Below are 230,686 nucleotides of genomic sequence, written 5' to 3'. Positions count from 1 at the left end.
ATGTGGTTTCCACGAAATGCTAATTATTTATTTTCTGCGAATGAATAATGTAGGAAATATTCAATAAGGGCGGGCTTTAGCCCGTCTTTCAAAATCAATAAAATTCCATTGGCTTTAGCCCAAACCTATTATAATAAAACCTGGAAATCAATTTCCAGGTTTTTATTTTCTATACATTTTAAAAACTATTTCTTTGTTTTCTTAATTGCGTCCAGATAAATCTTTTTGATGCTGTTTTTCTCTTCCTTCTCACTAATACCTTCAAGGGCAGGAAGCAGGGTAGAATTGTGTGGGGTTTTCAGTTTCAAAATCTCCCCTAATGCAAATGCAGCACTCCAGCGTACCACAGTTCCTTCATGTTCTGTATTACCCAAAAGGTTGCTAATGGCCTGATCCAGATTTTCTGGGAATAAATGTGCTGTATTGCCTATCACTTTGGCGCTTTCCCATTTTATTCTCGGTGCTTTTTCGGTAAGCGTTTGGGTGACAAATGAAAACACGGTTTCATCCGCAAGGCTGGGATTTTGTTTTGTAGCATATTCTATCGCTTCAATGCAGGTTGCTTTTACAGGATCTTTTGACTTTTCAGCGAAAGCAATCAGCTCATCGGCAGGTAAAGAGGTGTCGATAATCCATTTGCTGATGATGTCAACTTTTTCTTTTGATTTTACAGTCTTGTCTTTTATAAGTTCTTCTATAGTCATGGTGATTGATTTTGTTTTTTTCAGTGCCCTAAATTAACAATTCCTTTTGAGAACTCCGGTCATTGCCAGCAAAGCGACACAATCTCTATTTAGCCTGAAGGTTTTCCTGTTTTATTTTATCCAGAATGATATCCATCTTTTGAGGCAGATCATAATCACCTGAAAGCTCAATCAAAGGAGTATTCATTTCAGACAGCCATTCAAGATGCGCTTTTAAAGTTCTGTTGGCGATGCCGGTATTGTGATCATAATCCTTAGCCCAGTTCATAAACTCATGAAATTTTTTTGCTCTTTCAGGATTGGTAATAATTTCATCACCATATCTTTCGATCTCTCTTTTTCTGAGTCTTTCCAGTCGTACATCTGGAGGAAGATAAAGGAAAATAATCAGATCAAATGCCGGAAATATATTTTCACCCCAATGAATGATTGAGCCTCCAAAAATCCAGTTTTCAGCCGTGTGAAGTTTGTCCGAAACAATTGAATTTCTCATTTCAGGATTTTGTCTTTCTGTAAAAGGATTTTGAGTTTTTAGCCAGAAAAAATCATCACTGTCAAAATATTCAAGATTGAGTTTATCAGACAAAGCCTTTCCTAAAGTGGTAACCCCGGAACCTGAAGCTCCGAAAATATGTATTCTCATAATTTCTTATTCATTAAATCTGCGAAATCTCTATAATCTGCGAGATATTTTAATATTTTGAAATCCAATTAGAGATTTCCTTCAACACTTCTTCCCGTATTTCCTCATTCAGAATCTCATGACGCATATCCGGATAGATTTTTACGTCTACATGCTGGAAGCCGTCAGTTTTTAAGTTGTTTACAGTATGCATCACACCTTTTCCAAAATTACCAATCGGATCATTCTGCCCGCTTACAAATAAAAAAGGAAATGACTTTGAAATAGAAGAAGCCCAATTCCTTGCTGTAGCTTTTTTATAAATGGTAAATAAAGTATAAAAAGCATTATGAGTGAACGGAATTCCGCAAAGTTCATCCTGTTCAAAAGCTTTTCGGTTTTTTTGATTTACACTCAGCCAGCAGGTATCACTGAAATCTTTATCCTTTTTAAAATGCTTGTTATTGACACTGGTAAAAACAGAATTCAAGAAAGTACGGTGACGAGGCGCAATGGCTGTAGCTAATGATAAATAACCTCTTAATACATCTATTCCCGGTAAAGGTCCGCCGGTTCCTGTAATGATAGCTCCTGAAAATTTATTGCTTGCCTTCTGAAGAAGACAGCGGGTAATAAAAGATCCCATAGAATGTCCCAAAATAAAATGAGGAACATCTGGAAACGGCTCAGCAAGATGATCCGCCATCATTTCTGCGTCTGCAACAAGTCTTTCATCCGGTTTTTCAAGCTGAAAGAAACCAATATCCTTTTTCTCTTTTACAGATTTTCCATGTCCCAGATGATCATACGTTAATACAGCAATGTCATGAGCCGCAAAATATTCTGCAATTTCAGCATATCTTCCACTGTGTTCCTGCATGCCGTGAACAATGAGAAGGGTGGCTTTTGTTGTTTCCGGGGAAAACAGAGTGTGGAAAAGCTGGGACTCGTTGTTTATTTTTGATGGGAGGTATGATGATATCTGGAATACTGGCATGGAAATTTGTTTAGGTGCTTATCAAATATAGAGAATAATAAAGCTTCCAATATAATTATTCTTGATAAACCAACAAAAAATAAACTTTGTAAACCCTATTAAATATTACTATGAGATTTTTGTTGGTTATTTTTTAGTGAGAGATTGAGTTAATGTTAAGATAGTTTCTCTTTTTTATTTTTCCGTTGAATCTTGAAAATTTGTTTCCTTAATGATTTTCACAGTATCGACGAAATCTTGGTCAATTTCGATATCATTTATTAATTTATCCACAAATTTTAAATGTTCCTTCAATACTTCTTTTTTATCTTCAGGAATCATGAAAAAGTTTCTCATTGATTCTATTGCATAGGTTTTTTTCAAATCTTGAGATTTATTAAATGACATTTTACTAAGAATCATTTGTAGCCAAGTACCTAGACTTAAACAAAGAATAGAAAAGCAAATTGAAAGTTTTATTTCTTCATTTTCTTGTTCTTCAATTTTATCCCCAAATGTTTCTAAAAATTTTTTCCTTTTATCTTTTAATATTTCAAAACATTTTTCAAAGGAATTCACAGTGTGTAAATGGGCGAATTTATTCCTTATTTCTGTAAATGTTTGAAATTGCCAAATTATTTCTTTGGGAATAAATTTTAAATCACTCAGTAAATTTACTTTAGAGTTTAGGCTTAATGAGGTGTTTTTAGAGCCAAGTGAAAGTGAATTGTCAATATCAATATCAAGAAGTAATCCTAATAATGATGATATTCCAGCTTCTAATTCTACTCCTTTTTCAATGACTAAGGCTCTTGGAGTTTGATGTTCCATGTGTTTATATTTAGTCTTTATATATTTTTTTGTTAAAAATTGTTTATTAATAGTAATTCTTATTAGTCTAGCATTCTTTTTAAATAATTGTCAATTACTTCCACAACACTATGCTTTAAATTTGATATTAATGGAGGTAGGTTTCCAAAATCATAATCGTCAATAAAAGACGAACTTTCACCTTTTTGAATGATTGTTACTGGAACTCCTGCCACAAATCCTTTCCATTCTATAGGGTAAGTGATGGAATATGGATATATAGTTTTATTAGGATTTAGCATAACGGAACTTTTATTGTTCTTAGCTGAATAGTCTGGAATATCTTTATGAATTTCATACATGAGAGTTAGGAATTTTTAATTTAAAATTATTTATGAGGAGAATCAAATATAAAAATAACAAATATTAATGAAAAAAATAATTATTATAATTAAATTATATACTCATCAAGATTATTTCAACTATATGATTTCCACCCCAACTAAAAATAAAATCCACCACAAATTTGCTCACCCAATTTTTTAAAAGTAATTTTGCACGAATCTAAAAACAAAAGTAAAATATGTCAACTTATGTAGTTGTAGGTCTTCAGTACGGAGATGAAGGCAAAGGAAAAATCACGGATGTTTTATCAGCAAAATCGGACTATGTAGTACGTTTCCAGGGTGGAGACAACGCTGGTCACACGGTTTATGTGGGTGATGAAAAATTCGTTCTACACCTTCTTCCTTCAGGAGTTCTTCAATGCAAAGGGAAATGTATCATTGCGAACGGAGTAGTGGTAAACCCTAAGTCTTTCATTAAAGAAGTTGGTCAGATTGAGAGCAAAGGCTTGAGATCAGATCATATCTTTATCAGCAGAAGAGCGCATGTAATCATGCCTTACCACATCCTTTTGGATACTTACCGTGAAGAGGAACACGGAGGAACTCAGATCGGAACTACCAAAAAAGGAATCGGACCTTGCTATGAAGATAAAATTGCAAGAGTCGGGATTAGAATGGTAGACCTTTTAAATCCTGAAATTTTAAGAGATAAAATTGAGAAAAACTTAAAAGTTAAGAACTCTCTTTTTGAAAAATATTACGGAAAACCAACTTTAGACGTTGAAGAAATCTACAACGAATATTTGGAAATCGGAAAGCAGCTTCAGGACAGAATCGTTGATACTGAATTAGAATTGAACGAAGCGATCAGAGACGGTAAAAATGTATTGTTTGAAGGAGCTCAGGCGTTAATGCTTGATATCGACTTTGGTACATATCCATATGTAACTTCTTCTTCTCCGTCTACAGGAGGAGTTTGTACAGGTGCTGGTGTTCCGCCAACTTCACTTCAGAACCTTATCGGAGTAGCAAAAGCTTACTGTACAAGAGTAGGAAACGGACCTTTCCCTTCCGAACTGGATAACGAACTGGGTGAAAAAATCAGACAGATCGGTGGTGAATTCGGAGCTACTACAGGAAGACCAAGAAGAACAGGCTGGTTAGACCTTGTTTCTTTGAAGCATGCTTGTATGATCAACGGAATCAACAACCTTGTGATTACGAAGCTTGACGTTCTTACAGGAATTGAAAACCTTAAAATCGTTACTCATTACAAAACTGAAGATGGAAAAGTTATTGATTATTTCACTTCATCTACAGAGAAATTATACAACTATGAGCCAATCTATCATGATTTGCCAGGTTGGAGCGAAGATATTACAAAAGCAAGAAGCTATGATGAGCTTCCTGATAACGCTCAGAAATACATCGAGTTTATTGAGAAATATTTAGGAATCAATGTATACTTGGTTTCTGTAGGTCCTGAAAGAAGTCAGAACATTATCAGAAAAGAATTATTCTAATATTCTTAGACATAAAATAAAAAAGAGACTATCATTGGGTAGTCTCTTTTTTTGTTTAAAAATTTCTTTTACCAGTTTATCACATCTTTGTCAAGGTTTTAAACCTTGACAAAGATGCTTAATTCCAGTCTTGAATTTTTGTATACTTTTGTATTAAAGCAAAAGTGTAAATAAGAAAAATTATGGAAGAAAATAAAATACCCCAGCGTTTTCTGGACAATATTGTGATCAGCTTATATCTTACCATTGCCTATGCTGTTTTATTTATTGTGTATTTATGGCTGCCATTCAACGTAAGTTCAGATTTTTTATTGATACTTTTTATTGTCTGCAGTTTGGTTTTTAGCATAGGTGCTATTTATTTTGCGGCTAAAAGTTATTCAAAAACAAAGATCAGTTCTATTATTCTCATTATTATTAATACGCTGGGATTATTAATACCGCTTACTCTTCTCCTTATGCTTATACCAAGCTAGTTTTCTGTTATTTGTGTGTTTTACTCTTATTTATTTTCATCAAAAATAGGTTTGTTTATCTGTGTACATTTTCTATTTACAAATGTTAAATTTTAAGCATTATCATAAAATTTTCTAATATTATGTTGTTTTGCTAAAATTTTGGCAGATGTTTTGATATTACAACATTGCTTATCGATAAGAGCTAACAAAACTAATAATCAAAATTTTTAACAGTTTAAAAAAGTAGTAGTGATGAAACAACATAATCAAAACCAGGAATTTCGTTTTAACGAGGTTCTCTTTGAGCACCGCAATAAAGAATATGGTGCCTATGCATTAAGAAACGAATCAGATAGAATATTAACCAAAGCGCTTTTTATCGGAGCAAGTTTAATGGCTGCAGTATCCATTACACCGTTTGTGATTTCTGCATTCAAACCTGTAGAAGCCCCTACAGGAACTGTATATAATCTTCCGCATGTAATTGAGATTCAAGATGTGGAAAAGCCGAAAGATCAGCCAGTACAAATTGTAAAGCCAACTCCACCGGCACCTGCTGTAAAGACATATGATGACAGAATACCAGAGCCTAAAGCGATTGTCACCAATGAAAAAGAAGTTGAGGATAAAACGAATGCAGTAGCAAGCACACAAACATCGGAAGGTAAAGAAACTCTAAATACAACCTATATTCCGATTGTACCTCGTGTGATTGGGGGCGATGGTCCACCTGCAGTAAAAGCAGATCCGGTAGTTGAAAAAGCAGATCCTAAAAAGATTGAAACGGAATTAAGTGTAGAAGCTAGTTTTACAGGAGGAATAGACTCCTTCAGAAATAAAGTAATGAACAACTTCGATGGTTCAGGATTTGAATCAGAAGATGTTGTAAAAACGACAGTTACCTTTATTGTAGAAATGGACGGAACCATCTCAGGGGTAAAAGCTAATGGAACCAATGCCGACTTTAACAGTGAGGCCATGAGAACAATTAAAAACATCTCAAGCAAAGGAAAATGGATTCCAGCCAAAAACAAAAAAGGAGAATTCGTAAGAAGTTATTTCAAATTTCCTATTTCAATGAAGTTTGATAATTAATACGAAAAAACACATTTTAAATAGTTATCCACAAAGATTTTTTTTTGTGGATAATTTTTTTTATCGATAAATTGCTTATTAACAATATTTTAACTCAATTTTGATTTTCCCCACTCACCGAGAGCAAAGAAAAAAGTGTATTTTTGAAACTTAAAGTTCTAATAATGGCAAAAATCATAGGTATTGCTAATCAAAAAGGAGGCGTTGGTAAAACTACCACCGCTGTAAACTTGGCGGCAGCATTAGGAGTATTGGAAAAAAGAATATTAATCATTGATGCTGATCCTCAGGCGAATGCTACATCCGGCCTGGGTGTTGAAGATGTTCAGTATTCTACATATAATCTTTTGGAGCATAGTGCAGAAACAAGGGTTTGCATCAAAAGAACTGCGACTCCGAACCTGGATATTATTCCGTCGCATATCGACCTGGTAGCTGCGGAAATTGAATTGGTAGACAAGGAGGACCGTGAGTATATGCTGAGAAAAGCGCTGGCCAGTGTAAGAGACGATTATGACTATATCATTATCGACTGTGCGCCGAGTTTAGGCCTTATTACAGTTAATGCTCTTACAGCAGCAGACTCTGTAATTATTCCGATCCAGTGTGAGTATTTTGCATTAGAAGGACTTGGGAAACTTTTGAATACCGTTAAAAATGTTCAGAAGATCCACAATAAAGATCTTGGAATTGAAGGTCTTCTTCTTACGATGTATGACAGCCGGTTGAGGCTATCCAATCAGGTAGTGGAAGAAGTGAATCTTCACTTTCCGGAAATGGTTTTTGAAACCATTATCAGCAGAAACGTAAGGCTGAGTGAAGCACCAAGTTTTGGAGAAAGTATTCTGAATTATGATGCAGAAAGTAAAGGAGCTGTTCAGTATATTCAGTTAGCTGAAGAAGTTCTTTTGAGGAACGAAAACTTAATAAAGAATTAAATTAATAATAAATGGCCAATAGGTGGATGCTAGCCACCACTTATCAAATATCATTTATCAATTATATCTATGAAGGACAAAAAAAGAGCTATGGGACGCGGATTGGGCGCCATTTTAAGCGCAGAATCTAAAGCAACTGTCAATTCAGCTACTGATGAAGGAGCAGATAAGTTTGTTGGAAATATTGTAGAAGTTGCACTTGAAGATATCTATCCGAACCCGACGCAGCCGAGAACTTATTTTGATGAAAAAGCATTAAACGAACTTGCACAGTCAATTGAAAACCTGGGAGTAATCCAACCGATTACCCTGAGAAAAGACGGTGAAAAGTTTGAGATCATTTCCGGGGAAAGACGTTACAGAGCAACCAAAATTGCAGGATTAACGACTATTCCTGCCTATATCCGTTTAGTGAATGATCAGGAACTTCTTGAGATGGCTCTTGTTGAAAATATTCAGAGAGAAGATCTTGATGCCATCGAAATTGCACTTACTTATCATAGGCTTTTAGAGGAAATAGGTCTTACGCAGGAAAATCTGAGCCAGAGAATAGGAAAGGATAGAAGTACCATTACCAATTCTATCAGACTATTAAGACTAAACCCGGATATTCAGAATGCCATCAGAAGCGGTGAGATTTCTGCAGGACACGGAAGAGCAATCATCAGTCTTGAAAGTGAAGAAGATCAGCAGGTGTTGTTCGAGCTTATCATCAAAGAGAAATTAAACGTTCGTCAGGCAGAGCAGGCAGCTGCTGCATTGAAGAATCCAAAGTCTCCTGCTGCAAAAAAAGCAAAAGTGGAGCTTTCCCATAACTATAAAAAAGCCCAGAAGACAATCGCTGATATCTTGGAGGTAAAAGTAGAGATCAAATCTTCTGGAAATGGTAAAAAAGGTAAAATTGTCCTGGACTTCAAAAATGAAGAAGAGCTGGAATATATTTTATCCCATATTAAATAATGAAGAAAATATTTTTCACATTTTTCTTGTGTATTGCTGCATTGGCCTATTCACAAGTGAAACCTATTGATACCATTCGGATGCAGACTCCTCCGAAAGAGGAATCCCGTGTGGTAAAACCTGGCAAAACAGAAGCAAAGATCATTGAAGATCTTGAAAAAGCTAATGGTCCCACAGTAAAAACCATAAAGCTGAACCCTACCAGAGCAGGATTGTATTCTGCTGTTTTACCGGGATTGGGACAGTTTTATAACAAAAAATACTGGAAGATTCCCATTGTTTGGGGTGCGGTAGGAGCCGGAGTAGGTATTGCTGTATGGAATGATAACCAATACAAAAAATACCGCGAATACTACATCGCTAAACTTAATGGTACTCCTAACGAATTTGTGGACAGCCACCCGTTTTTAGATAAAAGAGCATTGGGGAACGCTCAGGACAGAGCAAAGAGGCAAAGAGACTACGCCATTGCCATTACAGGACTTATTTATATTCTGAATATTGTAGATGCTGTAGTAGATGCGCACCTTTATGAAAGCCGTCATGACCCGGATTTGGTTTTTAAACCATCAGTTATTCAGGATCAGTATGGATACAGCGCTCCGAAAACAGGGTTCAGTTTAAGTTATAGATTTTAGAAGACAACATATCTGCAGAAGACTCCGGTTGAAAGCAGTATTTAAAAATAAAAAAGATTATATGAAAATAGCATTAGTTGGTTACGGTAAAATGGGTAAGATCATAGATGAGATCGCGCAGAAAAGAGGTCATGAAGTAGTTGCCCGCCTTAAGGAAACTCCAACTGCTGAGAATCTTAATAATCCGGATGTTGTGATTGAATTCTCATTGCCGGAAGTGGCATTTGAAAACATCAAAGCTTGTCTTGAAAATAAAATTCCGGTAATCTGTGGAACTACAGGCTGGCTGGATCAAAAGGAAGAAATAGAAAAACTGGCTGTCGAAAACGGTACAGCATTCTTATATGGTTCCAACTTTAGTTTAGGAGTAAATTTATTTTTTGCTCTAAATGAAAAACTTGCAGATCTGATGAAAAATGTAGATGAATATTCTTGCCAGCTGGAAGAAATTCACCACATCCACAAAAAAGATGCTCCAAGTGGAACTGCTATTTCCATTGCAGAAGGAATCATCCAAAATAATCCGAAATTTGACGCCTGGAAGCTGGAAGAAACAGAAGGGAAACAGCTGGGTATTTTTGCAGTACGAGAAGATGAAGTTCCGGGAACTCACAGCGTATATTACAGAAGTGAAGTAGACGAAATTGAGATCAAGCACACTGCATTCAACAGAAACGGTTTTGCCCTTGGAGCTGTGGTAGCTGCCGAATGGATTAAAGATAAAAAAGGAAACTTCGCAATGAAAGATGTTTTGGGGCTTTAATTTGTAACAAATTCTGTAAATTGCAGACCAATAAACAAAAAATGATGAATAGTGAATTGTAAACAGCGGACTGCTTTTATCATTTATTGCTCATCATTTTTATCATAAGAATAGGCACAAAAAATTTATGAATTATTTTTTAACTTATACAGTATATGTCCTCATACTATCCGTATTGATGGGCATTTCATCTTGGAAACTGTTCAAGAAAATGGGCTATAGCCCTTTATTTGCTTTTATCCCTTTTTATAACTATTTCATTATTCTGAAAGAAACAAAACATCCGAAATGGTGGGCGATTCTGTCCTATCTTCCGATTGTAGGGCCAATCATGATGTCTGTTTTTCACCTTTACTTAGTGAAAAAGTTTGGGAAAACCCTTTTCAAAGATCAGATTCTTACCGTGATTCTGCCGTTTATTTATATGGCAGTAATCAACTATTCTAAGGATGTAGAGTTAGAAGATGAAAATGCAAACGACCTGTTTCTTACAGACGAAGAAAAGAATGATAAAAAGAAAGATACATTTGTAGGTTCAATTACCTTCGCAGTAGTTTTTGCAACCATTATCCACGTTTTTGTAACACAGCCTTTTGGTATTCCTACGGGATCTATGGAAAGAACATTATTGGTGGGTGACTTCCTTTTTGTAAACAAATGGAGCTATGGTTACAGACTTCCGATGCGTCCGGTAGCAATACCTTTCCTTCAGGGGACAATTATGGATACAGGACAGAAAGGCAACCCGAAAGATGATCCGAAATCTTACGTAGACGCAGTAAAGCTTCCCTACACAAGAATTTTACAATTCAACAAGCCACAGAAAAATGATGTGGTTGTTTTCAACTATCCTCAGGATTCTGTACATACAGCGATCGATAGAAAAGATCCTTATGTAAAAAGATGTGTTGCCACAGCAGGAGATACTTTTGAAATGAGAGCCGGAAGACTTTTCGTTAACGGAAAGCCGGAAGTAGTTTTAGGAGATCAGGAAGTGCAGCACAGATACATTGTAACCACAGATGCTCAATTAGATATCCCAACTTTATATAAAGCTTATGGATTTTTACCGGTTCAGGAGTTTCAACAGGACAACGGAGGGTTTATTTATGGTTTTCAGGGGTTAACGGATAAAACTGCCAAAGAAATTAAAGAACTTCCTCATGTTCTTGATATGAAAGAAGAAGTTTCGACAAAAGGAGAAGCTGCAGTATATTACAGAGATGAAGCCAAAACAAAGATTGATACTACACAATCTATCTTCCCGATTAATAAACCTTGGAATCAGGATTGGTACGGACCGCTTAGAATTCCTAAAAAAGGAGACGTTGTAGCCATCAACCAGGAAACACTTCCAACCTATCAGTGGATCATTTCTGAATATGAACACAATAGCTTAGAGAAAAAGAACGGGAAGATCTTTATCAACGGAAAAGAAGCGAGCCAATATACCATTCAGCAGGATTATTATATGATGGTAGGAGACAACAGAGATGCTTCGTTAGATGCAAGATTCTTTGGTTTCGTTCCGGAAGAAAATATTGTAGGAAAGCCGATGTTTACATGGATGAGCCTTCAGGGTGCTTTTGCAGACAGCAGTTCTACTTATCAGGCACCATTCAAAATCCGCTGGGAAAGAATGTTTAAAGCAACCAATACAGGAGAAGCTAATAAAACCTCTTACTGGTGGATTGCAGCGATGATCCTGATCTTGTTCTTCGGATGGGAATATTTCGTGAAATTATTCAGAAAGAAAAAAACTGAAGAATAGTGTTTAAAAGTAAAATATTTAATAGAGTCCTTTTAATAGGTAGCTTTATTGTAACTCTTTTTTTTATTGCAAAACTCTCCGGGGTTTTGCAATATGCTTTTGTACCAACGGCAGGCAATGAACCTACCATCAAAAAAAAGTCATTTATTGTGATGACTAACATCCTTCCTTATGTCAAGTTTAAAATGATTGCATACAATCAGAATAATTTAGATTACCCTCAAGGTGTCTATGTGCAAAGATTAATAGGAACGGAAAATGATGAGATTTTAATTAAGAATGGAGAATTATACGTTAATAATACATTGATAGGTAAGTTTAATGTGAAGCATTCTTATAAAATAGACAGAGGCTATGCAAATGACCTCCTATTTAAAGGAACTGAAGAAAGTGAAATCTTTCAGATTGATGATAATTACTTCATTACTCAGTTAAGTGATAAAGAACTTAATAATAATTTCTTTCATGAAAGGTTTATAAATCCAAATACAGATCAGGATATTCGCAAAATTTATCATAAAGATTGGAATGCAGATAACTTTGGACCAATAAAAGTTCCAAGTGGAAAATTATTCTTTTTAGGAGATAATCGTAATGCAAGTTTAGATTCCCGTTATTTAGGCTTTATTGATGAGAAAGATGCTGTAGGACGAGTAATTTACCCTAGAAACTAGATTATATTATTATGCAAAATATTTTATTACCGGCATTTTATATGCCCCCAATTTCATGGTTTTCAGTATTATTAAATCCTGAGAATGAAATTACATTGGAACAGTTTGAAAGTTTTCCCAAACAGACTTATAGAAACAGAGCAAACATCTATGGAGCCAACGGAAAGTTGTCCTTAATAATTCCTATCCATCATAACGGAAAAAGAGAATTTAAAGATGTTGAGATCTCTTATCGTGAAGATTGGAGAGCCCTTCATTGGAAATCAATAAAAACGGCATATCAGAGTTCTCCTTATTTTGAATACTATGAAGATAAGTTCAGAAAAATATTTGATCTTCAGGAAAAGTATCTTCTTGATTTTAACCTTAAAGGTATAGAGATCATCCAACAGATACTGAAAACAGAAAAGGCACACTCTTTGAATGAAGAATATATCAAAAATCCTGAAAGTATCAATTTCAGAGAAAAGTTTTCGGCAAAGCTTCCTTCAGAGTTTCAAATGGAAGAGTATTACCAGACGTTTTCTGATAAATTAGGCTTTTTGGAAGACCTGTCGGTTCTGGATCTTATTTGCAATAAAGGACCGGAGTCATTAGTGTATATAAAAAATATAAAACAATCATATTAGCATACCATCGCTATCCATGAAATTTTCAACAGACAACAGATAAAGTTGGCGATTGGTATATCTCTTTAAAAAATAAATTTCAACATATGAAAAAGGTATTATTAGCTGCAGTTTTTTTAGCAGGTTTTAGTTTTTCTTTTGCACAGGAATCTAAAGCTAAAAGTATTGATCCAAATGAAGATAAAGATCTGATGACTTGGTATCATAAAGATTTTGCAACTTCAAAAGTATATGGGGTAAATACGGCAAATGCTTATAAATACTTGGAATCTAAAGGGCTGAAGCCTAAAACAGTTGTGGTGGGAGTTTTGGATAGTGGAGTACAGGTAGACCACCCCGGATTGGTAAAGAACCTTTGGTCAAACCCTAATGAAATTCCCGGAAATGGTAAAGATGATGACGGAAACGGATATATTGATGATGTACACGGCTGGAACTTCATAGGAGGTAAAAACGGTGATGTTGATATTGACAACATGGAAGTGACAAGAGTTGTTGCCAAATACAAACCTGTTTTTGAAGGAAGTGATTCTACTAAGAATAAAGCTAATCAGGCTCAGATGAAAGAAGAGTTTGATATGTATATGAAGGCCAAAGATATGTTCAATAAAAAAAGTATCGAGGCTGTACAGAATTTCAAAACCTATTCTATGCTGAATGAGCTGATTCCTAATATGGTAAAATTATTGGGAGGTAAGCCTGTGACAGCTGAAACACTTTCCGCAATTAAAGCTCCTACAGACCAGAAAGATGCAATCGCATTGGAATTCCTGGGGCAGATTTCTCAAAGTCCTGAATTCAAAGGGAAATCTTCCGCTGAATTTGAAAAAAAGATGAAGGAAGAAATGAAGGAGGCAATAGACCATTTTGCTCCGGCAGCAAAACAGTATGATCTTTCTTACGATACCAGAAAAGAAATTGTAGGAGATAACTATGATGACTATTCTGAAAAAAGCTATGGTAACAATCATTATGAAGGACCGGATGCAGAACATGGAACTCACGTAGCCGGAATCATTGCAGGGCTTCCGCAAGGAAAAGAAATTCAGTATGGGGTAGCTTCAAAAGTTGCTAAGATCATGTCTGTAAGAACGGTTCCAAACGGTGATGAAAGAGATAAAGATGTTGCAAACGCTATCAGATATGCAGTAGATAACGGAGCAAAAGTTTTGAACATGAGCTTTGGGAAACCCGTTTCTCCAGGTAAAAATGTAGTTTGGGATGCTTTTAAATATGCTGAAGATAAAGGGGTTCTTTTAGTAAAAGCTGCAGGTAACGAAAATGAAGATGTAGCAGAACATTTGGCATTTCCTACCAACTTTAAAAATGTTACTGACGAGAAACCATTTGTGAGCAATGTTCTTGTAGTAGGAGCAAGTACCAATAAAAACAGCGCTTTAAGAGCTGATTTTTCTAACTATAATAAAAAAATGGTAAATGTTTTCGCTCCGGGAGAAGAAATCTATTCTACCGTTCCTAAAAACGAATACAAATACCTTCAGGGAACTTCTATGGCTTCCCCTGTAGTAGCTGGAGGTGCAGCTGTTTTATTAGCATACATGCCGGATCTGAAGCCTTATCAGATCATTGAAGCACTTGTGAAAAGCAGCAATCCAAGTACTGTAGACGGATTTACAGATCAATCGCAGGCAGGAGGAGTTATCGATTTGAAAAAAGCCGCAGAATATGCCTATACCAATTTCTACAAAGGAAAGCCGTCAGGCCCTGCTAAGCCTTCGAAATCCGTAAAAAAGGCTGTTAAAAAATAATTTATCTCCCTGTGTTTAAGGAGAAACCATAAAGAGTCCGAATTTTTTTCGGACTTTTTGTTTTTTATTTTAAATTTTGGCACGGTTTTTTGTAACTTTATAGTAACAAAATAATAAACAACAAAATGAAAAAGTTACTACTTGCAGGGATGTTGGGAACATCACTTTTTGCAGTGTCGTGTTCCTCTGTTAACAAAGCAGCTACGTCTCAAAATCAAAGAGCAGACTTTCTGAAAATGAAAGGAGATTGGCAAATCGTAAGTATAGATTACGAAAAAGGATATAAAATCAAGCCTTTTGACGAAGGTGCAGACGCACAATGTTTTGTAGGAAGTCACTGGAGATTAATTCCTAACAACTGGACAGGGGCATATACTTTAAACGGAGGTGGAGATTGCCCGGCAATTACACAGCCTATCAAGTTTGAAGTAAAAGACGGTAACACGTTTATGTTTAAAAAAATTGCTGCAGGTACAAAAGCAAAACAAAACTCTGTAGGATACAGTCTTACAATGATCAATCAGACAACAGATCAGTTTTCACTTGAGCAAGATGTTCCTTTTGAAGGAGGCAATGTAAAAGTAGTTTACAACTTCCAGAGAGCAGGAATGAAATAATTTATCAACATAAAAGATCAAAAAAATGAATTTTAATAAAACATACGTAGGAGCCCTTTTCTTGTCATCAGCATTATTATTGACAAGCTGTGAAGCGGTTCAGAATTCAAATCACCAACAAAGAGGTACAGCAGTAGGTGTTGCTTCAGGAGCAGTACTTGGAGGTATCTTGGGGAACAATGTAGGGAAAGGAGGAAACGGAGCTATTGGTGCAGTATTAGGTGGTATTATCGGTGGTGTAGCTGGTAATGTTATCGGTAACAAAATGGATAAGCAGGCCAGAGATATTAAAGAAACTTTGCCGGGTGCTCAGGTAGAAAGAGTAGGAGACGGTATTAAAGTAACAATGAATGAAAGCATCGTTAACTTTGCATTTGACTCTTCAAACCTTACTTCTGTTGCACAGACTAACCTTGACAAGCTAGGTGAGGTATTGGCAAACAACCCTGATACCAATATCAATATCTACGGACACACAGACAGCGTAGGTAAAGATGCTTACAACATGGCACTTTCTCAAAGAAGAGCTGATGCTGTAAAAGCTTATTTAGTAGGAAAAGGAATTGCATCAAGCAGAATGTTCACAAAAGGTGAAGGTAAAAATATGCCGGTTGCAAGCAATGATACGGATGAAGGAAGAGCTAAAAACAGAAGAGTAGAGTTTGCAATCACTGCAAATGAAAAAATGATTAATGATGCCAAGCAAGGGCAGTAATTAATTTTACATATAAATATTTTCGTAAAAGACCGCCCCGGCGGTTTTTTTTGTATTTTTATGCTAGAAATTTTGAATTTATTATTTTTGTACTTGAAATAACATAAATGAAGAAATATTTAAAGCTGCTCCGCGTAGAGCAATGGGTGAAAAACCTTTTTGTATTTGTCCCTCTTTTCTTTTCAGGTAATATTACCAACATAGATCTGCTTACCAAAAGCATTTTCGCATTTGTTATCTTTTCGCTTGCGGCAAGTGTTGTGTATATTCTGAATGATTATAATGATATTGAAGCAGACAGAAAGCATCCTGAAAAAAGAAGAAGACCTTTGGCTAGCGGTGCTATTTCAAAAGCAAAGGCCATAGGAATTCTTATCGGTCTGGTTATTACAGACATTATTCTTGTATTTTTCACACAGCTCTACTTCCATGAATTGCTTTGGAAGTTTGCGATCATAATAGGTTTCTATGTGGTGATGAATCTGGCATATACATTTAGACTTAAGCACGTTCCTATCATCGATATTTTTATTATTGCTATAGGATTTGTACTTCGTGTATTGGCTGGCGGTTATATTACCGGAATCAGTATTTCACAATGGGCTATTCTCTTAACGTTTGTGCTGGCACTCGTACTGGCAATTGGAAAAAGAAGAGGAGAGCTTATCAACGCTCAGGTTTCAGGAAAAACAAGACGGGCATTAGATGGATATAACGTTCAGTTTGCAGATATTGCATTATCCATTTCAATTACACTGGCTATTGTGTGCTACCTGATGTTTACCCTGTCACCGGAAGTTCAGGAAAGATTCCATGAAAGAGTTTTTTATACGGTAATTTTCGTGGTTTTTGCCTTATTGAGATACCTTCAGCAGACCTTGGTTTATAACAGAACAGAATCTCCCACAAAAATTGTGTACAGGGACCGCTATATACAGGTTACCCTAGTACTTTGGGTAGCTGCATTTTTAATTCAAATTTATTTTAAGAAATGAAGCCTAATTTCACACAGAAAGTTACAAACTGGGGTAATTTCCCGGTAGTAGAGAAAGAAATGAGATCGGAGGACAGTTTCAAAAAAATAAAAGAATTTGTACTCAATCACAACGAGATTATTGCCAGAGGAAACGGAAGATGCTATGGTGATGCTTCGTTGGGAGAATCTATATTTTCAACCAAAAAATTAAATAAGTTCATCAATTTTGACCGTTTAAACGGAGTGATAGAATGCGAATCCGGAGTACTGCTTTCAGATGTTCTGGAAATCGCTGTTCCACAGGGATACTTCCTGTATGTTACTCCGGGGACAAAGTTTATATCAGTGGGAGGAGCTATTGCTTCCGATGTTCATGGAAAAAACCATCATGCAGAAGGATGTTTTTCAGAATATGTAATCGAATTCAAGCTCATGACTGAGAGCGGGGAGATTATTACTTGTTCCAGAGAAGAAAATTCAGAGAAATTCTGGGCAACGATCGGTGGTATGGGACTTACAGGGATTATTCTTACAGCAAAATTTAAGCTTAAAAATATTGAATCTGCATACATTCGCCAGGAAAGCATCAAAGCAGAAAACCTGGATGAAATCTTTAAACTGTTTGATGAAAGTGAAAACTGGACGTATACCGTTGCATGGATCGATTGTCTTCAGAAAGGAAAAAATATAGGAAGAAGTATCCTGATGAGAGGCGAGCACGCTTTTCAACATGAGCTTCCCCAGAAGTTTTCGAAAACTCCTTTAAGATTAAAGAAAAAATTATCACCTACAGTTCCTTTTTATTTTCCGGGATTTGTCCTGAATGCACTTACAGTAAAAATATTCAACTGGCTTTACTATAAAAAACAGTCTAAGAAGGAAGTTAAGAACTTTATTGATTACGAAACATTTTTTTATCCTTTGGATGCTATTAATGATTGGAATAAAATCTACGGAAAATCAGGTTTTATACAATATCAGATGGTGATTCCTAAGGAAGCAGGAAAAGAAGGGATGAAAAGAATCCTTGAAACGATTGCGAAAAGCGGAAACGGATCATTCTTAGCGGTTTTAAAACTTTTTGGGAAACATAATCCGGAGGCTTACAATTCATTTCCCGTGGAAGGGTATACGCTGGCACTGGATTTTAAAGTCAATTCAAAACTGAAAAAACTGGTAGATCAGCTGGATGCAATTGTTCAGGAGTTCGGAGGAAGGATTTACCTTACAAAGGACAGCATGAGCAGATCATCACTTACCAATTATCTGAAAAACATTCAAAATCCTAAATTTGTGTCTTTACAGCACAAAAGAATCATAAACAACAATTCATAATGATAGTTCTGGGAAGCACATCTGAAGTGGCACAGGCTTTTGTGGAAAAAGCACTTCAGGAAGGAGAAAAGTTTGAAAAAATCTATCTTTTTACCTCAAATAAAGAAACAACAGAACGGTTTGCAAGACATATTGATGTGAAATTTTTGCAGCAGGCAGAAGTCATTGAACTGGATCTGACTAAAGAAATTGATTACAACAGATTTGATAATATCAATTCAAATGTATTATTTTGTGCCGTAGGATATTTAGGAGAAGGAACAGAAGAAGGACTGTATGACAACAGGAATACGGAACGTATCATAGACATTAATTATTCAAAACTGGTTCCTGTAATGAATTATTTTGCTCATAAATTTGAAAACAGAAGATCCGGAACGATTATCGGGCTTTCATCAGTAGCAGGAGACAGGGGAAGACAAAGTAATTTTATCTATGGAAGTGCTAAAGCGGCATTTACAGCCTATTTGAGTGGTTTGAGAAACTATCTTTTTGATAAAAAAGTACACGTTCTCACCATAAAACCTGGGTTTATGGCAACCAAAATGACAGAAGGCCTGCCTTTAAATCCGAAACTGACAGCAACACCGAAACAGGCTGCTGCATGTATTTATAAAGCCTTCAAAAAGGAAAAAAACATGGCATATGTTTTGCCGGTTTGGAGTGTTATTATGATGATTATCAGGAATATCCCTGAGTTTATATTCAAAAAATTAAAGCTTTAAAGAAAAATGAAAAAATTGTATTGTTTTGATTTTGACGGAACTTTGACATATAAGGATACCATGTTTATGTATCTTAAATTCTACGATTCTACAAAATACCGGATACAATTTTTAAGACATGTACCTCTCTTTATTCTACTAAAGCTGAAACTGGCCGAAACGGAAAAAGTGAAAAAAAGTTTTATCGGGTCTATTTTAAAAGGACAGACTCAGGAGAAGATTGAAATGAAGTCTAAACAATTTTTTGAGCTTCATTATCCTAAAATTGTGCGGGAAAATGCATTAGACTTTATTAAAAATATCGATAGGAATAATACACAAAGCTTATTGGTGACTGCATCCTTAGATATTTGGGTAAAGCCTTTCGCTGAGGAACTTAAAATGGAGCTTGTTTCTACGCGGGCAGAGTTTAAGAACGGAGTTTTCACAGGGAATTTTGTAGGGAAAAACTGCAATGGGAAAGAAAAACTGGTAAGAATTAAAGAAGAAATAAACAATTCTAAATACGATAAAATTATTGCATTTGGGGATACTTCAGGAGATCGGCCAATGTTGAAATGGGCAAATGAGGGACATTACCAATTTTTTCACTAATTTTGGGAGATAAAATTGTAAAAAATGAAAAGCCTGTTAATTGCATGTGCAGTAATATTTATGAGCTGTGCAAGCACTTCATCTCAGAAGCCTTCTGCCATGCAGGGAAATACTGAACTCCTTGTTTCTGAATCTCAGGGAGGAACTGATATGCCCGGCTTTAGAATCATTAATGACGAAAAAGATTTCCGAAACAGTATCAGAGGAAGTTTTGGCATTGAAGATCTTGGAAAAGAATCTTATATCAAATACCCTCAGTTTCCGAAAAATAAAAAAGTTGTTTTATACAATTTAGGAACCTTCAGATCAGGAAGTCACAAAATTGAAGAAGTCAAAAGTGTATCTGTGAAAAATCAGATTCTCTATGTAGAAGTTCCGGCCGGAGAACCTTCCGGTGGAATGGAAATTCAGGTGATCTCCAGTCCATGGTTTATTTTTACTGTTCCCGCAGATTACAAGTTTACCTCCGTAGAATTAAAATATTCAAAATAATAATGGATAAAGTATATTTAGATAATGCCGCAACCACTCCGCTTGCAGAAGAAGTTATAGATGCAATGGTGGGCACTATGAAGATGAATTTCGGAAACCCGTCTTCAACGCACAGCTTTGGCCAGGAAGCAAAAATACTTATTGAAAATGTAAGAAGACAGGTTGCAGACTATCTTCATGTAACTCCTGCTGAAATCATTTTCACTTCCTGTGGAACTGAATCCAACAATATGATCATCAAATCCTCGGTAGAACACCTTGGAGTTGAAAGAATCATTAGCTCTCCTTTGGAACACAAATGTGTTTCTGAAAGTATTCTGGACATGAAAAACAGAAAAGGGGTAGAAGTAAACTACATCCGTCCGAATGAAAAAGGAGATATTGACCTTACAAAATTAGAAGAACTTTTAAAAGCTTCAGATAAAAAAACACTGGTAAGCTTAATGCATGCCAACAACGAAATAGGAAATATAATCGATCTTAAAAAGGTTGCCCAATTATGCAAAGAGCATAATGCACTTTTCCATTCAGATACCGTACAGACAATGGCCCATATGAACCTTGATTTCTCGGATATTCCTGTAGACTTCGCTTCCTGTAGTGCCCACAAATTTCATGGACCCAAAGGAGCTGGATTTGCATTTATCAGAAAAGCAACAGGTTTAAAAGGAATTATTACCGGAGGACCTCAGGAAAGAAGCCTTAGAGCCGGAACAGAAAATGTCAGCGGTATTGTAGGACTGGGGAAAGCGTTAGAACTTTCTCTGAATCATATGGATGAATATACCAACCATATGCAGGATATTAAAAATTATGCAATTGAAAGACTTTCTGCCGAAATTGAAGGAATTAAGTTCAACGGAAGAAGTGCAGAGAAGGAAAACAGTCTTTATACAGTTTTAAGTGCTTTATTACCTTATAAAAATCCATTGATAGGACTTCAGCTGGATATGAAAGGAATTGCAATCTCTCAGGGAAGTGCGTGCTCATCAGGAGCTTCAAAACCTTCAATGGTTATGATGATGGTGCTTTCTGAAGACGAAATGGATCATTGTACACCATTGCGTATCTCTTTCAGCCATATGACAACCCAATCAGATATTGATACATTAGTGAAGGCTTTGAAAGAAATTTCCAGTGATTACACTATAGAAAAAACTAATGTTGAGCATAGATAGTCTTGTGCTTTAAAAATCGTAATTTTGAACATCCAAATAGAGGATTAAAAGAAAATAATATTAATTAAAATAAAAGAAACAAAAATGGCTTTAGAAATTACAGACAGCTCATTTCAGGATACGGTTTTAAAATCTGACAAACCGGTATTAGTAGACTTTTGGGCAGTATGGTGTGGACCATGCAGAACTTTAGGACCAATCATCGAAGAAGTAGCATCAGATTTTGAAGGTAAAGCAGTAGTTGGGAAAGTAGATGTAGACAACAACCAGGAGATTTCTATGCAATATGGTATCAGAAATATCCCTACAGTTCTTATTTTTAAGAACGGAGAAGTGGTAGATAAATTAGTAGGTGTAGCTCCAAAAGAGGTAATCGCTGAAAAATTAAGCGCTCACTTATAAAAAAATAAGTTTGATAATGAATGCCTTCCAGTATTGGGAGGCATTTTTTTTAAAATAATTTGCAGATAACAAAAAAAGGTGTAATTTTGCAACCACGAAAAAGAAACGACGTTCTTTAAAAAATGATCCGGTAGTTCAGCTGGTTAGAATGCCGCCCTGTCACGGCGGAGGTCGCGGGTTCGAGTCCCGTCCGGATCGCAGAAGTTTTCTCAATTTCTTTTTAAAAAATTGATCCGGTAGTTCAGCTGGTTAGAATGCCGCCCTGTCACGGCGGAGGTCGCGGGTTCGAGTCCCGTCCGGATCGCAGAAGTTTTCTCAATTTCTTTTTAAAAAAAATTGATCCGGTAGTTCAGCTGGTTAGAATGCCGCCCTGTCACGGCGGAGGTCGCGGGTTCGAGTCCCGTCCGGATCGCAGAAGTTTTCTCAATTTCTTTTTAAAAAAATTGATCCGGTAGTTCAGCTGGTTAGAATGCCGCCCTGTCACGGCGGAGGTCGCGGGTTCGAGTCCCGTCCGGATCGCAACTGCAATATGAAAGTGGTATAAAACTGTAAAACATATGTTTTACAGTTTTTTTTATTTTAGGTGTATTTCAAAAGTGGAAATCGATCCGGTGCAAAAGTGGGTTGGAAAACAATAGCTGTATATACGCTTGGTTTACGGGCTTTTTTAATAGTTTTGTTTTTGGAATTTTGTTTCAAATGTTAATTTATATTTTAAATAAAAATTGGCATGTAGTACTAAAAATATTAATAATAATTATTACCTTCGCCCAATAATAAAAGCCACTGAGTGTTGAATTAATGAAAATGATATTTTAGGTTTATTTGTATATGGGGGACATTTTTAAAATCAGGGAGTTAAGGTATATACCCAGGTGGTCGGTTTTTTTTATCGACATTTCAGTCATTTTCTTTTCTGTTTTAGTTTCATATGTGTTCTTAAAAAGCCTGGAGGTAAAGCTGAATTTTATTGAGTACCAAAATGAAAAAATATTTTCAGTAATTATTGTTAACATTCTGTTTATACTCCTGTTCAAAACATATGCAGGAATCATAAGACACTCTACTTTTTTAGATTTCTGTAAAATTTTGTGGTCTTCGGGTAGTGCTCTTATTGCATTATTAGGACTGAATTTTATATCTGGACTGGTGTTGGGTAAACCTCTTTTTTTATATCCGGTTCTGTTTTTATTTTTCTTTATTTCTATTTTTCTGATGTTCTTTTTCAGAATAATAACCAAACAGTTTTTCGGTTTACTTATGGATCCTAAAGATACTTTATCCAAAGAAAGGATTGCTGTTGTAGGGATAGGTGATGCTTCTGTTTCGTTAGCGAATGCTATTATTCATAATCCCGATTATCCTTATCAGCTGGCAGGATTTCTTAGTGCCAGGTCAGATTCTAAGAAAGCAATGCTGCTAGGTCATAAAATATATAATAAGAAGCAGTTTCTTAAAAGCGATAATCTGAAAGAGCAGTTTGATGCAGTTTTAATCAAGGATAGGATGACAAAACGGGAAATGGAAGAATGGACTACCCTTGCATTGGATAATGGATTAAAGGTATTAAAAGCACCTATAGCTAGTATAATAAAAGAAGATGATGTTGTAAAAGGTATCCGTCCGCTGAAGATTGAAGATTTACTTAATCGTCCGGCCATTAAAATAGAGGGGGAAGAGGTGAGGAGTTTTCATGTAAATAAAACTATTTTAGTAACCGGAGGAGCCGGGTCTATAGGAAGCGAAATAGTAAGGCAGGTTGCTCAATTGAACTCATCACTTATTGTGGTAGTTGATCAGGCAGAATCTCCTTTATATGAACTACAGCTTGAATTATTGGAGAGATTTCCGAACCAAAGATTCAAATTTGTATTGGCGGATATTTCAAACTATTCCAGGATGGAAAAACTGTTTAATGATCATCAGTTTTCAATTGTCTACCATGCGGCTGCATACAAACATGTCCCTTTAATAGAAGACAATCCGCATGAAGCTATTTTTGTAAACATCGGAGGAACTAAAAATCTGGCGCTCTTATCGAAAAAGTATAGTGTAAATCGTTTTGTGATGGTCTCTACAGATAAAGCTGTAAATCCTACCAATGTAATGGGAGCTTCTAAAAGAGCAGCTGAACTTTTTGTACAGTCTTTACAAAATTCTTCGGAGAATACAACAAAATTTATTACAACGCGTTTTGGAAATGTACTAGGCTCCAATGGCTCTGTAATACCACATTTCAAAAAACAAATTGAAAAAGGAGGTCCGGTTACTATCACTCATCCTGATATTATCCGTTATTTTATGACGATTCCGGAAGCTTGTGAATTGGTACTTCAGGCAGGAACAATGGGAGAAGGGGGTGAGATTTATGTTTTTGATATGGGGAAACCTGTCAAAATCCTGGACTTAGCAGAAAGAATGATAAAATTATCAGGATATACACCAGGTATTGATATTAAGATTGATTTTATAGGCTTACGACCTGGTGAAAAGTTATATGAAGAACTTCTAACAGATCATTCTACGACGATTCCTACACATCATGAGAAAATTATGATCTCCAGAGATCCAGTGATGGAGTTTGAAGATATAGAAGCTTTGTGTCAGCAGATTATTATGTCAGCAGTGAGTAAGGATAGTTTACAAATTGTGAAAATATTAAAAGTCATTGTACCGGAATTTATAAGCAATAATTCGGAATTTGAAGTTCTGGATAGAATATCTGAACGTGAAGTATATATGAATGAAATTTAAAAATGAAATAAACGAAATTTAATAGAAAGTAGTAATTTTAGCTGTTTTTGTTTTTAAACGGAATGAAAATTGCTAGAGAAAGAATTAATCTAAAATCTATAAATTTAAAATACATTTCACATAAAAAAATCTTCTAATAAATATGGAAAAATATGTGAGGTTAACTTTTTTTCAAAAAGAGTATCTTAATAAAATTGAAGTTAGCTCAAGTAGATTTTAGAATAACAACACAAGTAGATTTAGAATAAAAACATATGAATAAAACTATTATTGCGTATATAATATTGTTATCGGTTACTTTATTATCATGCAGACCGAAACAGAATATGGTATATATATCAAAGCATAATATGGAAGAAGAAGTTGCAAAAGCAAAATTCCAGGGCTTACATATTCAGGAAGGTGATGTACTGCTAATTCTTGTATCTGCACTTGATGAAGCTGCAGTAAAACCTTTCAACCTCAATACGACAAATAAAGTAGGAAGCAATTCTAATACTGGAATAAATCAATACTCGCAGCCAAGTGAATATTTGGTAAATGAAGAAGGAAATATATATTTTCCTGTAATTGGGAATATATATGCTAAAGGGATGACTCAGATACAGTTGAAACAAGATCTGGAGGCTCGACTTAAGAGATATCTTACAGACCCTATGGTGAGCATTACTCTAAAAAATTTCAATGTAAGCGTCTTAGGTGAAGTAAAAAACCCTGGACAGAAAGAAAGTGTGTCTCAAAAGATTAACATTTTTCAGGCATTAGGTCTAGCTGGGGATATGACAGATTTCGGAGATCGTACAAATGTGAAACTTATCCGTACAGGAGATGATGGGACTGATCAGATTGCTAATGTAGACCTTACCAGATCCGATATAGTAAGTTCACCATACTATTATATGAAACAAAACGACATATTATATGTACAGCCGGACAAAAATAAACAGGTTCAGGCTAACTCGAACCCGAACAGAGCTCTTACATTCCAGATTATTGGTGCATTATTAACAGCAGGTACGCTTATTATTGCTTTAACACGAAAATAAAATATGCAGAAGATAGAATTTCAGGAAAAGGAAGACGGTTTGAACCTAAAAAAAGTTATCTCTCAGTACCTATATAAATGGCCATGGTTTATTGCTTCTATTTTGTTTTTTGTAATAGGAGCTTACATTTATCTTAGATACAGTGTACCTCAGTATCAATCAACAACAGTCCTTAAATTTGATAAAAAACAAAGTAATCTTTCTTCGGCATTATCCGATCTGGAGAATCTAGGTATGGGTTTAGGCAATGCTGATGAACTGAAAAGTGAAGGAGCAGTTGTCACCTCACGGCCTATCCTCATGGAGGTTGTAAAAAATCTTAATCTCAGTGTAGAATATTTCAATACAGGAGAAATTAAAGATTCGCAGCTGTTTAGTAAAGTCCCTGTGATTGCAAAAATATTATCATATAATAATAATGAGAATTTTATATTTTCTGAATATACGATGATAGACTTAAAGGGAGATCAGTTTACGCTTCAGGATAAAAAAAAAGAGACCTTTAAAGGTAAATTTAATATTCCTCTAAATTTGGATTTTGGGAGCGTGGTATTTCAGAGAAATCCTGTTTTTGCTTTTAAATCAAAATATAAAATAGTTTTTTGGAATCCGATTGAGAAAGTAAAAAAATTAGAAAAAAAGATAGAGGTAAATTTACCAGATGAAAAAGCCATGCTAATGGAGATTAACCTGATAGGAACTCTTCCTGAAAAATCGGAAGCTATTCTTAATGAGGTGACCAGGCAGTATAATCTGGATGGACAGAAAGATAAAAATTTACAAGCTCAGAATACTCAGGAATTCATCGATAAAAGACTGGAAGTAATTACCAAAGACCTTTCAGGGGTAGAAAATCAAAAAGAAGATTTCGAGAACCGTAATCGTATTGTAGATATTCAGGCACAGGCGCAGCTGGCATTACAGAATACAAGTGATAATACTAAAGTTCTCCTTCAGCAGCAAGCTCAGCTTGATCTTTTAAATTCACTTTCAGGAGAGGCTTCAAAAGGCAATAACCAGCTTATGCCATCCAATCTTGGTTTGAATCCTTCTCTGGAACAATCAATATCTCAGTATAATTCATTGATTATCAATAGGAATAAAACCCTTAAGCAGGCAACCAATGAAAACCCGGCTGTTATAGAAATGAACAGAGAAATTGCTTCTTTAAAGGAAGTTATCCGTGATAATATCCAGGAGCAGAAGCAATCGGTGCAGACTGGTATTTCTCAGCTGCAGAACCAGATCAATTCTAACAATAGTATGATTGAAAAAGTTCCCGGACAGTCTAAAGTCTACAGAGGAATTGAACGTCAGCAAACTCTTAAAGAACAGTTGTTTTTATTTCTTCTTCAAAAAAGAGAAGAAAATGCAATCAATCTATCGGTAAATGTACCGAAAGCTAAAATTGTAAATCCTGCATTTACAGAAGATATACCTGTATCCCCTAAAAAAGATATTATCTTTTTAGGAGCGATATTGCTTGGTTTATTATTTCCTTTTGCTGTTTTATACTTCGCTTTCATGCTGGATGATAAGATTTATACCAGAGATGATATTAAAGAACGTTCAGAATTGGGGGTATTGGTAGATATACCTTCACTTAAGGATAATGAAAACCACTTGATCCAGAAAAATGATTTTTCTGAACTGGCGGAAGCTTTCAGAGTGCTTGTTTCAAACCTTAAATTTGTTTTACCTGTAAAAGATTCTGCTAAGGTAATTATGGTAACTTCTTCGGTAAAAGGAGAAGGGAAAACCCTGGTTTCTGTGAATCTTGCACTTACCATTGCCAATAAAAATTCCAGAGCTCTTCTTATAGGTTCAGATATTCGTAATCCTCAGATTCAGCGATATGATAGTGAGCCAACCAAAAGAAAGGGGCTTACAGAATATTTGTATGATAATTCTGTAAACGTGGAAGAACTTATCCATACATCCACTACCAATCCTTCATGTGATGTTATTTATGCCGGAGCAATTCCTCCTAACCCTCAGGAACTGCTTTCTAATGGAAGGTATCAGAAACTTATTGCGGAGATGTCTTCTCAATATGCTTATATCATTATAGACTCTGCACCGCTTATGCTTGTTTCAGACACGCTTAGCATTGTAGATACAGCAGATGCAACATTATATGTAGTAAGATCCGGAGTATCAAGAAATATTTTGATAGATTTTGCTAATGATCTGGTGAATGACTCTAAGTTGAAGAATGTATCTTTTGTCATTAATGATGTTTCAAAACGTGCAGGAGGTTACGGATATAACTATAGCTATGGATATGGCTACAGCCAAACAAATGATAAAAAAAGTTGGTGGAGTAAAATTTTCAAATCATAAAAATGAATAAAATTTTAATTACAGGTGGAGCGGGTTTTATTGGCTCTAACTTAACGGAGTATTTTTTAAAAAAAGGCTATTATGTAGTGTGCTTAGACAATTTTGCAACAGGACACCGCCATAATATTGCACCTTTCCTTGAAAATCCAAACTATAAACTCATTGAAGGGGATATCCGTGATTTGGAAGTTTGTCAGAAGGCAGTGGAAAATGTAGATTATATTCTGCATCAGGCTGCACTAGGCTCAGTTCCAAGATCAATTAAAGATCCTATTACAAGTAACGATGTGAATGTTTCAGGATTTTTAAATATGCTGGTTGCCGCACGCGATGCCAAAGTAAAACGTTTCGTATATGCTGCTTCTTCATCCACATATGGAGATTCTGCATCATTACCTAAAGTAGAAGATGTTATCGGAAGACCATTATCTCCATATGCCATTACCAAATATGTCAATGAATTGTATGCAGATGTATTCGGGAAAACTTACGGAATGGAGTGCATCGGCTTGAGATACTTTAATGTATTTGGACGCAGACAGGACCCTAATGGAGCTTATGCTGCTGTTATTCCTTTATTTGTAAAACAGCTGATCAACCACGAATCTCCTACAATAAATGGAACAGGAGATTACTCACGTGATTTTACATATATCGACAATGTTATTCAGATGAATGAACTGGCCATGCTTACTGAAAACCCTGAAGCTGTGAACACAGTTTATAATACAGCAGTAGGAGACCGTACTACATTGAATGATCTGGTAGGATATCTTAAAAAATATTTAAGTGAATTTGACGAAAAGATTGGTAAAGTGGAAGTTGTCCATGGTCCGAACCGTGTAGGAGATATTCCACATTCACTGGCATCAGTTGAAAAAGCAGAAAAATTATTAGGATATAAACCTAGCCATAATATAGATAAAGGTTTACAGGAAGCTATTAACTGGTATTGGACAAATTTAAAGTAAACATTTTTTAATTGAATCTTTATGAAGAAAGAACATAAAATTGCCATTATAGGATTAGGATATGTAGGTTTGCCTTTAGCCAGGTTGTTTGCCACAAAATATCCGGTTGTAGGTTTTGATATTAATCAGAAAAGAATTGCGGAATTAAACACAGGGGTTGACAGTACTCTGGAAGTGGAAAATGAAGTATTGGAATCTGTATTAATTCAGGATAATCCTTTTAATCAGGATGCTGCAAAAGGATTATATTGTTCAGCTGATATCAAGGATATTCAGGATGCAGACATTTACGTTATTACTGTTCCGACTCCGGTGGATCAACATAACCGTCCTGACCTTACTCCGCTGTATAAAGCCTCAGAAACTGTAGGAAAAGTATTGTCCAAAGGTGATATAGTGATTTACGAATCTACTGTATATCCAGGAGCTACTGAAGAAGAATGTATTCCTGTTCTGGAAAAAGTTTCAGAAATGGTATTTAACCAGGACTTCTTTGCAGGATATTCTCCTGAGCGTATTAATCCCGGTGATAAAGAGCATACTGTTGAAAAGATCTTAAAAGTTACCTCGGGCTCAACACCAGAAATCGGGGAAATAGTAAATAATTTATATCAGTCTGTAATCATTGCGGGGACTCATTTAGCTCCAACAATTAAGGTTGCAGAGGCTGCCAAAGTAATTGAAAATTCGCAAAGGGATATTAATATTGCCTTTGTAAATGAATTGGCAAAAATATTCAATCTTTTAGATATTGATACTCATGCAGTATTGGAAGCTGCAGGAACCAAATGGAACTTTTTACCGTTCAAACCAGGGCTTGTAGGGGGGCACTGCATTGGTGTTGACCCATATTATCTGGCTCAGAAAGCTCAGGAAAAAGGATATCATCCGGAAATTATATTAGCAGGACGCCGTCTTAATGATTCCATGGGACAGTATGTAGCTTCTCAGTTATTGAAAACCATGATTAAAAATAAGGTGACCATCAATGGTGCCACAGTTTTGAATTTAGGAATAACTTTTAAAGAAAATTGTCCGGATGTACGTAATACAAAAGCGGTAGATGTGATTCATGGGCTTGAAGACTATGCTTTGCAGGTTACAACTTTTGATCCATGGGCTAATCCTGATGAAGTAAAACACGAATATGGATTAGAGGTCGTGAATGAAATTCCACAGGAAAAATATGATGCTATTATCCTTACAGTTGCACATAAACAATTCAATGATCTGGATTTAAAAAATCATTTAAAAGAAAATGGAATCATTTATGACGTAAAAGGAATCTTAGAAGAAAGCCATTCAAGATTATAAATAAATATGAACTAAATAATATTTATTACTATAATAATGAATAGCAATACTTTAATAAAAAGTACATTAATATATACAATTGGTAATTTTGGATCTAAGATTTTATCTTTTCTATTAATTCCTATTTACTCCTACTATCTTTCCAGAAAAGAATTAGGAGAATATGACTTAGTGCTGACAAGTGTCAATTTATTGGTTCCTTTTGTCTCTTTACAGATGAATGAGGCAATTTATCGCTGGTTTCTGGATAAAGAAAACGAAAAAGAAAATTATATAGATAATATATTTAAGCAATGTAGTATTCTATTATTGATTTCCTTTATAAGCTTTGAATTATTGCTTTATCTGGGTGGGCTTTTCTACCATATTCCTTACCAGAAAGAATTGTCACTGCTGATTATAAGCTCATGTTTATTACCCTTTTTTCAGCAGATATTAAGAGGGTTAGGATTAACGAGATACTATTCATTTATAGGAATTATAAATAGTTTTTTTATATTTTCTTTTAGTTTACTTTTCTTACTGACGGATATATTTCATGATAAGGTACAAGGTATCTTTTATGCACTTTTTATCAGTAATTTTATTGCAATTTTATTGATGTTGTTTAAAGTAAGCTTTCTGTTTAAGAAATATGTCAGTATAAAAATCAACTATTCATTACAAAAACAGATCTTATTTTATTCACTTCCATTAATATTGAATTCTATAAGCTGGTGGGTTATTAATGCATCAGACAGATATATTATTTTAAAATTTTTAACAATAGAAGATAATGGTATTTATGCTGTTTCTGCAAGATTACCCGCTATTCTGACAATTTTTAATACTGTATTTATGCTGGCCTGGCAGGATATGGCAATTGCTGGAAATGACCCTAATAACCCTTTTTTTTCAAAGCTTTTTAATAAATATATCGCTGTAAATATTGGTTTATCAACCATTTTAATAGCAGCTACTCCATTAATTACAGAAGTTCTGTTTGATTCAAAATTTTATGAATCCTGGAAATATGCCACCCTCCTGTATATTGGCTCCTGCTTCTCGTCCATCTCAGGTTTTTTAGGTGCTATTTACCTGAAAACCAAATCAACGAAGGGGATTTTTATTACAAGTATGATAGGAGCATTGATAAATGTATTTATTTCAATGGCTTTTATTAAGTATATTGGTCTTTACGCACCTGCTTTAGGGACATTCGTCAGTTTCTTTGTTATGTTTGTTATAAGATACAGACAGACTGCTGAGATTTTGAAATTAGACATAGATATTAAGTCTTTCATCATACAGATGCTGGTGGTTTTAAGTATAATTATTCTGTTATACATAAACAGCAGTCATTTAATTTCAATATCATTAACGGTATTGTCCTTATTACTGTTCGGTTATTTTAATAAAGATATTTTTAAAAAAGTCTTTAATAAATTAAATTCTCTAAAAAAATAAATATGAATTCCAATAAAGAAAATATAAGACAATTAAAGAATATAATATCTACTCAGCTTACTCCACTCATTAATAATGATTTTATCCTGCTGGATATACCTAATCATAGAAATATTGGAGATTCTTTAATTTGGAAAGGAGAATTAGAATTTTTTAAAACATTAGCACATAAGTGTGTTGGGCAGTATAACAGATATACTTTCAAAAAAAGTGATATAAAATCTGAAAAGACAATTATTCTGCTGCATGGAGGAGGAAACTTTGGTGATATATATGAATCAAGCCAAAGTTTTAAAAGATTTATTATTGAAAATTTTCCTAACAACAGGATTATTGTTCTACCTCAAACGGTGCATTACAATAGCGAAGAAAATTTAAAAAGAGATTTTGCTGTTTTCAACGCTCATCGTGATCTTTATGTATTGGTAAGAGATCTGCCTTCATATGATACTTTAAAGGCCAGTTTTAATGAAGAAAAATTAAAATTAGCACCGGACATGGCTTTCTTTTTAGATTTTGATGCTGATATTAAAACCAGCTCCCCTGAAACGAGAAAGAACTTATATCTGAACAGAACTGATGCAGAAGCAATTAAAGATTCTTTTCAGAATATTATTGAAGGTGAATATGATATAAAAGATTGGCCAACTTATAATTCTTCCTCAAAGAGAATGAATACCATTACCAATTATGTAGAAGCTCTGGACGGTAAGCTTTCAAAAGTCATCAAGTATCTGCCTGCCTCTTCTTTAATCATTGATAATGCTTATGGATTCAAAAAGAAAAATGGAATGGATCTGCATATCAACCGCGGAAAAGAGTTTATCAATCAATATCATAAAGTATATACCACCCGTTTGCATGGGTTAATCCTTAGCATCTTATTGGATAAAGAGGTTGTTATTCTGGATAATGTTTATGGGAAAAGTAAAAATTTTTACGATGCCTGGCTGAAGAATTTTAATAATGTTAAACTTTATGTAAAGAATGAGTCCTAAAATTTCGGTAATTTTACCCGCATACAATGCTGAAAAGTATCTTAGAGCAGCAGTAGACAGTATACTTGCACAAAGTTTTAAAGACTTTGAATTGTTGGTTATTAATGACGGTTCTACAGATTTTACAAAAGAAATCATAGTAAGCTACAATGATGAAAGGATAAGATACATTGAAAATGAAAAGAATTTAGGATTAATAGAAACACTGAATAAAGGGATTTTATTATCAAAAGGTGAATATATTGCCAGAATGGATGCCGATGATATATGCCATTCATCCCGTTTTCAAATGCAGATAGATTTCATGGAGAAGAATCCGGAATATATTATCTGCAGTTCATCCAGAAAGGAATTTTCTCATTCTATTTCTCATTTTCACCTTAGTGTACTTCCTGTTGATGATACTTCAATTAGAATACATTCAATTTTCAGTACACCTTTTACCCATCCGGCAGTGATGTTCAGGGCTGGTATTATTAAAGAGAATAAGCTTTTTTTTGAAAAGGATTATAAGTATGCTGAAGATTATCAATTGTGGATCAAAATTCTGCAATATGGTAAAGGGTACAATTTTAGAATGCCTTTGTTGTATTATAGAGATACCCCCAATAGCCAAACCAATATTGGTGCCGGCCAGTTAGAACAGAGAAAGAGAACAATATCCAATATTCAGCAGCTGGCTTTACAGCAGCAGAATATTGTTTTAGATCAAAAAGAATTAGATTTTATTTATATTCTGTCTTTATCGGATAAGATTAGAAATATCAGTTTTGAAGACTTTTCAGTGGATTTTATTCTTTCCTTTTTTAAGAAACTATCTTTAGAACTAAAATCAAATTACCCGAATAATAAATTCAATGTTAATCGTGTTTTAGGTAAAAGATATCTTAAAATTTTATTATTTAATTTAAAAAGGTTGCCATTTACTCAGTTAATGAAGTTAGCATTGAGTTCATCAACTTTTTTTGGAATATATGAATTGATAAATGAAAAGATTGGAAATAAATAATACTATAGATAAATTCACAAAATCAGATTACCTTATGGGTACATCCATGTGTTTTGTGATTTCCATATTATATATGTTTAATTTAAACCAGATTGTAGTAGGAGGTTTGTCTATTCTGTTATTTCTTTTTTATTTTAATCGTATACGTAAAAAGTCTACCCTTAATGAAGCATTTACTGTTTGTCTAATCTTAACTTTACCTTTCAGTTTCAGCCCTTTGGTGGGAAGCAGCTTCTTCAGCCTTTTTATTATTATTCAGTTTTTATTTATCTGTATATTACTTACAAGTAGCTTTTCTTCAAAAAAAAATCAGCTTATTCAAGTCCTTGGGCTTGGGTTATTGTTGTTTTGTTTGGGAGTCTATTTCTTTAATCAGTCCAACTATCCGAAAGTTTTGGTAGAAACACTGATAAAAACGCTGTTATTCTTATTAATAATTATAGTAGCGTTGATCAAGTTGAAGATGTCCACATTAACTGTTTCCTCGATGATGAAGTTCTATGTTTTTGCAGGATCAGTAGCTGGTTTAATGGTATTAATTCAATACCTGTCTTTTAAACTTCTGGGAATAAATTATCTGGGTGTTCAGAATCAATTTGGTAAGTCCAGAACCGGATTTGCCGGTCTGTTTTATGATTATAGTATTTCATCTATCTACTTATCAAGTGTCTCTTTAATTTTATGTTATGGATTATTAACTAAGCAGTATATCATTAATTATAAATGGAGTATTATTTTGTTGTTTTTTACTATTGGAACCAGTGTATTAACCTCTGGAAGATCGGGTATAGCAGCACTTTTTATTGCCATTTTCTTTCTGCTTATTTACCTGAGGAATATCAAAATAATTGTGATATCATTAATTGCAGGCTTTCCCCTGGTTAAGACCATATTATATATATATTCTTTAAACAGAACAACCAATTTATCCAATGACTCCGGGCGTCTGGACAATTATTTGAACGCCCTGAACTATTTTTATAAAAACTTCTGGTTTGGCGCCAGATTTTTAGGATTTAGTGAGACTTCAAAATCTATGTTGCCCCATAATTTTATTTTAGATTTTCTGGTGCAGTATGGTGTCGTTTTTACTTTACTGCTATTATTATTTGTAATTGTTGTATGGTTTAAAGGCTTAAAAAAGCAGCCTATTTTATTTTTCCTTTTCTTACTGATGCTAGTAGGAGGAAATTTTCATGCATCATTTATCAATACACATTATATCATTATCCCGCTTATTCTAATTATAGGAACACTCAATAATAATGAAAGTATATCACATCATAAATAGTTTAAGGTTTGGCGGGGCTGAAAGATTAGTAGTTGACCTTTGTGCAGAATTATCTGAGAAAGGTTCAGACGAAATACATTTGCTATTATTAGACGATATTGATACTTCTCTAAAAAAAGAAGTAGAAAGTAATGGAAAAATAAAGATTGAAGTAATTCCTTCAAAAAGCCTGTATGACATCCGGATACCTTTTTTTATAAATAGAGTAGTGGCAGATGCAGATATTATTCATTTGCATTTATTTCCTACACTATACTGGGGAGTATTGTACAAGCTTTTCTTTTCTCGAAAACAAAAAGTAGTATTTACAGAACATAGTACCGAAAACAACAGGAGATCTAAATGGTATTTAAAAAGAATAGAAAAATTTATTTACTCAAGATTAAATTCTATTATCTGTATTTCAGAATCCACAGAAAAAAACCTTATTCAACATTTAGGATCTGAATTTAAATCTAAAATGAAGGTTATCAATAATGGAGTGAATCTGAATAAATTTTATAATTCAAACGCCAGTTCCCGGGCTGCATATAATGTATCTGATGAAGATTTCTTATTAATTCAGGTAGCAAGTTTCCGAGCTGCAAAAGACCAGCCTACCCTGATCAGGGCACTTTCATTGTTACCTTCTCATGTAAAAGCGATTTTCGTAGGAGATGGGCCGGAATTAGAAAACTGTAAAGAGCTCGTTAAAAATAATGGATTGGAGAATAGAGCCTTTTTTTTAGGTAATCAGGCTAATATCGCAGAACTCATCAAAATGAGCGATGTAGTAGTGGTATCATCACATTATGAAGGGTTTGGTATCGTAGCAGTAGAAGGTATGGCCTGTAATAAGCCTGTGGTTGCTTCAAATGTGCCGGGGCTTTCAGAAGTGGTTTCAGAGTATGGAATATTATTTGATAGAGGAAAAGAAAAGGATTTAGCTGATATAATTAAAAAGTTACACTCAAATTCATCTTTTTATAACACAACTGCTGAAAAATGTCTTTCCAGATCAACAAATTTCTCTATTGAAGAAATTGCCAAATATTATCGTGAAATATATAATACATTATGAGAAGCCTACTAATTTTTTTACTTATAGTTAATCTATCATGTGCGCAGGGGAAATTTAATTATAAAGATGTTCCTGATGCTTATATTAAAAAAACTGAAGTCACTTCGTCTTTCAATAGTTTAAAAGCACAATCTTTTGAAGTTGTAAAACTTCTTCCCAATAATTACAAAAAAGACGGATCAGAAGATTATACAGCATACGTTCAAAAAGCAATCAATGAAAATGCAACGGTATTGCTGCCCAATTTTCCTGTTTTAATTAATGATAAGGGACTTCAGCTAAAGGATAATTCTACTTTGTTGTTTGATGATAAATCTCAGTTAAAATTGAAGGCATCAAGCAGTCAGGGTTATGCTATGATTGATATTACAGGAAAGAAAAATGTCAGTATATATAATCCTAATCTTATAGGAGACAGATCTGTTCACATGGGAAAAACAGGAGAATGGGGGATGGGAATAAATATTAAAGATGCTGTAAATATTAAAATCTATAATCCTGTCATCAAAGACTGTTGGGGAGATGGTATTTACATAGGAGGAAATGGTTTCTCCAATAATATTTCTGTAATAGGAGGCCTTATTGATAACAACCGAAGAAATGGAATTTCTGTGATAAGCGGTGACAATATTTTGCTGCAGAATTTAGTGGTTTCCAATACGAATGGAGCTAATCCTAAAACAGGTATAGATATAGAACCTAATACTCCGGATAACAAAAAAGTAAATATTTCATTAAAATCAATTATAACTTATAATAATGAGGTAAGCGGACTTGCCTTTTATTTAGCCAGATTAAGAGGGGATAGTGATGCCAACAACGTTAATGTAGTTATTGAAAATTATAAGGATTTTTATTCCAAAAGTGGAATTTCCTATTCTAATCAGAAAAATGACTCTAAAAAGAAATTAATGGGGAATATTGTTTTTTCAGGTATTGACTTGAAATACAATAAAATACCTTTTAATTTCTTATACAAGAACTCATCCCTGGATAATATTAATTTGAAGGTAAACGACTTTAAATCAGATAATAAAGATAATAAAGGAATTGTAACTGATCTGCAAAAATTTTCACAGCAAAAGATAAAATACAATCAATAATTACTTTTGCTTTGGAAAAAATAAAGGGAATGTGTAAAATATATTTATTTTATAAATAATATTAATTTTTCCCAAAAAAGTGATAATGGAAAGATTTTTGCTATCATACTATTGCTTAAAAAAAACTTAAAAATTGAAATGGAAATTTTTTAATATTCCTGGAAGTATTAAAATATAATGAAATTGCTTATGAAACTTGACACTGAAATATTCTGTATAATAAATACGGAATTTATATTCCTTAATGATCTTAAAAGAGATTAGTAAATTAAAATAGTAATGAAATCAATCATCTAATCAAATTTTATATCATGTAGATGATATCAAGGTATACAATTACCAATAAATAGCTGGCGAAGATGTGAGGATGATGCACATTGATCTCTGCCACAAAAAGCTATCAAATCTCAAAAAACACGTATACAAACAGGAGAATTAATGATTTTCCTGGAAATGATGCAATGTCAATCCAAAACTTGGTTCGGTTTGAACAATTTTTTGGATGAACAGGGATTCATAATAAATGATATTGTCTTAAAAAAAATCACAAATAAGTGAAATGTAAATAAATGAGTAAAAACAACAACACACAAAAGATTTATGAAAAATTTATTAATTAGTTCTAGGATTAATAGAAATAATAATAAAAAAATGAAAGAAGTTGAAAACTAAATTAGTACGAATTACAACAGTGCCGCTTTCTTTGAAGATTTTATTGAAAGGGCAGCATCGGTTTATGTCAGAACATTTTGATGTAATAGGCGTTTCATCACCAGGGAAGGAGTTGGATGAAGTGAAAAAAGATGAAGAAATAGATGTAATAGCGATTGATATGTCTCGTAAGATTACTCCCATTAAGGATATCAAATCTTTGTGGAGTACTTACCGATTTTTAAGAAAAGAGAAACCGCAAATTGTTCATACCCACACTCCTAAAGCAGGTATTGTAGGGATGCTGGCAGCAAGAATGGCTGGGGTTCCTCACAGGCTGCATACTGTGGCAGGGCTACCATTGATGGAGGTAACGGGTATGAAACGTCAGGTTTTAGATCTTGTTGAAAAATTAACCTATGCTTCTGCAACCCAGGTATATCCGAATTCAAAAGGGCTGTCTGATTATATCATCAAGCACAAATATGCAGACAAATACAAGCTTAAGGTAATCGGAAATGGCTCATCAAACGGAATTGATACCTCATTCTTTTCACCCGAACAAGTTTCAGAAGATAAAAAAACACTTCTAAAAAAAGAATTAAAAATAGAAGACACAGATTTCGTTTTTGTTTTTGTAGGACGTTTGGTGGGAGACAAAGGAATTAATGAACTGATAAAAGCGTTTTCTGCTTTCAATAAACAAGAAAATCAGCAGCGTTCAAAATTATTGTTGGTTGGTACCCTGGAACAAGAGCTGGATCCTTTAAATCCGGATACTTTAAATGAAATTGAAAACAATCCGGATATCATCTCTGTAGGTTTTCAGAAGGATGTTCGTCCTTATTTTGCGATTTCCGATGCACTGGTTTTCCCTAGTTATCGTGAAGGCTTCCCGAATGTGGTGATGCAGGCCGGAGCAATGGAATTGCCAAGTATAGTTTCTGATATCAATGGATGTAACGAAATCATTGTAGAAAATCAGAATGGAGTAATTGTTCCTGTAAAAGACAGTGAGAGCCTTAGGGTAGAAATGGAGAAAATGATCTCGGACAAAGAGTATTACAAGGCATTAAAAACGAATGCACGACCTATGATTGAAGATAGATTCGAGCAGTCTGTAATCTGGAATGCCATATTAAGCGAGTATAAAAAACTGATTAAAGAAAGAGAATTCCGTGCTTAAGATTTAATAAAGTGCGTGTGCTTTAGAGTATTTTAAAATAATAAGAATGTTGATTTTGTGTGTGTTTTTATAGTCTACTTTCTTAAATGTTCTCAGCACAACCTGTTAAAAAAGTATTTACAGCAGTTGTATCTGAAATTTTTATATTTGAAAATGTGTATTTTACCAATAGCTTTAAAAGAAAAGGAATAGGTTTCTTTGGAAAAACTAAAAAAAGCTATATATTTGCACCAGTTAAAAACAAACGCTCTTAGATTGTTTACGAAAGTGACTTAGTAAATAAGAGAGCAGCTTAAAGCAGATGGATAGGACTTTTCTTAAAATTAGAAATACTTCCGGATTGCAGAAGTTTTGTCAATTTACTTTTAAAAAAAATTGATCCGGTAGTTCAGCTGGTTAGAATGCCGCCCTGTCACGGCGGAGGTCGCGGGTTCGAGTCCCGTCCGGATCGCAAAAAGTCTTCTAGAAATAGAAGACTTTTTTATTTATTCCTTTTGATAAAAGTTAGGATCATCAAAAAGGAAAGAACTTTTCTACATATCTAAACATAAATAAAAATGGCCGGAATTTCTTCCAGCCATCATTGCTTTAAAGTAATGTGTTATAATTTACTTTTTAATAATTTTTACAATAGTTTCAGAATTGTTAATTCTCACCAGATAAGCTCCGGTTAATAATGAAGTAATATCTGTTTGTTTATTGATAAATTTACCTTCTTTCATCAGCTGTCCGGACATATTATAAATCTGATAATAATAATCCTTATTGTCTTTTGCTTCAATGTACAGGATATCTTTTACAGGATTAGGATATAAAACAAGCTTATCATCTTTTACTTTTTCCTCGATAACCGCTTTACTGAAAGCCGTTCTGGCCTGAAGACCTGTGTTTGGTGTTACAGGAATACCTGGCAGCGGTCCTCTTGGAGTATCATCATCTTCCTGTTTCACACATCTGCAGCTCATTGCTGCAAAAGGATCAATATCAGCATTTTTTACCATGATTCTGGAGAAATTATCAAAAGACATATAAGTAGCTCTGCCTGTTAATTCTCCATTTAAATTAGCATACCAGATTCCTCCTGATAAAGTACCAATACCAGAATAAGGGAATGTAATGGCTGCATCAGGATACATTACACTTCTGCCTCCTTTTGTAAGACTTTTCGGATAATTTCCCAGATTATACAGACTGTTATTAAATACAAATCCTACCGTTTTACCATAAGGACTGGCGAGATTACTATAAATAGTTGCCCCATAATAACCAGCCTCTGAATTCCCTACAATCTGGCCGGATTTTATTACACCGTTCGTATCTTTATACGCTGGCGTTTCAAAATTTTCTTTAAAACTCCAGGGGGAGGTTTTTATGGTAGAAGAACCACTAATCGGATGTTTATAAATAGGGCCTGTACCAGTCTCCGGTATTCTCCATCCATTCGGGCAAGGATCAAAAACAGATTTTTTATCACCTAATCCCCATCGTTCAGCATATAATCCATGATAATTAGTATCAAACAACCAATCTGAAGCAAGATTATAGTTAGCATAATTAGCTCCACGCGATGGATGCTTAATTGTTGGTACCATAAGCTTTAAAGGGTTTGCTGTAGAATATCCCAGAATTTTTTCTATTCTTACATCTATTTTATCATTGGTGTTAATGCTGCTTTTATAAGTGTCATAATTTACTATATTACTTGAATTATAGCTCGCCTCGGTAAAATTTGAATAGGTTACAACGCCATTATTGGTAGTACCCAGTGATATATTATATTTAGTCCCGTTTATATTATTAAATATTGGCAGAGGATCTTTTCTACCCCATTGATAGTGTAATCCTTGCGAACGATTAAGTTGATTAACATCATTTGCTGCGCCCGGATTATAAGGGCTCGGCATGATATCAACAGCTCCTAAATTCCTGTCCATGATGGTTGTTTTCATGATCATTCCTTTCTGAGTATAGTTCATATAATTATCCGTTGCGATTGGAGTATCATTTACATGAGTAAAAGAATTTACAGAGGTATTGGTTACCCAAATGTGCCAACTCCAGTAAACAGGATTATTTATTGAACCATTATGTAGAGTAACTACTGCATTTCCAGACTGATTGGCGTTTACTTTCACATTGATATTGCCATCTTTGGAAGATGGATTATCCAAGGTCAATTGTGTTACCATTGCAGGATTATCAGTCCAAAGTATATTCGCTTTTAAATCATTAAAACTTGTAGTATCCAGAATCTGAGTATTGCCTAAATAATTACTTTGTACAGAAAAAGCTTTACTCACCGGAATTGAAATTATCTGATCTGCTGTAGATTTTGTAATCATATAACTATTAGGATTATCTAGTCCGGCTTTGTATGTTTCAGATTCACTGAAGAAAGTGGTTTTGAAGTCGTAGTTATTTTTTACAAATAGCGGATCTTTAATGCATCGGCATGCATGTGCATTATTAGTTGGATAATCATCAGATGGCTTGTAGCTGTAGACACCATAAACATCCGGGTAATTGGTTTCATCCGGTCTGAAGCCATTCACTATCTGGTCTGAAGATGGAATTAACCTTAATGCACTGGCTACTGAGGAATAACCAGAAACTGTAGTCATTGTTGAAGTCCACAAATAGGTTTCAAGCTGATCTGTGAATGATGCCTTAGTATGATATCTGGTATCTCCGCTTATTCCTCTGCCTATCCAGCCGGTTCCTGGAAATATCCCGATATTGTTACCTCCTACATTCGTCATATCAAAACCATATTGAGGATATATTTTTATACCGGCAAGATATGTTTTCAGATTAGATAACCCCGGGAAAATATTTGATCTGCCGAGATTTAAAGCTGAAAGCGGGCTGTTTACTTTAGGCCCGAAAGGTGTAAAATCCATTCTTACATTTTTTGTTGATGATGCAACCAGCACTGAAGGTAATCTCCAGCCGTTAGGACAAGGATCGAAAGAAGATTTATTTCTGTAAGGTTGTGAAACTGTATAATCTACTGCTTGTATTCCCTGTGAATTATCAGACCATAAGTTCACTTTGCTTAGTTCATCAGTCTGTAACCCCGGCACCTGCCCAAACCAGTTGTAATAATAAGGAACCGTATTAATAGTGCCATATGTAGAAAGGGGAGAAGTATTGGTGCCATTGTCATTGACATAGATCAGACTCAGAGGATTTTTTACTGAAACTCTGATATTATCTGTTATGTTGGCTGTTGATTTATTGACAAACTTTATTAATTCATTAAAATTCTTATAATCATTAAAAGGACTGTTAGTAAATCTTAATCTTGATATTGCATCGTCATATACAATTTTTCCTAAGCTGCCGGTTATTTGATAGAAACTGGCATCATTATTTGTTAACGATGGAAAAGGATCTTTTCTTCCCCACTGATATAACAATCCGCCGCTTCTGTTCCATCCAGCTCCGGTTAAAGAATTTCCGATTGCACCAAGGTTCCTGTCCATCCATCCCCATTCGGAATTAGGGATAGTTTCCACAGTTCCGTCGCTTAATTGTCTTTTTACATCATCATAACTTTTATAGGTAGATCCATTTGTTGGGTCATCTGTTACCCAAACGTGCCATGACCAGAAAACTTCACCATTTACCTTAAAAGCAACCAATGCATTTCCTTTTTTTACTTTATTGACAGGTACCTTTATTTTTGCATTTTCACCTGAGTCTATAATATCCAAAGTATAATTTTCTTTAGATTTTATCAGTCCCATATTATCCTCCCATAAAACATCAGCTGTTACTGTTCCGGAAGGTACGTCGATACCTTTCATATAATTTCCGTTTCGCCACATTTCATAGGCTTTTTTTACAGGAATGTATAATCCGTCTACATTATTGCCATCCTGATCTTTACCTGTAAAAATATAACTGTTGGGGGCTTTGGTCCAGTCTGCTACTGTATTGTCAGGCTGTGCTCCGGCGTTGATTACAAAACAGTTATTTGAGCAATCTGCTGAATCATATGCTGTTGAATTTCCAAAAATACCTACGTATTTTATGAATTTTTTGATTTCGGCTTCTACTTCCGGAAGTGGTCTCATTGGTCCGTTCCAGTCAGCACGTACTTTTCTGTTTCTGATGGCTCCAATACCATATAAAGAAGCTTGAGGAGTATTGCTCAGAAAGAAATTTTCAGATCCGGGTCCTCTCTGTTTGTCATATAAAGGAGGGTAGCCGAAATCATTCACTGTATTATAATTGCTTAATGCATTGACCGTGATATACTGTCCGGTAGATTTGTATACCCTGAAACCTGTTATTTTGCTTACAACAATAACTACAGGCTCTTGATCCGAAATAATGTCGGTCAGTTTCTCGTTGATGTAATTGTAAAGGTTGTAATACCTGTTAACTAAAGCATTAGGGTTTGTGAAATCCAAATATCCTCTGCCCCAGGGCTCTCCACCCTCCTCAGGAGGTAAAAACCAGTTACTGAAGTTAATAAAGAAACCCGAACTTGAAAACTTACCGGCAAATACATAAACAGGATCATGATAAGAAAACTCAAAAGGGCTTGTATCACTGCCCTGGTAGATATATTTCTGTGAGCTGGCAATCGTACCGAGATTATCAGGATTTTCAATGTTGATGACTGGTGCATTGGCATTAGTGTTATCTAACGTACCGTTCGCATTGATTGATAGAACAATATTATCCAGTTTCTTTGTCAGATGCTGTGATTTTACCCTGTCTTTTACACCGGAAACAGTTCCGTTAGGATTAAACAATACTGTTCCGCTTTTTTTGGGGGTGAAAAGGATTGTGTATTCATTTTCATCCAGCTCACAAGCTGCCGCAGTATAGTCTCCGAATTTGTAATGGCTCACAGCTTTATTCCATGTGATGTCTGAAAAGTTGTTTGTGTCTGAGCCTAGCTCAACTTTTAAATTGTATGTACTGTTTACAGAAGCAGGCAATTCAAATGTTGCATTAAGATTTTCATCATACTGGTTGCTCGCATACAATGTCTTACACCACACACTGATCCATTCTCCCTGAGCATTCTGATATTTGACGGAAATCAGAATGTCGCTGGTGGTAACAGGTTTGTGGAGCTGGCCGCTAATAACAACTGCTCCTTTTTCATTCGCGTTTTGTGAAATTACAATTAAAGGATCCAGATCAAAACTGTAGGTCGTCACAGGAATGTTGCTTCCCAAAATAATGAGGGCATTACGAAAATGCCAATCCGTGTCACCTCGTGGAGAGGCATAAACGGATGCTGCTGAGCATAATACAGTCCAGATTGATAAGAAAGTTTTTTTTCTCATACGCATGTTTTTTTAGATTAATATTTGACCCTCTGAATAACTTGTATTCAAATTCTATGGTAATTGCAAATTCCTCCATCACAGATAAAGAAGATGTATAATAAAGCAGATCTACTTTAAAATAATAATCATCTGAAAATAAGATAGTTGTTGACTTGGTCGGACTTGTAGGATCGATTATTCATTATGACCGTTTCTTTTTCATGACGAAATCACGATAAGGAAACCTGGGTTATATTGGTAAGCCGTTGAATAATACAGTTTTAGGATATAAATGATTATTGCAGATCTTCCATGTGTGGCCTTGTAGTGGAGCGTAGGACGGAACAATAGAATATATTGCGGTCAGGATTGGGGATAAAGATTTTTTTTTCATGTTTGTGTTTTTAGTTTTTATAAAAAATAATGGATAATCAATTATTACAATTATGCAAATTTATAACCAGAGCAAATCAGAAACAATCATCATAAAATAAATATTATATTAATGAGAATTTTATATTGATTTTTTTACACTTTTTATAATATTTTCAATAAATGTTGATGTGAAATTGCATTAATCTGTTGATAACTATTATTTTTGCAAATATACAATATTAAAAAAAACACACAATGAGTCAAAAAAAACTGACTAATAAAACCTCAGCCGAGGGTAAAGAAATATGTCCTGTTCAAAAGCTTTTAAAATCCATTTCAGGGAAATTGAAACCGGAAATACTGAGTTTGGCAATTAAGTCAACTTTGCGTTTTAGCAGTTTGCTGCGCGACATAGAAGGATCTAATAAACAGTCATTATCCATTGCATTGAGAGAGCTGGAAGAAATGAATTTATTGGAGAGAGTGGTCATCAGGCAAAAGCCTTTACACGTAGAATATAATCTTACTAAAAAAGGAAAAGCATTGATTCCCATTTTTCAACAATTGGAAGGTTTAATATAAAAGTGGAAAGTTATTTTTAAAGTAACAAGCCGGTTCTGAGCAGAACCGGCTTGTTATTTATTTGCATGAAGAATTTAGAGGGTTGTTAAGATAATCTTTCCTTTGGGGAGGCTGTACAAAATAAGGGGTTCCATATGTATTTCCCGGACGGAAAAAATCAGTGGAAATAACCTGGGCACCACTGCTGAAAGCTGCTTTAGAGCGTGTGAAATCATTGGTTTTGGCTTCATAGGTTTCAATATCTGATCTGGTTCTTACCATAAAGCCCTGTTTTACCAGATTCTGTATCTCTTTCTGTCTTACAATGGCATTATCCCGTAGAATAAATCCTGCGAAAGAATCATCAGGTTCACTGTTCAGGAACATCACTCTTTCTTTTAAAGAACCGTCTATGAGATAAGGATTGTTTTTTGAAGATAAAGTTCCGGCACTTCCGGGAAGCAGCATAAAAATGAATTTACCTTTGCTATCGTTCAGTTTAGGCCAGTTATTGTGAGTTACAGCTTCTTTGAGCGTATGGTATTTACCCTGAACCTCTTTTGGAGTGATGATCTTGTCTTTACCAAGGTATTTTACAATTTCTCCATCCAGATCATCATAGGCTTTTTTATCAAAAGGAAGGACTTTTGTGCTGTTTTCAAGAATTGGAAATCCTGAATCCTTTGCTTCGATCATCATAAAAATAGGAGAGTGTCCGGGATGCTGATCTGACCATGTTTTAAGAGCAGTAAGCGCATCTCTCAAAGTCGGATAATGAGTTCTGAAATCAATATCTGCCATATGCAGTACTTTGAAACCCGGCTGATCCATATCTTTTGTACTGAAAGATGCCAAATCAGTGACTCCTTTGGTTTTTAATACTTCATACGTGGCGGGATGACTGAATCTGCTGCCTTCCGGATCATAATAGACATCTATTTCCAGGCCCCTCAGATTAGCGTTGAGCTGTTCAGTGAAGTCAGGGTGATTATAGTTCAATCCTTCTTTCAGGTCCATTCCGTAAGGGTGATACTCTTTAAATTTAGCTTTTTGCTCTTCAGACATCATACTGCTGTATTTCTGCATCATTCCATTGATGATAGGAGTTACCAGATCCAGTACTTTAGGATCAGCCGGCTGAGCGTATGAATTATGAGTTCCTACAACCTGCAGTTGATTGATTCTTATATTCTGGCATTTATCCTGTGCCTGCAGTAGTGCTGTCATACAAAATGCAGCTCCATACATATACTTTTTCATATGAATAAAAAAAACTTTTGATTAAAAATTGAAATTGAAACCCAGCTGCCCTCGTATTCCTGAGTAAGAAATATTTTCCACACGGTCTTTTGTTCCCATATAATAGCGGTTGGGTTCATTAAAAATATTATTCAGCTCTACAAACAGACGGACCTTTTTTGTAAGGCTGTAAGAAGTGGAAAGGTCTACCGTGAAGTTTTTGTCAAAATACTGATAATGATCTGCACCTGCAGCCGCTCTGATTTCGCTTACATAATTTCCTTTATAATTTCCTGCCAGACGGATCATCATCTTACTGGTTTCATAGAACAGAATGGTATTGAAAATATGTTTTGCCTGATTGGGAATTGTGGTAGACATTGTTCCGGTTTGCTTGCCGTTTTCGTACACCGGCATATTCATTTTGGAAGAGATATAGGTGTAGTTTCCTTCAAAACCGATGTTTTTCAAAAATCCGGGTAGGTTTTCAAAACGTTTGGATATTCCGAATTCAAAGCCGAAGAGTTTAGCTCCCTCCAGATTTTTAGGGGCTGTGAAAGTATAAGTTCTTCCGGCAAGATCTACTACAGACTGATCTTTGTAGATAAGATTGGTGATATCTTTATAGAATACTCCGGCTGTTATCAAGTCCAGTTTTCCAAAGTAATTTTCAAACATAAGATCAAAATTATTTGAAAATGTAGGATCCAGCTTTGTATTTCCCTGGGTGATGGTATTGGTAATATCATTGACGATGGTTCCGGGGTTCAGATCGTTAAAATCCGGTCTTGCAAAAGAACGGGTGTAGGCCAGTCTCAGGATCCGGTCATTACTGATATTCCATTTCATATTGACCATAGGAAGTACTACATTATAGGTTTTATTGTCTTTAATGTCTTCCGTTGTACTGTCTTTATCAGAGATTACTTTTTTGCCCCAGAAAGTAACGTCATTATATTCATTTCTGAAACCTCCCAATACCTGAAGCTGGTCTGAAATTTTCCAGGTTCCCATCAGATATGCTGCCCATACATTTTCAGTGCCTCTGTAGGAGCTTGTAACATTTGAATTGCTGTCCTTACTGCTTACCTGCATCAGTCCCAGGCTGTTTTGTGTACTCGGGTTATACATCTGGTCGATCTGTGCATTGGTAATCTGATCAATGATTACTGCATTGTAAGGATTACCTAATGGGTTCATGAAACCTCCTTTGTACTTAAAAGCTTCACGCTCAAGCTGATTCAGAAAAGTTACCGGAGTTCCGGGAATCCCCAATGATGATTTTGGCATCCAGACCAGCACAGAACTGTCGACGATTTTATTCTTATTATTGTATTTGGTCCCGAATTTAATTTCAAAATTATCTGCTGCTTTATATTTGATATCAATCTGCCCTCTGAGGTCTGTCTCACTGTTATGGTTCTGGCTCAGGATAATCTGATTCAATCTAAGTTTGTCTGCTGTGATAGCCTGCTGGTTATAAGGAAGAGAATATCTTCCGGTATCACCAATACCATCCGGAGCATCCATCGCCATATATTTTCTTCCGTCAGCGGATAGATTTCCATAGGTCATAGCTTGTGTGAAATTAATGATAGGGTAACCTCTTTGATCTTTTTCAAGATTGTCAGGAGAATTGAATTTAAACTCAGAACGCGCTTTGGATAAGGACCAGTTTACCTCCATACGCTGCCCCACCTGATGATTACCACCCAGCTGCATAGAATACAGATCCGTAAGATAATCTGCATGACGAGCCTGAAGAAGAACATTTTTACTGTCAAAATTAAAATAGGTCTCCCTTACGGACTGACCGTCTTTGTACTGGCTGTATAATGCTTTTGCATATAATTTGTTCCTACTGTCTATCTCATAATCCAGTCCCATATTGAATCCCAAAGTTCTGCGGTTTGCAAGATAATCCCGAAGCTGAAGCTGATTGATGGAATAAGAAGCTGTTTTATCTTTCAGTCCATAGTTGTAAATATTTCTCATCTGGTCAATAGCGGTAGAACGCTCCCAGATCACTGCTGAGGTAATGAATTTCAGCTTATCGGTAATTTTATTTCCATAAACGATAGATGTATTGTAAGTAGGAGACTTAGACATATTGACGTAGCCTGTAGCCATACTTAGAGCCAGAGTCTCCTTATTGGGTGAGGTTTTTGTGATAAAATCCACATTTCCGCCAATGGCATCCCCGTCAAGATCGGGAGTTAAAGCCTTAGACAAACGTACATTCTGAATAAGTTCCGAAGGGAAGATATCCATCTGAATTCCCCGGTTGGCATTATCACCGCTGGCACTCGGCATTCTGTTGCCATTCAGGGTAGAAGCAGTCCATTGTATAGGTGTTCCTCTTACCGCTACAAAACGTCCTTCCCCCATATCCCTTTCAATAGAAACACCTTGCATGCGCTGTACGGCATCTGCGGCATTCCGATCTGGCAGTTTCCCGATGGCATCGGCAGAGAGTACTTCTGTAATCGTATTGGAGTTTTTCTTCATGGTAATCGCTCTGGCCTGTGATGCTTTATACACACTGGTAACCACTACCTCCTGAAGATTGTTTTCTTTAAACTTAGCTCCGAATTTAATTAAACCAAGATCTACCTCCTTTTTATCTGTAATGGTGAAAGGAATATAAACATTATCATATCCTTTATATTCTACAACAAGCTTATAACTGCCGTCATAAACATTATTGAGAACAAAAGAACCATCAGTGTCAGAAGTTACCTTCTGTCCGCTGTTTTCAATATAAACAAGGGCATTGGGAAGGTTTCCCTGACTGTCTACTACAGTTCCGTGAACGGTGGTTTGTGCAAAGGCCAAAGGCCCAAGAAGAAAAAATGCTGCTTTTGTTAAAAAAAGTCTTTCTCGTGACATCCTTATAAAGTTTGGTGCAAAGATGTCAGCTCCCTCAAAAGTTTTGGTTCATTTAAATTTTATGCAACTCCTTCTGTTGAGTTTGAGGTAAAATATACTGTAAATCAGCAAGTTGCTAATATTAAATAATTGTAACTAATGGACAAGCTGAGAAGGAAGACAATCAAATTCCTTTTTAAAATATTTATAAAAAGTAGATTTGGATTTAAAACCACATTGAAACGCAAGATCTGTAACATTTGCTGAAGGATCTTCTGATAAGATCTGTTTAAAATGCTGTATACGGCTTCTGTTGGTATATTCGTGGAAATTGGAATGGAGATGTTTATTAAAAGTGATGCTTAAATCCGCCTTGTTTATTTTCAGATGACCTGAGAGCTGGTCTAAAGTAAATTCCTCATCAAGATAATCATGACTCTCCTGATAGAAAGAGGTAATGGCATTTTGTACAGCCTCAAAATCTATTTTTGAAAGATCTTTATACTGATAGGTTTCTTTAGGAGCGGAAAATTGTGCAGTATTCTGCTGTTCCTGCAGTTTGTGCTGGTACGTTAAAATATAAACGTACAAAATCCATCCGAATTGAAAAAGAAACAGGAGGTTGTAAATCTTCTGATAGATCAGAGTATCCCAACCCAATTGATAGACCGTCCAGAAAATCAATACTCCCAGTAATACATAACAAACCAGATAACGAAAATTACCGGCTGCAGGATGAGTGATGTTTTTGCGGTATCTTGTCAGTAAATAAATACATAGAACAAGGCAGGCAATCCAATAACAGCTGTAATAAACGAAGTAGGATTTATAAGATCTGATAGCCAGATCTGCCCAGGAAAGGTCAAGCATCTTCGCAGAAAGGGCAATGGCATGATGAATAACAACCAATGTTAACGGAACAATCAGGTATTTAAGTTTATCTCTCCATTTTGCATGAATTAAATGCGTAGTGATATAAAGAAAAATAAGCCCTTTAAAAACACGGAGACTTCCCGGAATCTCATATAAAACAGATTCATAACCGAACTTTTGAATGATGAAATACTCATATCCCATATCCAGTGTGACCACTCCAATATACAATAGCAGCATATTCAGTACAGATTCTCTGTTTTTGATAAGCGAGATAAGCAGAGTAAGCGTGATAAGTGCCTGTAGTACAACTACCATAATGATGTATAACATGATAACTGATATTTTGCCAAAATTATAGATAATATGAGCATGGCATCTTTAACAAATTATTAAATATCAATTTAGAAGAACAGACAATAATTAAGATATCAATTCTGGCAGGTATTTTTTCCTGTTTTGTATATTGAGCGGATATTGTTATTTTAGCTAGTGAACATAATTCGGATGTCAAAAAGGAAATTTGTTTTGCTCTCAATACTTAAAACCTGGCTAATCTCCATATGGGTTTCCTGTGGATTTCTGATTCTGTTTTTTTCATTTTTCACGATTACAGATGAAAATATTGGAAGCGGGAAAGTCATCGTTTTTTTGATTATGAATCTGCCTTGGCTGGCTTTCTGGATGTTTTATTATTATAGATTCAATGTCCATTTTAATATAATCAACAACTGATACTATTTATTCATGAAAAAACAATTTCAAAACTGGACACTCTTTTTTATTGTAGGAATTACTGCCATAATTGCTGGTGCGGCTGCTTCTATTATTCTAATGACAGGAGTGTCTGCTTCTGATGGATTATTTGGAATGTATATTTTGTTCGGTTTAATTCCTGTATTACTGGTGATTATCATAGACCGGATTCTTGTAAGGAAATTCGGAAATAAAAATGTCAATAAAGTTGAGTTTTCAATATTGCTGTTGATTGTACTCTTATGGATGGTAAGATTTGTGATTAATCTGATTGTTTAAATTACTTCTATGAAAAAATTGTTGTTATTCTGTATTATGATGCTCTCTGCTGTATATTCTGCGCAGCCTTTTATCCTGAAATCTACCGGAGAAGCAAAAGAGTTCAGGCTGACTCTTTATTACGGAGCTCAGGGAAAAGGAGCTTTTGTGCAGTATTCCGGGAAGAAAGAAATCATTCCTTTACAGGTAAAAAGTTTTAAAGTTGATACAGACGGGAGAAGTGACGGTCAGCCGGATATTGAATATTATATCTGGAATGAAATGATCGGTGGGAAAATAAATGGAGTATACAAATTTGAAATCATGCATCATCAGGCTTCAAACATTAGCTATACAAGAGGAAAAGACAACAGAAAGTTTTCGCTTGAAATGGTTGAGGATGAAAAAAAATACGATGGAAACGGCAAATATCTCCTGCACGGGGCTTTACTTTCGTTTAATCATTTTTATAATAACCACTTCACCATTATTTACCCTGATGGAGAAAAGACAGCTGTAGAACTTCCGGCTCCGGATAAACCATCTTTTGCCAGGCAGAGTATTATTGAAGATTATAACTTTGACGGTTATGATGATATTGCATTCTCCGTTCCTGATGATGGAATGGGTGTGTACAGGATGTTTGATATTTATCTGTACCATCCGGAAAATAAACGTTTTGAAAAACTTAAAGAGCCTGATTATTCCCATTCAAGCTGTTCCTGCCTTTGTGATGTGACTTTAGAAAAAGATAAGAAACTTTTAAAAACAGGATGCAGGGGTGGAGCAAGATGGCATCAGGATGTCTACCGCTTCGGTAAAAAAGGAACCTTAGAATGGGTTGCCACGAAAGAACAGACAGAAGAATAATCTTCTTTTAAATATGTGAAAATTCCTTTGAAGTCAATAGACTTAAGGAGTTTATCATCTATAACTCCTCATTTGCAGTGATAAAATCTCCGTTTTTTTACGGTATTTTTAATAATGTCTTTTGTGATTCAATTTTAGGTCTGATATTTGTACTGGGTAGCCAAACTAAATGGCCGATTTATTTATGAAAAACATATCTGTGAAAAAATCCTTTCTTTATACATGTTTATGCGCAGTTTTCCTTGTTTCCTGTAAAAAGGAAATAGAAAAAATAAGCGATACTTTTAAAGATACTGTTTCTTCTTCTGAAGTTCAGGAGGTAGAAAAGGATTCTATAAAGAAAGATTCTGTTGCTGTGGTAAAGAAAGAATCTGTTCCACCTGTAATGCAGGAAAATGGTTTTTATAATGCTTTTGTTCTTCCAAAGGATAAAAAGATGCGTGATTCTATCTATGCCGAATACAGTAAGAAATACAGCGTAGGAGAGCGTACTGCTATTTTAGCATTAAACAGACTTGACTCTAAAAGTAAATGGAATGCTGACACATTGGTAGTTCCAGCAAAAATAGATACAACTTTGATGGCTTATTCACCATTCCCAATGCAGTTAGATGTATTAAGCGGGGTGAAAAAGTTCGTTATCTTCTCCTATCCTATACAGGCTTTTGCGGTATATTCCAATGGAAGTCTTGTGAAATGGGGACCTACAAGTATGGGTAAAAAAGCCGCTCAGACAACAAGAGGACTTACCTTTGCCAACTGGAAAAAAGAGCTGGCCATTTCTACGGTGAGCAGTGAATGGAAACTTCCTTATAACTTCAATATTCATAATATTGGAGGAATCGGATGGCATGAATATACACTTCCGGGATATCCTGCTTCACATTCCTGTCTGCGATTGCTGAGAAAAGATGCGAAATGGCTGTATTCCTATGCAGATACCTGGATTCTGAATCCCGGCGGTGCTACTACCAAAGCTAAAGGTACAGCAGTAATGGTATTCGGAGATTATAAGTGGGGCGGTAGAAAACCCTGGCGAAAGCTTCTGGATGATCCTAATGCCAATAATATATCTGTTGAGGAACTGACTAAGCTTCTTGAACCAGATGTTCCAAGAATGCTTAAAGAACAAAGCAACAGGGAAAAAGTGGTGGATTCTATCAAAGCGGCAAAAGCAGCTGCTACCCCTATTCAGAATGAAAAGCCTATAGAACCTCAGTCTAATTGATTTTCTTTTCAAACTGCAGAGTAGATTCCTCAGCAAACCTTCTCAATTTAAGCATTTCTTCCTTACCCTTATGCTGCCCGAATCTTGCAGCAATATAAGTAAGAAGAATAAAAAATAACATGATAAAAGAAGCGCTCAGTGCCCAAGGGTATTCAGCGCTTTTTATTTGCTTCTCTACGTAGTACATCGTGAAGAAAGTCATCCAGAGAATAGAAAAGGAAAAATACAGGAACATGAAGAATGTCCACACCGCTGAACTAGGTCCAAATACTCCACGTATCGCTATATGTTCATCTTCCATTTCTACCCGCAGTGCAAGGCGGGGTTTCCAGTAGTTGTCATATTCTGTTTTCACCCAGATGGTAGCAACTTCTTTATTGATGTTGCCAGAAAACTCATCTTTATGCTCATCCATATATTTTTTCAGATTTTCAGCGTACTCTTCTTTAGTAAGATGAGTAAACATTTTAAATCTAGGCCGGGTTCTTATTCTGTCTAAGGTGCTTTCTTCAGTATTCATATTTTTATTCTTGATAAGGAATGGGATCTTCCAGTGCGAAACTCAAGGTCAGTTTTTGATTTTTCCTTTGAATAACCATGGTAATATTTCTTCCTTCATTAGATTTCATAAGTTCTACAATTTTTTCCAGAGTCATATCCGAGGTTTGCTCTCCGTTTATACTTAGAATTCTGTCATCCTTTTGCAATCCTGCTGCATAAGCGGGAGAATCTTTTCTTACTCCTGCAATAGAAAATATTGGTTTTAAACTGAACTTATACTGGAAAGCGTCTTTATAAACTTCGGTTGCTACCATCATAGATTTTTGGGTCTCGATTTTTACTTTATCTTCCTGCCATTCCAGGCCATCCTGTTTGAAATCCAGGCCGCTCATATTAAAATGAAAAGGATCGTCAAAATATTTGTTTTTCCTCAGATACAGTTTTTGGTTAGGATAATCAAAAATTACGGTAAATCTCCGCATAATTTCGCTTCCCACAGAACCTTTCCTGCTTTCTACCAATTTGACATGCTGGATAGAAAATTCATCCGGCATAGCAGTAAGAGGCTTTTCAAATTTAAAGCTTCCAAGATAAAAATTATGAATCCGGCTTCTTTTGCCGTAGATATCTCCATTGAATCCGCGTCCAAGAAAATCATCAATATTCGGTCTGTTGTAGACGAAGTTTTTAATCAGGGTAGGGAAGAGCCAGATAGCATCACTGTTGCCAAGGTCAATCAGCAGTTTTGAATCTTTCTTTTCATTTGTCATTTCTACACCGGCATACAGATAAGGCTTATCTTTTTCAATTGTGATGGGAAACTCTTCAAATCTTTTGGTTTTCTTTTTTAGAAGGTCCGCATTTTCATAAACAGTTATTTTCTTTGAAGCATAATCGATGTAAATAAGATGATCTTTAAAAAAATGATATCCGATAACCCCATTTACAGGAATTCCTACGTGAGGTGAAATATTAAATTCTTCATCAATAATGATATAAAGAGCCATAGAAGTATTGACAATTTCATTTCCTATTTTACCTAAATTGCGTTCAGATTTTAAACCATCAATACTTAAACTTCCTCCAAGACCGGAAAACTTAACTTTTTCAACATTGCTCAGTTTCAGTTCTTTATTTTCCAGACTGAAAAGAATAGTCTCCGAAACTCCCGTATCCAGCAAAAAGGTAAGCTCCGCACCATTAACATTGATAGGAATAAAGATAAGATTGTTGATAAACTGAAAAGGAATTACCGCTTTTTTTGTATTAATCAACTCAAAAGAATTCTGGGCATTTACAAAAATGCTTAGAAATAATCCCAGTAAAAACAATTTAAATTTCATTTACTGAATTTACTGAAATTATCTTTATGATAAAAAAAAACATTCCAAAAGCAGGAATGTTTATATAAACTACAATGAATTGATGTTTTTTATTGAATTTATGTCAAATCGGGTTGTGGTTATTTGGAAAAGAATTCCATCAGATCCATATAATTTTTCTGATTGACGCCATGTCCGCTCATATATTCTCTGAACGTGAAGTAACAGCTTAGATCATACAGAAGATCTGCCGCTTTTCTTCCCCATTCAAGTGGAATCACAGCATCATCAGTACCATGTGAAATAAAGAAACGAAGCCCTTCCAGTTTCTTTTTATCTTTTACAATACCGTCCAGAATTTTATCTTCAGGATAACTGCTTAAACAAGCAACATAATTGAAAAGTTCAGGATGTTTTAAAGCCAAAGCATAGCATAAAATTCCTCCCTGGCTGAAACCGCACAGATGAGCTTTACTTTCTGTAAGTCCATAATGGTTGATGATCTTAAGCATACTTTCCAATACAGCATTTAAAGACTCCTTTGCCTGTGGAACGTCAATAAAGTTTTCGGGATCGTTGAAATTAATATCATACCAGGAATATCCTTCAAATTGAGTATCGCGCGGAGCTCTGAAGCTTACAATGATCCAGTCATTGGGAAGCGTTTCCCTAAAGCTGAAAAGATCCTGTTCGTTACTGCCGTAGCCATGAAGCATAAAAAGAATAGGGGTATTGGAAGTAATGTTTTCCGGCTCCCTTACTAGATAATCTAAATTCATACAGCAAAGATAATTAAATTACACTCAGAATCTTAACTTTTATTATTCATACAATGAACTTTGGGCAGATGGTGCTTTATGTGTAAGGATTGGTTCTTTGAAGTGTATTTTTGGACTTTAGAGGAGACTTTTTCTTTTTATTGATTTGATATTATTTAGAAATCTTTATTGGAAAATTTTCATAAAAATTATTTTTATATTAATAAAAAACTTATATTTGAAACATTAAAAAATCTATTTGGAGAAATGAAGCAATTTTACAATTCAAAAAGTTTACTTAGACTTTCTTTTTTATTCGTTTTATTATTTTCTGTAATTACCGTTGTCAGTTCTTGTAAAAAAGATGACGATGAAGAATTTAAGGATCATGTAGTTCAGTTTGAAGTGAAGACCACTACAGGAGGAAACATTATAAGTGTTGTAACACAGGTGGGCACGGCTCAGAACACAATATACAATACTCCGCAGTCACCGGTAACTTCACCATGGACAAGTGGGGAATTCTTTGTGAACTCCAGCCAGGCACAGCTGAATCTTGATGCTAACGCGTCAATGCCGGATGATAATTCTGAGTTAACGATCAATCTTTACATAGATGGAGAAGTTGCAAGAACTGTTAAGAAAAAAGGAAAAGGAGTATTAGTTGCTTCTATCGATTACAGTTTCTTAGAACCATAAAATATCACCATATTTATATACAAAAAAACCGCTCCCAGAGCGGTTTTTTATTTTTCAATCAATTGTTGCTGTACCGCAAGATTGATAAGTTCTGTTGAATTCTTTGCCTGAAACTTCTGAAGCAGATTCTTCCGGTGGGTATCTACAGTAAGCGGGCTTAAGAACAGCTCCTCGGCAATCACATTACTTGTTTTCCCTTGTGCTACCATCTGCAGGATCTGCTTTTCTCTTTTGGTAAGCCGTGGTGTTGGCAGATCATGTTGGGAAGGACGGCTGATGATTTGTTTTGTCTCATTGCAGAAAACAATATCTCCGGAAAGAGCACCTTTGATGCATATTACAAGTTCATCAATAGAAGTATTCTTGAGAAGATAGCCGCTTGCCCCATTTTGTATAGACTGCATGATGATGCTCCGTTCAGAGCGGTTACTGAACATAATCACCGAGGTATTCGGAGAAATTTTCTTTATTTCTCTGCATAATTCTGTTCCTTTGGCATCGGGCAGGGTAATATCAAGGAGGATGATATCTACCATCTGCGATTGAATAAAGCTGATCGTTTCTGTACCGGAAGTAAAACTTCCCGTTACGTTAAAAATAGGCTGGCTGTGCAGCATCATTCTTAGACCTTCGATGACAATAGGATGATCGTCTACGATGATGATATTTATTTTCTCATTCTCCATGGATGTTGAGTTCTATATTAATGGCTGTTCCCTGATCATCTGAATGTATTTCCATTTTTCCTTTCAGATAGCTGACCCGATTTTTCAGATTACGAAGTCCCATACTTTTGGTAGAGTTCTCTATATTTTTATCAAACCCTTTTCCGTTGTCTTCAATCGTGATTAGAAAATTTTCACCAGATTGTGAGCATTGAAGCAAGATGCTGCTGGCTTCTGCATGTTTTATGGCATTGGCTAATAATTCCTGTACAATCCTGTAAATATTAAGCTGAATATTTACAGGTAATGTCTTACTAATATCAATAGCCTGAAAATCAATGTCGAGGTTTTTTCTGCTGTAAAATTCACATAAATCATGTATGGCCGTTTCCAAACCAAAATTAAGCAAAGATTCAGGCATTAAATTTCTTGCTACGTGGCGGAGTTCGCTTACCGAATTGTCCAGCTGACCTAAGATTTTATAAAATTCCTGATCCTTTTCAGGATGCAGGTGATTGGAAGACCATGTAGAAAAATTTATTTTGACCCCTGCGAGCATTCCACCCAGACCATCATGGAGATCTCTTGCAATACGCTCTCTTTCTCTTTCTTCACCATCAAGAATAGCTTTGGTAAGGGATAATTCTTCTTTTTGTTTAATATCCTCTATTTTCTGTTTGTTTATTTTTTTATTTTTTCTGAAAATGATAAAAAGAAAGGCCAGAAGGCTTAATGCTAGCAGTAAAACAAGACCCATTCCCCATAAATAAGAGTTCTTCTTGTTTACTTCCAGATCCTTTTGATTTTTTTCGGCATTTAAAGTCGCTATTTTTCTTTCCTTTTCAGCCGTATTGAATTTGGATTCGAGTTTGTTGATTTCCAGCTTCACATTTTCGGTGTTCAGACTGTCGTTGAGTTTAGAATATTTCTGCTCCCATAAGAGTGCCTCTTTGGTATTTCCTGTTTCTTCATTGAGTAAAGAAAGCTGCTTATAAAAAGTTTTTCTGTTGTTAAGATCAATGGCCAAGGACTTTTCTGCTAAAACATCTTCTAAAGTAGTCTTGGCTTCGTTATACCTTTTAAGTTTCTTTAAAATATCATACTTATTGAAATAAAACATCTGAGCCAGAAGATTCTGATTGAATTTTTTTGCATAAAAAATCCCTTTTTCTATCACCGAGAGTGCTTCTGCATTTTTTTGGCGGGTAATATACAAAAGGGTTTTACTGTAATAATAGAATGCATTGGAGGAAGATTCCGGATAAGGACGGATGAGTTTTTCTGCTTTATGTAAAAACTTTTCAGCTTCATCACCATTGGCCTGATAGCAGAAATTGTTGGCAGAATTGAGGTATGTGAAAAATAATTCAGCGGACTCCGGATATTGTTTTTCAAGGATTTTCAATGCTTTGTTATTATAATCTTCTGCCTTTTTAAACTGTGCATTATAAGTAAGAATCACTGCAAGCTGTGTATATAAGAAACCTAAATTTCTACTGTTTTCATATTTTTCAACCAGGGGAATACTTTTTTCAAGCATGATTTTGACTAAAGGAATATATCCCTCTTTATCTTTTTGGGTAACTCCATAGCTATACCAGGCCAGTGCCTGAAAAAAATCGGATTCTTCATTTTTAAATTTAGATAAAGATTTGATAGCCTGCTGATAAGAAATACCCGCTTTCCTTTTGTTTCTGTCCAGGTTGTATTGTCCTTCGTAATAATAATATTTTGCTGAAAAGAAAGGATTGTTTCGGGCCTGTATCTTCCCATTTTCAAGGTATTTTTTACTCAAAACAGAATCACTGTTTCTATAATAATTAGATAAAAGAAAAAAAGCCGTTGCTTTTGAAGTATCCGGAAGATTTCCCTTTATAATGCTTTGTAAGCTGTCTATATAAGATTTCTCATTAAGCGGAATGATTTGCTGGGATTGCAATTTAAAAAATAAGAATAGGCTTAGTAGGGCAAGTAATCTCTTCATTATAAATCAAATCTGAAAAATATTTTTTTTAAACGCTCAATTTAATTAAAAATTTTAGCATAAAAAATACCTGAATTTAGGTAGAAAAAATTACTGATTTTTCAGGATTGATAGACATAAGTGATGCTCATAGCTTTGCAGACATCAAATCATTAATCATAGAATATTCAATATAGTAACTAAAATTTAAACAAAAAGATTATGAAAAAAATGAGAATGAACCAGCTGTTAAGAGGTGCATTTGTGGCAGTAATAGCAGTAATGCTTATTGGGTTTACAGCTTCATGCAGTAATGATGATGATGACAACAATGTGAATGGAGCAGGAAAAAGTCATAAAGTAGTTTTTAAGGCAATCGCTTCATCAGGCAGTAATATTGATGTAGCGGTGTACGGAATTGACGGTAACCCCACTACAGCATCAAGTCTTAGCGGATCAACGTGGAGCAGCCCTGAGGTGACATCAGAATCGGGAGCATACAGTGCCAATGTTGCAGTAAATGCTATCGGACCGGATGCTTCTGCTACTTTGAAGGTTCAGATCTGGGTAGACGGAGAACTTAAGAAAGAAGGAACTTCCAGCGGACAGTATTTATCAGCTTCTACAAGCTATACATTTTAATATCAAATTTTTAGGACATAAAACAGGCGCTGGGATTCATCTCTGCGCCTGTTTTTATATTTACTATGGTATTAAGATTAATCTACCTTAACAATAAAGTAGCTTTTCTTACCTTTTTGCAGCAATAAGAATTTACCGTCAATAAGATCAGTTTCATTAGCCGTAAAAGTATCATTTACTTTTTGCTTGTTGACAGAGATCGCATTTCCTTTAATCTCTCTTTGTGCTTCGCTCTTAGATTTTAAGAAACCTGATTTTTCAGAAAGAAGATCTACAATATTTACCCCTAAAACATCAGCTTTTGCAATTTCTTTCTGAGGAACCCCGTCAAAAACTTCAAGGAATATTTCCTCATCAAGGCTTACCAGATCTTCAGCAGTAGAACGTCCGAAAAGAATTTCGGAAGCCTTGAGTGCCTTTTCATATTCTTCTCTTCCATGTACCCAAACTGTTACCTCTTCAGCAAGTTTCTTTTGCAGCTTTCTTTCGTGTGCAGCTGTTTTATGCTCTTCAATCAAAGCTTCAATTTCTTCTTTTCCAAGGAAAGTGTAAAACTTGATGAATCTTTCAGCATCATCATCAGTAGCATTCAGCCAGAACTGGTAGAATTTGTAAGGAGATGTTTTCTTTTTGTCAAGCCAATAATTTTCTCCGCTTTCAGACTTTCCGAATTTAGAACCGTCAGCTTTTGTTATCAAAGGAACCGTTAATGCAAAGGCTTCTCCCTGAGCTTTTCTACGGATCAATTCTGTTCCTGTAGTGATATTTCCCCACTGGTCAGAACCTCCCATCTGTAATTTTACATTGTTGTTTTGGTACAAGTGAAGGAAATCATATCCCTGAATTAACTGGTAGGTGAACTCTGTAAAACTCATTCCATCAACACCTGCGTCTCCGGAAAGTCTTTTCTTTACTGAATCTTTAGCCATCATATAGTTGACGGTAATATTTTTCCCAACATTTTTAGCAAAATCAAGGAAAGAAATATTCTTCATCCAGTCATAGTTGTTCACCAATTCAGCTTTATTGGGTTCATTTCCATCAAAATTCAAGAATTTTGAAAGTTGGTTCTTTAAACAGTCAACATAGTGTAAAAGAGTTTCTTCATCCAGTAGATTTCTTTCAGCTGATTTCCCGGAAGGGTCTCCAATCATTCCTGTAGCACCTCCTACCAAAGCAATCGGCTTATGGCCATGCTGCTGGAAGTGAGCTAAAATTTTTATCTGGATAAGGCTTCCGATATGTAAAGAATCGGCAGTAGGATCAAAACCAATATATGCAGTAGTTACCTCTTTATTCAGTTGTTCATCGGTTCCTGGCATCATATCGGCAAACAGACCACGCCATTTCAGTTCTTCTATAAAGGAATTCATTGATTGTTAACTTTAAAATTTTAAGAGGCAAAGATAGTAAATTCAGAAGGAAGAGAAAAAGCAGAAACCGCAAATAAGCAAATTCGTGGAAACCTGAAAATGCTTTGATGAGAACTTTGCAAGCAGAAGCAGATTCGCTGTTTTCCCTTTTGCAATTATGCCCCAAATACGCTATATTTGTTATTAATGAATGACGAACAGCTATTCCTGCTCATACAGAAGGCCAAGGATAAAGATCAGAAGGCCCAGACTAAACTCATCAACGTTTTTTGGGTGGATGTTTTCTCCTTTGTCATGAAAAAGGTAAGAGATGAAAACGATGCCGATGAAATCACCGTAAATGTTTTTTCAAAAGTATTGTCTAAACTCGATATGTTTGATCCTCATTTTCAGTTTAAAACCTGGATTCTCACTATTGCTCAAAATACTGTTATCGATTTCTGGAGAAAAAAGAACCGGGAGAATGAAGATGCTGTTGAAAATCTTGATGAAGTTAAAAATCAATATGCAAAGTCTCCGGAAGAACTTTTGATTTCGGAAGAAGAGCAGAAGAAAATCATCAAAACCATAGAATCTCTGGATGCCAACTATCAGGATATTATCAAGTTGAGGTTTTTTGAAGAAAAAAGCATCAAAGAAATTGCTGAAGAACTGGGAATTTCTGTAGCTAATACCAAAGTAAGGGTCATGCGTGCTAAAAAAGTCTTAGCCGAACTGTTGAAGAATAATGAGTTTGATGATCATTAAGCCTATAAATCAATACAGGATATTCAATAGAAACGGGCTTTAGCCCGTTTGCTAAAAAAATAAAATTCAATTGGCTTTAGCCAAAACTTAAATTTTAAAACCTTTATTTAAAAATAAACTTCTTCTTTTGTTTTCGGAAGAACTATTTTTTGCTGTTTTTCCTGATTTCTGTTTTGCAGATTAATCTTTAGTCCTTTTTTAATATAGGTTTCCTTCAAAGATTTACCATGTTCAGCTGTATTTTCCACCTCTTTTGTATAGTTCAACTGCCCTGTTGAAAGGTTGAAATCTATATCCTTCCAGTAATCTCCAGGTCTTCCTGAAGTTGAGGAGGTTCCTATGAGTTCAAAGTGTCCGTTCTGAAATCTATATTTGTCTGTAACATCCCACTTCCAGCTGCTTCCGCCATTTTGAGAAATGATCAGAATGCCTTTTTCTATTTTAGTTTCTCCGTAAGGATCACCCATCATACCTCCGGCACTGCTTTCCATAACCGCGTTTCTTGATTTTTCAAAAATTGTCCATTTTCCACTGATTTTTTTCAGAATTTGAATTTCACGGATTTTTCCCAGCTCACCCTCATCTTTTGTCGTGTAGATGATTACTTTTTCAGGAATTTTATCACCATCAAGATCTCCGTCTACTGTTTCGAGAAGGGTAGAGCCCGCCGGCTGGAATTGTTTTTGAGCAAGGCAAAATGTTCCACATACTGCGAATAAAAGAAAGACTATTTTTCTCATAGAAATATTTTGAAGAGATAAATATACAAATGAAATTTTGAATTATCAGTTTCATCAATATCTCCGGTTGATGGTTTCCATTAAAAAATTCTTAACTTTGAACTTCAATTTTAGAAATGGAAAATTCAGTTCAAGACACTACCGTTCAAAAACCAAAATGGATCCGCGTAAAACTTCCTACCGGAAAGAATTACAGAGAGCTGAGAACTTTGGTTGATAAATATAAATTAAATACAATCTGCCAAAGCGGAAGCTGCCCGAATATGGGAGAATGCTGGGGTGAAGGTACAGCTACTTTCATGATTTTAGGAAATATCTGTACAAGAAGCTGTGGATTCTGTGGCGTAAAAACAGGAAAACCCCTTGATGTAAATTGGGATGAACCTGAAAAAGTAGCAAGATCAATCAAATTAATGAAGATCAAACATGCCGTTCTTACTTCTGTAGACCGCGACGATCTGAAAGATATGGGATCTATCCTTTGGGGAGAAACAGTGAATGCTGTAAGAAGAATCTCTCCGGGAACTACGATGGAAACCCTGATTCCTGATTTCCAGGGTATTACAAAACATCTTGACAGACTGGTAGAAGTAGCTCCGGAAGTGATTTCTCACAACATGGAAACTGTAAAACGTCTTACCAGAGAAGTGAGAATTCAAGCGAAATATGAAAGAAGCCTTGAAGTATTAAGATACCTGAAAGAAGCCGGACAAAGAAGAACCAAAACGGGTGTAATGCTTGGATTAGGTGAAACCAAAGATGAGGTTTTCCAGACTATCGAAGATATCAGAAACGCTAATGTAGATGTTATTACTCTTGGACAATATCTGCAGCCAACTAAAAAACATCTTCCTGTAAAAAAATTCATCACTCCTGAAGAATTTGATGAATTCGGAGATTTTGCAAGAAGTTTAGGTTTCAGACATGTTGAAAGTTCTCCTCTTGTAAGAAGTTCTTACCACGCAGAAAAACATATTCATTAAAATATAAACCGTTCAGCAATGAGCGGTTTTTTGTTTAGAGTAGGTTGCAGGTAGTAGATGATAGGTTGCAGGGATTAGGGATTAGGGAGTGGAAGGACTCCATTTGTAATAACGATTTCTATAATTCCCTTCTGGAGGAGGGGTGGCAAAAATTCAAAGAATTTTTGCCGGGGTGGTTTACTACATTCCACACCTTACGCTACAAACTTTATTTACTACTTATTACAAGCCGATTCCTTTGTGATCACACCAATCCGGCCATTGATTTCAATCGGTTTAAAATGTTTCTTCTTAAATTCAGAAGGGGTTTCTCCCGTATGCTGTTTGAATAGTTTATTAAAATAAGAAAGACTTTCAAATCCTACCTGAAAACAAACTTCGGTCACAGAATAATCTTTCAACAGGAATATTTTAGCCTGATTGATCCTGTAATTATTAACAAAGTCTGTAAAGGTCATATTCGTCTGCTTCTTAAAATAACGGCAGAAAGCAGGAGTACTCAGGCTTACAATTTTTGCAATTTCGTTGACATTGGGCTTCCTGTCATAATTTTCATGGATATAGTCGTAGATGGTTCCCATTCTGATTTTATCATTCAAAAACCACTTGATTCTGGTATCTTCTTTATTGAGTTCTTTTACCTCAGTAGAATCGGCTAGGATCTGTAGAATTTCAATTAATCCTACCAATGATTCAAAAGAGTTTTTATCTTTAATGACCTGTAGTTTTTCAACTACTGTATTTTTGGTTTCTCCGGAAAATGAAAGCCCAAGATATGAACGTTCCAAAAGATTTTTAATATTTTCAAATTCCGGGACGGGAAGAATAATATCCTGAAGGAAGCTTTCCCGCATCTGCAACACAAGCTGTTGACACTCTGTTTGAATACCATAATCAAAATTAAGGTGGGGAACATTAGATCCAATCAATAAAAGATCACTGTCTGTAAAGGCAGAAATATCTTTTCCTACATGCCGGATTCCGTTCACCGCTTCTACATAGACCAATTCGATTTCCGGATGATAATGCCAGAAAAAACAGTTTTTCAGGGAAGGGGCAAATAGTTTGAACGATTTCCCTTTTTCAAATTCAATAATTTCCTTCTGGATTTTCATCTTGTTCTCATTTGATTGTTTCTGAATATAAAATTAAATAAAAAGGTTAATATGGAGCAAATTTTTATCATTCAAAGAGGAGTGAAATTCAAACTTTCTTTCGACTTTTGCACTTTCAAAATGAAGACACTCAGGTATTTTTAATTTGAAAGAAATTAATTCAGAAAAAAGATTTAGATACAATGAAGATTGATAAAAGAATAATACCACTGGCTATAGGTGGTTTGGGAATAGGAACTACGGAATTTACCGTGATGGGACTGTTGCCGGATATTGCAAAAACATTACAGATCACAATCCCGCAGGCCGGGCATTTAATTTCTGCTTATGCTATGGGAGTCGTTATCGGAGCTCCGATTCTGATCGGATACTCAGTAAAATTTCCTCCGAAGAAAGTTTTGATAGCTTTTATGATCCTTTTTACAATATTTAACGGACTTTCTGCTATTGCTCCCGATTATAACAGCATGCTGATTATTCGTTTTCTGTCCGGGCTTCCTCATGGAGCATTCTTTGGAGTAGGAACAGTAGTCGCTTCAAAAATGGCAGGAAAAGGGAAAGAAGCATTTTATATATCGATGATGTTTACGGGGCTCACGGTCGCCAATCTGGCTATGGTTCCACTGGTCACTTATATTGGGCATACATTTCACTGGAGACTGTACTTTGCTATCGTAGCGGCGATTGGTCTTTTTGCTATATTATTTCTGAAACTGTGGCTTCCTGCAATGGAATCCAACCAAAATACACACTTCCTGGAAGAACTGAAATTCCTTAAAAATAAACAGTCGTGGCTGGTTCTTGCCATTACAGCGATAGGGTTTGGAGGTCTTTTCACATGGTTAAGCTATATTACACCATTGATGACCGTTGTTGCCGGAATTAAGAGCAGCCAGATGGCCTATGTGATGGTTCTTGCCGGAGCCGGAATGGTAGTTGGAAATCTGGTGGGAGGTATTGTTTCAGATAAATTAGGACCTGAAAAAACCTGTGCTCTTCTCATTTTCCTGATGATGATTTCTCTTGGAGGTGTTTTCTTCCTTGCAGAATATAAAAATATTGCTCTGGTACTCACCTTTATGTGTGGTGCTTTATCCATGTCTATTGCATCACCTATCAATATTATGATGATGAAAGCCGCTCCAAAAAGCGAAATGATGGCCGCTGCTTTTATGCAGGCTGGTTTTAATATTGCCAATGCAATGGGAGCTTTCCTGGGGGGAATTCCTCTGGAATATGGCTATTCATTCAACTATCCATCGCTGGTAGGTGTAGGGATGACTTTTATAGGAGTGGTGATAAGTATAAGATATATATACCTGTACGGTTCAAAAACTCAAAATGAAGAAGAAGTGGCTGCTGAATGTGTATCATGTGATAAATAAATGAGTCATAGTTAAAAATAAAATCGCCTGTTTCACTGAAACAGGCGATTTTTTATAAGATAAGTTTTATGCCTCCACTTCATCTCCGTTTTTGCACCAGTAGAGGGCATTGTATAAATTTTCTTTGGGGAAAGATTTAAACTCTCCCGGCATCAGAACACTGAAAATACTGGTAAAATCACGTATACCTTCTTTGTCAGTAACAATGGCTGACCGATTCCAATTGGTAAGATTTTTCAATCCTAACAGCAAATCTTCGAGCCATGCACCCATGGTAAAATTATCCAGATCGGTATCCAAATACAATAAATAATTCAGCTCACCGAATTGCTCTACCTTCTCTTTTACACGCGGAATAACCAGTCTTTCAAAATCCTCTTTCGTTACTTCTCCCGTTGCATTGAATGCTGCAACATTTTCCGGGGCTTCTGGAATAATTGTTATCATAATAAATATTTTATGGTGGTTTGAGTTTAAAAGAACTACAATAATTAAACCAGAATTTGATGAAAAATTGTTAAAAAAGGTATAAATATTGTTACTTTCAACATAAAATATTAATATGGATCTCAAATCAAATGAACCTTTCTGGCTTTTAAAAAATGGGTTAATGGCATCTTATCCGTCTTTAAAATCAAATGAAAAATGTGATGTTCTTGTGGTGGGAGGCGGTATTACAGGAAGTCTGATAGCCCATCAGATGATAGAAGACGGGTATGATACAATCCTTATTGATAAAAGAGAGCTTTGTAATGGAAGCACTTCTGCGACGACTTCAATGCTGCAGTACGAAATAGATGTCCCTCTCTATGAATTAATAGAAAAAATAGGTGAGAAAGGAGCTGTCTTAAGCTATAAAGCCTGCAGTGATGCGATTGATTCGATAGAAAAACTCACAAAATTGATCAAGTCCAAAGCAGGTTTTAAACGAAAAAAGTCTTTGTATTTTGCTTCAAAAAAGAAAGATTCAGAATGGCTGAAGAAAGAATATAAAGCGAGAAAACAAAACGGATTTGAGGTACAATGGCTAGAAGCAGAACATATTCTGGAAAAATTTGAATTTGAGAATGCATATGGCGGTATTTTATCCAAGCAAGGAGCAAGTATTGATGCTTTTCAGTTTGCTCATGAACTTTTTATGCATAATGTAAAGAAAGGATTGAAGGTATTTGATAAGACTGAAATGATAAAAGTAGTTGAACATAAAGGTTTTAATCTGGTTACCATAAACAGTGGATTTCAGATCAAGGCAAAAAAGATCATTTACTGTATTGGTTATGAAAGTAAAAACCTGCTGAAAGAAAACTTTGTTAATCTCAAAAGTACCTATGCAGTCGTTTCTGAAATAGACAAAGACAAGTTTAAAAATATCAGCAGTACACTGGTCTGGAATACCAATGATCCTTATCTCTACATGCGGACTACCGATGATGGAAGAATTCTTATCGGAGGAGGAGACGAAGATTTTTATGGCGCTGAAAAACGGGACGCGCTCCTCAATAAAAAAGAAAAAGAGATCCTTAAAAATCTAAAAAAAATAAAACCTGATTATCATTTTTATACGGATTTCACATGGGCTGGAACTTTTGGCGAAACGAAAGATGGTTTACCTTATATCAGCAAACATGAAAAGTTTAAAAACTCTTATTTCGTATTGGGCTTCGGAGGAAACGGAATTACTTTTTCAGTAACAGGGATGGAGATGGCTTCTCTATTTATGAAGAACAAAAAACATCCATTATCAAGGTATTTTAAATTTGGGAGATAAATTTGTGCTTCATTTTAAACTTCAGATTCTGCAGATATCTTGTACACAAAAGTTTATTTAGATTCCTACGGAATGACAAACTACCTGGATAAAACGCTGTTCCAATTGTGTCATTCCGCAGGAATCCTACTTGAATTACTTGAAGAAATGTAGTAAAAGATACTTTGACAAATACTTCGATAGAAAGGGCTCAATTCTCCTCCTCTGGAGGGGTGGCAAAAATTCTTTGAATTTTTGCCGGGGTGGTTAGAAAAAAACAGGCAGTCACAAAAAGACTGCCTGTTCAACTACAAACTATACCCATTCTTTTTTGCAAGTTCAAGAATAGAACTCTCAATGGCTTTTCCAAGATCGTCAGAATCATCAGTTCCACGTTTCTTCATTTCTCCGTCAATATAGGACTGGCGTTTTTTGGAAAGGTCTTCAATTTCTTTCTGAATTTTATCACGAGCAGCAGATTTTGCCGTAATCGTTTTCTGAATTTCTTCCTTGCTTTTTCCTTTCAGCTCGGCAGGAAGTTCACTTTCTTTTACATTAGCAATAAATCCGGCATCCTTTTCCGCTTTATCTACCAGATCCCAGTGATCATTTTTGTAAGCATTCTTTTTGGATTTGGCTACGGCTCTTTCCACTAAGTTGGATGCTGACTGCATTTCTGCGTTTTTATCTTGTGTGATCTGCTTTAATCTGTATTCCGAACCGTGATTTCCGTAATAGATATACGTATCATTCAGCTTTGCATTACATTCGGAGATTCTGATGTCATAAGGAGTTTCAATATAGATTACTTTTCTGTCACTATCGATATTGAAATACTTCCCACCTCCCAATAATGCTCCGTTTTGCCAGAAAGTCTGGATTCCTTCTTCCCGGCTTCCACAGAAAATGGTGTTGGTGTAAATATTTTTATCCTTTGCTTTTGAAACCACGTCTTTATAATTTATTTTTCCCTGATCGAATGCTTCATTCCCGGCAATATAAATCAGCTTCATACTTTTATCATTGCTGTCCCAGTTCAGGTTGGCAGAAGCATCACGAATGACAGCACCGCAATATTCACTGCCTCCATTGGTTCTTAATGCAAACAATTTTTCGGAAATGAGATCAAGGTCCTGAGTGAGAGGAGCAACCTGACGGATATAATTTTCATCACGGATTCCGTCGTTTCCATATTCATACAGGGCAATTTCAATCTGGGGAGCTTTTCCGTTGTACCTTAGAGTTGTCAAAGTATTCACAATATTCCAGAGTCTCGATTTTGCCTGATCAATCAGCCCGTCCATACTATTGGAAGTATCCAGTAAAAGAGCAACCTGAATTTTATTGTCCTTTAAAGTTGAACTGGCCGGAACTAATGCTGTTTTCTGTATAGATAAATGGCTGTCAACATTATTTTGTGTAGAGCGGTTGTCCGGAATATTACCAGAGCTTAAAAAAGCTGTACCCGCTGCAAGTGCTAAGATTTTTAAAGTTGTCATATTGTTATTTTTTATAAGTTGTCTGCTGTAATTAGGTAATAGGATTTCAATGTTTATTATTTTGAATTCCTAAAGTAAAATTATCCCTATTTATGGCTGTAAACTGGGAAACTTGGTGAATCAGTAGTTTGACTTGGTGAACTTGGCAGCACGCAAAAAAAGACAGCTCCAGAGGAGCTGTCTTTTTTTAATCTGTTATTTTAAAGGATTTCGTATTTGGTTTTGATGCTGTATTTCAGCTTGATATTCTCAATATTATCAAAAGAATAATCTACCGGAGCATCAGCCATTTCCAACTGAATATTGCTTGCTCTTCCTTTGTAAGCTGCTGGCATAATCATATCACTGGTGTAATCTTCTATCTCTACAATCTCAAGAGCATTTCCTGTCTTTTTACCCATGCTTTCCAATAAATAATCTGCCTTTTCTTTAGCGGCTTTCAAAGCATTGATCTTAACTGCTTTTCTGAAATCTGCAATTTTAGTACTCTTTACCTCTGTAATGTTCAGGCTGTTTACCCATTTTTGGTTCAGGTCTTCAAAAATTTTGCTAAGACTTGATTTTGTGCTGGCTTTAAACTGATAGTTCTTAGAAAACTTAGCTGTTTTAGAATAGATATTCTGATACATAGATTTGAACTTGATGTCTTCATTCTTTATTCCTGCATTCTTTAAAGTTTCAAATAACTTTTTCTCATTATCTGCCAGATCATTTTTGTTATCTGCTTTTATTCCGATGCTGAAGATAATTTCATCCGGTTCTACTTCCATTTCGGCAACACCTGTTACCTCAATTGCATTTTTCTTTACTTCCTGAGCATTTACAAAGCTTCCAAGGGTTAAAATTCCGATTAATAAAAAATGTTTCAATTTCATAATTTCCTGTTTTTAAATTTTTAATTACTGATGTAAAATTACACAGTTCAGTTACCGGATTCCGGAAGACTTGGTGAAATGGAGCTTTCACTTGGTGAGCCTTTGTAAAAAGAAGAATGAGGTAAAAAAGACTTTTTTAAACTGTTAGATTTTTTAAGCTATTAAGATGATGAAGAGATGTTTTTACTTTATTTCTCTTTATTCTTTTTCAGATCATATTTTACGTTGAGGTTCATGATATATTGTATGCCCACTTCAGGATCAGCATTATTGATGACCTTATCAAAACCGATATAATCTGTACCGTCATAATAAAAGGTTTTTGACTTTCTCTCTTCCTTCTTTACATACCTGGTGTCATATCCATAGGTGACATTCGCACTTTCAAAAGCTGTATAATTTTGATATTGACTTTTAGGGAAAACATATGTAAAACCGGATGTAGCTGTAGGGTTTCCGATAATTTCCTTTTTAAACATTTTAAAATAGTTTCCTTTCTTTTTGTCAAAAACAGAATATGCTTCCTTGAGTAGATCTTCCTGAATTTTATCAATATCATTGCTGATATAGTCTACTTTGATAACGTCATAAATCTGGAAATCGGAAGCTTCAGAGATCAGCTTTTCAATCATTGAGTGCTTGTTTACTGTAATAATGATATTTTTCTTAGTTTCAAATCCATCCATTTTCTGGGTGGTTACCTGTGAGTCTTTATTGATGTTGTAATCATAGACTTTCGTTTGTGAAATAAAATCCACAAAAATATCATCAGTTTTGATTCCCATTGAAGATATCCTTTTGATAAAACCATTGATTCTCTTATTGATATTCTCCAGTGCAATTTTTGGAGTGTCAGCTTCCTCATTCAGTCCGAGTGTGATTTTGTAACGGTCTGCAGGCTTGTTCATCAATATTTTTACATTAACAATCAGTGTAGAGTCGTTGGTGAAATAACTATTGGTATTGTTAAATTCAGTGAGATTTCTGGGAGCGGAATAATCGGCGTTATTTTTGTCTTTGTAGATTTGGTTTCCTCCAACCTGTGCTTTTGAAAGATTAAAAAAAGATGCAGTGATGATACAAAATGTAAATGTTAGTTTTTTCATGATTTTTAAATTTGAATTATTTTGCCTCAAACTTAGCCTTACGGTCACAGTATCAGAGACTCAACTTGGTGAATGGGAAACTTCACTTGGTGAATAGTTTTTGAGCAGACTATATATATGTATATCTTTGTTTTATGAAAATGCTTAAACTCTTTACTATCTTTTTACTGGTGCTTTTTGGAAATATAATGTATTCCCAAACCACTAATAACAGCAGTGCTGCTGTGGAAGAAGTGCAGGTAGAAACGAAGAAGCTGAAAAAAGCAATGGACACAAAAAATGAACCTGCCCAGGCAGATTCTTATTATAATATCGGTGAAACATTTTTCAATGGCGGAAACTTTCCGAAAAGTGAAGAATATTATGTAAAAGCCAAAAAGCTGTATGAAAAACTCAATGACAAACCCAATATTGAAAAAGCAACCCGAAGACTAGCACAGTCACAGGAAAAACAGAACAAAATAACACCTGCCATCAGCAATTACAGCATGGCAGCACAAGTGAGTTATAGCGAAAAAAGTAAAGCCGTGAATTCTAATGATGCGGCAAGACTTTCTTCTCCTACACCCGAACTGAAAGCAGAAGCAATTCAGAATAACATCAATCTGACTAAAAAGGAAAACGAACAGGGAGACCTTGCAGAAAGTTACAGCCAGCTGGCTGATGTCAATCTGAAACAGAAAGATGTCTCCAGTGCTGAAGAAAACCTGAATACAGCTTATAAAATCTCTAAAAAAGAAGCTCCGAAGCAAGCTTTGGCTATCAATCAAAAACTCGCAGATCTCTACGTTGAAAACAAAAATTTTGAGAAAGCTATTGAAGCCAAAAAGAAGGTGCTGAAAGAAGACTTTGTAAAAGAAAACTCTCAGGAAAAAGTTAACCAGATCCAGGAGCTTGCGGATATTTATATTAAGAAAAATGATCCGGAAGAAGCCGTAGATCTGTTGAAAAATGCCTACGGAATTGCTTTGGACAAAGGCCATACACTAGAAGCACAGAAAAGCGTAAAAAAACTGGACAGCTTGTATGCCATTTCAGGGAATATTGATGCCTCTGTTCAATTGTACAGAGATTTTTTGGGAAAACTACCGAACCTGGTTTCCAAAGACAGAAGCCTCGTTGATAATAAAATTCTGGAAGATACAGAGCAGAGAATCTCACAGCTGGAAAAAGAAAGAGAACTTAAAGACGAACTTATCAGAAAGAAAAATGTCTTTAATTACAGTCTGATCGGAGTTTTAATATTGCTTACCGGATTAGTTATTTTTATTTTCAGAATGCTGAAAAAGGTTCAGACGAAAAATAAGAAAATTGCTCTTCAGTCGCTGCGTAGAGAGATGAATCCGCATTTTATTTTTAACAGTTTAAATAGTGTCAACCATTTTATCGCGACCAATAATGAGCTGGAAGCTAATCAATACCTCACAAAATTCTCCAAGCTGATGCGTGGTGTAATGGAAAATTCTACCGAAGATTTTATTCCTTTCCAACAAGAGCTTGATCTTCTCCAAAATTATCTTGCTCTTGAAAAAACGCGTTTTGCTGATAAATTTGATTACGAGATTGCTGTAGATGAAGCCCTCAATATGCAGAACCTGCAGATTCCGGGAATGCTGATACAGCCGTTTCTGGAAAATGCAATATGGCACGGACTCCGCTACAGAACAGAAAAAGGATTTTTAAAATTAAACTTTGAAAAAAATGAATCACATCTGAAAATTCTTATCGAAGACAACGGAATAGGAATTGAAGAAAGTAAAAAGCAGAAAACCCAGCATCAAAAAACCAGAGAAGGGAGAGGAATGAAAAATACGCTGGAAAGAATTCAGCTTCTGAATGATCTGTACAAAAAAGATATTACCTGTTCTGTAAAAGATAAGTCAAATGATAACGGAGTTTTGGTTACTATAAAAATAAAAATGCCATAAACCCTTGAGAATAGTCTTTCACCTATTATCTTTTACTTCCAGCTAAAAAACTCTGTAACCATTTTGAATAAGTTATTGTCTTAACAGATAAAAACGTAACCCAAAATGACTACAACTACCAAAACAGCCAGACTCGCGGGATTTTTTTATCTCATTGTTATAATAACCGGATTTTTCAGTTTAATGTACGTTCCGTCAAAGCTGATCGTCTGGGAAAATTCTGCATTGACTTTTCAAAATATTTCGTCTTCAGTGCAGTTATTCAGAGTAAGTATAGCAAGCAGCATTATTTGTTATATTGCTTTTACTTTACTTCCTTTAGTTTTGTATAAACTATTGGAAGTTGTAGATGATCGTTATGCAAAACTGATGGTTATTCTTGCCCTTATCAGTATTCCTATTTCCTTTATCAATCTCCAAAACAAATTTTCTGTTCTTACTATTATTGAAGAAACGGATTATTTAAAAGTGTTTGATGTAAAGCAGTTGCAGAGCCAAATAATGTTCCTGCTGAGCAATTATAACAAAGGACTTTTAATTGCACAGGTTTTCTGGGGATTATGGCTTTTCCCTTTTGGATATCTGGTGTATAAGTCAGGATTCTTACCCAAAGTTTTAGGCATCTTCTTAATGTTGGGGTGTTTTGGATATCTGATCAACGTTTTTGGAAGAATTGCAGTTCCTCATTTTTCAGACTACCTGATATCAGGTTATATTACATTACCGGCAACAATAGGAGAGATAGGAACCTGTTTGTGGCTGCTGCTGGTTGGGATACGAAATAAAAAAATAAATTAAAAAATCATAACCATGAACAATTCTACAAAATTTGAAGATGTACAGATCAATGTGAAAATCATATTGGCAGGTCTTTGGGCTTCAGTTACTCTGTGCTATCTGTACGGTGATTATTTCGAGCTTTATACTCCGGGGAAAGCACGCGGTCTGGTGGAAGGAACCAATTTATTAGATTCTCCGCCGAAATTATTTCTTGCTTCTGTTGTTCTGGCAATTCCAGCGGTGATGGTATTTCTTTCTCTGATCCTGAAACCAGTGATCAACAGAATTCTCAACATCATTTTTGGTACATTTTTTACTTTGGTTATGTTGTTTATTGGTGTTATTTCCTTCTCGGATTGGTATTTGTTTTATGTTTTCCTTGCAATGGTAGAATGCATCATTACAATATTAATCGTAAAGTACGCATGGTGCTGGAAGAAAGTATAGCCTTTATCCACAGATGGTTTGGGTAAGATTGTAAGGTTGATTAAATATTCCTAATTTGCACCTGCAACCTATTATCCGCCACCTAAAATCTGATGTAATGAAAATAAAAGCTGTCATTGTAGATGATGAACTCATAGCAAGAGAAGTTTTACGAAGCTATCTTACCAAATACTGCCCGCAGGTGGAAATTCTTGGTGAAGCTGAAAATATTAAAGAAGCCGTACCATTGATTGCTGAAAAGCAGCCTCAATTGGTTTTTCTCGATGTAGAAATGCCTTTTGGAAATGCTTTTGACGTTCTGGAAGCCACCAAAGATTTCTCCTATGAAACCATTTTCATTACTGCATTTTCACAATACTCTTTGCAGGCTTTAAATAAATCGGCAAGTTATTATATTTTAAAACCTATTGATATTCAGGAGTTGATTCTTGCGGTGAATAAAGTGGTGGAAAGCCTTGAGAAAAAAGAAGAACTCAACCGGAATAAGATCCTGCTTGAAAACCTGAAATTAAAACCAGAAAAGCAGCAGCTGATTCTTCCAACCCTGCAGGGATTTGATGTCGTAAAGACTGAAGATATTGTGAGACTTCAGGCTGATGGAAACTTTACACAGGTTTATCTTACCGACGGTTCCAAGAAAATGGTGTGCCGGTTTTTAAAACACTTTGATGATCTGTTGGAAAGCCCTTTTGTGAGAGTTCACCGTTCCCATATTATCAATACGGGTTTCGTAAAATCTTATCATAAAAGCGGAACTGTAATGTTGTCTGACGATACAGAAATTGAAGTTTCAGGTAGTTTTAAAGATAATTTCCTGAAGGTATTTTCATAGAATTTATTGTTCCTTAACAGCTTTAAGGCATTATTTTTGAAGTTTTTATAAGAACCACACAAAAATATTTCTGTCATGAAAACTATTCATAAAATTATACTCCCCGTTTCGTTGGGAGCATTAGGGCTTATCGTTTTTAATTCCTATTCTGTAAGAATTCCCAGAGGAGCATCTGCGGTAAAGAATTTTGATCTTAAAAAATATCTTGGCAGATGGTATGAGATCGCCCGTTTTGATTACAGGTTTGAAAAAAATATGGATAATGTTACTGCTGAATATACGGAGAATTCGGATGGAACAGTTCAGGTCAGAAATAAAGGGTTCGACTACATAAAAAAAATATGGAATGAATCGATTGGGGAAGCAAAATTTGTAAAAGATACTACGGAAGCCCGCCTGAAAGTTTCATTTTTTAAACCAATCTGGGCTGGTTACAATGTCATAGATATTGATGAAGACTATCAATATGCCCTGGTAGCAGGAAGCAGTTTAAAATATTTATGGATTCTTTCCCGTACAACAAATATTCCGGAAAGCATTCGTCAGCGTTTCATTCAGAAAGCAAAAAAAATAGGTTATAATACCGATGAACTGATCTGGGTGAAGCATAATCAATAAAAAGTAAAAGAGCAAAATCGTAGAAAAATTGATGGATTTCAGTGATTTTGCTCTCTCGCTCTTTAGTTTTTAATATACTCTTTCCATTCCTCAAAACGGTGATCAATAACCTGTTTCATCAGATCATAGTTTTCATAGGTATCCTCAATGTGATAGAAGGTTTCATATTCATAGTCATTTTCCTCTGCTTTAGCATCAAAAATATTTACATAATCATCAGCAAATGAGCTGTGTCTGTTTCCGAAATCGGTATCATCTGCATAATAATCCTTTGCAAAAAGATTTCCCAGCTCATTCAGGTCATATTCAGAAAATTTCCCGTCGCAGGAATCCATAATGAATTCTGCACCGGTAATTTCTCTTCGTTTTAATTTCTCAATTTCCTCTTTACCATCTTCTTTCAGTTCATCAGAAATCAGATCATTCTGAATGCACCAGTTCAGGAACATTCCTGTATGTGTTGCTCCGTTTTTCTGAGGAAGTCCTTCAGGAAAATCACCACCATAATGCCATGAAGCATCATCATATTTAGACATAATTCTTATTGTTGTTTTAAATAAATTTCGTCAAAAATAGAAAAAATCAATTTATATTGTCGCTGCCACATAATTTTCCGTCATTTGCATAGAATTTTTTTCAACAAAAAAGCATATGGAAAAAGCTGTTCTGATTACAATTGGTGATGAAATCCTTTCGGGAAATACGGTAGATACCAATTCTAATTTTATTGCTGCTGAACTTAAAAACATAGGAATAAAAGTTACTCAGATTCTTACGATCTCAGACGAAATTGAAACCATTAAAGAGGCACTCGGTGTTGCTTTTGAAGCAGGCGACTTAGTCATTACAACAGGAGGGCTGGGGCCTACCAGAGATGACAAAACCAAAAAGGCACTGGCTGAATATTTCAATGATGAAATTGCCCTGGATGAGGTAACGTTCAACCATCTTAAAGACTATATGGAAAGAAGAGGACGGGCAGATATTCTCGAAAGAAACAAAGAACAGGCTTTTGTACCCACCAGATCCATTGTTTTTCAGAATCATTACGGAACGGCACCCTGTATGATGATGGAGCAGGACGGAAAGCTGTGCTATAGTCTTCCGGGAGTTCCTTACGAGGTGAAACCGCTTATTAAAGATCAGATTATTCCTTATTTGCAGCAAAGATTCAGCCTTCATTATATTCATACCAGAATTGTTTCCGTAGTGGGAATTCCTGAGAGTATCCTTGCAGACAAAATTGAAGATTGGGAACTTGCACTTCCGGAAAATACAGCACTGTCTTATCTTCCGGTAGGCACTCGTGTAAAACTCCGCCTGACGGCTTCCGGTGATAATGAAGAATTATTGAAAGAAAGAACAGAAGAAGAAATTCAGAAGCTGCTTCCCCTGGTAGAAGGCCATGTCATAGCAGTATCTGAAGATAAAATTGAAAATATTCTGGCAGAAATGCTTACGGAAAGAAACTTGACAATTTCCACTGCTGAGAGTTGTACCGGAGGGGAACTGGCAAAAATGATTACTTCAGTTTCCGGCAGTTCAAAATATTTCCTTGGTGGAATGGTGGCTTATGCTACAGAAAAGAAGATTAAAATTTTGAATGTTTCTAAAGAAACCGTAGATCATTTTACTGTGGTAAGTGAAGAGGTAGCTCAGGAAATGGCAAAAGGCTGCCAGGAATTGTTTGAAACCCATATTTCCCTTTCCACAACTGGTGTAGCCGGCCCGGGAAAAGGAGAAGACGGTAAAGATATTGGGACGGTTTACTACACAATAAGAATTCATGAGAAAACGGTAACCTCCAAATTATATATGCCGCATCTGGAAAGAGTAGACTTCATGGATTTCGTTTCTCAAAAGGTGATTCAGGATCTTGTAAGCCTTCTTATAAACAGTTAGATACATTTCTGTTTTTTAATTTTTTTTTAATTAATTTTAGTAGGGTTTTTCACAGTTTTTGAGAGTCATTCAATAAATTTCAAAATCGTGGAAAATTCCAATCAGATTTTTCAGACCAACAGCAAGAAACGTTGGAAAAGTGTACAATGGGGAAGCCGTATTTTTATCTTTGTAGGAATTCTGCTTTTGCTTGCTTTGGGGCTGATGATGACTCTGGACAGAAGTCCTAAAATTCCTTTTAAAGAGGATTACAAAGCTGTAATTACGGCCAATAAACCCTATCTTCAGGAGAATAAAATTTCCAAAGAATATAAAGGTTTCAGAAGCTTTATCTCAGAAAAAACAATCCATACCAATCTCGACAAAATCCAGAAGGCGAGAGCAGAAAGATATAAAAATCAGAACAGAAACTGGGCTCAGTTTCCAGGAGGAATCCGGTCTGCATTTTATGTAGCATGGGATCCCCAGTCTCTGATGTCTCTGAAACGAAATATCAGACACGTTAATCTGGTTTTCCCAGAATGGTTTTTCCTTGATCCCAAAACAGGTGATTTGAAAACCAATGTGGATCCGGAAGGATATAAAGTGATCAAAAGAACAGGAGTTGCTGCAATGCCAATGTTGAGTAACAACTCTGATCAGGAATTTCATTCGGAAGGATTAGTGAAAGTGCTTAATGATCCTCAGAAAAGAACAAATCTTATCCAAAAAATTACCCAGCAGTGTAAAAAATATCATTTCAAAGGAATTAATATTGACTTTGAGGATATGAACCTTAATTCTGATGAAAACCTGATTGCCTTTATGAAAGAGCTTTCAGAAACTTTCAAAAAGAACCAGCTGCTGGTGACGATGGATATCATGACGGATAATGATGATTACAACATTCCCAGATTGAATCCTTATGTAGATTACTTTGTGCTGATGGCTTATGACGAATATTCTGCAGGAAGTGATGCCGGTCCGGTTTCTTCTCAAAAATGGATAGAAGAACAGACAGGAAAAATTGTAAAACAAACCTCTCCGCAAAAAATTATACTGGGCCTGGGAGCTTATGGCTACGACTGGAGTTCCAATACAGATGATAACACCTCTGTTACCTACATGCAGGCGATTACAAAAGCCAGTGCCAGTAAAGCTGTCATTGATTTTAATGACAATACGTTTAATTTAAATTATTCTTATACTGATTCTAAAAATTTAACCCACACTGTGTTTTTCAATGATGCGGCTTCTATTTTCAATACAATGCGTTTCTCCTCAGAATATCCATTGGCAGGAACAGCACTCTGGAGACTGGGAAGTGAAGACAGCAGAGTCTGGAATTTTTATGATAAAGACCTTACGTTTGGCGGTCTTTCCAAGCTGAATCTGAAAACCCTGGAAAATGTAAAAGGGCAGACCATGGTGGATTATATCGGTGATGGAGAAGTGCTGGATGTTCTGAATACGCCGCATGATGGAAAAATAGCACTGGAAATTGATCCGAAAGAAAAAATAATCACAGACGAAAATTATATTACCTACCCAAGCTCTTATGAGGTGAAAAAATATGGAAGTGCCCCACAAAAAGAACTGGTGCTTACTTTTGACGATGGTCCGGATGAGACCTATACTCCGCAGATACTGGATGTGCTGTCTAAATACCATGTTCCGGCTGCATTCTTTCTAGTAGGATTAAATGCAGAAAAGAACCTTCCGCTTGTTAAAAGAATTTATCGTGAAGGACACGAAATCGGAAACCACACCTTCACCCATGAAAATGTAGCGAAAGTAAGCCCGGAAAGAGCTTTGCTGGAACTGAAACTGACAAGATTACTGATAGAATGCGTAACGGGGCACAGTACAATTCTGTTCAGAGCTCCCTATAACGCAGACTCTGAGCCTACCACTTCAGAAGAGATTATTCCGGTAGCACTGGCAAGACAGCAAAACTACCTTGATATTGGGGAAAACATAGACCCTGAGGACTGGCAGCCGGGAATAAAAGCAGATGAAATTGTAAAACGGGTAATGGCCGGGCTCAAACTACAGAGAGGAAATATTATCCTTCTTCATGATGCCGGTGGAGATACGAGAGAAGAAACGGTAAAAGCTTTAAAAATTCTGATCCCTACACTTCAGAAACAGGGCTATCATTTTACAAACCTGACCAGTATTCTGCATAAAACCAGAAATGAACTGATGCCTGAGGTTCCGAAAACAAAGTCATATTATATCATGCAGCTTAACCTTGTACTGGCCACCATTATTTATGGAATAAGTCATTTTCTGGTTGCATTATTTACCATTTTCATTGTTTTAGGACTAATCAGACTGGTATTAATGGCGTACTGGGCTTTTAAAGAAAAAAAAAAAGAAAAAAAACTGGGCGGATTTCCGATTTTGGAATCCTATCCGAAAGTTTCCATCATTGTACCTGCTTATAATGAAGAAGTGAATATTGTTTCTTCTCTGCATAATCTGTTGAAGCAGACCTATCCTAATTTTAACATTATTATGGTAGATGACGGAAGTAAAGATTCTACTTATGAAAAAGCATTGGAAGCATTTCCGGATCACCCGAAACTGAAAATTTTCACCAAAAGAAACGGTGGAAAAGCCACAGCTTTAAACTTCGGAATCTCAGAAACTGATGCAGAATATGTAGTATGTATTGATGCTGATACCAAACTGCAGCAGGATGCTGTAAAATATCTGATTGCAAGATTTTTAAACTCAGATCCGGAAGAAAAAATTGCAGCAGTAGCAGGAAATGTGAAAGTTGGAAACAGAGTCAACTGGCTCACCAGATGGCAGGCTATAGAATATACGACAAGTCAGAATTTTGACAGGCTGGCATATGCAAATATCAATGCGATTACTGTCATTCCGGGAGCTATCGGTGCATTCAAAAGATCTGTGATCATGGAAGCTGGAGGCTATTCATCCGATACCTTAGCGGAAGATTGTGATATTACCGTTAAGATTTTAAAAGCAGGATATACGGTTGCCAATGAAAACAGAGCTGTTGCAGTTACTGAAGCTCCGGAAACCGCGAGTCAGTTTTTAAAACAGCGATTCCGCTGGACCTATGGGATCATGCAGATGTTCTGGAAACAGAGACAGACTTTCCTTAATCCCAAATATAAAGGATTGGGACTTTGGGCAATGCCGAATATTTTATTATTCCAATATATCATACCATTTTTCTCACCGCTGGCGGATGTGATTATGTTCTTTGGAATTCTGTCCGGAAACGGTGATAAAATATTTACCTACTATCTGATCTTCCTTTTGGTGGATGCTTCCTTAGCTTTAGTGGCATTCATCATGCAGCGAGAAAAATTAATCAACCTGTTGTATATTATTCCGCAGAGATTCGGGTATAGATGGTTGATGTATATTGTATTGTTTAAAAGTTTAAGAAAAGCATTGAAAGGCGAAATGCAGTCCTGGGGATTCCTGAAAAGAACCGGGAATGTAAAAGAGATAGCAGCTTCTTAAGAAGCTGGGAAGCCGGAAGAATGAGGCTGGAAGTTATTGTATGATTTTCATAATTTCCAGCTTCCTTCTCCCAGCTTTCATCTTTTATAAATTTTTATAATGCTGTAATGTTATTTGTTTAAATTTGTTTGCTTAAAAAGTAACAAATAAGAAATAAATCATACATATTCTAAAAATTGTTATCATAATGAAAAAAATAACGCTTTCTTTGTTTTTAATAGCAGGGATTTGTACTCAGACGACTATGAGCGCACAAGCTAAAGCTGCTAAAGTAGCAGTAAATAACACAGACAAAGGTTTAGACCTTAGCTTGATGGACACTTCAGTGCGTCCTCAGGATGATTTTTACAACTATGTAAGTGGAACATGGATGAAAACTGCCAAAATTCCATCTGACAAACCAACTTGGGGAAGTTTCAATAAACTGGCTGAGGATACGGATAACAATTCCATGACAATCCTGAACTCTCTTCTGAAAGATAAATTTGCTGACGGAAGCGAAGGTAAAAAAATTCAGGATCTGTATGCTACTTACATGAATATGGAGAAGAGAAATGCAGACGGAATCAAGCCTATCCAGGAAAATCTGAATAAAATTGATGCCATTAAAAATATGGCAGATCTTCAGACTTATCTTACATCGGTAACCAAAGAAGGAGAGAATGTTTTTTACGGATGGGGTGTAGATGCAGACCTTAAAGATTCTAAAATGAACGCAGTTTATTTAGGAAACGCTTCTTTAGGTTTGGGAAGAGATTACTATCAGAAAGTAAACGAAAAAAATACAGAAGCCATTGCTGAATATCAGAAATATGTAGCTTCAATGTTAAAAGAATTAGGATACAAAAATGCTGATGAAGCAGCAAAAGGTATCGTAAATTATGAAAAAAGTATCGCACAAACTTACCTGACAAACGAGCAGAGCCGTGATAACACACTTCAGTACAATCCTAAGACGATGGCTGAACTTTCTGCTTTGGTAAAAAATGTTGATCTTCCGGGATATCTTAAAAAAGTAGGAGTAAATTCTGACAAAGTAATTATCAGTGAATTAGGATTCTATAAGAATTTTGATAAATTAGTAAATGCTCAGAATCTTCCTGTAATTAAAGATTATCTGAAATTCCACATGATCCACGGAAGTGCTTCTTACTTAAGTGAAAACTTAGGAAACATGAAGTTCGCTTTCTATGGTAAATACCTTAGAGGACAACAGGAGCAAAGAGCTCTTAACAAAAGAGGGTTTGAGCTGATCAACGGTTCTTTGGGAGAAGCTTTCGGAAAATTATATGTTGAGAAATATTTCCCTGCTGAAGCAAAAGCTCAGATGGTAGAATTGATCGACTATTTAAAGAAAAGCTTCGCCGTTCACATCAATAACTTAGCTTGGATGTCTTCTACAACTAAGGAAAAAGCAATGCAGAAACTGAATAAGTTCACTGTAAAAGTTGCTTATCCGGACAAATGGAAAGACTATTCAAAGTTAAATATCCTTTCTGAAGCAAATGGTGGAAACCTTTATAAAAACCTTCAGAACATTGGAGAATGGCAGTACAACAAAGACTTAGCTAAGATTGGTAAGCCGGTAGATAAAACAGAATGGGGAATGACTCCACAGACTGTAAATGCATATTACAACCCGGTAAACAACGAGATTGTATTCCCTGCAGCAATACTTCAGCCGCCATTCTTCAACCCTAAAGCTGATGCTGCTGTAAACTTTGGAGGTATTGGTGCTGTTATCGGTCACGAAATGAGCCACGGATTTGATGATTCAGGAGCACAGTTCGATGCAGATGGTAACTTAGTAGACTGGTGGACTCCTGAAGATAAAGCGAACTTCGAAAAAGCAACAAAAGCTCTAGCTTCTCAGTATGATAAATATGAGCCTGTAAAAGGAACTTTTGTAAACGGTACTTTCACAAACGGTGAAAATATCGCTGACTTAGGTGGAGTAAACATCGCTTATGATGCTCTTCAAATGTATTTAAAAGATAAAGGAAACCCAGGAAAAATCAGTGGATTCTCTCAGGATCAGAGATTCTTCCTAAGCTGGGCAACTGTTTGGAGAACATTATCCAGTGAGAAATATATGGTGAATCAGGTGAAAACTGACCCGCACTCTCCGGGATATTTCAGAAGTTTTGGTCCGCTTATCAACGTTGATGCCTTCTACAAAGCATTCGATGTGAAAAAAGGAGACAAACTATACAAAACTCCGGAAGACAGAATCAAAATCTGGTAAAAATAACAACCGCTCAGCAATGGGCGGTTTTGTTTTTTAGGAGGTAGCAGGTGATAGGTAGCAGGTAAAAGGTTATGGGGATTAGAGATTAGGGATTAGGGAATCGGAAGAGTACCTTTGTCATAACGGCTTTTATCATTCCCCTCCCTCGGAGGGGTGGCAAAAATTCAAAGAATTTTTGACGGGGTGTTCTCCCCATTAACTTCAAACCTTAAACCTTAAACTCAAAACTTTAAATTTTTAACCTTACATTCCCATATATCAATTATCATTCATTACATATCATTAAAGTTTGTATATTTGATAAGTTTGTGTAAAATCAAAAATTATCTTTAATGAAAAAGCTAAATATTGGAATACTTGCCCTTTCAGGTATTGTATTTCTTAATTCGTGTGGTGCAGCTAAGACTGCAGGGACAGAGAATAAAACTGAAGCTACAGCAAAAGTGGCTGAACCGGTAAAAGAAGAAGCAAAAGAGGAGGGGATCAATTTATCGTATATGGATACCAGTGTCCGTCCACAGGATGACTTTTTTAGCTATGTGAACGGAAATTGGGTGAAGACTACTCAGATTCCTTCCGATAAAGCCAATTGGGGTTCTTTCAATGCGTTGAGAGAAAATGTGGATGATGCTTCATTAGATATATTAAACAAAATCCTTACAGAATCATATCCTGCCGGATCTGAAGGGCAGAAAATCCAGAATTTGTATGCCTCTTTTATGGATACCAATAAGAGAAATGCAGAAGGTCTGGCGCCTATCAAGGCTGATCTTGCCAAAGTAGATGCTATTAAAAGTCTTGGTGACCTTCAGAAATACCTTTTGGAAGCTACAAGATTGGGAGACAACTCTTTCTATGGATGGAGAGTAGGTGCTGATATGAAAAATTCCAATATGAATGCTGTATATCTTGGCGGTCCGGATCTGGGATTGGGAAGAGATTATTACCAGAAAGTAAACGAAGCAAACACTAAAACACTTGCAGAATATCAGACTTACGTTGGAAAACTATTCGGAGTTTTAGGATATAAAAACTCTACTCAGGCTGCACAGAATGTCGTTGATTTTGAAAAACAGCTTGCCAATTACTTGCTGACACTTGAGCAGAACAGAGATGCCAATTTAAGATACAATCCTAAAAATGTATCTGAGTTATCTGGTGTTGTTAAGAATGTAGACCTTGCAAAATACCTGAAAGATGCAGGTGTAAATACAGACAGAGTAATCATAGGAGAACTGAAATATTATCAGAATATGGATCAGTTCATCACACAGAAAAACCTTCCTTTGCTGAAAGATTATCTGAAATATCATATTATCAACGGAAATGCAAGCAATCTGGATGACAGCTTAGAGCAGATCAGATTCGATTTCTATGCTAAATATTTACAGGGCCAGAAAGAGCAGCGTCCAATGAACAAAAGAGGGCTTACCCTTGTGAATGGCGTTCTTGGAGAAGCGTTCGGGAAATTATATGTAGACAAATATTTCACTCCGGAAGCTAAAAAGCAGATGGAAACTTATATTGATTACCTTTTAAAATCATTCAAAACACATATCGCTAACATAGACTGGATGTCTCCTGAAACTAAAGTAAAAGCTCAGGAAAAACTTTCCAAGTTTACCGTAAAAATCGCATATCCGGATAAATGGAAAGATTATACTCAATTGAAAGTAGATTCTCCAAAAGAAGGTGCTACACTATATTCTAACCTTCAGAATGTAGCAGCATGGCAGTACCAGAGAAGTTTAGATAAAGTAGGAAAACCTGTTGACAAGACAGAATGGGGAATGTCTCCACAAACTGTAAATGCTTATTACAGCGGATCAAATAACGAAATTGTATTCCCTGCAGCTATTCTTCAGCCGCCTTTCTATAACCCTAAAGCTGATGCAGCAGTGAACTTCGGAGGAATTGGTGCCGTTATCGGTCATGAAATTTCTCACGGATTTGACGACAGTGGTTCCCGTTTCGATGGAGATGGTAACCTTAATAACTGGTGGAGTGATGCAGACCGTAAAAACTTTGATGCAAAAGTAGGTCAGCTGGCAGCTCAGTACAGTGCTTATGAGCCTGTAAAAGGGAGCTTTGTGAATGGTAAATTTACAAGCGGTGAAAACATCGGTGACTTAGGTGGAGTAGCTGTTGCTTACGATGCCCTTCAAATGTATTTAAAAGACAAAGGAAATCCAGGTAAGATCAGCGGATTCACTCAGGATCAGAGATTCTTTATGAGCTGGGCTACTGTTTGGAGAACTAAAGCTACCGATCAATATATGATCAATCAGGTGAAAACAGACCCGCACTCTCCGGGAATGTTCAGAGCTTTCGGACCACTGGTAAACCAGGATTCATTCATCAAAGCATTTGATATCAAGCCGGGAGATAAACTATACAAAGCTCCTCAGGACAGAATAAAAATCTGGTAATTTTACCTGAAAATTGTTAGAAAAGAAAGAATCCGCCTCAATATGAGGTGGATTCTCTTTTTTAATATTCTTTCTTATAATTCCGGAGAACAAATTTTATTCCGGTTTCTATAATATCTCCCATGGTTGTACAATACTTGAAATTCACATCATAAGTGAGTTTTTGTAAAGCGGTCTTTAGTTCTTTAACATTGGCTTCCGGCGCAATATTATCTTTTTTCATAATAGAAATGAGTTCATCAAATCTGTTTTGGCTGCTCGTTACTCTTTTTACGATCTGTGAACGTACCTCTTTACGGTACTGCTCTATAGAACTGGGCTTCAGCTTTTCTAATACCATATTCACCATCTGACTGTTTTCTTTGAAATACTGTGGAAGATAGACTTTCAGATTTCCCTCATAAGACTGCTGGTCAAAATCAATAGGACGAATTCTGTAAATTACCTGGTCGAAATCATGTATGGGAATAATCACATAATTATAAGAACGCATATCACCAAGAAGTCCAATAAGGCAGCGCTCATTGAATTTCACAAATTCCTTGGAAATCTGTGCCTTTTCCAATTCCGTACAGTTGAACATATGCTTTTGGATAAAAACATCCCCGGGAATTCCCAAAATATGTTCTTCAATCAAAGTGTTTTTGTAAACCAGAAAATTAATCCGGTTGGGAGAAAGCAAATCTTCAAGTTCCAGCCCGAATATTCGGGAAGCATCCGCCTGCTTAATATAAAAATAAGTATAATTATCGTTAAGGATATTTCTTACCCGAACCCGAAAAGGTTTAGAATTTCCGAAGGTACAAAAGTCAATTGTATCCACTTTCAGATAAGGTAAAGTAGCGATGTCTCCATCAGAATGAAGTAGAGTATAAATCTTATTTAAATTGGCTTCTATTTCTTTAAACTCAAATTCAGGATACAATACCCCAAGCCACAAAGTATCTTTTCCGTCTTTATCCAGAATACTCACACTGTCACTGAACCTTAGAAGGTCTTCATACAAAAACTTAATCTTGGTAGTTCTGTTATATTTTTCCAAATATTGCTGTAATGCTTCTGAAACTGGAAATATCGGTTTTCTGAACGCTATTTTTACATCTTTCATGACACTGTTCACTTTGATTAAATATAAAGAATATTTTTTGTAATAACTGAGGAATCCTTATTTTAACATTCATTGGATACTTTTGTATAAGAATAAAGCGAACAAAAATTTTATTTATTTTTTCTTGAATTTTTTTATTTATTTTTTCATAGCTTAGTGATATCGTAATATGGTGATTTTATGTTGAATAAATGTAGATAAATTTAGATGATTCAAGAAAAATCTTAGTAAAATTTTTTATGTTACAGTTTTTTTTTAAATTTAAACACTGGATTGGTAATTTATTTGATTCATCTGTAAATTACTCAAAGACAGATCCAAACCAGAATAAGAAATCTCAAAATAACAATAATATGGCAATGTTTAATTATGGTGTTGGCGGAAACGAAGTAAAAGTAGACGCTAATGAAGCTATTCAGGAAATACAGGAAAATAAATCACTGATAGTAAGCCAGCTTACAACAGAAGAGTCTTATACCCCTGAAATCGTAACAGGATTAAAAACAGTGGAAGACGTTTTCAAACATTTTCAGCCTTCAATATCGGTACAACACGAAACAGAAGACGGAGGAATGGTAGAAGAAGAATTCCGTTTTCAAAACCTTGGAGACTTTACCCCTAAAAGCCTTACTCAGAAGTCAGATTATCTGCAGCAGCTGAGCATGGAGCAGGAGCAGTACAATAAAATAGTACGTCAGCTTAAAACAAACAAAATTCTACGCAATATGCTGGAGAACGATCAGACAAGAGCTGCGTTCATAGAGGTATTGAAAGAAGTGGCACAAGAACTTGAAAAATAATTAAAGACTTACATTAAATCATGGATAGCAAATTACAGGCACAAGAAAGCCAGCAGCAGGGTCAGCAGCAGCACTCGGGACAACCGAAAGGCAACCCGCTTGCAGAGCTCAATAAAATGGGAGGATTTGGCTTTGTTGAATCCGTTGTAGACGGTATTGCCAATATGAACCCAACAAGAAAGGCAAGAAAAGAAATCTTCCTGAATGACAGCAATAAAGCAGATGAAAGAAAAGAACTTCTTCAGAAGATCAATCTTTGGGTAAACCTTTTAGAAGGCAGCGAATCTGCAGATAAAATGGCTGATACGTGCAAAAGTAAAGCACAGCAGGCCGATCAAAACTTAAAGACAAACTTAAAAAATACACTGGATGCCGTTCGTCTGTTGGAAACCAACTACAGAACAGTAGCTCAATTCTACAAAAATACAGAATTGGATAAAGTGGACAACGTAAGTATTGTAAACGCAAGCATCGAACAGGTTTCAGATTTGGATAATCCTCTGTTCATTGATGCAATCTCAGAAGAATTTAAAAATTATTACGACCGTCTTGACCTTAGAGATAACTACTCAATCCTTGCAATACCAGGATATTTAGGATCCAATAAGGTCATCGAGAAATGGGCAAAAATCTGTAACGAAAACAAAGTAATGATGGTTACAGACTTCGCTAACCTTGATAAGCCGGATGACGTAGTAGATTTATTCCACTCTGCCAATCTTACAGGAGGTGAACTTCACAGAAGTAACGTTATTATGACGTGTAACTGGCTGGTAGGACGTGGTAAAGCAGAAGAAGTAGGAGAAGAAGAAAACGTAGAACTTCCACCTTCCACTTCACTAGCAGGAAAAATCCATAAAACCCTGATGTCTCAGGTAGCAGCAGGTAAAAAACATGGTAACATCAACGAAGTAGACGCTGTAAAATTTGAATTGAAGAAAAGTGAAATTTCTCAGTTGGAAAAAATGGGTCTTGTACCAATGGTAAACGAGTACGGAAAAATTATGGCCTTCTCAGCGAAGACATTATTTACAGGAGACAATATTGGTCTTCAGACGTATTCCGTAGTTCGTGTATTCGACTATGTAACCAAAGTATTGCTTGACTTCCTTAACAGAAGAGCTTTTGAAAACTGGAATGCTAAAAACGAAGATGATTTGAGAAGACAGATCGTAACCTTCCTTGATAATATCAAAGGACCGGACAAATTGATCGAAAAATTCAAAATTGTTCGTTTCGAGCAGGATAGAGTAAACAAAGACAGAGTATGGCTGGATATCCGTATGACACCTTATTTCCCTACAAAAAGTTTCGTTATTAAACTTGACGGACACAAAGGAGATGATGGTAACGAATGGGATGCAGAATACACTCAGGAGTAACATAAACGTACTTTATATATCAAAAACCGATGCAACTTTACATCGGTTTTTTTTCAACCAACACCTATGAAATTTAATATGAATAAGAAACTTATCATTAGCTTACCTGCTATATTAATGGTGATTTTGATAAGCTGTGAAAAAAAATACCAAAGTCCCGGACAATACGAAAACGATCTTTTTGCAGACGAACATCAGGAAGGAAAAGCATATATCATGAATAGAGATGAATGCTTTGATGGCAGTGAGCTGGTTATCGCAAGCTCAGAGGTAAAACTGGCAGACAGCTCAAAAGGCCGTGGAAAATCATTCTTCCTTTACAAAGTAAGATCGGGAAAAGTACTGAAAACAGTAAGAGATTCCACCGTAGAAATGCCAATGCTGTTTTTATCCCAATATAAATTGAAGATGAAAAATACCGATTCCATGTATGTTTACCTTAAAAAACTGGAAGGTTACCGTTTTATAGCTAAAGACAGAAACCTTAAATATGAATGGCTAAAAGCAGCTCCCGTATATTCTGTAAAAGCTGATAAATAAATTTTATCTTTGCATAATATATAAGATGCTTCGTGAACTATGTTCGTTATGAAAATGTGAATACCTTTGGAAAGCAATTAGTATTAGCAATGTCATACTGAGGATAAACTGAAAGTTCACGAACGAAGTTCACTAAGTATCTTTTAAAAAGCAAAACAAAAATTTTTTGGAGAAGGATAGCAGAAATTCGGATTTTCTACACATTGGCAGCAAAATTCTGGAATGGTACAGCAATAATGCAAGAGATTTACCTTTCAGACAGACAAAAGATCCGTACAAAATCTGGATCTGTGAAATTGTATTTCAGCAGACGAGGATCAATCAGGGATTAAATCATTACAATAATTTCATTAAAAGATTTCCCGATGTAAAAACTTTGGCAGAAGCTGAAGAAAATGAAGTTTTACTTTATTGGAAAGGATTAGGCTATTATTCCAGAGCGATCAATATCCATAAAGCTGCCCGGCAGATTATGAATGATTATCAGGGCGTCTTTCCTGAACAATACGAAGAAATTTTAAAACTTAAAGGAGTAGGGAAATATACTGCAGCAGCCGTTTCAAGCATATGTTTTGATGGGAAAATGCCTGCCGTTGACGGGAATTTTTACCGTGTTCTGAGCCGCCTTTTTGCGGATGATTTTGATATTTCAAATTCAAGAGCGTTTACTTATTTTTCTGAGCTGGCTGCTTTGGTGATGCCTGAGAATGTGGGAGACTTTAACCAGGCGATGATGGATATCGGTTCAGAAATCTGTAAACCCAAAAATCCATTGTGTGGGGAATGTCCTGTGAATGAAGACTGCCTTGCATTTGCTATGCAGAAAATTTCAGATTATCCGGTAAAAACAAAAAAAGTAAAAACAGAAGATCTTGCTTTAACCTATTATTTTGTTCACAGAAACGGAAAGTTTTTAATCCGTCAGAGAAAAGATGATTTCATCTGGAAAAAGCTGTTTGAGTTTCCTGAGACTATTTCTTCGGAAATGGAAGCATTTATTACAGGTTCAAAAACGGTTGCTCATAAACTTACTCATAAGAATTTAAGTATTGAAATATTGAATGTTGAGGTTACTTCAGAAAAGATATGGAATGATTTTATAGCTGAAAATCAATACCTGATTACAGATGTTGAAGGCTCTCATGAAAAATCGTTTCCGAAACCCCTGGAAAATTACATTCAAAACTCTCTGAAAGACTGAAATTTGTCTTCTGAAATCTGAAATCTAATTTGTACTTTTGCAAAATGATTAAAAAAGTCATTTTTATTTTTGTATCACTGCTTTTAATTTCATGTGGAAAAGACCCTTCCCCAAAACCTTATGGAGAACTGCGTCTTGAATATCCTGCACCGAAATACCAAAAGTTTGAAAACGATTGTGCCTATACCTTTGAGTACTCGGACTTTGCTTCTATTGCACCTGCTAAAAAACCTTGCTGGTTCTATGTGAATTATCCTAAAATGAAGGCAAAGCTTTTCGTTACCTATTACCCTATACAAAACGACTTTGCAGACCATATCAAAGAAGCAGAAAAAATGGTATATGAGCATACCATCAAAGCCAGTTCCATAGATACGAAATCCTTTGAATACCCTGAAAAGAAAGTATACGGGAACTTCTATGAACTGAAAGGACAGAGTGCTTCCAACCTTCAGTTTTACATTACAGACAGTACGAAACACTTCGTTACTGCTTACTTATACTTTAATACGAGACCGAAACCGGACTCTCTTGCGCCTGCAGTGAACTATATCAAAAATGATATGAAACATATGCTGGACACTTTTGAATGGAAAAAATAATTACTTTTAATATACATTGAAAAATATATGAAACTTTTAGTTGTAGGAAGTGTTGCATTTGATGCAATTGAAACACCATTTGGTAAAACGGATAAAATCTTAGGAGGTGCAGCCACTTATATCGGAATCACTTCATCAATTTTAGGCGTTAAATCCGGAATTGTTTCTGTAGTAGGAGGAGACTTTCCACAAGAACATCTTGATATGTTCACAGACAGAGATGTAAACATCGAAGGAATTGAAATCGTAAAAGAAGGAAAAACATTCTTCTGGTCTGGAAAATACCACAACGATCTGAACACAAGAGATACTTTGGCTACAGAAGTAAACGTTTTGGAAAATTTTGATCCGAAAATCCCGGATTCAATGCAGGATGCCGAAATTTTATTACTTGGAAACCTACACCCTGGAGTTCAGTTATCTGTACTTGAAAAAATGAACAACCGTCCTAAACTGGTAATCCTTGATACCATGAATTTCTGGATGGATTCTGCATGGGATATCCTGATGGATATGATTGCTAAAACAGACGTTATTACCATCAATGATGAAGAAGCAAGACAGCTTTCAGGAGAATATTCTTTAGTAAAAGCTGCTAAAAAGATCCACACAATGGGTCCTGATTACGTAATCATCAAAAAAGGAGAACACGGAGCTTTACTTTTCCATGACAATAAAGTATTTGCTATTCCGGCACTTCCATTGGAAGATGTTTTCGATCCAACAGGAGCGGGAGATACTTTCGCAGGAGGTTTTGCGGCATATCTTGCTAAAAAAGAGAAAATAGATTTTGATACAATGAAATCAGCTCTTATCGTAGGATCTGCTATGGCTTCATTCACTGTGGAGAAGTTTGGAACAGAAAGAATAGAGGAAGTGAGCGAAGCAGATATGTTCAGCAGATTAAGACAATTCAAAGAATTAACGACTTTTGATGTTGAACTGCAGTAAATAAGTCTTTTTAAGAAATATTTATAATAAAAAATTGAGTGAAATTCGTTAAGAATTCTAAATTTGCAACTTGTTAAAATAGTAAAATGACAAATAAACTAAAAATCACTTTTCTTCTTGGGGTTTTCATCATGATATTCTCTTCAAATATGATGAATGCCCAGCTAAAACAAGGAGATTTGGTGGATGGTATTGCAGCTGTTATCGGGGATGAGATTGTTTTGGAATCTGATGTACTTGAACAAATGAATTATGGGAAACAGCAGGGAGCTGCCAACACAGATAAGTGTGAGTTCCTGGAAAACCTTATCAGCAACAAGCTTCTTGTATACGAAGCAAAAAAAGATACCTTAATTGAAAACCGTTCTGCAGCAATCAAAGAACAGGCTAACGCAAAATACCGTCAGTTGCTTTCTCAATTTCCGGATGAAAAAACATTGCTTGCCGCTTATAAGTTCAGAAACGCTTATGAGATGAAAAATGCTATCGAAAAGATAGATACAGACCAGTATTACGGACAGGCAAAATACCAGAGAGTTACCGATAAAGCTGACGTTACTCCAAATGAGGTGACTGATTTCTACAATATGTATAAATCACAGCTGCCACAGGTAAAAGATGAAGTTACTTTAGCTCAGATCATGATCTATCCTACATTAACGGAAGCACACAAACAAGAGCTTATCAACAGGTTGAAAAAGATCAAGCAGGATATTATTGGAGGGGAGACTTTTGAGAGCCAGGCCAGAATTTATTCTGAAGATGAAGGATCTGCCGCTAACGGAGGATTATATAAAAATATCAATAAAGGGCAGATGGTGAAGCCATTTGAAGCTGCAGCTTTGAACCTTCAGGAAAATGAAATTTCAGATCCTATTGAATCAGAATTCGGATTCCACATTATCCAGTTGTTGAAAAGATCAGGTAAAGTATATGATGCAAGACATATCCTGTTAAAAGCAGTACCTACTGATGAAGAGCTTAAAACAGCAAAGGCAAAACTAGACAGCATCAGAGGTCTTATCCTAAATGGTAAAATGACATTTAAGGATGCTGCTTTTAAATTCTCAGATGATAAAAGAACAAAGTTCAACGCAGGGGTGATTCCTGGGGCTGATGGTTCTGATAAAATTGAAAGAGAAAGTATCCCAGGTACAATCAGCTACGAATTGGCAGGATTGAACAAAGGAGACATGACTACCGCTTTTGAAGATGAAGAAAACAAGAGAAAGCAGATCAAAATCATTAAAATTGAAGATGTGATTCCTTCTCACCAGATTACACTGGAAACAGACTTCAGCAGAATCAAGCAGATGGCACTGAATAAAAAGAAAAGTGAAATGGTTGAAAAGTTTGTCAACTCTAAGTTACCAACAACTTTTATCTCCATTGACGGACGCTACGACAACTGTAGCTTCAAGTCTAACTGGAAGAAACAATCCATGGCAAAATAATAAAAAAACCTTCAGAACTTCTGAAGGTTTTTTTATTGATATATTTACAAAAACTGAGCATATGGATAATACGCTTTACCTTGAAAAATTTCATCTTGCAGCATCTGAAATTTCTGAAGAAACACTTAGTAAATACAGGCTGAAATTATCGGTTGATACCATTTTAGAATCTGTTGCATTTAAAGTTTATAAACCGGAATGGTCCGGAGATCTATTGTCACCTTTAGACGCCGGGGGACGGATTTTCTTTTCGGTTTGGGTAAATGATGAGACTATCCGCGAAAATAAGATCTATTATAACATTCATGCTCTTAAACTAAGAACTTTGAAAGACTATAAAATACCTGCAAGAGATTTTGCACAGGCCTTTAGAGAAGAATTTCTTAAACACCGGGAAGACTGGCCTAATATAAGTGTAGATTATGGTCCACTGACTTTAATGCAGGGCTGGATAGAATTAAATATAGATGATTTAGAAAAGAATATCGCTGAACTTGCTCAGAATTTTTTCAAAATAAGTTCTGTTATTGACCATATTTTGGAACGGTATAAAAAATGATAATATGAGGTTTTCTGCATATTTTTTAATCATGGAAGGCTCTGGAAATCGTTGTTTTTAGTATTTTTACACATGAGCAATTTTATAGATTTCAACGCTGCAAAAAAACTTCATGATATGGAGACCACCCAAAATAGAATTTCACATCTTTTTAATATCAAATATCCCATTATCCAGGCAGGAATGATTTGGCATTCCGGATGGAAGCTTGCTTCTGCGGTTTCCAATTGTGGTGGATTGGGCTTAATTGGAGCAGGAAGCATGTATCCTGATATCTTAAGAGAAAATATCCAAAAATGCAAACAGGCTACAGATAAACCTTTCGGGGTAAATGTACCCATGTTATACCCTAATATTGAGGAGATCATTCAGATCATTCTTGAAGAGGGAGTCAAAATTGTATTTACATCAGCAGGTAACCCGAAAACTTATACAGAAACCCTTCAGAAAGAAGGAATAAAAGTAGCTCATGTAGTTTCTTCTACCAAATTTGCTGTAAAGTGTGAAGACGCAGGAGTAGATGTTGTCGTTGCAGAAGGTTTTGAAGCTGGAGGCCACAACGGAAGAGATGAAACAACTACATTCTGTCTTATTCCGAATGTAAAGAAGCATATTTCTAAACCATTAATTGCTGCTGGAGGAATTGCTTTAGGTTCACAGATCAAAGCAGCAATGATTCTTGGAGCAGATGGTGTACAGATAGGTTCCCGTTTTGCTGCCACTACAGAAGCCAGTGCCCATGAAAACTGGAAAAAGAAAATTACAGAACTTCAGGAAGGAGATACTCATCTTACTTTGAAGGAACTTGCACCTGTAAGAATGGTTAAAAATAAATTTTTCAACGAACTGGAAGACATCTATCAGATTGGAAGAAATAAAGATGCTTTGGTGGCCTCATTGGGAAGAGCCAGAGCAAAACGGGGAATGTTTGAAGGTGATATGGAAGATGGAGAACTGGAAATAGGTCAGGTTTCTGCCCTGATTGATGAAATTCTTCCGGTGGAAGCTGTTTTCAGTCATCTGTTAAAAGAATTTGAAGACGTAAGAATGCCAACTTTTTAAATATAATTTTATTCAATGGAGGAAAGAATAATTGATGTAAAGGGTAAAAAATTATATATAGAACACAATAATCCGTTTGAAGGCAGACCCACCATTGTTTTTCTGCATGATTCATTAGGTTCAGTACAGCTTTGGAGAGACTTTCCGGCCAAATTATCCGAAGCTACACAATGCAATATACTTACTTATGACCGTTTAGGTTATGGAAAATCAGACCCCATGCCTACTCATGTAAGACCTGTGAATTATATGGAACTAGAAGCTCATGTATTGAATGAACTCTTGCTTGAAATTGAACCTGATATTGAGGATGTTATTTTATTCGGACATAGTGATGGAGGAACAATCGCCCTGATTATGGCAGCGGTTTATCCGGAATGGGTAAGAGCCGTTATCTGTGAAGCGGGACATATCTTTGTGGAAGACGTAACGTTGAAAGGTGTCTATGACGCATGGGATGCTTATAAAACGACTAATCTTCCAGAACGTTTACAAAAATATCATGGGGATAAAGTAGAAATGCTTTTCAGAGCCTGGACAGAAACATGGACGAGTGAAGACTACAGAAGCTGGAACATTGAATATCTGTTGAAAGACATTACTGCTCCATTACTATTCATCCAGGGAGAAGCCGATGAATATGGTACATTGGATCAGGTAGAGAAAACCATTACTCAGGTGAGTGGAAGTGCAAAAAAATATATCATTCCAGATATAGGGCATACGCCTCATAAAGAAGTTCCTGAACTTGTATTGAAGAAAGCAGCAGAATTTATCAGTAAATTTTTTTAACACATAATGAGCGGTAACAATATTTATAAGACATCTTGTAATCAGGATGTCTTTTTCAATGGGAAAACTTAAAGATATACTGTTGAATTAAAGTAACTGAAGTTCCTTAGCAATATTTTCCTTTGCCTGAGCTTCATACTTTTCTTTAAAATATTCTGTTTTAAAAATACTTTCAAGTTCCAGAAAATGCTTAAGCACTTTTTTTCTTCCCGGTTTATAAAGAAAGTCAGGATAAATAGAATATTCTTTTCTGATATTTTGAGTGTATTCCAGGTAGGTTTTAAAATCTTTGCCCAATACAGAAAGATCAGCATCCAAAAGATAATTCGTGTCTTCCTGATCAGAACGCTGATGAGATTTTGTAGCAAGAATCTGTTCTGAAATTACTGAAATCTTGTTTTTATTGACGTGAAGTTCAGCAAGTCTTTTTTCTGCCCTGGCAGCACTTTTTTCTTCGTTGGCTTTGGAAGTTGCATCATAAATCACATCATGATAGAATACAGAAAAAGAAAGAGCTGTAAAATCTGAGATAGTCATTTTCACTGCGTCAAGCTCCCAAAACATATTTTCAAGATGAAGAAGATTATGATAGTGCCTGCCTTTTTCAGAATACTTGGTTTCAATCTCCTTCCACAGATCGCTGATTAACTGCTGATCTTCGGTAAATGGTGCACAAAGCTGGTCAAAGTGATTTTTCAGATTCATAGAAATAATAGGATAAAAAAAGGAACTTTTAAAAAGTTCCCTGATTTGCTTCCAGAACAGCTTTCAGCTCAGCCCAGCCTCCGCCGTTATAACCGTCCTTTAATCCTTGAGCATTAAGATAATCCAATGCTTTTCCGCTTCTGTTTCCACTTCTGCAGAATAAGATTACCGGCTTTTCAATAGATAGAATCTCATCCTGTCTATCTTCTACTTCACCCAGAGGAATATTCTTAGCACCATCTATATTGCCGTCCATTTCAAGCTCCATTGGCTCACGAACGTCGATTAATTCATAGTTTCCGGATTGTATTACTTCTATTAAAGACATAGTTGTTGGGTTTAAACATTAAATAAGTAACGAAATTACGCAATTTTTTTTTGAAAAAAATCCTAATTAAAACATAATTTTTTCAGAAAAGAAACAGGATAGAAACAGGAGTTCAGATGAACCTCCGCAGAAGCCAGAAGATTGATAAAATAATCTTAATTTTGCAGTGTGAAATTATGAATGCAGGCGCTGAAAAATATTCCCAACTGATAAAGTCCAAGGCAAAAAGTTTTGGATTCCAGAGTTGTGGCATTTCTAAAGCTGATTTTCTGGAAGAAGATGCTCACCATCTTGAAAAATGGCTTAAGAATAATTATAACGGCGAAATGAAATATATGGAAAATCATTTCGATAAAAGACTTGACCCACGGCTTTTGGTAGAGGGTTCCAAATCTGTTATTTCACTTTCATACAATTACTTTCCCGAGGAAAAAATTTCAATATTAGAGAATTATAAAATCTCAAAATATGCTTATGCAGAAGATTATCACGAAGTAATCAAAGAAATTCTCCGTGAGATGGTGGCAGAGCTGCAGGAGGAAATAGGGGAGTTCGGATTCCGCGTTTTTGTAGATTCTGCACCCATTATGGAAAGAAGCTGGGCCAGAAAATCCGGAATTGGCTGGGTGGGGAAAAATGCTAATCTTATTACCAAGCAAAACGGATCTTTTTACTTTCTGGCTGAAATTATCTGTGATCTGGAACTGATTGCCGATCATGCCACTACAGACCATTGTGGAAGCTGCAGAAAATGTATTGATGCATGCCCCACAGATGCTATTGTTTCTGAGAAAATTATTGACGGAAGCCGTTGTATTTCTTATGCAACCATAGAACTCAAAAATGAAATTCCGGATTATTTTAAAGATAAAATGGAAGACTGGATGTTTGGCTGTGACATCTGCCAGGATGTTTGCCCATGGAACCGTTTCTCAGCGCCCAATAAACAAAGCCGTTTCAAACCTAATGAAGCCTTGAAAAACTTCAAAAAAGGAGAATGGAAAGAAATTACCCAGGAAATTTTCTCGGAAATCTTCAGAAAATCCCCTGTGAAAAGAACCAAATTTGCTGGGCTCAAGAGAAATATTGAGTTTTTACAGAAGTCTTCTGACTGATTTTTCCCTGAACTTTCGGTGACAATCCTTCCTTTGGAATTTTTCATAGTTCCAAACCAGAGCTGATAATCGACCATTCCTTAAATTTTCAGCTTTAAGGAGGTAAAGATTTATATCAATAAGTTTCTTGAAAAGCCTTTCCTATAAAGAAAAAAAGATTTTCAGGAGATCAGAATCTCACCGAAAATCAACGTTTTTTTTGTATTCTTTTAGGAGCAGTTTTTACTCTTACTTTAAACCTTTTTTGGGATTTAGTATTTTTACGCATATTTGTGAATATTTCGTAACTAAATATAGCTAATTTTTCGATTAAAACAAATACTTTTACTAAAATTAAAGATTAAATTTTATTAAAAAACATGACCGTGAAAACTATATTAATGTATCTTCTGAAAGTGATAGGAATTATTTTAGGAATTGTGATTATTTATGTAATCCTTGGGTTATTGATTCCTTATATCCCCGTTTCTGCAAAAGATGATGGACAGAAGAAAGAAATTCCAATCTATATATATACCAACGGAGTACATACTGATATCGTAATGCCTGTAAAAAACGACCTTCAGGACTGGAGCCTGAAAATTCCTTTTGCCAATACAAAATCAAAAAAAACAGATTATCAGTATATCGGAATAGGCTGGGGAGATAAAGGATTCTATCTTGATACTCCCACATGGGCTGATCTGAAATTTTCAACTGCTGTGAAAGCTGCATTCTGGCTAAGCGATTCAGCAATGCACTGTACCTATTATAATACTATGAAAGAGGGTGACGATTGTAAAATGATCATGGTCAGCAGAAAACAGTATGAGAACCTGGTAAAATTTGTAGAAGATAAATTTGACAGAGATCAGAATGGTAACTTCATGTTAATTCCTACAAATGCAGTGTACAGTGATAATGATGCCTTTTATGATGCCAAAGGTACCTATAGCTTTCTTTACACTTGTAATACCTGGTCAAATAATGCTTTAAAGGCTGCAGGACAGAAAGCAGCACTTTGGACTCCATCGGATTTCGGAATTTTTCAGCACTATAAATAACTCATGAAAGGGATTTATCTGTTTTTCATTGCGCTTTGGCTGTGTTCATGTTCTCAGGAGAAAAAAAACAATACAATAACAACAATGGAACCGCCTTTGGTTACAGAAAAAAGACCTGAAGCCGATCTTTCCAAATTAAAAATAAAAGCAGAAGAAGCATTGAAGTTCTGCAATTCAAAGGATCTTAATAATGATTTCTGTATCCTTATTGATATGAGTCTCCATTCAGGTGTTAACCGCTTTTTTGTCTGGGATTTTAAAAATAATAAGATTTCAAAAAAGTATCTGGTAGGTCATGGCTGTGGTTCCAATTCATGGAGTAAAGATGATTCTAAAGCAAATCCGGGATTCAGTAATGAAGACGGAAGCCACCTTTCCTCCTTAGGAAAATATAAGCTTGAGGGCAGAGGTTACAGCGACTGGGGAATCAATATTAAATATCTTATGCACGGCCTTGAAGAAACAAACAGCAATGCTTTAAAAAGATTTATTGTCTTTCATTCCTGGAACATGATGAGTGATACTGAAGTTTTCCCGAACGGATCTCCAGAAGGTTGGGGTTGTCCCACTATTTCCAACAACGCCATGAAGGAAATTGATCCGATGATTCAGAAATCAGGAAAACCTGTACTGATGTGGATATATAATTAAATCTTTGTTATACATTTGTTTCGTAACTATCATGTAAATTGATTCCCTCTTATGAAACATACGCTTTTCCGCGAACAACAGCTAAATTGTGATATAGAAACTGCCTGGAAATTCTTTTCTTCTGCCAATAACCTTTCAGAAATTACTCCGAAAGACATGGGCTTTATTGTATTGACGGAAATGACAGATGATGAAATCTATGAAGGAATGCTCATCGACTATTATGTTTCTCCATTGTTTGGTATTAAAATGAAATGGCAGACAGAAATTACCCACGTTGATTTTCAAAAAAACTTTATTGATTTCCAGAAAAAAGGCCCGTATAAATTATGGAACCACCATCATGAATTTATTCCAAATGACGAAGGAGTTCTGATGAGAGATACCATAGACTATGAGCTGCCTATGGGATTTTTAGGAGAAATTGCTCATCGTCTTTTCGTCAAAAAGAAACTGGAACATATCTTTGACTACCGTTTCAGAGTACTTAGTAAATTATTCTAGTTATACAATTTTAATTATTCAATAGAAACGGGCTTTAGCCCGTTTAATAACAGATGAAAATTTAACTGGCTTTAGCCAAAACCTAATGCCATTTTTCATTCAGAATTTTAAAATTTGGATTCCTACGGAATGACAGACTGGATGAATAGACTTCGCGTTCTATTTGTCATCCCGTAGGAATCCAAATTCCAAATGATGGAATTATTCACCCATTGTTTAAGTTTTTTTAACAGTTCAATGACCGGATTTTCCAGTAGAAATGACTATTTTTGCAGGAATATCGTTTTTACTAAAAAACTAATGTGTTCTGGTTGACATGGCAGGTCTGAGGTCATTTTTCATATTCTATATCATACTGGTTTTTTCCCTTTTCAATTCGAATTGGGCAGAAAAATCATTGGAGAATATTCCTCATGTTCCCCATGTAACCAATATTTATCTTCTGGATGTTTACGAAGAGGCAGATATGAACACACATGCATTACCTGCTGCTGCCAAAATTGTAAAACATTCCGTTAAAAAAAATGTTCCTGCAATTGCAGATTTTTCAGGAATATTAAAAGTTATTCCCAAAATCACACTTCCGGAGATTGCTGTATCTACTATTTGTGGAGTTAAATCCTTTCTCCATCTCCTCCAGTTGTACTAGGTTTAAGTTACTGAAAATCAAATTATTTTAACGAAATTTTATAACTTAAACATTTAAGAATGTATTTTAAAACTGTAATAATTTGCCTTCTGGCAACATTATTCGCTATGTCATGCAGTAAAGACAAAGAGAAAAATAATAAAAGAGATAAAGAAGTTCCTGTACTGGAAATCAAAGAAAAAGATACATTGGTGAGCAACCAGTTTGTCACTGATATCCAGGCTAAAAAAAATGTTGAAATGCGTTCCAGAATTGGAGGTATTATACAGCATATTTATGTAAACGAGGGACAATTTGTGCATCAGGGGCAGGCTTTATTCAAAATCAATGATGCCGAGCTGCAGATGGAACTTTTGAAAGCCAATGCGGCACTAAAGCAGACAGAAGCTGATGTCCGTATTGCAGAAGTAGAATTGAAGCAGATTCAGAGTCTTCATGCTAAAAAATTTGTAGCCAATAACGAACTGGAAATGGTGAAGGCAAAATTGTCCTCTGCCAAAGCAAAACATGCATTTGCTGATGCAGAGAAGAGAACGGTTCTTCAGAAAATAAGCTTTACAAAGATCACGGCACCTTTTGACGGGGTGATTGATGTGATTCCCCATAAAGACGGAAGTTTGGTGGAAAATGGCACTTTGCTGACTACTTTGTCTCAGTTGAATGAGGTATACGCGTATTTCTCCATCCCTGAAAACTTATACTTTGAGCTTTTGGCCAACGATAAGATCGGAAGTCATCAAAAGATTGAACTGACACTGCCGAACGGAGTCAATTACCAGTTCAACGGAGCTTTGAAAACCGCTGAAGGGGAAATCGACAGAGCCACAGGTTCCATCCGTTATAAAGTGCTGTTCCCCAATCCGGACCGTCTGATCAAACACGGAACTTCCGGAAAGCTTATTATTTCTGAGCAACAGAGTAAAGCAATTCTTATCCCACAAAAATCAACCTTTTCCATTCAGGATAAGACCTATGTTTTCGTAGTGGATAAACAGAATAAAGTGAAAATGACCAGCATTATGATCGGAACTACTTTAAGGGATTCTTATATGGTAGAAAGCGGTCTTAAAAAAGGAGATTTAATCATTTATGAAGGAACTCAGTCTTTGAAAGACGGCGATATCATCAAAATCAAAAAGAAGTATTAACCTTTCATAATCTTTAAATCTATTTACTATGGTAGAAATGTTTATAAGACGAAAAGTTCTTTCGTTGGTTATTTCCATATTATTTGTACTGCTGGGAATTATGGCGTTGTTAAAGATGCCGATTACCCAGTTCCCGGATATTGTACCTCCTTCAGTAACCGTTACGGCAAAATATACAGGAGCTAATGCCGAAGTATCTGCCAATGCAGTAGCGCTGCCTCTGGAAAGGGCGATCAATGGAGTGCCGGGAATGACATATATGTCTACGGTTACTTCAAATGATGGTCTTACCCTTATTCAGGTGTTCTTTGAAGTGGGAACAGATCCTGATGTAGCAGCGGTAAACGTTCAGAATAGGGTAACAACCATTCTTGACGAACTTCCTGAAGAGGTGATCAGGGCCGGAGTTACCACTGAAAAAGAGGTGAACAGTATGCTGATGTACCTCAATATCACAAGTACAGATCCAAGCCAGGATGAGCAGTTTATCTATAACTTTACAGATATTAATGTCCTTCAGGAGCTAAAACGTATTGACGGAGTAGGGCGTGCTGAGATTATGGGACAGAAAGAATACTCAATGAGAGTATGGCTGGATCCGCAGAAAATGGCAGCTTACAGTATTTCTGCAGATGAAGTGATCACTTCCCTGCAAAAGCAGAATATTTCCGCAGCACCAGGAAAAGTGGGAGAAACATCTGGAAAAACCTCCAGCCAGCTTCAGTATGTCATCAAATATAAAGGAAAGTTTTTTGAGCCTAAACAATATGAAGAAGTTCCCATCAGATCGGATGTTGACGGAACAATTTTAAAACTTAAAGATATTGCTAAAGTTGAATTCGGAGCGATGAACTACGGAATGGTTTCCAAAACAGACGGAAGACCATCCGCTTCCATCATGATGAAACAACGCCCCGGTTCCAATGCTTCAGAGGTTATTGAAAGCGTAAAGGCAAAAATGGAAGAATTAAAAGTCACTTCCTTTCCCCCCGGAATGGAATATAATATGGCTTATGATGTTTCCAGATTTTTGGATGCTTCCATCAGTGCGGTATTGACAACCCTTATTGAAGCTTTTATTCTGGTAGGAATTGTCGTATTTATCTTCCTTCAGGACTGGCGTTCCACTTTAATCCCTGTATTGGCTGTACCGGTAGCATTGGTAGGAACTTTTGCCTTCATGAATATGCTGGACTTCTCAGTGAACCTCTTAACGCTTTTTGCATTGGTTCTTGCGATCGGAATCGTAGTCGACAATGCTATTGTCGTTGTTGAAGCCGTCCACGTGAAAATGGAAGAAGGAATGAATGCGATGGATGCTACCATCAGTGCTACCAAAGAAATTGCAGGAGCTGTAGTTGCGATTACGATTGTAATGTCTGCTGTATTTATTCCTGTAGCGTTCCTTGATGGCCCGGTAGGAGTATTTTATCGCCAGTTTTCATTGACATTGGCTATCAGTATTGTGATTTCCGGAGTGAATGCATTGACGCTTACCCCAGCGCTTTGTGCTATCATTTTAAAACCCCATAATCATGATAAAAAGAAGACCATCATCGACAGAGCTTTCCAGAGTTTCAATACAGGCTTTGAAAGACTGACCAATGGGTATGTAGGTATTTTATCAAAATTTGCTACGAGGACTACCGTTACTTTCGGGCTGCTGTTTTTATTTGTGGGATTGACTTTTGTAACCAGCAAATTCCTGCCAACAGGGTTTATTCCGATGGAAGATCAGGGAATGGTCTATGTAAGTGTAACAACTCCACAGGGAGCAACGGTAGAAAGGACTGAAAAAGTATTGGATGAAGTTACGGTTATTGCCAAAAAGATTAATGGAGTAGAAAATGTGACCACGCTTGCGGGATACAGTATTGTAACAGAAATTGCAGGTTCATCTTATGGAATGGCGATGATCAATCTTAAAGACTGGAAAGAAAGAAATATTTCAGTGAATGATCTGATCGCAGAGCTTTCTGATAAAACAAAAAGCATAGCAGATGCCCAGATTGAGATCTTTGCACCACCTACAGTTCCCGGATTCGGTAATACAAGTGGTTTTGAACTTCGTTTGCTGGACAGAACCGGAGGAACCATTGAGAATACAGATAAAATCACTAAGGATTTTGTTAAAAAACTAAATGAAGCTCCTGAGTTACAAAACAGCTTTACCAGTTTTGATGCCACTTTCCCGCAATATATGATTAATGTGGATTATGATATGGCAGCGAAAAAAGGAATTTCTGTAGATAACGCGATGTCTACATTACAGACGATGCTGGGATCTTATTATGCTACGAATTTTATCCGTTTCAGCCAGATGTATAAAGTGATGGTGCAGGCAAGTCCGGAGCACAGAGATACCCCGGAAAGCATTCTGAATTTATATTTAAAAAATGATAAAGGTGAAATGGTTCCGTTCTCCACATTCATCACTATCGAAAAGGTATATGGTCCTGAAGTACTGACGAGGTACAATATGTACATGTCTGCAATGATCAATGGAGAACCTGCTGACGGCTACAGCTCCGGAGATGCCATTGCTGCTGTAGAACGTGTTGCCAAAGAGACACTGCCAAGAGGGTTTGATGTTGAATGGTCGGGGATGACAAGAGAAGAGATCTTATCAGGAAACCAGACAGTTTATATCTTCGCGATCTGCCTGCTGTTCGTTTATCTTTTACTGGCGGCACAATATGAAAGCTTTCTTCTTCCAATGCCTGTATTATTGAGTCTTCCTACAGGAATTTTCGGTTCCTATATCGCATTGGTAGCAATGGGATTGGATAACAATATTTATGCACAGGTAGCATTGGTGATGCTGATCGGACTTTTGGCTAAAAATGCGATTCTGATCGTGGAATTTGCAGTAGCAAGAAATAAACAGGGCTATGATATCATCCCGGCAGCTATTGAAGGGGCAAGACAGCGTCTGAGACCTATTCTGATGACTTCTTTTGCATTTGTGGCAGGACTTATTCCTCTATGTATTGCATCAGGAGCCGGAGCTATCGGGAACCGTTCCATTGGTACCGCTGCAGCTGGAGGAATGTTAATCGGAACCATCTTCGGATTGGTCGTGATTCCGGGACTGTATATATTCTTTGCAAAACTTGAAAATAAGAAGAAAGATGAAAAGATTAAATCATAGAAATATATTGTATGGAATAGCATCACTGAGCCTTATTTCATGTGCTGTTCCCAAAGTAACCGAGTTGAAAAAAGCCCAGGAACTACCGATTGAAATTATCAAAACAGATAAAAATAAAACTTCGGATGAATTTCAGCAGATCAACCTGAAGGCTTACTTTATAGATCCGCAGCTGCTTGAACTTTTTGATAAAGTGGTTCAGGCCAATCCTGATTTCCAGATTGCCCAGCAAAGAGTGGAAATTGCGAATAGTTTTCTTCAAAGATCAAAAATGGATTTATTGCCTTCCCTTGAAGTAGGGGTGGAGGCTTCCGGAAACCGATATGGAAAATATACGATGGAAGGAGTAGGGAACTATGATACTAACCTTTCTCCCAATATTACGGAAGATCAGAAGATTAACAGAAATTTTACTCCTAATTACTGGCTGGGAGCAAGAAGCAGCTGGGAAATTGATGCGTGGGGCAAGCTGAAAAACAAAAAAATTGCTGCCCAGAAGAAATATCTGGCCTCCACAGAAGGGCTGAGACTGTTGCAGGTAGAGCTTTTTACTGATATTGCTAATCTGTATTACCAGTTGGTAGCTTTAGACAATCGTCTTGCTATTTACCAGAAGAATTACAACCTTCAGCAGAGAGCATTTGAAATTGTTCTGGCACAGCGTGAAGTAGGAAAGGCAACAGAATTGGCTGTACAGCAGTTCAAAGCACAGAATAACAACTGGCTGGCTGAGATCGAACATATAAGGGTAGAAATAGTTACGGTAGAACAGGCTATTACCACGTTGACAGGAAGCTACGGCGGAGATGTAAAACGTGGAAAAATATTAATGCCTACCAATATGGAAGTATTAAATAAAACCATTAATGTGGAAGGAGTCATCCATTCCAGGCCGGATGTTGCTGCTAATTATTATGTTTTAGAAGCTTCTCAGGCTGATGCCAAGGCTGCGAGAGCCGCTTTTTATCCTAAAATTGATCTTGGTGCAGGTTTCGGAATGAATTCTTTTTCTGTAGAGACCTTCTTTAAACCAAGTTCTCTGGCAGGGCAGTTGTTGGGAGGGTTGATGGTTCCTGTTTTCAATAAAGGACAGCTGAAATACGAATTTAAAGTAGCAAGCAAAGAGCAGGAAATTGCTTTTTTAAACTATCAGAAAAGTATTACGACTGCTTTTAACGAGCTTCAATCGATTCTGAAACAGACTAAGATCTATGAACGTGTTTTGAAGCTTAAATCAGAAGAAGTAGGTTTCCTTGACCGTGGTGTAGAGGTTTCCAACGATCTGTATCTGACAGGATATGCCAATTATTTTGAACTGATTAACTCTCAGAAGAGCAAATTGACTGCTGAATTGGATTTATTGCAGTTCCAGCACCAGAATACCAGAAATAACGTCCTGCTGTTTAAAGCACTGGGAGGGAAACTGGATTGATTTTTACTTTTTTTTACGATGAAGGAAGCTGTCTTTTAGGCAGCTTCTTTTATTTTTTATCCTGTTCTACGGATTTCCGTAATCAGTATTGAAATAATTCCAGGATATTTATCATCTGACAAATAATGGTAATTATATACATTTTTACATTAATCCTGCTATCTTAATTATTATGACTAACGCAGTGAAATGAAGAATCTAAGCTTTATATGAGATTCTTCTTTCGTCAGAAATCAAAGATTCGAGGTAGTCAATGACAATGGTGTAAAATTGAATGTTGGGATCCTGAGTTTACAGATGGTCACCTCATTTGTATGCGTGAGAATCTAACTTTAATAAGTTGAGATATTTTATATGATTAAAAAAAGAGACTGTCCAAAGGGCAGTCTCTTTCTGTATTTTTTAAAACATAGCTGTATATAGCAGAATGTTTTATGCGTAAGTATTATTTAACAAGATGAATTTCAACAGCAGAGAATCCTTTAGGAGACTTTTCTTTTTCAAAAGATACTTTGTTTCCTTTTTTTACCGGTTCTGCACAGTTGTTGTTGTGGAAGAAGATATTTTCTTTAGAGTTATCTTCAGTGATGAAACCATATCCTTTTTCACTAAGGAAAGTAACAATTCCTGTTTTTCTTGGATCTTCCTCAATAATAGGAGCAGCACCCAGTTGAATATCATCAAGGTTCACTTCCTGTCTTTGTTCAGGTGGAGTAGAAGTTAATCTTCCGAATTCGTCTACATACATGAAAACATCCTCCGCTCCTTTGTTGTTGTTAGTTTTACGTTCTTCGCGTCTTAGCGCTTTTTCTTTTTGCTTTTGAATTTTTTTCTTGAAATTTTCCTTTTTAGAAAAAGAATCTGCCATAAATTATTTTTAGTATTTAGTTTCTATAAATTAATTGGTTCAATCTGGTCTGTTTTAGACCCCTATAAAGCCTGGCTATGTTTTCTGTTTTGGATTATCCCAATCATACAGAGCTTTAAAATTCCGACAAGTATTGTTCTTAGTAGAAGAATAAAAGTTTAAAATATGGCTGCTCAAAAAGCAAAGACTGAATAAAAAATATTCAGGTCGTTACAGAAAACAAAGTATTGACTTGGTTATTTAATGTACAAATATACAACAATAAAATGAATTATCAGGTTTTAAATGATTGATTATCAGAAATGGTTTTTACGGAACCTCTGTCGGTATACTTTATAGTCTGAGTGTAAGACGATAATAAGAGCTAAAACAAGGGCATAAAAAAAATCCCCAGAATACTGAGGATTGTAAAAAAATATATTATAAAAATGAAGTGGTGTATAATATGGCTGGAAAAGCATCAAATGTTATGCCTAAAATTGATGCGTAATAGTGAATTATATTGCTTTGTTTAATGTAAAAGGGTTATATCAAGTCATATCTGGTTGGTAAATAGTACTCTATTAAAAAATATTGTTTATATAAAAAATATAAATATTTCTCTCTTATTTTAAAATTAGAATCAGAAAAACAGCTGATAACCCTGTTGAATTTAATACAATTCCCGAAAACTTCACCATGTTGAGGCCATTTTTATTATCCATCTTTGCTTCATTAACATTTAAATATAAAATCAATGTCAACACAAAATGTAAAAGGAAAAGTTGTTTTAATTGCCGGAGGGGGAAAAAACCTGGGAGGACTTTTAAGTAGAGATTTTGCAGCGAAAGGCGCAAAACTGGCAATACATTACAACAGTGAAAGCTCAAAAGCAGATAGCGAAAAAACACTTGCTGAGGTACAGGCATTAGGAGCAGAAGCATTTTTGTTTCAGGGAGATCTTACCAAAGTAGATAATATTACAAAATTCTTTGATGAAGCAATTTCCCGTTTCGGAGGGATTGATATTGCGATTAATACTGTAGGAATGGTACTTAAAAAGCCATTTGCTGAAACTACAGAAGAAGAATATGATACCATGTTTAATGTCAACTCAAAATCAGCTTACTTCTTTTTGCAGGAAGCTGGTAAAAAGCTGAACGATCAGGGAAAAATCTGTACTATTGTTACTTCATTGCTGGCTGCTTATACAGGTCTGTATTCTACTTATGCAGGAGCAAAAGCACCGGTAGAGCATTTTACAAGAGCGGCTTCCAAAGAATTCGGAGCAAGAGGAATTTCGGTAACTGCTGTAGCACCTGGACCAATGGATACTCCTTTCTTCTATGGACAGGAAACTGATGATGCTGTGGCTTACCATAAATCAGCATCAGCATTGGGAGGGCTTACAGATATTAAAGATATTGCTCCGCTGGTAGAATTTCTGGTAACAGAAGGCTGGTGGATTACCGGGCAGACCATTTTTGCTAACGGAGGATATACAACCAGATAATCTATCAGATAATCCATAAAAAATAAACTCACTGAAAACAGCTTTCAGTGAGTTTTTATTGTAGAAGAAATCAGGAAATTAAGTGGTTTTTACCTTTCCTTTTTCCAATATACTTTTGATGATAAAGAATAAACCGAGAAGAACAAAAGGAATACTCAGCAGCTGTCCCATATTCAGGCTCATTCCGTGCTCAAATTCTACCTGGTCTACCTTGATGAACTCGATCAGAATTCTCATGATGAAAATCAACAGAATACTGATTCCGAAATAAAATCCTTTTCCGATTTTAAATATGTTTTTCTTATAAATGAAATACACAGAAAGGAAAATAATAAAATAAGAAATAGCTTCATAAAGCTGGGCTGGGTGTCTCGGAAGATCATCTACCTGACGGAATATAAAAGCCCATGGAACATCCGTAGGAATTCCAATGATTTCAGAATTCATAAGATTGGCCAGCCTTATAAAAGTACCACCCAACGGAAGTACAATCGCTATAGCATCTAAAATCGTCATGAATGGAATAGAAAACTTTCTTGCATAGATAAGAAGCATGATCACCAACCCAATACCACCACCATGGCTGGCAAGTCCTGCAAATCCTGTAAAGTGGTAAGTTCCGTCCACTCCTTTCTGAATCGGCAGCAATATTTCAAGCGGGTGCTGGGAATAATAATCGAAATCATAAAAAAGACAATGTCCCAGTCTGGCACCCAATAGAATTCCTATCAATGCATAAGAGAATAAAGCTTCATGAGCCTGCGAACTAAGGCCTTCTTTTTTATAAATACGTTTTAAAATATTTAAACATAAAACAAGTCCTGCAAGAAATAGGAGTCCGTAATATTTTAAAGGAAATCCTAAGATATTGACGATTTCGGGATTGACATCCCAGTTGATATATAATAAATTCATTCCTGCAAAGATAAGAAATTAGGAATTTCTGAACTGAATGGCCGTATTCCTGGATTTTTCAATTTGATTTTCAGAATGCTATGGATGGATTTCGTACAAGAGATAAAATTATATTTCTAAGGAGAATAGGTCGTTACCTGTGATAAGAATGAACATAATTTAAAATGATTCTTGATGAAACATTTGGTAACTTTAACGTACCACCAAAACAAAAAGCTATGCATCATCAGTTGGAAAAACATTATGTAAACAGGGTAGGCTGGCTTCGGGCAGCCGTATTGGGAGCGAATGACGGCTTGTTATCCACTACAAGTATTGTCATCGGGGTTGCCGCTGCTGAACCAGACCGGCATATCATTATTCTTGCGGCGCTGGCGGGTATGATTGCCGGGGCTATGTCTATGGCAGCGGGAGAATATGTTTCCGTGAGTTCACAGGAAGATACGGAGAAAGCAGATTTACTTCGTGAAAAACGTGAACTTGAACAAATGCCTGAAATAGAACTTAGGGAACTTGCCAAAGTGTATGAACAACGTGGCTGTACCAAAGAAACAGCGATGCAGGTAGCCATTGAACTTACAGAACATGATGCATTGGGAGCACACGCCCGTGATGAATTAGGCATTAATGAAATAACACAGGCGAAACCACTGCAGGCCGCGATGGCTTCATTCAGTTCTTTTGCAGTGGGTGCTTTATTGCCGTTTAGCGTTTCTCTTTTGGCACCTCTTAAGCAAATGGTATATTTTCAATACGGATTTTCAATTATATTTTTAATGCTTTTGGGAGCAATCTCTGCAAGAGCGGGAGGTTCCAGCATTAAAGTGGCGGTATTAAGGATTTGTTTCTGGGGAACCGTTGCAATGGGAATTACAGCATTTGTAGGACACATTTTCGGAGTCAATGTAGCGTAAAAATATTTCTGTCTGAGCTATACAAAAGACCATCTGCAAAACGCAGATGGTCTTTTGTATTATTTAATTGAAGATAATTATTACTTATTTAGAAATCTCTTTTCAACCAGATGATAAAAAATAGTTGTTACAGGGATTATAAAAATGAAAATAAATCCAAAGATAACCCATTGCCGGGCATCGTTTGTGAGTTCAAAGTTTTTTAATAAATAAAGGTTTATTAATGCAAGGAACGGACCGTGTATAAGATATAAACTGTAAGATATTTTTCCTAAAAATTCTAATGGCTTGTTTTCCAGAATCACAATTGTTTTTCCTGTTAATTTTTTATAAGTGACTAATGCATACAGTAAAAAAGAGAAAGTTACCCCTGTAATCAATATCATTAAAAAACCGTTAATATCTAACAACGCGAATACTACTAAACTTCCTATGAAAAGAGTTACCGCTGACGGAATTAAAAATTTATTGATTGTTGCTCTTTTAAATGATAGATAGCAACATATAACTCCCATGAAAAATAGAATTATAAATTCAGGTTTCGCCATCGGAATCAGCTTTTTTAGCAATAATGCCAATATAACGAATAGAATAAATGATACATACATATTAATTCTTTTCCAAAATATAAGCATGAGAGGAAAAAGCCAATAAATCTGCCATTCTGTAGCTATGGACCAATGAGCTCCATTGATCTTATAAATCCATGAAGAATCTAAATTATGAACTAACCCGATATGGCTGATAACCGACCCCAAAGTGACAGGTATTTTACTATCCCAGGCTGTATTTTGTGCTGTTTGTAATAAAGGGAACAATAAGATCATTAATCCTGATAATAATAAAGCAACATAATATGGCGGGATTAATCTTTTAGCTCTTCTGCTAATGTATCTTTTGAACCCTCCTTTGATTTCCATGTTATTGTTAACTACCGGAATGGCAAGACAAAAACCGGAAAGAACGATAAATATAGATACTGCTAAATGACCAATTGATGTAGATTTTTGTATAAAGTGTAGAATAAGGTCATTAGACCATTTAATATCGTGAGCGGTAGAATAGCCATTAAATAATAAAGAATGATACAAAACGACCCATAATGCTGAAATTCCTCTGATCCCGTCAAGAAACTCAAATCTTATCTTCATAAAAATATTTTCCGCAAAAGTAAAGTAAAATACGAAGCCGTGAAAAAATAATGTTACTCTTAACTTTTATTAATAAATCTGGTTATTGTATGAACTTGTGATTGATAGAATTGAAGAATTATTAATTACGAAAAGAATAGAGGAGTGTAAAAGGTTTTCCTTTTGGCTACCCTTAAAATTAAAAACCTCTGAAAATCAAATGATTTCAGAGGTTTTTTGTACCCAGGACCGGGATCGAACCGGTACTCCTAAGAACTGGTGTTTGAGACCAGCGCGTCTACCAATTCCGCCACCTGGGCTTGATGTTTACTGCAAACATGATGTTTGTTTCAAATTGGTGTGCAAATATAGGAACTTTTTTCAATGTTCAAAAGCTTTTTGAAGAAAAATTTTTAAAAGTTGAGTTCCAAACCATCGTAGGCAAGGTGCATTCCGGGTGGAAGCTGCTTATCTTCAGTATCATGCAGTCCTAAATGATGACTGATGTGTGTTAAAAATAATTTCTTTGGTTTTAGCTCTTCAAATAGTTTGATAACATCCGGAAGAATAAAATGGGCAGGATGGGGGTCAAATTTTCTGATACAGTTTAAGATCAGCACATCCAGATTCTTCAGTTTTTCCTTTTCTGTTTCAGAAATGAATCCGGCATCTGTAATGTAGGCCAGGTTTTTAAATTTGTATCCGAAGACAGTGATTTTATAGTGAATCACTTCTACAGGAGTGATTTCCGTATCAAGTACCTGGAAAGGTTTATTTTCAATTTCATGAAGTTCAAAAGCGGGTGCTCCGGGATATCTTACATCAGCAAAAGCATAAGGAAATCTGTTTTTTATTTCATGAGCAACTCTTGAGTAGCAGTAAAGAGGAACATCTTTTCCACTCTTAAAAATCAATGGCCGCATATCATCAAGCCCGATTACATGGTCATTATGTTCATGAGTTATCAACGCAATATCTACGGTATGTTCGTGGTTGGTAAGCATTTGCTGTCTGAAATCCGGACCGCAGTCGATCAGTATTTTTTTATTTTCTTCCGTAGTAACCATCACGGAAGAACGCAAACGATTGTCTTTGGGATTTTCAGAAGTACACACTTCACATGTACAGCCTATAACGGGTACACCTTGTGAAGTACCGGTTCCTAAAAATTTCAACTTCATTTTGTTTTGAGGTTGGTTTAATTTTGGTAAATTTACAAAAAATTTCATGTCCTAATGTATCAGAAACTAACTCCTAAACAAAAAGCATTAACAATTAATCTAGATCCTACTATTTATGGTACTTTCGCAGAAATTGGAGCAGGGCAGGAGACTGTTCGCCACTTTTTTAGAGCAGGGGGAGCTTCCGGTACGATTGCTAAGGCGATGTCTGCTTATGACAAAGATTTTAGTGATGCCATCTACGGAAAGGAAGTAAAAAACAGGTACGTTACCCAGAACAGGCTTCGCAAAATGCTTCGGTATGAAGTAGCTTTGATTGAAGAGAGAATTTCAAGAGATAATAATCCCGACAGAAAATTCTTTTCTTATGCCAATACGGTAACAACCATCAATTTTGACAAAACGGTAAAAGGCCACGGCTGGGTGGGAATTCGTTTTCAGACTAAAGAAAATGAAGATTACAATGAAATCGTGATTCACGTAAAATTCAAAGAAAATGATGCTACCCTTCAGCAGGAAACCTTAGGAAATCTGGGGGTAAATCTTATTTTCGGGGCTTTCAATTATTTTGACAATCCAAGAACTTTAGTAGAATCCTTATACGATGATATTGCAAAAGACAACCTGGAAATTGATATGATTGATTTCAGCGGGCCTGCTTTTGCTTATGTTGACAACAGGCTGATGTCTCTTCAGTTGGTTAAAAATGGAATGACCGATGCCGTGATTTTCAATTCTCAGGGCAGCAATATGCTTCCGGCAGATGTATTGTACAAGAAAAATATTTTCGCGGTAAGAGGAAGCTTCAGACCAGTAACGAAAGTAAACATTGATATGCTTAAAAATGGGATGGATATGTTTTTCAAAGATGCTATCTGTACCCATGAAGAAACAGAAGTTCTTATCGAGATCACCATTTCCAATTTGAGAGCAGACGGAGATATTGATGAAAGAGATTTCCTTGACAGGGTTGATATTCTTGCTAAACTGGGATACACTGTTATTATCTCCAATTTCTCTGAATACTACAGACTGATTGATTATTTTGCATCTTATACAAGCGGGGATATTGGAGTAGCAATGGGAGTAAATAACCTGTTGATGGTATTTGACGAGAAATACTATAAAAATATGTCTGGCGGAATCCTTGAAGCGTTCGGAAAATTTTTCAGAAACGGGATGAGAGTATATCTGTATCCTTATAAAGATCCTGAAACGCATCAGTTGCTGGATTCTTCAAACCTGAAAGTAGAAGAAAACCTGAAAGAACTATATAAATATTTCAAACACAACAATCGTATTGTAGATATTACGAACTATAATCCGGAGTTTCTGGAAATCTATTCAAGAGAAATATTGAGAAAAATAGCATGTTGTGTGAAAGGCTGGGAAACTCAGGTTCCTGAAGGTGTAGCAGAAATGATTAAAGAGCGCGGAATGTTCGGATATAAAGAAGAGCTTTCCCTAAAACAATTCTCTTAAAAAAATATATACAATGTCAGAATTAAAGAAAAGACTTTCCTCAATTCTTGAAAGTCCTAAACATAATACAGAAGAAAAACTTGAAAAAGTTTGTCACTTGTTGGATCAGGAAATCTCTTACTTCAACTGGACAGGTTTCTATTTCAAAAACGGAGATAAGGAAGAATTAATTTTAGGCCCTTATGTAGGAGCACCAACAGATCATACCATTATTCCTTACGGTAAAGGAATTTGCGGACAGGTTGCGGTTTCCAATGAAACATTTGTAGTTCCTGATGTGAACGAAGAAAGCAATTATTTAAGCTGCTCTATTGATACAAAAGCTGAGATTGTAGTTCCTATCTTTAAAGACGGAAAAAATGTCGGACAGATTGATATTGATTCCCATACAGTAGATCCTTTCACCAATGAGGACCGCGAATTATTAGAATGGCTTTGTAACGAAGTTTCTAAAGTTTTGTAATTGAATTTCAATCCGAATATAATATAGACTCCGGCTTTTATAGTCGGAGTTTTTTATGAGTTTTGAAATAGAGTATACAACCGGAGATTCCCGGCCTTACTATTCATAAACTATAGATTATAAGTGGTAATAACAAACATGATTAAAGGCTCATCTCCCGTATTTTCAATAGAATGGTAACCTATAGAATTAATAGCCGTAATATCTCCTTTCTGAAGAATTTTCTTTCGTATAGGCCCCTCAACACCAGCTCTTTCACGATATTCTCCGGTTCCATGCACTACTACGTACAGTTCCTGCTCATTTCTTTGATTATGCGTATGAAATCCGGATTCATCACCTTTATTCAACAAAACCATATAAGCAGCCAGACGATTATGAGCTAATTCCTTCTGATCAAACATCTGCAGCATATATACAGTTCCGTTTCCACCATACATATTCTCACGTTTATCCATTTGTGTAATGGTGCGTTCATTCTTTTCAAATGCCATTACGTAAAGATTGATGTATTTTGAAACTTCCCGAATAATGTGATCGAATTCTGCTCCTTCAGATAATATAACTGTATCAGACATGTGAGTTTAAAGTTTAAGGTTTAAAGTTGATGGTCAAAAAATTAGCTTTGCTGCATCAGGTGAATTTCAGCAAGAAGGTCTTTAAAATAATTTTCACATTTCGCAATATGAGTTCCATACCAGGAAAATGCTTCACCATCTACGATCATTATCTTTTTATCAGGAAAGAAAGCCTGCAGTTCTTCAATATGTTTTTCTTTAAACGGAAACGGTTCAGAAGAAAGCATGATGACATCTGCATCTGCAAGATCTTCAGTCGTAATTTGAGGGTAACGGGTTTTATCCTTGAAAATATTCTCAAAGCCAATCTCTGATAAAATCCTATGAATAAACGTATCTGAACCAATGGTCATATAAGGGTTCTTCCAGATAAGATAGGCTGCTTTCACAGGTGTTTCCAGCTTGGCCTGGCTCAGGATTTCATATATTTTAAGATTAAAAAGCTGGGCTCTTTCTTCCTTTCCGAAAAGTTTTCCAAGACTTTTAAGCAGGTAATAATTGTCCTCAATCGTTTCTACATTGGTGACCATTACCTTGAAGTCATCCATCAAAGCTTCTACCTGATCTTTTACATTCTCTTCCTTATTGGCAAGAATGAGATCCGGCTGCAGCATTTTTATTTTCTCAATATTGATATTTTTGGTCCCGCCGATTACTGATACATTTTTTATTTTATCCTGAGGGTGAATGCAGAATTTTGTTCTCCCGATCACTTCATTTTCGGTGAGTCCAAGGTCAAATAAAGCCTCAGTAATAGAGGGTACAAGTGAGACGATTTTCATATTGGCATGTTAGATGATGCCTAAAATTACAAAAGTTTTCCGGTTAAGAAAAGTCCGGCTACAGTAAAATAGATAATAAGTCCTGTAACATCCACCAATGTTGCTACAAAAGGAGCAGAAGAGGTAGCTGGGTCAAGATTTAATTTCTTTAAGACAAACGGGATCATAGAACCGGATAGTGTTCCCCACAATACAATGGCAATCAGGGAAACAGAAACACTTAATCCGACATAAACCCAATATTGGCCATAATCAAAAAGACCAATCTGCTGCCAAAGCATAATTCTTATAAAACCAATTACTCCCAAAATAGCTCCAAGACATAATCCGGAGATAATTTCCTTTTTCATGACATACCACCAGTCCTTAAGACTGATCTCCTGAAGCGCCATTGCACGAATAATCAACGTTGCTGCCTGCGATCCGGAATTTCCTCCACTGGAAATAATCAACGGAACAAATAAGGCCAGCACAACAGCTTTCTCAATTTCTTTATCAAAATAGCCCATTGCAGAAGCTGTCAGCATTTCCGAAACGAATAAGATGATCAGCCAGGTTGCCCTTTTTTTGATCATTTCAGTCCATGAGGTCTGTGTATAGGGAAGATCCAATGCTTCCAATCCCCCGAACTTCTGAATATCTTCCGTATTCTGTTGTTCAATCTGATCGAGGATATCATCAATCGTTACAATTCCTACCAGCACACCGGCTTCCGTAATAATGGGAAGAGCGCCACGGTCATACTTTTCGAAATAAGTCACCGCGTCTTCTTTGGAAGTTGTAGTGGTAATCGCCACGAAATGATTGTCTGTGATATCAGAAACCAGCGTGTCTTCCTCTTCCAACAGTAAAGTTCCGATAGCAAGGTCATCAATCAGGCGGTTTCTTTCATCCACCACATATAGATAGTTCATGGTTTCCACTCTTTTTCCTACCTTTTTGATCTGCTGAAGACACCTTTTTACCGTCCATTCCTTACGGATCTGAATATAATAAGGAGTCATCAGACGGGCAATAGAATCTGAGTTGTAGCCAAGAAGCTTTAAAGCAATTCTTCTTTCCTGCGGGTTAAGATGATTGATGGAATATTTGATAAGCTCATCCGGGAAGTCCTCGAAAAGAGCGGTCCTGTCATCCGGAGTCATTGCATTCAGAATTTCAGAAACCTCATCGCTTCCGATACTTCTGATGGTATCTTCTTGAAAATCAGGGTCAAGGTGTGAAAAAACTTCTGCTTTGTACTCTTTCGGAACCTTCAGGAACGCAAGCAGCCTCTCATCAGCAGGAAGTTCGCTGAGAGTTTCGGCAATATCGGCAGGGTTGAAGATAAGTTCGTCTCTAGAATTCAAAACGTGAATTTTTTTTGGATATGCAAAAATAATTCAAATTTTTAAGACTAAGCAATAAACTGGGAAAATTAAGGATTAATTAAAGTTTAGTGCTTCAGTATAAGAGCAAAAAAACACCCGTCGGAACGGATGTCAAAAATTAAATTTAAAATTCCAATATTCTTTAAATTGGTTCACATTCTGAAGTAGGAATGTATGTACAGACAGCGTTTGTACAGCATTGGTATGGTCCGCAATCAGAATTGTCACCACACTTTTTTACTCCGCTTCCTTTAATATTTTTTTGCTCCAGCCTGTTCAGCCTCTTAAGATTTGAATTCTTCATGGTGATCAAATATAGTTAAGATTAAGGCTCTATCGGACAGTCATGATCAAGACATTCTCCATTGCAGCAATATCCCACAGAACATGGTCTTGTTATACTGCATCTGAAGGGGCCGATACCACCATTGATTTGTTTTGCAGCTTCTCTGCTGAGTTTCTTTAAGTTTTTCATATAGTTTGGATTTAATGTGAAACTAAAATAGTAAATATTTTTATATTATTCATTTTGTGGTGAAAATATTTTACTATAAATCAATATTTTATTTATTTTTTTAAATAAAAAAACACCTACAAGTGCAGGTGTCTGTAATGATCATATATTATTCCAGGGGACATGGATTTAGAACGCAGATGTTATGACAACATGATCCGCCCGGACATTCGTAATGTTCCGTACATCTTTTGAAAGGCCCGCTGCCTTTAATTTCCTTTTGTACTTGTCTGCTGAGTTTTTTTAGATTTTTCATGAAATTTGATTTTATGTGAGTTAGTTAAGTTTTATATTTTTATTCAAGACAGATGAATGGTGAGCAAATGCCATAGCAGCAATATCCTACGGCACATGGATTACTGTCACTGCATCTTTCAATGGATCCTCCATTGATTTGCTTAGATTTTTCCCGGCTGAGTTTCTTTAGATTTTTCATGAGATTTAAATTTTAATATTGAACTAAAATAGTAAAAAATATTTATTAATTCCTTATTTGGTGAAAATATTTAATTGTTAATCAGTTGTTTATAAAGTGTTTTGCATTAAAAAGCACCTGTTTATAAGTATAAACAAGTGCTTTATTTAACATGAAAATATTTATAATTCAGGACATGGATAAGCTACACATACTCTGTGACAGCATGATCCACCCGGACATTCAAAATGATATTGACATTTCTGAAGACGTACAATACTTCCTAAGACTTCTTTCTGACTGTTTCTGCTCAGTCTTTTTAAATTTGAATTTTTCATAATCATTTAGATTTAAGATAAAACTAAACTAATGAAAGTGTTCAAAGTGTTGATATACATGTAGATAATCTGCAGGATGACGTCTATAAAAGAATTATGAATTATGAATTATGAATTATGAATTATGAATTATGAATTATGAATTATGAATTATGAATTATGAATTTGTTTGGTATGTACATTGGGCACATCACAAAAATTCACAATTGACTTGCGAAGCAAAATTGACCATTGATCATCAAAAGTCTTATATTCCAACCTTAAACTCAAAGCTCAGCTTCCGTTGGCTTCAGTTTTTTTAGTTTTTTTAGGATTCCCTTTATGGCTCCTTCAGTTCCTATTTTAATGGAGTTTACTGTTGAACCCAGCAGGCGCATATTTTTTCGGTAAGTGTCATAGTCTGTTTCCGTAACAAGATTGCCGTCGGAACCAAAAAGTTTCATGCTGACAACTACCTGATTGGAAAAAACATATTTTCCCAGACCTACTTTGAAATAGCGTACTTTGGAAACAATCGCAAAATCAGCATCGTTATTGATGCAGTAATCTGCAATTGTCTGCTTATCTATGCTATCAAAGGGAACCTGAACTTCCGCCCGGAGCATTTTATTTCTTCTGCTGCTGAAATTATCGGAAACAGCGTCAAAGAATGCATTGTTGGTAGGATCTTTTATCTCATCAATATCAGGCTCTACCTCGGGATTGAAGTATAGAACTTTTTTTATTTTGTCATCAGCGGCTTTCTGAGCTTTTACCGAAGTAATGCCGATAAATAAAAAAGTAGTAATTGCTGTAAAGAATATAATTTTTTTCATTTGTAATCCGAATGCAAAATTACTGCCTTTTCGTTGGATTGCATAAAATTTATTAAGAAATTTTTAACATTTTTTTCTATCAAATTTGATTTATGAAATCAATAATGTTTGCAGAATCAAAAAATAGTCGTAATTTTGCACCCGTTACATAATAATCATTAAACAATATTGGAATGTACTTAACAACAGACAAAAAGCAGGAAATTTTCGCACAACATGGAAAATCTGCACAGGACACAGGAAGCGCAGAAGGACAAATCGCTCTTTTCACTTTCAGAATCAACCACTTATCTCAGCACTTAAAGGCTAACCGTCACGATTTCAACACAGAGAGATCTCTAGTGAAATTGGTAGGTAAGAGAAAAAGTTTATTAGATTACCTTAAAAAGAAAGATATCGCAAGATATAGAGCTATTATTGCTGCATTAGGTTTAAGAAAATAATCTATAAAGATTTTCAAAATAAAAAGCAACTTCGAAAGAGGTTGCTTTTTTATTTTTACATAACAAGGGATTTTTAACCGTAAAAGAACAAAAGTTTCTTTAAGAAATTACTAAATGGTTGAGAAGTATACTTAAATTTCTTAAAATCTTTGATTTTCATGTTATAATAAAAGAATATTTAGATTCCGACGGAATGAGAAGTTGCATGGATAGACTATCGTCACAATTGTGTCATTCCATAGGAATCCAGAGACATTAATCTAACAAGAAAAGCATCAACAGAAATTCAATCCTCACAAAAATATCAACCTAGGGAGCGAAAATTCCCCTCCCTTGAGGGTGGGCGAAAATTCAAAGAATTTTTGAAGGGGAGGTTTACAACATTCCTACTCAGCCTTCTTCCCAATTTTCCCCAAATGCGTATTCTGAAAACTATCCGGATATTTCAATCCATAGCCCAGAATTCTGTCAAAAGCGGAATGAGAAAATAAAATGGCTCCAATCATCTGTAAATAGGGAAGGGATAAGGCTGTTCCTGCAAAATAAACAATGATAGCCACTCCAAAATGATGGAAGAGATTATAGAAAAAAGCCCCTGCTTTATTATTAACAGTATATCCCAGCATTGAAATGTCCGGTGCAAGGAATAGTCCTGCAAACCACCACCATGAATATCCTGTTTGGGCAAAAGCATAGGCTCCTAATAACAGAAATGCTGTGTATTCAAGTTTTAACTGTATTTTCATTGTAATTGCATTAGGTTTAGGATAGGTTTCTTATTTCAGGAGAAAGTTACATGAATTGATTTAAAAAAAGCGGAATATGTTGAGATATTCCGCTTTGTATATTTTGATATAATTTATTTTAATGCCCTGATTTGGCTTCGGTGCTTTCCACATGACCCAGATATTTGGTACAGTAAGCACCAAATATCAGAATAACCAGATAGCAGAATACAGGAATGATAAATGAGTGCTGTACTCCAAACTGATCTGCAAGATACCCCTGGAAGATAGGGACTATAGCGCCTCCCAGAATAGCCATTACCACCAAGGAAGATCCCTGACTGGTATATTTACCAAGTCCTGAAATTGCTAATGTATAAATGTTAGAAAACATAATAGAGTTGAAAATTCCGATCCCTAAAATGCTGTACATTGCCAGTTCACCATGATTCACCATAGCAGAAATCAATAATACTACATTGATGGCTGCGAAGATGGATAATGTTCTTGCCGGAGCTGCTTTACCAATGAAAAAGGCAATGAAATTCAGAACAATAAATACAAGGAAAAAGCTGATCTGAGAGAAAGTAAGATTTACAATGCTGAAGATCACAAGGAAAACAGCTCCTGCTGCTCCCAGCATATAAACAGCTTTTTTGCTCTGGCTTAAGGACTGATTTAAAGAGATAGCCCCCAGAAAACGGCCGATCATCGCTCCACCCCAATACATGGAAAGGTAATTTTTACTGATGATTTCATTAAAACCCATGATCTGAGGTTGTTCCAGGAAACTAATGATAAAACTACCCACCGCTACTTCTCCACCCACATAGCAGAACATAGCAAATACACCAAATTTCAGGTGGCTGAATTCAAGAGCTCCCCAACCTTTTACAATTTCCTCTTCCCCCATCTGGAATGACGGAAGTTTAACTCTGGAAATCAATAAGGCTACCAGCAGGAGAATACCCGCAAAAATAAGATATGGAATTCTTGTTGCTACTGCACTGAATGATCCATCCGGAGACGAGAAAAATTCAAAAATAAGGTGGCCTCCTAACACAGGAGCAATCGTAGTTCCGAATGCATTGAATGCCTGAGTCATATTCAGACGGCTGGAAGCAGATTCTTCACTTCCCAGTAACGAAACATACGCATTGGCAGTGATCTGAAGTACCGTAAAGCCTAGTCCCAAAATAAACAAAGCTCCCAAAAACAACGGATAATATGAGAAAGTAGCTGCCGGATAAAACAGAACACAGCCGAAAGCTGCCAGAAAAATTCCGAACAGGATCCCCTTTTTATATCCTAATTTATTGATTGGATCTCCCTTCGTAATGGAGATCAGGAAATAAATCAGTGATCCGATAAAGTAAGCCCCGAAAAAACAGAACTGCACCAGCATGGATTCGAAAAAGGTAAGATTGAAAAGTTGTTTCAGATAGGGAATCAGAATGTCATTCATACAGGTGATGAATCCCCACATAAAAAATAGCAGGGTGATGGTAATCAACGGAACCGTATAATTCCTGCTTTGCGATGGTACTTCTTTATTAATCATAAACATTTATTTATCTGGATAAGGATAATTCCTTAACTTTTTTAAACCTACAGCATTGTAATTGGTGAAGTAGGGCAAATATAGGGATCAGCCTATTGGTTTGCAATAATTTTAATAATTTTTAAAATGAAATAGATACTTTTTTTCACATTAAGATATTATTTTCATTTTTTGAGACAATAATACAAAAACGGCAGGATTTTTCAATGCATTATCTTCAAAAAACACTTTTTTATTTTCACAAATGATGAATAAACAGTAATTGCAGATACATTTTTTTGAATCTTTCATCAACTGATAGCCAATTTTTTGTATTTTGACAGTCTATTTATGCAATTGAAAAATTTAATATTTCATTATTATATAGTACCTTTGCACACGAAATTTAAAGAGTTTAAATATTAATTCATACTCAATACGGAGTATTAAGAAGACAAATTTATGAGTATACCTCAAGCGTTTACAGAAATGATTACTCTTGCAGATGGCAGAGAAATCACTATCGAAACAGGGAAATTGGCCAAGCAGGCTGACGGATCTGTGGTAGTAAAAATGGGTGGAACAATGCTTTTAGCAACTGTTGTAGCCAATAAAGAAGCAAATCCTGGTGTAGATTTTTTACCATTAACAGTTGATTACAGAGAAAAATTCTATGCAGGTGGAAGAATTCCTGGAAACTTCTTCCGTAGAGAAGCAAGACCTTCAGATCAGGAAATTTTAACGATGCGTTTGGTGGACAGAGTTTTACGTCCGCTTTTCCCTGAAGATTTCCATGCTGAAGTTCAGGTGATGATTTCATTAATTTCTTATGACGGAAAAACAATTCCTGATGATTTAGCAGGTTTGGCAGCTTCTGCGGCTATTGCTATTACAGATATTCCTTTCAACGGACCAATGTCTGAAGTAAGAGTTGTAAGATTTGACGGAGTGCTTTCTATCAACCCAAGCTATGAAGAATTGAAAAATTCTGAGTTAGACATCATGGTTGGAGCTACCAAAGACTCCATCGTAATGGTAGAAGGAGAAATGAAAGAAATTTCTGAGCAGGAAATGTTAGAAGCTATTAATTTTGGTCATGCTGAAATTAAAAAGCAAATTGAAGCTCAGGAGAGATTAGCAGAAAAAGTAGGAAAAGCTTTCCCTAAGAGAGAATATTCTCACGAAACTCATGACGAAGAAATTCGTGAAAAAGTATGGAAAGAAACTTACGATAAAGTATATGAAGTAGCAAGAACTCCATCCGGAAAAGAGGAGAGAGGTGAAAAATTCAAAGCGGTTCGTGAAGAATTCCTTGCTCAATACGCTGATAATGAAGAAGAACTGGAAAGAGTAACTCCTTTCGTAAAAGTATATTACCATGACGTAGAAAAAGAAGCAATGCGTCAGATGATCCTTGAAGACAATATCCGTCTTGATGGCCGTGATCCTCAAACGATCCGTCCAATCTGGTCAGAAATTGATTACCTTCCTGGAGCTCACGGTTCTGCAGTGTTTACAAGAGGTGAAACTCAGTCTTTAACAGCAGTAACTTTAGGTTCTGTGAAAGATGCAAACATGGTAGACAGCGTAATTACGCAGCACGACGAGAAATTCTTCTTACATTATAACTTCCCTCCGTTCTCTACAGGTGAAGCAAGACCTCTAAGAGGAACTTCAAGAAGAGAAGTAGGACACGGTAACCTTGCTCAGAGAGCATTACAGGCTGTAATCCCTGAAGAAAATCCATATACAATCAGAATTGTTTCTGATATCCTTGAATCAAACGGTTCATCTTCAATGGCAACAGTGTGTGCAGGAACATTAGCACTAATGGATGCAGGGGTACAAATTACAAAACCTGTTTCTGGTATTGCTATGGGATTGATCACAGATGCAAAGTCTGGTAAATTCACTGTACTTTCTGATATCTTAGGAGATGAAGATCACCTTGGAGATATGGACTTTAAAGTAACAGGTACTGCAGATGGTATTACAGCTTGTCAGATGGATATTAAAATCCAGGGACTTTCTATGGACATCATGGAAAAAGCATTGATGCAGGCCAGAGACGGAAGACTACACATCTTAAATAAAATTACTGAAACTATTTCTGAACCAAGAGCAGACGTGAAGCCTCACGCTCCGAAAATGGTGGTGATGGAGATTTCTAAAGACTTCATTGGTGCTGTAATCGGGCCTGGAGGAAAAATCATTCAGCAGATGCAGAAAGATACAGATACCGTTATTGCTATTGAAGAAGTTGGTGAGATCGGACGTATCGAGATTGCAGGAACAGATAGAGAGAAAATCAATGCTGCTGTTGCAAAAATCAACGAAATTACATTCGTACCGGTTGTAGGAGAAGTTTACAAAGGTAAAGTAGTAAAAGTAATGGACTTCGGTGCTTTTGTAGCAATTGCTAAAGGTACAGAAGGGCTTCTTCATATTTCTGAAATTGAATGGGCTCGTCTTGACAAAGTTCCTTATGCTGAAGGTGATGAAGTAGAAGTGAAGTTCATGGGTTATGATGACCGTAAGAAAATGAAACTTTCAAGAAAAGTTCTTTTACCAAGACCTCCGAGACCAGAAGGACAAGGTAGACCAGAAGGGCAAAGAAGACCAGAAGGACAGGGAAGACCTGAGGGACAAAGAAGACCTGAAGGACAAAAACCACAAGGTGAAAGACCAGTGGAAAACGAAACTCCTTCTAACGAAGCTTAATAAGATTCATTCTTAAACATAAAAAATCCCTCAATTTGAGGGATTTTTGCTTTTTATAGGTCATTGCGAGAAAAGAATAAAAGAAATATTTATGACAAGTCTCCTAAATTATCATTTAATAATTGTTGTAGTAACTTTCGAGCATTAATAAGTTCTTTAAAAACATTGTTTGTAGCAAGTTCTGCTCTTCTTTTTGCAGTACTGAACTTTGAAGTAAGATGAGTTCTAATCGCAATTAATGAATTCAAGAAACTTGAAACTCCATCTAGTGCACCCTCTATACCGATAATAAGTGATGGAACAATTTCTATTATTTCATTTTTAATTTCTTTATGATCAGATTTAATTGTTTTTAGGATTAATTCAGAATAAGACTCTATCACATTGCTAATGGAGGTCTTAAATTCAGGTAACAAATTTTCGAAATCAACAGAATAATTATCTAAATCTTTAGCATAATTATTGGTGATCTTCTTTGCTCTAATTAGTCTGAATTTTTCATCTTTGATTTGATTTATTATTTCTAATTGATTTGTTTTTTCAGTAGTCTTTGATGTAAAAAAGCCTATTACATTTGTTATTTTATTAGTTGATAGTGTTAGGTCTTGTAGAGAGCTATATGCTTTTTCCATATCTTCTAACAAATCGATATTTTCTGTACTATATTCTCCATCATCAATTTTTTGAGCTAATAAATCATATTTGTCATAATTCTGAGATATAGTGTTTTTTTCAAATTCAGAATTTTCATTATTTGATGACTTTTTCTCTTTAGAAAATTTATCTCTAATTAAGTTAGCAAGATTTAATTGTAACGTTTTCTTTAAATCTTCGGTCTTTTCAAACATACTATAATATACTCCATCTTCATTTGCTATTCTTGATTTAAATTCTTTAACTTTTTTAAATTGCTCTAAATCCAAATTATACATATTAACTTCTTGGTTTTTAAAGTACATTAAAATGTGTGTGTTTTCCGAATCACGATCAAATTTAATTTTAGCTCTTTCATATTCTTCTAAAGTTCCAGATTCGAAACGATTAGTTGGAGTTCCGAAGCGTTGCCAAAATATACCTAAGAAAATGTCATATTCATCATTAATTTGCTTATTTATTACATCTTGAGCATCCTCACCTTTACCTGGATAAGTATTTCTTTCCCAGTTTACAATCTCAAATTTCAAATCTTTGTCTTTACCAATGAGTTCATCAAGATCGTCTTTTAAACCAAAAATCATTTCTCTTTCTGCTGATACATCCCCTGGTGATGCCAAAAAAATTCTTAGAACATTTACTGTTTTCATTTAAATTATAGTTTCAATAAAGTTACGGATGATAAATTAATATTCCAATTCATTGATATGATGTGATGTACATGTTACTAAAAATTTGATCTAGTAATTTAACGATTATGATAAAATCTCTGTATGTTCAAGTTGTCCAACTTTCTAAACTAAAATTAACTTCCCACTCTCTGTTTCAGATCCTCAGCACCTCCTGTTTTTCTCGGCTGCCCGTTTTTAGAAGAACCAAAATTGTACGTATAAGAAAGCGTCACCACACGGGTATCTCTTTTTACGGCAAAGTTTTCGAGATAATCATTATAAACGGTTTGTCCCTTTATATTACTTGTAAAGAACATATCGGTGAAAGATAATTTCAGGGTGCTGTTGTTTTTGAATTTCTTCTGAGCCCCGATATTCAGATACCAGTTAGGACTTATATCCAGATAAGCATACACTTCTCTTGCCTTATAATTTCCGGTGAGTTCAGCAGTGAAGCCATTCCCTAGTTTGAAAGAATGGATACTGTTGATACTGAATGTGAAATTCCCCTTGTTGTTGATTTGAGTTCCAGAAACATTTCCGGTATATGATCCATAGTAGAAATTAGCACTGTTGTTCATATCCCACCACTTTGTCACCTTTACAGGAGCAATAATATTTAACCCGAAATAAGATACAGAATTTAAATTTTCAATAGTTTGTACTGTAACCACCTGTCCGTTTTCTACCACAGGTTTAAGGATATCTGTGATATTATTAGATGTTTTGCTGTAGCTTAATGTTGCAAAATATTTGTTGCTCAGGCTGTAAGTCAGCTCATAATTCATTGTAGTTTGTGCATTCAGATCAGGATTTCCTGCTTTAAGTGTCGTAGGATCAAGATAAAATTTAAAAGGATTCAGCTGGTTATAGCTGGGTCTTGTGATCCTTCTGCTGAAATTAACTTCCAGGTTGCTTTTTTCTGTCAGGTCATAAGAAAAAACGGCACTTGGAAACAATTGTGTGTAATTTCTTTTGTTGATTTGATGGGTGGTAAGCTGGGTTCCTTTTACATTCGTGTTTTCCATTCTTAATCCTGCTGTTGCTTTGAACTTTTCCCATTTTTTAGAGACATTTCCATACACCGCATTAATATTTTCTTCGTAAATAAAATGATTGGTTTTGGAAAGATCAGGAATGAGAGTACCAGAACTTGCGTTGAAGAACTTCAGGTCATTATCTGTTTTTACAAAGCTGGTTTTAATTCCCGTTTCCAGCTTCCATTCATGTTTAAAATTCTTGGTAAGATCAGATTTTAAAGAATAAATATTCAGTTTTCCATCCATATCACCTTTTATGATATCCAGATTATCCGTTCCGCTGGCTATGTCATGCGTTTGGGTATCAAAACTTTGCAGCGAAGAATTTGCATAATTAATGTAGTCAAAATCAGTAGAGATTTCAGAGCCTAACGAATCAATCGTGTATTTATGATTAAGGTTGAATGAAAGATTGGTCCAGCGGTCATTTGATCTGTTGACGGTAGTGAATGAGCTTTCAGGCAGATGGTTGCTTCCCAGAGTCACATTGGAATTATCTCCGTTCACATTGAATTTGTTGGAAACCAGCCCTACAGAAAACCCAAGTACATTTTTATCATTCAGATAATAATCCATTCCTGCCTTGGCAACATGGCTGTTGAATTTAAATTTCAGATAATTATCCTGTACATATGCTTTTTTAAAATTGTTGGCTTCATAGAAGTTTCTGTCCAGTACCAGACCATTGTATGCTTCTCTGTAGGCAAAGCTGTAATTTCCGAAAATATTGATTTTCTTATTTCGGTGGTTAATGCTGAAACTGTTATTGTTTTTCACATATTTACCCGTTCCTAAAGACGTGGAAGCACTTCCGTTGGTTCCTTTTCTCTGTTCTTTTTTAAGCTTAATATTAATGATTGCGGATCCTGCAGCATCATATTTGGAAGAAGGATTGGTAATGAATTCTATCTTTTCAATGGTAGAGGATGGAATTCCCTTAAGATAATTGGCAAGGTCGCTTCCGGTCATCGGTGTATTTTTGCCATCAATCTGAATCAGAAGATTTCCTTTTCCGCGGAGGCTGATATTATCATTATTGTCAATACTCACTCCCGGAGCTTTTTCCAGGACTTCAAAAGCAGAATTTCCGGTGCTGGCAATACTGTTTTCAACGTTCATGATCATTTTTCCGTCCTGTCTTTCAATAAGAGGTTTGGTTTTGGTAATCGTTACGCCTTCAATAGATTTTACATTCAGGTCTATGGAAGGGAGCGTCATATTTTCAGCCAAGGAAATATTTTCAGAATGATAAACTTCAGCGCCATTTTTATTGATTTTTACCTGATAAGTTCCTTCTTTTAAATCATTAAAATTAAATTTACCATTACTATCGGCAATTTCTGTTTTGATTAACTGATGATCTGCATTAAAGAGATTGATCTCCATCTGCTCGGCATTGCCGGATTTTATATTTCCGGACAAGGATAAACTCTGTGCAGCCTGTTGGGCAGAATATCTGCTGCTGAACGAAATCAGTATACAGATAAAAATAAATGAGAGTATTCTGGTCATAGCTTTTACTTTTTAGGGTTAAGACAGTTTTCTGAAATTTTCAGTAAAGCTGAATACATGACTTCCAGTTCCTCATTTTTAATACCCTTTAAAGCCGTTTTACGGTTCTTCTCCACGATATTCTGAACCTCTCTGATTACTTTTACTCCGGAATCTGTTACTTCCAGATTGGTTTTTCGGCGGTCTTCAGGATGAACATGTCTTGCGATGTATTCGGATTTTACCATTAAATCAATAATCCTTGTGACAGAAGCATTGTCTTTGAAAACAAGATCACCAATCTCATTCTGGGTAATTCCCGGGTTTTCCAGAATCGCTTTGATGATAAGCCACTGATCAATTGTGATCGTATAACCATGGGCCTTCAGCTGTCGCTGAGCATAGTTTCTATAGGCTCTGATTGCTTTGTCTATGTTGTAGAATATAATTGAATTTAACTTTTCCATATTTCAAATTTAAAATGACTTATCAATTATTGATATATCAACTAATTGGTAGAATCCCTTTTTATTTTGTTACAATTCCTGAAAAAATATTTTCAAAAAAAATTAAAAATGGTCTGTGAGCTATTTATGTTTTTCCTTTGTAGAAGCGTTTTTCGCCCCTGAAGTAAAAGTTATATTTTCTGTGGTCTTAAATAATCTGTCGATTTGTTTTCTTGTAGAAACATCAGGAGAAACTCTGTAAAATTCATTGATCAGATCCAGTGAAGTAGACTTCCTGGGATATTGATTGTTGTTGAGAAAACTTTTTAAAGCCATATTTACCTTGTCTTCCCCAATTAAATTGCTCAATTCAACCATTGCGGCAGCTCCTTTGGAATAAGAAATATGAGGAACATCTCCCGTAGCTTTATAGATGGGAACATTCTCGGATAATCCTTTTTCATTATCATAGATCTGCTGATGAACTTTGATTCTTTCCATCATTTTTTCTCTGCCGTGCATTTTCTTGTAAAGCATCATTTCCGTATACATAGCCAGAGTTTCGGTAAGCATTACAGAACCTTCTCTGTCATCGGGATTAATCTGGCTGTTTCCCCACCAGAGATGGGAAAGCTCATGACCTGCCAGTTCATTGATGACATCCTGTTTCTTATCTGCCTGTATGTTGGCATGGAACACCATATCTTCCGGCATAAAGACTGCAGAAGGATAGGCTGTAGCCGCAAAACCTTTGGTAAAAGAGGAAATCTCCGCAAAATTGATGTTCTTAAAAGGATAATACCCGAAATTTTGCTGACAGTAATCTAAAGTAAGCTTAGCATTTTCAAGAAGATGATCTACGTTTTCATAATGCTTTTTATGATAAAAGACATTGATGGTGATTCCTTTATAGTTCTCACTTTTTATTTCATATTTAGCTGATGAAACGGCAAACCGGAAAGGAATCTGATCTGCTTTATACTGGAAATAATGGCGTCCGGATTTTGTCCATTTCTTTACCAGATCTCCTGTGCCAATGGCCGTCTGATCGCCATCAGTAGAAACCATCATGTTGAGATTAATAAAATCTTTTTTTACCACTTCAGGAGCTTCCGGTTGTTTCAGTTCTGTGAGTTTCCCTAATTTGAATTGGCTGCGTTGCTTTTCATCCTGAATTTCATAATCCTTTTGATAGCCGATGGTGGGGTAATACCTGCTGATTCTCATAAAAGATCCGTTTTCAATAATAGCATTAAAGGATTGATGACCGTTTACAGCAGCCCATTGATAAGAGAGTGTGAAGTTCAGGGAAGCAGTTTTGCCCGGCTGAATAGCCTGTTTTAATGAGACTTCTGTAATGTTTTTATCAATTTTATTTGCTTCATTATCAGAAGTTAATACAGCGGATTCAAGCTTTAAATCCTCATTAAAATTGACGAGTATTGTGTTGATGGGTTGGCTGGTTTGGTTGATAAGGGTGTATTTTCCAACAATCTGATAGGCGTTTTTTGAGGTATAAAGCTTAATTTCTGTTGTAATATCAGAGATGTCAGGCTGTGGAAGATTTTCATATTTCCGGAAGTTTTTTTCATATTCTACAGAACTTAAGAGGGACTGGTCTTTATCTTTAGGAACATAACCTTTCATAAATGATATTCCTGCAAAGATTCCTGAAATCAGCAGAAGAATACAGAGTGCGGAAACCATGATAGAAATTTTTTTAATCCTTATTAAACGATTAAGTACCCATAAAGTACAGACGATACCAACACCGAACAGAAGCCTTTGTGCAAAAGCCTTTTCGTAGATTCCATAGCCGCTAAAATCACTGTAAGTACCTTTAAAATCTGAAAATATCCTGAAAAGAGGATAGGAGATAATTTTGCCGGAAACAGGGCCTGACAATACAAAAACTGCAAGAATAGAAATACCAAGTGCAATGAATTTATTGGGAATCCGGTCATTAATCAACAAAATCAATCCTGAAAATAAAATCAGAGGAAAAGTATTGAACAAGAAAACACTGAGATAAGCATTCCAGTCAATATGAAAATACTGATAAGCGGCCTGAAAGACAATTCCCTGAGCAATTAGAATTCCTGTAAAGAAAAACAACAGAAAACTGATTGAAATAAAATGCCCGGTTAATCTGTTTTTTGAGTAATAAGTACTGTTTTCAATCAGGAAAAATCCGGAAGACCGGCTTCTCCAGAATATATCATTCAGAAAATAGACTGAAATTAGGAGGCCAAGCAGATGAAAGTTCTCTGAAATGGTTGTTGCCATAAGTCCCGAACCGGCATATTTCTGAGGAAGACGGATTCCTTTTTCAATCTCGGCATACATTTCCATGCCGACACAAAATAACAGGAGAATAGTAACAGCCGGAACAGCAACACTTTTGAAGAGATAGGTAAGATCTGTTTTCACAAAAGAAAATACTGCCTGAAAAGAAGCCAACCTTCTAAAATTAGTAGAAACAGTTGAGTATTCTGATGTACTCGTTTCAGATAATGACTGAATATTTTCCGAAGTTTTTACTTTCTTTCCGGATGTATTGGAGAATGAAAATAACCTGAGTGAAAGGAGAAGAATTCCCGCTGATAGAAGGATAAATAAGAGCCTGTTGAATAACAGATAACCTGTAAAAGGAACCATCTGAATATTTTTCTGATGTGAATTAAGCTCACGGGCTTCCATAAAATAAGCAGACAGTCCAAAAGGATCAATCAAAGCTGAAAATTGCTGTGTTTCTAAGGACTGAGGTAAACTTCCTACCATAAAAGGAGAGTTGGAAAACAGTAAAATAATCATATAAAATACATACAGCAGCAGTCCGCCTACTACAACCAGCAGTTTTTTCCTGATAATTAATGAAATGAGAAAAAGAAAACTGCAGACAAACAAGCTATTGATAAACCCGAAGATCAATAATGGGTAGATATAATGTAGGATATTAAAACTTTCCTGCATTTCACTTCCGGTTCGCATGATTTGTCCTATGAGAAATCCCGTCATCAGAAATGAAAAGCTTACTAATGTCTGAAGAAAATAAGCAGTGAATTTCCCTTTCAGATAAGCGGACTTTGAAAATGGAAATGAAAACAGAATATGGTCAAATTTTGAATCCTGATCTTTAAACAACAGTTGCAAGGCATACACAGCAGCAAAAAAAATAACGGCAAGGCTCAGCATTCCGGTCATAAAACCGATGGTGTAAGGTGAGTTTAAATAAATTCCTTCTCCTACTGAAAGATTGAACTGGCTCCCGCAAAAAATACCGAGACCAATTAAAAGTAAGGCCACAAGATAGGTGAGCCAATGCTTGGTAGTGCGCCCGGCTTCGAATAAAAATATGATGTTCATGATTAAGGTTTTTGGGTGAGTGTATGGAAATAAACGTGCTCCAGTAAAGGAGTTACAGAACTAAAATCTTTAGGAGAATTTTCAGAAAATACAGTAACGTGAAGCTCTCTTTCGAGAAGCTGCCTGCTGATGATTTCATAGCTGGAACTATACGTTTCCAGTTCGGTTTTGTCAATAGGTTTTGACCAGATTTTGTTTTCCAGTTCTGTGATTAATTTTCCCGGATTCCCTTTTCTGAGAATCTGTCCATGGTTCATTACTGCCATTTCTGAACACAGATTTCGGACATCTTCAACGAGGTGAGTTGACAATATGACGATAATATCCTGGCTGATATCATTGAGTAATGTATTGAATCGGTTTCGTTCTTCGGGATCCAGTCCTGCGGTGGGTTCATCTACAATAATAATTTTTGGATCTCCCAATAATGCCTGTGCAACGCCAAAACGTTGTTTCATCCCTCCTGAAAAGGTGTGTACTTCTTTTTTAGCAAAATCAGAAAGGTTGACCTTTTCAAGCAGACCCAGAATCTGATTTTTACGTAGTTTTTTGTCGGTAATGCCTTTCAAAATGGCAATATGTTCTAGTAGATCATAGGCTGAAACTTTGGGATATACTCCAAAATCCTGAGGAAGAAATCCGAGATTCTGTTTAATATAATCGGGATTCTTAATAATATCCACTCCATTGAAAACCAAGGTTCCTGATGTTGGTTTCTGAAGCCCCACAATGGTTTTCATCAAAGACGATTTTCCAGCTCCGTTGGGACCAAGTAGCCCGAACATTCCGTTTTTGATGTCCAGAGAAATGTTCTTAATAGCCTGGAAACCATTTTTATAGGTAAGACTAAGATTGTTGATAGATAATGTATTCATAGTGTTGTGTTTAGGGAATAGAAGGACAGGCGGCCTTTCGGCAGCAATTTTAGAAATTAGAAGTTAGAAATTAGAGGTTAGAAATTAAAGGTTAGAAATTAGAAGTTAGATGGGGAATCTTTACACACCCACTCTCAAACTCTCAAACGCTCTCACTCTCAAACCCCGCAACTCGTACCCCGTATTCCGACTACTCTTTAAATTCAAGAATATCTCCCGGCTGGCATTCCAGGATTTTGCAGATGGCTTCAAGGGTATCGAAGCGCACTCCTTTGGCTTTGCCGGTTTTCAGGATAGAGAGGTTGACGGGTGTGATACCCAGTTTTTCTGCCAATTCTTTACTCTGCATTTTTCGTTTGGCAAGCATCACATCTAAGTTGACTATAATTGGCATTTTAAATAAATAGGTCTTGTTCGTTTTGCAAATGTAGTCCTTGCTTAAAGATATTCGCAAGAAACAGGCAGAAAATTCCAAGCATAAAGTGAATAAACACCAGTCCCCATATCATACTTTCTACTTCCACAAAGAAACTCGCGATAATCACCAGCGGAAGCGGGATGAAAATGTTGTACAGGTAAAATTTCTTAAGCCGGATGATATTTTCCTGAGTAAACAGTTTCTGCTGGAAAAATACTTTGAAAACCCTGGCAGATAACCAGAAAAAGATTCCATAAGTAATGAGTACCAGTATAAAAGAAAAGATCATATACGGATAATTGCTTTCGATATTCAGAAACGGTTGTTCTGTAAACGGATAATTGATATGAAGGAACTGTCCTTCTTTATAAGGTGTAATCGAAAATCCAGTGATCAAACAGAATAAGGAATACACAAAAGTGATTAAATATCCGGCCGAAAGTAAGGAGCAGATATAAAATAAAATCCTTGAAATAATTTTGGTCTGGTTCATGGTACAAACTTTAATTGATATTGCAAATGTATAATTAATTATCGTAAAACAATAATTAATTTAAATAAAATTTTATTCTTCTGAATTTTAAATTTATCGATAATCCGGAAGAAATAGTGCGATAATCACAGTTTTTAAGTAATTTTAAATAACAAAAAAATCAAAATCATGGCTTACAGTACTGAACTTGCCGACCGGGTACGTGAACGGCTTTCGATGGAAAATAATATGGATGTCCAGGAAAAGAAAATGTTCAGCGGACTGTCTTTTCTGGTGAACGGAAAGATGTGTATTAACATCAGTCATGATAATCTGATGTGCCGCTATAATCCGGAACTGGAAGATGAGGTTTCGGAAAAGAAAGGTTTTCTGCCAATGATAATGAAAGGGAAGCAGTTAAACGGATATTGCTATGTAGAACCCATTGGTTTCCAAAAAGCAGATGATTTTGAATACTGGATCAAAATATGTCTTGATTATAATCCGTTGGCGAAGGCTTCGAAGAAGAAGTAAGTTTGAGTGTGGGAGAGTATTAGAGTATTAGAGTATTAGAGTATGAGAGTGGGCGACCACTGTTGTAGCTTCCCACTATTCATTACTCATTATTTATTGTTCATTGCTTATGATTTCCCGTATAATTGTTCTCTTATCTGAACCAGAATCTTGGTTGTTTTTTCCAGATCAGGTGATTCAGGAAGAAGAGAAACGGAATGATAATGCTCAATGGATTCAATAAGGTTTTCTGTTTTTTCCACGACAGTCTCATAAGACCAGTTTCCGGCTTTAATATCCAGTAATTCATCTCTGTTGTCTACACGGATTTGGAGCGAATGATTCCTAAAGATCTGTTCGCAGGACTGCAGCAGCCTGATGGTGTGCATCATATTCTTGCTGTCGTAATTCTGTCCGTGAGTCTGATTGACATTGTAGCGGTCCTCATTACGCTCAGCCACCCACTTCCAGTATTCTCTGTAGTCTTTGCAGTAAACAGAGTAGGCATCAAGGTTACAGAACAGATAAGCGACCGGTTTTTCATCTTTAGGAACGGATGATACGGAAACCTGATTAGCTTCTTCATTCTGAATAATTCCTTTGTATCCCAAAGTTCCCGATTTATCATAAAATAATGTAAAAATTCCCTTTGTATGGTCAATGTTTATTAATCCGCATTTTTCCTGAATTTTTTCATTTTCCCAAAGCCATTGCTTTAATAGTACAGAACCTTGTCCATCAAGAATGAAACAGAAATCCAGGACAGATTTTCTTTCTTTATCTATCGGATTTAAAATCTTTTTATTGAGACCTTTCGCCTTTTTGATCTGTGAAACAGCATAGCCTGCAAAGGTGTCTTTACATAGTTTTGACAAGAAATCTTCAGTTTTCAGATGATCCATCAAAGGATGTTTGTACAGAATACAATCCTCAGGGCTTGCCAGAACTTCAAGAATATTGGGATTGTTTTTCTGTAGCAGTTCTACAAACCTCCCAATTTCATAATACGTAATGTCATTTGTTTCATTGGAAATCTGCGGAATATAGTTCAGTCCGAAGAAATCTTCCTTTGGTAGATAATATACCCCACGAATATCCGTATCAGAATTCTCCGTTGCCAGCCCGAAAGCTCTGCTTCCGGAAATGGCTTCAAAGAGGAGGAGGTTTTTGTTTTTGAGAAACTCTATTGTCATTTATATCCTTTTTAAAATCTTTTGCTCAAAAAACTCTCTTTGTTCTTTAGGTAATTCATAAAGAGCACTTTCATTTTTATTAATAACAACCTCTCTATAAATAACTGTATATACTTCTAATACAGCGAGCTCTGGAATTTGTTGTAAATTTCTTTGGATAAAGGTTTTTAATGAATTCAAATCTGATAATGTTATATCTTTTGAGTTGATTAGTAAGTTAGTAATCCAGTTGATAATAATTATATTTAGTTTACCTATTTTATTGTCTTCTTCAATTTTATTAGATAATGTTATGAAAACATTAAAAAAAGAAGCGTTTGCAAATCTTGTATAAAGTTCAGCTCTTTTTTCAGTAGATAATGAATCTATATAATCAAGATATTTTGAAGTAAATTTATTTTCCTTGTTTTTCCATAAGAAAGAAACCAATTCGAGAATTAAATGTTTGTATTCATTGGTATAACTATCAAATTCTATATTAATTATTTTGTCAACTAAAGATTTGGCTTCATTAAGATTTCCTTTTTCAGTTAAGTTACTAGCTTTTAAAATTCTGGATAGAATGTATTCATCGATTATTTTTCCTTTAATTTTATATAGATTTTCTGTCAACTCAAGTGCTTTTTCTAATAATTTTTCATTATCATTTGTTATAGATAGATTTATTAAAGAGTTTGAGTAAGTTTTATAATAATTATTTTGATTCTCATTAATTCTGATTATATCGTCTTTGTTAATGTCAACCTTTTCAAAATATTTGATTGCATTTTCATATTTATTTAAGTCATAGAGCCCTAATGCTATTAAAAGATTGACCTCATTTTTGTTTTCAGAAATATTAGAAAAGTAGATTTCTTGTGCCTTTCGGTAGTTTCCTTTTTTTATAGATTCCATAAATAATTGACTTATTTCCGTAGCTTTTTCTTTTTTTATATCCAAAGCTTTGTTTATGGCTTCAATTTCATATAATAATTTTTTTTGTTCTTTTTCATTACAGCTATCTAAAAGCTCAGTAAACTTATTGTTTCTTTTCACAAGTTCTTCAATATTGTAATAATGTGCTAGAAAGTCAATAAATAAAGAAGTGATTCCTTCTTTATGTTCTCCAACTTCAATGCTTATTCTAAGAAGTGGCTCGCTAATATCATAAAACTTATTACGTTTATCGTTTGGATCTGGAATAGCATCAATCAATTTTTTTCTAGAAAGTTCGCTCAATTGTTTACTTAATGATTTTTGATCTATAAAGCAATTCTTTGAGATGTCAATACCTAATTGTGGTTTTCTGGCTAATGCAATATATCGTAAAATTTTCTGTTGTTGAGCTGGAAGATATCTAATGTAAGTCTCATAGTAAGGCTTTAAATCATTAATAGTTTTAATAAAAGTTTCTGATACTTTAGCAACCATATCAGTTTTCAAAAAATAATAGAATGTTACTAGCAGACGGTGGTTACCCTTTACCAGATCAAAAATCGCTCTTACTTGTGGTTTTCCTTTCGTTTTTAAATGTTTTACTAACTTATCATCCTTTTCAATTTCAGCTAATGAGATTAAAAAAGAATAAGACTCTTCAAATGAAAGGTTTTTTAAGTAATATGGAGTGAAGAATCCGTAAAAAGGACGGTCTTCTCTGTCAAAATTATCGCTTACAGACTGGCTGCTTGCTATTATGCTTACATTGGTGTTTTCGTATAGCCAAGCTCTTAATCTTCCTTGTTCTTCTTGTCCCATCTGTTCTAGAATGTCTCCGAAGTTTTCAGTGATAATCAGAAGAGGTTTGTTTTGAACGTATTGCTTTATTATTTTCTCAAGATAATTTAATTGGTTTGTTGATGAGGTTTCCTGTAAGTTTTCCAATTCTTCCTGAAGCCATTTTTCATCTTTTTCATACCATTTTATAAATGAATTTAATATCCTTAAAAGAAAATCAAAAAAATTGGCGACGCCATACTCTTCTTCTGCAAAATAAGCAATTTTTAATTTATTTGCTTTGGTATAATGCCATATTCTTGAATGCAATACTTTTAAAAGGTGGGTTTTCCCCATTCCTCTTTGTCCTATTACTAGAATGAATTGATTGTCTCCATTTTCAACAACACTTTCAACTTTTTTTTCTAAGAAGTTAGCTGTCTTATCTCTTCCAGTTAAAAGGCTTTCTAATATTTCAGGGTTTACACTTTTAGCTCCAAAAGACAGTATCGTATTTATGCTATGTTTATTCTCCACCATTCTTTAAAAATTAGGTATTTAAAATCGTATTTTCTAACTCCATTATCATTTATTCTAATCAGGTAATGATCTTCCAGAAGTGTATATAAAACATCCTGAGTATCTCCATCTTTGTTTTCTATCTGGGATAAAATTTCAGATTCTTCCATCTCATTTTCATTTTTTGAAAGAACTGATAAAATAGTTTTCATTAGTTTTGCCTTTTGAGGGTAATAAGTATCCAGTCTTTCTTTTAATTGATTGAATGCTTTTTGATATTTTGGATCGTTTAGAATTAGCTGGTAAGAATCTTCTATGGCTGCTAATGTAATTTTACTATCAAACTCATTTTGAATAATGATAAATAAATTTGCGATATAAAATGGAAGTCCATTGGACAAATGATGTATTTTTTCTAATATTTCATTTTTGTTATTATTGTCCACTTCAAAGCCTGATAAAATATAACATTCCATTAAAAAACTTGATTCTTCAACTGAAAAAGGTTTTAAATTATATTCTGTCATATCGTTGGTTGGTTCCCCCGTATAATCTAATTCTTCTCTTAAAGTTTGAAGGATAACTTTTATACCAATAGATCCGCAATAGATAAATCTTAATCCTTTTTGTTCCAATTCTTGTCTTCTTTCTCGTAGTATGTCTAGGAGCTCGATTGCCTCATCGTGTTTTTTAGCTTTATACCAGTCCCAAAGCATTATTGGCAATTCGTCTAATATCAATATTAATTTCTGGTTATTTTTTTCAAGAGTATTACTAATGTCTTCCAGTAATTTGAAAAAAATGTCTTTCCAACTTCTTTTAAACTCTGGAAGTGTAACAGAAAGATCTACAGGTCCGGAACTTATCTTAAGAGCACCTGCCAGATCTCTCATGAGATTGTATGTTTTTGAAAAATCTATTTGATACCATTTTGTAAACTCTTTTAATTTGTTCATTAGTAGGTCGATAACTTCACCAAGATTTTTTTTACCTTGAAGCGAAAAATATACTGCTCTGAAGTTGTCTTTTTGAAACTCAGAAAGTAAATCGTTATTACAAGTGTATTCTAGTTTCCTTAATAAAAGGGTTTTACCCATTCTTCTTATTTCTTCTACAGTGATACTTTGGGTTCTCAATGATTTTAGGATATTGGTTATATCCTTATCTCTTCCAATAATTTTTTCATCCTTAATGGTTCCGGTTGTGGGTTCTAATGGAAATGTTTTTTTCATATTTTGTAATTTGGAAACAATGTACGACAAAATTATCGTACGACAAAATTATCGTACGACAAAATTATCGTACGACAAAATTATCGTACGATAATTTTGTCGTGTTATTTTAATATCTCCCTAAAAACCCTCTCCATCTCAACCTTATCCGCATTTCCTCCTGATAAACTCTTTGATTTTTCTTCATTATCTGCTATCGTTTTCTCAAGAAATTCAAACAGTTCCCAATCGTTCGGATGGTAATAAGATTCTCCTTTGGACGCTTTTAGTGTAACAAGATCTTCTATTTTTCGTTTTGTTGTAGCATCTGTTAAAACAAGCAGATCACTGAACAATACAGGGGGAACAGTTTCTTTTTCTATGATCCATTTTCCTGTTAATGTCGTTCGTAAGCAATAAAAGTAACTTTTTAATTTTACTTCATTACTTCTGCAGGTTTCCAGATATTTCTTGCTCATGCTTAAATAATGATAAGAAACCGCTATCGGAGAAAAGCAGGCATCAGCCAAAGGTCTGAACAGCTCTACAAACGCTTCATCTGCTTTATAGACGATAGGAGAGTAGAACCAGCTCAGCAAGGCCGCATTCGACTTCAGTAAAAGATGAAAGGTCTTTCTCAAATCCCAGCCGGAACCGTCCAGATCATCTTCTGTCATGAATTCTATCGTTTCATCCTTATCCCAGGGAGAAAGATACCAATCCTTTTCATGACGGTATATAAAACGTATATCATAATCGCTGTCAGGAGACGCAAAACCCCATGCTCTGCTCCCTGATTCTACAGCAAGAAGGACTTTTACACCTTTTGCCGCTTCAACTTCTTTTATTTTTTCTAGTATTTTTGGTGTCATTGTTTTTGATTTATAATGCAAAGGAAAAGATGAGGTGCGCAATGTTCTTACGTAGGATTTTTTTGTTGCGGAATTCGCGTTGCGAGTTGCAGGGTTTGAGAGTAAGAGAGTTTGAGGGTTTGTGAGTAAGAGAGTAAGTGGGTGAGGGGGGAAAGTTTTTGCGTAAGAGAGCCGAGTGAAAAGATTTGAGAATGGAAGAGTTTGAATACTTAAGAGTTGTAGAGCTTAAAAGTAGGATTATTAAACTTCCAGTTCCCGGTTTCCAACTTCCAGCCCTTATCCTCAATACATTTTACTTTTTACATTGTACATTATACAAAATCCTCCCCATTTCACTAATATTGCACTTTTCCATTTAACATAACTATCAACATCCATGTTATCATCAGAATTACAGCATAAAATTGATTTTAAGACAAAACCGCTGGGCGCATTAGGACATCTTGAACATCTTGCCCACAAAATCGGGATGGTTCAGAAGACCACTTCACCACAGTTATTGAATCCTCATATGGTGGTTTTTGCTGCCGATCATGGGATTGCCACAGCAGGGGTAAGTGCCTACCCACAGGAAGTGACCTATCAGATGGTGATGAATTTCCTGGGTGGAGGTGCGGCCATCAATGTTTTTTGCAGACAGAATGATATTACAATTAAAATTGTGGATGCCGGAGTCAATTTTGATTTCCCAGAGGGTCTGAATCTGGTGGACAAAAAAATCAGAAAATCCAGCCGTAATATTCTGGAAGAACCAGCCATGACTCCCGAAGAATATCAGCAGGCTCTTAAAAATGGATCGTCTGTAGTATCTGAAATAGCGAAAAAAGGCTGCAATATTATTGGTTTTGGAGAAATGGGAATCGGGAATACTTCCGCTTCTTCATTGATGATGAGCAAACTGTTTGACATTCCAATTACAAACTGTATAGGACGCGGAACGGGACTGAATGACCATCAATTACAGAATAAGATTAGCATTTTAACAGAAGCCATAGAAAAATATCCGTCTGAAATGACCGAGGATGAAATTGCCCAAACTTTTGGGGGATTAGAAATTGCCCAAATGATTGGGGCTATAGAAGAAGCTTATCATCACAATATGCTGATCATGGTAGATGGATTTATTGCAACAGTAGCTGTAGCCACTGTCTGGAAAAAGAATCCTGAAGTGTTGAATAACTGTATTTTCTGTCATGTAAGCAATGAAAATGCTCACCCCCAGCTGCTGGGATTGATGAGAGAAAAAGCTATTTTAAATCTGAATCTGCGTCTCGGAGAAGGAACAGGCTGTGCATTGGCATATCCGATTATTCAGAGTGCCGTTAATTTCCTGAATGAAATGTCTAGTTTTGAGGGGGCAAATGTATCAAATAAAGACTAAATGAAAGCCATAAAAAATGAACTGATCTACTTTGTAACTGCACTGATGTTTTTCACCAGAATTCCGGTTCCGTTTACCATTCCGTATTCCGGTGAGATCATGAATAAGTCTCAGAAATATTTTGCATGGGTTGGGTTGGTCATAGGATTGATTAATGCAGTGGTTCTTTATCTTTCTACGATGCTTTTTAATCTTGAAATTGGGATTGTGCTCATGATGATCTCCAGTGTTTTGTTGACCGGAGCTTTTCATGAAGATGGTTTTACAGATATGTGCGATAGTTTCGGTGGCGGATATGGAAAGGAAAAAATTCTGACCATAATGAAAGACAGCCGGGTAGGAGCGTATGGAACCATCGGGATTATCCTTCTTTTTGCTTTGAAGTTTTACAGTATCAAGGCTTTGGGAAGTACTGGTGTTGATGCAATTCGGGTTCTGGGCATTATTGTTTTATCACATACGGTAAGCCGGTTTATCTCGGGAACGATGATTTATACCCATCAATATGTTACCGATATTGATGCCAGCAAATCAAAACCTCTGGCCAATAAACCTTTAGATGGAATGGCTTTGTTAGTAGGATTCGTCAGTGTTTTAATTGCTTTTACCCTGATTCCGGACTGGCGTTTGATTTTTGCATTTGCTCTGGCTTATTCAGGGAAAATGTATATGGGCTGGTATTTTAAAAAATACATTGGTGGTTATACAGGCGACTGTCTGGGTTCAGTACAGCAGGTTTGTGAAGTTTTATTTTATTTAGGAACAATCATCATATGGAAATTCACTTAATCCGTCATACCGCTGTAGAAAATCCTGAAAACCTATGTTATGGTTTTGCTGAAATACCTTTGCGGAAAGGTTATACTGAAGATTTTAAAACGTTGGACATAGACAAGGATTATGATATGATTATTTCAAGTCCTTCTCAGCGTTGCCATCTTTTAGCTGATTTTTTAAAATTTGATTATCAAACAGACGAAAGGCTTCGCGAAATGAATTTCGGGAACTGGGAAATGAAAAAATGGACCGATATTCCCGAAGAAGAAATTAATCCCTGGTACAAAGATTTTATTTATGTAAATGCCTCTGGCGGTGAAAATCTTCTTGAAATGCAGGCCCGTGTTGTCAGTTTCTGGAATGAATTGATTGAAAAAAAAGAGACCAATAAAGCACTTATCATTACTCATGCCGGAGTCATTCGCCTGATCCTTCAAACTGTACTTCAGTTTCCACTGGAGAATATGTTCAGTATTCAGATTGATTATGGGAAGAAAGTGATTATTGATGTAAATGAAGGAATTTTTTCTGTTAAAAAGATGAACGTATAGGGAGTGTGAAAACGCTATACTATGAATAATGTGATGTTTAGATTCCTACGGAATGACACAATAGCAATAGGGTTTTATCCGTACAGTTGTCATTCCGCAGGAATCCAGGCAATGTCAATCTTCAATAGGAACGGACTTTAGTCCGTTTGATAAATATTAATTTTACAAAGGGCTTTAGCCAAAGCTTAAACCTTTTGTAATAGAATACATAAGGTAATTCTAAATTTTGAAGGTTGGATTCCTACGGAATGACACAATTGCAAGGATGGTCTATCCACACAGTTTGTCATTCCGTAGGAATCCCGCCTTCTTTATTCGTAAAGTGTAGTGCTGGCCAATATCCCAACTGAAGACGTAAAAATTCCCCTCCTTTGGAGGGGTGGCAAAAATTCAAAGAATTTTTGACGGGGTGGTTTTTCCACGTTCTCGTAACCCAAGCCACAAAAAACGCCACCCGATACAATCAGATGACGTGAAAGAATTTATTTAAAAATCCTGATAAAACTATCTTTTTCCAGGCTTTCCAGTGAAAAATCAAAGTCAGCCTCGGATTTTTCTGTCGTAATCTCAGCTCCAAGCTCTTTTACAAGCTCATTGAAAGGCATAGCATCATACCATTGCTGATACAGTGCACTCGTTGCCATCATGGAAATCTGACTATTTCCTGAAACATGAGAATGCCCGGCTCCGAAATTCAACAGTACGAAACATTGCTTTTCGTTTTTTGTCACCAGCATTCCCAGAATCGTTTGTTTCTGAACAGAATTACACCTGGCTTCAGCAAACAGACTGTTCGGATTCATCATATAGTCGTAAGAAATGTTATCTCCTTTTCCGATGACGATTTTATATCCGCAATTAGCATCTCCACTGAAAACGTTGTTCATGACAAGTGTTGGTGCACATTGCCCTTTATTGGCGTAAAGATATTCCACAGCCCCGTTGGGAGCAGAAGTCATATCTCCGGAGTACATCAATTGTCCATCACCGTGATTATACGCCGCATTCCAGCCTATTTTTCCATCGATATTCACTCCTGAAAGGTCAAGGTCATTAGCGCCCCATTTATCTTCCCAATAAATACCAACGGCCAGTCTTTCACCATAAAAACGGGTTCCGGTAGGAATATTTCCAACAAACATTTTTTCAGAAGTTGGTAATGCAAATTCTACATTCTCCGGGAAATAGAATTTCTTTCCGGAAAGGTTTTCATATTTCAGTTTCAGAAAATCTAAAATAAAATCATAGTTGAACTGATTCACATAAGTTTCCTTACCTTTTTTCACCCACGATTTTCCATTTCTGACTCTATAGACAAAAGTATCCTGGCCATACATTCTTGAATAACATGCTGATAATGCTTTGAATAATGCGAACGGTGTCGCATTTTCCAGCCAATGCCAATCACTGTTTTCCAGTAATGTATTTGTAGCATCATTCAATGGGTTTGAAATCAATGGCTTATGATGTACTTTAGATAGCTTTGAAATTTTATTGATTGCTTTTGGTGCTCTGTTTTTATAAGCAAGGAATAATGGCTTAAATCTGTTGAAAATTTCTGCTATTTTTTCCATACCAAAGCTTTCAAACAGATAGGTTGGGTCAAAATTACTTTGCTTAATTAAACCAATTAAATCATCGTTTTTGATTAAAAGTGTGGTATGGGTCGTTTTATAAATAACATAACGGAAAAACTCAACTGGATTTTCTGGATAAATATCGTATAGATCAGCTATTTTTATAATGGCTTCCTTATTTCTGATATTTTCTTTTCCAGTGAAATCATATTCCAGTTCCGTATGCAGAATATACAGCAAATCATCAATGGTTTCTTCTTTCAAAGCAATTCCTGACTTTAGGAGAGAAAGGCATTTTTCCTGCATTTCTTCTGTTGTATAAGCTTTAATGACTTTAAAAACCAGCTTCATATCAGGAACATTCAGTATTTCAGCAGGAATGTAAATTTCACTCTGAAAGTTACTTCCATAGGTTGAAATATAATGTCTGATCTGTTCAAAAAACAATTCGATTCTGGAAGTATTTTTTATTTTCTCCCAGGATTTATGGAACGTTTTATTCAAATCATTTCCATTCAGTTTTTCCTTTGCATAATAAGAGATGATTTCATTTTTCGCCCATAAAGCATCAGGCTCAATGATAAAACCATCATCAGAAATAAATGGCTTTTCATCGGATTTTCTAGCCAATACAGCATTGAATAATTGTAGTGTTTTCATTGTTTTAATTTTAAAAAATAAGTGAGGAGTAGGTTCATTAAAAGTGAAGGGTATAGGAACTCCTTTTACCTATAGTTTATAAAAAGCGGGGAGTAATTTATCCAAAAAAATATAGGAACTCCCTTTGCCTTAAAATTTGTAAAAAGGCGGAAAGTAAATCTGGAAATATAGGAACTTTCTTTGCCTTTAATTTTTTCTTTAAAAATAACTTTTTAGTGCTGTAAAATTGGGTTATTGCTTTTATTCAAACCTTACGGGTTTCTAAAACCCGTAAGGTTGGTTATTAGTTATAGATTTAATTATTAAAAATCATGTTTTTCTGAATTTCTTCTTTTTCTTCCATGGAGCATTCTTCTCAACATCTCCGGCCATGATACATCCGTAAGGCATCACTTCATCCAGAACTTCGCAAAGTCCGTATTCCTCAATCTGAGCTCTTACGTTCTTAGCACTTTTATAAGCGCTCGGAAGTTCAGAAATATCAACCTCATTAGAGTAGAAACGGATATCTAATCCTTCTGTTTCCTCATTGAAAATTTCTTCAGTTGTTTTATGAGCTAAAGATCTTTTATGCTGGCTTCTGCTGAAGTTTCTTCCGGCTCCATGCGGTGCAAAACCCATGTTTCTTTCATTTGTTTTTCCCTGAACAATCAGTACCGGTTCTGCCATATTCAACGGAATCAGTCTTGGTCCGGTGATATCAGGCATGAATTTATCATCCAGCGGAGTAGCTCCTTTTGCATGATAGAATAGATCTCCATCTTTGAAAACGAAGTTATGTTCATTCCAATATCTGTTTTCCTTTTCCATTTCCAGCTTGTTCAGTACGGCATCATGAAGAGACGTATGGTTTTCTTTTGTCCATTGTCTGATCAGCTGAAGTGCTTCCCAATAGGATTTCCCTTCTTCAGTATCATAAGGAATCCAGGCATTTTCTCTCAGTGTTTCAGGAGATATTTCCTGTCTGAAACGGTTGGCAGCCTTCATCCCTTTATCATATAATGCTGCTCCCGGTGCTCTGGATCCGTGATGCGTTACCATCATCGTATTTCCGGTATTTTTGGAAATTCCTACAAACAGGAAGTGGTTTCCGTCTCCCTGAGTTCCCATATGAGAACGGGCAATGCTGATTAGTTTTTCATCATTTAAGAATTTATTTTCTCTGAAGGCATCCATCAGTTCCTGAGACATCGGCATCTGTTCTCCTCTTGGTCTTCCTCCATACCCGAAGTGTGTTACAGAATGCGCAGCATCCAGAACATCTTTAGGATTTGCTTTTCCAAAATCTGTCAGCATTACAGAACAACAGATATCTGCACTATGAAATCCCGGATGAATGGCATTCCTGGCAATAACCACACCTCCTACCGGAATCTGACCTTCAGGACCTGTAGGGCAGGCATCAGGCATTATAGCTCCACCAATTAGTGTAGGGGTTTTCATCAGCACTTTCATGGTTCTGATTACTTTTTCTACATTATCATTTTCACTTTCGTGTTCTGCACGTATGTTGATCATAAAATCTTTAGCGGTTTCATGAAGCGGAATAAGATCCGGCTGTTTGAACTGTACCAGATATTCTGCGATCTGATGTTCATCCAGATTATTCTCGTTGATATAGCTAATGGCATCTTTAAACCATTTTGCCGGTCTATATCCTAATTCGATTAAATGATTTCCATTAAATTCCATTTTGTTTCATTTTGATGATGCAAAGTAATATCATTATTGCGCAATAGTTTTGCGTAGATAAAGAAATTTTAATTATTTTTACAAAAAAGTTATAAAAAAGGCGAAAAAGCTGATCCATACATTGGCAAATAAGCCTGAAACAATATAAAACAAAATTAAAATCTGCAGTTATGGTACTATTAGAACAATTAAGACATTTCCCGGAAACCATCCAGTTTGGTGACGTTATTGCGCACATTGATGATCATTATGAGTTTACACCTACAGCTTTTCAAAATGGGGATACTACGAATCAGGCAGGACAGAACAATGGTTCGTGTAAAGTTTTCAGTTTTGCAAGCATTCAGGATCTGACTAAAGAAGAAACACTTTGGCTCTTTGGAGAATTCTATAGGGAAGATGTTTTGAAAAACCCTGAAGGAAGTGATCATCAGAATATCCGAAACTTTATGAAGTTTGGCTGGGAGGGAATTACTTTTGACGAAAATGCCTTAAAGGAAAAATAGTTTTTAGAAAAGAGCAAAAACAAATAAGTGAAGAGCTTATTTAAAAACACCAATCATTAAACACTAAGGTATGTCATCCAATAAAAACGCTCTGATCCGTTATAAAACATTAGACAAATGTCTTAAAAACAAATACAGGAAATATACGCTGGAAGACCTCATTGATGAATGTTCGGAAGCATTATTTGAATTTGAAGGAAAAGAATCCTATGTAAGTAAGCGGACGGTTCAGCTCGATCTTCAGAATATGCGGAGTGAAAAATTCGGATATGAGGCTCCTATTGAAGTCTACGAAAGAAAATATTACCGCTACAGTGATCCTGACTACAGTATTCATAATATTTCTGTGAATGAAAGTGACCTGAAAGCTATGAACAATGCAGTTCAGATTTTAAAACAGTTCAAGGACTTTTCTATGTTCAAAGAGATGAATGGGGTTATTCAGAAACTGGAAGATTCAATTCAGTCAACCAGCCAGAAATCAATTATTCACCTGGATAAAAATGAACAGCTGAAAGGCCTGGAACATATTGATATTCTGTATGAAAGTATTGCGAATAAAAAAGTACTGAAGATTCTTTACAAAAGCTTTACGGCAAGAGAATCCAATGTATTTACTGTGCATCCGCAGCTATTGAAGGAATTCAATAACCGTTGGTTTCTGATCTGTCTTTATAAACAGAAAATGTACAATCTGGCTCTGGACAGAATGGAAAATATTGAAACAGATGAAAGTCTTCCATATATTGATAAGGATCTGGATGGAGATGAATATTTCAAAGATATTGTAGGAGTTACCGTTTCGGAATCAATGGACCCGAGAAATGTTATTTTCTGGGTAGATTCTGGAAATGCGCCTTATGTGAAGACCAAGCCACTGCACAAAAGCCAGGAAATCATCAGGGAAGATCAGGACGGTACTTTATTCAAAATATGTGTTCAGATCAATTTTGAATTAGAAAGATTGCTGCTTGGGTTTGGGGATAGTCTGATTGTTCATAAACCCCGTAAATTAAGAGTGAAAATGGAAGAAAAGTTCAATGCCGGTCGTAAAAACTACCAAAGCCTTATTGTTCCTGATGAGAATTAACTTTATTTTAAATATTACTTAGATGGTAAAACCTAAGGAAAGATTTAGTACTTAAAACAGATTGATTTGTAAGGTGTTTATAATATTAATATTCTAGTTAAAACTATAATGGGCGGCTGCAAAATGTTACTTTGGGAATACATCGTATAGTAAACTTGTCAATATTGATTTTTTTTGGAGATATAGAAAATCCAGAATAGAATTTTTAATTATTTATAAATTTCTATGGGATTATTGTTTTCTGAGATCTCTTTTTTTAATTCTTTTTCAATATTCCTTAGGTACTCAGATTTTTGCTGTTCACTACTAAAAAAAATTTCATTCCTGAATATTTTCTGTCTGACACTTTTCATAGGATCTCTTTTAAATTCTTTTACTGAATCTATATACTGTTCTAAACTTATTATTTTAAATCCTCTATATGAATTGTCTTCGAGTATCTTATAAGAATTATTCCGAAGTTTTGAAATGCCAATTAGATTATAGCAATGACTATTAGTAGCATCACATATTTGAAGTATTAATCCTGGTAGACCATTAAATTTATATGGCCCATCTGAAATAGGTATATCTTGTGTAAACCATGCGTTCCACTTTCTTCCCCCAAATACTGTAGTTGCTTTTTGTACAGGATATGACAAAATTTGTTTTTTTTCCTTTAAAATTTCCCAATCCATTTTCCTTTTATCTTCTACCTTAAAGACAGGGTTTATAGTATGATTTTGAGTGTAAAAAAATAAATCTTTTTTTTCTATATCTTTTTCAATAACATATTGTGTTTTGATCAGAGGATCAGGAAATATATAAATTCCTTTTCCTGCATTTATTTGCATAGTTGAGTCTGAAATTATTTTTTTTAGGCTAGAAAAGATGGATTTTCCTCCTTTTTTATCTAATTCTAAAATCGTTATCTCATTTATGGCATTACTTTTATTTAAACTATCAGGAATAGAGGTATAATTATAAACAAATCTAATATTCTGCCCATAAACAAAACTCGAAATAAAATAAATTAGCAAAAATAAGTTTCTCATAATTTTATTAAAATATAGTTGGTCATTTATTTTAAATGACCAACTATAAAATTTTACAATTTAACTAATACAGAGCCAGGGGTAGTACAAGTAAGATCATCAGTTGTCGTTACAACAACAGTAGAACTACATTTAGTACCTATACAGCAAGCATATGTACCAGCTCCAACTGGTTCTAAGTTTTCACTCATACCTAAAGCACCCCCACTAATTGTTTTTAAATTTTCTCTCGAAAGTTTTTTAAATGTTTTCATACAATTTTGTTTTTTAATTAATTAACAATACAATTATATAATATTTTTTTAAATCCCACTTGTGGGAATATATATTTACTAAAACTTTTTTATTATATAGAATGCAAGCAAGGTGAAACAATGTTTTTGCTTCATAAAATTCTTTGATTTTATTGATTCGCTTTCAATTGAACTTAAACTGTTAGTGTTAATGCCATCATTTTTAAACCGTTCGGATGCTTCTTGCTGAGTTAATCCTACCTGTAAGTACTTTATAATTAATTTTTCTATATGTTTCATACAGTAAAATTATATCGATATTTTGGATACTAAAAAAGTTTTCCATAATGATATTTAAGATGTTTTTAAATTGAGAAAATTGGTAGGTATAGTGAGTATTTTTTTATTTTTAATTTCACCGATTATGTGTACGATTAGTAAAGTGCTGTTGAAGATAATTTATTTTTACATTTTTATCTTGGCTTGGAAATTGTATTAATAACCTAATAAAACCATATTATGAAATCGAGAATATTTAAAGCATTAATTGCAATCCTGGCACCTATAGCGATAGAATATATTGTTAAAAAAATATCTGAGAAACTTGATAAAAAAGAAGATCAGAATGAAAAAGAACCAAAGCAGATTACAGCTTAAAGTAAAAGTAGTTAAAATTTAAAATTATTGAAAAAGAGACTGTCATGAGTATGTACAGTCTCTTTTTTGTTATTTGTAAGGAATGTGGAAGAAACATTGAAAACCACCCGTCAAAAATTCTTTGAATTTTTGCCACCCCTCCAGTGGAAGGGAATGCTTACGTTTTCAACTCAAACATGTTTATGGATATAGCTTTGATACTTTTTTGACAGATAACATGGGCTAGATTCCTACGGAATGACATAATTGGAATAATGGTCTATCCTTCATCTTGTCATTTCGTAGGAATCTAAACAGTTTTATTATAGTTTAAAGTAAAAACTTAAGCGCACTTCTTAAGTATTTAGTAGTATCTTAAAATAACTTAAGTGTTCAAACGCTTTTGCGGTTCAATAGATCACACAAAATCATAAATACCATCCTTCCATCCCAATACTTTAGAAGAATCTGCTTTAAGCCAGTTTTTCAGAATCGTAGCATATACTTTTCTGAAATCTTCCTTGTAGATCAGGTCGCCCTCATTCAGATTCTGTAAATCAGGAAGAGCATTCAGAATACCTTTCTTTTTAAGGTTTCCGCTGATAAAAAACATCTGATTGGCTGTTCCGTGATCCGTTCCGTTGCTGGCGTTCTGTGCTACGCGACGACCAAACTCCGAAAAGGTCATCAGCAGTATATTTTTGAAAAGGTCATTACTTTTCATGTCTGCTACAAAGGATTTTACTGCTTCATTGATGTCATTGAATAATTTTTTTTGCCTGTCATTCTGATTGACATGGGTATCAAAGCTTCCGATTGAAAGATAGTAGACCTGTGTATTGATGTCGGATTTTATTAAAGAAGCTACGGTTTTAAAGTCTTTTCCCAGCTGTGAATTAGGATAAATCTGTTCTGTCTTTTTGGCTTTGCTTTTCTCAAAAATATAATCTGCATTGTTAATCGTGGAACCTAATGTCTGATAAAGATAGGAGACTGTTTCATCATCATGATGGTGGTCGTAAAGAGATTTAAAATATTTTTCCTGGCTGGTTTGATAGAGCCTTTTAGGGTCTTTAAAGGCAAAAGCTTTATTATTTTCTCCTTTCAGGGCAAGGCTTAGCATGTCATCCACTTCCAGCGCCTGGGTAGGATGGTCGCAGCGATAGCATTCTTCATCCAGAAAACGTCCCAGCCAGCCTGTTTCCAGAAACTGATCACTTCTGCTTGCCGACTGCCAGATGTCCATACTCCGGAAATGGGATTTGTCAGGGTTAGGGTAACCTACATTATTCATCACAGACAGTTCTCCGTTATCAAAAAGTTCTTTAAAATAGGAGAGAGACGGATTGATTCCTGCTTCATCAGTAAGCTGTATTGAATCCTGAATGGCCAGTGTTTTTCTTTCTCTGAAATAAATATCATTTTTAGCAGGAATAATGGTGTTCAAACCATCGTTTCCACCTGTAAACTGAAGAACTACCAGAATATTCTGATTGGGATTCAAAGCTTCGTCCAGCGTCATGGCTTTTAAGAAATTGGGCATCAGCATAGAAGCGGTAGCCAGTGAACTTATCTTAAGGAATTCTCTTCTTTTGATTAACATAATTTTGTTTTTAGGATAAAAGGTTACAGGTGGTAGGCAGCAGGTTGTAAGTTGCCGCTTTAAATTGTATGGGCCGCATTTTTACTAACGTTTATTAAAAATAAATAAATGGTAGCAAAGCTATACTGCAACAACTATTAACTGCTACCTGCAACCTACAGCCTTTTCCCTACATTAACTGGTATTCCGGGGTAGACATGAGGTTGATGATATTCATTTTTATACTCTTATCAGAAAAATTCTTTACAGAGTTCATATCAAGACTTTGGATATTCTGAAGAAGATAATCTTCACAGTTTTTATTGTTAAAAAGTTTTTCAATACGTTCCCAGTCGATGGTAATATTCGGGTTTTTAAAGCTTTTGTTTAAAGCTGTTTCGTGGGATTTCATTCCCATATCAATATCATCATCCTGTCGGGGACTGTATTCCAAAGGCCGAAGTCCGGACCAGATCTGTGGAATCTGAAGCCTTACCATCAGGGTAGAACTGTCTATCCATGATTTTCCGTTGGGCCATCCCGCAACATTGGGTGGATAAAGCAGCATCTGTCCCAATAATTTCTGATAAACGATGAGGTTTTCAGGATTTTGAATATGCATAGGAAGGATTCGCATGATACCTGCCATCAGTTCTACAGGTGATTTTATCCTGTTGCCAATATTCTTCTGATCATAAAACCATGTGCTTGAAAATATTTCAGTCATCAGTTTTTTGATGTCATATCCGGAATTATAAAAACTGGTGCTGAGCTTATTGACGATATCCTGATCTGGTTTCTCATTGACAAAGAATTTATAAATCTTTGTTGTAATAAAGAGTGCAGTTGCTTTCTGTTCAAGAATAATATTGAGAACATCGCTTCCATCAAAGTTGCCTGTTTTGCCTAAAAAGGTTTTGCTGCCTTCATCATGAAGGTTTCTTCTTTCTTTAAAATTTCCTTCCTTATCGTAACTCCATCCGGTAAAAGCTCTTGCTCCTTCTCTTACGTCTTTTTCAGTGTAGTTACCTCTTCCCATGGTAAAGAGTTCCATGACCTCGCGGGCGAAATTCTCATTAGGATGATCCTTTTTATTCTGTTGATTATTCAGAAAATTAAGCATAGCCGGCGACTGGCTCACTTCAAAAAGCAGATCTTTGAAATTTCCCAGTGCATTCTTTCGGATGGTATTTAAAAGCTGTCTGTTGAATTTTGGATTAACTACTCTTGAGGCGAAATGTCCGTGCCAGAAAAATGCCATTTTTTCCCTCATCTGTTCCGTGCTGTTTACAATTGTGTTCAGAAAATTGAGATTCAGTTCATTATTTTGCTCTCTGTTGATCCGCTGCATTTCTTTTTTCTTTTCCGCAGGAGCTGTACTGTTCATGTAATCTGCCACAGAAACCGGATCAGGAGTATCATAGGAAATTTCGCTGAAGTGGTCTTCTTTAAATAATTCATTCATTAACGTTTTAATGTTTTTATTTTTCAAATCATCAATTTGATTAATACCAACACCAAAACCCGCTCGCCAAAGAAAATGCTTGTTTTTTAATAATGAATCAGCCATCGTGGAGAATTTATTTTTTGATGTATTTTGAAGAAAAAGGTTAAAATGATAACGGGTTAAGGATTGTTAATATTGTCGTGTCAGGCTGGAAGCTATGTCTGCAGGAAGGAGAAATTTTCTTTTCTTTTAATTATAACAGACGTGGGTTTTTATATAACAGGATATTACTTCCGGGCTCCATCTTCTTGTTTCCTTTCTTTTTCTTTAATTCACTTTTTGGGATCAATTTTTTGATAATTTTTGTTAAACAAATATTTAAATTTTGTTAAAAATAATATATTGATATTCATTACTTTATGTTTTTTAATGGTGTTAAAATCAAAGAAAAATGCTTGCTTGGCATGATTTTTACATCCTCTTGTTTAGTAAAATTTTAAAATTAGAGTTATGAAAATGTTTAAACAAGCAATAGTACTGGCTGGTATTTTAACAGCAGGTATAGCAAGCGCCCAAAGTTCTCAAATGAATAATATGATCAAAGTAGGTGCAAATGTTGGTTTAGCAGTTCCCGCTGATAATCTTTCCGCTGCAGTAGGAGTGGATGTAGCTTACCAAAACCTGATTACACCAGGATTTGGATTAGGTATCGCATCAGGATATACTCACTACTTTGGAAAAGAGAACAACGGATATAAAAATAATGATGTAGGGGTAGTTCCTGTAGCTGCTTTAATCAGAATTTATCCAAAACAAACCGGCTTCTATTTCGGAACAGACTTAGGATATGGTTTCTTAGTAGGAGATAAAACGGTTGCATCCAACACCAATGTTGAAAGAGCAAGCGGAGGTTTCTACCTTAAACCGGAGATCGGTTACCACAACAGAGACTGGAATTTCTTCGTACAATACCAAAAGGTTTTTGTAGGAACAAAAGGAGATTTGCCAGGTCAGGACTATAATGTGGGGAATATCGGTGTAGGATTCGGTTACAATATTCCATTAGGAAAGTAGTTAGATTTAATATATAAACAATTATTAACCAAAACCTTTTCACGAAAGTGGAAAGGTTTTTTTGTTCTGTGCAGGATTTACAAAAACTATTATTATATTTGGTAAAATTTGAGGTTATGATTCTGAATCCAAAATTTCCACTTTATTTACCAGGAGTAGAGAACAGTAATAATGATAATGTTTCTATCATTGGGGCAAGCCTCCGTGAAGATATAACAATCTTAGGCTATTTCGTTTCCGGGAACGGAGGTCTTGAGATAAAAGTACAAAATAAATATGCAACCAAAGAATACGCTTCTTTTTCAGATATTTTAAAGAAGTTTATTCAGGATAACCAATTGCAAAATATAAAACGTCTGGGAATGGCAGTGCCAGGTCCTGTACTTGACGGAAAAAGCAGTCCTGCAAGATTGGGCTGGAATTTAGATATTGAAGAATATGCCCGTGATTTTGGGTTTGAAAAAGTAGACATGCTGAATGACCTTGAGGCTTCTGCCTACGGAATGGCTCTTCTTGAAGATAACGATCTGGAAGCTATTTATACAAGCGGACATCTTGAAAAAGGAAATGTAGCGGTTCTTGCTCCCGGAAACGGACTGGGTGAAGCCGGATATTTCTTTGACGGAAAATACCTGAGACCTTTCGCTACAGAAGGAGGACATTCAGAATTTTCACCAAGAACCAATGTAGAAGTTGAATTTTACCAGTTTTTAAATAATATCTACGGTATTGTAAGCTGGGAAAATGTACTTTCCAAGTCAGGGTTATTCAATATTTATAGATTTTTAAGAGATGTGAAAAGGCATCCTGAACCGGAATGGCTGGGAGAACGTCTTGCACAGGGAAATTTTGTGGAAGAACTTTATAAAGCGGCAATCGAAGAGAATGTATTAATCTGCAAAATCGCTTTAGATACTTTCCTTGAGTTTCTGGCAAGAGAAGCAAACAACCTGACATTAAAAGTAAAAGCTACCGGAGGATTACTGATTGCCGGGGATATCCCTCAGATGGTCAGAGAATATATTGACAAAGCAAAATTCTATGAAAAATTCAAGATCAGTGATAAAATGGAGGGAATGCTTAAAAATATCCCGATCTATCTGGTCAAGCAAAATCATACAGCATTAAATGGTATAGCGCTTTATACGGCTTACTATCAAGTATAAAACAGAGCTCCGAAGAAATTCGGAGTTTTTTTTTGAGATGATATTATTCATGAAAATAATAAATTTTATTGATATACATCAATGAAATCTATTGAATAAGATACCTACCTTTGCCTCATTAAATAAGTAAATAACTCTATTCAATGAAAAAAATATTTTTATTAGCAGTTTTAGCTGGTGGTTTAGCTTTCGGACAGTCAAAAAAAGTAGTAGCGTCTGATGTACACTGGTGGGGATATAAAGTAGCAAAATCTGAGGCTAGCTCTCACGACGGTACTGTAAAAGTAAAGTCTGGAGATATGGTAATGAAAGGAAACCAATTGGTAGGTGGAAGCTTTGTATTGGATATGACTTCTATCAGCTCTACTGACCTTACAGGAGAATATCAGCAGAAATTAAACGGACACCTTAAGAATGGTGATTTCTTTGAAGTTGAAAAATTCCCTACTGCTAGCTTCAAAATTACAGGAGTAAAGAAAAACAACGATAAAGTTTATAATTCTCTTGTAACCGGAAACCTTACTGTAAAAGGAAAAACAAGCCCAATCTCTTTCCCTGCTAAAATTTCTTACAGCAAAGGAGTAGTAAGTTTAGTATCAAACAAATTCTCTTTCGACAGACAGAAATTTGATGTAGCTTACAAGTCTACTATGCAGGATGTTTTTGTGAAAGATGATATTGATATGCTTGTAAAGGTAACTGCTCAATAAATTAATCAAAAAAAGATTATTAAAAGTGTAGAAGTTCTACACTTTTTTTTATTTTTGTTGAATTGTAAATAAAAAAGAATGAAAAGATTACTATTGTTTGCTATGGTGTGCGCAAGTATATCATTTGTTTCTGCCCAAAAGAAATTTGATAAGGTTGCAAAAGTGACTTCATCAGAGATCAGATGGTGGGGGTATAAGGTGGTGAAAACCGAGGCTTCTTCCCACTCAGGAACAGTAAAGCTAAAGAGCGGAAAATTCAACTTTGACCACACGGTTCTGGTAGATGGAGAGTTTGTAATAGATATGAGAAGTATGATGGCGGGAGATGTTTCTGATGAGGATCAGATCAAGCTTACCAACGACCTGAAAAGCACAAACTTCTTTGAAGTAAAAAAATTCCCTATTGCAAAATTCCATTTGACTAAAATTATTCCTTTAGCAAACAGTGAATACAATTCTACAGTGTACGGTGACCTTACCCTTAAAGGCGTGAGAAAAACAATCTCTTTCCCTGCGAATGTATACGTTACTCAGTTCACCACATCTATTGAGTCTGCAAAGTTCTCTCTGAACAGAAGAGACTTTAAAGTATTCTACCAGTCTTCATTGAAAGATTATTTCATTAAGAACGAAATGGATATCCAATTCAAAGTTACTACAGAAATGCTGGATAACGAGAATAGGGTTCCGAAGAAGAAAAAATAAGATTGAATATACAATCCATACAAAAATGAGCAGTTCATCAGAGCTGCTCATTTTTTATGCTTTTGTTGAGCCGAAGATTTGTGGTAAGCCATTCCTTGTTTCTCTGTATTTTTTATAAATTCGTAGTATGAAAATTTATATCGTTAGCGGTCTGGGAGCAGACTTTAAAGTCCTTGAAAGAATAGAGTTTCCCAAACACTGTGAATTGATTTTTATAGATTGGCTTATTCCTGAAAAAAATGAGCCTTTCGATGCCTATGTCAAAAGAATGGCGGATAAAGTAGATGATTCTGAGCCGTTCTGCCTGCTGGGATATTCTTTTGGAGGCATAATTGTTCAGGAGATTGATAAATTGAAGCCTGCTGAGAAAGTGGTGATCCTTGGAAGTATAAAATCTGATAAGGAAAAATCAAAATTCATCAAAACAGGAGAGGTTACCAAAATCCCCAGATTATTGCCTGTAGGCCTGTTCAATGATAAAGCCGCCAATGTATATGCTGTTGTCCGAAAGCTTTTTGATCCTAAAAATCCAAAGCTTCTGCAATATTTTAAAGTAAGAAATCCTTATTATCTGAAATGGTCTGTAGAAAAAGTTTCAGAATGGAAGTTTGAAGAAAATCCTCATGTGATTCAGATCCTGGGTGATAAAGACATTGTTTTTCCCATCCGTTATTCCAAACCGGATTATGTGGTAAAAGGAGGAACACATCTTTTTCCGGCTACGAAATCCAAAGAAGTTTCCAAAATACTGAAGGAAGTATTTTGTGAAAATTAATAAATTATGTTTTAAATGGTTTTTTTATAGGGGTGTTTTGATGAAAAATATGATTTTTATAGAATTTATATTTAAATTTGATAGGGTTAAATATAAATTTTATGAAAATAGGATTAAAATGGATCGTTTCATTCTCTGTTATCACGCTCGTAGCAATCGGAGGTTTGTTCTGGAATCCGGCTGCGGATATTCCTGATACAGGAGAATTTTTAACTGAAGATAAAATTGTAGGGGCTGATGTCGCCTGGATTCTTGCCGCCGCAGGACTTGTTCTGCTGATGACACCAGGTCTTTCCTTTTTTTACGGAGGAATGGTTGGAAGAAAAAACGTGATTTCTACCATGCTGCAGAGTTTTATCGCTTTAGGAGTCATCTCTATGGTTTGGGTAGTTGTAGGTTTTTCTTTGTCTTTCGGTGAATCTCTGGGTATTACTATTGCCGGGAAACATTATGGTATCATTGGAAACCCTCTCAGTTATCCCTTTTTTAACGGGGTAGGAAATCTGCCTCATAAAATGATGGCTCCTACTATTCCGTTTATCCTTTTTGCTTTATTTCAGATGAAATTTGCCGTTATTACTCCGGCTATAATTACCGGATCTTTTGCGGAGAGGGTTCGTTTTATTTCTTATTTATTATTCATCGTTCTTTTCAGCATCTTTATTTATACACCGCTTTGTCATATGGTATGGCATCCTGACGGCCTTTTAAACAAATATTTTGGAGTAAAAGACTTTGCAGGTGGAACCGTAGTGCATATGAGTGCCGGTTTTGCAGCACTTGCGGGAGCCATGGTGGTTGGAAACCGAAAAAATCCGCATCATGAGCCTTCCAATATTCCGTATGTGCTTTTGGGAACAGGAATGCTGTGGTTCGGATGGTTTGGTTTCAATGCGGGATCTGCATTGAGTGCTTCTGCTTCTGCAGCCACTGCTTTCGGAACAACTACAATAGCCTCTGCTTCAGCGATGATGACCTGGATCTTTTTCGATAGAATTAACGGGAGAAGTGTTTCCGCTTTGGGTGCGTGTATCGGAGCAGTAGTAGGACTTGTGGCGATTACTCCCGGATGTGGTTTTGTAAGTATTCAGGAAAGCCTTTTCATAGGGTTTATTACAGCGATCGTATCTAATGTGATGGTCAACTGGAAAGTCTTAAAGAAGATAGATGATACGCTGGATGTTTTTGCCTGCCATGGAGTAGGAGGGATTATGGGGATGATTCTTACTGCTATTTTTGCACATGGTGAGAAAGCGAGTCTGCTTCATGGAGGAATTGATGTTTTTCTTCATCATATGGCAGCCTTGGTTTTGGTTTCTGCTTTTACATTCTTCGGTTCGCTGCTTTTATATAAGATTACCAATTCTATTATTACGCTCAGAGTTTCTGAAGAGTCCGAAAATAAAGGGCTTGACCTTTCTCAACATGAGGAAAGTTTCAGTTAACAGAAAGGACATTAAGTTATACCTAATGTCCTGAATTATATTAATTAAAATCAAAAATAATTTATTGAATGGATTCAATCGTTTCAAAGATTTTGTTTTTAGAATTTTCAAAGACTTCACCGCCAAATTCTTCATTATCTAAGGAATGAATGGTAACATCATTCACCCCCATAATTCCGAAAATATGTTTTAGATAAGTCGTTTGAAAATTGACGTGTCCGTTCTTTTCATTCTCTCCATATCCGGTATCACCACGGGTTGAGAGAATAAAAAGCTTTTTGTCTTCAAGAAGCCCTACATAATCGCCATCCGGAACTCCGGATCTGAATTTCCAGGTTTCATTAATCCGCATTACCTGATCAATATAAGCTTTTAATCCGGACGGAATGGACCAGTTGTACATGGGAGTTCCGATGACATATACATCGTGTTCTTTGAGCTCTTTGACCAGTACATTACTGAGTTGCAAAGGTTTTTGGTTTTCCTCGGTTTTGTCTGAAGATTTTTTTAATGCTCCTGCGATCCAGGATTCATCAATATTAGGAATCGTATCAGTTCCGGCTTCTCTATAAGTGAAAGTATCAAGAGGATATTTGGTTGTCCAGTTTTCAACGAAAAGCTGGGTCAGTTTTCTGCTGTAAGATCTTTCATTTCTTACACTGGCATTAATAATCAGTATTTTCATTTGTTAAGAATTTATACCAGCAAAATTCCTGATTATTTAATCCTGAAAAATTGATCTAGTTCAAGAGGATTTATTTTTTTTCCGGATTCTGCTGATAAATTCTGCAGAAACTCCCAAATAGGATGCAATCAGATACTGAGGAACTCTCGATGAAATATCAGGATAAGTATCCAGGAAATCATAATACTTTTGTTCGGCTTTGTACATGTGATTGAATACAACTCTTTTTTCAAGGGTTCCAAGATAGCCTTCCAGAATAATTCTGAAGTATTTTTCCAAGGATGGAATGTCCTTCAGCATTTTTTGAAAAGACTGGTGGCTGATCTGTAAGAGCTTTGTTTTTTCCACCGCCTGTATATTATAAATGGAAGGTTTTTGTTTTGAAAAACTGGCAATATCTGTTGCCCACCAATGATCAATAGCCAAAAAGAGGATTTCTTCATTTCCGTTTTCTTCATTGATGCAAAAGGCTTTTAGGACTCCCGAAATAATATAACTGTCATAGCGGCAGATTTCCCCGTTTCTCAATAGAAAATCACCTTTTTCCAATGTTCTTTCTGTCCAGAAACCTTTACAGGCAGCTATTTCTTCAGGACTTAGTTTGACATGTTGTAAAATGTTTTTAATTAATGTTTCCATTTAAAAAAATGATTAAAAAGAACCGTGTAATGATATATTTGATTGAAATTCACAGGATCAGCTCAATTACAAAAATACTTATTTTATGGGCTACCAAAACCAAATAAATCTGGGATTTTGCTATGCATATATTAGGATTTATCATGTATCTTTGTTTTTGAGGAAAATGACGAATCATTTATGGAATCAATATCGGTTTTTGAGATTATTAAAGTAGGGATAGGCCCATCCAGTTCGCATACGATGGGACCTTGGAATGCAGCTGCTGCATTTATCAGGATTATAAAAAGAGAAAGATCAATCGAAGAAGTTAAAGAGGTTTTTCTTGAATTTTTTGGCTCACTCGCAAAAACGGGAATAGGGCACGGAACTGATATTGCAGGAATGCTTGGTTTAAATGGAGAAGATTTTAAGACGATCAATACTTCAAAAATTGATGAGAAAATAGATTATATCAAAAGTACTCAAACCATTAATCTGGGAGGTGAGAAAGTTATTCCATTTATCTACGGGCATCATTTGATTTTAAATATGAAAAAGAGCCTTGATTTTCACCCGAACGGAATGATCTTCAGAGCTGTTTTCGAAGATGGGACAGAGTTGGTGCAGGATTTTTATTCTGTAGGAGGTGGTTTCATTGCCAGTCAGGAAAAAAACTCAATTCAAAAGCAGTGTGTACGTACATTGTATCCCTGTCATAAGGCTTCGGATATTGCAAAATATTGTGAAAAGCTGGGATTTGATAAAATTTCAGATTTGATTTTCATGAATGAGGAAAGCTGGAGAACTCAGGAAGAAACGAGACAGGAAGCGCTTTATATCTGGCAGCAGATTAAAGAATGTATCTATAAAGGGGTCAATAAGGAAGGAATTCTTCCAGGCGGACTGAATGTTTCCCGAAGAGCAGCAGGAATCAACAGAAAGCTGTTGGGAGATAAAATTTATAAGAATAAGGATGAGTGGTTCCAGCAGGTGGTAGACGCTGAAGAGAACTTCACCAATATCAACAAATGGATTGCGTGTTTTGCATTGGCAGTGAATGAAGAAAATGCAAGTTTCGGAAGAATTATTACCGCACCTACCAATGGAGCAAGTGGAGTAATTCCGGCAGTATTGATGTATGCTCAGGCATTTACACCCTTCACAAGTGAAGATGATATTGTAAGATTTTTGCTTGTAGCAGGAGAAATCGGGACATTATTCAAGAAAAATGCGACTATTTCTGCAGCGATGGGAGGATGTCAGGCCGAAATCGGGGTGTCTTCCGCAATGGCAGCAGCCGGACTTACGGAGATTTTGGGTGGAAGTGTAGGACAGGTATTGATGGCAGCGGAAATAGCAATGGAACATCACCTTGGATTAACCTGTGACCCGATCAAAGGGCTGGTGCAGATTCCATGTATTGAAAGAAATACAATGGGCGCTATGAAAGCGATTACTGCAGCCAATATTGCACTGGAAAGTGATCCTACCAAAGCAAAGGTAACATTGGATGAGGTGATTCTTACGATGTGGGAAACCGCTCAGTCTATGAGTGACCGTTTTAAAGAAACTTCGGAAGGTGGACTAGCCATTGCCGTAAACGTTCCTGAATGTTAATATAAATAACATTGTTTTAAAAATAAAACCCTTAGACATTACTGACTAAGGGTTTCTTAATAAAATAAAAGTAAAAACCGTGGGGCTTTTAGTATCGTGTGGAATTGCTTACCTTAAAATTCCTCTGATTCTGTTGGCGTTGGTGATCAGTTCTTCAAGGTATTCATAATTCTCTTTTTCAAGGGCAGATTTGAATTTTCTGAGCTGGGAAATATGTTCGTTCAGAACATCCAACACATTTTCTTTGTTTTGTTTAAAAATAGGAACCCACATTTCAGGATGCGACTTGGCAAGACGTACCGTGCTTGAAAAACCGGAACTAGCAAGCTGAAAAATAGTTTCCTCCTCACGTTCTTTTTCCAATACTGTGTTAGCAAGGGCATAAGATGTAATGTGTGAAATATGGGAAATATAAGCGGTATGGACATCATGATCTTCTGCATCCATATAGATCATGTGCATATCAAGGGCGTTAACCACTTGTTCAACAATGTTCAACGCATCTTCTGCGGATTCTTCTTTGTTGCAGATTACACCAGCTTTTCCGGAGAAACTTTCTGCAATAGCGGATTTAGGACCGTTATTTTCTGTTCCCCACATCGGGTGGAAAGCGACAAACCTTGAGCGTTTCGGATGGTCTTTTACAGCATTTACAATCCCTGCTTTCGTAGAACCTGCATCCATTACAGTCTGCTGATCAGACACAAGATCAAGAACAGAAGGCAACAGTTTTCTGGCAGCATCTACAGGAATGGCAAGAATAATCAGATCCGAATTTTTAATTCCATGCTCAAGATCTACTCCGGCATCAATAATCTTAAGCTCTAATGCATCACTGATATGCTGTGTATTGTTATCGATTCCGTAGATGAAGCTGGCGATGTTTTTCTCCCTTAATTTCAAAGCCATCGAGCCACCAATTAATCCTACTCCAATAATACTTATTTTCATCTTTCTCTATTTTTTAAAATAAAAAAACCTCGTCCCTAGGACGAGGTTTTAAATTATATTCATAAGAATCCCTATCCCAGAGCTGAGGTAAAAATTCTATAATAATATGTTCCGTTGTTAAAATTCACGTAGCAAAGGTAAAAATATTTTTCAAATGAAACGAAATTTCTTTTCTAAATTATATATAGATGGGATGAATTGGTGGCGTAGGGGGGATTTTTAGGTTTTACTTTATAGATATTATTTAGTTTTATCTAATTCTATCCATTCATTAGATGTAATTTCATCTCCAATACCTTTGATAAAATATGTATTGTTTTCTTTTTTTATTTTAAAATGGCAGTTGCCATCATTTACATTTATTAAATTAATTTCATTATTTTGAAACTGATTAATTTTATAATTTCCCTTACATAATGATGTATTGGCGTCTATAGAGGCTAAACCTGCTATAATTGTTATTTCATAACAGATTTCGGATTTAATAGAATCGTTTCTCAAATTTGTTTTGCAAATGTTATAAGAACCTTTAAAATCTATTACGTTTTTATTCAAATTTGCCTTTGTTTTTATTTCGGGTTGAAATTGATCTTCAGTCAAGGTTGAGTTTTGTTCTTTTTGAGCATTTTTCCAATCCTTCTCATTCCTTTCTTTACAACTCCAAAAGACGAAGGATGAAAATATTAAGGGGATTAAAAAAAATTTCATCATTTGTTTAAGTTATTTATTCAGATTTTATCCTGCTTTTATGAACATATCCTTTTTTACCTTCTTTAGAAACTACCAACCACCAATCTCCGTTTTGATCTAAAACTTGAACTTGTTCACCTGTGTTGATCTTTTGTAAGATTTGAGAAGAAGAATTTCTATCCTTTCTTAAATTAGTATAACCGTCAGAATCTTGAATAACAAAATTGGTATTGTTTTCTTTTTGGTAGATAAATTTTACATAATTTTTTAAAGTAGGTAAATCATAATAATTATTTTTTTCAAGATTTGATTTATATTTTGGATTTTTGTTTAAATAGCTTTCAATATCGCCTTGTATTCCTACTCTTAATTCTCTCTCAAATAAGTAAGAAATTGTTTTTTCAGGTTCAAAATATTCTTGTGGAGATGATGATATTTTACTTATAATATCACCTATTCTTAAATAACCATTACCCTCTTTAGCATAAGAAAAGTCTTCAACTTTACCTTTGTAAATAATGGTTTCTATGTCGTCAAATATTTGTTTTTTCAACTTTTTATAGCCGCCGGAATCTATAAAAATTAACTGCTCCATATCGAAAAGGCTATTAAAATCAAATTTTTTAAACACTGATTCTACAAGTTTTTTATCCTTATTGTATCCGTAGTAAACAACTAAATCGTATAATAGATTTGAATTATTTGTTTGCAACCAAACATAAGATATAGGAGTATTATAAAATACGTAAGAATTAAAGTGGTATAATAAGTCAGAATTTATAAATTCTGGTTCGTCAGCACCGGCATCCTGAACGAAAATAAATTTATTTTCTTTAATAGCTACCTCTGGAAACATTGCCGGACGTAAAGCAATTATGGAATTTTTATAATCTTTTAAATTGAAAGAAAATACATCCAAAATTTTTTGATTAAAGGTATTTTGATCAGGAAATTGAAATTTTCTTTGCTCTAATACTTTTTTCGCTTTATTGATAAATTCAGGAGACAGGTCATCATAGTTTGATTTTGTGCCGTCTCCTTCATCTGTAATATTATCTCTTAATGAAATTATATCTTTGCTATTACGCAATTGAAGTTTACTTTCTTGTCCAGTGCAAGAAAGTAGAAATGAATACAAAAGAGCTAAAGAAATGTTTTTCATTATTTGTGTTTATTTTAGAATCCAGCAATAAATTGCAGAAGTTCTATCCTGAATCAAATTGTAATAATTATTTTTTTTTTAATATTACATTTTTTAATCCATATCTTTTTTCTGTGTACTCACTCTCAAACAATAATTTACCTTTGTCATATTGAAGAATAACAAAATAAAGTGGTTTATCTGCATCAACAGTCTTATCTTTTTTAAACAGGTTATTGATTATATATTTCCCCCATATTTCCAGATTCTGTATAGATAATAGAATCTTTCTCAATTTTCAATGAAACTCCATAATCATTTAAGTTCTCGTTGGTTGCAAAATATTCTTCTGTTGGGATTGAAATCTATTGTTTTGATGACGAAATATTTTCTGTAAATCAGGTTCAAAGATTATCCTTTTTTTATTCTCTCTTCTGTTCACATGAGTATAATAGAAATATGAGTGATAGCAAAATAAAATGTTTTTATCAAGATGTATATTTTTATGAACTAGTTTATATTAATGGCGATTTATTGATAATCATCATCCTGGGGCGAAATTGTACTCTCGTTTTGTAGATCTCCACCTTCAATATATTTTTTTAAATATGGATAACCAAAATAGTTGTGTTTTTTTAAAATATCTAGTACTTCGGGGTGATTCATTGTGTTTTTATTTTGAAGGTAGAATAGTGTAGTAGCTTGCGAGTTCCAAGAATCTGTACTTAAACCTTTATATTGATTGAATGCAGGGATTTCTATATTGGAAATATTTGCTACAATCTCAGCTTTCTCGTCTGGTGAAAATGGAGATTTTAAACTATCATTATAAAGTATATCAATTACATAATTTGATAATGCAGAGATATATTTATCATTATTTTTAGTTGTGTTTTTTTCTATATACTTAAGTAAATTTTTTCTAATACTTAGTTTTCCTTCACAATTTTTTACAAATAAAATATTTCCTATTTTTTGAGAGGATTCTGGCGTTTCTTTGGAATATTCTTGAAATAGATCATTTAGAATTATTTCATTTATTTTTTCTTCTTTATCAAAGCCAAAATTTACAAGTAATATCTTTAAAAAATCTTTGTCATTAACTAATAACCAAGCTAAGTCTCCTTTACTGTTGTTAAACAAATATTTGTTTCTAGCAATAATATTTTGATTTAAATTTACTTTCAAATTATTATTCTTTATTTCCACAATATCGTTTAAAAGAGGTAGATCAGTCAAAACTTTAAGATTTGGATAAACATATATATGATCATATGTGTAATCAAATTCTGTTTGTTTGATATTTTGTTCCTGTGATGGATTGACAAAATACGTAGTGAAATTTTGATGCTCCTTTACTGAGGTACATGAACAATCTTCCTGTGTTTCAAAAATATCTTTAATTTGCTTTGAAAAAGAGCTGTTTTCAGGTACTTGATAACCATTTTCTTTTAATCTTTGTAAGGTTAACTCTCCACCTAATTCTAAATCTTTATCTGTTAGCTTATACTGATTTAATGTATTTGTGTCATTTTCAGAAAGCTCAATTTTTTCTTGAAGCTTCATATGTTTTTTTATTAAATCTATATTATTATTATTTGTGCTTTCATCCATTTTCTCTTCCTGCTTACCTGAACATGAAAAGAATATAAGTGATAATAGAATTAAACAGTTTTTCATCATTTGTTTAAGTTATTTATTCAGATTTTATCCTGCTTTTATGAACATATCCTTTTTTACCTTCTTTAGAAATCACTAACCACCAATCTCCGTTTTGGTCCAAAACCTCAACCTGTTCACCTGTGTTTATCTTTTGTAGGATTTGAGAAGAAGAGTTTTTTTCCTTTCTTAGATTGGTAAAACCATCACTATCCTGAATGTAAAAGGCTGTTTTATTCTGGCTTTTCTCTACTCTACATTTTTTGGCTCTTACATTTTCTTCAGGAATGGATACTATCTTATCAGTCCATCCGGATTTCTGGATATCAATATTTTGGGGAACATCGCAAATATATTTTACTGCATCCTGAGAAATATCTGACATTGTTTTATAGATAATATTTTTAAGAAGCCATGTGTTATTATCCAAGATAATATTATATTCTTTTTCATAATATCCGCGGTCAGGGAAGGATGTTTTTATTGTGAATCCTTTATTTCCAGAGATTGGAATGATATCATTAATAATATTACCTCCATCCTCAGAAAAGTTTCTTGTTTCCAGTGCTAATGTATATTTACCTTGCTTAGCCCCAAAAAGATAAATAAATTTTCTCCTTGATAAGGTTTGTTACTTACAATTTTGTCAGAGATGCCATCTTTGTTGACATCAAAGGTTTTTATGAAATAATCTTCATTGTTAACATAGGTTTCAAATGAGCCCCTTTTAGTTTCATTTGAAGTATCCGTGGATAATAATTCTTTTGCCAAGTTTTGTTTTTCAACTGTTAAGTTGGCTAATAATGTATCATCTGGTTTTGGATGAGGAGAATCAAACAAAAATGTTAAAACTGATTTTGCATCATTCTTTGATAAAGAGTTGATTAGATCATATTTGTTATTTCTTTTAATGTATTCTATTGACTTTATTTTAAAATAATTAACAGCATCAGCTTCCCATTTTCCATTTTTTGAAATTTCTATTATTGAATTTTCATATTTTTTATATTGAGGTTTTTGAATTAAAGAAAACCAGTAATCAATATAAGAATTGGCATGGTTATAAAGAATTTCAGCTGAATCTTTTTCATCGTTCCAACCAAATGTATTTTTAAAGGTTTGAAAATCCTTTGGAAAATTTTCTAAGAACTCCTTTTCCTTTTTATTTGAAAATGACTGCTCAAGATTTGCAACATTAATGTTTTTATTTCCCTCTTGTGAAGGGCTTTTGCATGATATTAATATAGCTAGTATTAATAAGAGTAATTTATTCATATGCCTGAGTAATTACTTAAAATCTAATATCTGTAAATAAAGAAGAATTACTAACCTCCTTGGGGAGACAGTGAGGCTTCATCTTCTAACTGTCCATTTTCAACAACATTTTTTAAAGGGGTTAATCCATAATAATTATTTTGTTCAATAATCTTTAATATTTCTGGATGTGCACCTGTTATATTGTAGAACGAAGTTCCTGCCTTTTGCCAAGCACGACTACTGTTTAAAGGTTTATATTTATAAAATGCAGGACTTTCTATATTTGCTACATAAGCTATTATTTTTGCTTTTTCTTCAACACTGAATTTTTTAGACGGTGCTTCATTAAAAATACCATCTTTGTCATCTTTGAATAAATAATTTAGGTAATTGCTCAATGCATATATCAATCTGTCATCGTTCTCATTGGTGTTGTTAAAAACATAGCTTAATAAACCCTCCTGAATCTTTAATTTTCCTTGGCAATCTTTAGTGAAAAATATTTCACCTAGTTTTACTGCCTGCCAAAGTTGCCCTGATTCTGTATATGATTTGTATAAATCCTCTATAACCTGTTTATTTATTTTTTCTTCTTTATCATATCCAAAAGTAGTAACCAATTGTGTTAAGAAGTTTTTGTCATGTGCTAGTAACCAGGCTAAATCAGACTTACTATCATTAAATAGATATTTATTGCGAGCTGCTATTTTATTTATATTTTCGAAACGTTTTTGTGTTAAATTTTTATCTTCATTCCATTTTGTAATGCTTACCTCATTTTGGATTTTTTTAACATTGTCTTCAAAATTTTTAGATTCAGGAAATACTTTTGAATAATCTGTAATTTCAGGAATAGCAAATAATTCAGTGATAAATTTATTATTTTTAACTATATAATAAGATTTAGGAGTCATTTCATCATCTGAGTTTCTATTATAGGTAATTGACTTGTTACAAAGATTATTGCCATCTAAATAAACATATTTAGTAGCCATATCATAATCAATCTTTCGGTTGAAAATATCAAATACTTTTTTAATAAACTCTTCTGTAGATGGAGACTTATAGCCTTTTTTGGATAATTCAGATTCTAATATAGGTATAGAGCAATCAAGATCAGTTTCGTTATAATTATAATTAGGATAGTCTGTCTCACTTTTTTCTGCTGAGAAACCCGCCTGAAGTTGAGATTGAAGGCATTGGGGTGTTTCCATAGTTATATTTTTTGAATTATCAATTATTGTCTGTTCTTTCTTTTGACAAGAAAATAATTGGAATATTATTAATGTTATTATTACTTTTTTCATAATCTTTAGCTTCTAGTTGATGAAGATGAGTCTATATCTGCTTCAGATGTCATTATTTTTAGTTTGTACTCTTCTGCTTCAGGGGAATAATCAGGGGGAATAACGAACCAATCTATGTCATTTTTTGAATATTTTGAAATTTTAACTGTTCTAGCACCTTTTGTTCCACCTTGATTTCCACCAACACAATAATAGTGATTTCCATCTTTACTTATGCCAATTACAAAAGTAATATGGCCTGATCCTCCTACGGCACCTCCTTTTCCATTAGGACTTGCTGCTTCATTACTGTCCCAGTCAATAACTGCTGCAGAACCATAAATTGGCTTATCTTGTTTCCAAAACTGCCACATTGCAGCTCTGCAAGATAAAGGTGGAGGAGTGTAGCCTGCTTGTACCATACACCAACTTGTAAATGCACCACACCAATTTGTAGATTCATTAAGCCCCTTTCCATTAGTTGAGGCGTTAAAGTATTCATTAATTCTAGGGTTGTTTTTGTCTCCTAAGATTGCTTTTTGTCCAATTTCTCCTAAAGCATAAGGCATCCATGGAGCTTTCCCTTTTTTAGCTGGTATCGTTTTGCCTTGTTTTTTACCATATGTACAATTATTTACTTTGAAAACTTTAGAAGTTATTTCATCAAAAGCTTTCTGTTTAGGTACATGATTAATAGATTCTCCTTTTTTGTTGAATACATCATTTCCGACAAGAGCACTTATTAAATCTTCATTTGTACATCCATTTGCAATGTTAGGCATTCCCCCTCTGTGCAAATATCCCATTGATGTAAGAACAGCGAGTTCCAAACTTGTACCTACTTTTTCAAATTCTTTTAAAATATCTATTTTTAAATACTTAAGAGAATAAGTATTAATGTTAGTATAGTTTACCCTTCCAGTTAATTGAACCATACCACGACCTCTATAATTCCACCCATCATCTCCTCCAGTATTGCCTAATTCTTTCCTATTGCTATATGCAGTATTAGCAATCATTTTTTGATCTGCAGTTTGGAATTTTAATGATGGTTTACTATATTTTGTCTTTAATAATTCAATATTTTTTCCATCAATTCTACCATATTTAAAAGCTAAGTCATTAGGAATAATATGTCCATTTTTATCTTTTGCCTGAAAAGCTTTAAAAGGAACAGCAGGTAACGCTTCTACAGCATAATTAAAACCTTCTCCTGTTTTTAAAGATAACGCATCTCCTGATTCTATTTTTGCTTGTGCAAAAAAGTGAGCCTTATTCCAACAAGTATTCATTCCCAAATCCTTCATATATTTGGTATACGTGTCTGCAACAATTTTCCTGTTGGCTTCCGAGGCATTAGGGAAGATGGTCTTTAAATCATCTGCTGTTACGGGTTTATCACAATTCGGGCATTTTCCGGTTTCTGGTTTCGGATCTTGCGTCTTCTGCACCCCCGCCGCACTCTTCACCTTCTCCACCTGCATCAAACCTTCCGAATTTACCCCAAATTTCTGAGATTCCGCAGAGAGATCTTTGGAGATAATTTCTATAAAATAATTTTGTTTATCAGAATCCGGATCGCCGATAGGGGAGTCTACTCCTTTTCCAAAAATATCTTTGGTAATGATAAATCCTGAAGTATCACATACATCAGCAGGAATTTTGATATTTCCGCTTCTGTAGACTTCATCATTGGAAGTGGTATCATATTCCCAGATAACATATTGGATGTGTTTTCCCACCATATTTTTGGAGTGGATTCTTATTCTTACTTTATCTCCTACAGCTACTTTGGAGAGTTCATTTCCGGTATCATCAATGAAAACAGCTTCTATAATATTACCCTTAGGATCAGGTTGTTTGGGACCACCTCCTTGTTTTGTAGGAAATTTTGGGGTCTGTGTGCCGGGTTGAGGCTTAGGTTTGGGTTGGTTTTGAGGCTGTCCTTTATAATCAGGATTGGCCACATCTACATTCACCTGACTGGCTCCCTGGATTTTTCCGGAGTAAGTGGCTGTTACATAATATTCATGGTTGGCACCTTCATCTTTGTCACCTTTCATTACAAACTGGTTAGCAACCTGACGAAGGATTTTTTCATCAGACATCAGAGGTATCTGTACTTCTGCAATACCTTTTGCATTGACCAAAGCTTTGTAGCTGCGTGTATGACGATTGTTTTTATTGATAACAGCATCATGACCTTTTCCAGGAGCATCATCTTCCCAAAGATGAAATTCGATCTCTTTGTTAAACATGGCGATGCAGTGAGCCTGAGCAATCAGGGTATCACGATAACTGGCTTTATTGACGTTCGTTCCTCCTCTGTTGAAGAGTACTACTTTATCTATTTTTGAAACTTTATTACTGGTAGGTATTAATATAATACTGGCAACCAATTCTTTCGTTGTGGGAAGTCCTGGTAAAATTCCTTTTTTAGTCTCGTAGACTTTCATTTGAAATTCTATTCCCAGCGCTATTTCTCCAAATTTGTAGGTTACTTTTTCGCCCTTTTTAGGTTGGTTGGTGATGTCTTTCCAGATTCCGTTTTTTTGTTTCTTGTAAAGATACCATTCATATTCACCTTTCAGTCCAAATGATAGGATGGAAGGTTTTACTTCGTAGGTGTACGTTGTTCCTACCAGAGGATTCTGATTCCCGATAATATTTCCTGTCATGGTTTAGCTGTAATAGAGTTCATCTGTTCCTTTTGTATCTTCCTTGAATTCATCAAAATCCACAACGGGATTATAAACCTGCTGTTCCTGTGTGTTTGCTTTTGCAACATGGCTTTTTCCGGTCTCACTTTGCTGTCCGTGCTTGAGAATAGTTATCTTTCCTCCTGTACTGCACATAAGTTCTGAAATTTCTGTAAGGCAGCTTTTTTCCATGACTTTTACTTTTTCGTAAGTCTTCTGCCATTTTCCCGCAGGAGCGTAAGCACAGGGAAGGTATCCTCCGGAAGTGGGTTTAAGTTTACACTGTCCGAATGGTTGTGCCGCAGGATCAAGCTGAAGATCATCTTCTGTTACAGCCAGATAATCCGCCTGTCCTTCTCCGTCATTCCAGTAATGTTTCTGGTGGCTGGTTACTTTAAATTTTGGGAATTTAAATCCCTGATTGCATTGTACAGTTCCTTTCTGCACAACGAAATATTTTCCTTCATGAGGGCTGGAACCACTGTCTTCTTTTTTATCTTTCTTTTCTTCTTTATTAGTTTTTTGTTCTGCTTTTCCGGATGACTCTTCTTCATTTTGTGAAGGTTCTTCCGTAGAATTTTCTTCATCAGAAATGCTGTCTTCTGTAGACTCTTCCTGAGAAGATGCAGATATATTCTGAGGTTCTGTTTCCTCAGCCATAAGCTGTGGGTCTTCCGGGATAAGAATCGCTTTTCCAGGAACAGGTTCCTGCATGACATCTTCCGGCGGACAGTGGAGGTTATGATAGGTCTTTAAAACACCTTCATTTTTCAGTTTAAACTGCCGGGCCAGAGAACTGAAGGTATCGCCTTTTTGTGTGACATAATTTTTCATATTATCCTTGTGTTATGGTGATGTGGTGTTGATGGATAAATACTTCTTCATGGCTGAGTAAAACCGAAGCTTTGGCCTGAAGAAGATTCTTATTTTTGGTGTGAGTGGTGTATTCTAATACGATGTTTCCCTGTGCTGGTTCAGGCGCAGACTCTTTAAGTTTAATACCGCTCGAGATCTCCTGTGAAGTACATAGTTCTGTGATTTTAGCGTTTAAAATAGTCAAAACAGAGTCATCATCATCATTTGACTGTTCAATATTGAGTTCACACTGTACCGGAAATGAATTCTGCAGAAAATAAAAAGGCTCTGTCCAATTCTTTTTCCTTTGGAACCAATCTATTTTGGGAAACAGAGTCTGAAACAGGAGTGTACTCTTAAGCTGCTGTAAAAAAAACGATTCATCCTGGATACTCCTTTCAAATACATCCATAAAATTTTGAGAAACTTCACCTATGTAAAAATCCTCAAGTTCTTTGCGTTGTTTGGAAAAAGTATCCGTAATTTTCTTATGATCTGCAAATCCGGTGATTTTACCCTGTTCATCAATCACAAACTCAAAAGGCATAATACTTTTCATACAGGCAATGGACAAACTGCTTACTTTATCATCAGGTGTATTTCCATTAGATTTAAAATCATTCTGACTGTAGCTCAGAATGTGCCGGGCTGTGTTTCTTTCTTTGTGAAGATTAAGCTCAATGATATAATCGATACTAACCGGAGATTCAAACGGAGTTTCAAAAGTTTCATTAACAGCATATGTTTTAGCAAGAAATGAATCTGAAAACTGAGCAGGAAGACTGTTTTTTCTTTCCTGTTCTTTTTCTGTCTCCGTTTTAAAATGGATAGGAACAAAGATACTTTCAACATCGTTAAGGTTTTCAAGCCAAACTTTATCCATGCTTTTACAACAGGAATTGTGAAACAGTTTTAATTCCTCACCAGTCATACCCAACCGGGAAGCGATAGAGGTCAGCGTGTCTCCATTTCGTACCTGATATTGTAAGAAATCAATTTCCATCCAATGTGAATTATCGCATAAAGCTATTAAAAAACTATATTTGAAATTAATTTTTGGGGTTAAATTTTAAAAATTGTAGTAGAATTACGACATGCATTTAAAGCAATCCGCAAAACCACCCCGTCAAAAATTCTTTGAATTTTCGCCACCCTCCAGAGGAAGGGAATGTTACGTCTTCAGTTGAGGTTTTTGTCAGAATTGTGACTTTCCAATACTTCAATAATGCAATACGGGCTGGATTCCTACGGAATGACAAACTGTGTGGATAGACGGTCCTTGCAATTGTGTCATTCCGTAGGAATCTGAATAGCCTTTATCGTTGCCTAAGACTTTACAGAATGACAAGCTGTGTGGGTAAGATTGATCATTCCAATTGTGTATTGTAGTAATTTGAGCTGCTATAAGGGTTTCAAAGCTTGTGTACTTTTAAAACAGTTATTTGTAACTTATAACAGGCAAATAAAAACTTTTGTGAATTTGTGGTTTCATAATATTATAGTACAACCAAAAGTTATTATTAATTTTAAAGCTATAAAAAAACAATAAACATGAAAAATAGATTCTTACACGGAGTTTTCATTGTATTGATCAGTTTGGGTTCTGCATATGCTCAGAAGTCCAATGCTCAGTCATCTGTTTTTTTCACCACAAAGGCAAAGGATACTGTAAGAATCAACGAAACATTCAACGAACAGGATACAACAAACAGTAAGAGCTTAAAAAACAGGCTGAAACCTATTCAGGCCAATTTTAAAAGGATCAATTCCATGACAAAATGGACCTCTGTTCAAAAGAAAAATATTGAAGGAGAATCGACAGAAGGAGGGGAGGCTGCATTTTATTATACAGATAAAGGACTGGAAAAAGTTATTGCCAGAAATTATGGTGAAATGGGGCAGGAACTGATAGAATATTATCTTCTGAACGGACAGCTATCGTTTGTTTTCGAGAAAGATTACAGGTATAACCGACCGCTTTTCTATGATGCTAAAGTAATGACAGAAAATAATGATACGGAAGCATTTGATTTGAGAAAATCAAAAATTACAATGACCCGAAATTATTTTGAAAACGGAAATATTATTTTAATCAATGCTACTACGGGACGCGGATATAATTTCAGTGCGGATTATCCCGATGAGCAGGAGAAAAAGATCAGAGAAGACTTTAAAAGACTTCTGGAATTAGCCGATTAAATGATTGTTATGGCTTATCTGCTTTGATAATATTCAACCTTTCTTCCACCTCATTGATTCTCTGGAGCCAATAGTTGATTCCTTCCTGATTGGTCACTGTTTCTTTGAAGGCATTACGGCTTACGGCCCATAGATGTGAGCTGTTCTTTTGATAATCCAGTTCCCGTTCCTTTTTATTTTCAGGCTCTATCCGGTATCTCCAGAATACGAGAGATTTCATATACTCTGAACGAACTTTTTCCAGATAATCAATAATAGCCTTTCGGTCCTGCGGAATATATCCCGGGCCGGAACATCCACACGAATGAAAAGTAATTCCAACAGTATACAAATCACGAATGTGAGCCCATTGTTTATCATCATTTTTTGCCGGTGATTTGAAATCGAGTCCCATATTGGCCATCAGATTTCCACATTCCGGGCATTTGGCTTCCATAGAAACCTGAGTATCCCGGTCCACATCTTTTAGGTGGCGGCGTTTGAAAGTTTTCTGGCAGTTGAAACAGGCATAATGTCCTTTGTAAACCATCATGGAGTATCGGCACATACTATGATCTTATTCTTTGGTTATAAGTTATTTTTTATTTGTTTTTATCCTCTTCATTAAAACTGATTCCCATCAGGCTGCTGGCACTTCGCGGATCATATACCGACCATACATTTCCCCAGGGAAACTTGAAGGTGCAGCTTGGGTAGGGTTTTTTCTTTTTTTGGGTTGGAGGGATTTCCAGGATCTGGGTGAGAAAGGTGTTGTTTCTGTGAAAAACTTTCATTTCTTTTTCCTCTGTCCATTCATTCCAGTCTTTTGCATCACCATTTTCCCACGTGTTCATATGGATGATGTCCAGTTGATCTCCGAAAAAACACAAACCGAAAGATACCTGATATCCTTTTATTTCTATATGTTGAAAATAATACCAAAAATACCCTGTTTTTACATCCCGGCAATTATGATACTTTTCTTTATAAAAATCAGTCTGCTTCAGCTGATCAAGACTCATTTCCCGATAAAGCTGTGTATTGAAGGTTTTCAGCTCTATAACTCCATTTTCACTGTTAATCAGCATGTCCCAAAAAATTGAAGCTATAAATATACCCGTTTTTTCTTTACAGACAACGAATAATATTTACAGCTTCTGGTAGAAATAGAAATATCGGTGTGTTATTTGGGCTATGGGTTTGAAATTATTAATGTAGATGGGATATCAGAAAGCCAGAGACTTTTTGTATCAATCAGGTTTTTCCAGCTTTTACTGCTGATCAGCATCAGATCCTGAGAATTCAGAAACTCTTTCTCAATCTTTTTCTCATTGTACAGAGTGATATGATTAGGAGCAACCTGCTCAATACTTCTGATCAGTTCTTTCACCTCAATATTGTTTCGGATCTGTCCTGCAGCATCCAGAATGATAATTTGAGAATTATTATTGTTGATAAGCCTTTTAGCATATTCAAGAAGGTAAAAATCACTCAGATTAAAGATCGGAACAAATACTTTATCTGCTGCTTTAAAATCTTTTTCCACCAAAATTCCCACAGGAATATTGGTTTTGTCCAGAATCTGAAGCGTAAAATCGTCAAAAGGAGAATTGTTGAAAATGTTTCCTTTACCTTTTACCGTATTCAGAAGTTTTTCTGGATTGATGATCTTCGTTGTAAAACCTAGCAAACGACCCAATAAACTTCCTTCATACATGGATTTTCCAAGCATGATGAGCAAAAGATCATAATGCCCTTTATTGGTAATATTAGTGAGATCACTTTCAATATCAGTAGAGGCTTTGAAGAGGGTAGTAACCTCCAGATTAAGATCATGAGAGGTTTCAATCACATTCTGAAATTGTGAATCCTCGTACTCGTTGATATCATAGGCATGCATTTCATCTACCGGAGCAATATTCATGGCGGTGATGCTTTTGTTGCCATTCATTTTATGAGTGAAATTGTGAGCCAGTTTTAAGAGAGTACTTCCTGATTCCGGTTTATCAAAAGAGAGAAGAACACGGTACTTGGAATCATTTTCATGAATGGGTTCGTCCTGATTTTTTTTAGATTTAAAAATAAAATTAATAAAGTCTAAGGCAGGCCCTGTCATAAAAGTGGTGAAAAGCGCCATGATCACAAGCATTGCGAAAATTTCAGGGCTTAAAACTCCTAGGTCATATCCAATATTCAGTACGATAAGTTCCATAAGTCCTCTTGTATTCATCAGAGCTCCGATCGTTAAGCTTTCCTTCCAGTTAATCCCTACAAATCTAGCGGTGAGAGCACTTCCAGCAAACTTTCCGAGAACAGCGGTCAGAATAATGAATCCTGCCGTCATCCATAGATGGCTGTCATTCAGAAGTCCGATTTGGGTCCGAAGTCCTGTAAATACAAAGAACAACGGTAGCAGAAGCACCAAGGCCACATCCTCTACTTTATCAATAAAAAGCGTACGGAATTTCGTATTCTCCGGCATAATAGCTCCCGCCATAAAAGCACCGAATAACGCATGAATACCAATTACTTCAGTAGCATATGCAGACAAAATCAGTGTCAGAAAGAAAATAGCCACCATAGGCTTGCTGATTGTATTTTTTCCTGCCTGAAGGTCTCCAATTCTTTTCAGAAAAGGTCTGACAATTTTAATCATTAAAAATACATAGGCAATTGCCATAATGATTACATAGATAGAACTGGCGAAAGAACCTGCTTTTACAATGGCAATTACTGCAGCAAGAATACACCATGCAGTAATGTCATCTGCAGCCGCACAGGTAATAACAATAGTTCCAAGTTTGGTTTTCTGTAGGTTTCTCTCCTGCACAATTCTTGCCAGTACAGGAAACGCTGTAATACTCATAGAAATAGCGATGAATAAGGCAAAAGAAGTAAACTGGATACCCTCCGGTGCAAATTCCTGATAAACAAAATAAGAAAGTCCTATTCCCAAAGCAAAAGGAATAATAATACTCGCATGGCTGATGACTACAGCATCATGAGCTTTTTTTCTTAATACACTCAGATCCAGCTCCATTCCTACAATATACATGAAAAGGATAAGACCTATCTGACTCAGAAACTGAAGATTACCTAATGATTCTTTTGGGAAAAGAAATGCTGAAAACTCAGGGAAATACATTCCCACGAGTGATGGCCCCAGCACAATACCTGCAATCATTTCTCCGATTACAGTGGGCTGTTTTATTTTCATACAAATCCACCCGAAAAGCCTTGCTGTCATAATAATGGTGACGATTTGCGCCAATAATAATGCAAGCGGATGGTGAAGGTTGGTTTTAAATGATTCCAGGAAATTCTCCCAGGTAGAGCCGCTGCTGGTTTTAGCAACGATATTTTCTTTTACTTCCAATGTCTGTCCTTCGATAATGAAATAATACATCAGACACGAAAAGACTGCGATGGTAGTAATGTAGAAAATTAAATTTTTGTATTTCCCCAAATTCATGATTCCAATATTTTATGCAAAGTTGATAAGAATATAGTTATGTTAAATATTCTTTTTTTTAAAATGTAATGAATGTTCCAAAAAATGTAATAAAATCTATTTGAATGAATAGCCGAGTCCGAAGCCTATTCTCCAGTTCCCATTCTGATCTGCTGTTTTAGTGTTGTAATAGGCCGGGATTTGGAAAGCTATTTTTTTGTATACGACTGCAAAACCTGCGCCCAAAGTAGGCATAATAGGACTGTTTTTGGTTCCGGAAGAATGGTCTTCTTTAATTCTCAGGGAAGGAAGCATTCCCAATATAAATTTTACATTTTTGTGAGTAAGGTTTATGTTAGGCCCTGTAAAGTTGAGGAAAGCACCATGATCTACATATCCGGCTACTGCTATTCCGTCAAAAAATGAGACCTTCAATTTTGAAGAGGTTTCCTGAGAAAAGCACAAACCGGATATGAGAAGTCCTGCAGCATAGAAACAATTTTTCATTATAAAATCAATTAATTCTATGCAAAATTAAAGGGATTACCTATTGAAACAGGGGAGTTGTAATGAAGAGCTTATATTCTGTAACGAAACCCTGAAGATTTGAAAAAGGTCTATTTCCCGAAAAGCTCCATCAACGAATTTTTATAAGCGTCTCCAATCTGAAGTTTCAGAAAAGTGTGGTCTTCAGTGGTGATTGTCGTGATAATTTCGTTGGTTGAAAATACTTTAATGGAAGAAAGTGCAATGATCTCTTTTTTGTTGACCTGAGCAAAATCTTTGGCCGGAAGCATTTCCAGAAGGTTTTTAAAATTCAGGTTTTTTAATACGATGGTAGTTCCGTCGCTGAGGATAATATCTTTATCCCTGCTGTCAATTTCAGAAGTTTTGATATAAGAGATCTGTTCAGTGAATATGACGGTTTTTCCGATATTGGTATTCCATTCAATGAAGTCTTTCTTAGGAGGGTTTTCCACCAGTTCTTTGGCTTTTTCAAAGGCCTGGATCAGTCTTTCTTTTTTAATAGGTTTTCTTACATAATCTACCACATTCAGATCGAAAGCTTCGGCTGCATATTCTTTATAAGCGGTGGTAAAGATTATTTTTTTTGAGCCTGAAATAATTTCAGCCACCTGAAGACCTGTCATTCCGGGCATTTCAATATCCAGAATACACAGATTACAGTCGATGCTGTCTATTTCATTCAGGAAAATTTTGGGATCATTGAATGCTTTTACCACCTCTACATTGTCGATCTGTTCACATAGAAGTTTTAAGTAGCTGATGGCCAGTAATTCATCATCCAGAATAACGCATTTTATCATAGAATTCTCCTAAATTGATTTTTAATTCTGCAGTGAAGACTCCGTTTTTTGAACTTCTTTCCAGCTGGTAGTAAGTGCTGTAAATCATCTTAAGCCTTTGATCAAAAGACTGGCTTCCAAAACCGCTTTTTTCCTTTTCCAAAATATTCTTTAACGAAGCTTTATTGCTTACTTTCATCGTGAAAATTCCGTTTTCAAGCTCCATATAAATGGAAATAAAAGAGTCCTGGGCCAGGAAATCTGTATGTTTGAAGGCATTTTCAATAAGATCCACAGAAATTAGCGGAGCAAATACCTTTTCTTCATATAGAGAATCAGACTTGTTGATCCTTGATTTGATTCTGAAATCGAAAAGAGGATTGATCTTAATTTTATTAATTTCAATAAGACTTAAAGCAAAATTGAGCTCCTCTTTCGGGCTGACATACTTATTGTTGCTTTCGTATAAAATATAGTCCAGCACATTGGCCAGTTTATCCAGCGACATATACGTTTGATAAGCATGAGACTGAACCGAATTGAGAATGTTTTTAAACAAGTGAGGGTTCAGCTTTGTCCCAATATGCTCCAGCCGGACTTCATTCAGACGCTGTTCAATAAGTTTGTTGGTTTCCGATAATTTGGTATTTCTCTGTTTCAGCTTCTGATTCTGGCTGAAAAGATAAATACTGGTGGTGAGAAACAGGAAAATGGCAAAAACTCCGATGAATATCAGATAATCATGAATCATGTAATAATTGCCGTCCATACTATGGTATTAAAACTATTTAAGTTTTTTAAGACCGTTTACCATCACTGTTTCTTCACATTTTTCATAAGTGATTTCGTAAGACGGATTTTTTTCAGGATAGGTTAAAAGATAGCTTGGACAAGGTTTCTGTTGTGCATGGCTGCGGTCAAAATCTACTTTCCCTTTGGTAATGATACTGTCTTTTATAAACTTCTCATCAATCTTGTAGGCTGCCATTGCATTTTTAGCTTCTTCAGAATATTTGAATTCTTTGGAAAGGCTTTCAGCAATGACACGGCTGTTAGGTAAATAGCCGCTGCAGCTTGCCCCTTTTTTGTTTAAAATAAAAAATACAAGTAAAAGCCCCGGAATGAAGCCTATTGCATAAAATTTCAGTTTTTTCATTAGAAAATTAAAAGATTGATATCGTGGTACGTAAGTCCGAAACGGTCGCAGATGATTTTCTTGGTATGTCTTCCTTTGTACATATATAAGCTCTGCTTCATTTCGTTTTTGCGGATCAGCATGTTTTCAAAGCCGCCCTCTTCGTCATAATTTAAAATATAGGAAAGGAAGAAATTCGAGATTGCCTTCGTAGTGGTTCTCGGCATTCTTGAGGTAAGGTTCGGAAGTCCGCAGTGGATAACACCGTGTTTGATGACATAAGGATCTTCCATGGTAGTAAGCTCTGAAGTTTCAATAACTTTACCGTTATCTATGGTAATATCAATAATGACACTTCCTTTTTTCATTTTCATCACCATATCTTCAGTGACGATAGGCGTCATATTCAATCTTGGAAGAGCTCCTATCACTACATCAGCACGTCTTAAGCTTTTGCTGAGTTCTTTAGGATCAATAATGGAAGTCGGTACACGGCTGTCAACAATCGTATGAAGTCTTCTCAGCTTTGATAGAGAGTTATCGAAAACCTTTACGCTGGCTCCTAAGCCAATGGCAGCTTTCGTAGCAAATTCACCTACAATTCCGGCTCCAAGAATCACTACTTCTGCAGGTCTCACTCCTGTGATCCCTCCAAGCATTAATCCGTTTGATAAAGCCAATAACTCTGAAGCATATAAAATAGAAACAGTTCCTGCAATTTCCCCAATTAATCTTACCAGTGCCAGCTGTTTGTATTCATCAACGATAAATTCAAAAGCAATGGCATTTATTTTTTTCTCTGCAAGCTTTAAGAAATATTCCTTGTCTCTGAGGTTGATCTGAAGTGCCGAAACCAGATAAGTATTAGGTTTCATATACTCAATTTCGTCTTCAGTAGGAGGGTTGATTTTCAGAATAAGATCCTGCCCGAAAGCTTCTTTAGGATCATTAGTGATCTTCGCTCCTGATTCGGAATATTGTAAATCTGTAAAAAACGAACCTTCCCCGGACCCGGATTCTATAATGATCTCATGGCCGTGTTCTACCAACACCTGTACGGCGTCAGGAGTAATGCAGGTTCTCCTTTCGTTGAGACAGGTCTCTTTAGGAATTCCAATACTAAACTGTTTCCCCTTTTTAATAACCTCCAATTTTTCCTCTTTCGGCATTAATTCTTCTTCTGTGAAAGGAGTAAAAATATTTGTACTCATCCTTAAATTAAATTATGTCTTACAGATTGTTATTTACACTCAATTAATGAGCAAAGATACATAATATTTAATCGAATGAAACTTCTCTGTTTTCACCCGTGTTCACAATACTCATTGTGTGATAGTTGAGACCGTAAAGCTCCTCTTCATACACTTCCGGCCACTCGATAATGCATAGAAAAGAGTTGTCCAGATACTCTTCAATCCCGATATCATAGACTTCTTCAATGTTTTTTAAGCGGTAAAGATCAAAATGATATACTTTTCCTTTTTCAGTATTGTATTCATTCACAATGGAGTAAGTGGGAGAGTTCACTTCATCTTTGCTGCCCATATTTTTAAGCAGAAATTGTGTAAAAGTAGTTTTCCCGGCACCCAGATTTCCCTTTAATAAAAGAATATTATGTTGTAATTGAGGAATGATGCTATCAACAACTTCCTGCCAGTCTTCTATTTTATCTATAGTGAATTGCATATATTACCAAATTTATTTTGCAAAAATAATGATAAAACTTACTAAATATAATGCACTTGTATTATATAATTGTAAGGTTTTTTTTTATGTGTATTTTTGTACTATGATTTCCAAACAGACCATTGATAAAATATTCTCCACGATCCGCGTTGAAGAGATTGTGGGTGAATACGTGCAGTTGAAAAGAGCAGGGTCTAACTTTAAAGGGCTCAGTCCGTTTCATGAAGAAAAATCTCCAAGTTTTGTGGTTTCACCAAGCAAACAGATCTGGAAGGATTTCTCAACCGGAAAGGGAGGAACCGCAATTTCTTTCCTGATGGAAATTGAGAACTTTACTTATCCTGAAGCCCTTCGCCATGCGGCAAAAAAGTATGGAATTGAAATTGAAGAGGATCTGCGTGAAATTTCTGAAGAAGCAAAGAATGCACAGACCGAAAAAGATCTTTTATATAAAATTCATGAGATTGCCAATACTTATTTCCAGGAAATTCTTTGGGATGATCAGGAAGGGAGAAGTATAGGTCTTTCTTATTTTAAAGAAAGAGAGCTTAAGGACGATATTATCAGAAAGTTCCAGCTGGGATATTCTCCTGAAAAGAAGAATGCCTTTACTGCTTATGCGCTGGAAAAAGGATATAACAAAGATATTCTTGAGAAGTCCGGACTTTCTATTTTCCCTGAAAATACACCTGCAGGAGTAGACCGCTTCAGGGAACGTGTGATTTTCCCTATTCACAGTTTTTCCGGAAGGGTTTTGGGTTTTGGGGCAAGGATTCTTAAAAATAATGTTAAGACTGCAAAATACCTCAATTCGCCGGAAACGGAGATTTATCATAAATCCAATGTTCTTTATGGATTAAACCAAAGTAAGCAGGCGATTTCAAGAAAGAACGGCTGTCTTTTGGTGGAAGGATATATGGATGTGATTTCACTTCATATGTCTGGAATTGAAAATGTGGTGGCCAGTTCCGGAACGTCTTTGACAACGGAGCAGATTAAGCTGATTAAGAGACTTACAGAAAACGTAACCATTCTTTTTGACGGTGATAATGCCGGTATCAAAGCCAGTTTCCGAAGTATTGATATGCTGCTGACTGAAGGAATGAATATCCGTGTATTGCTTTTCCCTGATGGAGATGACCCGGATTCATTTGCCAGAAAGCATCCGCAGGAATACGTAGAAAAGTATATAGAAAATGAAGCGATGGATTTTATCGACTTCAAAGCGGAAATTCTGTTGAGGGATGTTGGCAATGACCCTATTAAAAAAGCAGAAGCGATAAGGGATATCGTAAAATCTGTTTCCTTTGTACAGAATGCACTGAAAAGAGAAGTTTACCTTAAGGAGGTTTCCAATAAATTCGGACTTTCTGAGCAAAGTCTTTTCAATGAGCTTGATGTTCAGAAGCAGATTACACAGAATCAGACCCATCATGTTCAGCAACAGCAGAAGGAAAAAGCAGCAGCTCCGAAGATGGAAATTGTTCCTCTGGAAAAAGAAAAAGAGGATCCTTTCCTGTTTGATGTGCTGTTTATGGAGAATAAACTTGTTGAACACATGCTGGCATTTGGGGATATTATTCTGAAACGTAGAAATGAACAAGGTGAGGAATATCAGATTACAGTCATTGAGGAAATTCTTCATCATTTTGAAGAAGAGCAGTATGCATTTTTAGTCAAAGGCAATGAAATCATTATCACTCAGGTGAGGGAAGGAATTCAGAAAGATGAGCTCAGAAGTGGAAACTTTTTTGTATCTTTTATGGATGAAGAGATTACCACCAAGGTTGTGGATGCTTTGATTCCTTTGGATGATCTTGAAAACTGGGCTTCCAGAAATATTTATCCTCCCAATTACGGGGATAAAGTGGCAGATCAGATCCAGGGAGATGTTTTATTGCATAAATACAGATATATTGATTACTTAATCACAGAAACAGATAAAGAGCTAGACGTGTACAGGGATAGTGATGAAGTAAAGTACTATGAGCTTATCAAGAAAATTACCTTATTGAAACAGGCTTCGATGCGATTGAGTAATATCATCGAATATTCGCCTATCAAAGGGATCTATGGAGATAGGAGAAGATAGTTTTTAAGTCAGTTTTTTTGATATTCTGTGACAAAAAGTCCTATAAAATTTTAGGAATAAATATTGTAATTTAAACTTCGAGAATAATATAAAAATAATACATAATAGAAATATGGACATTAAAAAGGATTTCAGAGATTTCTCTGTAAAACATTTAGGAAACAACGGTTTGGTTACCGATCAGTATATGGGAATGTATGGCCCAACGAATCTTACTCCGTACATCATGGAAGAAAGAAGATTAAACGTTGCTCAGATGGACGTTTTCTCCCGTCTGATGATGGACAGAATTATCTTCCTGGGAACAGGTATTGATGATCAGGTGGCAAATATCGTTACGGCACAGCTTTTATTCTTGGAAAGCGCAGACCCGTCAAAAGATATTCAGATCTATATCAACTCTCCTGGTGGGAGTGTTTATGCAGGTTTAGGTATTTATGACACGATGCAGATCATTAAGCCGGATGTAGCAACAATCTGTACAGGTATGGCTGCTTCAATGGGAGCTGTATTATTGGTTGCAGGAGAAAAAGGAAAACGTTCTGCGCTTAAACATTCAAGAGTAATGATTCACCAGCCTTCAGGAGGTGCTCAGGGAGTTGCTTCTGATATGGAGATCAACTTGAGAGAGATGCTGAAGCTGAAGCAGGAACTTTATGAAATCATTGGTCACCACTCAGGACAAACTTACGAGTGGGTAGAAAAATCTTCTGACAGAGATTACTGGATGACTTCTGAAGAAGCTAAAGGTTACGGAATGGTAGATGAGGTTTTACAAAGATCTACAGAGAAAAAATAATTGATTGTAAAATCATAAGAAACCGCACTAATTTGGTGCGGTTTTTTTGTTGAATTAATTTTGGATTTTAAACTGTATTGACTGTTTAGATTCCCACGGAATGACACAATTGGAATAATGTTTTATCCATACAGTTTGTCATTCCGTAGGAATCCAGCCACCATCACTCATGAAGAAATACATCAGAGAAAATCTACAATCCAGACCATATTCTCAGCTGAAGACGTAAGAATTCCCCTCCCTTTGGAGGGGTGGCGAAAATTCAAAGAATTTTTGACGGGGTGGTTTTCCATGTCCTCATAAAAAAGACGCAGTCATTGACTGCGTCAAATCTTCGATTTCTGATACAGATTGAAGATCTGCGCATGTTGTATCTTTTTTCGGATGTCCCAAAAATCTATTTTCAAATTAATTAATGATTAAATAAGATTATTGGGTTTTCGCTTTTAAACTCTCTGTTTTTTCTGTTTATATTCAATTCATTTTGTAGTTCCATTGTTAAAATACAATTATTATTATATTCAACATCAGTTTATAATCAATCTCTATTTTCGCAGCCATAAAAGTGAATATGAAAAAATTACTATTGTCTGTTGTAGTGCTGGCAGTATTGGCTTCATGTAAAAGTGATGATGATACCACAATAATTAATCAGGATATTAATTATTCCAAACTACCACAGGAATTTCCCTTTACAAAACTGGCTACCATAAACGGAGTAGATGTCATTAATGGCGGATTTGGTTCCGGAGCAGCCGCTCATCCTACAAGAAAAGGCGAATTCTATGTCATTACAGACAGAGGACCTAATACCGATTTCCAGAACGGGAAAAAATTTCTTGCTCCTAATTTTACGCCTACCATTATGCATTTTAAAATCAATGCTGATGGAAATGTAGAGGTGATCAAATATATTAAACTTAAAAATCCATCAGGACAACCTATTACAGGACTTCCAAACCCTGTCGGAATGGGAAGTACAGGGGAAATAGCCTATGATGCATCCGGAAATGTTTTAGGAACAGATAAATATGGATTAGACAGTGAAAGTATTGTGGCAGCTGCTGATGGTACATTCTGGGTTTCTGATGAATATGGACCGCACATCGTACATTATAGTGCTGACGGGATGGAGATGGAAAGAATAAGCCCGATAGGTGTAAATACCGGACCAAGAAAGTTGCCTGCCGTTTTAGCGAAAAGAAGAGCCAACAGAGGAATGGAAGGACTTTGTATCACTCCGGATGGGAGAACATTGGTAGGTACAATGCAATCGATGATGTTTGTTCCTAGTAAAACATTGGCTACCAATACTACTTTAACGAGAATTGTCACATTTGATATTATTACAGGGCAGACCAAGCAGTTTTTATACAAGCAGGATGGTGGGGCTTCTGATTCGGTGTGTGATATTACTGCATTAAGTAACAATGAATTCCTGGTGATTGAAAGAGATGGAAGTTTCGGATCTCAGGGTGGAATTAAAAAAGTATACAGAATTAACCTGAGCAATGCTTCCGATGTGAACGGAGCGGATATCAATGCAGTAGACGGAATGAAAATTAATGGAAAAGCTTTAGAGCAGTGTTCATGGGATGAAATTACCAATGCGGGGATAAAAGCTGTTTCAAAAACATTAGCCGTAGATCTGGTTGCAAAACTGGGCTATGAACATGATAAATTCGAGGGGATTGTTTATTTGGGAAATAATAAACTGGCTGTTTTTAATGATGATGACTTTGGAGTAGTGGATGATGGAAACGGAAACCCTAAAGCCAAAATTCTTCCTAAAACAGGGAAGGTAGACAAAGGAACTATGTACGTAGTCGATATTCAATAATTAGATTTTTTTAACGGAAAACGGCGACATCTTCGATGTCGCCGTTTTTATGTATCAATAGGAACAGACTTTATCCGAAACCTGTTATTTTTTAATATTAATTAAAACCTTCAATAATCTTAGAGAAATCCTCTAGTTTCAAAGCTGCCCCTCCAATCAGACCTCCGTCGATATCCGGCTGAGAGAAGATTTCTTTTGCGTTGTCTGGTTTTACAGATCCTCCGTAAAGGATTGAAATTTCATCAGCAACTTCCTGTCCGTATTTTGCAGCGATGATACTTCTGATGTGTGCATGAATTTCCTGAGCCTGCTCCGGACTTGCTGTTTCGCCTGTTCCGATCGCCCAAACCGGTTCATAAGCAATCACTACCTTCTTAATTTCTTCAGCAGAAAGTGTGAAAAGTGCTACTTCAGTCTGATTTTTTACTACTTCCAGATGTTGTCCTGCCTTTCTCTGCTCAAGAGTTTCCCCATTACAGTAAACAGGAATAAGACCTTTGTCAAGCGCTAATTTGATTTTTCTGTTACAGTGAGAATCTGTTTCCCCGTGATACTGTCTTCTTTCAGAGTGCCCGATTAATGAACCGGTAGCATCAATAGATTCTAACATATCTACAGAAATTTCTCCTGTATAAGCACCACTTTCATGCTCACTCATATCCTGAGAAAATACCCCGATTTCGTCCTTTTCAAAGATGTCTTTTGCCATCATTAAATATAATGAAGGTGGAGCAATCCAAACCTCACAGTTCGTAGCATTGTTGTTTTTATAGCTTAGTAACTGAATCATCAATTGTTGTGCATCAATTACATTTTTGTTCATTTTCCAGTTGCCAGCAACTATTTTTCTTCTCATAAGATTTAAATATAGATTTATTTATTTTTAATTTTTCTTTTGCAAAATCTGTGAGGCTCTTTTTTACTCTCGCAGATTTGTTTGATTTAGCAGATTAATTTAACCTAATTACATATTATAGGTTATTTACAACTCTCTTAATATTGTCTAAAATATTAGAAGTATTAAAATTTATAAGTAGTCCTAATTTTCTATTAGATAATTTTAAATAAGTATATAATTGTTTATAATGAACGTTATCTAACTCTTTTATTGATTTTAGTTCTAAAATAACTTTATCTTCTACTAAAATGTCAATTTTAAAATTAATATCAAATTTTTTATTGTCATAATATACCGGAAGTACTACTTCAGATTTGACACTTAAACCATTTTCTTCCAGTTCGTAAATCAGTATTTTTTGATATACAGATTCAAGTAAACCAGGGCCTAACTGATTATATACATTGAAAACACACTTTCGTATAATATATGAAATTTCATTTTCTGTTATTAATATAAATCTGCGTTATCTGCAAAATCTGCGAGGCTTTCTATTTAGTAATCCCTTCCAGTTTAAACATGAAAGCATACACCAAAGCCAGATCCTTCAGATAATCAAACCTTCCTGAAGCACCACCATGGCCATAAGCCATATCTGTTTTTAATAACAATACATTTTTATCCGTTTTCATATCTCTAAGTTTAGCAACCCATTTAGCAGGTTCAAAATATTGAACCTGAGAATCATGTAATCCTGTTGTTACCAAAAGATTCGGATAGTTTTTCTTCTCAATATTTTCATATGGAGAATAAGATTTCATATAGAAGTACGCCTCTTTATTGTTCGGATTTCCCCATTCGTCATATTCATTGGTCGTCAATGGAATGCTGGTGTCAAGCATCGTATTTACTACATCTACGAACGGAACCTGTGAAATAACACCATTCCATAGATTGGGGCTCATATTGGTCACTGCACCCATCAAAAGACCTCCTGCACTTCCTCCCTGAGCATACAGGTGTTTAGGTGAAGTATATTTTTCTTTAACCAGATATTCTCCGGAATCAATGAAATCGGTAAACGTGTTTTTCTTTTTCATCATTTTTCCGTCTTCATACCACTGTCTTCCCATTTCCTGGCCTCCGCGGATGTGGGCAATAGCATAAGCAAAACCTCTGTCCAAAAGACTTAATCTGTTGCTGTTGAAAGTGGCATCCATAGGACTTCCGTAAGAGCCGTAAGCGTAGAGTAGAAGTGGCCTGTTTCCGTCTTTTTTGAATCCCTTTTTATAAACAATAGAGATTGGAATTTTTGTTCTGTCTTTAGCCTTAGCAAAAAGTCTTTCGGTAGTATAATTGTCTTTGTTGTAACCTCCAAGAACTTCCTGTTGTTTCAAAAGAGTTCTTTTCCCTGTTTTCAAATCCTGCTCATACTGAGAACTTGGCGTGATCATGGAAGTATATCCAAAACGGAAATTATCGGTGTTATATTCAGGATTTCCTGATGAATACACCGTGTATACGGGCTCATCGAATTTCAGGAATTCCTTTTTACCTGTTTTTCTATCGTAGACAGACAATTGAGAAAGCCCGTTCTGTCTTTCATTGAAAACCAGATAGTTTTTAAATGCATTAATACCTTCCATCAGAACATCATTCCTGTGCGGAATAAAATCTTTCCAGTTTTCAACACCTGTTTTGTCTAAAGGCGTTTCTACAATTTTGAAGTTAAGAGCATCTTTATTGGTTCTGATCAAAAATTTATCTTCCAGTGGTGTAACGGTATACAGAACATTCTTCATTCTTGGTTGGAAAACATTGAATGTTCCATCAGCCTGATCAGCATTCAGGTATTTTGTTTCAGAAGAAGTGGTAGACCCTGAGTGGATCAGGATAAATTTTTCATTCTTGGATTTATATACCGAAATAAAATTGGTTTTATCCTTCTCTTCATACACTGTTACGTCCTTACCGGAATCAGTTCCCAGCGTATGTCTTTTGATCTTTTCAGATAAAAGGGTCTCCGGATTATTCTCTGTATAGAAAATGGTTTTGTTATCGTTAGCCCATGTTGCAGAACCTCCTGTATTTTTAATGCCAAGATCAGTCGTTTTACCTGTAGAAAGATCTTTTAAGAACAATTTATATTGTCTTCTGGAAATATCATCCACTCCATAGATTATTTTGGTATTATCCGGGCTGATGCTAAAGCCTGAAGCAGCATAATATGAATGACCTTCTGCCATTTTATCTACATCCAGAAGAATTTCTTCAGGGGCAGTAAGACTGCCTTTTTTTCTGCAGTATTTAAAATATTGTTTTCCTGCTTCCGTACGGCTGTAATAATAATATCCGTTTTTGAAAACCGGTACAGATTCGTCTTTTTCTTTGATTCTGGCTTTCATTTCCTGGAAAAGCTTTTCTCTGAAAGGATCTGTGTCTTTCATCATGCCTTCCCAATACGTGTTTTCGGCCTTTAAATAATCAACAACCTTGGTGGAATCTTTTCCTTTCTTAAAATAATCAATCATCCAGTAATACGGATCATTGACTTTGTCTCCGTGGATTTCTCTGATATGTTCCTGCTTTTCTGCAACAGGACCTTTCAAATCCGGAAATTTTTGAGACTGAAATGTTGATGCACTCATTACTAATAGTCCTAGATAAATTTTTTTCATGGTTTTTTGTTTTTTTATGCTATAATCCCCAAAGATTTTTCAGCAGAACGTAAAACGTATGCTCCTCTTCAGTTACTTTGTTATCAGCTTTAATCAGTGATTTTGCAAACTGAACAAACTTTACACGTTCATCCTCTGTAGAATCTTCATGGAAACATCTTGCATGGAATTCAAAATGGTCTTTCCATTCTTCAGGCTGTAAAAGGGCAAGTGTCTCCAGTTCATTGTCAAGATTCATTCTGAACGGAAATTCATCCGCCATGTATTGCTGTATCAGCATTCCTTCCTCAGGAGCAAACTCTCCGTCTACAGAAGAAAGAATCATTAATAAGTGATATCCGGCGATTGATTTATTTGATTTTTGCATGAGCTGTTGTATGTTTAAATTTGATAGTTGATAGTTGATAGTTGATAGTTGATAGTTGATAGTTGATAGTTGATAGTTGATAGTTGAGCTGCGATTATTTCTCGTAAATACTTCCTTCTATCATTTATAATTAATTAACGTAGTCCTTCGCAGGCTGTTTGTCTATAATTTTTCCATTTTCAAGAATCAGTACAAATGGGTTGCTTCTTGCTATGGTTTTGATGGCAGTTCCGTCCATCATGGCATTTTTAATGGTTTTAAAAGTATTTGGATAAGTAGAAATTCCGTAGATAAGAGCTCCTTTTTGCGTATTTACTTTAGCTTCCACCTTCTGAAGCAGATCAGCAGGAACATCTTTTGGATGGTAGGAGAATACTAAAACAGCTTTTGGAGCGTTGATAATTTCATTCGTAACCTCCATTCCTGTAGGATCTTCAATCTTAAATTTCACGATTTCAGATTTGTAACCTTCTTTGATCAGTACAGATTCATTTTTTCCTTCTTCAATTTTCCATGGAGAACCTTCTGCCCAGTATTCTGTTTTTTTGATATAATCATCCTGATTTACCTTTATAACAGCTCCTGTTTTCTGATTTTTCAGAGAGTAAAAAGTTTTATATTCGGAAGGATTTTTTTCAATTTTTCCTTTTTCAGCTTTAATATCTGTTCCTATTTTATAATCACGGAAATCAATGATTGGTTCATGCATAATTCCTTGTGCCATAACGTAAATCATACCCAGGGAAAAGACCGTTAGAAGGATGTATTTGAATGTATTGGAAGACTCTTTCTGAGTAATTCCATACTCATCTTTTTTACGGAAATCTTTTCTGTACAGAACAAAAAGGATAATCAGTCCTACAAGAAGCACAACATCCTTAAGAAAGCTCTGCCATGGGGTAAACTTGATGGCATCTCCAAAACATCCACAGTCTGTTACCACATTGAAATAAGCTGAATAGAATGTAAGAAATCCAAAGAAAACACAAAGTGCTATTAATATAGATAAGGTAAATTTCAGCTTTAATTTAAGCAGCAGCATAAATCCAAGGAAAAGCTCCAGTACCACCACAATAATGGAAAACAGCAGGGCAAACTTTTCTAAAAACGGCATGTTGAAAACAGGAGGAGCAAAATATTCTTCCATTTTGAAAGAAAAACCTACCAGATCCACGGCTTTCACAAAGCCTGAAAGGATAAAAATAACAGCAATAATAAAGCGTAATAAACCTTTGAGCATATTAAATATTTTTGGGTTCGAATTGATTTTCTTTTTCTGAGAACTTGATCAGGCAGAAGACAGCATAATTCAGCATATCGAAATAGTTGGCATCAAGCCCTTCCGAAACGATTGTTTTTCCCTGATTGTCCTCAATCTGTTTAGTTCTTAATACTTTCTGATAAATAAGATCCGTGATCGAAGAGATTCTCATATCCCTCCATGCCTCACCATAATCATGGTTTTTTCTTTCCATTAAAGCCTTCGCTTCGTTGGAATATTTGTCATACAGACCTAAAATTTCTTCTTTATTTTCATTGAAATCATTGGAAAGACCTTTCTCCAGCTGAATAAGCCCAATGATAGAGTAGTTCACAATGGCGATAAATTCATCTTCCTCACTCTCATCCACCATTTTTTTATCAGTCATCTGCAGCGTACGGATTCTATTAACTTTAATATAAATCTGATCTGTAATGGAACTTGGTCTTAAAACCCTCCATGCTGCACCATAATCCTGTAATTTTTTACCGAAAAGATCACGGCACTGACTGATAACTTTCTCGAACTGTACTGATGTTTTTAGCATAAATTTTCTTAATCTTCCAAATATACGAATTCGGTTTCAGATTTTTGAATTTGATGAGCTGAGTTTGTGTGTGAGAGGGTTTGAGGGTGGGAGAGTTTGAGCGTGGGAGCGTTTCGGGGTCTGGGTTTCGAGTTGTTGAGTTTTAGAGTAAGAGGGTTTTAGAGTAAGAGGGTTTTAGGGTTAGAGAGTGTTTTGAGGAAAGAGTTTCAAGATTAGATTTACCGGGTTTTGGGATTGATAGTGTAGGCTCTAACTTCCATTCTCCAGCTTCTGGCTTTCATCCACTAATTTCTAATTTCTAGCTTCTAATCTCTCATTAAACCTCATAAATCACTAATTTTGCACTACAAAATCAATTATCATTTATTAATTCTCACCCGCCAATAATAAATTCTCATGCTCTCCAACCCTCCAACTCTCCAACCCTCCAACGCTCCAACCTACTCAATCAACTGCAATGGCCGATTGGTACAACTGGATACTCCAAAAATCATGGGAATCCTGAATCTGACTCCGGATTCTTTCTCTGATGGTGGAAAATTTAATAATGAAAAATCAGCTTTGGAACATGCAGAAAAACTTTTGAAAGAAGGAGCTGAAATACTGGATATCGGTCCTCAGTCTACACGTCCAAATGCAGAATTCTTAAGTGCTGCAGAAGAAATAAACAGAATTGGAACTCTCATTTCTCTGATCAAAAAAGAATTTCCGGAAGCCCTTGTTTCCCTTGATACTTTTTATGCAGAAACAGTGAAATTCGGATTTAACGAAGGAATAGATCTGATTAATGATATTTCAGGTGGACAGTATGATGAAAAAATGTTTGATACAGCTGCTGAAACGAAGCTTCCTTACATTCTCATGCATGTAAATCCTTCCTACCAAACCATGCATGATAAAATAAAATTCGAAGATATTACGCTGGAAGTGAACCAATATTTTTCTAAAAAAACAAAAGAACTTTTAGAAAAAGGAGTGAATGATATCATTCTTGATCCCGGTTTTGGTTTCGGAAAAACAGTAGAAGATCAGATGAAAATGATTCACGAAATTGAATACCTGGGATTTGGAAAATTCCCTCTTTTAATAGGTATTTCCAGAAAGTCATTTATCTATAAACCTTTGGGGAAATCACCTCTTGACATCAATGAAGAAACGCAAAAACTTCACATGAAAGTATTAGAACAGGGAGCAAAGATTGTAAGGGTTCATGATGTGGCTGCAACAAAGGAAACATTGACTCGTTTTTTACGAAAAAAATAAAAAGTGTGAAAAAAACTTGTGAGTAATTAAAAAGTTTATACATTTGCAATATGAATTTTACGAATCAGAAAAATATTATTGTCATTTCTATTATTGCTGTTGTCATTAGCAACAGGAAGGAAACGGCATTTTAAATAGATTTTAATTTAAATTATATATAAAACCGTTTCAAATTATGAAACGGTTTTTTTTGTTTTAATTTTTTAGAGTACAAGAGTATGTATCAGTTATTATCAGTAATTATTATCGTCATTATTATTCCCTTACGTCTGTGAGAAGGAAGGTGTATGACTGTACATATATTGAGCCCTCTCACAACGTGAGAGGGCTTTTTTTATTCCCATTTTAATTTTTTTTAAACCTTATAACATGTATTACAACGACGACACGACCATCTACTTTGACGGAAAATTTATGAAAGCGAAAGAGGCCGGAACAGATCTCTACGGGCAGTCACTTCACTATGGTTATTCTGTTTTTGAAGGAATTAAATCCTACAGCACAGATCAGGGAACCAAAATCTTCAAAGCAAAAGAACATTATGAAAGATTGAGAAGATCAGCAGAACTGATGCATATCCCTTTTGATTATTCCGTAGAACAGCTTACTGATCTTACTTATGAACTTCTGGAACGTAACGGCTTCACAGATGCTTATATCCGTCCGTTGGTCACATGTTCGCCTAATATGTCACTTTCAAAAGGACAAAAATCTTATCTGTCGCTTCTTGCCTGGGAATGGAATAACGGCTATCTGGCAGATAAAATGAAAATTATGACTTCTCCTTTTCAACGTCCGAATCCTAAAGCTTTCAAGGTTGAAGCCAAAGTAGGGGGCCATTATGTAAACTCAATATTGGCCTGTCAGGATGCCAAAGACAAAGGTTATGATGAAGCGCTGGTACTGGATGAAAATGGAAATGTTGCCGAAAGCTCAGGTGCCAATGTTTTCTACGAAAAAGATGGTGTTTTATATACTCCGGCCAAAGGAAGTATCCTTCCGGGAATCACAAGACAAACTGTTATGGAGATCTGTAACGAGCTTGATATCCCTGTAAAAGAAACCTTTTTTAAACCGGAAGAAATGCGTGGTGCAGATGCTGGCTTTTTCTGTGGTACAGCAGCAGAAATTGTTGCCCTGGATTCCCTTGATGATGTTCCTTTCACCAGAAACTGGGAAGAGACTGCAAGTGGGAAAGTACAGCAGGCATATTTGAAATTGGTAAGAGTTCTGTCATTGTAAATTTTAATAATTTAAATAATTGATTGTCAATTAAGTATGTCTATTTTTTAAACGGTTGAGTATTGTAGTTTTTAGAAAAACTGAAAATGAAAAGAATATTACAAAATGTAGTTTTGGATCAGAATTTAGTAAAGAACTCCATTTTAGAGATAAGAAAAGAATATAAAATGCAGGAAAAATATGTTAAATAAATATTCAAAAACATTCACGCAGAACAGTGAACAACCCGCAGCCAAAGCAATGTTGTACGGGATAGGATTTACAGAAGAAGATATGCACAAGGCTCAGGTCGGGATTGCCAGTATGGGGTATGACGGAAATACCTGCAATATGCATTTGAATGATCTGGCTCAGGTGGTAAAAAAAGGAACATGGAATCATGGGCTAGCCGGATTGGTTTTTAACACAATCGGAGTAAGTGACGGTATGAGCAACGGAACAGATGGAATGCGTTATTCTCTGGTAAGCCGTGATGTAATTGCAGACAGTATCGAAGCGATCTGCGGAGCACAATACTATGATGGATTGATTGCATTACCAGGCTGTGACAAAAATATGCCGGGAACCATCATAGCAATGGGAAGGCTGAACAGACCATCCATCATGGTGTATGGAGGAACGATTGCTCCCGGCTGCTACAAAGGTGAACAGCTTAATATTGTTTCTGCTTTTGAAGCTTTGGGTAAAAAGATTGCAGGAGAAATCACTGAAGAAGATTTTGATGGTGTTGTAAAGAATTCATGTCCAGGCGCTGGAGCATGTGGTGGAATGTATACTGCTAATACAATGGCTTCTGCTATTGAGGCATTGGGAATGAGTCTTCCGTATTCTTCTTCCAATCCAGCTTTAAGCAAAGAAAAACAGGAAGAATGCCTTGAAGCAGGAAAATACCTGAAAGTATTATTGGAAAAAGATATCAAACCTTCGGATATCATGACCCGCAAAGCTTTCGAAAATGCTCTTCGTATGATTGTTATTCTCGGAGGAAGTACCAATGCAGTTTTACATTTTATAGCCATGGCAAAAAGTGTCGGAGTGCCGCTTACTCAGGATGATTTCCAGAAGATGAGTGATAAAACTCCTGTGCTGGCAGATCTAAAGCCAAGCGGAAAATACCTGATGCAGGATCTTTATGAACACGGAGGAATACCATCGGTAATGAAATATCTTCTAAACCAGGGATTATTACACGGTGATTGCTTAACAGTAACCGGAAAGACGTTAGCTGAAAATTTAGAACATGTTCCCGATCTGGATTTTAATACACAGAAAATCATAAAACCATTGTCAGAACCTGTAAAAGCTACAGGACACCTGAGAATATTATATGGAAATCTTGCTGAAAAAGGAAGTGTCGCCAAAATCACAGGTAAAGAAGGGGAGCGTTTCGTAGGAAAAGCCCGTGTATTTGATGGTGAAAAAAATCTGATCAGAGGAATTCAGGATGGAACCGTACAGCATGGCGATGTCATTGTCATCCGTCATGAGGGTCCGAAAGGAGCTCCAGGAATGCCGGAAATGCTGAAGCCTACGAGTGCACTGATTGGTGCAGGTTTGGGAAGCAGTGTTGCCTTGATTACAGATGGAAGGTTTAGCGGAGGAACCCATGGCTTTGTAGTAGGGCATATCACTCCGGAAGCTCATGAAGGAGGTCTGATAGCCTTTGTAAATGATGATGATCTGATTGAAATTGATGCTGTAAACAACACCATACAGCTCAAAGTTTCAGGAGATGAAATAGAAAGAAGAAAGAAAGGATGGCAAAAACCACCTCTTAAAGTACAGAAAGGATTGCTTTATAAATATGCATTAACAGTATCATCAGCGGCAGAAGGCTGTGTAACGGACGAAATCACTCAATAAAAGTATATGGAAAACCTGAATTTATCAACAGAAATACAACTTAGTGGAAGTCGGATCATTCTTGAAGCTTTTCTTCAGGAAGGAGTGAAAACCGTTTTCGGATATCCGGGTGGGGCTATTATTCCTATTTATGATGCCCTTTACGACTATCAGGAGAATCTGAATCATATACTTGTACGTCACGAGCAAGCGGCAGTACATGCAGCACAGGGCTTAGCAAGAGTCTCTGGAGAAGTCGGTGTTGTATTGGCTACCAGTGGTCCGGGCGCAACTAATCTCGTAACTGGTTTGGCCGATGCTCTATTGGATAATACCCCTTTGGTATGTATTACAGGACAGGTTTTTGAACACCTTCTCGGAACCGATGCCTTTCAGGAAATAGATGTAATGAACGTTACAAGTCCGGTTACCAAATGGAATTATCAGGTGACCGATGCTAATGAGCTTCCCGAAGTATTGGCAAAAGCATTCTACATTGCAAAATCTGGTCGTCCAGGTCCTGTACTGATTGATGTTACTAAAAACGCCCAGCTGCAATCTGTTGATTATAAAGGATATTCTCCATGTTATTCATTGAGGAGTTATAAACCAAATCCTGATCCATGTTTTGAAAGTATTGAAAAAGCTGCATTGTTGATTAATGAGGCAGAAAAACCATTCATCATTGCAGGGCAGGGGATTATGTTGGGGAAAGCTGAAAAAGAGTTCTTAGAGTTTGCCAAAAAATCAGGAATCCCGGTGGCATGGACGGTTTTAGGAATGAGCGCCATTTCTACCGATCATCCACAAGCTGTAGGAATGGTAGGAATGCACGGAAACTATGGTCCGAATATATTAACCAACGAATGCGACGTTCTGATTGCTGTCGGAATGCGTTTCGATGACCGCGTGACAGGAAGATTGGATCAGTATGCGAAACAGGCGAAAATCATTCATCTTGATATAGATAAAGCTGAGATCAATAAAAATGTAAAAGTTGATGTTCCTGTTCTTGGAAACTGCAAACATACGCTTCCATTTCTTACAAAATGGATTGTAAAAAGAGAATATCCGGAATGGCATGAGAAATTTAAAAACTGTCATGAAATTGAAAGTATTAACCTAATCAATACTGAACTTTATCCTGAAGAAGGAGAAATCACAATGGGAGAAGTAATCCGCCACCTGAATGAGATGACAAAAGGTGAGGCAGTGATTGTAACCGATGTGGGACAACATCAGATGGCAACTTGCCGCTACTCTCACTTCAAACATTCCCGAACCAACGTAACAAGTGGAGGGCTGGGAACAATGGGATTCTGTCTTCCTGCCGCAATAGGAGCATCCTATGCAGAGACAGGTCGTCCTGTAATTGCTGTCATGGGAGATGGTGGAGCTCAAATGAATATTCAGGAACTGGGAACTATAATGCAGTACCATCCGGAAGTAAAGATATTAATTCTGAATAATTGCTATCTGGGAATGGTAAGGCAGTGGCAGGAATTGTTTCACGAAGAAAGATATTCCTCAGTGGATATTCAGAGTCCCGATTTCGTTCAGGTGGCAAAAGGATATAATATCCCGGGAAACAGAGTATCTGAGAGAGAAGATCTGAAATGGGCACTCCGTGAAATGCTCGATCATAAAGGGGCTTTTCTCCTTGAAGTGATGACGGGAAAAGAACACAACGTATTTCCGATGATCCCACAAGGAAAAAGTGTTTCGGAGATTGTATTAAATAATAAAGCTTAAAAATAAAAAGATGAAAACAGATCATAAAGAATACACCATTACAGCGTATACAGAAGATTATTTAGGGTTGATCGGCCGGATTAATGCTATTTTTTCAAGAAGAAGAATTTCTATGGTGACCTTCAATGTAGGTCCTTCCGAAATAGAAAAAGTAAAAAAGTTTGTCATCGTTATCAGAGAAACTGAAGACTCTGTTCAGAAGATCAGCAGACAAATGGAAAAACAGGTAGATGTTCTGGAAGTACATTATCACAGAAATCCATACCTGACGGCAGTAGAATATGCCAGCTAAGAACAAAAATTAAACATCACAATCAATAATAAATAAAATCAAAAAAAATGGCAAAATTGAATTTTGGAGGAGTAGAAGAGAACGTAGTAACAAGAGAAGAATTTCCGTTGGAAAAAGCTCAGGAAGCATTAAAAGACGAAGTCGTAGCAGTAATTGGATATGGAGTACAGGGACCCGGACAGGCTTTGAACCAGAAAGATAACGGAATCAATGTGATTGTAGGACAGAGAAAAAACTCCAAATCATGGGATAAAGCAGTAGCAGACGGATTTGTACCGGGAGAAACTTTATTTGAAATCGAAGAAGCACTAGAAAAAGGAACTATTATCTGTTATCTTTTGAGTGATGCCGCACAGATTGAATACTGGCCAAAAGTAAAACAGCATCTTACCCCAGGAAAAGCATTATACTTTTCTCATGGTTTCGGAATCACATTCAGTGAGCGTACGGGAATTGTTCCTCCAGCCGATGTAGACGTATTTCTGGTAGCACCAAAAGGTTCAGGAACATCATTGAGAAGAATGTTTCTACAGGACAGAGGTTTGAACAGCAGTTTTGCCGTTTATCAGGATGCTACAGGAAAAGCCAGAGAAAGAGTAACAGCATTAGGTATCGCAATCGGAAGCGGATATCTTTTTGAAACAGACTTTAAAAAAGAAGTATACAGTGATCTTGCCGGAGAACGTGGAACATTGATGGGTGCTGTACAGGGAATATTTGCCGCTCAGTATGATGTATTGAGAAAAAATGGACACAGCCCTTCCGAAGCTTTTAATGAAACGGTAGAAGAACTGACTCAGTCATTAATGCCTTTGGTAGCAGAAAACGGAATGGACTGGATGTATGCCAACTGCAGTACAACCGCTCAGAGAGGAGCTTTAGACTGGTGGAAGCGTTTCAGAGATGCTACTTCGCCTTTGTTTGAAGAACTATATGACAATGTAGCGAAAGGAAATGAAGCACAACGTTCGATTGACAGCAACAGCAAGCCGGATTATCGTGAAAAATTGGAAGCCGAACTTACTGAGCTGAGAGAAAGCGAAATGTGGAAAGCTGGTAAGACGGTGCGAAGCCTGAGACCAGAAAATAACTAATGACCAAACAGATGATGAAAGAGGGAATAAGTTCCTCCGTTTTAGAGAATGTCTATAAAGCGGAGGAACGATTAAGAAATGTAGTGGTAAAAACACCTTTGGCTGTCAATAATAATTTGTCAGCTATTTATGAGTCGAACATTCGTTTTAAAAGAGAAGACCTTCAAAGGGTAAGATCCTATAAAATAAGAGGAGCCTATAATAAGATGACAACCATGTCTGAGGAAGAACTTTCAAAAGGAGTTGTTTGTGCCAGTGCCGGAAATCATGCGCAGGGTGTTGCGTTTGCATGTCAGACCATGAAAGTAAAAGGAACTATTTTTATGCCTTTACCAACACCCGGACAAAAGCTTGAACAGGTAAAGATGTTCGGAGGAGAGTACATAGATGTTATTCTTTACGGAGATACTTTTGATGTGGCAAAAGATGCTGCAATGAGGTTTTGCAAAGATCATAACAGCGTATTTATTCATCCTTTTGATGATCCGGCGATTATTGAAGGGCAAGCAACAACAGCATTGGAAATTCTGGAACAGGCAGAAGGTATTGTTGATTATCTTTTTGTTCCTATAGGTGGGGGTGGGCTGGCAGCAGGAATCTGTACTGTGTTTCAGCATTTGTCTCCGCAAACAAAAATTATTGGAGTAGAGCCTTCCGCAGCAGCAAGCATGAAAAAAGCCCTTGAAAGAGGAAAACCTGTTCTTCTCGAAAAAATAAGCCGTTTTGTAGACGGAGCAGCAGTACAGAAAGTAGGAGACCTCACTTTCGAATGCTGTAAAAATATTCTGTACGATATGGCTACGGTAGATGAAGGACTTGTTTGTGAAACCATATTGTCACTGTATAATAAAGATGCTATCGTAGTAGAACCGGCAGGGGCGCTTTCAGTAGCTGCATTGGAAAAATACAGGGATGAAATAAAAGGTAAAAATGTAGTCTGTATCATCAGCGGAAGCAATAACGACATTACCCGTATGGAAGAAATCAAGGAAAAAGCATTGCTTTATGCAGGGTTAAAGCATTATTTCCTGGTCAGATTTCCACAGCGTCCGGGAGCATTGAAAACCTTTGTGATAGATGTGCTGGGCCCTGATGATGATATTACCTATTTTGAGTACACCCAAAAAAACTCAAAAGAAAAAGGAATTGCAGTAGTGGGAATTGCTCTGAAGCAAAACAAAGATTTCACCCCTTTGATTGATAAAATGAAACAATATGATTTTTTTGTCAACTATCTGAACAATGACCCTTCTCTGATGAATCTTCTTATTTAAAAGAGAAATATTTCATTTGCTTCAAGGCAAAAGAACAATAACAGATATTATTTTCGCAGATTCTAAAAACACAATGATGAAAAAAAGCTTCACAATCTGTGAAGCTTTTTTATTTTTTATCTTTCAAGCGAAAAATTTGAAATTACTTTTGGACGTTCTGCTTCGTTAGCTACCTTCCAGGATGTTCTGTACATCCATTCGGTCATTTTATAAAGCTTTTTGTAATTGATGTTTTCAGATTCATCCTGTGGTGTATGATACTGGTCATGCAGCACACTGGTGAAAAATATTGCAGGAATTCCAATTTTAGCATAAGGAAGGTGATCACTTCTGAAATAGAAATACTCAGCATGGCTCGGAGAATCCCAATCCTTCAGGTATTTGAATTTTGTACTCTCGTTATTGGCATCTTCAGCCATTTTTACAAGCTCTTCAGAGTTTTTGTGAGGAGCATTTCCTCCTAATAAAGCTGCTTCATTATTGTCATTTCTCCCGATCATATCACCGTTCAGAACAGCTACGATTTTCTCTTTCGGAACAACCGGATGAGCTGCATGCCATCTTGAACCTAGTAATCCTCTCTCTTCAGCTCCATGGAAAACAAACAGGATACTTCTTTTTCCCGGCTGTTTTTTATAAGCTCTCGCCATTGCCAGCATAGCAACACAGGTACTTGCATTATCATCAGCACCATTGTAGATGGTGTCATTCTTTACGGGATGTCTGATGCCGTCATGATCCTGATGCCCGCTTAGCAAAACATATTCGTTTTTAAGAACAGGATCTGTACCTTCTATTTTCCCGATAATATTAACGGATGGATATTTGTAACTTTCAGTGATCAGGTTCAGAGATGCTTTAGGATTGTTTTTTACCCAGCCGGCATTTTCTCTTTTGATCCATAGAACAGGAATATTATTCGTGATTTTTTCTCTTAATCCTTCCACACCGTAGCTTCCTCTTGTCATTTGAGGCAGCACTTCTACCCAGCTTTGTTCGGAAATATCATCCGTAATGAAAATAATGGCTTTAGCTCCCAGCTGAAAAGCTTTGTCATAATATTTATTCTTTACAAATCCAGGATATCTTCTTACAAAAAGAGTCATATCTTTTGATATATTTTTGTCGGAAGCATTTACGGCAAGTACTTTACCACTGATATTTAATTTTGCCAGATCTTCAGGTTCTGTGTTTCCGGCATACACTATTTCAGCATCTATAGAAGCGTTCACAGGTTCTGCTACCAGGAAATCTTTCCATAGCTTCAAACTATTCTCTCCAATTTTCAGGCTGCTTTGCGGAATAACCTGATGCCTGTACATATCAAAAAACTGAAAAAAAGTTCCGTTATCTCCGGCAGGCTTCATTCCGGCTTCTTTGGCTTTGTCAGCAAGCCACATAGAAACTTTCAGTTCATCCAGAGTTCCTGCTTCACGGCCCCAGAATTGGTCTGCTGCAAGCTGATACATATCGGTACGGAGATCAGATTCTTTGATGGCGGAAACCAAAGGCTTTTTATAATTCTGAGCATTTCCAATGGTAAACAGGAAGAGACTTAGCAGAGAAAAAACATAATTTTTATTCATCAAAATTTTTAATTGAAGTTAGTCAATTTTTCTGAAAACTGTTTTGAAAACTCTTTTCTGTCTTCCTCCAGTTTTTCCGGTGTAGAAGGCAGAATATAATTAAAAAGAATCTTGTCTTCATTATCTAAAAAGATGATTTCCTTTTCATTTCCGTCCATCATCTGTGAGAAAATGGCCCACATTGAAGTGTCTTTTAATTTTAATAATTCAAAAAACTGTTCTGCTTTGATTTCGATTTTCTGCATGATATTTTTTGTATAATGTATAATGTAAAATGTAAAATGTAAAATGTAAAATGTAAAATTTTTGCTGTAAAGATCGGAAATATTAAAATTCCAGAAACTTTAGCTTAAACTGGATGGCAAAGTTCTCTTTGAAGTGGGGGGTTGCATAATAACCCACTCTGTAGAATAAGCCCAGGTTAAAGTAGCTGGAAAGGAAATTGTTCCATTCCAAACCGACTTCCTGATAAAGGTGGTCCAGTTTTCTGAACTTAAACTGATGGTATTCCGGATGCTTCATATCTCCGATAGTTCCTCTCAGAACAAAATCAAAGCTGGAAACATTGTGTCCGAAACTCTTAAAATACAATGGCAGCTTGTGAGTGAAGTAATAGGCTATAAACTTATCATTATAATATTTTCCTCCCTCCAGTGTAGCAAATCCAAGGTAAGATGTAAGGTTGAAATTGAAATCTTTACCGGGAGAAGCAAGTCCGTTCATGGTAAAGTTTTTCCATATTGGAGCTTCACCCAAAACAACACCTCCATATAATCTGAAACCGGTGGTCCCGATGGGGGTCTTGAAATTATGAACAAACAGGGCATCAAAGCGGGAATAATTAAAGTTCCCTTGCAGCAGTTTGTAGCTCTGTTCATAATTAAAATACAGCTCAGGATATTTCTGGTCAATCAGAGATTTTCCCTGAGGAGTCATAATATTGGTAGAATTCGGAGAATATTTTAAGGTAAAAAGGGTGTTAAAATTCCTGTATGAAGTACCTCTGTCTCTGAACTGATAATCAAATTCGGCCTCCTCTGTATTTCGTCTTACGGCAAGCGCGAGGGTAAGACCGTTGGTCACATCATTCATATATGATAAAGAAGCTCCTTTGAAGTGAAAATATTTATCATTATTCAGGTTATTCCCGAAATTCATCGTTCTCATTTTGAAGTTCCAGAGTTTTCTGTTGAATTCTCCTGATGCTGTTACGTCATCATACACCTCAAATCTGAAAATTGAATTTTTTTCCAACGAGGTTTTCATATCGAGTCCCATTCCGTATTTCCATCTTCTGTCTTTTACACCGTATGCAAAATAATAATCCGGCGAAAAATAAGGATTGAAATTTTCATTAAGCTTGGCTTTTAAACCTAATCTGAAGCCTTCATAAGAGTTATAATTGACAATTTCATCCACCGCGAAATCTACTGAACCTACTCTGATCTGTCCGTTCAGTAATCCTGATAAAATCTGGGCTTTGCTGTCTATTTTATATTTTTTACCTAAACTGTCGATGGTCTTATAGGTATTTTGTTCTCTTTCGGTAAGAGGTTCGGTTCTGTAACGGTCTAGAGAATGGCCGTCAATATTTTTTACAGAAAAGGTATACCCTTTGAAATCTTTAGGATTCTCTTCTATGGGAGCTTCGAAATCAAAATATTTTGAGGTAAGAAAAGCATAGGTTCCAAAGCTTTTTTTAGCTTTCTTATCATCAGTATGTTCCTTGTCGTCCATGGCCATTTTACCCATTTTAAGCTTGGTTTTTTCATGGGCAAGGAACCATTTGTTATTGTAGAATACCCATGTGCTGGTGATGATCCCGTCATTTTTATTTTTACTGAAATTTTCAATCTTTTTGATTCCGTAGGTCTCTGTATCTATATAAATGGCACCATTGTACTTTCGTTTTCTGTCCGGTTTTTTGTAATTCACTTCACGAAAACGGATTACAAAGTTTTTTCTCCCGTCAAGGGTAACAGTATCCGAAAGAAAGAACCTGTAAAGTCCTCTGTTTTCGGGCTTCACCTGTTCAGGAACAATATCTCTGTTACTCTGCTGGAGAGCGATCATTTCATAGATAGGCTGTTTCAGACCAGAAATTCTGTTGTCCAGAATATTGATCTTTTCGCCATATTTTTTTGAGTATAAAAACTCCTGGGCTCTTTCCCAGAGAAAGAGTTTACTTTTCGAAAATACTTTTCTTGCGGAAATATTATTCAATGAGTCTTTTTCCCTTTTTTTCTTGAAAATATTTAAATCATTAAAATACTGATTAAACTGGGAAAGGCTGTCCTCATCAATGTCCAGGGAAATTTTTTCGTAAGATTTGTAAGAATAAGAGCCTAAACTTTTTGGAGAGTTTTCGTTAAACAGTTTATTTACTTTTTTCAGAATTTCCAAAGCTCTGGGATCACTTTTATCTTCAATAACTACAGCTTCAATACTGGTGGTTTTTGAAATTTTTTTGAGCAGGGAAATTTCCATGCTGCTTTCAACTGATATGGTTTCTTTCTGGTAAGAATCGGCATCAATATCAATGTTTTTACATCCTGTTTTAAATTCCAAAACGCCCTGCTCATTAGTGTATCCAATGATGGAATTGTCACAGGATACTTTTGCATTAATAACAGGTTTCTGACTGGCGTCATCCACAATTTTAATCTTTGATTGTGAATACCCCAAAAAGCTAAGCAGAAAAAATAATAACAGTAATTCCCTTTTCATGTAAAAAAACTACGTCAAAATTAATGATATTTATTGTTGTAAAAAAGTTTTTAACAGAGTATAACATTGATTTAATCTAATGTTTTTATGGACTTTGTACCTTATAAAACTGAATAATGAAATGACTCAGATAGTCTTTCTGCCTTTTTTCAGAATTTCCAATAAAAAAACTCCTGAACAGATGATCCTCAGGAGTTTTAATTTTTTTATTTTGTGTGTCTCTAAATGGCTTTATCGATCATCCAGTGCTTTCATAAATTCAATAATATCATCTATTTCCTTATCGGTAAGCTGTAACGGAGTATCAGACAGTGTCTGGTTTTCTACTTTAAATCCAAAACCTTTTCCACCGCCTTTGTTATAGAAATTCATAACTTCTTTCAAAGTTTTGTATCCTCCATTGTGCATATAAGGAGCTGTTTTATTGATGTTTCTAAGTGTAGGAGTTTTAAAGGAATGCTGTAATGAAGGCACTGTTTCATGAAACTTACCTCTTCCCGGATCATTGTCAAGTGTTTTGTTTTCTCCGTTGATTGCCACACCTAAAACCTCCTGTTCGGTTTTCTTGAAATTAGGAGGAACTGTACCATTGAACAACGGAATAAAATGGCATATTGCGCATTGGGCTTTTCCAACAAAAAGATTGAATCCATGTTTTTGGCTATCCGTCATTGCTGATTTATTTCCTCTCATATAATCATCAAAAGCAGAATTGAATTTTGACAAAGAACGAATATAGCTTGCCAGCACATTCTGAAGCTGCCACACTTCCGTTTTTGGAGAATGATAAATCTTTTTAAATGCCGCCTGATAGTTTTTATCTTGATTAATTTTTGCCAGAATCACATTCAGATCACCATGCATTTCTTCTTTATTGGAGATGACATCCGAACTTTGCCCTTCCAGATCATCCTTTCTCATATCCCAAAACTGACCGTGCTGATAGCCTGCATAGTTGAGAGAAGGAGCGTTTCTGGCAAGCTCTGAATTTTCCAGGGATATAGATCTTGCAAGCCCGTCAGTAAATGCTTTTTCAGGACTATGACAGGTTGCACAGCTTCGGTTATTGTTATTGGAAAGGATTTTATCATTAAAAAGCTGGTGTCCGAGAGCTGCCTTTTCTTCGGAGAATGCATATTCTTTTCCTGGAGTGAAAGCATTAGGGTTAAAAGCATTTTTAGCAAAGAAAGTAACTGCATTTTTGTTTAAAGCAGTGGTTACCTCAACATCCGGAATTTTCTCCTGGTTTTTAAAATCCAGCATCAGAGTAGTGATCTTATTCAAATGATCAGGGATAAAACTGGCATAGTCAAACGTATTTTTGTCTGTGTTTTTTTTCAGAACTTCAACGGTTGAATTAATTTCTTCAATGATATTTTTTAATGCCCTGCCTTTCGACCGGTCAGTGGCAATTTGTTTCAATGTTTCCTTGATTCCTTCCAGCGCAGAAGGTATTTCCTGTAAAAATACTCCGGAAACAGGAGTGTCAAAACCTGCAATTCCCAAACTTGAAATTCTGAAAGTTTCCTGTCTTAAAGCATCAAAAACCTGATCTTTACTGATAGTTATCACCTGAAAGTTGGTTTCTATTGTATTGCTTTTGTTGATGAGCTTATTAAGCATTCTGATCACCTCATCTTTATTTCCTTTATCATACGGGTAGAACATCTCTTCCAAAACCTGCAGTCCTTCGGGCTCTATTTCTGTATGTTCATCCATTTCAATTTCAGGAAGGGCAGGTCCATTGATAAACCTCGCAGAGTGGGGCAGAAAGTACTCTACGGCCCATTCCATTTTTTTATAAGTTTTTCTGATATCCTGAAATTTTCCCTGAAGGAGCTTTTCGTCAGAATTTTTTGAAACCAGGGTTTTCAGTTCATTGATTTGTTTTTCAAAATCATCATTGGTTTTGATAATTCTGTTTTTTACAGAGCCAAGGTCTTCATACACAGGTTGCTGCTTGTCATTCTTACAATGATAGAGTGTAAAGAGTGCTGCTGCACAGTATAAGAAAAGGAGTATCGGGTATTTTGAAAGTTTATGCATAGGTATGAAAAAGTATCAACAGAGATTTTCTATTGATACTTTAATTTGATATGAAGAAATTAAAACTATTTTTCTACGTTTCTGATGATTACAATCTGTCCACCTTCTTTATTGGTGTTGATTCCGGAACCATCAGGGTTTTTGAATTTATCCAGCTGCCATGTGTGTGAGTGGATATTCACAGAGAATGTATTCGGAATTCCGATGATGTCTGAAATATCAACCATTGCTCCGAACTCCCAAGAACCGAACTTCTGTAGATCTCCGGACTGGTTGTAAGCAGTCTGCCATGCAGTGTCATTTCTGTTGTGCTTCATGTTCAGCCATGGCTTATATTGTTTTGTAGCAATATTCAGCTGCCATATATAAGAATCGTGGTTGGCATTTTTGTAATAAGAATCTCCGTCTTCCTGGATGTATACAAAATTTTCAGTAACACATAAGTTATCAGGATTAATCAGATTATTTCCCGGATTGGAATCTCCTTCTGCAACTACTTCCAGTTTTCCTGTCAGCATATTATTGGAGTTTAAAACAAGTTTGTACACTCGTCCCCACATGGTTAATCCAGCTTTCGGATTCACACCGTCAGAAGATTCTCCGGTAGCGGTAAAGTAAATTTCTCTTCCTTTTCCAGCTCCTTTTCTGTAATCTACGTCTTCTACTCTTGAAAAACGGATGGCATTATTATCAATGTTTTTCTGGTTAATCTGAGCTCCTGTAAGATTTTTAGCGTTAGGAATTTCTACAAATTCTACATCGTAGCTGCTTCCCTTAGTCATATCTGTTTCAGTATAGTTGCTGTTGGTTCTTTTTAAAGAATATAACTTTCCGTTATCAAGATCTCCCTGTGTATCGGCAACGTACATGATTAATTGTCCTGCAGACTGATGGGAAGAAGAATAAGACTGGTCTTCACCAATGATGATATAAGTTTTTCCATTGGAAACATCCTTAGGAAGCGGAACTGCATTTTCCATGGAAGCCTTTCCCAATGCTGGTTTTACTCTTGTTTTGTCTGATGCCTGAGATACTGCTGCCAATGGATTCAAAGCATGAACCATACTTTCTTCACCAGATTCTCCGGCAGTAAGAAAAGCACTGAAACCATGAGTCTCAGGAGTTGCCAGTGTAGCGGAACATAACCTTGTCATTCCTCCTGTTCCATTTAAAATATATTCTCCTTTTACAGGCTTAAATGTTTTATCCAGATATACTCTTGATACCGATTGTTTGATCTCATGATTGGTGATCATCAGATAGCCGTCAGAATTCGGATCTTTCATAATTCCCATTCCGTCCGGCTGACCTCCAAAAACAAAATCAGGAGAACCTGAAAGAACATCAGAACTGGAGATTAGGGTTGTAATATTTAAATTCTCAAAACCTTGCATTCCATAAACGAAAGCCGGTTCTTTAGAAAAATTTTCAAGTTTGATTTTGTCATTGACAGGGGTATTCGAGTCCCCATTATTATCATCATTACAGCCTTGAAAAACAATAGCTGCAAGGAATAGAGCTCCAATAGTTTGGTTAATTTTCATAATTATATTTTTTGAATTTCGATTAAGACAAAACTAAAGGTCTATTGTTAACTAAGTTTTAAGAGGATAAAACAAATAGTTTAATATTAGGTAATGATTTGTTAAGATAAGGTCAATAATTAGAACGGGTATAAATAAGAAATGCTCTTATTTTCAATGATTTAAATTTCTGTGCTTTTCTTTGAACATAAAAGGTTAATCCTTCAAGACTGTTTTATAAAGGCAGCTTAGAAAGCGATAATTGTTCTGGTGAAACTATTTGATTATTATTAGTTTTCTAAATTATTTTAATCTCCCACTGATTTCACAGATTACACAGATGTTTGAGGAAGAATCTGCGTAATCTGTTTGATCTGCGAGAAGAATAAATATTACATATCCTGGTAAGAATCAATGAAGTTGATTCAACTCTTTGCTTCCTGAAATATAAAATAGTAAGCTATTAAATCTTCGAGTTAAAAAATAACTATCATACAGGGTAAAAACAAGCCCCGGCTGTCTCAGAATTGAGACAGCCGGGGCTAAAATTTATAATAGATGTTTCTATTTTAGATATTCAAAGCTTTTTGGTAAGCATTTTCTAAGCCTTCAAGGTTTTTACCACCAGCCGTTGCAAAGCCAGGGTTTCCACCGCCGCCGCCTTGAATTTCTTTAGCAAGATCTTTTACGATAGCTCCAGCCTGGTAATCTGCAGCAAGATCATCAGAAACTCCAACAGTAATCATTGGTTTTCCATCTGCATCAGAAAGAATGATTGTTACTGAAGAAGGAATTTCTCTCTTCAACTGGAATACGATGTCTTTTACAGAGCCAGCATCCAGAGAAGTTTTCTTTACAAGAAGCTGCTTGTTGCCTTTCTGCTCATAAGCATTCTTCCATTCTCCGATTTCTCCTTTTGCTTTTTCTTTTTTAAGTGCATCTACCTCAGCCTTCAATGATGTATTTTCTTCTATCAGTTTTTCAATAGATCTTACCACATCTTTAGACTTTAATAATTGAGAAAGCTCAGCGATCTGTTTTTCAAGATTGTTGAAATATTCTTCAGATTTATCACCTGAAATAGCCTCAATTCTTCTAATTCCAGCTGCTGCAGAACCTTCAGAAGTGATTTTGAAATGACCGATTTCGCTGGTGTTCTTTACGTGAGTTCCTCCGCAAAGTTCTTTTGAACTTCCAAACTGAATCATTCTCACACTGTCTCCATATTTTTCACCAAACAAAGCCATTGCTCCTTTCTCCAGAGCTTCCTGGATCGGAATATTTCTGAATTCCTGTAAAGCAATACTTTCTTTGATCTTTTTGTTTACTTTTTCTTCAATTAATGCCAGTTCTTCCTCAGTCATTTTGTTGAAATGAGAGAAGTCAAAACGAAGATAATCAGGACCTACATAAGAACCTTTCTGTTCTACATGAGTTCCTAGCACATCTCTTAAAGCTTCATGCAGAAGGTGAGTCACAGAGTGGTTAGCCTGAGAATTTTTTCTATCGGAAGCATTTACTTTAGCATAGAAAACAGCACCTGCATCTTTTGGAAGACCATTGATTAACGAAATAATCAATCCGTTCTCTTTTTTAGTCTCCAGTACTTCAAAGCTCTCAACAGCATTCTCAAGAACCCCTTTGTCACCAACCTGTCCACCTCCTTCAGGATAGAAAGGTGAACTGCTTAATACCACCTGGTAAAATTCTCCGTCTTTGTTTTCTACCTTTCTGTATCTTGTAATATAGGTTTCAGATTCAGTCTGGTCATAGCCTACAAATGTTTCAGGCTTCGATTCAAGATTTACCCAGTCATATACTTTCTGAGCAGAATCAGCTTTTGAACGAAGTTTCTGTTTCTCCATCTCAGCTTTGAAACCTTCTTCATCAATAGTTAATCCTTTTTCTTCAGCAATGATTCTTGTTAAATCATCAGGGAAACCATAAGTATCATACAGCTCAAAAACTTCCTCGCTTGGCAATACTTTCTGATTATTTGCAATAGTCTGCTGAATTAGCTTTTCAACTCTGATCAGACCGTTTTCAATTGTCTTTAAGAATGAATCTTCCTCACTTTTGATCACTTCAGAAACCAATTTCCCCTGCTTTTCAAGCTCCGGGAAGAAAGGTCCCATCTGCTCCTGCAGAACAGCAACCAATTTGTAAAGGAAAGGTTCTTTCATATCCAGGAATCTGTAAGAATAAGAAATTCCTCTTCTTAAAATTCTTCTGATTACATAACCAGCTCCTCCGTTTGAAGGTAATTGTCCGTCAGCAATAGCAAAAGAAACCGCTCTGATGTGGTCTACCACAACACGGATAGCAATATCTTTTTCGTCTTCTAAGATTCCTGTATATTTCTTTCCTGAAAGTTCTTCAACCTTAGAAATAAGCGGTGTGAAAACGTCTGTATCATAGTTGGAAGACTTTCCTTGAAGCGCCATACAAAGACGTTCAAAGCCCATTCCCGTATCTACATGCTGAGCAGGAAGCTTCTCTAAAGATTTATCTGCCTTTCTGTTGAACTCCATGAAAACCAGGTTCCATACTTCAACAACCTGAGGGTGGTCATTATTTACCAGCTCAAGTCCTGAAACTTTTGCTTTTTCTTCTGGTGTTCTCAAGTCAACATGGATTTCTGAACACGGTCCGCATGGTCCGCTTTCACCCATTTCCCAGAAGTTATCTTTTTTATTTCCGTTGATGATTCTATCCTCTGAAATGTGAGATTTCCAGAAATCATAAGCATCCTGGTCTCTGTCCAGATTTTCTGAAGCATCCCCTTCAAAAATCGTTACGTATAAATTTTCTTTTGGAATTCCGTATACTTCAGTCAGTAATTCCCAGGCAAAAGCAATAGCCTCTTTTTTGAAGTAATCCCCGAAAGACCAGTTTCCTAACATCTCAAACATGGTGTGGTGGTAAGTATCTCTACCTACATCATCCAGATCATTATGCTTCCCTGAAACTCTAAGACACTTTTGGGTATCGGCAATTCTAGGGGCGGTAGGTGTTTTGTAGCCAAGGAAGAAATCCTTGAACTGGGTCATTCCGGAGTTGGAAAACATAAGGGTAGGGTCGTCTTTCAGCACAATAGGAGCTGAAGGAACGATTAAGTGCTCCTTACTTTTAAAATAATCTAAAAATTTTTGACGTATCTCTTGTGATGTCATAGTATTGCTTTTGCTTTTTTAAATATCAAATTTTTGATAAGATGCAAATTTAAGATTTTTAAGCGATTTGTAATAATTTTATGCTATGTTTTGAATGATAACGACTTTGGCTAACGGATGTGTGGTAAACCTTATAGGTTTTCAAAACCTATAAGGTTTGTAATAGCACTTTGGTAATGACTATAATCAATAATAATCTATCTAATTTTGCAATTTCCCGTTTAACTTACTACCTTCGTTGTGATCTGAAATAAGACAAAAAAATCCTTCCAATGACAAAAGATGAAGAGCTGAAAGACTGGATAGAACAATATTCAGGACCACTTTTGAAGAGAGCACTGTATGTGCTTTCGAATAAAGAAGATGCACAGGATGTGGTTCAGGAAGTTTTTCTTGCAGCCTATTCTGCCTATGATTCTTTTGAAGGAAAAAGTCAGGCACTGACCTGGCTGATGGCTATTCTGAATAGAAAGGTTGCAGATTTTTATCGGAAAAAATATAAATCTGAACCCAATATCCGACTTGATCATTTTTTTGATGAAACCGGATCGTGGAAAAATAATGATGTTTTGAATGACTGGAATGTACCGGGCGAAGGAGATGAACTTTTAGACAGTACAGAATTTAATAAAACATTGGAAGAATGTATTGAAGAATTGCCCTCCAGATGGAAGATTCTGCTTAAAATGTATTATATCGAAGAAAAAAAAGCACCAGAAGTCAGTCAGGAATTAGAAGTTTCTACGACTAATCTTTGGAAGATTTTGCAAAGAAGCCGAATGCAGTTGAGAGAATGTCTGGAGTTTAACTGGTTTTCAAAATCATAAGAGAAATGATAAGAAGAATACTACATAAATTATTTTTACCATGCAGTGAAGCTACTTTACTGATGGAAAAGAGGAATGCCCAATCCATTTCTTCCAGAGAAAACAGGATGCTGAGCATACACCTGATGATCTGCAAATGGTGCAGGATGTACAATGAAAAGCTGGCACTTCTGGATAAAGTTTTTAAAAAGAAGTTTTCTGAACAAAAAACTGAAATTAATGATTCTGAAATTCAGGACTTTAAAAATAAAATAATCGATAAATTAAATTTCTAGAAAAATTTCTGTCAGGATTTTAAAATAGCTCCGACTATACTTTTGAAAACAATAAAGTATTCATTTAAAATCTTAAAAATATGGTCGGAACAGTACAGGAATCTAAAAATCAATTAACTCGGACCGGGTATTATGTCTCACTTTTCGGAGCAGCTCTTATTTTGCTGTGGATTGGTATTTTCAAATTTACCCCTACAGAAGCTTCTGCAATAAAACCGTTGGTGGAAAACCATTTCTTAACTTTTTTCGTATATAAGATTATGAGCATTCAGGCAGTGTCAAATCTTATCGGAGCGATAGAAATTATCATTGCATTACTCCTGATATTTAGTGCGAAATTTGCTGTACTGAAGAAGTACGCTGGTGTAGGAATGATAGTGACTTTTCTGGTGACATTAAGCTATTTATTGACAACACCGGGAATCTGGAAAATAGTGGATGGAGTGCCTGTAACAGATTTCTTTATTTTAAAAGACCTTATGCTTTTAGGATTTGGATTAATGCTCGTTCAAAATAATAAGTAATGAAAAAAAAGATAAAAATGAAAAATATATTAATTGTACTCGGGATTATTCTGGGTATAGCAGTATTTGCTGCGGGATCCGGGCTTTTCAAAAAAAATAAGCCTAATGTTACGGAAGTAAAAAAAGAAAATGAGAAAATTATGGATAATAAAAACGTTAAAGAGATTTATTTTGCAGGGGGATGTTTCTGGGGAACAGAACATTTTTTTCAACAGATTCGTGGGGTTGTAGGAACAGAAGTGGGCTATGCCAACGGAAATACCCAGAATCCTACTTATGAAGAGGTGGTAAGCCATACAACAGGTTTTGCTGAAACAGTGAAAGTGAAGTATGATCCTGAGCAGGTAGATCTGAAACTTTTAATTGACCTTTATTTTAAAACCATTGATCCTACAAGCAAAGATCAGCAGGGAAATGACAGAGGAAACCAGTACAGAACAGGAATTTATTTTACCAACAAAACAGATGAAGCTGTAGTAAAAGATGAAGTTCAGAAACTGGCGAAAAACTATAGCAAGCCTTTATTGGTGGAAACCATTCCATTGAAAAATTTCTACAGAGCAGAAGATTATCATCAGGATTATCTGGATAAAAATCCGGGAGGCTACTGCCACATTGAACCGGGACTTTTTGAAATGGCAAAAAAAGCCAACCCGCTTCCAAAGCCAGCCTATCAAAAACAGGATAAAAAAGTTTTAAAAGAAAAACTGACTGCAGAACAATATAATGTTACTCAGGAAAACGGTACCGAAAGGCCTTTCCAGAATGAATACTGGAATGAAACCCGTGAAGGAATTTATGTAGATATTACCACAGGAGAACCTTTGTTTGTTTCTACAGATAAATTTGAATCCGGCTGCGGATGGCCAAGTTTCTCAAAACCAATTACAAAAGGTTTGATTGATGAAAAAATGGACCGTACCCACGGAATGACAAGAGTAGAAGTAAGAAGCAAAACGGGTGATGCCCATTTAGGACACGTCTTCACAGATGGCCCTGAAGATAAAGGAGGTCTTCGTTACTGTATCAACAGTGCTTCTCTGAAATTTATTCCAAAAGCTGAAATGGAAAGCAAAGGATACGGAAAATACCTTCCGTTGTTAGATAAAAAGTAATGTGAAAGGAAGGCTGCCAGATGGCAGCCTTTTTATTTTGAATTAATGGTGTAATTGAAATCTTTCTTTGATGCTGAGCATGGAGATATTCAGAAACAGGAGAAACCCGAAAATAATGTAATAAATTTCTTTTGGAAGTTCTGTGAGAAGCAATTGTATTTTTTCAAAAAAATCAGGTTTATATTCTGGTCTGATAACATCATTACAAAGCAAACATTCATATTCAGGATATTGCACCTTAGGGTCAATATAACTGTAAACAGCAAAAATATGTCCTGTTTTCTCCAGGTCAACGGCATATTGTTCCTGTTTAGCGATTGCCAGATCATTCAAAACTGAGACAAAATCGCCATAGCTATTATTTTGATCTAAAATGAATTCAATACCAGACTCTTTCTCATTTCTTTTCTGGAGATTTTTCAGTTCATCAACATATGATTTTGAATTTTCTTTGGCAGTACCGGGGGATACATTTATTTTTTTGTAATTCCAGTTTCTTACAGGTTCAAAACTTGCAAAAGTTCTTTTAATCCCTTCTCTTTCTTTGGCGGGAAGTCCAATATCTACCACAGAAAGGTTAATATCTTCAAACTTTTGGTTTCCGTAATACCAGAATAGAATAGGTATCAGCACAGCACTGATCAATCCTGGAAAATAGTATATTTTTTTCATAGTTAGTTTTTGGCAATACCTAATGAAAATTTTAAGCCAAAAAAAAGTGATCCGAAACGAACCACTTTAAAAATAATCTTTAAATATTTTAATTGTTCAATCTTTAAATTTTGAACATTGACATCTACCAGTCTTTCTTTCTCAGAATCCAATACGATCCGAATATAAAAATAGCACACCACACCAAACAAGCAATAAGGCTTTCTGTAGGGTAGTGGAATTCATATTTTACGCCCATCATTTTGGCCATATTCAATCTCATCATCGGATTAGGAATAAGATTAGACATACTTTCCAGCGGTAAAAGATGTGTTAAGAAAAAATCATTCTGAAGAACTTCATTTCTTTGTGGGCCCTGCATTCCTTTTACTTTTGAATAAACTTCAACAGCCGTTAAAATTCCTTCGCCAATCCAGAAAACAAAAAGAGCAAGAAATACAAATACCGATTTTCTCAGTAAAATGGAAAGAAACATTAAGAAACAGAAGAACGTAAATAATTTTACCAGATAATTTCCAATGAAGAAAATCTCAGCAAAAACCTTTGTAGACTCCGTTGTATTGGAGTATTGATATCCCAGAAATAAAGTAATTCCTAAGACAATAGCGGTTGAAACAATAGTAAAAATACTTATCGTCAGCAATTTTGAAGTGATGAATTCTTTTCTGCTCAATCCATCAATGGTATTCTGCTTGAACATTCGGTTGCTGAATTCCTGTGAAATGGAGAAAACAATAATCAATCCCAGGAAGATTTTCAGCAAAGCCACAATCCAGGTGGTGAAATTCCAGATTTCCGGGAAATTGTAAATTCCCTGTTCCTTTAAATTGATTGTTCCTCCAAAAACATCAAAGTCAACCAATCCAATGAAAAGCAAAGCGATAAGAATGGCGAAATAAAGTATCGTGAAAACCTTAAACGGTTTGTAGTTCAGGTTTTTGTAGTATTCCAGTTTTAATAATTTTATCATGACTAATTGGTGTTTTTTACAAGTTCAAGGAATTGAGATTCAAGAGACAGTTTTTTCTTGGTCAAATGGGAAAGGTAAATCCCTTTCTCTGCCAGTTTCTGATTCATCGCTGAAGCTGAAATAGAAGCATCATCGCGGATCTGGGCCTTAATAAGATCACCTTCCTGATTAATGGAAGAGAACCACTGAAGTTCGTTCAATGCATTCAAAAGCAACGTATTATTGTCAGCTTTTAGTTCAAAATATCCGTTGTTGGAAGTCATTTCATCCACTCTTCCGCAGTAAATGGAATTTCCTTCTTTCAGTACAATAACATGGCTGCAGATTTTTTCAATTTCATCCAGAAGATGGCTGGCAATGATGATCGTGATTCCCTGCTTGGCAATATTGCTGATGATTTCTCTGATCTGGATAATTCCTTCAGGATCCAGTCCGTTGGTAGGTTCATCTAATATCATTACTTCGGGATTGTTCAGCATAGCCGAAGCAATGGCCAAACGCTGTTTCATTCCCAAAGAAAAAGTTTTGAAAGTATCTTTTCTTCTTTCAAACAGATTCACAGTCTTCAGAACTTCATCAATCCTTGAATAGGGTGCTTTTTTGATTTCAGCTACAATCTTAAGATTGGTTTCTGCACTGAGATAAGGGTAAAAGTTAGGCTGTTCGATAATCGCTCCAATCTTTTTTAAAGTTTCCGGATCTGTACCTTTTTTTCCAAACCAGAACCAATCTCCGCTGGTAGGATTAATCGTTGAAAGCAGCATCCCGAAAGTGGTGGATTTTCCACTTCCATTGGGACCCAAAAGCCCATAAACATTTCCTTTTTCGACATCAAAAGAAATATTGTTGACCACAACTCTTTTGAATTTCTTTGTCAAATTTTTTACTGATAAAATCTTTTCCATGTAATTTGTTTTACATAGTAGTAGTCTATATAAATTAGATAATGTTACAGAATTATCATAAATCAATGTCAATTTATTTGTAAATACATTAAATTTGATAGAATTAATCAATACTTATGAAGCTAATTGAACTGGCAGAAGAACTGAATGTATCTGCAGAAGCCATAAAACAGTTTATACAGGATTTTGATCTTGAATTGGTAGACTGTGTCAGTACGAATTTTGAGGTAAAGGAAGATTTTGAAAAATTTGCCCGCGAAAATGTAGACTTTTTAAGATTATACGAGAAAGATCTGGATAAAAATAAAACTCTGGAGCAGATTGCCAAAGTAATCAATCAGCCTAAAGACAAGGTAGAAAAGGTAATTAAAGATAATAACCTCAATATCTTTGATAACGGTTTTTTCAAATCTTCTATCTCCAGCTACGGAATTGATAACAAATTAGGCGGAAACTATAAGTTTGTTTATGATTATTTCGGTAGTAAAACCAGTCTTCAGCAAAGAGATTTTATAGGATACAGAGATCTGTTTTTTTATACATCTTCTGTTTTGGAACCCTTCCTGAATCCACAGCAGATCAAAGATTGGGGGATCAACAAGCCTGCAGGAATTATCCTGTATGGCCCTCCCGGAAGCGGTAAAATATTTTGGGCCAATAAAATTGCTGAAATTATTGGCTATCAGTTTAAAGAAGTCAAAAAACATTATTTGGGAACTTCCTTGATTGACGGAAATGAAATCAACTTCAGTGATTTTCTGTTGAACATGATGAAGGAAAACAAAATGCTGCTTTTCATGGACGATTTTGATGAAATTATGATGCAGAGAAGAGCAGAAACAGATGTTGCATCCTGTAATCTTGAAGCTCAGGAGCTTATTCTTCATTATATCGGAAAATTTGAAAAAGAAGGCGTTCTGATGGTTGGTTCTGCTAATTCTGTTTCAGAAATTGATGAAGAAATCCTTGCTCCGGGAAGATTTGATGTGATGATCCCGATCTTTCCTCCCAATGCTTCAGAGCGGTCAGAAATCATTTTATATGCCATGACGAGAGGATTGGAAGAAGATTCCTTACTTTATAAAATATTGAAAAATAACAAAGCAGATAAAGTTCCTTTCTGGCATGAAATATCGTCAAAGATGAAAGCCTTCAGCAATACGATGCTGATAGATTTTACACAAAGTCTAAAGAAAAGAATTAAAAACCTTTATCAAAGAACCAGAAATGAGAAGTTGAAAATTGATCAGAATCTTTTGAGTGGCGCCTTAAGGGATGCCGGTTCCAAGCTTACCGAAGAATACCTTGATCAGGTGGCCAGGTTCTTAGCCGATGCTATTATCAACAATTTTGATGATTTTAAGTTTAGAATTCAGGCATTGAAGACCGAACTGGAAACTTATAGAGTTGTTGAAGAACCACAAAGAGCCATCGGATTTCAACATAATGAGGAGGAGAAAGGGAAAGACAAAGGGTAAAGAGGTTTAAAGTTCAAAGTTTAAAGTTTCTGGTTTAAAGTTTCTGGTTTTATGATCCAACTTTTACCAGATATGAATTTGTCATGAATACATTTTACTTTTTTACATAAATACATTTTATAAAAATCACTCATGAACAGCATCTGGGAACTGGAAACTTTCTACAGGAAAAGAGATATCATCATCATTGGTGCCGGGTTTTCCGGGCTTTGGACAGCAATATCTATCAAAGAGAAATATCCTGAAAAGTCGATTTTAATCATTGAGCGGAATACCATTCCTCTGGGAGCTTCAACGAGGAATGCCGGGTTTGCCTGTTTCGGAAGTCTCACCGAAGTCATTGCCGATTCGCAGAAAATGGGTTGGGAAAAAACGCTGAAGCTTGTTAAAATGAGATTTGAAGGCCTTCAGAAAATCAGACAGTATTTTAAAAATAATGAAATTGATTTTGAATTGAATGGAGGGTATGAGGTTCTAAATAACAAAGAACCTTTATCCCATATTGACACCGTTAATGAAAAGTTAAAGGCAATAACCGGTCTGGATCAGACATATACTCTGAAGCAGGATAAAATACAGGAATTTGGGTTAGGGAAATCTGCTTTTCTGATTGAAAACCCTTGTGAAGGAAGTCTGCATTCGGGAAAGCTGTTGCAGAAATTGTTGGAAAAATGTCATGAATTGAAGATAGAATTTTTATTCGGAACAGAGGTTGAAAATATTGAAGAAACAATCCATGAGGTTGAGCTTCGTCTTTCTGATGATATTGCTGTAAAAGCAGATAAAATGGTCTATTGTACCAATGCTTTCACCTCCGGATTTCTTGAGAAAGAAAATATCATTCCTGCCCGCGGACAAATTCTTCTGACAGAACCCATAGAAGGATTAAAGCTGAAAGGAACTTTTCACTATGATGAAGGATATTACTATTTCAGGAATGTAGGAAACCAGGTGCTGTTGGGTGGTGGAAGAAATCAGGATTTTGAAACGGAAGAAACAACTGTTTTTGAAACGACAGAGTTCCTGCAAGATCATTTGGAAAATTTTTTAAAAGAAGTGATACTCCCTCAAAATGACTTTAAAATTGCACTTCGCTGGTCAGGAATTATGGCTATGGGGGCAGAAAAAACACCTATTGTAAAACAGCTTTCGGAAAGGCAGTTTTGTGCTGTAAGACTTTCAGGAATGGGCGTTGCACTGGCTCCTAAGATAGGCGAAATAATGGCTGATATGATTTAAAATAAAGAGGTGTACCAATGAAATACTTACCCTACGAACGCATTACTTACAAAACAAATTTATCTGAACAGGAAGTTTTAACAAGACTTTCAGGCTTTGTAGAACCTAAAAAATTTGGTTTGGGAAAAAATTATATAAAAGAATATGAAGGAACTGTGAATAATAATAGCTTTGAAATAAGCAAAGTTATTCAGTACAGAAACTCATTTCTTCCTCAGATAAATGGTAGAATTCAAAATGAAAATAATGGAACCCAAATACAGGTGACCATGTCGCTACATGCATTTGTATTATTTTTTTTAATTGTCTGGTGTTCATTTGCCTTATTTTTCTTCTTAGGTATTACTGCGAGAGATATAGGAAATAAAAAAATATCAGTAGAATTTTTCATACCTCTATTGATGTTGTTATTTGTGTATGCTTTAACAATGGTGGGTTTCAAAATGGAAAGTAAAAAATCGAAAGAATACCTCAGAAAAAGCTTTGAAGCTGAAATAATAAAGGAATCGTAACTTTTAAGTCAATTTCTGAAATCTTTATTAACTCTAAAAGTCAAAATTCCGAACCTTAAACCCCGGAACCCGAATCCCTAAAACTCGGAACACTCCACTCTAAAAGAATTCCTTATTTTTGCAAAAAGAAAAAAATCGTGATTAACAACGACCAGATAAAAGAAGTTCAATCCAGGATTGAAGACTTACACAGATACCTTCAGATTGAAAAAAAGAAGATAGAAATTGCCAATGATGATGAAAAAACTGCGGCACCCGAATTTTGGGACAATCCAAAAACTGCTGAAGCATTTTTAAAACAGCTTCGTTCCAAGAAAAAATGGGTAGAAAGCTACGATGAAATTCAGACGCAGTTTGAAGATATACAGGTTTTAGTGGACTTTGCTAAAGAAGATCCGGATTCTGAAAAGGAACTGGATGAGACATTTCCGCAATTGGTTGAAAAAATTGAGGACCTTGAATTCAAAAACATGCTTTCCAATGAAGGAGATGAGCTTTCTGCCGTACTTCAGATCACCGCTGGAGCTGGAGGTACAGAAAGCTGCGACTGGGCATCCATGCTGATGAGAATGTATACGATGTGGGCAGAAAAACAAGGGTATAAAATCCGTGAGCTGAACTTTCAGGAGGGTGATGTAGCAGGTGTGAAGACGGTTACCCTGGAAATTGAAGGGGAATTTGCTTTTGGATATTTAAGAGGTGAAAATGGAGTACACCGTTTAGTAAGAATTTCGCCTTTCGATAGTAATGCGAAACGTCATACCAGCTTCGTTTCCGTATATGTTTATCCTTTGGTAGATGATACTATAGAAATTAATATTAACCCCGCTGATATTTCTTTTGAAACGATGAGGTCTTCCGGAGCAGGAGGGCAGAACGTAAATAAGGTGGAAACCGCTGTACGTCTTCGCCACGCGCCAACAGGAATTATTATTGAAAACTCAGAATCCCGTTCCCAGCTTCAGAATAAAGAAAAAGCCATGCAGCTCCTTCGTTCAAGACTATACGAAATGGAACTGGAAGAGCGTATGAAAGCAAGAAACGAGATAGAAGCCAACAAAATGAAGATCGAGTGGGGAAGCCAGATCCGAAATTACGTAATGCATCCTTACAAACTCGTAAAAGATGTACGCTCAGGTCATGAAACTTCAGATGTAGATGCTGTAATGAATGGAAATCTTACTCCATTCTTAAAAGCATTTCTAATGGCCGATGGAACCGCGGTTTCCGATGATGACCTCGACTTATAAAAATCATGTTTGAATTTTAGTTAAAATCTTATAATTAATTTTTGTTTCAGACATTTTAGACCTACTTTTGTTGTTCATCGATATTTATGGAAGATTTCAATAGCTGGAAGGATTTATTAAACCCGGAGTTTTATATTAAAATGGGAGGGTTTTGGCTTATTTTATTTATTGTATTTGCTGAGACAGGACTTTTTGTAGGGTTTTTCCTGCCGGGAGATTCACTTTTGTTCGTTTCAGGAATTTATGCCGTTGAAATCATCAAAGAGACTTTTGGCTCTACAGGGAGTGATTTCTTAGATACTACATTATTAGCTTCGGGAGTAGCTCTTGCCGCTATTATTGGAAATGAAGTAGGATATTATTTTGGAAGAAAGGCAGGACCTGCTTTATATAAAAGGCCGGATTCAATGCTTTTCAAGAAAAAATACCTTTACCAGGCGCATGATTTCTTTGAAAAACATGGAGCTCTGGCTATTATTATGGCTAGATTCTTACCTGTTGTAAGAACTTTTACCCCAATTGTAGCAGGAATTGTGAAGATGGATAAAAAGGAGTTTTTAAGAGATAATATTATTGGTGCTGTATTATGGTCATTTCTTTTGATCTTTGCCGGGCATTATCTGGATAAACTGTTTATGGAGCAGTTTGGAATCAACTTAAAAGAAAAACTGGAATATATTATCATCGTTATTGTATTGGTAACAACACTTCCGGTAATCTTTAAGTTTGTTTTTGGAAAAAAAGAAGATCTTTCTAAAAAATACGAAGACCAGGATTTTGAATAAATAAAAAAATCAATCAAAATATAGAGCCGTCTCAGCAATGAGATGGCTTTTTTATTACTGAGAATAAGTTACTTTGTTTGAATGTTTTTTAACGCAAAGATTAATTATTATAAGAAATCATTTTAAGAAGGCAAAGAACGGAATCAATGAAATTGATTCTTTTTAAGCAGATGTATATTCGTGAGCTTCATCAGTGACAAAGTCACTTCTCTTTGCTTCCTTAAAAATAAGACGTTCGACTTATTTATCCTTTGCGTTTAATAGAAAAAGCTATAAACTTTTATTTTTTGACCCATTCCAGAATATTCGGATAGATGATGCTGTCTCTTTTTCTTTTACTGAAGAACCTTGGTGCATGGCCTGCTCCTTTCATAAAGATAAACTTGTGCGGAATATTCATCTGGGTAAGCGCTGAGTCCATGGCTATTCCCTGATGCTGATTGACCAGAAAATCATTGTTTCCCTGAAACAGCAAGGTAGGAACATTGGTAATATTGGCAATAGGGCTGGCTTCCTTAAAGGCTTCAGACACTTTTTTCCGGTCAAATTTACGGCCGACTACCTTTTGAAAAGTTGGAGAAGTATATTTGGAATAAAAAGATTTAAGATACTCAGAACTGTAAAAATCTGTAGGTCCGCTGAGAGAAATAATCTTTTTGATCTGATCAGAATGCTGATATCCGTAAAGCAATGCCAAATGCCCGCCGGCACTTTCTCCCAGAAGAATATAATTATTAGGCTGAAGTTCTGCCTTTTCCGTTAAGGAATTGAATTTTTCAATGGCCAGGCCAATATCTTCAAGTTGTTCTTTGTAGGTGATTTCTTTCTTTGCAGAAACCAATCTGTAATTCATATTGATACTCGGAATCCTGTTTTCAAAAAGCATTTTCTGAACCTGTATCATATGTTCTTTTTTGCCTAAAGTCCAGGCTCCACCATGAACGATAAGAACTACGGGAGAATTTTCAGCATAATCTTTGGGAAGAAAGACATCCATCTTTTGCCTTTTGTGTTCACCATATTTTAAATTATAAATTTTCTGCTGGCCTCCCGGACCTACCCAGACTCTGAACTTCGTATTGCAGGACTGCAACAGAAAACTGAAGCATCCCATCACAAAAAAATGATACCGGAGAATGAGCTTTTTCATTACTTAAATTTACAAAAAATTCTATTGATTATGACGCAGTCAATGTTTGATTATAACTTTTCTGCTGTTTTTGACGAAAGCCCTTTTTTGATTGTAATAATGTCTTTTTCTCCTTTTTTGAAAATGAAAGAAATCTCGGTGTCATCATCCTGCAGGAAGAATATATCCTCTTTTTCAGCCAGCATTCTTATTTTAGGATCTTTATTGTTTTGTATAAAAAGCTGGCCGTTTTCGTACAAAATATGAATCACACTGTCATCAGAAAGCTGATAGTCACCCACGTATTTTTTAAGTATATCAGTACTTAATACTGCTTCTTTTTTAGGTTGTGGAAGAGTATAAGGCTGTTCTAAAAGAGCTGCTAAAATAGTGTTACCTGCTTTCTCCAGCTTTTTACTTGTGATATTGTTCAGAAGGATAATGCATAGATCATCCTCAGGGAGCATGGCAAAATAACTTGTAGAACCCTCTATATTTCCCCCATGGTTAATAAGTTTTTTCCCATAAAGATCATCAATAAACCAACCATAGCCATAGCCGCTCAAAAAAGGTGTGGTAGCTTTTTTAAATGCTTCTTTAGAAACAATTTTATAATCTCTCAATCCGATATAGTAATTGTACAGGTCTTCCACTGTACTGTAGATTTGTCCTGCGGGACCGGTTAAGGTGGAATTCCATACTTGCGTTTTTTCCTGTTTTGTCTTTGAGATATAAGAATATGGAACCGTTTTGTATGGGCTTTTCAGAGCCATATAGTTAAATCCGGTATGAGTCATTTTAAGAGGGTTTAAGATAGTTTTTGTTACAGCATCTTCATAAGAAAGTCCGGTTACTTTTTCAATGATCATTCCCAGTAAAATATATCCAGAATTGGTATAAGAGAATTGAGTGCCGGGCTCAAAATCCAGAGGTTCGTTTTTAAAAAAAGAGAGTTCTTTGTTTTTAGCAATGGTCTTTCCGGTGTGAAGCAGGCTGAAATATTCTTTGTTTCGTAATACTTCATAAATTCCCGAGGTGTGGGTAAGAAGATGCTCAATAGTGATTTCATTTCCTCTTGGATAATCGGGAATAAATTTTGAAAGAGGGTCTTTAACAGAAAGTTTCCCTTCTTCGCTTAGCTTTACAATCATCAAAGCCGTGAAAGATTTCGTTAAAGAAGCAATCTGATACACACTTTGGTTCTGATTGGGTATCTTTTTTTCCGCATCCTGCCAGCCGTATGATCTTTCAAAAATGTTTTTATTCTGATAATGGATCAAAGCAGTTCCATTAAATTTATTAATACCAGCAAACGCCTTTATAATGCTGTCTATTTCTTCTTTTTTCTTTTCCTGATTAACATTGTTGGGATGAGTTTCTGTCTGAGCTTTTAGAGCAGAACAGAATGTACTGAACAAACAAAACAAACATCCTAAAGTTAAAATATGAAATTGACGTCGCATAGGTATCAGGTTTTAAAAACGGTTAAAATTAAGCTTACTATTGATAGTGTTTAGGATTTTATAGGTTTTCAGCATAACGGCTCAAAGAATTATTGTATCTGGGCAGATATTTTGATATTGCTTTTAATGCTATAGATAGCGCTTCCTTGTGCTTTCCTGCTGAAGAAAGAGACAGTGCTAAAAAAGAATCTACCGCATCGTTCAGCTCATCAGAATAATTAGCCTTTTCTTCCCTTAAAATATGGATGCTTTCTTCTATTTTTCCGTTATTTCTTAAGGTGCTTGCCAGCTGAATTCTTGCTCTTCTTCTTCGTAAGCCGGTTAATCCTTTACCTAATGCCGATCTGTACAAAGGTTCCGCTTCCTTTTCATATCCGGTAGAGTCAAAAGCGCAGGCTCTTTCAAAATCTGCTATGGCCAGGGAATCCGTATCCGTAAGTCTTTCTACATGATTTTTAATCTGCTGGATAAACTCCTCACTGCTTATTGTTCCAAGTTGCAGCCATATACTTTGTAATTGGTTTTCCCAGTTTTGATCCATTGAATAGATTTTAAACAAAGATATAAAATATTGAAAGTGAGCATTGCTTAATTATTCTCATAAATTTCAAAATTATTGTCAGATTATGAATCCAAAAACGGAATTAAATATTTATTTTTGCTGAACTTAACAAAGATTAAAAAATTATTAAAATATGGCATCAGGCTTTTTTGCAATTTTAGATGATATTGCAGCATTGATGGATGATGTAGCGGTTACCAGTAAGGTTGCTACCCAAAAGACAGCAGGGATTTTAGGAGACGACCTGGCTGTAAATGCAGAAAAAGCCACTGGCTTTCTTTCCTCAAGAGAAATTCCCGTTTTATGGGCAATTACCAAAGGATCATTTATCAATAAACTGATTATTCTTCCCATTGTTTTTTTACTTAATTGGTTGTATGCTCCAGCTATTAATTATGTATTGATCCTTGGAGGATTCTATCTGGCTTTTGAAGGCGTTGAAAAAGTAATAGAATTTCTTTTTCACCGTGACAAAAAGGGTCATGAAGTTATAGAGGAAATTGAAGAAGACGAGAAAAGTTCTGAAGAAATAGAAAAAGAGAAAGTAAAATCGGCAATTACAACTGATTTTATTTTATCAATAGAGATCGTTATTATTGCTTTAGGAACCGTATTGGAAGAAAGTCATCCTTTCATTACGCAGATTTTAGTAACGAGCTTGGTTGCATTTATCGCTACTGTTGGAGTTTATGGAATTGTAGCTTTGATCGTAAGAATGGATGATGCAGGGTTTAAATTAATAAAGAAAAGTAACGATAAAGGTTTTTTCGGGAGGCTTGGACATCTATTGGTGAAGGCTTTACCTATTGTTATTAAAATATTAGGAGTCGTAGGAACAATTGCTTTAATAATGGTTGCAGGTGGGATTTTTCTGCATAGGATTGAATTTTTCCATGGCATATTACCAACTTGGCCAGATGTTTTGAAAGAGCTTACGCTTGGTGTTGTTGGTGGATTGATAGCGGTTGCCGTATTTACTTTAGGAAAAGGGGTCTATTCTTTAGCGACAAAAAAATAAAACAGAATTAGAATTAAATAACCAAAAAATCCTGTACCCGAAAGAGTGCAGGATTTTTTATTAAGTTTTTTTCTGAAATTTTGCAACAAAAGTCTTTGATAGATGGAAAATGCAATGTAAATGTTAGTTTGGTTGCAGCTGCTTTCAGGGCAAAGGTTATCTTTGCAAAAAAAATAAACATGACAAAAAAATTATACTATGTAAGCTTTTTATTCTCTTCATTTTTTTCAAATGCACAGATGCTTGATGCTTCTTACAGTACTTACGGAATCAATTTCTATAATCCATCTACAACTTTTGACAAGTCAGGTGATATTTTTGTAGAGTCAGATAACAGTGCCGTTGTACTTGGAAACATTGGCCCGGGAGCAAAAAGAGCTATCTATAAAGTTGATCCTAATGGGAATCTGGATACTTCATTTGGAAATGCAGGAATTAAAATCACCCAAAATCAATCTTCACATTATAAAATAATTAAATTAAGCAGTGGTAAATATTTAACGGTCGGAAATGTAGGTTATATGTATAGTCAGAATTTTTTTATTGAAAGATTTAATACTGATGGTACTTTAGATTCAACATTTGGAAACGGTGGAGGACTTGCTGTTGATATGGGCTATCCAGCAACTATTGAGACCATTGATATAGCTTATAACGCTGTTGAATTACCTGACGGGAAAATTATCATATGCGGAGGTGCTGAATATGGATATCCTAAAAGAAGAGCATGTTTATTGAGATTGAATCAGGATGGTACCGTGGATACAACCTTTGGTACCAATGGAAAGTTTTATTTTACTATAAATACCGGACTTTCTCAAGAAAGAGTGAGTGCTATGAGTATTTTTGCAGTGAATAATAAACTAATTGTTGCCGGAATAGGAAGAATTACCGATACCACAGAGGCTACAAACGGCTCTAATGATATTTTCGTAGTAAGGCTAAATCTGGACGGAACTTATGATACTACATTTGGAACCAGTGGGAAACTAATTTTCAGTTTGGGTAATCTCCTTGAATTTGGAAATATGATTCAGGACACCAACGGAAATTTTTATATCACAGGATCTGCATATGTAAATAACATCAGAGAAACCTGGGTAGCGAAAATAAGCTCTGATGGGCAGTTTGTCAATAACTTTGGAAACAATGGTATTGCGAAACGTAAGGTTGTTAATATTCCGGATGCTGAACGTGAAAGCTCTAATTCTATCCTTTTAGGTAATAATGGGATCTATGTGGGGGGAACATTCTTCTTTGCTGGAAACTATTATGAAAGCGACTGGATGTATATGACCAAATTTAATTTTGATGGAACTCCGGACTTATCTTTTGGAACTAATGGATTGTTCAGGCTTCCAACTTATAACTCTTTGAGACGAATAGCTGCAATGAAATTTGATAACAATAAAAGAATCCTGATTTCAGGAGATTCTTCTCATAGTGACAGACAATTTGCGTTGGCAAGAATTATTTTAAATAATGAAACTTTAAATACCGCTGAAATAGGTAAAAAAGAAGTACCCTCATTCTATCCAAATCCTGTAACAGATTTTCTATATATTGATTTAAGCACTGAAAGCAGGTTGGAAAATATATCTTTATACAGTATGGAGGGGCAACTGGTTAAAAATCTGGAATATACCAGACAAGATGGTAAGATAAAGATTGATCTCAAAAGCCATTTGTCTGGAACCTATCTGCTTCGCTTGAAATATGATAAGAAAGAACAGACCATAAAGGTTATTAAAAAATAAATTGAAAATAAAAAGCCGGTTTTAAAAGATTAAAACCGGCTTTTTTATATTAATTGAATAAATCTTTTACTTTATCAAAAAAAGTTTTTTCCTTTCCGGATGGTTCTGCAACCATTTCTCCGCTGGACATCTGCTTTTCAAAGAAATCTTTCTGTTCTTTATTAAGCTTCTGAGGTGTCCATACATTGATGTGGATGAACATGTCTCCTTTTCCATAGCTGTCAATGCTTGGAAGTCCTTTTCCGGCCAATCTTAGGATCTTTCCGGATTGAGTTCCCGGATCAACGGTAATTTTTACTTTTCCTCCAACAGTAGGGATTTCTTTTTTAGTTCCTAAAGCAGCTTCAGCAAATGAAACATACAGTTCCTGATGAAGATTATCACCTTCTCTCTTGATTACCTGATCTACTTCCTCTTCAATG

General features: G+C 35.8%; 208 protein-coding genes and 6 tRNA genes (1 of these 214 only partly in view). 116 read left to right on the top strand and 98 right to left on the bottom strand.

What is annotated here, in order from left to right; all coding sequences use genetic code 11:
* Window positions 1-185: 185 nt before the first annotated feature.
* From OL225_RS13780 to OL225_RS13760, 5 genes are all read right to left on the bottom strand, one after another.
* Window positions 186-704, bottom strand: coding sequence for a HEAT repeat domain-containing protein (locus OL225_RS13780; RefSeq protein WP_047374147.1), 519 nt, complete (start codon window positions 702-704; stop codon window positions 186-188).
* A gap of 85 nt (window positions 705-789) precedes the next feature.
* Entirely contained in the window at window positions 790-1,347 is a 558-nt protein-coding gene (locus OL225_RS13775; RefSeq protein WP_264518631.1) for an AAA family ATPase, read from the bottom strand.
* A 49-nt stretch (window positions 1,348-1,396) separates the two neighbouring features.
* On the bottom strand, window positions 1,397-2,323 hold the full coding sequence (locus tag OL225_RS13770) for a lysophospholipase (protein ID WP_264518630.1): 927 nt from the start codon (window positions 2,321-2,323) through the stop codon (window positions 1,397-1,399).
* Window positions 2,324-2,497: 174 nt separating this feature from the next.
* On the bottom strand, window positions 2,498-3,133 hold the full coding sequence (locus OL225_RS13765; RefSeq protein WP_264518629.1) for a hypothetical protein: 636 nt from the start codon (window positions 3,131-3,133) through the stop codon (window positions 2,498-2,500).
* 62 nt (window positions 3,134-3,195) lie between these two features.
* Window positions 3,196-3,474 (bottom strand): hypothetical protein, encoded by a 279-nt coding sequence (locus OL225_RS13760; protein WP_264518628.1) that lies wholly within the window; start codon window positions 3,472-3,474, stop codon window positions 3,196-3,198.
* 221 nt (window positions 3,475-3,695) lie between these two features.
* Here OL225_RS13760 and OL225_RS13755 point away from each other — a divergent pair, with 221 nt between their 5' ends.
* The 37 genes from OL225_RS13755 to OL225_RS13575 all read left to right on the top strand — a co-directional run bounded on the left by OL225_RS13755 (window position 3,696) and on the right by OL225_RS13575 (window position 39,334).
* Entirely contained in the window at window positions 3,696-4,982 is a 1,287-nt protein-coding gene (locus OL225_RS13755) for an adenylosuccinate synthase (RefSeq protein ID WP_264518627.1), read from the top strand.
* Window positions 4,983-5,164: 182 nt separating this feature from the next.
* Entirely contained in the window at window positions 5,165-5,458 is a 294-nt protein-coding gene (locus tag OL225_RS13750) for a hypothetical protein (RefSeq protein ID WP_264518626.1), read from the top strand.
* A gap of 234 nt (window positions 5,459-5,692) precedes the next feature.
* Window positions 5,693-6,535 (top strand): hypothetical protein, encoded by an 843-nt coding sequence (locus OL225_RS13745; RefSeq protein WP_047374159.1) that lies wholly within the window; start codon window positions 5,693-5,695, stop codon window positions 6,533-6,535.
* Window positions 6,536-6,699: 164 nt separating this feature from the next.
* Complete coding sequence (locus OL225_RS13740) at window positions 6,700-7,473, top strand: ParA family protein (RefSeq protein WP_047374161.1); 774 nt, start codon at window positions 6,700-6,702, stop codon at window positions 7,471-7,473.
* Between the two features lie 69 nt (window positions 7,474-7,542).
* Complete coding sequence (locus tag OL225_RS13735; RefSeq protein ID WP_264518625.1) at window positions 7,543-8,433, top strand: ParB/RepB/Spo0J family partition protein; 891 nt, start codon at window positions 7,543-7,545, stop codon at window positions 8,431-8,433.
* A complete protein-coding gene (locus tag OL225_RS13730) occupies window positions 8,433-9,071 on the top strand; it encodes a DUF5683 domain-containing protein (RefSeq protein ID WP_264518624.1) in 639 nt (212 codons plus the stop codon). Before OL225_RS13735 ends, OL225_RS13730 begins: the two co-directional genes overlap by 1 nt.
* 61 nt (window positions 9,072-9,132) lie before the next feature.
* Entirely contained in the window at window positions 9,133-9,834 is a 702-nt protein-coding gene (gene dapB / locus OL225_RS13725; RefSeq protein ID WP_047374207.1) for a 4-hydroxy-tetrahydrodipicolinate reductase, read from the top strand.
* A gap of 127 nt (window positions 9,835-9,961) precedes the next feature.
* A complete protein-coding gene (gene lepB, locus OL225_RS13720) occupies window positions 9,962-11,605 on the top strand; it encodes a signal peptidase I (RefSeq protein ID WP_047374167.1) in 1,644 nt (547 codons plus the stop codon).
* Window positions 11,605-12,279, top strand: coding sequence for a signal peptidase I (gene lepB, locus OL225_RS13715; RefSeq protein WP_264518623.1), 675 nt, complete (start codon window positions 11,605-11,607; stop codon window positions 12,277-12,279). The genes lepB (OL225_RS13720) and lepB (OL225_RS13715) overlap by 1 nt, the downstream gene beginning before the upstream one ends.
* Window positions 12,280-12,290: 11 nt before the next feature.
* Complete coding sequence (locus tag OL225_RS13710) at window positions 12,291-12,908, top strand: WbqC family protein (RefSeq protein ID WP_047374170.1); 618 nt, start codon at window positions 12,291-12,293, stop codon at window positions 12,906-12,908.
* An 86-nt stretch (window positions 12,909-12,994) separates the two neighbouring features.
* Entirely contained in the window at window positions 12,995-14,677 is a 1,683-nt protein-coding gene (locus OL225_RS13705) for a S8 family serine peptidase (protein ID WP_047374172.1), read from the top strand.
* 125 nt (window positions 14,678-14,802) lie between these two features.
* A complete protein-coding gene (locus OL225_RS13700; protein WP_047374174.1) occupies window positions 14,803-15,294 on the top strand; it encodes a lipocalin family protein in 492 nt (163 codons plus the stop codon).
* A gap of 25 nt (window positions 15,295-15,319) precedes the next feature.
* Entirely contained in the window at window positions 15,320-16,009 is a 690-nt protein-coding gene (locus OL225_RS13695; protein WP_047374176.1) for an OmpA family protein, read from the top strand.
* Window positions 16,010-16,116: 107 nt separating this feature from the next.
* Window positions 16,117-17,004, top strand: coding sequence for a decaprenyl-phosphate phosphoribosyltransferase (locus OL225_RS13690; protein WP_264518622.1), 888 nt, complete (start codon window positions 16,117-16,119; stop codon window positions 17,002-17,004).
* Window positions 17,001-18,320 carry an FAD-binding oxidoreductase gene (locus tag OL225_RS13685; protein ID WP_264518621.1) on the top strand — a complete coding sequence of 440 codons (1,320 nt, stop codon included), beginning with the start codon at window positions 17,001-17,003 and terminating at the stop codon, window positions 18,318-18,320. Before OL225_RS13690 ends, OL225_RS13685 begins: the two co-directional genes overlap by 4 nt.
* Window positions 18,320-19,045 (top strand): SDR family NAD(P)-dependent oxidoreductase, encoded by a 726-nt coding sequence (locus OL225_RS13680; protein WP_264518620.1) that lies wholly within the window; start codon window positions 18,320-18,322, stop codon window positions 19,043-19,045. Before OL225_RS13685 ends, OL225_RS13680 begins: the two co-directional genes overlap by 1 nt.
* 6 nt (window positions 19,046-19,051) lie before the next feature.
* A complete protein-coding gene (locus tag OL225_RS13675) occupies window positions 19,052-19,639 on the top strand; it encodes an HAD family hydrolase (RefSeq protein WP_047374185.1) in 588 nt (195 codons plus the stop codon).
* Between the two features lie 24 nt (window positions 19,640-19,663).
* A complete protein-coding gene (locus OL225_RS13670) occupies window positions 19,664-20,131 on the top strand; it encodes a hypothetical protein (protein ID WP_264518619.1) in 468 nt (155 codons plus the stop codon).
* A 2-nt stretch (window positions 20,132-20,133) separates the two neighbouring features.
* Window positions 20,134-21,309, top strand: a complete 1,176-nt coding sequence (locus tag OL225_RS13665) for a cysteine desulfurase family protein (protein ID WP_264518618.1) — start codon at window positions 20,134-20,136, stop codon at window positions 21,307-21,309.
* Between the two features lie 84 nt (window positions 21,310-21,393).
* Window positions 21,394-21,711, top strand: coding sequence for a thioredoxin (gene trxA / locus OL225_RS13660; RefSeq protein ID WP_027374941.1), 318 nt, complete (start codon window positions 21,394-21,396; stop codon window positions 21,709-21,711).
* A gap of 124 nt (window positions 21,712-21,835) precedes the next feature.
* Window positions 21,836-21,909, top strand: a tRNA-Asp gene (locus OL225_RS13655).
* A 32-nt stretch (window positions 21,910-21,941) separates the two neighbouring features.
* Window positions 21,942-22,015: transfer RNA gene (locus tag OL225_RS13650), tRNA-Asp, on the top strand.
* 34 nt (window positions 22,016-22,049) lie between these two features.
* Window positions 22,050-22,123, top strand: a tRNA-Asp gene (locus tag OL225_RS13645).
* A gap of 33 nt (window positions 22,124-22,156) precedes the next feature.
* Window positions 22,157-22,230: transfer RNA gene (locus OL225_RS13640), tRNA-Asp, on the top strand.
* Between the two features lie 312 nt (window positions 22,231-22,542).
* Complete coding sequence (locus OL225_RS13635; protein ID WP_264518617.1) at window positions 22,543-24,465, top strand: polysaccharide biosynthesis protein; 1,923 nt, start codon at window positions 22,543-22,545, stop codon at window positions 24,463-24,465.
* A 254-nt stretch (window positions 24,466-24,719) separates the two neighbouring features.
* Window positions 24,720-25,511: a polysaccharide biosynthesis/export family protein gene (locus tag OL225_RS13630; RefSeq protein ID WP_047377190.1), complete on the top strand. Its 792-nt coding sequence runs from the start codon at window positions 24,720-24,722 to the stop codon at window positions 25,509-25,511.
* A 3-nt stretch (window positions 25,512-25,514) separates the two neighbouring features.
* Complete coding sequence (locus tag OL225_RS13625) at window positions 25,515-27,854, top strand: GumC family protein (protein ID WP_264518616.1); 2,340 nt, start codon at window positions 25,515-25,517, stop codon at window positions 27,852-27,854.
* A gap of 2 nt (window positions 27,855-27,856) precedes the next feature.
* The gene (locus tag OL225_RS13620) at window positions 27,857-28,825 is read left to right on the top strand and encodes an SDR family oxidoreductase (protein WP_047377187.1); all 969 of its coding nucleotides are present in this window, start codon (window positions 27,857-27,859) and stop codon (window positions 28,823-28,825) included.
* 21 nt (window positions 28,826-28,846) lie between these two features.
* Window positions 28,847-30,139 (top strand): nucleotide sugar dehydrogenase, encoded by a 1,293-nt coding sequence (locus OL225_RS13615; RefSeq protein ID WP_319800585.1) that lies wholly within the window; start codon window positions 28,847-28,849, stop codon window positions 30,137-30,139.
* A gap of 36 nt (window positions 30,140-30,175) precedes the next feature.
* Window positions 30,176-31,585 (top strand): lipopolysaccharide biosynthesis protein, encoded by a 1,410-nt coding sequence (locus OL225_RS13610; RefSeq protein ID WP_047377185.1) that lies wholly within the window; start codon window positions 30,176-30,178, stop codon window positions 31,583-31,585.
* 2 nt (window positions 31,586-31,587) lie between these two features.
* Window positions 31,588-32,583, top strand: a complete 996-nt coding sequence (locus OL225_RS13605) for a polysaccharide pyruvyl transferase family protein (protein WP_264518615.1) — start codon at window positions 31,588-31,590, stop codon at window positions 32,581-32,583.
* A complete protein-coding gene (locus OL225_RS13600; RefSeq protein ID WP_052184697.1) occupies window positions 32,573-33,592 on the top strand; it encodes a glycosyltransferase family 2 protein in 1,020 nt (339 codons plus the stop codon). Before OL225_RS13605 ends, OL225_RS13600 begins: the two co-directional genes overlap by 11 nt.
* 463 nt (window positions 33,593-34,055) lie before the next feature.
* Window positions 34,056-34,883 carry an O-antigen ligase family protein gene (locus OL225_RS13595; protein WP_264518614.1) on the top strand — a complete coding sequence of 276 codons (828 nt, stop codon included), beginning with the start codon at window positions 34,056-34,058 and terminating at the stop codon, window positions 34,881-34,883.
* The gene (locus tag OL225_RS13590; RefSeq protein WP_047377181.1) at window positions 34,858-35,943 is read left to right on the top strand and encodes a glycosyltransferase; all 1,086 of its coding nucleotides are present in this window, start codon (window positions 34,858-34,860) and stop codon (window positions 35,941-35,943) included. Before OL225_RS13595 ends, OL225_RS13590 begins: the two co-directional genes overlap by 26 nt.
* A complete protein-coding gene (locus tag OL225_RS13585) occupies window positions 35,940-37,046 on the top strand; it encodes a glycoside hydrolase family 55 protein (RefSeq protein WP_264518613.1) in 1,107 nt (368 codons plus the stop codon). The genes OL225_RS13590 and OL225_RS13585 overlap by 4 nt, the downstream gene beginning before the upstream one ends.
* A 736-nt stretch (window positions 37,047-37,782) precedes the next feature.
* On the top strand, window positions 37,783-38,883 hold the full coding sequence (locus OL225_RS13580; protein ID WP_047377180.1) for a glycosyltransferase family 4 protein: 1,101 nt from the start codon (window positions 37,783-37,785) through the stop codon (window positions 38,881-38,883).
* Window positions 38,884-39,260: 377 nt separating this feature from the next.
* Window positions 39,261-39,334, top strand: a tRNA-Asp gene (locus tag OL225_RS13575).
* A 157-nt stretch (window positions 39,335-39,491) separates the two neighbouring features.
* Here the strand turns inward: OL225_RS13575 and OL225_RS13570 are convergent.
* Window positions 39,492-44,192, bottom strand: a complete 4,701-nt coding sequence (locus OL225_RS13570) for a T9SS type A sorting domain-containing protein (protein ID WP_264518612.1) — start codon at window positions 44,190-44,192, stop codon at window positions 39,492-39,494.
* Window positions 44,193-44,804: 612 nt separating this feature from the next.
* Here OL225_RS13570 and OL225_RS13565 point away from each other — a divergent pair.
* Entirely contained in the window at window positions 44,805-45,131 is a 327-nt protein-coding gene (locus OL225_RS13565) for a winged helix-turn-helix transcriptional regulator (RefSeq protein ID WP_264518611.1), read from the top strand.
* A gap of 57 nt (window positions 45,132-45,188) precedes the next feature.
* Here the strand turns inward: OL225_RS13565 and OL225_RS13560 are convergent, their stop codons facing one another.
* The 3 genes from OL225_RS13560 to OL225_RS13550 form a co-directional block, all read right to left on the bottom strand.
* On the bottom strand, window positions 45,189-46,370 hold the full coding sequence (locus tag OL225_RS13560; RefSeq protein WP_264518610.1) for a phosphatidylinositol-specific phospholipase C domain-containing protein: 1,182 nt from the start codon (window positions 46,368-46,370) through the stop codon (window positions 45,189-45,191).
* A gap of 21 nt (window positions 46,371-46,391) precedes the next feature.
* On the bottom strand, window positions 46,392-49,238 hold the full coding sequence (locus tag OL225_RS13555) for a TonB-dependent receptor (protein ID WP_264518609.1): 2,847 nt from the start codon (window positions 49,236-49,238) through the stop codon (window positions 46,392-46,394).
* Window positions 49,239-49,373: 135 nt separating this feature from the next.
* Window positions 49,374-50,423 (bottom strand): AraC family transcriptional regulator, encoded by a 1,050-nt coding sequence (locus tag OL225_RS13550; RefSeq protein WP_264518608.1) that lies wholly within the window; start codon window positions 50,421-50,423, stop codon window positions 49,374-49,376.
* Between the two features lie 414 nt (window positions 50,424-50,837).
* Here OL225_RS13550 and OL225_RS13545 point away from each other — a divergent pair, with 414 nt between their 5' ends.
* The 3 genes from OL225_RS13545 (at window position 50,838) to OL225_RS13535 (ending at window position 53,202) form a co-directional block, all read left to right on the top strand.
* Window positions 50,838-51,125, top strand: coding sequence for a hypothetical protein (locus tag OL225_RS13545; protein WP_047377174.1), 288 nt, complete (start codon window positions 50,838-50,840; stop codon window positions 51,123-51,125).
* Between the two features lie 9 nt (window positions 51,126-51,134).
* Window positions 51,135-51,974: an XAC2610-related protein gene (locus tag OL225_RS13540; RefSeq protein ID WP_052184694.1), complete on the top strand. Its 840-nt coding sequence runs from the start codon at window positions 51,135-51,137 to the stop codon at window positions 51,972-51,974.
* Between the two features lie 184 nt (window positions 51,975-52,158).
* Window positions 52,159-53,202 carry a L,D-transpeptidase gene (locus OL225_RS13535; RefSeq protein WP_264518607.1) on the top strand — a complete coding sequence of 348 codons (1,044 nt, stop codon included), beginning with the start codon at window positions 52,159-52,161 and terminating at the stop codon, window positions 53,200-53,202.
* Here OL225_RS13535 and OL225_RS13530 read toward each other — a convergent pair.
* The 3 genes from OL225_RS13530 to OL225_RS13520 all read right to left on the bottom strand — a co-directional run bounded on the left by OL225_RS13530 (window position 53,195) and on the right by OL225_RS13520 (window position 55,804).
* Entirely contained in the window at window positions 53,195-53,722 is a 528-nt protein-coding gene (locus OL225_RS13530) for a hypothetical protein (protein ID WP_264518606.1), read from the bottom strand. The two genes, OL225_RS13535 and OL225_RS13530, sit on opposite strands and share 8 nt — an antisense overlap.
* 4 nt (window positions 53,723-53,726) lie before the next feature.
* Window positions 53,727-55,046: a PDZ domain-containing protein gene (locus tag OL225_RS13525; protein WP_264518605.1), complete on the bottom strand. Its 1,320-nt coding sequence runs from the start codon at window positions 55,044-55,046 to the stop codon at window positions 53,727-53,729.
* Between the two features lie 119 nt (window positions 55,047-55,165).
* On the bottom strand, window positions 55,166-55,804 hold the full coding sequence (locus OL225_RS13520; protein WP_047377171.1) for an alpha/beta hydrolase: 639 nt from the start codon (window positions 55,802-55,804) through the stop codon (window positions 55,166-55,168).
* A 246-nt stretch (window positions 55,805-56,050) separates the two neighbouring features.
* On the opposite strand from OL225_RS13520, the gene OL225_RS13515 reads away from it, so the two are divergent.
* The gene (locus tag OL225_RS13515; RefSeq protein ID WP_264518604.1) at window positions 56,051-56,482 is read left to right on the top strand and encodes a hypothetical protein; all 432 of its coding nucleotides are present in this window, start codon (window positions 56,051-56,053) and stop codon (window positions 56,480-56,482) included.
* A gap of 47 nt (window positions 56,483-56,529) precedes the next feature.
* On the opposite strand, the gene OL225_RS13510 is transcribed toward OL225_RS13515, so the two are convergent.
* Together OL225_RS13510 and OL225_RS13505 are read right to left on the bottom strand one after the other, a co-directional pair.
* A complete protein-coding gene (locus OL225_RS13510) occupies window positions 56,530-57,168 on the bottom strand; it encodes a response regulator (RefSeq protein WP_047377168.1) in 639 nt (212 codons plus the stop codon).
* Window positions 57,158-59,131: an ATP-binding protein gene (locus OL225_RS13505; RefSeq protein WP_264518603.1), complete on the bottom strand. Its 1,974-nt coding sequence runs from the start codon at window positions 59,129-59,131 to the stop codon at window positions 57,158-57,160. Before OL225_RS13505 ends, OL225_RS13510 begins: the two co-directional genes overlap by 11 nt.
* A 201-nt stretch (window positions 59,132-59,332) precedes the next feature.
* Here OL225_RS13505 and OL225_RS13500 point away from each other — a divergent pair, with 201 nt between their 5' ends.
* On the top strand, window positions 59,333-59,752 hold the full coding sequence (locus tag OL225_RS13500) for a hypothetical protein (protein WP_264518602.1): 420 nt from the start codon (window positions 59,333-59,335) through the stop codon (window positions 59,750-59,752).
* Between the two features lie 77 nt (window positions 59,753-59,829).
* On the opposite strand, the gene tyrS is transcribed toward OL225_RS13500, so the two are convergent.
* Entirely contained in the window at window positions 59,830-61,125 is a 1,296-nt protein-coding gene (gene tyrS / locus OL225_RS13495; protein WP_264518601.1) for a tyrosine--tRNA ligase, read from the bottom strand.
* 186 nt (window positions 61,126-61,311) lie between these two features.
* Here tyrS and OL225_RS13490 point away from each other — a divergent pair, with 186 nt between their 5' ends.
* Window positions 61,312-61,872 (top strand): RNA polymerase sigma factor, encoded by a 561-nt coding sequence (locus OL225_RS13490; RefSeq protein WP_047377164.1) that lies wholly within the window; start codon window positions 61,312-61,314, stop codon window positions 61,870-61,872.
* Between the two features lie 107 nt (window positions 61,873-61,979).
* Here OL225_RS13490 and OL225_RS13485 read toward each other — a convergent pair whose 3' ends face one another.
* Entirely contained in the window at window positions 61,980-62,612 is a 633-nt protein-coding gene (locus tag OL225_RS13485) for a hypothetical protein (protein ID WP_264518600.1), read from the bottom strand.
* A gap of 116 nt (window positions 62,613-62,728) precedes the next feature.
* Here OL225_RS13485 and lipA point away from each other — a divergent pair, with 116 nt between their 5' ends.
* A complete protein-coding gene (gene lipA, locus OL225_RS13480; protein ID WP_002981042.1) occupies window positions 62,729-63,595 on the top strand; it encodes a lipoyl synthase in 867 nt (288 codons plus the stop codon).
* Between the two features lie 215 nt (window positions 63,596-63,810).
* Here lipA and OL225_RS13475 read toward each other — a convergent pair whose 3' ends face one another.
* A complete protein-coding gene (locus OL225_RS13475) occupies window positions 63,811-64,710 on the bottom strand; it encodes an AraC family transcriptional regulator (RefSeq protein ID WP_047377161.1) in 900 nt (299 codons plus the stop codon).
* A 182-nt stretch (window positions 64,711-64,892) separates the two neighbouring features.
* Between OL225_RS13475 and OL225_RS13470 the strand changes: the two genes are divergently transcribed.
* Window positions 64,893-66,095 (top strand): MFS transporter, encoded by a 1,203-nt coding sequence (locus OL225_RS13470; protein WP_156118415.1) that lies wholly within the window; start codon window positions 64,893-64,895, stop codon window positions 66,093-66,095.
* A 66-nt stretch (window positions 66,096-66,161) separates the two neighbouring features.
* Here OL225_RS13470 and OL225_RS13465 read toward each other — a convergent pair whose 3' ends face one another.
* Window positions 66,162-66,542: an STAS/SEC14 domain-containing protein gene (locus OL225_RS13465; protein ID WP_047377160.1), complete on the bottom strand. Its 381-nt coding sequence runs from the start codon at window positions 66,540-66,542 to the stop codon at window positions 66,162-66,164.
* Window positions 66,543-66,657: 115 nt separating this feature from the next.
* On the opposite strand from OL225_RS13465, the gene OL225_RS13460 reads away from it, so the two are divergent.
* On the top strand, window positions 66,658-67,863 hold the full coding sequence (locus tag OL225_RS13460; RefSeq protein ID WP_264518599.1) for an NAD(P)/FAD-dependent oxidoreductase: 1,206 nt from the start codon (window positions 66,658-66,660) through the stop codon (window positions 67,861-67,863).
* A gap of 287 nt (window positions 67,864-68,150) precedes the next feature.
* On the opposite strand, the gene OL225_RS13455 is transcribed toward OL225_RS13460, so the two are convergent.
* The 3 genes from OL225_RS13455 to OL225_RS13445 all read right to left on the bottom strand — a co-directional run bounded on the left by OL225_RS13455 (window position 68,151) and on the right by OL225_RS13445 (window position 71,322).
* Window positions 68,151-69,341 carry a vWA domain-containing protein gene (locus tag OL225_RS13455; RefSeq protein ID WP_264518598.1) on the bottom strand — a complete coding sequence of 397 codons (1,191 nt, stop codon included), beginning with the start codon at window positions 69,339-69,341 and terminating at the stop codon, window positions 68,151-68,153.
* 200 nt (window positions 69,342-69,541) lie between these two features.
* A complete protein-coding gene (locus OL225_RS13450) occupies window positions 69,542-70,216 on the bottom strand; it encodes an SIMPL domain-containing protein (protein WP_264518597.1) in 675 nt (224 codons plus the stop codon).
* 188 nt (window positions 70,217-70,404) lie between these two features.
* Entirely contained in the window at window positions 70,405-71,322 is a 918-nt protein-coding gene (locus tag OL225_RS13445; protein WP_264518596.1) for an SIMPL domain-containing protein, read from the bottom strand.
* A 134-nt stretch (window positions 71,323-71,456) separates the two neighbouring features.
* Between OL225_RS13445 and OL225_RS13440 the strand changes: the two genes are divergently transcribed.
* The 5 genes from OL225_RS13440 (at window position 71,457) to OL225_RS13420 (ending at window position 75,927) form a co-directional block, all read left to right on the top strand.
* On the top strand, window positions 71,457-73,250 hold the full coding sequence (locus OL225_RS13440; protein WP_264518595.1) for a histidine kinase: 1,794 nt from the start codon (window positions 71,457-71,459) through the stop codon (window positions 73,248-73,250).
* A gap of 105 nt (window positions 73,251-73,355) precedes the next feature.
* Window positions 73,356-74,048: a DUF4386 domain-containing protein gene (locus OL225_RS13435; protein ID WP_264518594.1), complete on the top strand. Its 693-nt coding sequence runs from the start codon at window positions 73,356-73,358 to the stop codon at window positions 74,046-74,048.
* Window positions 74,049-74,060: 12 nt separating this feature from the next.
* Window positions 74,061-74,477: a DUF6326 family protein gene (locus tag OL225_RS13430; RefSeq protein ID WP_264518593.1), complete on the top strand. Its 417-nt coding sequence runs from the start codon at window positions 74,061-74,063 to the stop codon at window positions 74,475-74,477.
* A 97-nt stretch (window positions 74,478-74,574) separates the two neighbouring features.
* The gene (locus OL225_RS13425; protein WP_264518592.1) at window positions 74,575-75,309 is read left to right on the top strand and encodes a LytR/AlgR family response regulator transcription factor; all 735 of its coding nucleotides are present in this window, start codon (window positions 74,575-74,577) and stop codon (window positions 75,307-75,309) included.
* 75 nt (window positions 75,310-75,384) lie between these two features.
* Complete coding sequence (locus tag OL225_RS13420; protein ID WP_047377150.1) at window positions 75,385-75,927, top strand: lipocalin family protein; 543 nt, start codon at window positions 75,385-75,387, stop codon at window positions 75,925-75,927.
* A gap of 62 nt (window positions 75,928-75,989) precedes the next feature.
* Here the strand turns inward: OL225_RS13420 and OL225_RS13415 are convergent, their stop codons facing one another.
* The gene (locus OL225_RS13415) at window positions 75,990-76,463 is read right to left on the bottom strand and encodes a hypothetical protein (protein ID WP_047377149.1); all 474 of its coding nucleotides are present in this window, start codon (window positions 76,461-76,463) and stop codon (window positions 75,990-75,992) included.
* 115 nt (window positions 76,464-76,578) lie between these two features.
* On the opposite strand from OL225_RS13415, the gene OL225_RS13410 reads away from it, so the two are divergent.
* From OL225_RS13410 to OL225_RS13395, 4 genes are all read left to right on the top strand, one after another.
* Window positions 76,579-77,829, top strand: coding sequence for a CinA family nicotinamide mononucleotide deamidase-related protein (locus OL225_RS13410; protein ID WP_264518591.1), 1,251 nt, complete (start codon window positions 76,579-76,581; stop codon window positions 77,827-77,829).
* A gap of 87 nt (window positions 77,830-77,916) precedes the next feature.
* Window positions 77,917-81,315 (top strand): polysaccharide deacetylase family protein, encoded by a 3,399-nt coding sequence (locus OL225_RS13405; RefSeq protein WP_264518590.1) that lies wholly within the window; start codon window positions 77,917-77,919, stop codon window positions 81,313-81,315.
* A gap of 187 nt (window positions 81,316-81,502) precedes the next feature.
* Complete coding sequence (locus OL225_RS13400; RefSeq protein WP_047377146.1) at window positions 81,503-83,560, top strand: M13 family metallopeptidase; 2,058 nt, start codon at window positions 81,503-81,505, stop codon at window positions 83,558-83,560.
* Between the two features lie 335 nt (window positions 83,561-83,895).
* Window positions 83,896-85,992, top strand: coding sequence for a M13 family metallopeptidase (locus tag OL225_RS13395; RefSeq protein WP_047377144.1), 2,097 nt, complete (start codon window positions 83,896-83,898; stop codon window positions 85,990-85,992).
* 61 nt (window positions 85,993-86,053) lie between these two features.
* On the opposite strand, the gene OL225_RS13390 is transcribed toward OL225_RS13395, so the two are convergent.
* Window positions 86,054-87,100 (bottom strand): hypothetical protein, encoded by a 1,047-nt coding sequence (locus OL225_RS13390; RefSeq protein ID WP_047377143.1) that lies wholly within the window; start codon window positions 87,098-87,100, stop codon window positions 86,054-86,056.
* 353 nt (window positions 87,101-87,453) lie between these two features.
* Between OL225_RS13390 and OL225_RS13385 the strand changes: the two genes are divergently transcribed.
* The 10 genes from OL225_RS13385 (at window position 87,454) to OL225_RS13340 (ending at window position 96,443) form a co-directional block, all read left to right on the top strand.
* Window positions 87,454-87,900: a type VI secretion system contractile sheath small subunit gene (locus OL225_RS13385; RefSeq protein ID WP_047377213.1), complete on the top strand. Its 447-nt coding sequence runs from the start codon at window positions 87,454-87,456 to the stop codon at window positions 87,898-87,900.
* Window positions 87,901-87,920: 20 nt separating this feature from the next.
* Window positions 87,921-89,282 (top strand): DUF5458 family protein, encoded by a 1,362-nt coding sequence (locus OL225_RS13380; RefSeq protein WP_047377142.1) that lies wholly within the window; start codon window positions 87,921-87,923, stop codon window positions 89,280-89,282.
* Between the two features lie 78 nt (window positions 89,283-89,360).
* Window positions 89,361-89,822, top strand: coding sequence for a hypothetical protein (locus OL225_RS13375; protein ID WP_264518589.1), 462 nt, complete (start codon window positions 89,361-89,363; stop codon window positions 89,820-89,822).
* Between the two features lie 166 nt (window positions 89,823-89,988).
* The gene (mutY, locus tag OL225_RS13370; protein ID WP_264518588.1) at window positions 89,989-91,023 is read left to right on the top strand and encodes an A/G-specific adenine glycosylase; all 1,035 of its coding nucleotides are present in this window, start codon (window positions 89,989-89,991) and stop codon (window positions 91,021-91,023) included.
* Window positions 91,024-91,067: 44 nt separating this feature from the next.
* On the top strand, window positions 91,068-91,625 hold the full coding sequence (gldD, locus tag OL225_RS13365) for a gliding motility lipoprotein GldD (RefSeq protein WP_047377138.1): 558 nt from the start codon (window positions 91,068-91,070) through the stop codon (window positions 91,623-91,625).
* 27 nt (window positions 91,626-91,652) lie between these two features.
* Window positions 91,653-92,576 (top strand): PfkB family carbohydrate kinase, encoded by a 924-nt coding sequence (locus OL225_RS13360; protein WP_047377137.1) that lies wholly within the window; start codon window positions 91,653-91,655, stop codon window positions 92,574-92,576.
* 86 nt (window positions 92,577-92,662) lie between these two features.
* On the top strand, window positions 92,663-94,030 hold the full coding sequence (locus tag OL225_RS13355) for a peptidylprolyl isomerase (protein WP_264518587.1): 1,368 nt from the start codon (window positions 92,663-92,665) through the stop codon (window positions 94,028-94,030).
* A gap of 61 nt (window positions 94,031-94,091) precedes the next feature.
* Window positions 94,092-94,589: a hypothetical protein gene (locus OL225_RS13350; protein ID WP_264518586.1), complete on the top strand. Its 498-nt coding sequence runs from the start codon at window positions 94,092-94,094 to the stop codon at window positions 94,587-94,589.
* A 72-nt stretch (window positions 94,590-94,661) separates the two neighbouring features.
* A complete protein-coding gene (locus OL225_RS13345; protein WP_264518585.1) occupies window positions 94,662-95,651 on the top strand; it encodes an NAD(P)H-dependent flavin oxidoreductase in 990 nt (329 codons plus the stop codon).
* A gap of 15 nt (window positions 95,652-95,666) precedes the next feature.
* On the top strand, window positions 95,667-96,443 hold the full coding sequence (locus OL225_RS13340; RefSeq protein ID WP_264518584.1) for an alpha/beta fold hydrolase: 777 nt from the start codon (window positions 95,667-95,669) through the stop codon (window positions 96,441-96,443).
* Window positions 96,444-96,530: 87 nt separating this feature from the next.
* On the opposite strand, the gene OL225_RS13335 is transcribed toward OL225_RS13340, so the two are convergent.
* Entirely contained in the window at window positions 96,531-97,148 is a 618-nt protein-coding gene (locus OL225_RS13335; protein WP_264518583.1) for a hypothetical protein, read from the bottom strand.
* A gap of 28 nt (window positions 97,149-97,176) precedes the next feature.
* On the bottom strand, window positions 97,177-97,476 hold the full coding sequence (locus tag OL225_RS13330) for a rhodanese-like domain-containing protein (protein ID WP_047377132.1): 300 nt from the start codon (window positions 97,474-97,476) through the stop codon (window positions 97,177-97,179).
* Window positions 97,477-97,652: 176 nt separating this feature from the next.
* On the opposite strand from OL225_RS13330, the gene queG reads away from it, so the two are divergent.
* From queG to OL225_RS13290, 8 genes are all read left to right on the top strand, one after another.
* Window positions 97,653-98,591: a tRNA epoxyqueuosine(34) reductase QueG gene (gene queG / locus OL225_RS13325; protein ID WP_047377211.1), complete on the top strand. Its 939-nt coding sequence runs from the start codon at window positions 97,653-97,655 to the stop codon at window positions 98,589-98,591.
* Window positions 98,592-98,950: 359 nt separating this feature from the next.
* Window positions 98,951-99,634 carry a TIGR02117 family protein gene (locus tag OL225_RS13320; RefSeq protein WP_264518582.1) on the top strand — a complete coding sequence of 228 codons (684 nt, stop codon included), beginning with the start codon at window positions 98,951-98,953 and terminating at the stop codon, window positions 99,632-99,634.
* 3 nt (window positions 99,635-99,637) lie between these two features.
* Complete coding sequence (locus OL225_RS13315) at window positions 99,638-100,285, top strand: murein L,D-transpeptidase catalytic domain family protein (protein WP_264518581.1); 648 nt, start codon at window positions 99,638-99,640, stop codon at window positions 100,283-100,285.
* Between the two features lie 51 nt (window positions 100,286-100,336).
* Entirely contained in the window at window positions 100,337-100,789 is a 453-nt protein-coding gene (locus OL225_RS13310; RefSeq protein WP_047377129.1) for an SRPBCC family protein, read from the top strand.
* 397 nt (window positions 100,790-101,186) lie between these two features.
* Complete coding sequence (locus OL225_RS13305; protein WP_264518580.1) at window positions 101,187-101,438, top strand: hypothetical protein; 252 nt, start codon at window positions 101,187-101,189, stop codon at window positions 101,436-101,438.
* 59 nt (window positions 101,439-101,497) lie between these two features.
* Window positions 101,498-102,586: an efflux RND transporter periplasmic adaptor subunit gene (locus OL225_RS13300; protein ID WP_413541849.1), complete on the top strand. Its 1,089-nt coding sequence runs from the start codon at window positions 101,498-101,500 to the stop codon at window positions 102,584-102,586.
* Between the two features lie 28 nt (window positions 102,587-102,614).
* On the top strand, window positions 102,615-105,737 hold the full coding sequence (locus OL225_RS13295) for an efflux RND transporter permease subunit (RefSeq protein ID WP_264518578.1): 3,123 nt from the start codon (window positions 102,615-102,617) through the stop codon (window positions 105,735-105,737).
* A complete protein-coding gene (locus OL225_RS13290; protein ID WP_264518577.1) occupies window positions 105,718-107,169 on the top strand; it encodes a TolC family protein in 1,452 nt (483 codons plus the stop codon). The genes OL225_RS13295 and OL225_RS13290 overlap by 20 nt, the downstream gene beginning before the upstream one ends.
* Window positions 107,170-107,614: 445 nt before the next feature.
* On the opposite strand, the gene OL225_RS13285 is transcribed toward OL225_RS13290, so the two are convergent.
* Window positions 107,615-108,037 carry a cold shock domain-containing protein gene (locus OL225_RS13285; RefSeq protein ID WP_047377124.1) on the bottom strand — a complete coding sequence of 141 codons (423 nt, stop codon included), beginning with the start codon at window positions 108,035-108,037 and terminating at the stop codon, window positions 107,615-107,617.
* 736 nt (window positions 108,038-108,773) lie between these two features.
* Between OL225_RS13285 and OL225_RS13280 the strand changes: the two genes are divergently transcribed.
* Window positions 108,774-109,529, top strand: a complete 756-nt coding sequence (locus OL225_RS13280; RefSeq protein WP_047377123.1) for an SDR family oxidoreductase — start codon at window positions 108,774-108,776, stop codon at window positions 109,527-109,529.
* Between the two features lie 78 nt (window positions 109,530-109,607).
* Here OL225_RS13280 and lgt read toward each other — a convergent pair whose 3' ends face one another.
* The gene (gene lgt, locus OL225_RS13275; protein ID WP_047377122.1) at window positions 109,608-110,444 is read right to left on the bottom strand and encodes a prolipoprotein diacylglyceryl transferase; all 837 of its coding nucleotides are present in this window, start codon (window positions 110,442-110,444) and stop codon (window positions 109,608-109,610) included.
* 218 nt (window positions 110,445-110,662) lie between these two features.
* On the opposite strand from lgt, the gene OL225_RS13270 reads away from it, so the two are divergent.
* Window positions 110,663-111,358 carry a VIT family protein gene (locus tag OL225_RS13270; protein ID WP_047377210.1) on the top strand — a complete coding sequence of 232 codons (696 nt, stop codon included), beginning with the start codon at window positions 110,663-110,665 and terminating at the stop codon, window positions 111,356-111,358.
* An 80-nt stretch (window positions 111,359-111,438) separates the two neighbouring features.
* Here OL225_RS13270 and OL225_RS13265 read toward each other — a convergent pair whose 3' ends face one another.
* The 3 genes from OL225_RS13265 to OL225_RS13255 form a co-directional block, all read right to left on the bottom strand.
* Window positions 111,439-112,509: an acyltransferase family protein gene (locus OL225_RS13265; protein ID WP_264518576.1), complete on the bottom strand. Its 1,071-nt coding sequence runs from the start codon at window positions 112,507-112,509 to the stop codon at window positions 111,439-111,441.
* A gap of 219 nt (window positions 112,510-112,728) precedes the next feature.
* Window positions 112,729-112,808, bottom strand: a tRNA-Leu gene (locus OL225_RS13260).
* Window positions 112,809-112,901: 93 nt separating this feature from the next.
* A complete protein-coding gene (locus OL225_RS13255) occupies window positions 112,902-113,669 on the bottom strand; it encodes an MBL fold metallo-hydrolase (protein ID WP_264518575.1) in 768 nt (255 codons plus the stop codon).
* Between the two features lie 54 nt (window positions 113,670-113,723).
* Between OL225_RS13255 and OL225_RS13250 the strand changes: the two genes are divergently transcribed.
* Both OL225_RS13250 and OL225_RS13245 read left to right on the top strand, forming a co-directional pair.
* Window positions 113,724-115,151, top strand: a complete 1,428-nt coding sequence (locus tag OL225_RS13250) for a hypothetical protein (RefSeq protein WP_047377120.1) — start codon at window positions 113,724-113,726, stop codon at window positions 115,149-115,151.
* A 13-nt stretch (window positions 115,152-115,164) separates the two neighbouring features.
* Window positions 115,165-115,614 carry a GAF domain-containing protein gene (locus OL225_RS13245; RefSeq protein WP_264518574.1) on the top strand — a complete coding sequence of 150 codons (450 nt, stop codon included), beginning with the start codon at window positions 115,165-115,167 and terminating at the stop codon, window positions 115,612-115,614.
* A gap of 110 nt (window positions 115,615-115,724) precedes the next feature.
* On the opposite strand, the gene OL225_RS13240 is transcribed toward OL225_RS13245, so the two are convergent.
* From OL225_RS13240 to OL225_RS13200, 9 genes are all read right to left on the bottom strand, one after another.
* Window positions 115,725-116,192 (bottom strand): cupin domain-containing protein, encoded by a 468-nt coding sequence (locus tag OL225_RS13240; protein ID WP_264518573.1) that lies wholly within the window; start codon window positions 116,190-116,192, stop codon window positions 115,725-115,727.
* Between the two features lie 41 nt (window positions 116,193-116,233).
* A complete protein-coding gene (locus OL225_RS13235) occupies window positions 116,234-116,974 on the bottom strand; it encodes an ABC transporter substrate-binding protein (RefSeq protein WP_264518572.1) in 741 nt (246 codons plus the stop codon).
* A 26-nt stretch (window positions 116,975-117,000) separates the two neighbouring features.
* Window positions 117,001-118,323 carry a magnesium transporter gene (mgtE, locus tag OL225_RS13230; RefSeq protein WP_047377117.1) on the bottom strand — a complete coding sequence of 441 codons (1,323 nt, stop codon included), beginning with the start codon at window positions 118,321-118,323 and terminating at the stop codon, window positions 117,001-117,003.
* A gap of 163 nt (window positions 118,324-118,486) precedes the next feature.
* Entirely contained in the window at window positions 118,487-118,648 is a 162-nt protein-coding gene (locus tag OL225_RS13225; protein WP_264518571.1) for a hypothetical protein, read from the bottom strand.
* A gap of 21 nt (window positions 118,649-118,669) precedes the next feature.
* The gene (locus OL225_RS13220) at window positions 118,670-118,819 is read right to left on the bottom strand and encodes a bacteriocin-like protein (RefSeq protein ID WP_158521347.1); all 150 of its coding nucleotides are present in this window, start codon (window positions 118,817-118,819) and stop codon (window positions 118,670-118,672) included.
* Window positions 118,820-118,967: 148 nt separating this feature from the next.
* Window positions 118,968-119,114, bottom strand: coding sequence for a bacteriocin-like protein (locus OL225_RS13215; protein ID WP_156118410.1), 147 nt, complete (start codon window positions 119,112-119,114; stop codon window positions 118,968-118,970).
* A 39-nt stretch (window positions 119,115-119,153) separates the two neighbouring features.
* Entirely contained in the window at window positions 119,154-119,294 is a 141-nt protein-coding gene (locus tag OL225_RS13210; protein WP_156118409.1) for a bacteriocin-like protein, read from the bottom strand.
* 161 nt (window positions 119,295-119,455) lie between these two features.
* Window positions 119,456-119,611 carry a hypothetical protein gene (locus tag OL225_RS13205; protein WP_156118408.1) on the bottom strand — a complete coding sequence of 52 codons (156 nt, stop codon included), beginning with the start codon at window positions 119,609-119,611 and terminating at the stop codon, window positions 119,456-119,458.
* Window positions 119,612-119,877: 266 nt separating this feature from the next.
* Window positions 119,878-120,426, bottom strand: a complete 549-nt coding sequence (locus OL225_RS13200; protein ID WP_047377116.1) for a hypothetical protein — start codon at window positions 120,424-120,426, stop codon at window positions 119,878-119,880.
* 173 nt (window positions 120,427-120,599) lie between these two features.
* On the opposite strand from OL225_RS13200, the gene rpsO reads away from it, so the two are divergent.
* Window positions 120,600-120,869 carry a 30S ribosomal protein S15 gene (gene rpsO, locus OL225_RS13195; protein ID WP_045494446.1) on the top strand — a complete coding sequence of 90 codons (270 nt, stop codon included), beginning with the start codon at window positions 120,600-120,602 and terminating at the stop codon, window positions 120,867-120,869.
* A gap of 386 nt (window positions 120,870-121,255) precedes the next feature.
* Here rpsO and OL225_RS13190 read toward each other — a convergent pair whose 3' ends face one another.
* Together OL225_RS13190 and OL225_RS13185 are read right to left on the bottom strand one after the other, a co-directional pair.
* Window positions 121,256-121,615, bottom strand: a complete 360-nt coding sequence (locus OL225_RS13190; protein WP_264518570.1) for a DUF4260 domain-containing protein — start codon at window positions 121,613-121,615, stop codon at window positions 121,256-121,258.
* 118 nt (window positions 121,616-121,733) lie between these two features.
* Entirely contained in the window at window positions 121,734-123,155 is a 1,422-nt protein-coding gene (locus tag OL225_RS13185; RefSeq protein ID WP_047377207.1) for a sugar MFS transporter, read from the bottom strand.
* Window positions 123,156-123,596: 441 nt separating this feature from the next.
* On the opposite strand from OL225_RS13185, the gene OL225_RS13180 reads away from it, so the two are divergent.
* The gene (locus OL225_RS13180; protein WP_047377114.1) at window positions 123,597-125,855 is read left to right on the top strand and encodes a polyribonucleotide nucleotidyltransferase; all 2,259 of its coding nucleotides are present in this window, start codon (window positions 123,597-123,599) and stop codon (window positions 125,853-125,855) included.
* A gap of 89 nt (window positions 125,856-125,944) precedes the next feature.
* Here the strand turns inward: OL225_RS13180 and OL225_RS13175 are convergent, their stop codons facing one another.
* The 7 genes from OL225_RS13175 to OL225_RS13145 all read right to left on the bottom strand — a co-directional run bounded on the left by OL225_RS13175 (window position 125,945) and on the right by OL225_RS13145 (window position 135,309).
* Entirely contained in the window at window positions 125,945-127,159 is a 1,215-nt protein-coding gene (locus tag OL225_RS13175; RefSeq protein WP_264518569.1) for a hypothetical protein, read from the bottom strand.
* A 155-nt stretch (window positions 127,160-127,314) separates the two neighbouring features.
* Window positions 127,315-129,732: a TonB-dependent receptor domain-containing protein gene (locus OL225_RS13170; RefSeq protein ID WP_264518568.1), complete on the bottom strand. Its 2,418-nt coding sequence runs from the start codon at window positions 129,730-129,732 to the stop codon at window positions 127,315-127,317.
* 5 nt (window positions 129,733-129,737) lie between these two features.
* Window positions 129,738-130,178, bottom strand: a complete 441-nt coding sequence (locus tag OL225_RS13165) for a MarR family winged helix-turn-helix transcriptional regulator (RefSeq protein WP_047377112.1) — start codon at window positions 130,176-130,178, stop codon at window positions 129,738-129,740.
* Window positions 130,179-130,298: 120 nt separating this feature from the next.
* Complete coding sequence (locus OL225_RS13160) at window positions 130,299-133,523, bottom strand: ABC transporter permease/M1 family aminopeptidase (RefSeq protein ID WP_264518567.1); 3,225 nt, start codon at window positions 133,521-133,523, stop codon at window positions 130,299-130,301.
* Window positions 133,524-133,525: 2 nt separating this feature from the next.
* A complete protein-coding gene (locus OL225_RS13155) occupies window positions 133,526-134,398 on the bottom strand; it encodes an ABC transporter ATP-binding protein (protein WP_264518566.1) in 873 nt (290 codons plus the stop codon).
* A 190-nt stretch (window positions 134,399-134,588) separates the two neighbouring features.
* Complete coding sequence (locus tag OL225_RS13150; protein WP_002980904.1) at window positions 134,589-134,792, bottom strand: helix-turn-helix domain-containing protein; 204 nt, start codon at window positions 134,790-134,792, stop codon at window positions 134,589-134,591.
* A gap of 1 nt (window position 134,793) precedes the next feature.
* Window positions 134,794-135,309: a DUF2975 domain-containing protein gene (locus OL225_RS13145; protein ID WP_264518565.1), complete on the bottom strand. Its 516-nt coding sequence runs from the start codon at window positions 135,307-135,309 to the stop codon at window positions 134,794-134,796.
* A gap of 168 nt (window positions 135,310-135,477) precedes the next feature.
* Between OL225_RS13145 and OL225_RS13140 the strand changes: the two genes are divergently transcribed.
* Window positions 135,478-135,822 carry a TfoX/Sxy family protein gene (locus tag OL225_RS13140; RefSeq protein ID WP_264518564.1) on the top strand — a complete coding sequence of 115 codons (345 nt, stop codon included), beginning with the start codon at window positions 135,478-135,480 and terminating at the stop codon, window positions 135,820-135,822.
* 107 nt (window positions 135,823-135,929) lie between these two features.
* On the opposite strand, the gene OL225_RS13135 is transcribed toward OL225_RS13140, so the two are convergent.
* From OL225_RS13135 to OL225_RS13120, 4 genes are all read right to left on the bottom strand, one after another.
* A complete protein-coding gene (locus tag OL225_RS13135; protein WP_264518563.1) occupies window positions 135,930-136,994 on the bottom strand; it encodes a nucleotidyltransferase domain-containing protein in 1,065 nt (354 codons plus the stop codon).
* Window positions 136,995-139,226, bottom strand: a complete 2,232-nt coding sequence (locus OL225_RS13130; RefSeq protein ID WP_264518562.1) for a hypothetical protein — start codon at window positions 139,224-139,226, stop codon at window positions 136,995-136,997.
* Complete coding sequence (locus OL225_RS13125) at window positions 139,202-140,437, bottom strand: hypothetical protein (protein ID WP_264518561.1); 1,236 nt, start codon at window positions 140,435-140,437, stop codon at window positions 139,202-139,204. The genes OL225_RS13130 and OL225_RS13125 overlap by 25 nt, the downstream gene beginning before the upstream one ends.
* A 104-nt stretch (window positions 140,438-140,541) precedes the next feature.
* The gene (locus OL225_RS13120; protein ID WP_264518560.1) at window positions 140,542-141,288 is read right to left on the bottom strand and encodes a nucleotidyltransferase domain-containing protein; all 747 of its coding nucleotides are present in this window, start codon (window positions 141,286-141,288) and stop codon (window positions 140,542-140,544) included.
* Window positions 141,289-141,664: 376 nt separating this feature from the next.
* Here OL225_RS13120 and cobT point away from each other — a divergent pair, with 376 nt between their 5' ends.
* Genes cobT through cobC form a run of 3 tightly spaced genes read left to right on the top strand, consistent with a single transcriptional unit; the run spans window position 141,665 to window position 143,997 of the window.
* Window positions 141,665-142,669, top strand: a complete 1,005-nt coding sequence (cobT, locus tag OL225_RS13115; protein ID WP_264518559.1) for a nicotinate-nucleotide--dimethylbenzimidazole phosphoribosyltransferase — start codon at window positions 141,665-141,667, stop codon at window positions 142,667-142,669.
* The gene (locus OL225_RS13110) at window positions 142,670-143,458 is read left to right on the top strand and encodes an adenosylcobinamide-GDP ribazoletransferase (protein WP_264518558.1); all 789 of its coding nucleotides are present in this window, start codon (window positions 142,670-142,672) and stop codon (window positions 143,456-143,458) included.
* Window positions 143,443-143,997: an alpha-ribazole phosphatase family protein gene (gene cobC, locus OL225_RS13105; protein WP_264518557.1), complete on the top strand. Its 555-nt coding sequence runs from the start codon at window positions 143,443-143,445 to the stop codon at window positions 143,995-143,997. Before OL225_RS13110 ends, cobC begins: the two co-directional genes overlap by 16 nt.
* A gap of 482 nt (window positions 143,998-144,479) precedes the next feature.
* Here the strand turns inward: cobC and OL225_RS13100 are convergent, their stop codons facing one another.
* Both OL225_RS13100 and OL225_RS22070 read right to left on the bottom strand, forming a co-directional pair.
* Window positions 144,480-146,234, bottom strand: coding sequence for a hypothetical protein (locus OL225_RS13100; RefSeq protein ID WP_264518556.1), 1,755 nt, complete (start codon window positions 146,232-146,234; stop codon window positions 144,480-144,482).
* 309 nt (window positions 146,235-146,543) lie between these two features.
* A complete protein-coding gene (locus OL225_RS22070) occupies window positions 146,544-147,344 on the bottom strand; it encodes an RtcB family protein (RefSeq protein WP_413541853.1) in 801 nt (266 codons plus the stop codon).
* A gap of 752 nt (window positions 147,345-148,096) precedes the next feature.
* Here OL225_RS22070 and OL225_RS13090 point away from each other — a divergent pair.
* Both OL225_RS13090 and OL225_RS13085 read left to right on the top strand, forming a co-directional pair.
* Entirely contained in the window at window positions 148,097-148,432 is a 336-nt protein-coding gene (locus OL225_RS13090; RefSeq protein ID WP_047377102.1) for a HopJ type III effector protein, read from the top strand.
* A gap of 70 nt (window positions 148,433-148,502) precedes the next feature.
* The gene (locus tag OL225_RS13085) at window positions 148,503-149,522 is read left to right on the top strand and encodes a helix-turn-helix transcriptional regulator (RefSeq protein WP_264518554.1); all 1,020 of its coding nucleotides are present in this window, start codon (window positions 148,503-148,505) and stop codon (window positions 149,520-149,522) included.
* 209 nt (window positions 149,523-149,731) lie between these two features.
* Here OL225_RS13085 and OL225_RS13080 read toward each other — a convergent pair whose 3' ends face one another.
* The gene (locus OL225_RS13080; protein WP_264518553.1) at window positions 149,732-150,556 is read right to left on the bottom strand and encodes a GLPGLI family protein; all 825 of its coding nucleotides are present in this window, start codon (window positions 150,554-150,556) and stop codon (window positions 149,732-149,734) included.
* A gap of 53 nt (window positions 150,557-150,609) precedes the next feature.
* Window positions 150,610-150,810: a bacteriocin-like protein gene (locus OL225_RS13075; RefSeq protein WP_264518552.1), complete on the bottom strand. Its 201-nt coding sequence runs from the start codon at window positions 150,808-150,810 to the stop codon at window positions 150,610-150,612.
* Between the two features lie 498 nt (window positions 150,811-151,308).
* Here OL225_RS13075 and OL225_RS13070 point away from each other — a divergent pair, with 498 nt between their 5' ends.
* Window positions 151,309-151,446 carry a hypothetical protein gene (locus tag OL225_RS13070; protein ID WP_185097827.1) on the top strand — a complete coding sequence of 46 codons (138 nt, stop codon included), beginning with the start codon at window positions 151,309-151,311 and terminating at the stop codon, window positions 151,444-151,446.
* A 397-nt stretch (window positions 151,447-151,843) separates the two neighbouring features.
* On the opposite strand, the gene OL225_RS13065 is transcribed toward OL225_RS13070, so the two are convergent.
* Both OL225_RS13065 and OL225_RS13060 read right to left on the bottom strand, forming a co-directional pair.
* Complete coding sequence (locus OL225_RS13065) at window positions 151,844-153,028, bottom strand: DUF1501 domain-containing protein (RefSeq protein ID WP_264518551.1); 1,185 nt, start codon at window positions 153,026-153,028, stop codon at window positions 151,844-151,846.
* 169 nt (window positions 153,029-153,197) lie between these two features.
* Window positions 153,198-154,577 (bottom strand): DUF1800 domain-containing protein, encoded by a 1,380-nt coding sequence (locus OL225_RS13060; protein ID WP_264518550.1) that lies wholly within the window; start codon window positions 154,575-154,577, stop codon window positions 153,198-153,200.
* A 387-nt stretch (window positions 154,578-154,964) separates the two neighbouring features.
* Between OL225_RS13060 and OL225_RS13055 the strand changes: the two genes are divergently transcribed.
* The 6 genes from OL225_RS13055 to OL225_RS13030 all read left to right on the top strand — a co-directional run bounded on the left by OL225_RS13055 (window position 154,965) and on the right by OL225_RS13030 (window position 160,329).
* The gene (locus tag OL225_RS13055) at window positions 154,965-155,528 is read left to right on the top strand and encodes a membrane protein (protein WP_047377098.1); all 564 of its coding nucleotides are present in this window, start codon (window positions 154,965-154,967) and stop codon (window positions 155,526-155,528) included.
* Window positions 155,529-155,644: 116 nt separating this feature from the next.
* The gene (locus OL225_RS13050; RefSeq protein ID WP_264518549.1) at window positions 155,645-156,694 is read left to right on the top strand and encodes a glucokinase; all 1,050 of its coding nucleotides are present in this window, start codon (window positions 155,645-155,647) and stop codon (window positions 156,692-156,694) included.
* Window positions 156,695-156,837: 143 nt separating this feature from the next.
* Window positions 156,838-157,404, top strand: a complete 567-nt coding sequence (locus OL225_RS13045) for a YceI family protein (RefSeq protein ID WP_047377096.1) — start codon at window positions 156,838-156,840, stop codon at window positions 157,402-157,404.
* 78 nt (window positions 157,405-157,482) lie between these two features.
* Window positions 157,483-158,109, top strand: a complete 627-nt coding sequence (locus OL225_RS13040) for a YceI family protein (protein WP_047377095.1) — start codon at window positions 157,483-157,485, stop codon at window positions 158,107-158,109.
* 127 nt (window positions 158,110-158,236) lie between these two features.
* Window positions 158,237-158,884, top strand: a complete 648-nt coding sequence (locus tag OL225_RS13035; protein ID WP_264518548.1) for an alpha/beta hydrolase — start codon at window positions 158,237-158,239, stop codon at window positions 158,882-158,884.
* A gap of 101 nt (window positions 158,885-158,985) precedes the next feature.
* Window positions 158,986-160,329 carry an ammonium transporter gene (locus OL225_RS13030; RefSeq protein ID WP_047377093.1) on the top strand — a complete coding sequence of 448 codons (1,344 nt, stop codon included), beginning with the start codon at window positions 158,986-158,988 and terminating at the stop codon, window positions 160,327-160,329.
* 61 nt (window positions 160,330-160,390) lie between these two features.
* Here OL225_RS13030 and OL225_RS13025 read toward each other — a convergent pair whose 3' ends face one another.
* The gene (locus OL225_RS13025) at window positions 160,391-161,014 is read right to left on the bottom strand and encodes an FMN-dependent NADH-azoreductase (RefSeq protein ID WP_264518547.1); all 624 of its coding nucleotides are present in this window, start codon (window positions 161,012-161,014) and stop codon (window positions 160,391-160,393) included.
* A gap of 60 nt (window positions 161,015-161,074) precedes the next feature.
* A complete protein-coding gene (locus OL225_RS13020) occupies window positions 161,075-161,653 on the bottom strand; it encodes a Crp/Fnr family transcriptional regulator (protein ID WP_264518546.1) in 579 nt (192 codons plus the stop codon).
* 180 nt (window positions 161,654-161,833) lie between these two features.
* On the opposite strand from OL225_RS13020, the gene OL225_RS13015 reads away from it, so the two are divergent.
* Window positions 161,834-163,252, top strand: coding sequence for an L-serine ammonia-lyase (locus OL225_RS13015; protein WP_047423730.1), 1,419 nt, complete (start codon window positions 161,834-161,836; stop codon window positions 163,250-163,252).
* Between the two features lie 108 nt (window positions 163,253-163,360).
* Here the strand turns inward: OL225_RS13015 and OL225_RS13010 are convergent, their stop codons facing one another.
* The 10 genes from OL225_RS13010 to OL225_RS12965 form a co-directional block, all read right to left on the bottom strand.
* Window positions 163,361-164,203 carry a prephenate dehydrogenase gene (locus OL225_RS13010; protein ID WP_264518545.1) on the bottom strand — a complete coding sequence of 281 codons (843 nt, stop codon included), beginning with the start codon at window positions 164,201-164,203 and terminating at the stop codon, window positions 163,361-163,363.
* 240 nt (window positions 164,204-164,443) lie between these two features.
* On the bottom strand, window positions 164,444-164,914 hold the full coding sequence (locus tag OL225_RS13005; protein WP_264518544.1) for a hypothetical protein: 471 nt from the start codon (window positions 164,912-164,914) through the stop codon (window positions 164,444-164,446).
* A 13-nt stretch (window positions 164,915-164,927) separates the two neighbouring features.
* Window positions 164,928-166,055: an SH3 domain-containing protein gene (locus OL225_RS13000; RefSeq protein ID WP_264518543.1), complete on the bottom strand. Its 1,128-nt coding sequence runs from the start codon at window positions 166,053-166,055 to the stop codon at window positions 164,928-164,930.
* 510 nt (window positions 166,056-166,565) lie between these two features.
* The gene (locus tag OL225_RS12995) at window positions 166,566-167,717 is read right to left on the bottom strand and encodes a hypothetical protein (RefSeq protein ID WP_264518542.1); all 1,152 of its coding nucleotides are present in this window, start codon (window positions 167,715-167,717) and stop codon (window positions 166,566-166,568) included.
* 13 nt (window positions 167,718-167,730) lie between these two features.
* Entirely contained in the window at window positions 167,731-168,078 is a 348-nt protein-coding gene (locus tag OL225_RS12990) for an SH3 domain-containing protein (protein ID WP_264518541.1), read from the bottom strand.
* A 182-nt stretch (window positions 168,079-168,260) separates the two neighbouring features.
* Window positions 168,261-168,968 carry a hypothetical protein gene (locus OL225_RS12985; RefSeq protein ID WP_264518540.1) on the bottom strand — a complete coding sequence of 236 codons (708 nt, stop codon included), beginning with the start codon at window positions 168,966-168,968 and terminating at the stop codon, window positions 168,261-168,263.
* Window positions 168,969-169,018: 50 nt separating this feature from the next.
* A complete protein-coding gene (locus OL225_RS12980) occupies window positions 169,019-170,257 on the bottom strand; it encodes a hypothetical protein (protein ID WP_264518539.1) in 1,239 nt (412 codons plus the stop codon).
* Between the two features lie 5 nt (window positions 170,258-170,262).
* On the bottom strand, window positions 170,263-172,914 hold the full coding sequence (locus tag OL225_RS12975) for a hypothetical protein (protein ID WP_264518538.1): 2,652 nt from the start codon (window positions 172,912-172,914) through the stop codon (window positions 170,263-170,265).
* A 3-nt stretch (window positions 172,915-172,917) separates the two neighbouring features.
* Window positions 172,918-173,769, bottom strand: coding sequence for a DUF4280 domain-containing protein (locus OL225_RS12970; RefSeq protein WP_264518537.1), 852 nt, complete (start codon window positions 173,767-173,769; stop codon window positions 172,918-172,920).
* A 1-nt stretch (window position 173,770) separates the two neighbouring features.
* Window positions 173,771-174,793, bottom strand: coding sequence for a LysM peptidoglycan-binding domain-containing protein (locus OL225_RS12965; RefSeq protein ID WP_264518536.1), 1,023 nt, complete (start codon window positions 174,791-174,793; stop codon window positions 173,771-173,773).
* A gap of 548 nt (window positions 174,794-175,341) precedes the next feature.
* Between OL225_RS12965 and OL225_RS12960 the strand changes: the two genes are divergently transcribed.
* Complete coding sequence (locus OL225_RS12960; RefSeq protein ID WP_264518535.1) at window positions 175,342-175,989, top strand: hypothetical protein; 648 nt, start codon at window positions 175,342-175,344, stop codon at window positions 175,987-175,989.
* A 7-nt stretch (window positions 175,990-175,996) separates the two neighbouring features.
* Here OL225_RS12960 and OL225_RS12955 read toward each other — a convergent pair whose 3' ends face one another.
* The 9 genes from OL225_RS12955 to tsaE form a co-directional block, all read right to left on the bottom strand.
* Window positions 175,997-176,521 carry a hypothetical protein gene (locus OL225_RS12955; RefSeq protein WP_319800582.1) on the bottom strand — a complete coding sequence of 175 codons (525 nt, stop codon included), beginning with the start codon at window positions 176,519-176,521 and terminating at the stop codon, window positions 175,997-175,999.
* Window positions 176,522-176,570: 49 nt separating this feature from the next.
* On the bottom strand, window positions 176,571-177,056 hold the full coding sequence (locus tag OL225_RS12950; protein WP_264518533.1) for a hypothetical protein: 486 nt from the start codon (window positions 177,054-177,056) through the stop codon (window positions 176,571-176,573).
* A gap of 104 nt (window positions 177,057-177,160) precedes the next feature.
* On the bottom strand, window positions 177,161-179,440 hold the full coding sequence (locus OL225_RS12945; RefSeq protein WP_047377079.1) for a cation:proton antiporter: 2,280 nt from the start codon (window positions 179,438-179,440) through the stop codon (window positions 177,161-177,163).
* Window positions 179,441-179,536: 96 nt separating this feature from the next.
* Window positions 179,537-179,926: a hypothetical protein gene (locus tag OL225_RS12940; RefSeq protein ID WP_047377078.1), complete on the bottom strand. Its 390-nt coding sequence runs from the start codon at window positions 179,924-179,926 to the stop codon at window positions 179,537-179,539.
* A 110-nt stretch (window positions 179,927-180,036) separates the two neighbouring features.
* The gene (locus OL225_RS12935) at window positions 180,037-180,747 is read right to left on the bottom strand and encodes a LytR/AlgR family response regulator transcription factor (protein WP_047377077.1); all 711 of its coding nucleotides are present in this window, start codon (window positions 180,745-180,747) and stop codon (window positions 180,037-180,039) included.
* Complete coding sequence (locus OL225_RS12930; protein WP_081995478.1) at window positions 180,722-181,495, bottom strand: histidine kinase; 774 nt, start codon at window positions 181,493-181,495, stop codon at window positions 180,722-180,724. Before OL225_RS12930 ends, OL225_RS12935 begins: the two co-directional genes overlap by 26 nt.
* Window positions 181,496-181,510: 15 nt before the next feature.
* On the bottom strand, window positions 181,511-181,882 hold the full coding sequence (locus tag OL225_RS12925; RefSeq protein ID WP_264518532.1) for a hypothetical protein: 372 nt from the start codon (window positions 181,880-181,882) through the stop codon (window positions 181,511-181,513).
* Entirely contained in the window at window positions 181,882-183,072 is a 1,191-nt protein-coding gene (locus OL225_RS12920; protein ID WP_047377074.1) for an alanine dehydrogenase, read from the bottom strand. Before OL225_RS12920 ends, OL225_RS12925 begins: the two co-directional genes overlap by 1 nt.
* Before the next feature lie 67 nt (window positions 183,073-183,139).
* Complete coding sequence (gene tsaE, locus OL225_RS12915) at window positions 183,140-183,547, bottom strand: tRNA (adenosine(37)-N6)-threonylcarbamoyltransferase complex ATPase subunit type 1 TsaE (RefSeq protein WP_264518531.1); 408 nt, start codon at window positions 183,545-183,547, stop codon at window positions 183,140-183,142.
* 103 nt (window positions 183,548-183,650) lie between these two features.
* Here tsaE and dnaG point away from each other — a divergent pair, with 103 nt between their 5' ends.
* The 3 genes from dnaG (at window position 183,651) to OL225_RS12900 (ending at window position 188,278) form a co-directional block, all read left to right on the top strand.
* Complete coding sequence (gene dnaG, locus OL225_RS12910) at window positions 183,651-185,639, top strand: DNA primase (protein WP_264518530.1); 1,989 nt, start codon at window positions 183,651-183,653, stop codon at window positions 185,637-185,639.
* A gap of 112 nt (window positions 185,640-185,751) precedes the next feature.
* Complete coding sequence (gene clpP, locus OL225_RS12905; RefSeq protein ID WP_034726592.1) at window positions 185,752-186,438, top strand: ATP-dependent Clp endopeptidase proteolytic subunit ClpP; 687 nt, start codon at window positions 185,752-185,754, stop codon at window positions 186,436-186,438.
* A 571-nt stretch (window positions 186,439-187,009) separates the two neighbouring features.
* Window positions 187,010-188,278: an esterase-like activity of phytase family protein gene (locus tag OL225_RS12900; protein ID WP_264518529.1), complete on the top strand. Its 1,269-nt coding sequence runs from the start codon at window positions 187,010-187,012 to the stop codon at window positions 188,276-188,278.
* 97 nt (window positions 188,279-188,375) lie between these two features.
* Here the strand turns inward: OL225_RS12900 and tpiA are convergent, their stop codons facing one another.
* From tpiA to OL225_RS12870, 6 genes are all read right to left on the bottom strand, one after another.
* Entirely contained in the window at window positions 188,376-189,134 is a 759-nt protein-coding gene (tpiA, locus tag OL225_RS12895) for a triose-phosphate isomerase (RefSeq protein ID WP_264518528.1), read from the bottom strand.
* Window positions 189,135-189,249: 115 nt separating this feature from the next.
* Window positions 189,250-189,627 carry a GxxExxY protein gene (locus OL225_RS12890; RefSeq protein ID WP_264518703.1) on the bottom strand — a complete coding sequence of 126 codons (378 nt, stop codon included), beginning with the start codon at window positions 189,625-189,627 and terminating at the stop codon, window positions 189,250-189,252.
* Between the two features lie 40 nt (window positions 189,628-189,667).
* Window positions 189,668-191,794: a S9 family peptidase gene (locus OL225_RS12885; RefSeq protein WP_264518527.1), complete on the bottom strand. Its 2,127-nt coding sequence runs from the start codon at window positions 191,792-191,794 to the stop codon at window positions 189,668-189,670.
* Between the two features lie 19 nt (window positions 191,795-191,813).
* Complete coding sequence (locus OL225_RS12880; RefSeq protein WP_264518526.1) at window positions 191,814-192,161, bottom strand: TerB family tellurite resistance protein; 348 nt, start codon at window positions 192,159-192,161, stop codon at window positions 191,814-191,816.
* A gap of 130 nt (window positions 192,162-192,291) precedes the next feature.
* Window positions 192,292-193,401, bottom strand: a complete 1,110-nt coding sequence (locus OL225_RS12875; protein WP_264518525.1) for a BT_3928 family protein — start codon at window positions 193,399-193,401, stop codon at window positions 192,292-192,294.
* A gap of 1 nt (window position 193,402) precedes the next feature.
* Complete coding sequence (locus OL225_RS12870; RefSeq protein WP_047377066.1) at window positions 193,403-193,969, bottom strand: DUF1599 domain-containing protein; 567 nt, start codon at window positions 193,967-193,969, stop codon at window positions 193,403-193,405.
* Between the two features lie 492 nt (window positions 193,970-194,461).
* On the opposite strand from OL225_RS12870, the gene folP reads away from it, so the two are divergent.
* The 7 genes from folP to ilvA all read left to right on the top strand — a co-directional run bounded on the left by folP (window position 194,462) and on the right by ilvA (window position 202,728).
* Complete coding sequence (folP, locus tag OL225_RS12865) at window positions 194,462-195,232, top strand: dihydropteroate synthase (RefSeq protein WP_185097830.1); 771 nt, start codon at window positions 194,462-194,464, stop codon at window positions 195,230-195,232.
* Between the two features lie 369 nt (window positions 195,233-195,601).
* Entirely contained in the window at window positions 195,602-196,474 is an 873-nt protein-coding gene (ilvE, locus tag OL225_RS12860; RefSeq protein WP_264518524.1) for a branched-chain-amino-acid transaminase, read from the top strand.
* A gap of 180 nt (window positions 196,475-196,654) precedes the next feature.
* Window positions 196,655-198,337 carry a dihydroxy-acid dehydratase gene (gene ilvD, locus OL225_RS12855; protein ID WP_264518523.1) on the top strand — a complete coding sequence of 561 codons (1,683 nt, stop codon included), beginning with the start codon at window positions 196,655-196,657 and terminating at the stop codon, window positions 198,335-198,337.
* A 6-nt stretch (window positions 198,338-198,343) separates the two neighbouring features.
* Window positions 198,344-200,068 (top strand): biosynthetic-type acetolactate synthase large subunit, encoded by a 1,725-nt coding sequence (ilvB, locus tag OL225_RS12850; RefSeq protein ID WP_264518522.1) that lies wholly within the window; start codon window positions 198,344-198,346, stop codon window positions 200,066-200,068.
* A 10-nt stretch (window positions 200,069-200,078) separates the two neighbouring features.
* Window positions 200,079-200,360 carry a hypothetical protein gene (locus OL225_RS12845; protein WP_052184688.1) on the top strand — a complete coding sequence of 94 codons (282 nt, stop codon included), beginning with the start codon at window positions 200,079-200,081 and terminating at the stop codon, window positions 200,358-200,360.
* Between the two features lie 47 nt (window positions 200,361-200,407).
* Window positions 200,408-201,454, top strand: a complete 1,047-nt coding sequence (gene ilvC, locus OL225_RS12840; protein WP_264518521.1) for a ketol-acid reductoisomerase — start codon at window positions 200,408-200,410, stop codon at window positions 201,452-201,454.
* Entirely contained in the window at window positions 201,454-202,728 is a 1,275-nt protein-coding gene (gene ilvA, locus OL225_RS12835; RefSeq protein ID WP_264518520.1) for a threonine ammonia-lyase, read from the top strand. Before ilvC ends, ilvA begins: the two co-directional genes overlap by 1 nt.
* A gap of 116 nt (window positions 202,729-202,844) precedes the next feature.
* Here ilvA and OL225_RS12830 read toward each other — a convergent pair whose 3' ends face one another.
* The 6 genes from OL225_RS12830 to alaS form a co-directional block, all read right to left on the bottom strand.
* A complete protein-coding gene (locus OL225_RS12830) occupies window positions 202,845-204,314 on the bottom strand; it encodes a M20/M25/M40 family metallo-hydrolase (RefSeq protein WP_264518519.1) in 1,470 nt (489 codons plus the stop codon).
* An 8-nt stretch (window positions 204,315-204,322) separates the two neighbouring features.
* Window positions 204,323-204,559 carry a hypothetical protein gene (locus OL225_RS12825; RefSeq protein ID WP_047377060.1) on the bottom strand — a complete coding sequence of 79 codons (237 nt, stop codon included), beginning with the start codon at window positions 204,557-204,559 and terminating at the stop codon, window positions 204,323-204,325.
* An 82-nt stretch (window positions 204,560-204,641) separates the two neighbouring features.
* Window positions 204,642-207,041, bottom strand: coding sequence for a DUF5686 family protein (locus tag OL225_RS12820; protein WP_047377059.1), 2,400 nt, complete (start codon window positions 207,039-207,041; stop codon window positions 204,642-204,644).
* 231 nt (window positions 207,042-207,272) lie between these two features.
* Window positions 207,273-209,087, bottom strand: a complete 1,815-nt coding sequence (locus OL225_RS12815; protein ID WP_264518518.1) for a cytochrome-c peroxidase — start codon at window positions 209,085-209,087, stop codon at window positions 207,273-207,275.
* Between the two features lie 65 nt (window positions 209,088-209,152).
* A complete protein-coding gene (locus OL225_RS12810; protein WP_047377058.1) occupies window positions 209,153-210,631 on the bottom strand; it encodes a hypothetical protein in 1,479 nt (492 codons plus the stop codon).
* 548 nt (window positions 210,632-211,179) lie between these two features.
* Complete coding sequence (gene alaS / locus OL225_RS12805; protein ID WP_264518517.1) at window positions 211,180-213,783, bottom strand: alanine--tRNA ligase; 2,604 nt, start codon at window positions 213,781-213,783, stop codon at window positions 211,180-211,182.
* A 272-nt stretch (window positions 213,784-214,055) separates the two neighbouring features.
* On the opposite strand from alaS, the gene OL225_RS12800 reads away from it, so the two are divergent.
* From OL225_RS12800 to msrB, 4 genes are all read left to right on the top strand, one after another.
* The gene (locus tag OL225_RS12800; RefSeq protein WP_047377055.1) at window positions 214,056-214,610 is read left to right on the top strand and encodes a sigma-70 family RNA polymerase sigma factor; all 555 of its coding nucleotides are present in this window, start codon (window positions 214,056-214,058) and stop codon (window positions 214,608-214,610) included.
* 5 nt (window positions 214,611-214,615) lie between these two features.
* Window positions 214,616-214,885 carry a hypothetical protein gene (locus tag OL225_RS12795; RefSeq protein ID WP_264518516.1) on the top strand — a complete coding sequence of 90 codons (270 nt, stop codon included), beginning with the start codon at window positions 214,616-214,618 and terminating at the stop codon, window positions 214,883-214,885.
* A gap of 80 nt (window positions 214,886-214,965) precedes the next feature.
* Window positions 214,966-215,409 (top strand): YkgB family protein, encoded by a 444-nt coding sequence (locus OL225_RS12790; RefSeq protein ID WP_264518515.1) that lies wholly within the window; start codon window positions 214,966-214,968, stop codon window positions 215,407-215,409.
* A 17-nt stretch (window positions 215,410-215,426) separates the two neighbouring features.
* On the top strand, window positions 215,427-216,524 hold the full coding sequence (msrB, locus tag OL225_RS12785) for a peptide-methionine (R)-S-oxide reductase MsrB (RefSeq protein ID WP_264518514.1): 1,098 nt from the start codon (window positions 215,427-215,429) through the stop codon (window positions 216,522-216,524).
* Window positions 216,525-216,566: 42 nt separating this feature from the next.
* Here the strand turns inward: msrB and OL225_RS12780 are convergent, their stop codons facing one another.
* The 3 genes from OL225_RS12780 to OL225_RS12770 form a co-directional block, all read right to left on the bottom strand.
* Window positions 216,567-217,196: a hypothetical protein gene (locus OL225_RS12780; RefSeq protein ID WP_264518513.1), complete on the bottom strand. Its 630-nt coding sequence runs from the start codon at window positions 217,194-217,196 to the stop codon at window positions 216,567-216,569.
* Between the two features lie 124 nt (window positions 217,197-217,320).
* Window positions 217,321-218,166: an ABC transporter permease gene (locus OL225_RS12775; RefSeq protein WP_264518512.1), complete on the bottom strand. Its 846-nt coding sequence runs from the start codon at window positions 218,164-218,166 to the stop codon at window positions 217,321-217,323.
* A 2-nt stretch (window positions 218,167-218,168) separates the two neighbouring features.
* A complete protein-coding gene (locus OL225_RS12770; protein WP_047377048.1) occupies window positions 218,169-219,071 on the bottom strand; it encodes an ABC transporter ATP-binding protein in 903 nt (300 codons plus the stop codon).
* A gap of 116 nt (window positions 219,072-219,187) precedes the next feature.
* Here OL225_RS12770 and OL225_RS12765 point away from each other — a divergent pair, with 116 nt between their 5' ends.
* The 5 genes from OL225_RS12765 to OL225_RS12745 all read left to right on the top strand — a co-directional run bounded on the left by OL225_RS12765 (window position 219,188) and on the right by OL225_RS12745 (window position 224,335).
* Window positions 219,188-220,549 carry an ATP-binding protein gene (locus OL225_RS12765; RefSeq protein ID WP_264518511.1) on the top strand — a complete coding sequence of 454 codons (1,362 nt, stop codon included), beginning with the start codon at window positions 219,188-219,190 and terminating at the stop codon, window positions 220,547-220,549.
* Between the two features lie 132 nt (window positions 220,550-220,681).
* Window positions 220,682-221,788 (top strand): NAD(P)/FAD-dependent oxidoreductase, encoded by a 1,107-nt coding sequence (locus OL225_RS12760; protein WP_264518510.1) that lies wholly within the window; start codon window positions 220,682-220,684, stop codon window positions 221,786-221,788.
* A gap of 17 nt (window positions 221,789-221,805) precedes the next feature.
* Window positions 221,806-222,300: a hypothetical protein gene (locus OL225_RS12755; protein ID WP_264518509.1), complete on the top strand. Its 495-nt coding sequence runs from the start codon at window positions 221,806-221,808 to the stop codon at window positions 222,298-222,300.
* Window positions 222,301-222,437: 137 nt separating this feature from the next.
* Entirely contained in the window at window positions 222,438-223,550 is a 1,113-nt protein-coding gene (prfB, locus tag OL225_RS12750) for a peptide chain release factor 2 (protein WP_047377044.1), read from the top strand.
* Window positions 223,551-223,636: 86 nt separating this feature from the next.
* Window positions 223,637-224,335, top strand: a complete 699-nt coding sequence (locus OL225_RS12745) for a DedA family protein (protein ID WP_047377043.1) — start codon at window positions 223,637-223,639, stop codon at window positions 224,333-224,335.
* A 280-nt stretch (window positions 224,336-224,615) separates the two neighbouring features.
* On the opposite strand, the gene OL225_RS12740 is transcribed toward OL225_RS12745, so the two are convergent.
* From OL225_RS12740 to OL225_RS12730, 3 genes are read right to left on the bottom strand one after another with little or no spacing between them, the layout of a single operon-like run.
* Entirely contained in the window at window positions 224,616-225,485 is an 870-nt protein-coding gene (locus OL225_RS12740; RefSeq protein ID WP_264518508.1) for an alpha/beta hydrolase, read from the bottom strand.
* Window positions 225,486-225,535: 50 nt separating this feature from the next.
* Window positions 225,536-226,927, bottom strand: a complete 1,392-nt coding sequence (locus OL225_RS12735; protein ID WP_264518507.1) for a serine hydrolase — start codon at window positions 226,925-226,927, stop codon at window positions 225,536-225,538.
* A 58-nt stretch (window positions 226,928-226,985) separates the two neighbouring features.
* Window positions 226,986-227,468, bottom strand: a complete 483-nt coding sequence (locus OL225_RS12730; protein WP_264518506.1) for a tetratricopeptide repeat protein — start codon at window positions 227,466-227,468, stop codon at window positions 226,986-226,988.
* A gap of 154 nt (window positions 227,469-227,622) precedes the next feature.
* Between OL225_RS12730 and OL225_RS12725 the strand changes: the two genes are divergently transcribed.
* Both OL225_RS12725 and OL225_RS12720 read left to right on the top strand, forming a co-directional pair.
* On the top strand, window positions 227,623-228,507 hold the full coding sequence (locus OL225_RS12725) for a DUF808 domain-containing protein (protein ID WP_264518505.1): 885 nt from the start codon (window positions 227,623-227,625) through the stop codon (window positions 228,505-228,507).
* A 179-nt stretch (window positions 228,508-228,686) separates the two neighbouring features.
* Window positions 228,687-230,264 (top strand): T9SS type A sorting domain-containing protein, encoded by a 1,578-nt coding sequence (locus OL225_RS12720; RefSeq protein WP_264518504.1) that lies wholly within the window; start codon window positions 228,687-228,689, stop codon window positions 230,262-230,264.
* 49 nt (window positions 230,265-230,313) lie between these two features.
* On the opposite strand, the gene dnaJ is transcribed toward OL225_RS12720, so the two are convergent.
* Window positions 230,314-230,686 carry the final stretch of a molecular chaperone DnaJ gene (gene dnaJ / locus OL225_RS12715; protein WP_047377037.1) on the bottom strand. Its footprint extends 746 nt past the window's final position, so only the last 373 of its 1,119 coding nucleotides appear in the window; its start codon lies beyond the right edge, outside the window; its stop codon occupies window positions 230,314-230,316.

The sequence above is a fragment of the Chryseobacterium viscerum genome, assembly GCF_025949665.1.
Classification (GTDB): Bacteria; Bacteroidota; Bacteroidia; order Flavobacteriales; family Weeksellaceae; genus Chryseobacterium; species Chryseobacterium viscerum_A.
Note: the sequence above shows the minus strand (reverse complement) of the source record. Positions and strands in the feature narration are given on the sequence as shown.

Excerpts from the sequence above, each read along its gene's own strand:
- OL225_RS13030 (WP_047377093.1), top strand. The coding sequence starts at position 158,986 with ATGAAAATAGGATTAAAATGGATCGTTTCATTCTCTGTTATCACGCTC.
- OL225_RS13390 (WP_047377143.1), bottom strand. The coding sequence starts at position 87,100 with ATGAAAGATGTAAAAATAGCGTTCAGAAAACCGATATTTCCAGTTTCA.
- OL225_RS13165 (WP_047377112.1), bottom strand. The coding sequence starts at position 130,178 with ATGGAAAAGTTAAATTCAATTATATTCTACAACATAGACAAAGCAATC.
- OL225_RS13420 (WP_047377150.1), top strand. The coding sequence starts at position 75,385 with ATGAAAACTATTCATAAAATTATACTCCCCGTTTCGTTGGGAGCATTA.
- OL225_RS13505 (WP_264518603.1), bottom strand. The coding sequence starts at position 59,131 with ATGAAGAGATTACTTGCCCTACTAAGCCTATTCTTATTTTTTAAATTG.
- OL225_RS13285 (WP_047377124.1), bottom strand. The coding sequence starts at position 108,037 with ATGGCAGATTCTTTTTCTAAAAAGGAAAATTTCAAGAAAAAAATTCAA.
- OL225_RS13200 (WP_047377116.1), bottom strand. The coding sequence starts at position 120,426 with ATGAAAAAAATTATATTCTTTACAGCAATTACTACTTTTTTATTTATC.
- OL225_RS13380 (WP_047377142.1), top strand. The coding sequence starts at position 87,921 with ATGGATAGCAAATTACAGGCACAAGAAAGCCAGCAGCAGGGTCAGCAG.
- rpsO (WP_045494446.1), top strand. The coding sequence starts at position 120,600 with ATGTACTTAACAACAGACAAAAAGCAGGAAATTTTCGCACAACATGGA.
- OL225_RS13440 (WP_264518595.1), top strand. The coding sequence starts at position 71,457 with ATGAAAATGCTTAAACTCTTTACTATCTTTTTACTGGTGCTTTTTGGA.
- OL225_RS12930 (WP_081995478.1), bottom strand. The coding sequence starts at position 181,495 with ATGGACGGCAATTATTACATGATTCATGATTATCTGATATTCATCGGA.
- OL225_RS13435 (WP_264518594.1), top strand. The coding sequence starts at position 73,356 with ATGACTACAACTACCAAAACAGCCAGACTCGCGGGATTTTTTTATCTC.
- OL225_RS13250 (WP_047377120.1), top strand. The coding sequence starts at position 113,724 with ATGTATCAGAAACTAACTCCTAAACAAAAAGCATTAACAATTAATCTA.
- OL225_RS13410 (WP_264518591.1), top strand. The coding sequence starts at position 76,579 with ATGGAAAAAGCTGTTCTGATTACAATTGGTGATGAAATCCTTTCGGGA.
- trxA (WP_027374941.1), top strand. The coding sequence starts at position 21,394 with ATGGCTTTAGAAATTACAGACAGCTCATTTCAGGATACGGTTTTAAAA.
- OL225_RS12800 (WP_047377055.1), top strand. The coding sequence starts at position 214,056 with ATGACAAAAGATGAAGAGCTGAAAGACTGGATAGAACAATATTCAGGA.
- tpiA (WP_264518528.1), bottom strand. The coding sequence starts at position 189,134 with ATGAGAAGAAAAATAGTTGCTGGCAACTGGAAAATGAACAAAAATGTA.
- OL225_RS13710 (WP_047374170.1), top strand. The coding sequence starts at position 12,291 with ATGCAAAATATTTTATTACCGGCATTTTATATGCCCCCAATTTCATGG.
- OL225_RS13375 (WP_264518589.1), top strand. The coding sequence starts at position 89,361 with ATGAATAAGAAACTTATCATTAGCTTACCTGCTATATTAATGGTGATT.
- OL225_RS12795 (WP_264518516.1), top strand. The coding sequence starts at position 214,616 with ATGATAAGAAGAATACTACATAAATTATTTTTACCATGCAGTGAAGCT.
- OL225_RS13530 (WP_264518606.1), bottom strand. The coding sequence starts at position 53,722 with ATGAATACTGAAGAAAGCACCTTAGACAGAATAAGAACCCGGCCTAGA.
- OL225_RS12875 (WP_264518525.1), bottom strand. The coding sequence starts at position 193,401 with ATGCTCAAAGGTTTATTACGCTTTATTATTGCTGTTATTTTTATCCTT.
- alaS (WP_264518517.1), bottom strand. The coding sequence starts at position 213,783 with ATGACATCACAAGAGATACGTCAAAAATTTTTAGATTATTTTAAAAGT.
- dnaG (WP_264518530.1), top strand. The coding sequence starts at position 183,651 with ATGATTTCCAAACAGACCATTGATAAAATATTCTCCACGATCCGCGTT.
- OL225_RS13465 (WP_047377160.1), bottom strand. The coding sequence starts at position 66,542 with ATGATAACAATTATTCCAGAAGCCCCGGAAAATGTTGCAGCATTCAAT.
- OL225_RS13100 (WP_264518556.1), bottom strand. The coding sequence starts at position 146,234 with ATGAAAACACTACAATTATTCAATGCTGTATTGGCTAGAAAATCCGAT.
- OL225_RS13330 (WP_047377132.1), bottom strand. The coding sequence starts at position 97,476 with ATGTCTTTAATAGAAGTAATACAATCCGGAAACTATGAATTAATCGAC.
- OL225_RS13085 (WP_264518554.1), top strand. The coding sequence starts at position 148,503 with ATGTCATCCAATAAAAACGCTCTGATCCGTTATAAAACATTAGACAAA.
- OL225_RS12990 (WP_264518541.1), bottom strand. The coding sequence starts at position 168,078 with ATGTCAGATATTTCTCAGGATGCAGTAAAATATATTTGCGATGTTCCC.
- OL225_RS13205 (WP_156118408.1), bottom strand. The coding sequence starts at position 119,611 with ATGAAAAATTCAAATTTAAAAAGACTGAGCAGAAACAGTCAGAAAGAA.
- OL225_RS13750 (WP_264518626.1), top strand. The coding sequence starts at position 5,165 with ATGGAAGAAAATAAAATACCCCAGCGTTTTCTGGACAATATTGTGATC.
- OL225_RS13055 (WP_047377098.1), top strand. The coding sequence starts at position 154,965 with ATGAAAATGTTTAAACAAGCAATAGTACTGGCTGGTATTTTAACAGCA.
- OL225_RS13120 (WP_264518560.1), bottom strand. The coding sequence starts at position 141,288 with ATGACACCAAAAATACTAGAAAAAATAAAAGAAGTTGAAGCGGCAAAA.
- ilvE (WP_264518524.1), top strand. The coding sequence starts at position 195,602 with ATGTATTACAACGACGACACGACCATCTACTTTGACGGAAAATTTATG.
- OL225_RS13225 (WP_264518571.1), bottom strand. The coding sequence starts at position 118,648 with ATGAAGAATTCAAATCTTAAGAGGCTGAACAGGCTGGAGCAAAAAAAT.
- OL225_RS13735 (WP_264518625.1), top strand. The coding sequence starts at position 7,543 with ATGAAGGACAAAAAAAGAGCTATGGGACGCGGATTGGGCGCCATTTTA.
- OL225_RS13040 (WP_047377095.1), top strand. The coding sequence starts at position 157,483 with ATGAAAAGATTACTATTGTTTGCTATGGTGTGCGCAAGTATATCATTT.
- OL225_RS13295 (WP_264518578.1), top strand. The coding sequence starts at position 102,615 with ATGGTAGAAATGTTTATAAGACGAAAAGTTCTTTCGTTGGTTATTTCC.
- OL225_RS12885 (WP_264518527.1), bottom strand. The coding sequence starts at position 191,794 with ATGAAAAAAATTTATCTAGGACTATTAGTAATGAGTGCATCAACATTT.
- OL225_RS13745 (WP_047374159.1), top strand. The coding sequence starts at position 5,693 with ATGAAACAACATAATCAAAACCAGGAATTTCGTTTTAACGAGGTTCTC.
- OL225_RS12730 (WP_264518506.1), bottom strand. The coding sequence starts at position 227,468 with ATGGATCAAAACTGGGAAAACCAATTACAAAGTATATGGCTGCAACTT.
- OL225_RS13045 (WP_047377096.1), top strand. The coding sequence starts at position 156,838 with ATGAAAAAAATATTTTTATTAGCAGTTTTAGCTGGTGGTTTAGCTTTC.
- OL225_RS13515 (WP_264518604.1), top strand. The coding sequence starts at position 56,051 with ATGAAGCAATTTTACAATTCAAAAAGTTTACTTAGACTTTCTTTTTTA.
- OL225_RS13590 (WP_047377181.1), top strand. The coding sequence starts at position 34,858 with ATGAAAGTATATCACATCATAAATAGTTTAAGGTTTGGCGGGGCTGAA.
- OL225_RS13175 (WP_264518569.1), bottom strand. The coding sequence starts at position 127,159 with ATGAAAACAGTAAATGTTCTAAGAATTTTTTTGGCATCACCAGGGGAT.
- OL225_RS13255 (WP_264518575.1), bottom strand. The coding sequence starts at position 113,669 with ATGAAGTTGAAATTTTTAGGAACCGGTACTTCACAAGGTGTACCCGTT.
- OL225_RS13770 (WP_264518630.1), bottom strand. The coding sequence starts at position 2,323 with ATGCCAGTATTCCAGATATCATCATACCTCCCATCAAAAATAAACAAC.
- OL225_RS13610 (WP_047377185.1), top strand. The coding sequence starts at position 30,176 with ATGAATAGCAATACTTTAATAAAAAGTACATTAATATATACAATTGGT.
- OL225_RS12825 (WP_047377060.1), bottom strand. The coding sequence starts at position 204,559 with ATGCAGAAAATCGAAATCAAAGCAGAACAGTTTTTTGAATTATTAAAA.
- OL225_RS12810 (WP_047377058.1), bottom strand. The coding sequence starts at position 210,631 with ATGAAAATTAACCAAACTATTGGAGCTCTATTCCTTGCAGCTATTGTT.
- OL225_RS12830 (WP_264518519.1), bottom strand. The coding sequence starts at position 204,314 with ATGAATAAAAATTATGTTTTTTCTCTGCTAAGTCTCTTCCTGTTTACC.
- OL225_RS13685 (WP_264518621.1), top strand. The coding sequence starts at position 17,001 with ATGAAGCCTAATTTCACACAGAAAGTTACAAACTGGGGTAATTTCCCG.
- OL225_RS13510 (WP_047377168.1), bottom strand. The coding sequence starts at position 57,168 with ATGGAGAATGAGAAAATAAATATCATCATCGTAGACGATCATCCTATT.
- OL225_RS13090 (WP_047377102.1), top strand. The coding sequence starts at position 148,097 with ATGGTACTATTAGAACAATTAAGACATTTCCCGGAAACCATCCAGTTT.
- OL225_RS13555 (WP_264518609.1), bottom strand. The coding sequence starts at position 49,238 with ATGTCACGAGAAAGACTTTTTTTAACAAAAGCAGCATTTTTTCTTCTT.
- OL225_RS13700 (WP_047374174.1), top strand. The coding sequence starts at position 14,803 with ATGAAAAAGTTACTACTTGCAGGGATGTTGGGAACATCACTTTTTGCA.
- ilvD (WP_264518523.1), top strand. The coding sequence starts at position 196,655 with ATGTTAAATAAATATTCAAAAACATTCACGCAGAACAGTGAACAACCC.
- OL225_RS13400 (WP_047377146.1), top strand. The coding sequence starts at position 81,503 with ATGAAAAAAATAACGCTTTCTTTGTTTTTAATAGCAGGGATTTGTACT.
- OL225_RS13360 (WP_047377137.1), top strand. The coding sequence starts at position 91,653 with ATGAAACTTTTAGTTGTAGGAAGTGTTGCATTTGATGCAATTGAAACA.
- OL225_RS13070 (WP_185097827.1), top strand. The coding sequence starts at position 151,309 with ATGAAATCGAGAATATTTAAAGCATTAATTGCAATCCTGGCACCTATA.
- lepB (WP_047374167.1), top strand. The coding sequence starts at position 9,962 with ATGAATTATTTTTTAACTTATACAGTATATGTCCTCATACTATCCGTA.
- OL225_RS13625 (WP_264518616.1), top strand. The coding sequence starts at position 25,515 with ATGCAGAAGATAGAATTTCAGGAAAAGGAAGACGGTTTGAACCTAAAA.
- OL225_RS12925 (WP_264518532.1), bottom strand. The coding sequence starts at position 181,882 with ATGAAAAAACTGAAATTTTATGCAATAGGCTTCATTCCGGGGCTTTTA.
- OL225_RS13540 (WP_052184694.1), top strand. The coding sequence starts at position 51,135 with ATGAAAAAATTGTTGTTATTCTGTATTATGATGCTCTCTGCTGTATAT.
- OL225_RS12920 (WP_047377074.1), bottom strand. The coding sequence starts at position 183,072 with ATGAGTACAAATATTTTTACTCCTTTCACAGAAGAAGAATTAATGCCG.
- OL225_RS12745 (WP_047377043.1), top strand. The coding sequence starts at position 223,637 with ATGGAAGATTTCAATAGCTGGAAGGATTTATTAAACCCGGAGTTTTAT.
- OL225_RS13310 (WP_047377129.1), top strand. The coding sequence starts at position 100,337 with ATGAAACATACGCTTTTCCGCGAACAACAGCTAAATTGTGATATAGAA.
- cobC (WP_264518557.1), top strand. The coding sequence starts at position 143,443 with ATGGAAATTCACTTAATCCGTCATACCGCTGTAGAAAATCCTGAAAAC.
- OL225_RS12950 (WP_264518533.1), bottom strand. The coding sequence starts at position 177,056 with ATGCTGATTAACAGTGAAAATGGAGTTATAGAGCTGAAAACCTTCAAT.
- gldD (WP_047377138.1), top strand. The coding sequence starts at position 91,068 with ATGATTAAAAAAGTCATTTTTATTTTTGTATCACTGCTTTTAATTTCA.
- OL225_RS12965 (WP_264518536.1), bottom strand. The coding sequence starts at position 174,793 with ATGGAAATTGATTTCTTACAATATCAGGTACGAAATGGAGACACGCTG.
- OL225_RS13150 (WP_002980904.1), bottom strand. The coding sequence starts at position 134,792 with ATGCCAATTATAGTCAACTTAGATGTGATGCTTGCCAAACGAAAAATG.
- OL225_RS12870 (WP_047377066.1), bottom strand. The coding sequence starts at position 193,969 with ATGCTAAAAACATCAGTACAGTTCGAGAAAGTTATCAGTCAGTGCCGT.
- OL225_RS13145 (WP_264518565.1), bottom strand. The coding sequence starts at position 135,309 with ATGAACCAGACCAAAATTATTTCAAGGATTTTATTTTATATCTGCTCC.
- OL225_RS13705 (WP_047374172.1), top strand. The coding sequence starts at position 12,995 with ATGAAAAAGGTATTATTAGCTGCAGTTTTTTTAGCAGGTTTTAGTTTT.
- OL225_RS12815 (WP_264518518.1), bottom strand. The coding sequence starts at position 209,087 with ATGCATAAACTTTCAAAATACCCGATACTCCTTTTCTTATACTGTGCA.
- OL225_RS12775 (WP_264518512.1), bottom strand. The coding sequence starts at position 218,166 with ATGATAAAATTATTAAAACTGGAATACTACAAAAACCTGAACTACAAA.
- OL225_RS12940 (WP_047377078.1), bottom strand. The coding sequence starts at position 179,926 with ATGAAAAATTGTTTCTATGCTGCAGGACTTCTCATATCCGGTTTGTGC.
- OL225_RS13280 (WP_047377123.1), top strand. The coding sequence starts at position 108,774 with ATGTCAACACAAAATGTAAAAGGAAAAGTTGTTTTAATTGCCGGAGGG.
- OL225_RS12740 (WP_264518508.1), bottom strand. The coding sequence starts at position 225,485 with ATGAAAAAGCTCATTCTCCGGTATCATTTTTTTGTGATGGGATGCTTC.
- OL225_RS12780 (WP_264518513.1), bottom strand. The coding sequence starts at position 217,196 with ATGAAAAAAATATACTATTTTCCAGGATTGATCAGTGCTGTGCTGATA.
- OL225_RS13210 (WP_156118409.1), bottom strand. The coding sequence starts at position 119,294 with ATGAAAAATCTAAAGAAACTCAGCCGGGAAAAATCTAAGCAAATCAAT.
- OL225_RS13000 (WP_264518543.1), bottom strand. The coding sequence starts at position 166,055 with ATGAAAAACATTTCTTTAGCTCTTTTGTATTCATTTCTACTTTCTTGC.
- OL225_RS13445 (WP_264518596.1), bottom strand. The coding sequence starts at position 71,322 with ATGAAAAAACTAACATTTACATTTTGTATCATCACTGCATCTTTTTTT.
- OL225_RS13350 (WP_264518586.1), top strand. The coding sequence starts at position 94,092 with ATGGATAATACGCTTTACCTTGAAAAATTTCATCTTGCAGCATCTGAA.
- OL225_RS13780 (WP_047374147.1), bottom strand. The coding sequence starts at position 704 with ATGACTATAGAAGAACTTATAAAAGACAAGACTGTAAAATCAAAAGAA.
- OL225_RS12820 (WP_047377059.1), bottom strand. The coding sequence starts at position 207,041 with ATGAAAAGGGAATTACTGTTATTATTTTTTCTGCTTAGCTTTTTGGGG.
- OL225_RS13775 (WP_264518631.1), bottom strand. The coding sequence starts at position 1,347 with ATGAGAATACATATTTTCGGAGCTTCAGGTTCCGGGGTTACCACTTTA.
- OL225_RS13010 (WP_264518545.1), bottom strand. The coding sequence starts at position 164,203 with ATGAAAATAAGTATTATTGGAGTAGGATTAATTGGTGGCTCGATGGCT.
- OL225_RS13075 (WP_264518552.1), bottom strand. The coding sequence starts at position 150,810 with ATGAAAACATTTAAAAAACTTTCGAGAGAAAATTTAAAAACAATTAGT.
- ilvB (WP_264518522.1), top strand. The coding sequence starts at position 198,344 with ATGGAAAACCTGAATTTATCAACAGAAATACAACTTAGTGGAAGTCGG.
- OL225_RS13570 (WP_264518612.1), bottom strand. The coding sequence starts at position 44,192 with ATGAGAAAAAAAACTTTCTTATCAATCTGGACTGTATTATGCTCAGCA.
- OL225_RS13490 (WP_047377164.1), top strand. The coding sequence starts at position 61,312 with ATGAATGACGAACAGCTATTCCTGCTCATACAGAAGGCCAAGGATAAA.
- OL225_RS13335 (WP_264518583.1), bottom strand. The coding sequence starts at position 97,148 with ATGAATCTGAAAAATCACTTTGACCAGCTTTGTGCACCATTTACCGAA.
- OL225_RS13315 (WP_264518581.1), top strand. The coding sequence starts at position 99,638 with ATGAAAGGGATTTATCTGTTTTTCATTGCGCTTTGGCTGTGTTCATGT.
- OL225_RS13240 (WP_264518573.1), bottom strand. The coding sequence starts at position 116,192 with ATGTCTGATACAGTTATATTATCTGAAGGAGCAGAATTCGATCACATT.
- OL225_RS13060 (WP_264518550.1), bottom strand. The coding sequence starts at position 154,577 with ATGGCTGATTCATTATTAAAAAACAAGCATTTTCTTTGGCGAGCGGGT.
- OL225_RS13620 (WP_047377187.1), top strand. The coding sequence starts at position 27,857 with ATGAATAAAATTTTAATTACAGGTGGAGCGGGTTTTATTGGCTCTAAC.
- OL225_RS13535 (WP_264518607.1), top strand. The coding sequence starts at position 52,159 with ATGAAAAACATATCTGTGAAAAAATCCTTTCTTTATACATGTTTATGC.
- queG (WP_047377211.1), top strand. The coding sequence starts at position 97,653 with ATGAATGCAGGCGCTGAAAAATATTCCCAACTGATAAAGTCCAAGGCA.
- lipA (WP_002981042.1), top strand. The coding sequence starts at position 62,729 with ATGGAAAATTCAGTTCAAGACACTACCGTTCAAAAACCAAAATGGATC.
- OL225_RS13500 (WP_264518602.1), top strand. The coding sequence starts at position 59,333 with ATGAAAAAAATGAGAATGAACCAGCTGTTAAGAGGTGCATTTGTGGCA.
- OL225_RS13760 (WP_264518628.1), bottom strand. The coding sequence starts at position 3,474 with ATGTATGAAATTCATAAAGATATTCCAGACTATTCAGCTAAGAACAAT.
- OL225_RS13690 (WP_264518622.1), top strand. The coding sequence starts at position 16,117 with ATGAAGAAATATTTAAAGCTGCTCCGCGTAGAGCAATGGGTGAAAAAC.
- lgt (WP_047377122.1), bottom strand. The coding sequence starts at position 110,444 with ATGAATTTATTATATATCAACTGGGATGTCAATCCCGAAATCGTCAAT.
- OL225_RS13065 (WP_264518551.1), bottom strand. The coding sequence starts at position 153,028 with ATGTTAATCAAAAGAAGAGAATTCCTTAAGATAAGTTCACTGGCTACC.
- OL225_RS13290 (WP_264518577.1), top strand. The coding sequence starts at position 105,718 with ATGAAAAGATTAAATCATAGAAATATATTGTATGGAATAGCATCACTG.
- OL225_RS13600 (WP_052184697.1), top strand. The coding sequence starts at position 32,573 with ATGAGTCCTAAAATTTCGGTAATTTTACCCGCATACAATGCTGAAAAG.
- OL225_RS12720 (WP_264518504.1), top strand. The coding sequence starts at position 228,687 with ATGACAAAAAAATTATACTATGTAAGCTTTTTATTCTCTTCATTTTTT.
- OL225_RS12900 (WP_264518529.1), top strand. The coding sequence starts at position 187,010 with ATGAAAAAATTACTATTGTCTGTTGTAGTGCTGGCAGTATTGGCTTCA.
- OL225_RS13455 (WP_264518598.1), bottom strand. The coding sequence starts at position 69,341 with ATGACAACTTTAAAAATCTTAGCACTTGCAGCGGGTACAGCTTTTTTA.
- dapB (WP_047374207.1), top strand. The coding sequence starts at position 9,133 with ATGAAAATAGCATTAGTTGGTTACGGTAAAATGGGTAAGATCATAGAT.
- OL225_RS13005 (WP_264518544.1), bottom strand. The coding sequence starts at position 164,914 with ATGATGAAATTTTTTTTAATCCCCTTAATATTTTCATCCTTCGTCTTT.
- OL225_RS12770 (WP_047377048.1), bottom strand. The coding sequence starts at position 219,071 with ATGGAAAAGATTTTATCAGTAAAAAATTTGACAAAGAAATTCAAAAGA.
- OL225_RS13520 (WP_047377171.1), bottom strand. The coding sequence starts at position 55,804 with ATGAATTTAGATTATCTAGTAAGGGAGCCGGAAAACATTACTTCCAAT.
- OL225_RS12995 (WP_264518542.1), bottom strand. The coding sequence starts at position 167,717 with ATGATGAAAAACTGTTTAATTCTATTATCACTTATATTCTTTTCATGT.
- OL225_RS12980 (WP_264518539.1), bottom strand. The coding sequence starts at position 170,257 with ATGAAAAAAGTAATAATAACATTAATAATATTCCAATTATTTTCTTGT.
- OL225_RS12960 (WP_264518535.1), top strand. The coding sequence starts at position 175,342 with ATGAAAAATAGATTCTTACACGGAGTTTTCATTGTATTGATCAGTTTG.
- OL225_RS13035 (WP_264518548.1), top strand. The coding sequence starts at position 158,237 with ATGAAAATTTATATCGTTAGCGGTCTGGGAGCAGACTTTAAAGTCCTT.
- OL225_RS13180 (WP_047377114.1), top strand. The coding sequence starts at position 123,597 with ATGAGTATACCTCAAGCGTTTACAGAAATGATTACTCTTGCAGATGGC.
- OL225_RS12725 (WP_264518505.1), top strand. The coding sequence starts at position 227,623 with ATGGCATCAGGCTTTTTTGCAATTTTAGATGATATTGCAGCATTGATG.
- tsaE (WP_264518531.1), bottom strand. The coding sequence starts at position 183,547 with ATGCAATTCACTATAGATAAAATAGAAGACTGGCAGGAAGTTGTTGAT.
- OL225_RS12760 (WP_264518510.1), top strand. The coding sequence starts at position 220,682 with ATGAACAGCATCTGGGAACTGGAAACTTTCTACAGGAAAAGAGATATC.
- OL225_RS13430 (WP_264518593.1), top strand. The coding sequence starts at position 74,061 with ATGAACAATTCTACAAAATTTGAAGATGTACAGATCAATGTGAAAATC.
- OL225_RS13215 (WP_156118410.1), bottom strand. The coding sequence starts at position 119,114 with ATGAAAAATCTAAAAAAACTCAGCAGACAAGTACAAAAGGAAATTAAA.
- OL225_RS13565 (WP_264518611.1), top strand. The coding sequence starts at position 44,805 with ATGAGTCAAAAAAAACTGACTAATAAAACCTCAGCCGAGGGTAAAGAA.
- OL225_RS13020 (WP_264518546.1), bottom strand. The coding sequence starts at position 161,653 with ATGGAAACATTAATTAAAAACATTTTACAACATGTCAAACTAAGTCCT.
- OL225_RS13300 (WP_413541849.1), top strand. The coding sequence starts at position 101,498 with ATGTATTTTAAAACTGTAATAATTTGCCTTCTGGCAACATTATTCGCT.
- OL225_RS12880 (WP_264518526.1), bottom strand. The coding sequence starts at position 192,161 with ATGCAAAAATCAAATAAATCAATCGCCGGATATCACTTATTAATGATT.
- OL225_RS13545 (WP_047377174.1), top strand. The coding sequence starts at position 50,838 with ATGAAAAAACAATTTCAAAACTGGACACTCTTTTTTATTGTAGGAATT.
- OL225_RS13580 (WP_047377180.1), top strand. The coding sequence starts at position 37,783 with ATGTCAGAACATTTTGATGTAATAGGCGTTTCATCACCAGGGAAGGAG.
- OL225_RS13125 (WP_264518561.1), bottom strand. The coding sequence starts at position 140,437 with ATGAAAAAAACATTTCCATTAGAACCCACAACCGGAACCATTAAGGAT.
- OL225_RS13025 (WP_264518547.1), bottom strand. The coding sequence starts at position 161,014 with ATGAAAATACTGATTATTAATGCCAGTGTAAGAAATGAAAGATCTTAC.
- OL225_RS12970 (WP_264518537.1), bottom strand. The coding sequence starts at position 173,769 with ATGAAAAATTATGTCACACAAAAAGGCGATACCTTCAGTTCTCTGGCC.
- OL225_RS13635 (WP_264518617.1), top strand. The coding sequence starts at position 22,543 with ATGGGGGACATTTTTAAAATCAGGGAGTTAAGGTATATACCCAGGTGG.
- OL225_RS12955 (WP_319800582.1), bottom strand. The coding sequence starts at position 176,521 with ATGATGGTTTACAAAGGACATTATGCCTGTTTCAACTGCCAGAAAACT.
- OL225_RS13605 (WP_264518615.1), top strand. The coding sequence starts at position 31,588 with ATGAATTCCAATAAAGAAAATATAAGACAATTAAAGAATATAATATCT.
- OL225_RS13220 (WP_158521347.1), bottom strand. The coding sequence starts at position 118,819 with ATGAAAAACTTAAAGAAACTCAGCAGAGAAGCTGCAAAACAAATCAAT.
- OL225_RS12975 (WP_264518538.1), bottom strand. The coding sequence starts at position 172,914 with ATGACAGGAAATATTATCGGGAATCAGAATCCTCTGGTAGGAACAACG.
- OL225_RS13140 (WP_264518564.1), top strand. The coding sequence starts at position 135,478 with ATGGCTTACAGTACTGAACTTGCCGACCGGGTACGTGAACGGCTTTCG.
- OL225_RS12935 (WP_047377077.1), bottom strand. The coding sequence starts at position 180,747 with ATGATAAAATGCGTTATTCTGGATGATGAATTACTGGCCATCAGCTAC.
- OL225_RS12845 (WP_052184688.1), top strand. The coding sequence starts at position 200,079 with ATGAAAACAGATCATAAAGAATACACCATTACAGCGTATACAGAAGAT.
- OL225_RS13340 (WP_264518584.1), top strand. The coding sequence starts at position 95,667 with ATGGAGGAAAGAATAATTGATGTAAAGGGTAAAAAATTATATATAGAA.
- OL225_RS13355 (WP_264518587.1), top strand. The coding sequence starts at position 92,663 with ATGACAAATAAACTAAAAATCACTTTTCTTCTTGGGGTTTTCATCATG.
- OL225_RS12790 (WP_264518515.1), top strand. The coding sequence starts at position 214,966 with ATGGTCGGAACAGTACAGGAATCTAAAAATCAATTAACTCGGACCGGG.
- OL225_RS13525 (WP_264518605.1), bottom strand. The coding sequence starts at position 55,046 with ATGAAATTTAAATTGTTTTTACTGGGATTATTTCTAAGCATTTTTGTA.
- OL225_RS13080 (WP_264518553.1), bottom strand. The coding sequence starts at position 150,556 with ATGAGAAACTTATTTTTGCTAATTTATTTTATTTCGAGTTTTGTTTAT.
- OL225_RS13170 (WP_264518568.1), bottom strand. The coding sequence starts at position 129,732 with ATGACCAGAATACTCTCATTTATTTTTATCTGTATACTGATTTCGTTC.
- OL225_RS13450 (WP_264518597.1), bottom strand. The coding sequence starts at position 70,216 with ATGAAATTGAAACATTTTTTATTAATCGGAATTTTAACCCTTGGAAGC.
- OL225_RS13630 (WP_047377190.1), top strand. The coding sequence starts at position 24,720 with ATGAATAAAACTATTATTGCGTATATAATATTGTTATCGGTTACTTTA.
- OL225_RS13185 (WP_047377207.1), bottom strand. The coding sequence starts at position 123,155 with ATGATTAATAAAGAAGTACCATCGCAAAGCAGGAATTATACGGTTCCG.
- OL225_RS13470 (WP_156118415.1), top strand. The coding sequence starts at position 64,893 with ATGAAGATTGATAAAAGAATAATACCACTGGCTATAGGTGGTTTGGGA.
- OL225_RS13670 (WP_264518619.1), top strand. The coding sequence starts at position 19,664 with ATGAAAAGCCTGTTAATTGCATGTGCAGTAATATTTATGAGCTGTGCA.
- OL225_RS13765 (WP_264518629.1), bottom strand. The coding sequence starts at position 3,133 with ATGGAACATCAAACTCCAAGAGCCTTAGTCATTGAAAAAGGAGTAGAA.
- OL225_RS13415 (WP_047377149.1), bottom strand. The coding sequence starts at position 76,463 with ATGTCTAAATATGATGATGCTTCATGGCATTATGGTGGTGATTTTCCT.
- OL225_RS13050 (WP_264518549.1), top strand. The coding sequence starts at position 155,645 with ATGATTCTGAATCCAAAATTTCCACTTTATTTACCAGGAGTAGAGAAC.
- OL225_RS13460 (WP_264518599.1), top strand. The coding sequence starts at position 66,658 with ATGGATCTCAAATCAAATGAACCTTTCTGGCTTTTAAAAAATGGGTTA.
- OL225_RS12985 (WP_264518540.1), bottom strand. The coding sequence starts at position 168,968 with ATGAATAAATTACTCTTATTAATACTAGCTATATTAATATCATGCAAA.
- OL225_RS13425 (WP_264518592.1), top strand. The coding sequence starts at position 74,575 with ATGAAAATAAAAGCTGTCATTGTAGATGATGAACTCATAGCAAGAGAA.
- OL225_RS12945 (WP_047377079.1), bottom strand. The coding sequence starts at position 179,440 with ATGAATTTGGGGAAATACAAAAATTTAATTTTCTACATTACTACCATC.
- OL225_RS13245 (WP_264518574.1), top strand. The coding sequence starts at position 115,165 with ATGTCAGAATTAAAGAAAAGACTTTCCTCAATTCTTGAAAGTCCTAAA.
- clpP (WP_034726592.1), top strand. The coding sequence starts at position 185,752 with ATGGACATTAAAAAGGATTTCAGAGATTTCTCTGTAAAACATTTAGGA.
- OL225_RS13345 (WP_264518585.1), top strand. The coding sequence starts at position 94,662 with ATGAGCAATTTTATAGATTTCAACGCTGCAAAAAAACTTCATGATATG.
- OL225_RS13015 (WP_047423730.1), top strand. The coding sequence starts at position 161,834 with ATGGAATCAATATCGGTTTTTGAGATTATTAAAGTAGGGATAGGCCCA.
- OL225_RS13135 (WP_264518563.1), bottom strand. The coding sequence starts at position 136,994 with ATGACAATAGAGTTTCTCAAAAACAAAAACCTCCTCCTCTTTGAAGCC.
- OL225_RS13740 (WP_047374161.1), top strand. The coding sequence starts at position 6,700 with ATGGCAAAAATCATAGGTATTGCTAATCAAAAAGGAGGCGTTGGTAAA.
- OL225_RS12735 (WP_264518507.1), bottom strand. The coding sequence starts at position 226,927 with ATGCGACGTCAATTTCATATTTTAACTTTAGGATGTTTGTTTTGTTTG.
- OL225_RS13730 (WP_264518624.1), top strand. The coding sequence starts at position 8,433 with ATGAAGAAAATATTTTTCACATTTTTCTTGTGTATTGCTGCATTGGCC.
- OL225_RS12765 (WP_264518511.1), top strand. The coding sequence starts at position 219,188 with ATGAAGCTAATTGAACTGGCAGAAGAACTGAATGTATCTGCAGAAGCC.
- OL225_RS13755 (WP_264518627.1), top strand. The coding sequence starts at position 3,696 with ATGTCAACTTATGTAGTTGTAGGTCTTCAGTACGGAGATGAAGGCAAA.
- tyrS (WP_264518601.1), bottom strand. The coding sequence starts at position 61,125 with ATGAATTCCTTTATAGAAGAACTGAAATGGCGTGGTCTGTTTGCCGAT.
- OL225_RS22070 (WP_413541853.1), bottom strand. The coding sequence starts at position 147,344 with ATGGGAACTCAGGGAGACGGAAACCACTTCCTGTTTGTAGGAATTTCC.
- OL225_RS13385 (WP_047377213.1), top strand. The coding sequence starts at position 87,454 with ATGGCAATGTTTAATTATGGTGTTGGCGGAAACGAAGTAAAAGTAGAC.
- OL225_RS13320 (WP_264518582.1), top strand. The coding sequence starts at position 98,951 with ATGACCGTGAAAACTATATTAATGTATCTTCTGAAAGTGATAGGAATT.
- OL225_RS13155 (WP_264518566.1), bottom strand. The coding sequence starts at position 134,398 with ATGAATACATTATCTATCAACAATCTTAGTCTTACCTATAAAAATGGT.
- OL225_RS13680 (WP_264518620.1), top strand. The coding sequence starts at position 18,320 with ATGATAGTTCTGGGAAGCACATCTGAAGTGGCACAGGCTTTTGTGGAA.
- OL225_RS13265 (WP_264518576.1), bottom strand. The coding sequence starts at position 112,509 with ATGAAGATAAGATTTGAGTTTCTTGACGGGATCAGAGGAATTTCAGCA.
- OL225_RS13485 (WP_264518600.1), bottom strand. The coding sequence starts at position 62,612 with ATGAGAAAAATAGTCTTTCTTTTATTCGCAGTATGTGGAACATTTTGC.
- OL225_RS13550 (WP_264518608.1), bottom strand. The coding sequence starts at position 50,423 with ATGTTATACATCATTATGGTAGTTGTACTACAGGCACTTATCACGCTT.
- msrB (WP_264518514.1), top strand. The coding sequence starts at position 215,427 with ATGAAAAATATATTAATTGTACTCGGGATTATTCTGGGTATAGCAGTA.
- cobT (WP_264518559.1), top strand. The coding sequence starts at position 141,665 with ATGTTATCATCAGAATTACAGCATAAAATTGATTTTAAGACAAAACCG.
- OL225_RS13160 (WP_264518567.1), bottom strand. The coding sequence starts at position 133,523 with ATGAACATCATATTTTTATTCGAAGCCGGGCGCACTACCAAGCATTGG.
- OL225_RS13585 (WP_264518613.1), top strand. The coding sequence starts at position 35,940 with ATGAGAAGCCTACTAATTTTTTTACTTATAGTTAATCTATCATGTGCG.
- OL225_RS12755 (WP_264518509.1), top strand. The coding sequence starts at position 221,806 with ATGAAATACTTACCCTACGAACGCATTACTTACAAAACAAATTTATCT.
- OL225_RS13595 (WP_264518614.1), top strand. The coding sequence starts at position 34,056 with ATGTCCACATTAACTGTTTCCTCGATGATGAAGTTCTATGTTTTTGCA.
- OL225_RS13615 (WP_319800585.1), top strand. The coding sequence starts at position 28,847 with ATGAAGAAAGAACATAAAATTGCCATTATAGGATTAGGATATGTAGGT.
- OL225_RS13695 (WP_047374176.1), top strand. The coding sequence starts at position 15,320 with ATGAATTTTAATAAAACATACGTAGGAGCCCTTTTCTTGTCATCAGCA.
- OL225_RS13270 (WP_047377210.1), top strand. The coding sequence starts at position 110,663 with ATGCATCATCAGTTGGAAAAACATTATGTAAACAGGGTAGGCTGGCTT.
- OL225_RS13110 (WP_264518558.1), top strand. The coding sequence starts at position 142,670 with ATGAAAGCCATAAAAAATGAACTGATCTACTTTGTAACTGCACTGATG.
- OL225_RS13665 (WP_264518618.1), top strand. The coding sequence starts at position 20,134 with ATGGATAAAGTATATTTAGATAATGCCGCAACCACTCCGCTTGCAGAA.
- ilvC (WP_264518521.1), top strand. The coding sequence starts at position 200,408 with ATGGCAAAATTGAATTTTGGAGGAGTAGAAGAGAACGTAGTAACAAGA.
- OL225_RS13235 (WP_264518572.1), bottom strand. The coding sequence starts at position 116,974 with ATGAAAATCGTCTCACTTGTACCCTCTATTACTGAGGCTTTATTTGAC.
- OL225_RS13560 (WP_264518610.1), bottom strand. The coding sequence starts at position 46,370 with ATGAAAAAGTATATGTATGGAGCTGCATTTTGTATGACAGCACTACTG.
- ilvA (WP_264518520.1), top strand. The coding sequence starts at position 201,454 with ATGACCAAACAGATGATGAAAGAGGGAATAAGTTCCTCCGTTTTAGAG.
- OL225_RS13395 (WP_047377144.1), top strand. The coding sequence starts at position 83,896 with ATGAAAAAGCTAAATATTGGAATACTTGCCCTTTCAGGTATTGTATTT.
- OL225_RS13190 (WP_264518570.1), bottom strand. The coding sequence starts at position 121,615 with ATGAAAATACAGTTAAAACTTGAATACACAGCATTTCTGTTATTAGGA.
- OL225_RS13675 (WP_047374185.1), top strand. The coding sequence starts at position 19,052 with ATGAAAAAATTGTATTGTTTTGATTTTGACGGAACTTTGACATATAAG.
- folP (WP_185097830.1), top strand. The coding sequence starts at position 194,462 with ATGGGAATCCTGAATCTGACTCCGGATTCTTTCTCTGATGGTGGAAAA.
- OL225_RS13130 (WP_264518562.1), bottom strand. The coding sequence starts at position 139,226 with ATGGTGGAGAATAAACATAGCATAAATACGATACTGTCTTTTGGAGCT.
- OL225_RS13475 (WP_047377161.1), bottom strand. The coding sequence starts at position 64,710 with ATGAAAATCCAGAAGGAAATTATTGAATTTGAAAAAGGGAAATCGTTC.